Origin of the sequence: Pseudomonas farris (genome assembly GCF_019145235.1) — a bacterium.
In the GTDB taxonomy this organism is placed as follows: Bacteria; Pseudomonadota; Gammaproteobacteria; order Pseudomonadales; family Pseudomonadaceae; genus Aquipseudomonas; species Aquipseudomonas farris.
Window position 1 is genome coordinate 57,672 of the sequence record NZ_JAHSTV010000001.1, and the last position, 230,686, is coordinate 288,357.

The window sequence follows — 230,686 nt, forward strand, 5'->3', positions numbered from 1 at the left end:
GCAATCCGGTGATCGCCGTGACCGTGCACTTCGCCGCCGCCGATCTGGCCGCCGTCGATGATGATGCCGTCCGGGGTTGGCTCGCACTTGACGCCCAACGCCAGCAGACCATCCGCCATCACCTGGATCCGGTCCGACTCCTTCACGCGCAGCTCTTCGGCGCCACGCAGCACAGTGCGCCCTTCGGCACATGCAGCGGCCACGAACAGCACCGGGAACTCGTCGATAGCCAGTGGAACCAGCGCCTCGGGGATCTCGATACCTTTGAGTTTAGCTGCCCGTACGCGCAGATCCGCTACCGGTTCGCCGCCAACTTCACGCTGGTTTTCCAGGGTGATGTCAGCGCCCATCAGGCGCAGGATGTCGATCACGCCGGTACGGGTCGGGTTGATGCCGACGTGCTCAAGCACCAGCTCCGAACCTTCGGCAATCGACGCCGCCACCAGGAAGAACGCCGACGACGAGATATCGCCCGGCACTTCAATGTGGGTCGCGGTCAACTTGTGGCCGGACTCGACCGAGGCAGTCGCGCCGTTGACGGTCACCGGGTAGCCGAAGCCGCGCAGCATGCGCTCGGTGTGGTCGCGAGTCGGTGCCGGCTCGGTGACGGTGGTCTTGCCTTCGGCATACAGACCAGCCAGCAACAGGCAGGATTTAACCTGGGCGCTGGCCATCGGCATGGTGTAAGTCAGGCCCTTGAGCTTGTTGCCGCCACGAATGGTCATCGGTGGACGACCTTCAGCAGCGGTCTCGATCACGGCGCCCATTTCACGCAGCGGATTGGCCACGCGATTCATCGGACGCTTGGACAGCGAGGCGTCGCCGGTCAGCGTGCTGTCGAAGTTCTGCGCAGCCAACAGGCCAGACAGCAGACGCATCGAAGTGCCGGAGTTGCCCAGATAGATCGGGCCCGGCGCAGGCTTCAGGCCATGCAGGCCGACGCCGTGAATGGTCACACGACCGTGGTGCGGACCTTCGATGACGACACCCATGTCGCGGAAAGCTTGCAAGGTCGCCAGAGCGTCTTCGCCCTCGAGGAAACCTTCCACTTCGGTGACGCCTTCAGCCAGGGAACCGAGCATGATCGAACGGTGGGAAATCGATTTGTCGCCCGGTACACGAATCCGCCCAGTCAGGCGGCCACCAGGTTGTGCCAGGAAAATCAGATCGTTGGAATTCATAGCGTCCACATAGGCCCGGCGGGCCAGGATTTTACTGAAATGCTCGCGGGCAACCCGGGCGCGAGTGAACACGCCCAATAATTGGTGCCCATCCCCTGCATCGACCGCGTCGCGCAAGGCGTCGAGGTCGCTGCGAAATGTATCGAGTGTGCGCAGGACAGCTTCGCGGTTGGCGAGGAAGATGTCGTGCCACATGACCGGGTCGCTACCGGCGATTCTTGTGAAATCGCGGAAACCGCCCGCAGCGTAACGGAAGATCTCAAGATTTTCATTGCGTTTGGCCAACGAATCGACCAAACCGAACGCCAGCAAGTGCGGCAAATGGCTGGTCGCCGCCAACACTTCGTCGTGACGCTCGACCTGCATGTGCTCGACGTCTGCGCCCAGTTCGCGCCACAACCGGTCAACCACTGCCAGCGCGGCCGGGTCGGTCTGATCCAGCGGCGTCAGAATGACTTTATGGCGACGGAACAGTTCGGCATTGGAGGCTTCCACCCCGCTCTGCTCGGAACCGGCAATCGGATGCCCCGGCACGAAACGCGTTGGCATACCGCCAAACGCTTCGGTCGCCGCGCGCACCACATTACCCTTGGCGCTACCGACGTCGGTCAGAATCGCTTGCCCCAGATTCATGCCCGCCAACAGCGCGAGCAATTTCTCCATGGCCAGGATCGGCACCGCCAGCTGAATCACGTCAGCGCCCTGGCAAGCCTTAGCCAGGTCTTCTTCGCAGCGATCCACCACGCCCAACTCGACCGCCAGCTTGCGCGACTGCGGGTCGAGATCGACCCCGACCACTTCGCGGCACAGACCGCTTTCACGCAAACCCTTGGCAAACGAACCGCCGATCAACCCCAGGCCGACCACCACCAGGCGACCGATCATAGGTTGAGCAGATTGCAGTGCAGTGACATCAACCACGAGCCATAACCTTGGTCAGCGCCTCGAGGAAGCGGCTGTTTTCAGCCGGCAAACCAATGGTGATACGCAGGTGGTTCGGCATGCCGTAGTTGGCCACCGGACGCACGATCACACCTTCACGCAGCAACCCCTCGAACACAGGAGCGGCAACGCGACCCAGATCGACACAGATGAAGTTGCCTTTGGATGGAATCCAGCTCAGACCCAGCTCGCGGAAACCCGCTTGCAGCTGCTGCATGCCGGACTCGTTCAGGCGACGGCTTTCGGCCAGGTACTCGACGTCTTGCAACGCGGCACAAGCGGCAGCCAGCGCGAGACTGTTGACGTTGAATGGCTGACGCACGCGATTCAGCACATCGGCGACGATGGCCGAGGACAAGCCGTAACCGACCCGCAGCGACGCCAGACCATAGGCCTTGGAGAAGGTGCGCGAGACCAGCAGATTCGGATAGGCCGCCAGATAGTCCAGGCCATCGGGCAAGTCGCTGCCTTCGGCGTATTCGATGTAGGCCTCGTCCAGCACCACCAGCACATGAGCCGGTACGTCCTGCAGGAAATCATCCAGCGCTTGGGCGTCGAACCAGGTCCCGGTCGGGTTGTTCGGGTTGGCAATGAACACCACGCGAGTATCGGCATCGATCGCGGCCAGCATGGCCGACAGATCATGACCCCAGTCTTTGGCCGGGATCACTTTTGCCTGGGCACCGACGGCCTGGGTCACGATCGGATAGACCGCAAACGCATGCGCGCTGAACACCGCGTTCAGGCCCGGCGCCAGATAGGCGCGCGCCACCAGCTCCAGAATGTCGTTGGAGCCGTTGCCCAGCGTCACTTGGTTCAGCTCGACGCGACACTGATCGGCCAGCAGGGTCTTGAGCGCAAAACCGTTGCCGTCCGGATAGCGGGTCAGCTCGGTCAGCGCTTCGCGAATCGCTGCCAGCGCCTTGGGACTGGCGCCCAACGGGTTTTCGTTGCTCGCCAGTTTGACGATATTGGCCGGATCGAGGTTCAGCTCACGAGCCAGTTCGTCCACGGGTTTGCCCGGAACGTAAGGCGAAAGTTGTTGCACGCCCGGCTGTGCCAGAGCGAGGAAGTTGCCACTCATTTGCTACCGCCCTTAGAGAACTGCTTTCGGGTAGGAACCCAGCACTTTGAGTGCTACTGCTTCCTGACTGATCTTTTCCAGCACACCTTTGACCAGCGGGTCGCGGTGGTGGCCGACGAAGTCGATGAAGAACACGTAGGTCCATTTACCGCTGCGCGACGGACGGGTCTCGATGCGTGTCAGGTCGATGCCGTTGTCATGGAACGGCACCAGCAGCTCGTGGAGCGCGCCGGGTTTGTTGCTCATGGAGACGATGATCGAGGTCTTGTCGTCGCCGGTCGGCGGTACTTCCTGGCTGCCGATCATCAGGAATCGTGTGGAGTTGTCCGGACGATCCTCGATTTTTTCGGCCAGACGAGTCAACCCATACAGACCAGCGGCCATGTCGCCGGCGATCGCCGCCGAGTTCCACTCACCCTTGACCCGCTTGGCCGCTTCGGCGTTGCTCGAAACCGCCACGCGCTCGACATTCGGGTAATGGGCGTCCAGCCACTTGCGGCACTGGGCCAGGGACTGGGCGTGGGAATAGATACGGCTGATGCTGTCGGTCTTGGTGTTTTCACCGACCAACAGGTGATGGTGAATACGCAGCTCGACTTCGCCACAGATCACCATGTCGTGCTCGAGGAAGCTGTCGAGGGTGTGGTTGACCGCGCCCTCGGTGGAGTTTTCCACCGGGACCACGCCAAAGTTCACCGCACCGGCCGCGACTTCACGGAACACTTCGTCGATCGCTGCCATCGGCTTGCTGATCACTGCATGGCCGAAGTGCTTCATGGCTGCAGCCTGAGTGAAGGTCCCTTCAGGGCCGAGGTAAGCCACCTTCAGCGGCTGCTCGAGGGCCAGGCACGAGGACATGATTTCGCGGAACAGCCGCGCCATCTCTTCGTTGCCCAGCGGCCCCTGGTTACGCTCCATCACACGCTTGAGCACCTGAGCTTCACGCTCAGGACGATAGAACACCGGCACTTCGCCTTCGGCCAGCGAGGCCATCTTTACTCGCGCAACTTCCTGGGCGCAACGTGCGCGCTCACTAATCAGCTCCAGGACTTTTTCGTCCAGAGCATCAATGCGCAGGCGCAGTGCCTTGAGTTCTTGCTCAGACATTAACCGTGTTCCTTCTCGAACTCTGCCATGTACGAAACCAGCGCGTTGACCGCAACAATATCGACGGCGTTATAGATGGAGGCACGCATGCCGCCCACGGAACGGTGGCCCTTGAGGTTCAGCAGGCCGCGTTCGTCGGCGCCAGCCAGGAACGGCTTATCGAGACGATCGTCGGCCAGACGGAACGGCACGTTCATCCACGAGCGGTCCGACTTGTTGATCGGGTTGCTGTACAAGCCGCTGGCGTCGATGAAGTCATACAGTGTGCGCTGTTTCACTTCATTGAGCTTGCCGATGGCTTCGATACCACCCTGCTCTTTCAGCCACTCAAACACCAGACCGGACAAGTACCAAGCCAGGGTTGGCGGGGTGTTGTACATCGAGCCGTTATCGGCCGCGACCTTGTAGTTGAGCATGGTCGGGCAAATGGAACGGGCGCGACCCAGCAGGTCTTCGCGAACGATGTTCACGACCAGGCCGCTCGGGCCGATGTTTTTCTGGGCGCCAGCGTAGATCATGCCGAAGCGCGAAACATCCACCGGACGCGAGAGAATGTCCGAGGACATGTCGGCAACCAGCGGTACATCACCGGTTTCCGGGATCCATTGGAATTCCAGGCCACCAATGGTTTCGTTCGGTGCGTAGTGAACGTAGGCCGCATCGGCAGACAGGCTCCATTCGTTCTGACCGGGGATAGCGAAATAGTCGTAAGGCTTGGCGGTGGCGGCAACGTTGACGTGGCCGTAGCGCGAGGCTTCTTCGATAGCTTTCTGCGACCAGATACCGGTGTCGATATAGTCGGCGGTGCCGCTTTCCGGCAACAGGTTCAGAGGAATCTGAGCAAATTGCTGGCTCGCGCCACCTTGCAAAAACAGCACTTTATAGTTCGAGGGGATATTCAGCAGATCACGCAGATCCTGCTCGGCCTTGGTGGCAATGGACACGAACTCATCGCTGCGATGGCTCATTTCCATGACCGACAAGCCCTTGCCGTGCCAATCAAGGAGTTCACCCTGGGCGCGCTTCAGGACAGCTTCGGGAAGCGCCGCAGGACCGGCACAGAAGTTATAGGCTCTCTTGCTCACATCCAATCTCGCTCTGATTTGGTGGTATCACGCAATAAATCACAACATCAATCGCCACGAAACTCATGTGGGAGCGGGCTTGCTCGCGAAAGCGGTGTATCAGGCGACATCAGTACCGAATGTCAGTCCGTCTTCGCGAGCAAGCCCGCTCCCACATTTGATCTTCGTGGGTGTCGAAATATTCTCAAGGGACAAACAACAAGGGGGCGAATCTTCATCCGCCCCCTGCTTGCCCGCTTACTCTTGCGGCTCTTCGTCAGCGGCGGCGTCGAGTTGCTGGTCTTCGGCAACATCGTCGATCACGACCTCACCGTCGAACACTGCACCCTCTTCACCTTCGAGCCCTTCGCCTTCCAGCTCTTCGCCTTCGACTTCCGACGGCTCTTGAACCCGTTCCAGGCCCACCAGCGTTTCATCGCTGGCCAGCTTGATCAGGGTCACGCCCTGGGTGTTACGACCCAGGCTGGAGACTTCGTCGACACGGGTACGAACCAAAGTACCCTGGTCGGAAATCAGCATGATTTCCTCGCCGTCGAGCACCTGGACTGCGCCGACCAGACGGCCGTTACGCTCGTTGCTGACCATGGCGATAACGCCCTGACCGCCACGCTTGTATTCAGGGAACTCGGTGATCGCGGTGCGCTTGCCGAAACCACGCGCCGAAGCGGTGAGGATCTGGCTGCCTTCTTCCGGGATCAGCATGGAGATCAGCTTCTGGCCTTCCGGCAGACGCATACCGCGGACACCGCGAGCGGTACGGCCCATGGCGCGGACGTCGGTTTCCTTGAAACGAGTGACCTTGCCGCCGTCGGAGAACAGCATGACTTCGCGTTCGCCATCGGTAATGGCGGCAGAGATCAGTACGTCACCTTCGTCCAGCTCCAGCGCGATCAGACCGACGCTGCGTTGACGGCTGAAGGATTCCAGCGGGGTCTTCTTCACGGTGCCTTTAGCAGTGGCCATGAAGATGAAGTGACCTTCGGTGTATTCCTCGACCGGCAGCATGGTGGTGATGTATTCATCACTGTCCAGCGGCAGCAGGTTGACCAGCGGACGACCACGGGCAGCGCGGGACGCTTCCGGAATTTCGTAGGTTTTCAGCCAGTACACTTTGCCTTTGCTGGAGAACAGCAGCAGCGTGGTATGGCTGTTGGCGACCAGCAGGTGAGCGATGTAGTCCTCATCCTTGACGCCGGTAGCCGATTTGCCTTTACCGCCACGACGCTGAGCCTGGTACGCAGCCAATGGCTGGGTCTTGGCGTAGCCACCGTGGGAAATGGTCACGACGCGCTCTTCTTCCGGGATCATGTCACCCAGGGTCAGGTCGAGACGGGCATCGAGAATCTCGGTGCGACGCACGTCGCCGTATTCGGCGCGGATCACTTCCAGCTCTTCGCGGATCACTTCCATCAGGCGCGTGGCACTGCTGAGGATGCGGATCAGCTCGCCGATCTGGTTGAGGATCTCTTGATACTCGGCCAGCAGCTTTTCGTGTTCCAGACCAGTCAGACGGTGCAGACGCAGTTCCAGAATGGCTTGCGCCTGCTCTGGCGACAGGAAGTACTTGCCCTCGCGTAGACCGTATTGCGGGTCCAGGGTCTCTGGACGGCACGAATCGGCACCGGCACGCTCAACCATCGCAACTACAGCGGAAGATTCCCACGCAGTCTTGATCAGTGCTTCCTTGGCTTCCGATGGCGTTGGCGAGGCCTTGATCAGGGCGATGACCGGGTCGATGTTCGACAGGGCAACCGCTTGACCTTCCAGAATGTGGCCACGCTCGCGCGCTTTGCGCAGCTCGAACACGGTACGACGGGTCACCACTTCGCGACGGTGACGAACGAACGCTTCCAGCAGGTCCTTGAGGTTCAGGATCCGCGGACGGCCGTCGATCAGCGCGACGATGTTGATACCGAACACCGCTTGCAGCTGGGTCTGGGCGTAGAGGTTGTTGAGAATCACCTCAGGCACTTCACCGCGACGCAGCTCGATCACGACGCGCATACCGTCCTTGTCGGACTCGTCGCGCAGCTCGGTGATGCCTTCGAGCTTCTTCTCTTTTACCAGCTCGGCGATCTTCTCGATCAGACGCGCCTTGTTCAGCTGGTAAGGGAGTTCGGTGATAACGATCTGCTGACGACCACCGACCTTGTCGATGTCTTCAATGATCGAGCGAGCACGCATGTAAATGCGTCCGCGACCGGTGCGGTAGGCTTCGATGATGCCGGCGCGACCGTTGATGATCGCGGCGGTCGGGAAGTCCGGACCGGGGATGTATTGCATCAGCTCATCGACGGTCAGTTCCGGGTTGTCGATGAGTGCCAGGCAACCGTCGATGACTTCACCGAGGTTGTGCGGCGGGATGTTGGTCGCCATACCCACGGCGATACCGCTGGAGCCGTTGACCAGCAGGTTGGGAATACGGGTCGGCATGACCGCCGGGATCATTTCGGTGCCGTCGTAGTTCGGCACCCAGTCCACGGTTTCTTTGTGCAGGTCAGCCAGCAGCTCGTGCGCCAGCTTGGTCATGCGCACTTCGGTGTATCGCATGGCCGCGGCGTTGTCGCCGTCCACCGAACCGAAGTTGCCCTGACCGTCTACCAACAGGTAACGCAGCGAGAATGGCTGCGCCATCCGAACGATGGTGTCGTACACCGCGGTATCACCGTGAGGGTGATACTTACCGATCACGTCACCGACAACACGGGCAGATTTCTTGTACGGCTTGTTGAAGTCGTTACCCAGCTCGCTCATCGCGAACAGCACACGCCGGTGCACGGGCTTCAAGCCATCGCGCGCATCCGGCAGTGCCCGCCCGACAATTACGCTCATCGCGTAGTCGAGGTAGGACTGCTTCAGCTCGTCTTCGATATTGACCGGGAGGATTTCTTTGGCCAGTTCGCCCATGAGAAGCCTGATTCCTTTTTCTGGTGAAACTTCGTCACATCCATATGGGACGAACGAAGCTCGCCGATGCAGACTGAGTGCCGTGCACCGACTTACGACAAATCAACGAGTTATGCCATGGATCTGCGCAGTAAAGGCAGCCACATCAGGCTACCCTGGAAACCGCCGGATGTTATCACAAGAGCCGCCACGCACCTATCCCCCAGATGCGCATGGAGCATAGTTAGTTGACCGGTGACAGGCTTGAAAGGGACGAGAGGGGCTTAGAGCCGTGTTGAATGGAGAATCAGGGGCTTGATCAGCGATATTTGTTGACTGTCAGGGCCTCTTCGCGAGCAAGCCCGCTCTCACATTGGATCGGTGTCGCATACAAATTCTGCGACCGACTCGGCCCAATGTGGGAGCGGGCTTGCTCGCGAAGGCAATTTATCAGACGCCAAAGAGCCTTAATGCAACCGCTTGCGGCACATCAACTGCGCCATTTTCGCCGTATCAGGCCGCTCGACGATGCCTTTCTCGGTGACAATCGCGTCGATCAAATCCGCAGGCGTCACGTCGAACACCGGGTTGAACGCATCGACATCCGCCCCCACCCGCTTGCCGCCAACTTCCAGTAGCTCGCGGCCATCGCGCTCTTCGATGGGGATTTCGTCGCCGCTGGCCAGGTTCATATCGATGGTCGAACTCGGCGCCACCACCATGAAGCGCACGCCGTGGTGCATGGCGTTGACCGCCAGTTGGTAGGTACCGATCTTGTTCGCCACATCGCCATTGGCGGTGATTCGGTCAGCGCCGACGATAACCCAGGTCACACCCTTGGTTTTCATGATGTGCGCGGCGGCGGAATCGGCATTGAGCGTCACCGGAATGCCTTCATTGGCCAATTCCCATGCGGTTAATCTCGAACCTTGCAGCCATGGCCGGGTTTCGTCGGCGTAAACGCGCTCGACCATGCCCTCGATGAAAGCCCCGCGAATCACCCCCAGCGCCGTGCCGAAGCCGCCGGTGGCCAGTGCGCCGGTGTTGCAGTGCGTGAGGATCGCCTGGGCATTGCCCTGATGTTTGCGGATCAGGTCGACGCCCAGTTGAGCCATGGTCAGGTTGGCTTCGCGATCGCTTTCATGGATGGCGATGGCTTCCGCCTCCAACGCCGCCAGAGGGTCTGCGTCTTCCTTGAGGCGGTCCAGGCGGTCACGCATGCGACTCAAGGCCCAGAACAGATTAACCGCTGTTGGACGGGAATCGGCCAGTAACGCGTAATCCTCTTCCCACGCTGCCTGCCAGTCACCGCCCTCGGCAATTCGGGCGCGGGCTGACAGCACCATGGCATACGCCGCACTGATGCCAATGGCCGGCGCGCCGCGCACCACCATCGAACGAATGGCTTCGGCCACACCCGTGGCGCTGGTGTAGGCGATCCAGGTTTCCTCGAACGGCAAAATACGCTGATCCAGCAGATACAGGGTGCCATCACGCCAATCGATGGCCTTCACCTTCTCCGCAGCCAACAGTCGATCGCGCATCCACTTACCCCGCACTCATGAACAAAAGCCGCCGATTATAGCGATCCCCCCGCGAAGACGCTCGGGTATACTTCGCCATCCTTTACAAAAGCACTGGAACCGACTTTCGATGCCGACCCCCACCGCTGCGCTCGACCTGTTATTGCTGCCGACCTGGCTGGTACCCGTCGAACCGGCTGGCGTGGTCCTTAAAGAGCATGCCCTGGGCATCCGCGACGGTCGTATCGTATTTATCGGCCCGCGTGCAGCAGCCTTGAAGTTTAACGCAACCGAAGTTCGCGAATTGCCGGACATGTTGCTCGCCCCTGGGCTGATCAATGCTCACGGGCATGCGGCAATGACGCTGTTCCGCGGCCTGGCCGACGATCTGCCGCTAATGACCTGGCTGGAAAACCACATCTGGCCGGCCGAAGCCAAGTGGGTCGACGAGGCTTTCGTACATGATGGCACTGACTTGGCCATTGCCGAGCAGATCAAAGGCGGCATCACCTGTTTCTCCGACATGTATTTCTTCCCGAAGGTCGCCAGCGAACGCGTACATAACAGCGGCATTCGCGCCCAGATCGCCATTCCGATCCTCGATTTCCCGATTCCAGGCGCCGCCACGGCGGATGAAGCCATTCGTCAGGGCGTCGAATTATTTGGCGATCTCAAGCATCACGAGCGGATCAAAATCACCTTTGGGCCCCATGCACCCTACACCGTGGGCGATGAAACCCTGGAAAAAATCCGGGTGATCGCCGAAGAGCTGGACGCCTCGATTCACATGCACGTCCATGAAACCGCTTTCGAAGTGCAGCAGTCGGTCGAGCAGTGCAGCGAGCGCCCGTTGGCCCGCCTTGGCCGCCTGGGCCTGCTCGGGCCGCGCCTCCAGGCCGTTCACATGACCCAGATCAGCGATGAAGACCTGGTGCTGCTGGTAGAAAGTAACACCAATGTGATTCATTGCCCGGAGTCGAACCTGAAGCTGGCCAGCGGTTTCTGTCCGATCGAGCGCTTGTGGCAGGCCGGGGTCAATGTGGCGGTCGGCACCGATGGCTCGGCCAGCAATAATGACCTCGACCTGCTCGGTGAAACCCGCACCGCTGCGTTGTTAGCCAAGGCCGTCGCCGGTTCCGCCACGGCGCTGGACGCCCATCGCGCCCTGCGCATGGCCACGCTCAATGGCGCCCGTGCGCTGGGAATCGAAGCCGAGACGGGTTCGCTGGAAGTCGGCAAAGCGGCGGACATCGTTGCGTTCGACCTGTCGGGCCTGGCACAGCAACCGGTCTACGACCCGGTTTCGCAGCTTATCTATGCCACTGGCCGCGATTGCGTTAAACACCTTTGGGTCGCCGGCAAGCAACTGCTCGACGATCGCCGCCTGACCCGCCTGGATGAGGCGCAACTGTGTGCCACTGCCAAGGCCTGGGGCAGGCGCATCAGCGGCCATACCGAATCGTAAGCACCCTGGACCAAAACCGGGGCAACAGGATTTTTCAAGTTTTAGAGGACTGACACCATGAGCAACGTCGACTACGCCGAAATCGCCAAATTCGAAGCCCTGGCCCATCGCTGGTGGGACCGCGAAAGCGAGTTCAAACCGCTGCACGACATCAACCCGCTGCGGGTCAACTGGATCGACGAGCGCGTCCATCTGGCCGGCAAGAAAGTCCTCGACGTCGGTTGCGGCGGCGGCATCCTCAGCGAAGCCATGGCCCAGCGCGGCGCGACCGTCATGGGCATCGACATGGGCGAAGCGCCGCTGGCCGTCGCTCAACTGCATCAGCTGGAATCCGGCGTGAGCGTCGAGTACCGGCAGATCACCGCCGAAGCCCTGGCCGAAGAAATGCCAGAGCAGTTCGACGTGGTGACATGCCTGGAAATGCTTGAACACGTGCCAGATCCGTCATCAGTGATCCGCGCCTGTTTCAAAATGGTCAAACCGGGCGGCCAGGTGTTCTTCTCCACCATCAACCGCAACCCGAAGGCCTATCTGTTCGCCATCGTCGGCGCCGAATACATCATGAAGCTGCTGCCGCGCGGCACCCACGACTTCAAGAAATTCATCCGCCCTTCGGAGCTTGGCGCCTGGAGCCGCATGGCCGGCCTGACCGTCAAGGACATCATCGGCCTGACCTACAATCCGCTGACCAAGCACTACAAACTGGCGGCCGATGTCGACGTCAATTACATGATCCAGACCCTGCGCGAGGAGTAAGCCGATGCGTATCAGAGCAGTCCTTTTCGACATGGACGGCACCCTGCTCGACACCGCGCCGGATTTTATCGCCATCTGCCAGGCGATGCGCGCTGATCGTGGTTTGCCGCCCATCAACACCCAATACATTCGCGATGAAATTTCCGGCGGCGCCAAAGCGATGGTCGCCGCAAACTTTTCCATGGACCCGGAATCGCCGGGGTTCGAGGAACTGCGTCAGGAATTTCTCGACCGCTACCTCAAGGGTTGCGCGGTCCACAGTCATCTGTTCGACGGCATGGCCGAGGTGCTGGAAAAAATCGAAAAGGCCAACCTGATCTGGGGCGTTGTCACCAACAAACCGGTACGTTTCGCCGAGCCGATCATGCAGCAGCTGGGCCTGGCCGAACGTTCGAAGGTGCTGATTTGCCCCGATCATGTGAAGAACAGTAAACCGGATCCGGAGCCGTTGATCCTGGCGTGCAAGATGCTCGACCTGGACCCGGCCAGTGTGCTGTTTGTGGGCGATGACCTGCGAGACATCGAGTCCGGCCGTGATGCTGGCACCAAAACCTGCGCGGTGACCTACGGTTATATTCATCCGGACGATAACCCGAAGCACTGGGGCGCGGACGTGGTGATCGATCATCCCCTGGCGCTGGTCGAGGTGTTGGATAACCCTTTGTGCAGTTGCTGATTCAAATCAAAAAATCGCAGCCTGCGGCAGCTCCTACAGGAGACCGCGATCGGCGTAGGAGCTGCCGAAGGCTGCGATCTTTTTCGGCCCTGTTAACGGATTATGTTGAGGTTTTTTATGTTTGATTATTCCGCCCGCCCTGAATTGCTCAAGGACCGGGTCATCCTGGTCACCGGCGCTGGCCGTGGCATCGGTGCTGCCGCTGCAAAAACCTACGCCGCCCATGGCGCCACCGTGTTGTTGCTGGGCAAGACCGAAGCCAATCTGACTCAGGTCTACGACGAGATCGAAGCGGCCGGGCATCCACAACCGGCCGTGATTCCGTTCAACCTGGAAACCGCACTGCCTCATCAATACGATGAACTGGCAGCCATGATCGAGACCGAGTTCGGCCATCTCGACGGCTTGCTGCACAACGCCTCGATCATCGGGCCGCGCACACCGATCGAGCAGTTGTCCGGCGAGAACTTCATGCGCGTCATGCACGTCAACGTCAACGCCATGTTCATGCTCACCAGCACCCTGTTGCCACTGCTCAAGCTGTCTCAGGACGCCTCGGTGGTGTTCACCTCCAGCAGCGTCGGTCGCAAGGGTCGTGCGTACTGGGGCGCGTACGGCGTTTCCAAATTCGCCACCGAAGGCCTGATGCAAACCCTGGCCGACGAAGTGGATACAGTGGCACCCGTGCGCTCCAACAGCATCAACCCCGGCGCTACCCGCACCAGCATGCGCGCTCAGGCCTACCCCGGTGAAAACCCGCTGAACAACCCGACACCCGAGGAGATCATGCCGGTCTACCTTTACCTGATGGGTCCGGACAGTACCGGCATCAATGGCCAGGCGTTCAACGCTCAGTAACGCCCGTGCGTCGCTTTTCTGCCGCGACGGCTTCCCGCCGCGGCACTCGAACTCGGTGGTAACTACCCCCGCTTCAAGTCAAATAAATGTCATAACCCTCCGCAACTCCTCTCGCATGACCTTCCAGCATTTTGATTTTTAAAGCTTTTTATTCGACTGAACCGAATGGCACGACTTTCGCTCTAATTTTGTTCAGACACGCCGTGTGAAAGCAGACGAGGCGGAGCTTCAGCCGAGAGGTCACCTAATCTTCGGCAAAGCGGACTAAACTCGTGCCAAATGTCCTACGGGACTGATGGACCAGTATGACGCGCAGCCCAAAGCCGCTCTCACCCAGCCTGTAAGACAGCCTTACTGCTTAGGGGCTCACGCCATATGAAATCACCTTCCCAGACCAACGCAATTGACTTCGACAGTGCCAAATTGCAACGCCTGGGCTTTGGTCAGCAGCCTCCCCTCCTGGAGCGGCCCGTCAGTCTTGCGCAGTTGCGCCAAGCGCTGGGCCTGCAACTGCAAACCAGTCTTGAGCCGCAACGCATTCTCGGACTTTTCTTCCGTGAAATTCAGCGCATTGTGCCGCTGGATGCCTTGAATTACGAACATCAGCCCAGCGACTTGCGCCTGCAATTCGGTGCACGGGGTCATCATTCAATCAGCTACAGCCTCAGCCATGAAGGCGAGCAATTGGGTGAGCTGGTATTCCGTCGCAATCAGCGTTTCAGCGAAGAGGAACAGGGCAACCTGGAGTCACTGTTGTCGACCCTGCTCTTCCCCATGCGAAACGCCCTGCTCTACCGAGCGGCCACCCAAAGTGCATTGCGTGATCCGCTGACCGATACCGGCAACCGCATTGCTATGGATCAGACGCTGGAACGGGAAATCGAGATGTCGCGGCGACACTCGCAGCCCCTGTCGCTGTTGATGCTGGACATCGATCACTTCAAACACATCAACGATACCTACGGGCACAGCGCCGGCGACGAAGTGCTGAAGGCCGTCGCAGCCTCAATCAAAAACCAGCTGCGCAACGTCGACATGGTGTTCCGGTTTGGTGGCGAAGAGTTCCTAATCCTGCTTTCCAACACCAGCCGGGAAGCTGCGGCCATGATCGGTGAACGACTGCGGTTTGCGGCGCAGGCTCAAGACTATGAGGCCGAGGGCAAGATGATCGAGCTGACGGTGAGCATCGGTTGCTCGACCCTGCTACCCGGCGAGTCTGCCGAGAGTTTGTTGCGACGGGCCGACAGTGCGTTGTATGTGGCCAAGCGTGAGGGGCGTAACCGCCTTGCGATGGCGGGCTGATATTTCAGCAACGCTGCATAACCCATGTGGGAGCGGGCTTGCTCGCGAAAGCGGTCTGACATTCAGCATCTCTGTTGAATGTTAAGCCGTCTTCGCGAGCAAGCCCGCTCCCACATTTGGTTTGTGTTGCTTTCAGAGGATCAGCTTTCGGCCAGCTCCATCCGCTCACGGGCTACCGGGGTTTTCACTGCCAGTTCCAACTGCATGCAACGTTCCAGGAACAGATACATGTAGTCGTAACTTTTGCAGACAGCCTGGCGCAATTCCACTTGCAGTGCTTTGCTCGGGTTCATACCCGCCAGGGTGCAGATGATTTCCAGCGCTTCCCATGGATGGGCATCGTCATACTGGGCGTGCATCTTCAACCACTTCATGGCCCGCTTGCGATCTTCCTCGGGGAACGCTGCCGCGTAGACACCATTGGAGCAAACCAGGGCCGACCACTCCCCCGTCGCCCCTTCGATGGCGTAGTTGGTGGCGGCGATGGCCACGATCAGCGAATCCGACGAACTGGTGTGCCAGCACCAGTGGCTCAAGGCGTGAAGCTCAGGGGCCACCTGTTGGGCTTGCAGATCTTCCAGGCTGACACCGTGAGCACGGCTCCAATGCACCCAGTAATCGGCATGGTTCAATTCGACGCGAATGTTGCGCATAAGCCAGCGACGCGCCATGTCTTCGCCAGGATGGCGCGCAAAACGGGTCTTGGTCAGGTTCTGTGCCATGTATAAAGCGAACTGTTCGACCACCGGCCAGCCACCAATAAGGTACTGCCGCATGGTTTTTGCGCTGAGTTTGTTATCGCGCATGCGTTGATACAGTTCGTGTCCGACAACCCGGCGCTTGCTCTCGCTGCAATCCTGGATCAGTTGCTGAGCCCAGGCGGGATAACTTGCGGCTTCCATGAGTGGTCCGGTTCTGTTGAATGTGTCGATCACTGTCGCGCTCCTTTTGATTGTGATTTTTTAGATCAGCAAGAGTTTCAACGGAACGTGCCCGGCGCCTTGAACAACAAAGGTCGGGGCCGGGCAGGACGACTTTGCAAACTATCCCAGGTAAACAGATGCGGGCGTTCAATCACATACCCTTGAGCGTAATCCACCCCGATCTCCAGCAATGCCTGCTCGATCTGAGGTGTTTCAACGAACTCGGCAATCGTGCGCTTACCCATGACATGACCGATGTGATTGATCACTTCGACCATGGCGCGGTTAATCGGGTCGTCCAGCATATCCTTTACGAAACTCCCGTCGATCTTCAGGAAGTCTACAGGTAAATGTTTCAAATAAGCGAATGAGGACATACCGGCGCAAAAGTCATCCAGCGAAAAATGACAACCTAAGCCTTTGAGTTCATTGATAAATCTAATTGCACTACCCAGATTTGCAATCGCGCTGGTTTCTGTAATTTCAAAACAAATCATTTCGGGCGGAATTGAATATGCAACAAACTGTTCACGAAGGAAGTCCAGAAACGCCTCATCGCCGATAGTAGTACCTGACAGATTTATCGCACACATGGCCAACGGCCCTTCGCGCTCTTCAGCGATGCACTGGGCAATGACTTTGAAAACGTTCTCCACTACCCAACGGTCAATCGACGTCATCAAACCGTAGCGCTCGGCGGCCGGTATGAAACTATCCGGCAGAATCATGCGCCCCGCTTCGTCATGCAGGCGCAGCAGGATTTCGATATGCCCGCGACCCTGCTCGTCAGCGCCAAGGGGCGCGATTTCCTGGGCGTACAGGCAGAAGCGGTCTTCTTCCAACGCTACATGCAGGCGCTGCACCCAGGCCATCTCGCCAAAGCGCAGGGACAGCTCCGAATCGTCGGCGTGATAGACCTGAACCCGGTTGCGGCCCTTTTCCTTGGCCATATAACAAGCCATGTCAGCGGCACGCAGCGAAGCTTCGAGGGTAGTCGGGCTCTGGGCCACATGCACCAGCCCGATACTCACGGTGGTCACGAACGGCCGGCCTTTCCAGACAAAGTGCAGGTTCTGCACGGTCTGGCGCAGGACTTCGGCGATTTTCTCGGCCGCTTCCGGCGCACAGTTTTCCAACAGAATGCCGAACTCATCGCCACCCAATCGGGCCAGGGTGTCGCCTTCGCGCAAACCTGATTGCAACAACGCACAGATATGCCGCAACAGTTCGTCGCCCGCGGCATGACCGCAGGTGTCGTTGACCAGTTTGAATTGATCCAGATCGAGAAACATCAAGGCATGACGCCCCGTCTGGCGCGTCAGGTTATGCAGGGCCTGTTCGAGGCGATATTCGAATTCGCGGCGATTGGCCAGCCCGGTCAGGGCGTCATGGGTCGCCTGCCAGGACAGATTGGCGATGTATTGCCGCTCCTGAGTCATGTCGTGCAGCACCAGCACGGTGCCACTGACCTTGCCCGTATTGCGAATCGGCGCGCCGACCAGAGTGACCGACACCGTGCTGCCATCCAGACGCTGGATCAGTTTGGAATGCTCGCTGCCACCGCTGAGCTGACCGCTCAAAATGTGCTCGATCAAGGTAAAGCCGTCGGCCTGAGCGTTCTCGTCCAGCAGATTGAACAACGCCGCCAATGGCAACCCCGCCGCCTGTTCGGCCTTCCAGTGAGTCAAGGCTTCGGCGGCCGGATTCATATAGGCAATCGCACCCTCGACATCCGTGGTGATCACTCCATCGCCAATCGATTGCAGAGTGATCTGTGCCCGGTCTTTCTCCAACTGCAAGGCATCGGCGAAGGCATGGCGCTGCTTGAGCAGTTTATGAGTGCGCAGCAGGGCCAACACAATCAAACCCAGCGCAGTGGCGAGGTTCGTCACCAACAGCAGTCGGAGAATCACCCGCGAGCCTTCGCCCAAGGCGTCGCTGAACGCTTTGGCGGCAGGCGTCACGCCTTCGTTGATGGTAAAAATCTGGTCCTTCCAGCGCCTGATGTCGGCATCGGTGACCTGGCTATCGGCAATGCGCTGATGCATCTCCCGCGCGACGTCATCGAGTTGCACCAGGTACGCGTCACCGACCGTCCAGAGGTCGATGGCTTTTTCAAGGTAGCTGAAGTGCCGGAAATTGAGGTACAGCCAAATAACGCTGGAGACGTCGTCCGGGTGGTTGCCACCCTTGAGGATCGCGATCCGCGCCGCCTCGATATTCGGTGGCTGATGATCCAGCGCCAGACGCAATTCATGGCCACCCTGAGGTACCGCAATCGCGTTCTGGTATTTGAGAAAAATCGTTTCGTCGCGACTGTCGGCGTAGAGATTGAGGTAATAGATGGCGTCTTTCTGGCCCTTGGACCACAGGCTCTCACCGCCGACGTAGCCGCGAACCGCCGAAAGAACGTAAAGGCTGACGCCTCCCAACAATGCCTGAAATAACACGACGGCGATAAAAGGCCAGACGATGCCCAACAACCGAGGGGTTCCGAGAGTCCTTTTTTGCTTCATGAGGTCCCTTGTCTTAACACTGCTCTATCATCGTCCGGAGATAGTGCTACAGCTAGACTAGGGTGCGTTCGTGATCCCGGCAAGTAAGAACCGGTTGTCACTGGCAAGGAACAGCATTTCGATCCCTTTGCGATATACATATACCGCACGGTCTCTCTCTCATGTCGTTGTAATTGGCAGCCAGGCACCCGCGAAACTGCGGAAAACCGACCAATACGAGAAAGAGAAACCACACTATGCAAAAACCACCTGTCACTGGCGCAACAAGCAACCCGGTCACGCCCCGTCCTACTGCCGCTCAGGTCGACCAAGGGCAGATTCGGGATTATGAATTGTTGCTGTCTTTTATGCGCCTGAAGTCGACATCGCTGGCTGATTACAAGAACAAGCTTATGCAGCCTTGTTCCTTTTCCCCCCTGGATCAGGAAAACGAAAAGGGTCAAATCGCGTTGCAGCAGTTGCTCGAAGACTCCGACTATCAAGCCTTGTGCAAGACCAATAACGTGTCCCCGCGCAACCTGACTGTCACGTTGAAAGATGGCGCATATGTTTATGAAACATCAAATCTCGACGGTCAACACGAGACGGTACTGAACCTGACAGGGAACGCGAAATGGAAAAATCATCAAACCCGAATCGAAAAGTCGGTCACGTTACTGGGTGGACATATCCGCCATGACCGACTCATTCCCTTCTTCGGCATGGCCACGTTTTACGGAATGACTCCATGGAGTCCGACACACGCCGAGCAGCACCAAGCGGCCATAGATACCCTGGAAGAAAAGATCGCAAGCTTTCAACTGGGGCTTGAAGAAGACTTCAACATCCTGGATTTTCGACCTAGCCCTGTGAAGCACAGCCTCAAGTCATCCCTTGCTGGCCTGTCAGCTGCTGACATCCGTTCCCAAGTCGGATTGAAAAAAACACATTATGGGATCGCTGCCCGCGAACTCAAAACAATAATCCAAACTTATCTGTCCGATAAAACTTCGTCCCTCCTGGCTCTTCTGGCTCAAGACATACTTTCATCGGCCACGGTTGAACAGATTCGTGCTCAGCCAACCGTTTTTCTCAAGAAAATCCTCGAAAGCCCGGAAGCAGAAAAACTGGGGGCGTACCTGCTGTCCGCAATGGATTGGTACGGGGGCAAACCAGAAGAGGACTACTCGCCACGCATACGCACCAAGGTCGTCGCCAACGCACTTGAGATCTGGTTCCAGTCACCTCCCACCGACATTCCCGAACGAATCGCCGGTTACGATTTACAGGCTCGCTCAAACTGGGGGAAGAGCTACCCATCCATTAGGGGCGAGTTCGAAACCCATCTGCTCACATCAATGCAGGCATCGTCGGAAAAAGAGGCCATTGTCATCGCCAGGCTGTTCCTTCGCCAATTTCCAGCCGAGTTCAGTGTCAGCCATATTCCGTCCGATCTGCCCTATAGGAGTTCTTTCGTCTGGGTAAACTTCGTGAATGGCGTGAACCTGATCAACGCAACCGACCCCGGAGCGTTGACCAGATTCAATTTCGAGCAATTGACCAGGCTGCCCCTCGAGCGAACGGAGGGTGCATCGGCAGAACAGACGGAAATGATTGGCCTGGCGAGATTGCTTCCGACTCTGGATTGGGCGGTAACACAGGGATTCATTCCGCAAAAACGACGAGAAGAGTTCACGCAACTTCATATAGAACGGGCGCAATCGGAACTGGATAAACACATCGCAAACCTCAGTGAAGCGATCATTCAGCTCAACAAGGAACCGCCCAAACGATTGTCCATTGCGCAAGCGGCAGTAGAAACGACCTTGACGCCAAAAGTAATACGGTTCGGAGCCAAAGATAAACACTGGTATTGGAAAGAACATCTGTTGGCACGAAAAAGACACGAATATTCACGCGGGAAAGATACTCCGACTCTCCCAGGCAAAGGCTATGACTTCTATTCGGCAGCCGAAGTTGTGGCATCAGATAAGTTTGATGATGGCAAACCTTGGTACATTGCGAGAAACGATCACACCCTCACAAGACTTGAAATATCAATAGATGAGCATCGAAATATACGGAGCGAGGGTTTTTTTGGTTCGAATGGGCCAACCGGCACCTTGCCCGAGGTCAAGAAACAGTTTGACGAGAAATTCCTGAGCCACCTGCAATCACTGACAGCAGCCTACGCAACGCTGATCAACAATCTATTGGCGTCGCTGACATATTCTGATCGACAGACCCTGGAACTGGGCGAACTCAAAATTTATACCCTGAGGAAGCAAACGTTTCGTGTAGAAGCCAAACACGAAACGTCTGACAAGATTTTACCGCTGCGTGCCCGCAATGGCTTGCTGTTAGTAGCAACCTTTAACGGTCTTACCAGCACCATCGAACTGCTACCGAGGGCGGGAATTATACGTCGCATCGACAACCTTGCCCCAACCCTGTTCGGCGGAGTGCTCACCTACGAAAACTGGCCGATAGGCATGTACTCCAACTCCGTCGAGACTTTGAGCAATCAGACATTGCCTTTTGACTGGGACGCCCATGCCAACGGTGTAAAACCGAAAAGTCCAGTCAGGTGCGAGGCTATCATCGAACAACTGGATCATACATTCCTGGCACCATCGCGCGCCATCGATGAACTCCCGATGTCAATCAACTCAAGTCGCTGTAAGGAAATCAGCAACTTCATCGCCACCCAATTACTGTTCCAAGACCCAAAAGTGCTTCGCGCTACCGCCTATGGAGAGACGGAGTTTGAACGTGAGGCTGCCAGCCTGGACAAGACAAGAAAAACCATAAAGGCATTCGTACCTTTCTGGACAAATATTGAAGATCTGGATTCCGGAGAACCGGAACGCATGGTGAATGGCGCATTCGGCATTTCAGTGGATCTGGTTCCGTTTGTCAGTCCCATCGGTAAATTTGCCGCTGGGTCATTGAGACTGATTATAAATCCCGGACGATTGGCTCTAAGGATGAGGCTGCCGATATTTTCATTAACGATCAAAGAGGCAACGATTCTGACTTTGCAAGCTCTGAACCCTGCCGATATGGCGGTCTCACTGGTCCAGATATTGGGATACAAGGGGCTGGGGCTGGTTCGATCTGGAATTTTCCGAATCAAGCAATTGGCGGGCAAAGCGGGTCACTATGATTTCACGCACAGTCTGCCGCAGATCAGCAACCCTGGCCGTTGGAAGCCGTTGGCGAGCGGCGATCAGTTAGCGACTATCAGAGGCATTGACGACGTACCGGTACGAAACCTGGCCTCCTCTGGCGAGGTCAACTATCGCCTGGTTGATCCGTTATCGTCCAAGCCCTACGGCCCTTTACTTCACTCCACATCAGGCGAACTTCTGCCAGGGCGATCCCACTACAGCCCCCTGAAAAGAGAAAACGGCCATGTGATGGTCGAGGTTGCTGAAAACACCCGTGTTCGAGAAATACTTGAAGTCGATGGCCGAACCACGCTGTTTCTCGATGATGTCCCTTACCGGCTGGATGGCAATACCCTACGTCGAGTTGACCTGATTGATGACAGCGAAGCACTGAAACTTATTCCGTGCCGCCCGCGCCGCGCCCCCGGGGAAAATATCTGTATCAACAGTTATGTGACTGCAAATCCCGTTCCGACACCCCAACCTGACTCATTCGACGAAACTAAAGGCTACGCGCTGTGGTTTGGTGACCGGCTCTCCACGCCGACGGGCAGAATCGGGCACGAAGGTCAGTTTCTCACGCTCGATGGCGCGATCTACCGAGTTAGTGACAACGTGGGAAGACGCTTCGATGGCGACCTGAGAAGCCTGGGTTTCGCCCAAAGCCATCTGGTACCGAGCAAGAACATCACCGCCACCATAGAGTTTCGCAAAGGCATTTACGCGCGTATTGAGATCCGTGGAACATATGAGGACACCAATGACCTGCATCGGGTCGGGGCCATTTTGGTGCCAAACATTGATGATACGGCCACCCATGTTTTCACCCGGGTCAACACCAACCAGTACTATCTGGCGACAGTACCCAAAGGAAACAGTCTGAGCGGATCACTGACCTTCAAACGCTTGGCGAAAACAGAGATGGCTGACGGCACGCTCGGGGAGGAGCTGTTACGGGTATACACCGGCTCGCTGAATGCCAACAACATCGCCCGCATCCACGGGATCGAGGCCGTCGAGCGCGCCATGAAAACCATGGAAGATATCGCCATTCCGATCGGTACCACGGCTACGCCGTCCGGCAACATGAAATGGTTGAAGGTGGACACCAGCCCCGGCGAGGCCTTGATGTTCGATCACTCGACCCGAATGATCGTCACTCAGCTACCGGAAGGGGCAACCACCTGGACACGCAGCAAGGAAGCACCGCAAGCCTTCCGGCAAAAAACAGCAGAAATTTTCGATACCCTGTTTCTGTCGCCCACCATCAACCCCAAAGACGCCAATGCCGCATTGCGGATCGACAAAACAATGCAGAAACTGCAAAGCCTGTTGCCCATACACGAGCGTCCGTTCAATGCCAGAAATATTGCCTTCGCCGAAGTGACGCCGGTCTCGGGACATCGAGAAATCTACGTCAGTGTTTCCGGCGCTCAGGGCAGCACCACCCGTTTGCCGCTGTTTCGACATCTGGGTGCCAATCATGTCCGAATCGGCGATACAACGTACATCAACATCGATTTCAATCAGGCTTTCCCGAGAACCGCCCTCAAAGTCACGGCCGAGGGCAAGATATTGGCCGTCCCCCTCACTATCAAGGATATCGGCAACTACAAACCGGCTCAGACGAACAGGCCCACCTTGCTGGACAGTGAAAGCAAACTGATCAGCGTGATTCGGGAGAAATATCCGGACCCGAAGGAAATCCGCTCCGTCGACATGGCGACGACGATGCGTCCCTGCGGGTCGTGCTCGGTGGTGATGAAACAGTTCGGCCATGAGGGTGCCGAAAGCTCGCTTCAGGTGCTCTGGAACTAACTTACATTTTCTGCAAATGCCCATAAAGCTTGGCGTACAACCCACCATCGGCAATCAATTGCTGATGGTCGCCATCCTCGGCAACTTGCCCACCATCGAACACCAGCACCCGGTCGGCCTGCTTCACGGCCGATAACCGGTGCGCAATGATCAGCGTGGTGCGGTTGCTCAAGAACCGCGCCAGTGCCTGGTGCAGGTTGTATTCGGTGGCCGCGTCCAGGGCGGACGTGGCCTCGTCGAGGATGACCACTTTGGGTTCGGCCAACACCATCCGCGCAATCGCCAGTCGTTGACGCTGCCCGCCGGATAAACGCACACCGGAGCGCCCGACAATACTGTCCAGGCCGTTGGGCAATTCACGCACCGTGTTGTGCAGTTGAGCAATTTCCAATGCCTGCCAGCAGGCTTCGTCGCTGCGTTCGCGGCCCATGGTCAGGTTGGCCCGCACGGTATCGTTGAACAGTGCCGGATGCTGCAAGACCACGGCGACATTTTCGCGCACGGTTTCCAGGCCAATCTCTTGCTGAGTCGAACCACCGAAACGGATGGTGCCGGCCAGCGGCGTGTACAAGCCCAGCAGCAACTGCACCAGGGTGCTTTTCCCTCCCCCGCTGGCGCCGACAATCGCAACCTTTTCACCAGGAGCAATCGACAGGTTCATTTGGTTCAACACCAACTCGTCGCCGTAGCCGAAACTCAACCCCTGAACTTCGATGCCCACCGTGTCGCGCCCCTGGAACGGGTCGACACTGCCGGTGTATTGCGGCTCATCAGCACGGGCCAGCAACTCGTTGATCCGCGACAGCGCACCGCCAGCGGCGTAAAAGGCGTACTGCAAGTTGAGCAGTTGTTCTACCGGACCGATCATGAACCACAGGTAGCTGAACACGGCCAGCATCTGGCCGATGGACAGGTCGGAAAACAGCACAGTGAGCATGGCCGCGGCACGGAAAATATCGATGCCGAACTGGAACAGCAAGCCGCTGGCACGGTTCGATGCATCGGTTTTCCATTGCGAGTTCACTGCGTAATCGCGCACTTCACGCGCTCGCTGGCCCAGCCGACCGAGGAAAAAGCCCTGTCGATTACCGGCGCGCACTTCCTGGATGGCATCCAGCGTTTCGGTCAAGGCCTGGGTGAAGCGCGAGGTGCTGTCGTTCTCGAGTTTCTTCAGGTGTTTGACCCGCTTGCCCAACTGCACCGTGGCATAGATCACCAACGGGTTGAACAGCAGGATCAGCAGCGCGAGTTTCCAGTGCATCCACATCAGGATGGAGGCGGTGCCCACCAGCGTCAGCATGGCCACGAGGAAACGACTGAGGGTTTCGCCGACGAATTTGTCCAGCGTGTCCAGGTCGGTCACCAGGTGCGTAGTCACCGTGCCGCTGCCCAGGCTTTCGTATTCCCCCAGCGAAATACGCTTGAGCCGCTCGATCAACCGCACCCGGATCCGATACACGATGTCTTTGGCCAGCGCCGCAAACAATTTCGCCTGCACAACGTTGAACAACAACGCCGCACAGCGCAGTGCCAGAGTCACCAGCAGCATCAGGCCAATGTAACCCGCGGCTTTCTGCCAGACGTCAGGCAGCGCGAGGTTCATGATTTTCAGCGCGGCGTCGCCGTGGCCCAGCAGCACTTCGTCGACCAGCAACGGCAACAGCAAGGGGATCGGCACGCTGCACAGCGTTGCCAATACCGCGACGCCGTTGGCAATCCACAGGGATTTTTTATGGTGAAGGGCCAGGCGACGGATTTCTGCCCAGCTCAGACGGTCGACACGTGCAGGGGCTGGAACGTCGTCGGGCAGGTCATGCACAGGCAGCGCGCTCCAGCCAGCGGCCGAGCAACGGTGACAACACACTCAAAGGTTGATACCCATTGGTCAGCAACGCCAATTGACCATCACGCTCTGCCAGCAAAGTCGGGAAACCGGCAATGCCCAGGTCCTGGACCCAGGTGAAATCGGCAGCGGTGGCTGCGTGCTGATCGGCACGGTCGAAGGCGGCGGCGAACTCGATGCGCGGTAAACCGGCCTGCTCTGCCAGCTCCACCAACACACTGGCGTGGGTAACGTCGCGACCTTCGGCGTAGAACGCATGCTGGATCAACCCGAGCAGTTTCCACGCACAATCCGGTGCCAGGCTGCGCGCCGTCACCAGCGCCCGACACGCAGGCTCGGTGTCGTAGACGAATCCATCGGACAGCGCGCCTTCAAACTTGAACGGTTGGCCGGTGGCCTCGTGGACCGCCTGCCAGTGCTCAAGAATGTAGCGCCGGGTGGTCGGCTCCAGCGCTGAGCCGCTGCCGGTGCGCAAACCGCCGACGACCAGATGCACGTCCACCCCCGCTGCCTGCGCCTGCTCGACCAGCGCATTGGCGACTGGTGCAAAACCCCAGCACCAGGAACACATCGGGTCCATCACATAGAGCAGGCGACGTGCAGACATGGTTCAAGCCTCGGAAGGAGTTTGCTTGTAGTTGTAACCAATCGGGTGCGGCATATTGCGCGCCTTGGCCAGTTCGATCTGCTTCTGCCGGTCGATGGCACTGCGACGGGTTTTCTCGCTCAGCTTATCCCAGCAATGCGGGCAACTGATGCCGGCCACGTAATGCTCGGATGCACGGTCTTCCACACTGACGGGCGTACGGCATGCATGACATTGATCGTAGTCGCCTTCGCTGAGGTCGTGGCGCACGGTTACGCGGTTATCGAACACGAAGCAGTCGCCCTGCCATTTGGTTTCTTCCTGGGGCACCTCTTCGAGGTACTTCAGGATGCCGCCCTTGAGGTGATAAACCTCATCGAAACCCTGGTTGAGCATGTAGCTCGAGGCCTTTTCGCAGCGAATGCCGCCGGTGCAGAACATCGCGACTTTCTTGTGCACGGCCGGGTCGAAATTGGCTTTGATGTAGTCGGGAAATTCGCGAAAACTGGTGGTCTTCGGATCGATGGCGCCTTCGAAGGTGCCGATCGAGACTTCATAGTCGTTACGGGTGTCGATCAACAGCACTTCAGGATCGTTGATCAGCGCGTTCCAGTTCTGCGGGTCCACATAGGTGCCGACCTTTTTGTTCGGGTCTACGCCTTCGACGCCGAGGGTGACGATTTCTTTCTTGAGTTTGACTTTGGTGCGGTAGAACGGCTGTTCGTCGCAGTACGACTCTTTGTGATCGATGTCGTCCATGCGTGGGTCGTTCTTGAGCCACGCCATCAGCCCGTCAATGCCTTCACGGCTGCCGGACACGGTGCCGTTGATGCCTTCTTCGGCGATCAGCAGCGTGCCTTTGATGCCGTTGTCGACCATTGCTTGCAGCAGCGGTTCGCGCAGGGCGACGTAATCTTCCAGGGTGACGAACTTATACAGTGCCGCCACGACAATCTGTTGTGTCATGGGTAATTCTCCAGGTGGCTACCCTCGTAAGGGGTGAACCGGATGCGAAAAAAAACGCGCCGGGTGAGCGGCGCGTTGCGGATTCTAGCAAAAAACAGCGGCGATTGGCTTTAGATGGCCAAGATCGCAGCCTTCGGCAGCTCCTACAAAAGCACGGCCTTGCGCGACCCTGTAGGAGCTGCCGCAGGCTGCGATCTTTTGATCTGCTTAATGCTTGCTGCCGCCAGCACAGGTCGGCGAAGCCGGGGCCGCGTCGATCTGTGCCCATTCTTCCGGCGTGTAGGTATGCAGCGCCAACGCATGGAACTCGCCCATCAGTTCGCCCAAAGTGCCGTACACCTTCTGGTGACGCTTGACGCGATTGAGGCCTTCGAACTGCTGGCTGACCACCACCGCCTTGAAGTGGGTCTGTAACCCACGGCTGTGCATGTGGCTTTCATCCAGCACTTGCAGATGCTCGGGCTGTAGCAGTCCGAGCGTCGATTCAATGCGTTGTTGCATGGTCATCCCGAACTCCGCTTAAGGCTTTTTCTTGGCAGGAGCGGCGGCGCCTTTAGGCTCCAGCTCGGCCGTCATGTCAGCCAGCAGTTTGTTGACCACCGGCACCGCGCTTTCCAGCTTGGCTTGAGTCATCTGGGCCGATTGCTGAGTCAGCTGCGGCATTTTTTCCAGGACTTTCTTGCCCAGTGGCGACTGGTAGAACGCAACCAGATCCTTGAGCTCGGATTCGCTGAAATTGGTGGTGTAAAGCTTGACCATGTCTGGCTTCAGCTTGTTCCAGCCAATGGCTGCGTCCAGAGCGGCGTTGGCCTTGGCTTGATAGGTTTCCAGCAGGGCTTTTTTCGATTCAGGGGCTTTGGTCTGTTCAAAGCGCTGAGCGAACATTTGCTGCACTTGCATGTACACCGGAGTGCCCAATTTGTCAGCGTGCGCCAGGGTCAGGAAAGCTTCGGCACTGGCGTTGTGGCTGGCGGTATCGGCAAAAACCTGGCCGCTGGCGCAAACCAGTGCAACCGCGGTACAGATGGCACGAAGACGAGTCATCGAGTTTCCTTTTCTAGCAGGCGAGGCAAAACCTCAAGGGCGTCCATTCTGCACCTAAAAAAGTGTGTCACTCAACCCCAAGCCTTGTAGCGCCTGATTTAGAAGGGTTGAACGGTCAAATTCCAGACTGATGGAACCACGGCCGACGATCACGGCCTAAACTGCGCTATCAGACCGACAGGAGTGTGCATGATGAGCCGTATTGAAACCGACAGCCTGGGCCAGGTGGAAGTCCCGGATGACGCTTACTGGGGCGCTCAGACGCAACGCTCGCTGATCAACTTCGCCATTGGCAACGAGCGCATGCCGCTGGCAGTGCTGCACGCCCTGGCCCTGATCAAGAAAGCCGCGGCGCGGGTCAATGATCGCAATGGCGACCTGCCCGCCGACATCGCCCGGCTGATCGAACAGGCCGCCGACGAAGTGCTCGACGGCGACCACGACGAGCAGTTCCCGTTGGTGGTCTGGCAGACCGGCAGCGGCACCCAGAGCAACATGAACGTCAACGAAGTGATCGCCGGTCGCGCCAACGAACTGGCCGGCAACCCGCGCGGTGGCAAGAGTCCGGTGCACCCCAACGATCACGTCAACCGTTCCCAGAGTTCCAACGATTGCTTCCCCACGGCCATGCACATCGCGACGGCTAAGGCGGTGCAGCAGCATTTGCTGCCGGCGATCAGCGAGTTGTCTGGCGGGTTGGCTGAGTTGTCCGCACGGCACATGAAACTGGTCAAGACCGGTCGTACCCATATGATGGACGCCACGCCGATTACCTTCGGCCAGGAACTCTCGGCGTTCATCGCACAACTGGATTACGCCGAGCGGGCGATCCGCAGCGCGTTGCCGGCCGTCTGTGAGCTGGCTCAGGGCGGCACTGCGGTCGGCACCGGATTGAACTCGCCCCACGGTTTTGGCGAAGCGATCGCTGCTGAACTGGCCGCCCTTTCAGGCCTGCCGTTCGTCACCGCCCACAACAAATTCGCCGCCCTGGCCGGTCACGAACCGTTGGTCACTCTCTCCGGCGCCCTGAAAACCCTTGCCGTGACCCTGATGAAAATCGCCAACGACCTGCGCCTGCTGGGCTCCGGCCCGCGAGCAGGGTTTGCCGAAGTGAAACTGCCGGCCAATGAGCCCGGCAGCTCGATCATGCCCGGCAAGGTCAACCCGACTCAGTGCGAAGCGCTGTCGATGCTGGCCTGTCAGGTATTGGGCAATGACGTTGCCATCGGTTTTGCGGCGAGTCAGGGCCACCTGCAATTGAACGTGTTCAAACCGGTGATCATCCACAACCTGCTGCAGTCGATCCGCTTGCTGGGCGATGGCTGCAGCAACTTCCAGCAGCATTGCATCGCCGGGCTGGAGCCGGATGCCGAGAAGATGGCTGAGCATCTGGAACGAGGTTTGATGCTGGTGACGGCGCTGAATCCGCATATTGGCTACGACAAATCGGCCGAGATTGCCAAGAAGGCTTACAGCGAGGGGCTGACCTTGCGAGAGGCGGCGTTGCAGCTGGGGTATCTGACGGATGAAGAGTTTGACACGTGGGTGAGGCCGGAGGACATGTTGGAGGCTGGCAAGCAGGGGTGAATCTGAAAGTAATTTAGCACCTGACCGTCAGTCTTCGCGAGCAAGCCCGCTCCCACATTCGACCGCATTCCTCTGATAGAACTCGGTCACCTGTGGGAGCGGGCTTGCTCGCGAAAAACGATGACGCGGTCTATCGACCCAATGCCATCCGCACCCGCCGGGCCTTGAGCCCCGCCATCAACGATGGCCCCAACGCCACCAACGCCGACCCGAGCACCACCAACACCGCCCCGCCATAACCCAAGCCATTGATCTGTTCGGCATGCACATACTCCGGCCATAACCACGCGGCAACGGCCACGGCGGCAAAGGTCACCAGCGGTGTGATCGCCAGCGTCGCGCTGACCCGCGAAGCCTCCCAATGGGCCAGGGCTTCAGCGAAGGCGCCATAAGCGATCAGCGTGTTCAAACAGCACGCCAACAACAGCCAGCCTTGCAGCGGGCTCAATTGCAGCGCCTCCAGCGGATGCACCCACGGCGTCAGCAACAGCGCACAGAACAGGTAAATCACCATCATCACCTGCAACGAATTCCACACCGTGAGCAACTGCTTCTGGCCCAAGGCATAGAAGGTCCAGACCGTGGACGCCAACAGCACCATCAGCACACCGGCGGTGTAATCGGTCAGGGAGGTGAGCAACTCGCTCAAACGCTGATTGAAGAACAGCGCAAAGCCGATCAGCAGCACCAACAGGCCAATCCCCTGCCCCACGCTGAAACGCTCCTTGAACACGAACAGACTGGCGATCAGCAACATGATCGGGCCCATTTGCACCACCAGCTGCGCGGTTCCGGGGCTGAGCAGGTTCAGGCCCATCAGGTACAGCACGTAGTTGCCGACCAGTCCGAGTACCGCCATCAACACCAGCCAGCCACCGCGCGGGCCGAGAACTTTGCGACTCGGCAGGCGTTTGGTCGCCGCCAGATAAATGAACAGGCAACCGCCGGACACCAGCAGGCGAAACCAGGTTACCGTCACCGGGTCCATCACCAGCAGCACTTGCTTGAGCTTGATCGGCAGGATTCCCCACAGCAACGCAGTCAGCAAGGCCAGGCACAGACCATAAACCCAGCGACCCGATGAAATATGCATGCTGACCCCGAAGCCGATTGGCGAAAACGGTCATTCTAGGCTCAGACCGGGGCGCGACACAGGGACAGTTGCCAACGGGCCGCGAATGAAACTGTGCAGGTCGCAGCATAAAGTTGACGATATGCCGTCGATCAGGTGGCCAGGCGGGGTAAGTGGTTCATGCATAAGCTCATTGAAACCGTCACCCGCAGGAGATCGCCCATGTACGGCATGCGCGCCCAAGACAACGCCCCCGCCACCCACTTTCGCTGTGACCGCTTGTGTCGTGTGAATGGAGAGCTGTATTTCACCACGCGAGAACACACGCTGGAGGGGCCGTTTGAAAACCGAGAGGCAGCGGTGCGTGAGATTCAGGCATATATCGAGCGGATGCAGTTCTTGTGCATGAGCCGATAGACCGCAGTGTCTGCATTCGCGAGCAAGCCCGCTCCCACATTTAACCGTGTCCAACGTTGGAACTCGGTCAAATGTGGGAGCGGGCTTGCTCGCGAATGCGGTTGATCAGGCAACAAAACACTTAAGGTCTAACGCACCGCCTCAAACAACCCCGTAGCCCCCATCCCGCCCCCCACGCACATGGTGACGATGCCGTAGCGCAGGTTACGCCGCTGCAACTCTCGCACGATGTGCCCGACCTGACGCGAACCGGTCATGCCGAACGGGTGGCCGATGGCAATCGAACCGCCATTGACGTTGTATTTGTCGTTGTCGATTTCCAGCCGATTGCGGCTGTACAGGCATTGCGAGGCAAATGCTTCGTTGAGCTCCCACAGATCAATGTCGGCAACCTGCAACCCCTTGGCCTTGAGCAACTTTGGCACCGAGAACACCGGGCCGATGCCCATCTCGTCCGGCTGACACCCGGCCACGGCAAAACCGCGGAAAAAGGCTTTGGGCTTGAGCCCCAGCGCCAGGGCTTTTTCCAGACTCATCACCAGGGTCATCGAAGCGCCATCGGACAGCTGCGACGAGTTGCCGGCGGTCACCGAGCCGTCTTCGGCAAACACCGGTTTCAACCCGGCCAGGCTTTGCAGCGTAGTGTCCGGGCGGTTGCAGTCGTCGTGATCGACGATGCCGTCGAGGATCTGCACCTGGCCGGTGACCTTGTCTTCGACGCGATACTTCACCGCCATCGGTACGATTTCATCGTTGAACAATCCGGCGGCCTGCGCCAGGGCGGTACGCTGCTGACTTTGCAGGGCGTACACATCCTGCTCTTGGCGACTGACATCGTAACGACGCGCGACGATCTCGGCGGTCTGGCCCATGGGAAAATAGATGCCCGGCACCTGCTCTTTCAGCAATGGGTTGATCAGGTTGTCGGTGTTGACGCTTTTCATGGTCAGGCTGATCGACTCGACGCCGCCAGCGACAATGATGTCGCTGCAGCCCGAAGCGATCTGATTGGCGGCAATGGCGATGGCCTGCAAGCCTGACGAACAGAAGCGGTTAAGGGTCATGCCACCCGTGCCAATACCCAAGTGCGACAGCACCGCGACGTTGCGGCCGATGTTGAAGCCCTGGGCGCCTTCGTTGGAGCCGGCGCCGACGATGCAATCCTCGACGCTGGCCGGGTCGACGTCATTGCGCGTGAGCAGCGCGTTGACACAGTGGGCCGCCATGTCGTCCGGACGGGTCATGTTGAACTTGCCGCGAAAGGACTTGGCCAGGCCGGTCCGTACGCTGTCGACGATCACCACTTCACGCATGGCATACACCTCATTGTTGTTGTCAGTCAGGAGTTGGACCGAGCATAAGTCCACCCTATGACTGACCGCGACAATCATTCACCCCGCGTATGCGTAGCCATCGGTTCAGCGCTTGCGCTTTTGCAGTTTCTTCTCGCGTTTGTCGGACTTTTCGAAGGCCTCTTCCAGCGCCTGGTTAATGGTGCGCAGGACCTTGACCCGCGCCCAGCGCTTGTCGTTGGCTTCCACCAGAGTCCACGGCGAGATCTCGGTGCTGGTGCGATCGACCATATCGCCGACGGCGGCACGGTAATCGTCCCACTTGTCGCGATTACGCCAGTCGTCTTCAGTGATCTTGAAGCGCTTGAAGGGGATCTCTTTGCGCTCCTGGAAACGCTCCATCTGAGTCTGTTTGTCGATGGCCAGCCAGAACTTGACCACGATCACTCCGGCATCGGCGATCTGCTCTTCAAAGTCGTTGATCTCGCCATAGGCGCGCATCCAGTCCGCCTTGCTGCAAAAGCCTTCAATGCGTTCCACCAGCACCCGACCATACCAGGAACGATCGAACACAGTGAATTTCCCCCGCGCCGGAATATGCCGCCAGAACCGCCAGAGATACGGCTGCGCCCGTTCATCCTCGGTGGGCGCGGCGATCGGAATGATGTCGTACTGGCGTGGGTCGAGCGCTGCGGCCACCCGACGGATTGCCCCGCCCTTGCCTGCCGCGTCGTTGCCTTCAAACACCGCGATCAACGCGTGCCGACGCATGCGCTTGTCGCGCATCAGCCCGGAAAACCGAGCCTGCTCGGTAATCAGTTGCTCTTCGTAATCGTCCTTGTCCAGCTGCAGGGTCAAGTCCAGGCTGTCGAGCAGATTCACTTGATCGACGCTGGGGAACAAGGGCGCTGCGCTGACTTTGTGCGGGTGAATCCTCGGTCTCTTCAGCGCGCTCTGCAGGCCCTCGAGCAAGATCTTGCCGACCGTCAGGCTCCGATAGCGCGCGTCCACGCCGGCGATCACATGCCACGGCGCATAGTCGCGACTGGTGCGACGCAGCACCCGTTCGCCGTACTTCACGAACTTGTCGTAGGTCGCGGATTGTTGCCAGTCCAGCGGGCTGATGCGCCAGCTGTGCAGCGGGTCGTCGGCCAGCGCCTTGAGCCGTGCTTTCATTTGTTTTTTGGAGAGGTGAAACCAGAACTTGAAGATCAACGCGCCTTCGTCGCACAGCATTTTCTCCAACCGCTCGGCCCCGTTGATGCTTTGATCGAGTCGCGGATCCTTGAACAAACCATGAACCCGTCCCTGCAGCATCTGGCTGTACCAGTTGCCGAAGAAAATCCCCATGCGGCCCTTGGCCGGGAGCATCCGCCAATAGCGCCAGGCCGGTGGTCGCGCCAGTTCTTCGTCAGTCTGCTGGTCGAACGTACGCACCTCAATCAGGCGCGGGTCCATCCATTCATTGAGCAACTTGACCGTCTCGCCCTTGCCGGCCCCTTCAATGCCGTTGATCAAAATGATGACCGGAAAGCGGTGTTGCTGACGAAGTTCGAACTGCGCTTCGAGCAAGGCCCCACGCAAGGCCGGCACTTCGGCGTCATAGGTTTCTTTGTCGATGGCATGACCGATTTCGGCGGATTCGAACATAGAGCAGCTCCTTCCAGGATTGAGCAAGACTAGCGGATTGGGCAGGTAGTCATCAGAGAAATTCCCTGAGGAGCTTTTGTGGCGAGGGGGCGTTCCGACAAGCCCCCTCGCCACAAAAGTCTGATGGCAAATTTTCGTTGCCCCATCGTCCTTGCGTCTTGCCATGGATCAAGCGCCGTTGCGGCGATCGGCTAGAATGGCCACCTTGCCGTTGCCGAGCCTGCCATGAAACCTGTATTGCCCCACGCCCAGCTCGACTGGGACGACCAAGGTCGCCCGCGTTCGCGGGTGTTCGATGATGTGTATTTTTCCGACCTGTCGGGCCTTGAAGAAACTCGTTACGTGTTTCTGCAGCAAAACGATTTGCGTGACCGTTTCGCCGCCTTGCCTGTGGAGGGTCGACTGGTGATTGGCGAGACTGGTTTCGGTACCGGGCTGAATTTTCTCTGCGCCTGGCAGTTGTTCGAACAGCACGCGGTGGCCGGTGCGCGGTTGCATTTTGTCAGCGTCGAAAAATACCCGCTGAGCGCGCCCGACCTGCAACGGGCCTTGGCGTTATGGCCGGAGCTCAAGCCGTTTGCCGATCAATTGCTGGCGCAATACGTAGCGATCCATCAAGGCTTTCAGCGTCTGGTGCTGGACAACGGCCGTGTCACCCTGACCTTGCTGATCGGCGATGCACTTGAGCAGTTGCCGCAACTGGATGCGCAGATCGACGCGTGGTTTCTCGACGGTTTCGCCCCGGCGAAAAACCCCGACATGTGGACCGCCGAATTGTTTGCCGAACTGGCACGCCTGGCAGCACCCGGCTCGACCATCAGCACCTTCACCAGCACCGGCTGGGTGCGCCGCCTGCTGAACGCGGCGGGTTTCAAGATGAAACGCACGCCAGGCATCGGCCATAAATGGGAAATTCTGCGGGGCACGTTCCTCGGTTGGCCTGAAGACGTGGCACTGCCTGCCGCGACAAAACCATGGTTCGCTCGCCCACAACCGCTGACCGGCGAACGTCGCGCCCTGGTGATCGGTGCCGGGCTGGCCGGTTGCGCCAGTGCCGCCAGCCTGGCCGCGCGGGGTTGGCAAGTGAGCCTGCTGGATCGCCACCAAGCACTGGCGCAGGAAGCCTCGGGTAATCCTCAGGGTGTGCTGTACCTAAAGCTTTCGGCCCATGGCACGGCGTTGTCGCAATTGATCGTCAGCGGTTTTGGCTACACCCGACGTCTGCTGGAACAGCTGCAGCGTGGCGTCGACTGGGACGATTGCGGAGTCTTGCAACTGGCCTTCAATGCCAAGGAAGCCGAGCGTCAGGCGCAATTGGTCGCGGCCTTTTCACCGAGCCTGGTGCACCTGCTCGATCAACCCCAGGCCCAGGCCCGAGCCGGCATCGAATTGGCGCACGGCGGCTTGTTCTACCCTGAAGGCGGCTGGGTTCATCCGCCCGCGTTGTGCCAGTGGCAGGCGTCCTCAACGAACATCCAGTGGCTGCCCCATCGCGAGGTGCTGGAACTGCGCAAGGTCGATGATCAATGGCAGGCCTGGGACGGCGATGCACTGTTGGCCAGTGCGCCCGTGGTGATTCTGGCCGGCGCCGCCGAGATCAAGCGCTTTCCACACAGCGCCGACCTACCCCTCAAACGCATTCGCGGCCAGATCACCCGACTGGCGCAAACTCCTGAAAGCCAGAGCCTGGCGACCGTCGTCTGCGCCGAAGGCTATGTGGCGCCGGCACGCCTGGGCGAACACACACTCGGCGCCAGCTTCGATTTCAAGAGCGATGAACTGACCCCGACCGTCGCCGAGCACCTCGGCAATCTGGCGTTGCTCGAGGAAATCTCCACTGACTTGGTCGCCCGTCTACATGTTTCGGACCTGGACCCGCAGCAGCTTGAAGGTCGTGCGGCATTTCGCTGTACCAGCCCGGATTACCTGCCGATCGTCGGACCGTTGGCCGAACAGGCCGCCTTCGCCGAGGCCTATGCCACGCTAAGCAAAGATGCCCGGCAAGTGCCCGATGTTCCCTGCCCATGGCTCGAGGGGTTTTATGTCAATAGCGGTCACGGTTCTCGCGGTTTGATCACCGCGCCGTTGTCTGGCGAGCTGTTGGCGGCATGGCTTGAAAACGAGCCGTTGCCGCTGCCAAAAACAGTGGCCGAGGCCTGCCATCCCAACCGTTTTGCCTTGCGCCAATTGATCCGCGGAAAAGCCTGACCCACAGCCTTATAACTTATCGGTCTAAAACTCCAGGGATTCACGTGGGTCAGTTTCTGAGTACCCGCCGTTTTTGGCGGGTATCGATTGACCCTCCCCAACGGAAAAACCGGTAAGGACTTATGTGCGGATTAGCTGGAGAATTACGTTTCGACCATCAACCTGCGGACCTCGCAGCCATAGAACGAATCACCCATCACCTGGCCCCTCGCGGCCCTGATGCGTGGGGCTTCCACAGCCAAGGGCCGATTGCCCTGGGCCATCGGCGCCTGAAAATCATGGACCTGTCGGACGGCTCGGCGCAGCCGATGATCGACAACCAACTGGGCCTGTCCCTGGCCTTCAACGGCGCGATCTACAACTTCCCGGAACTGCGCACCGAGCTGGAAAGCCTCGGTTACGCCTTCTATTCCGGCGGCGACACCGAAGTGCTGCTCAAGGGCTATCACGCCTGGGGCGAAGCCCTGTTGCCCAAACTCAACGGCATGTTCGCCTTCGCCATTTGGGAGCGCGACGCCAAGCGTCTGTTCATCGCCCGCGACCGTCTCGGCGTAAAACCCTTGTACCTGTCGCGCACCGGTCAACGCCTGCGCTTTGCCTCGGCTCTGCCGGCATTGCTCAAGGGCGGCGACATCAACCCGATCCTCGACCCGGTGGCGCTCAATCACTACCTGAATTTCCACGCCGTGGTTCCGGCCCCGCGTACCTTGCTGACGGGCATCGAAAAGCTGCCCCCGGCGAGCTGGATGCGCATCGACGCGGATGGCACCACCGAGCAGAAAACCTGGTGGACCCTGCCCTACGGCCCACACGCCGACGAGCTGAATCTGACCCTCGAAGACTGGCGCGATCGCGTGCTCGACAGCACCCGTGATGCAGTGGCGATCCGTCAACGGGCGGCGGTGGATGTTGGCGTGCTGCTTTCCGGCGGCGTCGATTCAAGCATGCTGGTCGGCCTGTTGCGCGAAGTCGGCGTTGAAAACCTGTCGACCTTCTCCATCGGTTTCCAGGATGCCGGCGGCGAGCGCGGTGACGAGTTCCAGTATTCGGACCTGATCGCCAAGCACTACGGCACCCAACATCACCAACTGCGCATCGACGAAAAAGAGATCATCGAGCAACTGCCCGCGGCGTTCCGCGCCATGAGCGAGCCGATGGTCAGTCATGACTGCATCGCGTTCTATCTGCTGTCTCGCGAAGTGGCCAAGCACTGCAAGGTGGTGCAAAGCGGCCAAGGCGCGGACGAGTTGTTCGCCGGTTATCACTGGTATCCGCAGGTTGACGGTGCGAGCGATCCGTATGCCGCGTATCGCGATGCGTTTTTCGACCGCAGCTACGCCGACTACGCGGCCACGGTGCAGCCGAAATGGCTGACGGCCAACGACGCGGCCGGCGACTTCGTGAAGGAACATTTCGCTCAGCCCGGTGCCGACGCAGCCGTGGACAAAGCCCTGCGTCTGGACAGCACCGTGATGCTGGTGGATGACCCGGTCAAACGGGTCGACAACATGACCATGGCTTGGGGGCTAGAAGCGCGTACGCCGTTTCTCGACTATCGCCTGGTGGAATTGTCGGCGCGGGTGCCGGGCAAATTCAAACTGCCGGATGGCGGCAAGCAAGTCTTGAAAGAAGCGGCGCGGCTGGTTATTCCGAGTGAAGTGATCGACCGCAAAAAGGGTTACTTCCCGGTCCCCGGCCTCAAGCATTTGCAGGGCGATACGCTGAACTGGGTGCGTGAACTGTTGCTCGATCCGAGTCAGGATCGTGGCCTGTTCAACCCCGCCATGCTCGACCGCCTGCTGACCGATCCGCAAGGTCAACTGACCCCGTTGCGCGGCTCCAAGCTGTGGCAATTGGCAGCCCTGAACCTGTGGCTCAGTGAACAAGGAATCTGATCGATGAAACCTCACGCCACGGCTTATAGCCAACGCCTGTTGCGCGGTCAGGCGCCCTCTTATGAACGCTTGCAGGCGCGTCTGGCCGAAGACGGCAGTGAATTGGGCGCCGCGCCCATCGCGGTGCATTGCGGCTGGGGCCGGTTGCTGATCGGGCATACCTTTCCCGATGCCGCGAGCCTTGCCCTAGAGCTGCTCAATGAGCAGCCCGGTGAGCGGGACATCGCCTTGTACGTTGCCGCGCCTCAGCAAGTGCTGGGGCTGGAGCCGGCGCAGCTGTTTCTCGACCCGTCCGACACCTTGCGCCTGTGGTTCAGCGATTACCGCCAAGCCACTCGGGTTTTTCGCGGCTTCCGCATCCGTCGGGCGCAAAGCGAAGCGGATTGGCAGGCGGTCAATCAGCTGTATCAGGCGCGCGGCATGCTGCCGATTGATGCGAGTTTGCTGACGCCCCATCACCAGGGCGGCCCGGTTTACTGGCTGGCCGAAGATGAGGACAGCGGCACAATCATCGGCAGCGTCATGGGCCTGAATCATCACAAGGCCTTCAACGACCCGGAGAACGGCAGCAGCCTTTGGTGCCTGGCGGTCGATCCACAATGTTCCCGCCCAGGCGTCGGTGAAGTGCTGGTGCGGCACTTGATCGAACACTTCATGAGCCGTGGCCTGAGCTACCTGGACCTGTCTGTGCTGCACAACAACCGTCAGGCGAAAAGCCTTTACGCCAAGCTCGGTTTTCGCAACTTGTCGACCTTCGCCATCAAGCGCAAAAACGGCATAAACCAACCATTGTTTCTCGGCCCTGGCCCGGAAGCCGAGTTCAATCCGTATGCGCGAATCATCGTCGAGGAGGCTCATCGGCGCGGCATTGATGTGCAAGTGGACGACGCCCAGGCCGGCCTGTTTACCTTGATTCACGGCAGTCGCCGGGTGCGTTGCCGCGAATCCTTGAGCGATCTGACCAGCGCCATCAGCATGACGTTGTGCCAGGACAAAAGCCTGACCCACAAGGTGCTGAAAAACGCTGGCCTTAAACTGCCCGCCCAACAACTGGCGGGGAGCGCGGATGACAACCTGGCGTTTCTCGACGAGCACGAACGGGTGGTGGTCAAACCGCTGGACGGTGAACAGGGCCAAGGGGTGGCGGTGGATTTACGCACCATCGAAGAGGTCCAGCAAGCCATCGAAAACGCCCGCACATTCGACAATCGAGTGCTGCTGGAAAGTTTTCACGAAGGCCTCGACTTGCGAGTTCTGGTGATCGGCTTCGAAGTGGTCGCGGCCGCCATTCGCCGGCCGGCGGAAGTGGTGGGCGATGGTCAGCATTCCATTGGTGCGCTGATCGAAGCCCAGAGCCGTCGCCGTCAGGCGGCGACCAGCGGTGAAAGCAAAATCCCGCAGGACCATGAGACCCAGCGCACGTTGCAGGCTGCGGGTTATGACTACAGCAGCATTCTGCCGGCCGGTGAGCATCTGTTCGTACGGCGCACGGCGAATCTTCATACCGGCGGCATTCTTGAAGACGTCACGGCAATTCTGCATCCGACCTTGGTGGATGCGGCGGTGCGCGCGGCGCGGGCGCTGGATATTCCGATGGTCGGGCTCGACCTGATGGTGCCAGCCGCTGATCAGTCGGAGTATGTATTTATCGAAGCCAATGAGCGCGCCGGGCTGGCCAACCATGAACCGCAACCGACGGCCGAGCGGTTTGTGGATTTGTTGTTTCCGCATAGTCAGCCGGCGGCCTCTTAGTGATGTGGTGCCCGGACTGACACCTTCGCGAGCAAGCCCGCTCCCACATTTGACCGCGTTCCCCTGTGGGAGCGGGCTTGCTCGCGAAGGCGGCCTCACAGGCGCTGAACATCTCCAGACCTCCCCTCATCGAAACCATCGATGCTCTCAACCCATCAGGAGTTTCCATGACCAGCAAAATTCCCGAACCGGACCTCAATTACCTGCAAAAAGTCCTGCTGGAAATGCTCGCCATTCCCAGCCCCACCGGGTTCACCGATACCATCGTGCGTTACGTCGCCGAGCGTCTCGAAGAGTTGGGCATTCCCTTTGAGATGACTCGTCGCGGCACCATCCGCGCCACCCTCAAGGGCAAGAAAAACAGCCCGGACCGCGCGGTCTCCGCTCACCTGGACACCATTGGCGCAGCGGTTCGCGCAATCAAGGACAACGGTCGCCTGACCCTGGCGCCGGTCGGTTGCTGGTCCAGCCGCTTTGCCGAAGGCAGCCGCGTCAGTCTGTTCACCGACAACGGCGTGATTCGCGGCAGCGTGTTGCCGCTGATGGCTTCCGGGCACGCGTTCAATACTGCCGTGGATGAAATGCCGATCAGCTGGGATCACATCGAGTTGCGCCTGGACGCCTACTGCGCCACCCGCGCCGATTGCGATTCGCTGGGGATCAGTGTCGGCGATTTCGTCGCCTTCGACCCGTTGCCAGAGTTCACCGAAAGCGGCCACATCAGCGCCCGCCACCTCGATGACAAGGCCGGCGTTGCCGCACTGCTGGCGGCGCTGAAAGCGATTGTCGACAGCGGCGAAGAGTTGATGATCGACTGCCATCCGCTGTTCACCATCACCGAAGAAACCGGCAGCGGTGCGGCGGCAGCCTTGCCTTGGGATGTCAGCGAATTCGTCGGTATCGACATCGCGCCGGTCGCGCCCGGCCAGCATTCCAGCGAACACGCGGTGAGTGTGGCAATGCAGGATTCCGGCGGGCCTTATGACTATCACCTGTCGCGCCACCTGCTGCGCCTGGCCAGCGACAACGAACTGCCGGCGCGCCGTGACCTGTTCCGCTATTACTTCAGCGATGCTCACTCAGCCGTCACTGCTGGCCACGACATCCGCACCGCCCTGCTGGCCTTCGGTTGCGATGCCACCCACGGCTATGAACGCACCCACATCGACAGCCTCGCCGCCCTCAGCCGCCTGCTCGGCGCCTACATCCTCAGCCCGCCGGTGTTCGCCAGCGATGCACAACCGGCCAAGGGATCGCTGGACCGGTTCAGTCACCAGATCGAACACGAGACGCAGATGGAAAGCGATACGCGGGTGCCGTCGGTCGATAGTTTGATTGGGCAGCGTTCGGAGGGCTGATTTTTTTCCTTGAGGTATTGGGTGTCTGGTCTATCGTCTTCGCGAGCAAGCCCGCTCCCACAGGTGACCGAGTTCTTTCATAGGAATGTGGTCGAATGTGGGAGCGGGCTTGCTCGCGAAGGCGGCCTGGCAGACAACTGTTCAGACCGGGCTAGCCGCCCCCCTTCATTCGCCGTAGCATCGCGCCATTGTTTAGCCGAGGTGCCTTATGCTGATCCCCCACGACCAACTTGAAGTCGATACGCTGACCCGCCTGATCGAGGATTTCGTGACCCGCGACGGCACGGACAACGGCGATGACACACCGCTGGAAACCCGCGTCTTGCGTGTTCGTCAGGCATTGACCAAGGGCCAGGCGCTGATTGTCTTCGATCCGGAAAGCGAGCAATGCCAGTTGATGCTCAAGCACGACGTGCCCAAGCATCTGTTCGACTGAGGTTCTTAACGAGCTTTCGCTTTGGCCTGTTTGATCTGGATGCGCTCATAGACTTCGGCGCGATGGACGTTGACCTGCTGCGGCGCTTCAACACCGAAGCGCACGCTGCTTCCGTTAACGGCGAGAACCCGCACGGTGATGTCGTCACCAATGGAAATCAACTCGCCCACAACGCGACTAAGTACAAGCATGGCATTCATCCTTCAGGGTTACCGGCCCTTGAAGATGCCCGGCGCGTAGCGGGTCTTCAATGCAACAGCAGCAAAACAGTCTCGCCCTACGGCGCAGGATGCTTCGCCCTGAAGGACGTATCCGACAAACCGGTTTGAATGAAGGACCGATCCTTCAGGAAACGGAAAAGCGCGGGCCAAACAGGATGACACTCGCCCCGATCACACACAGCGCCACACCAATCCAGTCCGAGCCCAATGGACGAATCCGCTCGACCACCGCCAGCCAGCCGATCGACGCAATGATGTAGATGCCACCGTAGGCGGCATAGGCGCGGCCGGCGTAGCTCGCTTCGACTCGGGTCAGCAACACCGCGAACAACATCAGGCTGAGCAACGCCGGGATGATCCACCAAGCGCTTTTACCCTGGCGCAACCACATCCAGAAGGCGAAGCAGCCAGCGATTTCGAACAGCGCGGCGAGGAAAAACCACAGGTAATTGATCATGCAGATGTCTCGTGAGGATGGCCGGTTGCGGCCACCCTAACGACGGTATTGCGCACGGGCAAGTTCAGCCTGCGGATTGTTTGGCCTTGGCGCGCATTTTGTCGGCCATTACGGTCATTTCGTTGTAGAGCACTTGCGGGTCTTTTTGCTTGATCGCCCAGGCCATGCGGCCCTGTTCGTGAGGCAGAATCAAGAATTCGCCGGCAGCGACCTGCTGATAGATGTAATCGGCAATGTCGGCAGCGCTGATCGGCGAACTTTCCAGCAATTTGCCGACCTGGGCTTTCATGGCCGGGGTCGGGCCGCGGAAGGAGTCCAGCAAGTTGGTCTGGAAGAACGACGGGCAGACTACATGCACGCTGACTTCCTCGTGGGCCAGTTCGATCAACAGACTCTCGGACAAAGCCACCACACCCGCCTTGGCCACGTTGTAGTTGCTCATGGCCGGACCTTGCATCAGTGCCGCCATCGAGGCGATGTTGATGATCTTGCCTTTGCTTTTCTCCAGCAGCGGCAGGAAGGCCTTGCAGCCCTTGACCACGCCCATCAGGTTGATCGCGATCTGCCAGTCCCAGTCTTCCAGCGACAATTCACTGAAGAACCCGCCCGAGGCCACGCCCGCGTTGTTGACGATGACGTCGATGCCGCCAAACTTCTCTTCACAGGCTTGGGCGAAAGCCGTCAGCTGGCTGTAGTCGCGCACATCGCAACGCTGGATGAAACCGTCGCCGCCGGCTTCGCGAACCAGTTTCAGGGTTTCTTGCAGGCCGGGTTCACTGACGTCCGACAAGGCCAGCTGCCAGCCTTCACGCGCCCAGCGCAGCGCGATTTCGCGACCCAGGCCTGAGCCCGCGCCAGTGATCATCATGCGATTTTGCATAGCAAACAGCCTTGTTGTTCCGGGGAAGATGCACCGAGTGTAGCGAAGGATAATGCGCGACCCACGCTCCATCAGATTGCTGAATGGCCAGCAATGAACCACGGCGCGGTCCGGTTGTTTCAACTTTGAGACGCAGTAAAAGAAATAAACGTGCTTTCCAAATACATTAAAAAAACCTGGAATTTTTCTTCATATCCATGAGTCGGATTTTGTAAGCAGCTAGGATTAATACAAGTCCAGCTGATGGCTAAAAGCTAAAACGCTAGGTCAACCACAACGCTTCCAACAAGGAAACAGACATGGGCACAATTCTTATCGTTATTCTTATCCTGTTGTTGATAGGTGGCTTGCCGGTCTTCCCGCACTCCAGAAGTTGGGGTTACGGCCCGTCCGGTATCATCGGCGTGGTGTTGGTGGTGCTATTGATCCTGCTGCTACTTGGCAAGATATAAAGTTTTTGCCGGCAAAAAAAAGAGGCCCTGCGAAGGGCCTCTTTTCTATTGCGCCAAAACTTAGTCCGGCTTGCCGTCAACCACACCGGCGGTGTTATCGATCAGGCTTTTGGTGGCCGTCTGCAGGAACGCTTCGAGCTTGAGCTTCAGCTCAGCGGTACGCGGTGCATCCGGTACGACCTCGGCGTGAGGCGTCGCGCCCAGTTCGTACTGGTACATCTTCGGCGCCATTTCCTTTTCCTTTGGCAGAACCAGAATCTGGTCAACCGTGATGATGGCGGTGGTTTGCTCGCTACCCGACGGCTTGATCACACCAAAACCGGTGTCGCCTTCAGGCAGGTTGAGCAGGTCGCGTCCCCAGCACTGATGACGCACTTCGCCACCAATACGGCCCATGATGGTCGGCACGAGGTCGATCTGAGTGCCCACGGTATGGTCACGCTGGCCGAACTTCTCCTGGATGCCCGGTGCGATCATCAACATCGGCACGTTGAAGCGGCCCAGGTCCATTTCGGTGATCTGACGCTCGTTGCCAAAACCGTGGTCACCGACGATGACAAACAGGGTTTCCTTGAAGTACGGCTCCTTGCGGGCCTTTTCAAAGAATTGGCCCAGTGCCCAGTCCGCATAACGCATAGCGGTCAAATGCTCGTTCAGGTTGCCGCGATCGGTTACAGGCTCAACCGGCAATGGCGTCGGCAAGGCATATGGCGTGTGGTTGGACAGGGTTTGCAGCAACGCATAGAACGGCTTGCCGTTTTCCCGCGCCTTGAGCTCTGTCAGACCACGGTCGAACATGTCCTGGTCGGACACGCCCCAAGTCGGATCGGAGAACACCGGGTTCACGAAGTCGTTACGACCGATGAAGTTGGTCATGCCCTGGTTGCTGAAGAAACCCGACTGGTTGTCCCAGGCAAAGTCGCCGTTGTAGACGTACACATCGTCGTAGTCACGGGTGCTGAGCAACTGCGGCAGGCCGGACAGTTTGTGGCTGCCTTCCGGGGTCTGCATCAGGTATTCAAAACCCGGCAGGTTCGGGAAGCAGGCCATGGTGGCGAACATACCCTGATGAGTATGCGTCCCGTTGGAGAAGAAGCGATCGAACAGCAGCCCTTCTTTCGACAGTTTGTCGAGGTACGGCGTGATGTTGCCCGGTGCGCCCAAGGCACCCACCGAGTGACCGGCCATGCTTTCCATCAGGATCACGACGACGTTCTTGATCGGCAGGGTCTTGTCGGCCGGCGGCATGTAATCGCGACGCACGGCGGCAGTCTCGCCATCCACCAATTTGTCGTCCGGCATTACCAGCATGTCACGCACGATCTGCTGGGCTTGCGGTTGCGGCAACGAGGCTTTCCAGATGTTGTCGCGATCTTCGGACAACCGGCTCTTGGCCGCCGCGACCAGCGACAGCGTGCCATTGAGGCCCAACTGGTTGGCGAAGTTGGAGTCGGTGGTGTAAACGTCACCCCAACGCATTGGCGGACCCTGACGCAGAGTGCCACGAGCGGCGACCACGCAGACCAGCAGGCAAACTACGAACACCATGCCACGCGCATACAACGGAGCGACCTGCCGCGTACCAATGCTGCCACCGCTGAACGGCCCGCGAGGACGTGTGGCGCGGTCGGCGCCCTTGAACGCGAGGGTCAGAATCAACGTGCCCACGGCCCAGGCCAACAGGTAGCGAACCACCGGAAAACCGTACCAGAGCATGCTCATCACGGTTTTCGGGTCTTCTTTCACGTACTGGAAGACCAGGCCGTTGAGGCGCTGGTGGAACTCGCGGTAAAAGTCCATCTCCATCAGGCCGAGGAACAGCGCGATACTCGAGACAACGGTCAGCCACAACCGAAAGAACCCGCGGGCGGCCATGGCCCGGGCGCTGAACAATGCCAGCAGCAGCGGAATGCTGAGGTAAACCACCAGACGCAAGTCGAAACGCAGGCCATTGGCGAACGCTTCCAGAAAGGTCGAAGCCGGTGTGTCGAGGATCATCGAGCTGTTGTAGGCCAGCAGCGCTACGCGCAGCAGGCTGAACATGACCATCATGACCAAGGCACACAACAGTGTGTAGGCCAGATGCGATTTGACGGTCGGTTGCAGCAGGCGACTAGAAGCTCGCTGCTGACTCAGGGCGTCCGGGTTTGCCATGTCGTTTTAGGACCCATTGGAAGTTGAAGTTTCAAAATACAGCGGCGCCTTGCCCTCTGTTGGCCATCCCGGCCCCGGGGCTTGCGCGGTGCGCAAATGTTGCACGATCAACCGCGGCATTACCATTGATTACTGACCCGCAGGCCGACTGTCGCTTGTAGCGCTCTGGGACAAGAGACGTGACGCAAAGTTGCGCAGGGGCGCGAGTGAATTGTCTTGGAGGCTTTGTGAAAATTTCGTTCAACGCATATCCAGAAACAAAATAAAGCCCCGCCCTTGGTAAAAACGCAAACGCCCCGATCAAATCGGGGCGTTGTCCAACAGGCCATATCAAAAGAATACGCGGTTACTTCTCGGCGCGTTCTTTCAGGGCTTTGAGGGTATTGAACGGCGCATCGACCACAAACTTGTTGGCCAGCCACGACGGCACGCTGCCGCCAGGTTCGGTATGGGCCTGATAAGTCACTTCGACTTGATCGCCCTTTGGCACGAGCTTCCAGAAACCTTTGACCTGGGCGACCCGTACAAAACCTTTTTCTTCCGCAAGGTACTTGGGCTGCCCTTCCAACTCGCGGGTCAGGCTGCCATCGGCGCCTTCAGCGGTGGTGACATGCAACACGGAGTCGCGAGGAGTGACCGGCCAAGGGGTATTGAACTGGGTGTAGGTCCAGCTCTGGTTACCTTCGTGTTTGAGCAGCTTCTGAGTCTTGCACTCGTGAATCCATGCACAGGCACCCGGCACGTCTTCCTGCAATGCACGCAGTTTGGCCATGGTGGTCTTCATGACGGTCACGCCACGGTAAGCCTTGTATTGGGAACCGGCCACTTCACTCAAGGACACCTTGATGCCCTCTTCTTCCTTGGCGGTTTTCCATTCTTCGGCCTGGGCCGTGGAGACCAGCAAAACCGTCAAACCACACAGCACAGCGATACGATGCAGCGAACCCATAGTCTTATTCCTTATTGTTGAAGTTCCGTTCGTTGAACACATCACGCGGCCGTCATTTGCTCCCACCAGCCCAGCAACTTGATCGCTTCGTCGCTGCTGCTTCCGCAGACCTCGACATCGGCTTCAAACGCCGAACACACCGCAGGACGTTCCGGCTTGCCGAAAATGCTGCACAGGTTATAGGCAGACAGCTGTACGCAACGTTCTCCGGCGGCTTTGCCATTGGGCATTCCGGGAATCGGCGAACTGATGGAAGGGGCAATGCAACAGGCGCCACAGCCTTCACGGCATCTCATGACGACAAGCTCCTCGCGACAGGTAAAGGGACGTGGCACAGAGTAACGGCTAAAACGACTGTTTTAAATTACCTGAGCCCGGGTTTTTCCGCTCAAACGAACGTGACTGACCAGTCTCCGACAAAGCGTCTGGTCCGCGGGTCACGAATGGGAGGGATTTACTGCTTGAACTCGAATTCCAGCGCCGCGCCTTCAACTTCCCGACGCTCTTCATTGCGCAGTTGCAGCTGCATTTCGTTGCTGAGCAAACGACCGTTGAGCTGGAACGGGCTGCTCTTGTCACCGAACATTTGCGGCAACAGCGCATCGTGTCGGGGCAACTGTACCGTGCCGACCGGCTTCAGTTCTTCGACCATGTCCTTGGGCAAGCTCAAGTCGAGATTTGCCGAAGGGAGTTTGGTTTTCACGACTTCACTGGCCGGTTTCGACTTGGAAGCAATGGGGGAACGTTTTTTGACCGCTGTAGCTTTCTTTTTGACCGGTGTGGCCTTTTTGACCGGTGCTGCTTTTTTCGCGGTTGTGCTGGCTGACGGTTTTTCCTGAACGGAAGCCGCCATGACGCCTTCCGGGTGACAGGTCATTAACAGGCAGATCAACAACCAGGCGGCAGAAAAAATCGGCTTCATGGACCCAACGGCGTGAAAGGCAGAAGGCTATATGCTCGCCTGTTGAAGACGACAAGACAAGCGGCCAGTTCAGAACTGCCCAGCCGCTCAAAAACCGCTCGCCGTCTCCTGACAAAGTTGCGTCGCCAGCAACCCCAACGTCATCAATGCACGCTCAGCCTCACGGTTCCAGGGGATGCCACAGTTCAGGCGAATGCAGTGATTGAACTGCTCGGTATTACTGAAAATCAGCCCCGGCGCAATGCTGATGCCCTGCTGCAACGCACGCACATGCAGTTCTTGCGTGTTGACCCGCCCCGGCAAGCTGACCCACAGAATGAAGCCGCCGGTGGGCCGGGTCATCTGCGTGCCTTCCGGGAAGTACTGCTGCACCGCCAGCTGGAAAGCGCTGAGGTTCTTGCGGTACTCCTGACGGATGTAGCGCAAATGCCGGTCGTAACCGCCGTTCTCCAGATAGGCGGCGATGCCCATTTGCGTGACGCTGCAGGCTGAATGGGTACTGAAGGTCTGCAAGCGCTGGATTTCCTGCTGGTACTTGCCGGCTATCATCCAGCCGATGCGCACACCGGGCGACAGGGTCTTGGAGAAGCTGGAGCAATAGATCACCCGATCCAGCCGGTCATAGGCCTTGAGCGATTTGGTGCGGCCCTGCTCGAACATCAGCTCGCCGTAAATATCGTCTTCGACGACCTGGATATCGAAATCCGAGGCCAGGCGCAGCAATTGTTTCTGCCGCTCTTCGGGCATGGTGCCGCCCAGAGGATTGCTCAGGCGCGTGGTCAGCACCAGCGCCTTGATCGACCACTGGTTGGCCGCCAGTTGCAGGGCTTCGAGGCTCATGCCGGTGGCTGGATCGCTAGGGATCTCGATGACTTTCAGCCCCAGCAAGTCGGCCAGTTGCAGCAAACCGTAATAGGTCGGCGACTCGGCCGCGATCAGATCACCCGGCCGGGTCAACACGCGCAGAGACATCTGCAACGCATCGACGCAGCCGTGGGTGATCACCACTTCCGATGGATCGACTACCACGCCGGCATCGCGCATGCGGATCGCCACTTGCCGACGCAACGGCTCGAAACCGGGGCTGAACATGTAGCTGAACGCCCGGGGGCTATGGAAACGGGTGACTTTGGCCAGTTGCTGATGCAGCGCCCGCACCGGTAAGTAGTCGACGCTTGGTACGGCGGCGCCCAACGGGAAGACGCCTTCGCGGCGGGATTCAACCAGAACTTGCTGAATGATGCTGCTGCGGGTGACCAGGCCAGGTCGCTCGACCCGGGCAATGTCCGGGGTTGGCGCCGTGAGCGCCGGCGTCTGGTGCACGTAGTAACCGGACTGCGGCCGGGCACGAATCAGCCCCTGATCTTCAAGGTTGGCGTAGGCCTGCAACACCGTTGCATGGCTGACGTTGAGCTGCGAGCTCATCTTGCGCACCGAAGGCACGCGCTCCCCGGGTTGATAAACACCACGGCGGATGTCTTCGGCCAGTTGCTGAGCAATACGTTGGTAGAGCAAGAGATTGGTCATGACGCAGCACTCGATTTCACGGGCATTTTATTCTTGTGTGAAACACTACCGGAACAGTTTGGAAGTGTACTGGGACAGTTGCCACAATAGTCGACCGTACAGTGCATTGTCAGCAAAAACTGTACTGTTTTTATGGAGAGTATTGCGCTGATTGGCAGGCACAAAAAAACCCGGCACTGCTGACAGGCCGGGTTTTCCAGTAACGCAGCCCTTAGCGGGCGGCGCCGAGCTGGCCTTTTTCGTCGGAGAACACAATTTCCACCCGACGGTTCTGCGCACGCCCGCGCTCGGAAGCGTTCACGTCCACCGGGTATTCATCGCCATAGCCTTCGACTTTGATGCGTTTGTCGTCGATGCCCAGGTCCATCAGCACATCCGCCACCGATTGCGCACGGTCGCGGGACAGCTTGAGATTTTCTTGTTTACCGCCAGTGCTGTCGGTATAGCCCTCGATCCGGACCACGCGCTTGGGATTGAGCTGCAAGAACTGGACGATCTTCAGCACCACGCGGTTTGCCGAGCTTTTCAATTCTGCTTCACCGGTATCGAACAGCACATCGCCCAGCGTCATCACCAGACCACGGTCGGTCTGGGTGGTCGCCAGCGCGAGGATCTGCTCTTCGAGCCACTTGCCCTGTTGCTGCACGCTGAGCAGCTTGGACTCACGCAGGGCCAATTGCAGGCGCTGACGCTCGAGTTCGAGCTTCGCCGCGCGTTCCTCGTTGAGCACTTGATTGGTGTGTTCCCGGGCGATTTCGCTGTAGCGCTGGCTCAGGTAAGCGTAATGCACAACGTCCGAACCGCTGCCCCAGTAGCTGGACAGACGATCGGCGCGGGCCAGGGACTCGCCGGCACGGATCACGTCTTTGGGCGCAATGCGCAGCACGTTGGAGTCTTCCTTGACCTTCTGGAAGTCGGTGCCGGCCTGCTGCAATACAGCTTCGCTGTGTTGACCGGCGCAGCCATAAAGGCTTGCACAGCCGGCCAGGATCAAGCCGCCGATTGCTTTGGTCTTCAGGCTCATTGGGCATCTCCCAGTTGCTTGCGCAGGCGAGTGATGCGGGTATTGAGCACGTTCAACTGCTCCTCGCTCTTGAGGGTCAGAACCCGGGCTTCGGCCAGGCGCGCGTCCAGCTCGGCCTGCTCGGCCCGCATGCGCGCATTTTTGAAGGACTGGTCGGCCATGTTGCCCTGGGCACGCTTGAACTTGTCTTCAGCCAGTTTCAGCTCCGGCACTTCGTCGGCGGTAGCACCCACGGCCTTGGCTTGTTCTAGGGCCTGTTCGGTCAGGCGTATTTGTTCATTCGGCGCCGGATCGGCTGCACAACCCGCCAGAGCCAGAACGGCCAGGGCAGCGAAAAGAGGTCGAATACTCACTAAAAATCCCTACTGTTTTGGGGTACTGACAGGTTGTGGCTGCGGTTGTGAGCGTTGCGCTTTCCAACGCTCGATATTGCGCAGGAGCGCAGCTTCTGTCAGTCCGGACGCGGGCAATTCTGTCATCTTTTTGGCCAGCTGTCCGCGCAACCAAGGATCGTTGCAGGCAGAGTTATGGGAAACCGCGAGATACAGGCCAGGTTTGTCGATGGGTTGTGGGTGAGCCATCAAGTCATCGGCCATCCCCAGCGTTTGCACCATGGCCATGCCCGAGTAGCGTCCGGCGAGGACAAACTCCACCTCGTTCAGCAGCAATTTCTGAAAGGCCTGGGTCAGATTTGGCGTACGTACCAGGGTCAATTGCTGTTCGGCAAAAGTGCCAAATGACGGGGTCACTCGAGCCTTTTCCGACAACGCACCGGGATGGCCGCGAAGATCCTGCGCTTCGTTGTAGACCAGTAACGAGTCGTTGCGGGTCCAGACCAGGTAATCGTTTTCCAGCAGCGGTGGGTGGATATAATCCAGATTTTCCAGCTCACTGACCGTCAACGGCGCATCGGCCAGCATGTCCATGCGCCCGCTGCGCACTTCGTCCAGGGCCTGGGAGCGTTTGCCGGCGTAAAGCAGTTCGACCTTGATGCCCAACTCTCCCGCCACTTGCTGCAACAGATCAGCGCTGGCGCCAATCAGATGCTTGGGGTTTTGCGGGTCTTGCCACAGGTACGGCGGCGCGTCCGGGCTGCCGGTCACCACCAGGCGCTCGCATTTGCCCGCGGCTATGGACAGCCCCGGCAACAGCGTCAGGCTTAACCACAAAGCCGACAAAAAAGAGCAGCCAAACCAGCGGCGCAGACTCATGGCAACACTCTCCCCACCCAAATCCGGAACAAAAAAAAGCCCGACCAAAAGGTCGGGCTCTTTATAAGTCAAGCCGCCGGATTAGACCAGCTTCTCGAACTCGGGGATAGCTTCGAACAGGTCTGCCACCAGGCCATAATCGGCCACCTGGAAGATCGGCGCTTCTTCGTCCTTGTTGATCGCAACGATCACTTTGGAGTCTTTCATGCCGGCCAGGTGCTGGATCGCGCCGGAAATACCGACGGCGATGTACAGCTGTGGAGCAACGATCTTGCCGGTCTGACCGACCTGCATGTCGTTGGGTACAAAACCTGCATCGACCGCGGCACGGGAAGCACCGACGGCAGCGCCCAGCTTGTCGGCCAGGGCGTACAGGTGTTTGAAGTTGTCGCCGTTCTGCATGCCGCGACCGCCGGAAACGACGATTTTGGCAGCGGTCAGTTCCGGACGATCGGACTTGGCCAGTTCTTCACCGACGAAGCTCGAAGTGCCAGCATCGTGAGCAGCCGCAACTGCTTCAACGGCAGCCGAACCACCTTCAGCAGCAACCGGGTCGAAACCGGTGGCACGCACGGTGATCACTTTGACCGCAGCGTTGGACTGTACGGTAGCAATGGCGTTACCGGCGTAGATCGGGCGCTTGAAGGTGTCAGCGCTTTCGACCGAGATAATCTCGGAGATCTGGTCAACGTCCAGGGTCGCAGCAACGCGCGGCAGGATGTTCTTGCCGTTCGAAGTCGCGGCAGCCAGGATGTGGCTGTAAGCCTTGCCCAGTTCTGCAACCAGCGGAGCAACGTTCTCCGGCAGTTGATGAGCGTAAGCAGCGTTGTCGGCCAGCAGCACTTTGGCCACGCCAGCGATTTTCGCAGCGGCTTCAGCCACGGCGCCAGCGCCCAGACCTGCAACCAGAACGTGGATATCACCACCAATCTTGGCAGCAGCAGCCACAGTGTTCAGCGTGGCCGGGGCCAGTACTTTGTTGTCGTGTTCAGCAATAACCAAGATAGTCATTTAGATTACCTTCGCTTCGTTTTTCAGTTTCTCGACCAGTTCAGCCACCGACTTGACCTTGATACCCGCGCTGCGTGCAGCCGGCGCTTCGACTTTCAGGGTCTTGTTGGTGGAGGCGGTGGAAACGCCCAAAGCGTCCGGAGTCAGCACTTCGAGAGGCTTCTTCTTGGCTTTCATGATGTTTGGCAGAGACGCGTAGCGCGGCTCGTTCAAACGCAGATCGGTGGTGACGATGGCCGGCAGTTTCAGGGAAACTGTCTGCGCGCCGCCGTCGATTTCACGGGTCACGGCAACGCTGTCGCCGGACACTTCGACTTTCGAAGCGAAGGTGCCCTGACCGTAGCCGCTCAATGCAGCGAGCATCTGGCCAGTCTGGTTGTTGTCGCTGTCGATGGCTTGTTTGCCGAGGATCACCAGCTGAGGCTGTTCCTTGTCGACAACAGCTTTCAACAACTTGGCAACCGCCAGGGAAGTCAGATCTTCAGCGGATTCGACGAGGATGGCGCGGTCGGCACCCAGAGCCAGCGCGGTGCGCAGTTGCTCTTGAGCGGTGGACGGGCCGATGGAGACGACGACGATTTCAGTCGCAACGCCTTTCTCTTTCAGACGTACGGCTTCTTCCACTGCGATTTCGCAGAACGGGTTCATCGACATCTTGACGTTAGCGAGGTCGACGCCGGAATTGTCCGCCTTGACACGAACCTTGACGTTGTAATCCACAACGCGTTTGACAGCTACAAGAACCTTCATGGATTCCTCGTTACTCTCCGGTGAAAAGAAAGTCGCCTAGGCGAACCTGGCGGTTGATGCTCATCGGCGCAAGGGCACCTCTAAAAACGCTGGCAGGTGTATCGAGTGAACGTTGCTCACGAGGCTGATAACCGTTCGTCAGTGGTGACCAACGAGTCATTCATTATCGCGGCGTGTAAACTGCGCGCCAAACCTGCGCTGCGCATCACCTTATACTGCCATCGCCCTGTCTTTAGAGGTGCTCTTGAAACCACCAGTCAGCCTACGGCGAGCGCAAAACCGCCCGTATCTTGACCGGAACACCTATTCCGGTCAATACGGCAAAATGGCCAGTCATAAGCCGCGTGACTTTGATTTCTCTGGCTTTGAGCCAATTCAAACAAACGTTTGTATTGGACGCTAGGAGTGGTGTAGATATAATGCGCCACCTAGAGAGAAAGGTGGGTCATCCATTGTCCCTTCCGGCAGTTGCCGGAGAAAATAATGGATGCAACGCCAAACCTCCAATTAGAAAAAAACTGTTGAGCCTTGAGTAGGAGATAGCCTGTGGAACGCGAATACATGGAATTCGACGTGGTCATCGTCGGTGCCGGCCCCGCTGGCCTGTCCGCCGCCTGCCGTTTGAAGCAGAAGGCCGCCGAAGCCGGTAAGGAAATCAGCGTCTGCGTGGTCGAAAAAGGCTCCGAGGTCGGCGCTCATATCCTGTCCGGTGCCGTGTTCGAACCACGCGCCCTGAACGAATTGTTCCCGGACTGGAAAGAACTCGGCGCGCCGCTGAATACGCCAGTCACACGCGATGACATCTTCGTGCTCAAGAACGCCGACAGCGCGCAGAAGATTCCTGACCTCTTTGTGCCCAAGACCATGCACAACGAAGGCAACTACATCATCTCCCTGGGCAACCTGTGCCGCTGGCTGGCCCAGCAGGCCGAGAACCTGGGCGTGGAAGTCTACCCGGGCTTCGCCGCCCAGGAAGCACTGTTCGATGAGAACGGCGTGGTTCGCGGGATCATCACCGGCGATCTGGGCGTTGACCGCGAAGGCAATCCCAAAGAAGGCCTGTACACCCCCGGCATGGAACTGCGTGCCAAGTACACGCTGTTCGCCGAAGGTTGCCGCGGCCATATCGGTAAGCAGCTGATCAAGCGTTTCAACCTCGATAGCGAAGCCGACGCCCAGCATTACGGCATCGGCCTGAAAGAAATCTGGGAAATCGACCCAGCCAAGCACCAGCCAGGCCTGGTGGTCCACACCGCCGGTTGGCCGCTGGATATCATGGGCACCGAGAACACCGGTGGCTCGTTCCTCTATCACCTGGAAAACAACCAGGTGGTGGTCGGCCTGATCGTCGATCTTTCCTATAGCAACACCTTCCTGTCGCCGTTCGACGAGTTCCAGCGCCTCAAGCATCACCCGGTGCTCAAGCAATACCTGGAAGGCGGCAAGCGCATCAGCTACGGCGCACGTGCTATCTCCAAAGGCGGCCTGAACTCGCTGCCGAAAATGGTCTTCAAGGGCGGCGCGCTGATCGGTTGCGACCTCGGCACGCTGAACTTCGCCAAGATCAAAGGCAGCCACACCGCGATGAAATCCGGCATGCTCGCCGCCGACGCCGTGGCCGATGCGCTGTTCGCCGATCTGGACGGCACGCAAGAGCTGACCACTTACGTCGACGCCTTCAAGAAGAGCTGGCTCTATGACGAACTGTTCGCCAGCCGCAACTTCGGCCCGGCGATGCACAAATTCGGCCCGATTCTCGGCGCGGCGTTCAACTACATCGATCAGAACTGGTTCGGCGGCAAACTGCCGTTCACCCTGCACGACACCAAGCCGGATTACGCTTGCCTGAAACTGGCGGCCGACTGCAAGAAGATCGACTACCCGAAACCGGATGGCAAGATCAGCTTCGACAAACTCAGCTCGGTGTTCATCTCGGGTACCAACCACGAAGAAGAGCAGCCTTGCCACCTGAAACTGGCCGACGCGAGCATTCCGATCGCCAAGAACCTGCCGATGTACGATGAACCTGCTCAGCGTTACTGCCCAGCCGGCGTGTACGAAGTGGTGACCCAGGAAGACGGCGAGAAGCGCTTCCAGATCAACGCCCAGAACTGCGTTCACTGCAAGACCTGCGACATCAAGGACCCTGCACAGAACATCACCTGGGTGGCGCCGGAAGGCTCTGGCGGCCCGACTTACCCGAATATGTAAGTCGAACGCCTGAACATCAAGGCTCCCAAAATGGGGGCCTTTTTGTTGCCCGAGATCCAGGCATCAACACCAAACCAATGTGGGAGCGGGCTTGCTCGCGAAGGCGGTTTATCATCCAACATTGATGTCGACTGATAGACCGCTTTCGCGAGCAAGCCCGCTCCCACAAGGGGATTCGTGGTGTATCAAGCAGCCCGCTCATCCCCAGGATTGCGCTCAAAGTAACGCTTGTACTCGCGACTGAACTGCGACGTGCTCTGATACCCCACCCGATGCGCCACCTGGGCCACGCCCAAGCCTTCGCCCAGCAACAACTGCTGGGCCCTGAGCAAGCGCAAACGCTTCAAATATTGCACCGGCGACAATAAGGTGCAGCGTTTGAAATGCTCATGAAACGTCGACGCGCTCATGTTCGCGCAACTGGCCAGGGTCTCGACATTCAACGGCTCGGTGTAATGCGCATGCAGATGACTCAGCGACGCCGCGATCCGCGCGAACTGCCCCTGTTGCTCCACCAACGCTCGCAACACATCGGCTTGTGGCCCCCGCAACGCCACGAACAACAATTCACGCAAGCGTGCCGGGCCCATGATCTGGCATTCCAGCGGATCGTGCAGGCAGCGCAACAACCGCTCCACACAACCGCGCATGGCATCGTCGAGCACCGCCGAGGTCATGGACTCGGGCGTCTGTGCGGGAACCGTGCGCCCCGGTGACAGCCCCATGGCCAATACCAACTCACCGAGCATTACCCGGTCGATGGCGATGGAAACGCCCAGCATCGGGCCATCCGGAGCCGAAAACGTCTCGCACTCGAAAGGTACCGGCAACGCCTGAATCAGGTAATGCCCGGCTCCATATTCAAGCGTACGCGGGCCCAGATACGCCAACTTGCTGCCTTGGGCGATGATGACCAGGCTTGGCTCGTAGATTTGTGGGCCACGGGCCACATCACAACTGGCCCGCAAAACCTGCACACCCGGCAATGCGGTAGGCGCGAAACCGTCGCGGGTAGTCAGCGGCTGGATCAGCGAAACCAGGGTGGCATTGGCATCGAGATGACGGGTCAACAACATGGGGGAGCTCTTCATAAAAGAAGTCACAAAAGAAGTCACAAAAAAAGTCGCGAAAAAAGGGATGAAAGCATCTTCGCAGGTCTGAACGCCAATGCGACCAATCAACGGTGTAAGCCGGAGGATTAGGCATGACACCCGGAGGAATCGCCATGGCCGGTAACCCGTGCGGCGCCCAGAATTGCTCGCCTCACCTGTCACCGCTTTTGCGAGGTTCACCATGTACACCGCCATCGGATACGCCGCTCAGTCAGCCACCACTCCCCTCGCCCCGATGAAATTCGAACGCCGCAGTCCACGGGCCGACGACGTTGCGATCGACATTCTCTACTGCGGCGTCTGCCATTCCGACATCCATCAGGCACGCAACGAGTGGGGCATTGCTGTTTACCCGCTGATGCCCGGCCATGAGATCGTCGGAAAAGTCACCGCGGTCGGTGCGAATGTTACCCAACACAAAGTCGGCGATCTGGTCGGCGTCGGCTGCATGGTCGACTCGTGCCGCCACTGCGAAGCCTGCAAGGCGGATCTGGAGCAATACTGCCTCGAAGGTCCGACCATGACGTACGCCACCCCGGACCGGGTCGATGGCAGTAACACCATGGGCGGTTACTCCGACAGCATCGTGGTCAGCGAGCACTTTGTCGTGCGTATCCCGGAGAAACTCGACCCGGCCAGCGCCGCGCCGATTCTGTGTGCAGGCATCACCACCTACTCGCCACTCAAGCACTACGGCGTCAAGGCCGGTGACAAGGTCGGGATTCTCGGCATGGGTGGCCTCGGCCACATGGGCATCAAGTTCGCCAAAGCGATGGGCGCTGAAGTGACGTTGTTCACTCGCTCGGCGAGCAAGGCTGAAGAAGGTCGTCGTCAAGGCGCGGACCACGTGATCGTGTCCACCGATGCTGAACAGATGAAAGCCGCCGCAGGACATTTCGACTTCCTGCTGGACACCATTCCGGTGCAGCACGACCTCAATCCCTACCTCGAGACGCTGCGTTTCGACGGCGTACACATTCTGGTGGGCTTGATCGAACCGATCGATCCACCGGTTCACGCTGCCAAACTGGTATTGGGTCGTCGCGTGCTGGCCGGCTCGCTGATCGGCGGCATCGCAGAAACCCAGGAAGTGCTGGATTTCTGCGCCGAACACGGCATCACCTGCGACATCGAAATGCTCGACATCCGCCAGATCAACGAGGCTTACACCCGCATGATTGCCGGTGACGTGAAGTACCGCTTCGTCATCGACATGGCGACGCTGAAAGTCTGATCAGACTCGCTCGACTTATACCTTCAAGCCGAGCTCCGCCGACAGCCGGGCTGTGACCCCTTTGATCAGGGGAATCAGCTCGGCCATTTTTTCCAATGGCATGTACGGCACGGTGCTGGCGATGCTGATACCGGCGACAATGCGCTTGCTGGCATCGCGGATCGGCGCCGCCACGCAGCGGATCGACGGTTCGTTGTCCTCCAGGTCGAAGGCGTACCCGCCGGCCACGTACTCAATCATGCGCTGCTGGAACTGCTCCCAGGATTGCTCCGGGTGCTGCGGCCAGAACTGATTTTTCCCACCCACCGGCAAGCTGATTTCGTACAGCCGTTGCCATTCTTCCTGCGTGTCATCGAGCATCAGCGCCTTACCGATCCCGGTACGCGCCAATGGCATGCGATGACCGACCCGCGAACGCATTTCCGGACCGTTGCGCCCCGGATTCTTGTGCAGGTACAGCACCTCGTCGCCCTCACGAATCGCCAGGTGAATGGTGTCACCGGTCAACGCCGACAACTCATCCAGATACGGCCCGGCCAGCGTCACCAGTGGCAGCTCTTCACGTGCCTGGAAACCCAGTTCGATTAGCTTCGGCCCCAGCAGATACCCGACTTGCGGCACCACCCGCAGATAACGCTCGTCCACCAGGCAACTGGCCAGACGATGAGTGGTGCTGCGCGTCGTGCCGATCAGCCGGGCGATTTCCTTGAGATCGCGGGCGCCACTGGCCACGGCCTGAACCACACCCAGGCCACGAAGCAATGTCTGGGTGCCAGTCGGCGCGGCGTCCTTGGCGATTTTTGGGGCGTCTTCCTGCATATCCAGCCTTTACCGTTGAGCGAGTGAACGGGCGGCATTATGGTCGCCCGATGGCCGCGACTACAACTTGATACGCTCGACCTTGCCCACCAGCAACACGTAGGAAAGCGCACCCAACAACGCCAGAACCGAGATATAGGTAATCGCCGGGGCAAACGAATCACCGGAAGCGAGAAAACCGATGACGATGGGCGTGGTAATCGCCGCCAGGTTACCGATGAAATTGAACACCCCACCGGTCAATCCAAGCAAGCGCGCCGGGGCCAGGGTCGACACCAGCGACCAGGTAATCGAAGCCAGACCATTGCCGAAGAAGGCCAGCGCGAGGAAGGCAATCACCAGCGGTGTCGACTCGACGAAGTTGGCGCCGATGATCGAGGTGGAAATCAGCAGGCCGCCAATGATCGGCAACTTGCGGGCGAAACCCACCGTGTAGCCGCGACGAATCAAAAAGTCCGAAAAGAACCCCGAACACAGCACACCGACGAAGGCTGCCAGAAACGGTAGCGACGCCAGCAAGCCAGACTTGATGAAGTCCATGCCGCGATATTTCACCAGGTAGGTCGGGAACCACGTCAGAAAAAACCACAGGGTCGAGTTGAGGCAGAACTGGCCGAGGTAGATACCCCAGAGTTTGCGTTTGGTCAGAACGATACCGAGATCGGTCCAGCTGAATTTCGCCTTGGCCTTCGCGGTTTCTGCCTGGATATCCACCAGCCCGCCGCCTTCGCGGATCAGCTCGATTTCAGCATCATTGGCGCCCTTGAAATCACGCGGTTCGCGATACACCGCGTACCAGATCACCGCCCAGATAATGCCCACCACGCCAGTGCTGACAAACACCATGTGCCAGCCATATTGGTGCTGCAGCCAGGCCAATACAGGCGTCAGGAACGCCAGACCAACGAATTGCCCGGACGTGTAGAAACCAATAGCCGTGGCGCGTTCGCGCTCGGGGAACCATGTCGTCACCACGCGGCTGTTGATCGGATACGCCGGCGCTTCCAGGGCACCGACGGCCATGCGCAGTACGAACAGCGCGATGAAACTGGCAGCGAAGCCGAGCATCACCGTGGCGACCGACCACAGCAGCAATGCGACGCTATACAGGATGCGCGGCGGCACCCGGTCCACCAGCCAGCCGCCGGGGATCTGCATGGCAGCGTAGGTCCAGCCGAAGGCTGAGAAAATCAGCCCGACATGGATCGGATCGATGCCCAGATCGCTGGTCAGCGCCGGGGCGGCAATGGACAGGTTACTGCGGTCCAGGTAGTTGATCACTACGGTGATGAACAGCAGGACCATGATGAAAAACCGCTTGCGGCTCGGCGTCACCAACGACGCCTGCCCGGTGAGGGTTTGCGGTTGCATGAGAGGTGCCTCTTCTTATGTTTATTGAGGTCGTGAAAAAACGGGCGCCTGAGCGCAAATCATCCGGTCCATGGAGATCAATTGTGGGAGCAGGCTTGCTCGCGAAAGCGGTGCGTCAGTCGACATCACTGTTGAATGTGATGCCGCCTTCGCGAGCAAGCCCGCTCCCACAGGGATTTGTGTTGAGTCAGGAGGAACTCACCACTCGGCAAAGCTGCCATCGGCATGGCGCCAGATCGGGTTGCGCCAGCGGTGGCCGACGGCGGCGCGTTCGATCACGTACTCCTCGTTGATCTCGATGCCCAGGCCCGGGCCGTTGGGGATCTTCACGAAGCCCTTGTCGTAGTCGAACACCCGCGGATCTTTCACATAATCGAGCAGGTCATTGCTCTCGTTGTAATGGATGCCCAGGCTCTGTTCCTGGATGAACGCGTTGTAGCAAACCGCGTCCAGTTGCAGGCACGCGGCCAGGGCAATCGGGCCCAACGGGCAATGCAGCGCCAGTGCCACGTCGTAGGCTTCGGCCATGTTGGCGATCTTGCGGGTTTCGGTGATGCCGCCTGCGTGGGAGGCATCGGGCTGGATGATGTCGACGTAGCCTTCGCTGAGCACTCGCTTGAAGTCCCAACGCGAGAACAACCGTTCGCCGAGGGCAATCGGCGTGCTGGTCAGCGGCGCCAGTTCTTTCAGCGCTTCGTAGTTTTCGCTGAGCACCGGCTCTTCGATGAACATCAGTTTGTACGGGTCGAGTTCCTTCATCAGCACCTTGGCCATGGGCTTGTGCACCCGACCATGGAAGTCCACGCCGATGCCGACATTCGGGCCGACCGCATCGCGCACGGCGGCGACGTTGGCCAAGGCCAGGTCGACCTTCTCGAAGGAATCGAGGAATTGCAGTTCTTCGGTGCCGTTCATTTTCACCGCGGTAAAACCACGGCTGACCGCTTCTTTCGCAGCGCGAGCAGTGTCCGCCGGGCGATCACCACCGATCCATGAATAAACGCGAATCTTGTCCCGCACCTGACCACCCAACAGATCACTGACCGACACACCCAGAGCTTTGCCCTTGATGTCCCACAACGCCTGGTCGATGCCGGCCAGGGCGCTCATGTGGATCGCGCCGCCACGGTAGAAGCCGCCACGGTAGAGCACGGTCCAGATGTCTTCGATGTTGCGTGGGTCTTTGCCGATCAGGTAGTCGGACAATTCCTCAACCGCAGCAGCGACGGTGTGCGCGCGGCCTTCGACCACGGGCTCACCCCAACCGGTCACGCCCTCGTCGGTTTCGACCTTGAGGAAGCACCAGCGCGGCGGAACGATGAAGGTGGTGAGTTTGGTGATTTTCATCTCTATTGTCTCTCTTGTAGATGTAGCGCTCACAGCGCCAAAAAGTCTTAACGCAAAGCATTCCAGGCAGCGACATACGCCTTGGCGCGCACCGCAACTTCGTCAGCCGTCATGCCCGGTTTGAACAACCCGGACCCGAGACCGAAACCTTTGACGCCGGCCTCGACAAACACCTGCATGTTGTCCGGCGTAATCCCGCCCACCGGCACCAGCACCGTCCCTGCCGGCAACACCGCCAGCCAGGCTTTCACAACGGCGGGGCCCATTTGTTCGGCCGGGAACATCTTCAGCACATCCGCCCCTTCGGCCAATGCAGCAAAGGCTTCGGTCGGCGTCGCCACGCCCGGCGACAGGAACAGCCCCGCTGCCTTCGCCGCACGCAACACCTTGGCATCGCTATGAGGCATGACGATCACTTGGCCGCCCGCCGCTTTCACTTGCTCGACCTGTTCCGGCGTCAACACCGTGCCCGCACCGATCAGGCAATCGGCGGGTAAGGTACTGCGCAGGATGCGGATACTTTCGTACGGTTCGGGGGAATTAAGCGGCACTTCAATGACGCGAAATCCGGCCGAGTACAGGACTTCACCGACGGCTGCCGCTTCTTGCGGACGCAGGCCACGCAGGATCGCGATCAGACCGTTTTGTGCCAGTGCTTGCTTGAGCATGTCAGACCTCCAGTCAGGTTTAACGGGATGGGGGTGTCGTGATCAGTCCGGCGGCAACCGCCAACTGCCACAACCCGCGTTCGGTGGCCTGCTCGGCCAGGGTCACCCGGGCAAAACCGCAGGCGTCGAGCGCCCGGCTGTAGCGGGCGCAGAGTTGCGCATTGCCGATGAGGATGATCGAAGGCAGGTGCACGCTGTTGCGCCGATGCCGCTGAACATTGGCCAGGGCCGACAGTTCATGGCCGATCAACAGACCGGACAGATAGTCCGGTTGCGCGACGGCGCTGAGTTCACCGGTCAGCCCCAGACTGCGGGTACTGAACAATGTCGACAGCGGCCCGATCTCGCCGTCCGCCGACAAGGCCACCCGCACGCCACGATCAAACGCTTCGCCATCGAAAGACGCGCCGCGCTGCTGAGTGCGCCCCAGAATGCTGTGTTCACTGAGGACGGCGAAGACTTCGCCAGTCATGAAAGTATCGAAATGCACGATGCAGCCGTCGTCCACTTCCACCCATTTCGAATGGCTGCCCGGCAAGCCGATCAACAGATCGTTGCCCGCCCCGCTCGGCAGATTCTGCAACACGCCGAGGACTTGGGTTTCCTCGCCGCGCATCACGTTCGGCAAGCGCGAACGCTGAATCACCCCTGGCACGATGTGCACATCGACACCGCGAAGACTGCGAACGGTTTGTAGGGAAGTTCCGAGATTGGCAACGTTCGCCGGCGTGTCGCAGTAGGCCGCTTCGCGCCAGCCCTGAGCACTGCCGACCATGCCGCAAGCAATCACTGGCAAACCGGGCTGTGCGTCGAGCCAGTCACCGCACGCCTCATCGAAGGCCAATTCAAAACCGTCGGCACATTCCTGGCCGACGATGATTCGCGGCGTCTTGGGCAGCTGCATGATCCCGGACGACAGCGAGCGCTGTTCCAGCACCTGGGCACCGAAGCCGAGTTTGTAAGCACGTAATGAGGTTGTCCCCCAATCGAGCGCGATCAATTGCGCCAGCATCGCTTCACCTGTTTTGTTTTTTGGCAGTGAGTGAGCTGGACTATAAACCTGAACGAAGGAAAATCTCAATATATAAATATCAATCCCATATATTGGGAGAAGAACAAAAAAAGATCGCAGCCTTCAGCAGTTCCTACAGATTCGATGTACGACGCAATAGCTCGGTCGAACACAATCCCGCGTGGAGCTGCCGAAGGCTGCGATCTTTTAGGGGATCAATTGCCCTCGGCAAAATCCCTTAACACCGCCCCATCCATCCGATACCGCACCCACTCCTCCTGCGGCTGTGCACCGAGGGATTTGTAGAATTCGATCGCCGGTTTGTTCCAGTCCAGCACGCTCCATTCGAAACGGCCGCAATCATTGGCGCAGGCGATTTTCGCCAGGTGGCGCAACAAGGTTTTACCGGCGCCGCCGCCCCGTTGTTCGGGAGTGATGTAGAGGTCTTCGAGGTACAGGCAGTTGCTGCCCAGCCAGGTGGAATAGCTGAAAAAGAACACCGCAAAGCCGATCGGCGAGCCATCGCGCAGGCAGATCAGGCCATGAGCGGTGGCGCCCTCGCTGAACAGGCTACGCTCGATGTCGGCGACGCTGGCGATGACTTCGTGGCGGGCACGTTCGAAGTCCGCCAGTTCAGTGATGAACGCGAGGATTTGCGGAGCATCGCTGGGGGTTGCCGGGCGGATTTCGATCGTCATGAACGTGCCTTGTCAAAAATTGAAAACGCCATACTAAGTCCGCGCGCGGCGCTCGTCACATTTGAAAGCAAAACGTCATGTAGCATTAATGTTTTGTGGCGCTTTGTATGAATGGGCCAGCCTGCGAAATCAGCGTGACTGTACTGACGTCTTCGCGGGCAAGCCCGCTCCCACAGGGTGCTCATTGATCACAAAAACCGAGTCGAATCCAAGGACTTTTATGACCACTGCCGCTTTCGCGCCGCTGCACACTCTGGCTTCTGAACTGCTGCCCCACGCGCTGGAACCTGGCGAGGACGGCGCCCATGATCTGTCGCACTTACAGCGGGTGTGGCACAACGTGCGCACGCTTCATGCCGAAGAAGGCGGTGATCTTGAGGTGCTGCTGGCAGCCGTGCTGTTGCACGATTGCGTGGCGGTAGAGAAGAACTCGCCGCAGCGCTCACAGGCATCACGGCTGGCGGCGCAGAAAGCTTCGACAGTACTGGTAGTCATGGATTGGCCTGACGCAAAAATCACAGCAGTCTCCCACGCCATCGAAGCCCACAGCTTCAGCGCCAACATCACGCCCATCACCCTCGAAGCGAAAATCATCCAGGACGCCGACCGCCTCGATTCCCTTGGCATGCTCGGCGTGGCGCGTACCTTCTATATCGCCGGGCGCATGGGCAGTGCGCTGTACGACCCTTTGGACCCAGAGGCAAAAGAACGGGACTACGACGACAAACGCTTTTGCCTCGATCATTTCCAGGCCAAGCTGCTGCACCTGGCGGACGGTTTCCAAACGACCACCGGTCAACGTCTGGCACAGATTCGCCACGAACGCCTGAAGGGTTTCATGGAGCTGTTCAAGGAAGAAATCGGCGTCGACCATTAAGCATGAGCGACACCGCTCGTCGTTCATCAGGCACCAATCCAGGTCAGGGAGGACCAATATCGGGTAAGGACTCTAATCAACGGAGACGACACCATGATCACGTCCCGACTGACCGCCCTCGCTCTCACCACGCTGCTCTCCTCCGTCGCGTTCGCCGCGACCAGCTCTTCCGGGACCGACCCGACCGATCCACTCGAAAGGCCCGAATCTTCGGCCACCCAAGGCATCGACAGCGGCCGGTCTCCTTCTCCGACGGCCACAGACCCACGGGTTTATCACGATGACGCGGGCGCTCAGGGCGGGATGAATACACCCGGCACCCAGACTCCCGACAACGCGGGAACTGGCGTCGGCTCGAAAACCACCACCGGTGGCTCGGGCTCCGAAGGCCGCAGCACCAGTCCATAAGTTCGCCGATGCGAGCGACATGCAATACCTATCGATCCTAACGAAGAGGTAACCATGAACGTCGATAAAAACCTGGAAAAAGAAGTCCTGACCCGTCTGCTGCACGCCCACCCAAATGGCTTGGGCAAGGAGGTTCTGGACAATTACCGGGGGGAGAGAGTCGTGGCCAGCACGCTCGCGACTCTGCAGGAACGCGGATTGATCCAGCACGGTCATGTGACCTGCAACGAAGCCGGCGAGCACTCGCTGAACCTGCCGATCAAACTCAGCGCCGCAGGGGTTGAAGCGGCGCGCAAGCTGGATATTTAACCGCGTAGGAGCTGCCGCAGGCTGCGATCTTTGCCTGTGAATGCTTGAAGAGTTCCTACGGATATACATCCTGAAACCAGGAGAAATCCCATGCCTCGTGGAAGCAAAGACAAATACACCGCCGAGCAAAAACGCAAGGCCGAACACATCGAAGAAAGCTACGAGCACAAAGGCGTGTCGAAAGATGAAGCCGAAGCTCGTGCCTGGGCCACGGTAAACAAACAGTCAGGTGGAGGTGAACGCGCCGGCGGCTCCGGGCGCAAGAAGCCGGCCAGCGCCAAGTCTGCAGACCGCAAGGAATCATCCCGACGTGCGGTGGCCACCCGTGAAGGCAAGCCGCGCAACAGCAAGGCTTCGCGCGATACGCAAACGGTGGACAGCCTGATGAAAGAAGCCCGGGCGAAGAAGATTCCGGGGCGTTCGAGCATGCGCAAGCAAGAGTTGATCGAGGCGTTGCGCAAAGCCGGCTAAGGGTCCGGATTTGAGGTGAGTTTGAGGGCCTCTTCGCGAGCAAGCCCGCTCCCACATTGGATCTGTGTCGTTCACACATTCAACGATCAACACAGATCCAATGTGGGAGCGGGCTTGCTCGCGAAAGCGGTGGATCAAGCGCCGAAAGTCTTCCAGATCAACGCATCCACCTCAGCCGCCCCCGGCGAAGTCGCCGGCCCCCAGCGAGTGACCGCCAATGCCGCAGCCGCATTCGCCCGCCGCGCCGCTTCGACTGCCGATATTCCGTGCGCCAACCCGGCGACAAAAACGCCCGCGTGAGCATCCCCCGCGCCATTGCTGTCCACCGCCACGACCTTGAATCCCGGCACATGCTGGTGATCACCACGCTGGCTGATCCAGCACCCTTGCGGCCCATCGCGTACTACCATCAACACCTCGGTCGGCAGATGATCAACCAACCGCTTCAATGCCGCGCCGATATCCGTCGCCCCGGTAAACCGCTGCGCCTCGACACGGTTGCTGGTCCACAGATCGATGCGCGGCAACAGGGCCTTCATCAGCGGTGCGTCCGGCGAATCCGCCAATGGCCCCGGATCGAACACCACCTTGATCCCGTCCGGCAAATCCAGCACCCAATTCACCAGCGCCTGAGCCTTGCCGCCATGCAGCAGGCTATAGCCGCTGACATAGACAAAGTCCCCCGCCTCGGCTGGCACACTCGCCAGGTCTTCGGCGGTCAATTCGCCTTCGGCACCGATGCAGGAAATGAACGTGCGCTCGGCCGAGGCTTCGGTCAGCGCGACGCACAGCCCGGTGTCGCGCTCAGTGCTCTGACCGAGGCCGATCCGAATGCCTTCAGCCGTCATCGCCTCTCGGGCCATGTCGCCGAAACGGCCCTTGCCATGGCCACCGAGGTAGACCACCGGCAAGCCGTTTCGCCGGGCCGCAGCCATCACATTGAAGCCACCGCCAGCCTCGAAACGGGCGGATTGCGCCAGCACGTCACCGCCCGATTGAGGCAGTTTATCCACGGCCATGACCAGATCGATCATGACCTGGCCGGTGTGTAGCATTTTAGGCATGAGCCGGCTCGATCAACGCGGCGCGGCGGTCTTTGGCACCGCCGAGTACCCAGTAACTGCCACCGGCCACCAGGAACGTCACGATCCAGCCCAGGCCGTTGTGGCCCAGCCAGGAGTCGGACAAAAAGCCCCGGAACCAGACATCTTGTTCAGTGGTGCCAATGGTGGTGAAACTGAAACCCAGCACAATCGCCAGCGCCCATGCACCGAAGGCGCGCCACTCGACGCCGCCGCGATACCAGTAGGCGCTGCTCGGGCTGACGTCCAGCAGGTCTTTGGGGCTGTAGTAATGCCGGTGAATCAGGTCGACCACAAAAATCCCGACCCACGCCGTGATCGGCACGGCCAGCAAGGAAATGAAAGTGATGAACGGGCCGTAGAAGCTCTCGGCGATCAGCATGAAGTAGATCGAACCGGCGAAGATCGCAATGATATCGAGCACCACCGCATACACGCGTTTGACCTTCAGGCCGAGGGTCAAAGTGGTCAAACCGGCGGAGTACACCGACAGGTTGTTCGACAGCAGCAGCCCGCCGAATGCGGTGATCAGGTACGGCACGGCCATCCAGGTCGGCAGCATGTCGCGGATCGCGACGATCGGGTCAGTGGCCGAGGCCAGATCATTGTTGCCCACCGACAGCAGGCCGCCGAGGGTGATCAGCAGCACCAGCGGAATCCCCGCACCGAACGCCGCCGACGCCACCAGACGCACGGCTTTGACGCTGCGGTGCTGGTAGCGCGACATGTCGGCGCCAGCGTTGGCCCAACCGATCCCGGTGCCGGCGGCCATGGTGCCGATGCCGATGATCATCGCGCTCAGGGGTGCTGGCGTGGCGTTGAATACGGCACTCCAGTCGATGGTCGCGCAGAGGAAACCGCCGACCAGGATGTTCAACGCACCGAACACGTAGGTCGCCCATCTCTGGATTACCAGCAACGTGGCGTGACCGAGGCCGGACACCGACAACGTCAGCAGTACAAAAATCGCGATAAAAACCAGGGTCAGCAGCGGCGCGCTTTTGGCTTCCACCGGCGAGCCGAACAGAATCGAGCACAACGACAGCAAGACGAATGCAGCGGTGGTGGTGTTGACGGTTTCCCAACCCAGTCGCGACATCAGCGAGACCAGCGTCGGGCCGATATTGCCGCGCACACCGAAGATAGCTCGCGACAACGTCAGGCTCGGTGCGCGACCACGGCGACCGGCAATGGAGATGATCCCGACCACCGCGAAAGAGCCGGCGGCACCGAGGATGGCGACGATGATCGCCTGCCAGATCGCCAGGCCGCGGAAGGCCACCAGCGTGGCGCCCAACGGCAAACCAAGAATGGAAATGTTCGCTGCGAACCAGACCCAGAACAGTTGCAGTGGATGACCATTGCACTCCCCTTCCGGCACCGGCTCGATACCACGGGTTTCCAATTGTCCGGCACTTTGTCCGGTGTTCGATGAACTCATGAAAACTGCTCCTGTTGCCATTGTTGTGATTGTGGGCAATTCGGAAGTTGACATAACTTTCCGGCGGTCCTGGCCATATCAGTGCGCTCCATTGCGGGTGAAAAATCTCAAATGTGCGTTGCGCCCTTCGCGAGCAAGCCCGCTCCCACAGGTTCGATGTGAACCATGAGAATTGCGCCATCCTTGTGGGAGCGGGCTTGCTCGCGAAGACGTCAGTACAGTCAACGCAAAGACAACAGCCCCTGCACCAACGGTTCCAGCTGCAAATCATTTACCGCTTTAACCTGCTCGATCATCGCCACCGGCCAACTCTCAAGCCCCAGACAAGCCCCAAGCATGGCGCCGAGAATCGCCGCGATGGTGTCGGTATCTCCGCCCAGACTGGCAGCCATGCACAACGCTTCGAAGGCCGTCATCTCCCCGATAGCCACTTGCTGAGCCAGCGCAAACGACACCACTACCGATTCCTGCGAGGCCACCGACGTGCCGATCACGTCGTACAACAAATCCGCCAGCAACGCCTTGTCGCTGTCGACGCTGATGCTCCGCGCCCAACTGATGCGCGAGGCGATACGTCCGCCAGCGACCCAGTGCCCATGACCTTCGGCTTGCTGAGCGATCTGCTGGCCGAGGTTCAATGCCTCGCCCAGCTCCATGCCGTTGATCCCGGCAGAAACCACCGCCGCCACCGCCGCCGCACTGGCAATTCCCAGCGTGGTGTTGTGGGTCACCTGACAGGCTTGCACCACGGCGCGGATGAAACGCTCAGGATCGGCAACATCGGCCGCAATCCCCACCGGCGTGATGCGCATCGCCGCGCCATTGGTGGTGCCGTGGCGACCCGCCTCTTCCAGCGAGTGGCCGGCGAGGATCATCTCGATCGCGCGTTTGGTCGAGGGGCCGAGCAAATCCTGCGAGCCCTTGGCTTGCATCCCGGCTTCCCATTCGATCAAGCGCAGGGCCAGCACCTCTGGTTCAATCCAGCCCTCGCCTTCAATCAACAACTGACCGACCAGGATCGCCTGCTCCGTATCGTCAGTGATCGAGCCTCTGGGCATGTTTGCGGCGATTGGTTGATCCGGGCCAGCGTCTTGCAGATCGGTGATTTCGCCGAAGCGCGCCTTGATCTCGGCGCGGCTCAGGGATTGTGTCGGCATGCCCAACGCATCGCCCAAGGCCAGCCCATAGAAGGCGCCCAGCGCACGGTCGAGCGCGGTCATTTTGAAGTTCCAATTTGCAGGTGCAGACGAAAATGCACCGGATCGAGCAGGCTCTCGACCTGTTCCATGAAGCGGTTCTGACGGTCGTAAGTGGTGCGCAGGGCCTTGAGGAACACTGTGCCCTCCGGGCGCCCGAGCAATTCAGCGTCTTCGGCATTCAAGGGTTCGGCGCCGATCCACTGATCGCCGTGGTCGCCGATGTAGCCGTAGGCGGCCAACGTGATGGTCAGGGAGTCATCGATCAGACCGACTCGCGGCAGGCCTTCCAGGCCTCCGGTGGCGGGCATCAATGAACGTTCAAGGGACACCAGCGTGCCATCGGTGCCGCGACGGCGACGGTCGAGGGTGATGAACTGATCGATGCCGAAACGTGGTAGCAGGTCAGGACGGCTGACCGCCTCCAGCCGCAGCACTTCGGTATTGATCAGTGCCCCATTGTCGGCCAGCGCCTGGGCCCAGCCGCTGCGCTGATCGAGCACCACACCGTCGAACGTGACGATGGACCCCACCCCGCTTTGCGTAGCGATGTAGTGGCGCCGTTTCAGTTCGGCCAGGGCTTCACGCAGCGTGCCTCGGCTGACCTTGAATTCTTGAGCCAACTGATGTTCGCCCGGCAATAGAACGCCGTCCTCCATGAGGCCGTTTTCGATGCGCCGGACGAGCTCGTCGAGCACCTGTTGTTTCTTGTCAATTCGTAGCGGTCTAATCATGTACACCTCGGGTGTACCCTCATAGCTGAAACGGGTTGGGGCGAGCAAGGGATATTTTGTGAAAGTGGGTGAAGAATCCAGGTTCAAATCGACCGCTACGCGGTCAATCGTCGGCTCGCCACATCGTATTTGCTGTGTAAACACAACTTGAGGACGACAGAGATCTACTGTGGGAGCGGGCTTGCTCGCGAAGGCGTCGGCACATCCAGCATCGATGTGACAGACAAACCGCTTTCGCGAGCAAGCCCGCTCCCACAAAGGGAAATCAGCGTTGTTTCAGTCGGTCGATTACGACGGCCAGCAGCAAGATCGAACCACGAATCACATACTGATAAAACGTATCGATATTCTTCAGGTTCATCGCATTCTCGATGATCGCCAGAATCAGCACCCCGGCAATCACATGCCGAATCATCCCGATCCCGCCACTCAGCGACACCCCGCCGAGCACGCAAGCCGAGATCACCGTCAGCTCGAAACCCTGGCCAATCATCGGCTGACCGGACGTCATGCGCGACGCCAGAATCACCCCGGCCAACGCACCGATCACACCGTGTACGGCGAAGATGATGATCTTGGTCCGATCAACGTTTACCCCGGCCAGCAACGCTGCTTCCTGGTTGCCGCCGATGGCCATGGTGTTGCGTCCGTAGGTGGTGTAATTCAGCAACCAGCCGAAAAACAGGAAGCAGACGATGGTGATCAGAATCGGCACCGGCACACCGAACAACTGACCGTTACCGAAGACGAAGAACTGTTCCTGCGAAACGCCCACCGCTTTGCCGTTGGCAAAAATGTAAGCCAGGCCACGAACGATCTGCATCGTCGCCAGCGTGGTGATCAACGCATTGACCCGCAGCTTGGCGATCACGATCCCATTGATCAGCCCGACGATCAGCCCCATCACCAGCGCCGCACTGACACCGAGGAACACGCTGTCGGTGTCGCGCATTACCACTGCCGCAACCACGCCGGCGCAGGCAATCACCGAGCCCACCGACAAGTCGAAATGCCCGGACGCCAAGCAATACAACATGGTGCACGCGGCAATCCCGGTAGTGGAAATCGCCAGGCCCAGGCCACGCATGTTCAGTGGCGACAGGAAGTTGTCGATCAGCAAGGTGCAAAGCACAAAGATCCCCACGGCCGCCAGCAGCATCACCCAGTCATCGAGAAAGCGCCGCAGGTCCAGAGGTTTTCGCGGGGTTGGCAGAGCGTTGTTTTGGACGGTCATAGTCACCTCTCAGTTCGCCACGTCGGCAGCGCGTTGGCGTGGCAACGCCAGTTGCAGCAGGTTGGATTCATTGGCTTGTTCGCGGGTCAGTTCGCCGCGCATCGCGCCTTCGCAGAGCACCAGGATGCGGTCGGAAATGCCCATGACTTCCATCAGGTCGCTGGACACCACAATCACCGCGATGCCGCTGGCCGCCAGGTTATGGATGATCTGGTAGATCTCGGCTTTGGCACCGATGTCGATGCCACGAGTGGGCTCGTCGAGCAGCAGGACTTTCATCGGCATCGACAGCCAGCGACCGAGAATCGCCTTCTGCTGATTGCCGCCAGACAGGTACATGATTTTCTGCGCCGCGTTGGGCGTCTTCACCTTCAGCGCCTTGATCTGCTTGTCGGCATTGTCCTTTTCCCACAGGCCGCGCAACAGGCAGCCGAAGGTGGAATGGGCGCCGCGAGCGCTGATGTTGATGTTCTCGGCGACGCTGGCGAGCGGCAGGATGCCTTCCTTCTTGCGGTCCTCGGGACACAGCAGAATCCCCGCCGCGATGGCATCGCGCGGCGAACGCAGTTTCAGTTCACGACCGCGCAATTCCAGGCGCCCGGCGGTGTTGCGCGTGAGCCCGCTGAGCATCCGGAACAGCTCGGTGCGCCCGGCGCCGACCAGGCCGAACAGCCCGAGGACTTCACCCTTGTGCGCCTCGAAACTCACCGGCTCACGCAAGCCCGGCCCCAGTAACCCGTCGACCTTGAGCGCCACTGCGCCGCGCGGACGGCTGCGGTAATCGTAGATGTCCTGAATGTCGCGACCGACCATACACGTCACTAACTGATCATGGGTCAGCGCGCTCATGTCCTCGAAGGTGCGCACGAAGCGACCGTCCTTGAACACCGTCACCGCGTTGCAGATACGGAAGACTTCTTCCATGCGATGGGAGACATAAAGCACCACTTTGCCTTCGTCGCGCAGGCGCCCGATGATCGCCATCAAGCGATCGATTTCCCGTGCCGACAGGCTGCTGGTGGGTTCGTCGAACGCAATCACATGCGCGCCACGGGACAACGCCTTGGCGATTTCCACCAGTTGTCGCTGGCCAAGGGACAAGCGCCCGACTTTCTCTTGCGGGTCGATTTCATCGGCCAGGCCTTTAAGGCAAGCCAATGCCTGTTGCCGCAAAACGCTGCGATTGATCAGGCCGAAACTCGCCGGCAGATGCCCGAGAAACAGGTTCTCGGCGACGGTCATTTCCGGCACCAGGTGCAACTCCTGATGGATCACCGCGACCCCGCTGCCAATGCTGTCGGCAGTGGACTTGAAGATCCTCCTCTGCTCGCCGATCTGCAGATCGCCGCTGCTCGGCGTGTAAGCACCACCAAGGATTTTCAGCAGCGTGGATTTACCGGCGCCGTTCTCGCCCATCAAGGCGTGAACCTGCCCGGGATGGGCGACGAAGCTGATGCCGTCCAGCGCCTTCACCCCGGGAAAGGTTTTGCCGATCCCATTGAAGCGCAGGCTGCCGCCAATGCTCTGTTGATCTGTCTGTACTTGTGCGTGCATAAACCCACCTCATCACACCGGTCAGGCAGCCCCGTCGCCAGGGCTGCCGATGAAATCAACCGCGCCTCAGTTCCACAGGCCGATCTTTTCCAGTTCCTGCTTGAAGTTGTCGCGCGTGATCAGCGTAACGTCGTCCATCGCGGTGTATTTCGGCGGTTCTTTGCCGGTGGTGACCCACTCGTACATCATGCTCGCGGTGTTGTAGCCCTCGATGTGCGGGCTCGGCAGCATCGAGCCGAAGAAGCCGCTGTTGGGCTTCTTCAGTTCGCCAATGGCATCGGTGCCGTTGATGCCGATGCCGATCACGTTGGCCGCGGCAAAACCGGCGCTTTCGGTGGCGCGCACGCCGCCCAGCACGGTGTTGTCGTTCATGCCGCCGATGATCAGGTTTTTCGCCGCCCCCGGAAGCTTCACCAAGGCCGAGTTGGTGGCGTCCATGCTGCCCGGTACGTCGAGGGTTTTCAGCGCCGAGAAGAGGATGTGGTCTTTCGGCATACCGGCGTCTTCCAGCGCTTTGACGGAACCGTCAGTACGTTTCTTGCCGGTGTCGAGTTCGTTGTAGGTGTTGATCACCGCGTAGGTGTCTTTCCATTCCCAACCGCGTTTTTTCGCTTCGGCGGCCATGGCGGCGCCCTGCTTCTGGCCGACTTCGAAGGCTGCCATGCCGAGGTAAGGCACGTCCTCCATGAACTTGCCGCCGGCATCGACGAAGCGGTCATCGACAGCGATCACTTTCAAACCGTTGAGCTTGGCCTTGGCCATGATTGCCGGGCCGAGGGAGACGTCCGGCGGGCAGATCACGAAGCCCTTGGCGCCGTTGGCCGCCAGGCTGTCGATGGCCGAGAGGGTTTTCTCGCCATCAGGCACGGCGATTTTGATGACGGTGAAGCCCTTGTCCTTGCCGGCCTTTTCGGCGAAGGCCCATTCGGTCTGGAACCAGGGCTCTTCCGCTTGCTTGACCAGAAAACCGATCTTCACTTCTTCGGCCGCCAACAACGTACTGCTCAGGCTGACCGCGGTGACCGCCAAAGCGGCACAGCACAGGGAACGGATCCCACGACGACGTTTCATAAGCTGACTCCTTGTTATTTTTTTTGAGCGTTATTTGAAAGCCAATACAGCGGTCGAAGCATGCAGCCAATAGTCATATCGTATGATGATTGTATTTCAGGCGTAGTTTCGCGCTTGAAACCCGGGTTATTCAGTCGTGGTACATGACCGAGCGCCCACCATCGATGGTGATGCATGAAGCGTTAATGAACGGCGCTTCATCGCTGGCCAGGAACACAGCGGTCATCGCCACTTCAATCGGCTGGCCGATGCGCCGCGGTGGATGCAGGTCGAAGGCCCGCTGACGTTCGGCATGAGGGTTGGCAAAACCGTTCCAGTAATCAACGTTCAGTTGGGTTTCGATGTAGCCCGGCGCGATGGCGTTGACGCGAATGCCTTTGGGCGCATATTCGATACCCAAGGCGCGGGTCAGTCCGAGCAAGCCATGTTTGGCCACCGGGTACGGGAAACAGCCGGGAATGATGTGAGTGGAATGGGTCGAGGCGATATTGATGATGCTGCCGATGCCCTGCTCGATCATTTGCGGCAACACCGCTTTGCAGCCGTACCAGGCACCGTCCAGGTCGATGGCGAAGCAACGACGCCAGTCTTCCTCGGTCATTTCCAGCGGATCGCGGAACACGTTGACCCCGGCGCAGTTGACCAGCACGTCGATCCGGCCGTGAAGTTCGATGGCCAATTTGGCCATGGCGTGCAGGTCCTGTTGGCGCGACACGTCGGCCTTGATCGCCACGACATCCGCGCCTTGTTCACGCCAGTGCGCCGCGACTTTTTCAACTTTCTCAGACTGGATATCACTGATGATCAGCTTGGCCTGCTGAGAGGCGAAGGTTGCGACAATCGCTTCGCCGATACCCTGAGCGGCGCCAGTCAGCAGCACAACCTTGTTTTTCAGGCGCTCACCCTTGGGCGGTTCGGGCACCGGTGGCAAGGAAAGAGGTTCAGCCATGGATCAACACTCCTGTTCGAAGGCACGACGAAAACCGGACATCTGTCGATGTCCGGTCAAAAGGCTTTTGGGAATAGGCAGGCAGGCGCGAAAACGCCCGAGCGCCGAGGCGGCCTGAAGCACTGACTCCGTAAGGGAGTGCGGTGGAATATCGCTGCATCACTTCACCTGTTTTGTTTTTTTAAGTGTGAGTGCGTGTAACTGATGGAGCCGACTATAAACCCGGCCGCCAAATAATCTCAATATATAATTTAACATCCCATATTCTGGGATCTATCCCGCGAATCGCTGACAAGGTTTTCCGGGCACATCCACTCGTATCGATAACAGCGCGCCGTCCAGCGGGTGATTGAGCGGGCTTGCGGCGCTGGTGATGTACAGGGTTTTGAAGTCTTCGCCACCGAATACACAACTGGTGGGACGGCTGACCGGCAGTTCGATCACCCGATCCACATGACCTTCGGGGTTCAATCTGAGCAGACAATTGCCGTCCCAACGGGCATTCCATATATAGCCCTCGGCATCCATCGCCGAGCCATCGGGGCCGCCGCGTTCGTGGGGGCCAAGCCAGACATAGGCGGTGTCCAGGTTGCCGTCGGTATGGATGAAATGCCGGTAAAGCGTACTGTCGAGGCTGTCGGCGAAATACAGGATTACGCCGTCGTCGCTCCACAACAACGTGTTGGGGATGCCTAATCCTCGAAGCAGCGGCGTGACCCGAGCATCGCGGTCGATGCGAAACAGGCCACCGGAGCGACGCACGACGGGCAAATCTTCGCCCTGCTCACCGATGTTGTTTTGCATGGTGCCCAGCCAGAGCCGGCCCTGGGCATCGCAGCGGGCTTCATTGGGGCGATTGCCGGGTTGCGGATCGGCGACGCAGAACAAGGTCAGCCGAGGTTCCAGGCCTGGAGAATCCAGATCCAGCCGATAAATTCCACTGCTCAATGTCACCAGGGCATCGCCGCTTTCGCAGGGGATGAACGCGGACACGTGCTCCGGCATCTGCCAGATTTGCACATTGGCGCCGATCAGCCTGAGCGCTTGTTTACCGGCGATATCTACCCAATACAACGCCTGGGTCGGTGCATCCCAGAACGGGCCTTCGCCGAGTTGCGCACGGTGTCCGGTAACCGCAGTCCACGTCATGAAACCTCCTGCATTGTTCTTGTTTTTATGTGGGAGCGGGCTTGCTCGCGAAGAGGCCGTGACATTCACCATCTCTGTCGCCTGACACATCGCCTTCGCGAGCAAGCCCGCTCCCACAAGGGTTCGTCTGGTTAGCTGGCCTTTTTGTCGGCCATGACCTGGGGGTAGAAGCGCTTGATCGCCAGGTCCGCGTTATCGATCAGGGTCATGCAGGCCCATACACCCCGCGCGGAATCCCGGGCCGCGATGGCGTCGGCCATGTCTTTGTGGATTGGCAAGGTTCGGCGCAGTTCGTCCGGGTCGGCGGCAGACACTTCGAAAGACACTGCCAGTAACGCGCCGAGGGCCGGGACCATTTGTTCGATGAATTGATTGTGGCTGGCGGCGAGAATGCACTCGTGAAAGAACTGGTCGGCGCGGTTGTAATCAATGCCGCTGTCCACTGCCCGTTCCAGCGCGTTATAGGCCTGGAGTATGGCTTGCACTTGTTCCACCGTCGCCCGCTCGCAGGCCCAGCGCACCGCCATGGGTTCGATGGTGCGGCGCAGATCGAGCAAGTCGTCGACGAAGTTTTCCGGTAAGCCACTGCGCGACAGCCAGCCGACAACTTGCGGATCAAAGAGATTCCAGCGCCGCACCGGCAATACGCGTGTGCCGACCTTCGGCCCGACTTCAAGCATGCCTTTGGCCACCAGGGTTTTGATGGCTTCGCGGATGACCGTACGACTGACACCGAGCTGCTCGCCCAAATCGGCTTCGACCTTGATGGTTTCGCCGGGTTTTACCTGGCCGGCAGCAATCCAGCAACCTAGCCAGTCGACCGTCGACGCATGAAAACTGCTGGACATGGGCACCTCATCGAGCGGTGATAAAAAACAAACGATGCAAAGCCGTTCGCGATGGGTGTCCACGCTAATCATCATATGATTGGGTGTCAATTGGATTTTCAGCTGCCCCGCCCATACAGACATGGCTGTTCGTCCGAATCCTGCTCGAAGCGCTTTGATCCCATCCACTTTGTAAACTACGGTTAGCCGCAACAGATCAGGCAGTCAGCGATCTGCTCCCCTTCAAATCCGCTATTGATAGGTATGAACATGGACATGGATGCGTCTACGAAATACCCCATTGTGTTGGTTCACGGTCTTTTCGGCTTCGATAAAATCGCCGGTTATCCCTACTTCTTCGAAATCGAGGAAGCCCTGGAACGCGCCGGCGCCCAGGTGTTTGCCGTCAATATTCCAACCGTCAACGGTAATGAGGAACGCGGTGAAAAACTGCTCGAACACGTCAACCGCATTTTGCTGGAAACCGGAGCTGCCAAGGTCAATCTGATCGGCCATAGCCAAGGCCCCCTGGCCGCACGCTACGTAGCAGCCCTGCACCCGGAAAAAGTCGCGTCGGTCACCTCGGTCAGTTGCCCCAATCATGGCTCGGAGATTGCCGACCAATTGCACAAGGCGCTGACGCCCGGAGAGTTGCCCAAAGCCTTCGTACTGGCCCTGCTGGGCGCCGTCGGCACCTTCATTTCGCTGATCAGCGGCCATCCGGAAAACCCGATTGACGCTGAGGCGGCATTCCAATCGCTGACCAGCGCAGGGTTGGCGGCCTTCAATCGCAAGTACCCACAAGGGGTGCCAAAGGTTTGGGGCGGCGAAGGCAACGAAGTTGAAAACGGCGTGTATTACTATTCCTGGAGCGGGATCGTGCAGAACTTCCAAAGTCTGCAACCACTCGACCCGAGTCATTTGAATTGTATCGTGCTATCGAAGCTGTTTTATAAAGAGGAAAACGCCAACGATGGGCTGGTCGGCCGCTACAGCTCGCACTTGGGCAAAGTGATTCGCTCGGATTACCCGATGGACCACTTTGATGCAGTCAATCAGATAGCCGGAGTCGACAGCTGGAACGTGAGCCCGGTCAGGCTCTACCTGGAACATGCAGAGCGACTCAAGAGCAAAGGTTTGTAAGCAAAAAAAACGGCCCGTTGAAATAACGGGCCGTTTTTTTTACAGCACAGAAGCACAGCGCGTTACGGCTCAAGTCCGATAGGGAAGAACTCGCCACCGCTCCACACGCCCAACCAACGCTGCCCGTCGATTTCACGACTCACCGCCAGCTCCACCAGTTGGTAGAACACGTTGCGATGGATCAGCGCTTCAAGGTTGGTACGTACATGCACGTACGGCGCGGGCTCCTGAGTGACCGGATCGATCACCACACGCATAGGGTGCTCGGCGCCGGCATCGGCCGTTTCATCGACGTTGGTGGTAAAGCGCAAGACCTGAGCTTCACCCTCGCCTTCGACCTCCACAGCAATCGCCACGAACGGCGCATCGTCAACCTTGATGCCAACCTTTTCGACCGGGGTAATCAGAAAGTAATCATCGCCATCGCGGCGAATAATGGTGGAGAACAGCTTGACCATCGGCTTGCGCCCGATCGGCGTGCCCAGGTAATACCAGGTGCCATCGCGGGCGATGCGCATGTCGATATCGCCGCAGAAGTCGGGGTTCCACAAGTGGACGGGCGGCAAGCCTTTGGTTTTGGGGATTTGCCCCAACAGGTCGTTGGCTTTTTGCGGGCCACTCATGGCGTTCTCCTATGAATTACTGGTCGCTGAGCCCCAGCAGGCTACGAGCGTATTGCTCCAGCGGCGGGCCCAGCAAGTCTTCTGGCTTGTTGTCGTGGAACGTCAGTAAACCGCCACGACTTTTGATACGTGCAGTATCAATCAAATACTGGGTGCTGGTCTCGATCAACATGATTTGAATCACGCCGTTGTCGATGCCGAGGCGATCCACGTGCTCCTGGTCGAGCCATTCGTCCGAGTTGCCGATGCGGTCGTCGGCCTTGGCGAAACGCGTGTAAAGCAGGTAATGGGCGCCAGCGGCACGGGCTTCGCCCATGGCAGCGTCGAGGCCTTCCGGCGCACGGGCGCGGCGGACCATCGGGAAATATTCGATAAAGCCGTTGAAGGCTTCCTCGGCCACCACGTTAGGACGCGGGTAGGCATTGCCCGGTGGGACGAAAGCACCCTGGGCGATGTAGATGAACGAGTCCGGCTGAATGCGAAAGTTATTCACACGACGGCTGTCGCTGTGGTCCAGCAGGCCCGCGTCGCTCATGTGGTAGCGAGTCCCTTCGGCCATATCGCTGACATTCATGCAGCCACCAAGCGCCAAAACGGCCAGCAGCAAAACCAGGCTACGCATCCTACCCTCCAGAGGCCGGTGACGGAAAACCGGCGAATGGCCATGGGATGCAGCTTCCGCGCCAGCTCAAGATAGCGTCGCCTGATAGATTGCAATCGCGGGCAAGCCACGCTCCCACAGGTTTTCACAGTACCTGTGGGAGCGTGGCTTGCCCGCGATAACTTTGGATCAGCCGCCGATGATTTTCATGATGGTCGCGCCACCAGAGAACGCCACTTCCTGTTTGTCCCCCAACGCCTTGACCAGCAGTCGCTGCAACGCCGGTAGCGCCTGGTGACGAGGCTTGTCCAGCAGGTCGCCGACATAGTGGCGATTGCTTGACGACAGGCAGCCATGCAGCCAGCCAGTGGACGACAAGCGTAGACGCGAACAGGTGCGGCAGAACGGAACGCTTTCGTTGGCGATCACGCCGAAGTGTCCCAGCCCCGGAATCTGGTAACGCACCGCCGTAGCATCGACCGGCGCATCGGCCTGAAGGTACTCGTAGCGCTCACCGATCAGGCTCAGTAATTGCTGAAGGCTGACGAATTGCTGCAGAAAAGCGTTGGAGTCGGTGGCCAGGTGGCCCATGCGCATCAACTCGATGAAGCGCAACTCGTAGCCACGCTCCAGGCAGTAGTCGAGCAATGGCATTACCTGATCGAGGTTCTGCCCACGCAACGGCACCATATTGACCTTGATTTTCATGCCGGCCGCGGCGGCTTGGCCCATGCCGTCGAGAACGGTCGCCAGATCACCGCCGCGCGCAATACTGCGAAAAGCGCTGGCATCCAGGGTATCGAGGGAAACGTTGATGCGCCGAATGCCGGCATCCACCAGCAATGGCAACTTCTTCGCCAGCAACTGACCATTGGTGGTCAAGCTGATGTCCGCCAGCCCCATCTGCCCGACGGCGGTCATGAAGGATTCGAGTTTGGGACTGACCAGCGGCTCGCCACCGGTAATGCGCAAACGCTCAATGCCCGCGGCCTCGATCAGATAGGCCACGCCGCGTGCCATGGCCTCCGCCGACAATTCATCCTGCGCAGCCACCAGCCGCTTGCCATTGGGCACGCAGTAGGTACAAGCGTAATTACAGGCGGAGGTCAGACTAATCCGCAAATTGCGAAAACGCCTGCCTTGACGGTCAACGATCATGGATCACTCCGGCGAAAGAAGATTCGAACGCGCAAAACTTGACTCACAAATCAAGTTTTAGCAAGCCCTATGCCTGAGTATATTCCTGCGGTACTGCGCCATGTACTAAATCATGGCGCAATAAGGCAACTGAATGGTTCAGCTGCTCGGCGTGTCGGTATCGCGCTTGCGCTTGTTGCCCATGCGCACGCCGATGTCCATCAGGAACTGGAAGAAACCTTCCTGATCTTCCAGCACATTGCTCCAGAACGGCGAGTGATACAGCGCCACGGCGCCGTGCACCAGCGCCCAGGCCGCGCAGTAATGGAAGTAAGGCGGCACGTCTTCGAGCTTGCCTTCGCTGATCCGGCCCTTGATCAGCAGGGTCAGGCGTTCGAAGTTCGAGGCGCGGATCTTGTGCAGTTCCTCGACCATCTCCGGCACCTGGTTGCCCTTGACCACCTTTTCTTCCAGGCGATCGAACAATCGATAGCGTTGCGGATCGCGCATACGGAATTCGAAATAGGCCCGGGACAGGGCTTCCTTGTCCTTATCGACATCGGCCGAATGCAACAGCTCGTTCAAATCGCGCTCGTAATCGAGCATCAGGCGCAGATAGATTTCCGCCTTGGATTTGAAGTGCTTGTAGATCGTGCCTTTGCCGATACCGACGGCATCAGCAATCATCTCGACGGTGACACTGTCTTCACCTTGTTCGAGGAACAGCTTGAGCGCGGTATCGAGAATTTCTTGCTCGCGGCGACGAAACTCACGGACCTTACGAGGTTCTTTATGCATAAGAAAAGGTCTGTAGGGGTCAAAATTCGAAGCCGCGTATTATGCCTAACTTACGCCAAAATGCACGGATCATCCGACCATATATGTGTTTCTTGATGAATTCGCGCAACCTCGCCGGTTGATGAGAACTCAACCGAAGCGCGCGTATTCCAAATTTGTTTAAAAACCCGACCAGCTAAACTGGACTCGGCGCAATACTGATCAATACTTCAACTGTCGGCGAGGCATCTCCCCCAAGTGTCGCGCCGATGAAGGTACCAAAGGATTGCGTGCCTTTGTTTTACTCCTAATGGTCTTAACCCGGATTCACCCCCCAGAACCCGGGTTTTTTTTGCCTGCGATTCAGCGGCCAAAATCCCATAGGCTGCGATCTTTTCTAACGTTACACCGATGCCCCGACGTGCGCCAACGGGAACAAACGCTTGAAATTCTCGGTGGTCTGCTCGGCAAATCGCTCGTAGGTCTCACCTCGCAACATTGCCAGAAATTCTGCTACCTCACGCACGTACTGCGGCAGATTCGGTTTGCCGCGATAAGGGATTGGCGCCAGGTACGGCGAGTCGGTTTCCACCAACAACCGGTCAGCCGGCACCTTGCTGGCCACATCCCGCAGGGCATCGGCATTGCGAAAAGTGACAATACCGGACAAGGAAATGTAATACCCCATGTCCAGCGCAGCCTTGGCCATCTCCCAGTCTTCGGTGAAGCAATGCAGCACACCCGCCTGAGGCAGCGCCGCTTCGCGTAGCAGCTCAAGGGTATCGGCCCGCGCGCCACGGGTATGGATGATCACCGGTTTGCCGGTCTGCCCCGCCGCTTGCAGGTGCAGACGGAACGATTCCTGTTGCAACGTTGCTGCTTCCGGCTCGTAGTGATAATCCAGACCGGTTTCACCGATCGCCACCACCCGCGGATGATTGAGTTCGTGCAACAGCCAATCCAGCGCCGGCGCGGCACCCGGCTGCACATCGAGTGGATGCACACCGACCGAACAGTCGACATCGTCGTAACGTTCGGCCAGGGCTTTGACGTCGGCGGCGTTATCGGCGCTGACGCCAATACACAGGAAGTGCCCCACCCCGCGCGCACGGGCCGCATCGAGCGCGGCGTCGAGGGAGCCGTCGTGGGCGGTGAGGTCGAGGCGATCAAGGTGACAATGGGAATCTACGAGCATAAAAGGGCTGCAACTTACATCGTATGAGTGGGACGGTCGGACTTCAGGGCTCCGGCCAGATGGGTTTCGATTCGACTGCGCGCGGTGTTGTCGCCTTCGTTGAATTGCACGCCAACCCCGGCGGCACGGTTGCCCTGGGCACCTTTGGGGGTGATCCAGGTGACCTTGCCGGCGACCGGAATCTTTTCCGGTTCGTCCATCAGGTGCAGCAACATGAAGACCTCATCGCCCAACTTGTAGCTTTTGTTGGTCGGGATAAACAGGCCACCGTTCTTGATGAATGGCATGTAGGCCGCGTAGAGCACGGCCCTGTCCTTGATGGTCAAGGACAAAATGCCATTTCGCGGCCCCGGACTGATGGGTTCATTCATGCTGACCTCCACTGTCTGATGATCAGAGTCTAGGCTCAGACAGTCACTTCTGGGTAGGCAAAGATACCCATTGCACCAACAGCGCCTCCAGCAACAACGCAGGATTGAGGTTGGCTTTGCTCATCACTTTCTGCCGCTGGGCGAGAATCCAGTCCTGGATATTCAGGACTTTGTCCTGTGCGGATTTCTGCGCCAGGTATTGAATCACCTTGCGCATGTCTGCCAGCCCCAGCCCTGCTTCATCCTGAGTCAATTGATAACGCAGGATCAGGCTCGACCAGTCGCAGAACCAATCGAACAGCAGCAACATGGGAATGGTTTTCCACTCCTCGGCCAGTTGCGTCGGCGATTGCTGCTGCTTGAGCAGTTTCTTTACGCCTTCAACCACCAGAGCCCGCTGCTCGCGCACGCCTTGCGCCTGCAATTTGACCGCGGCCAATGGCGAACCGGCGGCGAGGGTCAGCAGTTCAATGCGCTCTTCTTCCGAACAGTCCGGCAAAGCGCTGGCCAGCCAAGCCAGACTCATCGCTTCACTCGGCAACGGACAGGCTTGCTGCACGCAACGGCTCTTGATGGTCGGCAGCAGACGGCTGGTCTGATGGCTGACCAACAGCAAAACGGTATTGCCAGACGGCTCTTCAAGGCTTTTCAGCAAGGCGTTGGCGGCGTTGATGTTCATCGATTCGACTGGCTCGATCAGCACCACTTTGCGACCGCCCATTTGCGCGGTCTGAACCACGAAGCTGACCAGATCACGCACCTGATCGACCTTGATCGCCTTGTCTGCTTCTTCCGGCTCCAGGATGTAGTTATCGGGGTGACTGCCGGCCTTCAGCAACAAGCAGGATTTGCACTCACCGCAGGCGTCTTGGGCGGTCGGGCGCTGACACAACAAATGAGCCATCAGACGCTCGGCCAGCGCACGCTTGCCGATCCCGGCCGGGCCATGCAGCAAATAGGCGTGAGCGTGCTGGGCACGGCCGGCCAATTGCTGCCAGAGACTGTCCTGCCATGGATAGGCTTCAGCCACGGGTCAGCTCCAGCAGACGTGGCAACAAGGCGTCCAGAGACTGCTGAACCTGTGCCAGCGGCTGAGCGGCATCCACCAGGACATAACGCGCAGGATCCGCTTTGGCACGCTCAAGGAAGGCTGTGCGCACCGCATCGAAAAACGCTCGGCCTTCGAGCTCGAAGCGATCCAGGCGACCCCGGGCGCTGGCGCGGGCCAGGCCCACTTCTACCGGCAGATCGAAGATCAGCGTCAAGTCCGGGCGCAGATCGCCCTGAACAAATGTTTCGAGGGTCGCGATGCGCTCCAGTGACAAACTACGACCACCGCCTTGGTAGGCATAGGTCGAATCGGTGAAGCGATCGCACAGGATTACCGCGCCACGGGCCAGCGCCGGACGGATCACCTCGGCCAGATGCTGGGCTCGCGCGGCGAACACCAACAGCAGCTCGGTGTCGGGATTCATGACCTCATCGACCGGCGCCAACAGCACGTCACGGATCCGTTCGGCCAAGGGCGTGCCGCCGGGCTCCCGGGTCAACACCACCTCGATCCCGGCAGCACGCAGACGTTCGGCCAGGTATTCGCGATTGGTGCTCTTGCCGGCGCCTTCCGGGCCTTCCAGGGTAATAAACAAGCCAGTCACAGGCAGTCCTTAGTCAGAGTCATTGCGGGCTTTGCGGCGCGGGCGCATCCGCTTCGGGTGCTGGCGCAGGTTCTTGTGCAGGCTCTTGTTCAGAGCCTTGCACGGAGTCTTGCGGCGCTACTGGCGGCATTTCTTCGGGCGCCGTATTGGGCGAAGCCGCCGGGATTGGCGCCTGGCTATCCTCCGTCGACGGCGTAACAGTCGGCTCAGGGCTGGACCGGTAATCGGCACGTCGATTGATCTGGAACTCGCGCACCGCATTGTTGTGGGCGTCCAGATCATCGGAGAACACGTGGCTGCCATCACCGCGCGCGACAAAATACAGGCTGTTGCCGTCCGCCGGATTCAACGCCGCATGGATCGCTTCGCGGCCCACCATCGCAATCGGCGTCGGCGGCAGACCAGCAATCATGTAAGTGTTATACGGCGTCGGCTCCTTGAGATGAGCGCGGGTCAACTTGCCGTTGTAACGATCACCCAAACCGTAAATCACGGTCGGATCAGTCTGCAGCAGCATGCCCATCTCCATGCGCCGCACGAACACGCCGGCGATCTGCCGACGCTCCTGCGGCACACCGGTTTCCTTTTCCACCAGCGAGGCCATGATTAGCGCCTGATAGGGCTCGGTGTAAGGGACGTCAGCAGCGCGCTGGTTCCATTCCTTGGCGAGAACCTCGTCGAGGCGGTCGTAAGCTTTCTTGAGCAGATCGGCGTCGGTCATGCCCCGCACGAAACGATACGTATCGGGGAAGAATCGTCCTTCCGGAAAAATCCCGCTGTGCCCGAGTTTGTCCATCACTTGGCTGTCGCTCAGACCGTTGAGGGTCTGCTCGAGTTTTTCATCCTTGGCCAGGGCCGCGCGAACCTGATGGAAATTCCAGCCTTCGACCAGCGTCAGGCTGTACTGCACCATTTCTCCGCGCTTCCACAGGTCGATCAGCCCGTTGACTGTCATACCGGGCACCATGCGGTATTCGCCGCTGTGCAGCGGTTGTCCTGCCAGGTTGAAGCGCCAATACACACGCAGCCAGAAAGCGTCTTTGATGACGCCATCGGCTTCAAGTCGAAGGAAGGTGCGGTTTGGCGTAGTGCCTTTGGGCACTTCCAGCAGCTCTTCCTGGGCGATGTTCAGCGGCTGTTCCAGCGCCGAATCGATTTTCCAGGCGCAAGCGCCCGCCAACAGCCCCGCCAGAACCAATCCGGTTTCCAGCAGCAGCAAGAATTTACGTCTCACGAATCAAGCATCCAGTAGCGCACGAGCAATGGTTTGGAGTTTACGGGTGAGCGGCCCAACCGGCCAGCTCAGTGCGGCATAGGCGCGCACCGGCCAAACGCCATACACGCTGTTGCAGACAAAGACCTCGTCAGCCCATTGCAGCTGCTCGAGGGTGATATCGGTGATTTGCGTGGCAATCCCCAATGACTTGGCTTGAAACAATAATTCGGCACGCATCACACCCGCCACGCCACAGCGTTTGAGATTGGCGGTTACCAGCACGCCATCGCGCACCAGGAACAGATTGCTGAACACGCCTTCGATCACCCGCCCGACCTGATCCAGCATCAAGCCTTCGGCATGCTCGGTGTCCTGCCATTCGGAACGGGCGATGACCTGCTCCAGACGATTCAAATGCTTGAGACCGGCGAGCAATGGCTGTTTGGAAAGCCGTGTCGCACAAGGAAACAGACGAACACCCTGCTCCGCATGAACAGCCGGATAAGCTGCAGGAGGATTGCCTTGCAGAATGCGTCGAGCCTGAGCCGAGGGATCGGCGGCGTAACCGCGCAGGCTGTCACCGCGGGTGAGGATGAGTTTGAGCACGCCCTCGCCCAGCGCGGTGGCATAGGCCAGCAGCTCCTCGCGAATCAATTCATGATCGGCGGCAATCGCCAAGCGCGAACAACCCTCCGCCAGACGCGACAAATGTCGATCCAGCAGCAGCGGCTGCCCGCTCTTGACCGTGATGGTCTCGAACAGACCATCACCGTAAGCCAGGCCGCGATCCTTCAGCGACAAAGCGTCAGCCGGTTGACCGTCGACCCAGCTGTCCATCAGTCAGCGAACCGGCGGAACACCAGCGAGCCATTGGTACCGCCAAATCCGAAGGAGTTGGACAGCACCACGTCGATATCCATGCCACGCGCGGTGTGGGGTACGAAGTCGAGGTCGCAACCTTCGTCCGGCTCATCGAGGTTGATGGTCGGCGGTGCTACCTGGCTGTTGATTGCCAGTACACTGAAAATCGCCTCGACCGCGCCCGCCGCACCCAACAGGTGACCGGTCATGGACTTGGTCGAACTGACCGCCAGCCTATAGGCGTGATCGCCGAACACGGACTTGATCGCACAGGCTTCGGCGAGGTCGCCCGCCGAGGTCGAAGTGCCGTGGGCGTTGATGTATTGAACCTGATCGCCATTGATCTTCGCATCGCGCAAGGCATTGGTGATGCAACGTGCAGCACCCGCGCCATCAGCCGGTGGCGAGGTCATGTGGTAAGCATCGCCACTGGTGCCGAAACCGATCAACTCGGCGTAGATGGTCGCGCCACGGGCCTTGGCGTGCTCCAGTTCTTCGAGCACCAGTGCGCCGGCACCGTCGGACAGCACGAAGCCATCACGGCCCTTGTCCCATGGACGGCTGGCACGGGTCGGCTCGTCGTTGCGGGTCGACAGTGCGCGGGAGGCACCGAAGCCGCCCATGCCCAGACCACACGCGGCCATCTCGGCACCACCGGCGATCATGACGTCGGCTTCGTCGTACATGATGTTGCGTGCAGCCATGCCGATGCAGTGCGTACCGGTGGTACACGCCGTGGCGATGGCGTAGTTAGGTCCCTGTGCGCCCAAGTGGATGGACAGGAAACCGGAAATCATATTGATGATCGAGCCAGGCACGAAAAACGGAGAGATCCGTCGTGGGCCGGAATCATGCAGCGTACGGCTGGTTTCTTCGATATTGGTCAGACCGCCAATACCCGAGCCCATGGCCACGCCAATCCGCTCGCGGTTAGCGTCGGTGACCTCAAGACCTGCATTACGCACGGCTTGAAAACCTGCAGCCAGACCGTATTGAATGAACAGGTCGAGTTTGCGAGCTTCCTTGACCGACAGGTATTCCTCGACATTGAAGCCCTTTACCGAGCCGCCAAAACGGGTGGAATAGGCAGAAAGGTCGGTGTGTTCGATCAGACCAATGCCACTGCGGCCAGCCAGAATGCCCTGCCAGCTGCTCGGCACATCCGTGCCCAGTGGCGACAACATACCCATACCGGTGACTACGACGCGTCTACGCGACACAGCACTCTCCTTTTTCAAATGACGACTTTGCATCAGGCCTAAAGAAAAAACCGCACGCCATGATGGCAGTGCGGTTTTTCCATGACAGCGAGCGACGACTAAAAACTATTACGCCTGGTGGCTGGTAACGTAGTCGATTGCTGCTTGTACAGTAGTGATCTTCTCAGCTTCTTCGTCAGGGATTTCGGTCTCGAATTCCTCTTCCAGAGCCATCACCAGCTCAACGGTGTCAAGGGAGTCGGCACCCAGGTCTTCAACGAAGGAAGCAGTGTTGACCACTTCTTCTTCTTTAACGCCCAGTTGCTCAGCAACGATTTTCTTGACGCGCTCTTCGATGGTGCTCATACCTTGTTTTCACTCCTAATGGACAAATTCAGGCAGCTGGCCGGTGGGTAAGTGTATAGAAAGACTTTTCAGTTTTTCAACTGAAAGCTTCACTCCTCAAACCCGGCGACCCTCTGTCTATAAATAGATTGCAGCTTTATAACGGATTTTAGACAGCTCGTATGACATTTTTTTGAAGCAATCCGTCACATTTAACTCATGTACATCCCGCCGTTCACCGGGATTGTAGCCCCAGTAACGTAAGCCGCACCGTCGGATGCAAGAAAAGCGACCACAGACGCGATCTCTTGAGCTTGCCCCAGACGACCCAGCGGAATCTGCGTCTGCAAGGCTTCACGCTGCGCCTCGGGCAGTTCACGGGTCATATCGGTGTCGATGAACCCAGGGGCCACCGAGTTTACCGTAATCGAACGCGAACCGACTTCACGCGCCAGTGCACGGCTGAAACCTTCCAGACCGGCCTTGGCGGCAGCGTAGTTTACTTGGCCTGCGTTGCCCATGGCACCCACAACCGAACCAATACTGATAATTCGTCCCCAACGGGCTTTTGTCATGCCGCGCAAAACACCCTTGGACAGGCGGAACAGACTGTTCAGATTGGTATCTACGACGTCATGCCATTCGTCATCTTTCATGCGCATCATCAGGTTATCGCGGGTGATACCGGCATTATTGACCAGGATCGCCGGCGCACCGAATTGCTCCTGAATGCTCGCCAGCACGGCCGCTACGGACTCGTCGCTGGTGACATTGAGTTCCAGGCCAGTGCCCTGAATACCATTTTCTTTCAGGGTAGCAGCGATACGCTCAGCCCCCGAAGCGGAAGTCGCGGTGCCGATAACAATGGCACCCTGACGACCCAATTCCAGAGCGATAGCCTGGCCGATACCACGGCTGGCACCGGTGACCAATGCAACTTTACCTTGCAGACTCATGCAAGCTTCTCCTTGTTCAGGCCAGCGCTGCACGGGCGGCAGCGAAAGCGTCTGGGGTATTGAGGTTAGAGGTCGACACGCCTTCGGCGCAACGTTTGTTCAAACCGGCAAGTACTTTGCCAGGGCCGCATTCGACCAGTTCGGTCGCGCCCTTGGCAGCCAGCGCCTGGACCGACTCGACCCAGCGTACAGGCTTGTAGAGCTGTTCAAGCAGATCGCGCTTGAGGGTTTCCAGATCGGCCGGCACGTTGGCGCTGACGTTCTGTACTACAGGAATCTGCGGTGCCTGCCAGTCGATCGCGGCGATCGATTCGGCGAACCGCTCAGCGGCTGGGCGCATCAATTCGCAATGAGACGGCACGCTGACCGGCAATGGCATGGCGCGCTTGGCGCCACGTGCCTTGCAGCCTTCGATGGCGCGCTCGACCGCAGCCTTCGCACCGGCGATCACTACCTGGCCCGGGGAGTTGAAGTTGACCGCGCTAACCACTTCGCCCTGCGCCGCTTCGGCACAGGCTGCCAGCACGTCGGCATCTTCCAGACCCAGGATTGCAGCCATGCCGCCCTGTCCGGCCGGAACGGCCTCTTGCATCAACTGACCGCGACGCTCTACCAGCTTCACTGCGTCGCCCAGGCTCAGGCTGCCCGCAGCCACCAGGGCGCTGTATTCGCCCAGGCTGTGACCGGCAACGTAAGCCGGACGCGCGCCGCCTTCAGCCAGCCACAGGCGCCACAAGGCGATCGAGGCGGTCAGAATGGCCGGCTGGGTTTTATCGGTTTGATTGAGTTGTTCTTCCGGCCCTTGCTGGGTCAGTGCCCACAGGTCGTAACCCAGAGCATCGGAAGCTTCTTTGAATGTTTCGAGGACCACCGGATGTTGCGCGCCCAACTCGGCCAACATGCCGAGGGACTGCGAACCCTGTCCTGGAAAGACGAATGCGAGGGAAGCAGACATGTAACAAGCCCCTAATGATCTTGTCGTCGGAGAATTGACGTCCCGCTTGTGGAACGCAAGAAACTCACAGTTGGATGGCCCATTGAACTGAGCGGTCACATTTAAGCATTGTCCGACGAAAACACCTAAGGCAACAAATCTTCCAGGCGCCCATGAAGCCGCTCCGGCAAGTTTTCCTGGATCTCGATCAACGCGCGTTGAATCGCACTCTGAAAACCCTGCACCCCCGCCGAACCGTGGCTTTTCACGACAATTCCCTGCAAACCGAGGAAACTTGCGCCGTTATGGCGTGCCGGCGCCAGCTCGGCCTGCAAACGTTTCATCAGCGGCAGCGCCAATGCGCCCACCACTTTCGACGCGAAATTTTTCTTGAATAACGCCTCAATGCGCCCGGCAATCATGGTCGCCAAGCCTTCGCTGGACTTGAGCAGGATATTGCCGACAAAGCCGTCACACACCACCACATCCGCCTCGCCACGGTACAAACCGTCACCTTCGACAAACCCGATGTAGTTGATGCCCCGAGCACTCTGCAACAAGGTGGCCGCCAGCTTGACCTGCTGATTGCCCTTGATGTCTTCGGTGCCGATGTTTAGCAATGCGACCCTTGGGCGAACGATGCCCAGGGTTTCTGCCGCGACCGAGCCCATCACGGCAAACTGCAATAAGTGCTCGGCACTGCAATCGACGTTGGCACCCAGATCGAGCAACTGGCAGTAGCCCTTCTGCGTCGGAATGGCCGCGATCATTGCCGGCCGATCGATGCCAGGCAACGTCTTGAGCACAAACCGTGACAACGCCATCAGCGCACCGGTGTTACCCGCACTGACGCAGGCCTGGGCCTTGCCGTCTCGCACCAATTCCAACGCCACGCGCATCGACGAATCGGGCTTGCCGCGCAAGGCCTGGGCAGGTTTTTCGTCCATGGTGATGATTTCGGACGCCGGCGCAATCGACAGGCGCGCGCGATCCACAGCCGATTGGCTGGCGAGCAATTCTTCAAGAAGGGAGGGTTGACCGACGAGGGTCAGGTGCAGCGAGGGTGTAGCAGACAGGCAAGCAAGGCTGGCCTGAACAATGCTGCGGGGACCGAAGTCCCCGCCCATTGCGTCAATCGCGATGACTTGAGCGGACAAGGATTACTCGTCAGCGCCCTTGTCGATCACTTTACGACCACGGTATACGCCTTCTGGCGATACGTGGTGACGCAGGTGAACTTCACCGGTGGTTTTTTCTACAGACAGGGTGCTAGCCTCGAGAGCGTCGTGCGAACGACGCATGTCACGGGCAGAGCGGGATTTTTTGTTCTGCTGAACAGCCATAATTGATTAACTCCTAAACGTTTGGGTCACGCTTTAACTGCGCCAATACACTGAACGGGTTGGACCGCGTTACCTCGTCCTCGCTCGGTTCGGGCTCATCGAGACCCGCCGGCTGCTGGCATTCTTCCGGATGATGAGCAGGCACAATGGGCAAGGCGAGCAGAAGCTCCTCCTCGATCAGTGACTGCAGATCCAAAGGATCTTCGCCCAGTTCCAGCACGTCATAACCTTTCGGCAACGACTGGGTATTCGCACCCTCCTTCACCACAGCATAACTGCATTCGCTATGGATCGGCAGGGTGACCAGCTCAAGACAACGCTGGCAAACCATTTTGACTTCGGTGTCGATAAAGCTGTGAATTACCACAGATTTACGTTCATCTCGTTCAAAAACGAATTTAGCCTGCACCGTACCGACAGTATCGGAAAGCGGGTCGCAGAGTCTCTCCAAATCGGCCAGCAGCAGTTCACCTTGAAGGGTGGTGCCACGGTCAGCCAATTTGCGCGGGTCAACGTGAGGTGGAATCGGGTCATTCAACATAGGCGCAGCATTATAGGGATGCCCCCAGCCATGTCAAAGGAAATTCAGCCCTGTCCGTCACTTGAGCCTGCGCTAGAATTCGCCCCTGCCCTTTGGAGATGCGCATGCTGCCTTTATTACTCGCTTCAAGCTCGGCGTATCGCCGGGAATTATTGGCCCGCTTGCAGCTGCCGTTCACCTGCAGCTCGCCGGATATCGACGAAAGCCACCGTCCGGACGAGTCAGCCGTCGAACTGGTAAAGCGTCTCGCCAAAGAAAAAGCCCGCGCACTTGCAGGCAGTCATCCAGCCCATCTGATCATCGGCTCGGATCAGGTCGCCGTACTCGGCGAGCGGATTATCGGCAAACCTCACACCTTCGAAAAGGCCCGCGAACAACTGCTGGCATCCAGCGGTGCGAGCGTGACTTTCCTGACCGGCCTGGCACTGCTCAACAGCCAAACTGGCCACTGCCAGGTCGATTGCGTGCCCTTCACCGTACACATGCGCACACTCGACGCAGCGCGCATCGAACGCTACCTGCGCGCCGAACAGCCCTACGACTGCGCTGGCAGCTTCAAGGCCGAAGGTTTGGGGGTGAGCCTGTTTCAAAGCACCGAAGGCCCTGACGCCACCAGCCTGATCGGCCTGCCGCTGATTCGCTTGATCGATATGCTGTTGGCTGAAGGTGTGCAGATACCCTAAAGATCTTTTGATCTGAAAAAAAACCGGCCACGCAGGCCGGTTTCTTTATGCAGCCAGAAGATCAGCGCAGCGAAGGCCCTTGAAAGCCCATCCACATCGCCAAATGCTCAGCCACGCTGGAGCCGAGCTTTTTCGAGAAGCGATCGAACGGCGATTCCTCAACAGTGAAATCCACCAACTCTTTCTCGCCGATCACATCACGGGCAACCGAACTGGCATTGCCCAGACCATCGATCAAGCCCAGCGACAGCGCTTGCTCGCCGGACCAGACCAGCCCGGAGAACAGCTCCGGATGATCTTTATCCTTCAGGCGATCACCACGACCCTTCTTGACGCTGCTGATGAACTGCTGATGAGTGGTATCGAGCACGCTCTGCCAGAATTGGGTTTCCGCAGGCTTCTGCGGCTGGAACGGATCGAGGAACGATTTGTGCTCACCGGAGGTGTAGGTACGACGCTCTACGCCCAACTTCTCCATGGTCCCGACAAAACCGTAACCGGCCGCTGTCACACCGATGGAACCTACCAGGCTCGCCTTGTCGGCGTAGATCTGATCCGCGGCGCTAGCGATGTAGTAGGCACCGGAAGCGCCCAGATCCGAGATCACCGCATAAACCTTGGTATCTGGATTCAGGCCGCGCAAACGACGGATCTCGTCGTAGACATAACCCGACTGCACCGGACTGCCGCCAGGGCTGTTGATCCGCAGAATCACACCCTTGACCTTCTTGTCCTCGAAGGCTGCACGCAGACTGCCGACGATATTGTCGGCACTGGCCGGCTCTTTGTCGGCAATCATGCCTGTTATATCGATCAGCGCCGTGTAGCCAGAGCCGAGGCTCGCGCCCTTCTCCATGCCTATCAACGGCGATAACAGAATCAACGCGCCGAGCAGGTACAAAAAAGTCAGCGACTTGAAGAATATCCCCCAGCGACGGGACCGGCGCTGTTCCTGCACACCAGCCAGCAGGGTTTTTTCCAGCAGCTTCCAGCTTTTCTCGTCACCGCTTTCCGCACTCGCCTTGGCGGGCGCTTTCCATTCGTCGGTCATGCCATGTACCCCAGCAAAAAAACCAATTAAACCCGCTGATTCAGCCAGGCGTGCAACTCTGAAAAACGATCAATGGCCAGTCTCGGCTCAAATAGCTTCAAGGCGTCGATCGATTGAGCGCCATAGCTAACTGCCACTGAATCCATGCCCGCATTGCGCGCCATCTGCAGATCGAACGACGAATCGCCGACCATCAGCGCTTGCTCCGGACGAACCTCGCAATGGGCGAGAATCTGCTCAAGCATCAACGGATGCGGTTTACTGGCGGTTTCGTCAGCAGCACGGGTGATATCGAAATAATCTTCCCAACCGTGAGACTTCAGCACCCGATCCAGCCCACGACGAGCCTTGCCGGTCGCTACTGCCAGATGATACCCCTCGACACGAAACGCTTCGAGAGACTCGATAACGCCCTCAAACAGTGGCGAAGGCACGGCCTCCGCCGCAATGTAGTGATCCGCATAGTGTTGACGGAATGCTATCAGCTCGGTGTCGCCAATCTCGGGATACAGCGTGCGAATCGCTTCCGGCAAACCCAGACCGATAATGCCTTTGACGGCAAAATCATCACGCAACTGAAAACCGGACCGCTCGGACGCGACATGCATCGCCTCGACAATCCGACCAATGGAGTCAGCCAGCGTGCCGTCCCAATCGAAAATCAGCAGCTTGTAATCAGTAGGGTGCACTCAAGCGCTCCACGGTTTTGGCCCACATCTCGTCGACGGGCGCCTGCAACTTGAGCTCACCACCATCAGGCAGCGGCACAGTCAGCATGTAGGCGTGCAGGAACAGGCGCTTGCCGCCCAGATCACGAATCTCTTTGCTGAAACCCTCATCGCCGTACTTGGTATCACCAGCGATGCAATGCCCGGCATGCAGAGTATGGACGCGAATCTGGTGAGTGCGACCCGTGATCGGCTTGGCCTCGACCATAGTGGCGAAGTCACCGAAGCGACGCAGCACCTTGAACACGGTCACAGACTCCTTGCCCTCCTCCTCGTCCACCTCGACCATGCGCTCGCCGGAGCGCAGATTGCTCTTGCCCAGCGACGCACGGACTTGCTTGATCGAGGCCGCCCAGTTGCCGCGCACAAGCGCCATATAGCGCTTGTCGACGCCATCGCCGCGCAATGCCGTGTGCAAGTGGCGCAACATGCTGCGCTTTTTGGCAATCATCAGCAGGCCGGAGGTATCACGATCGAGACGATGAACCAGCTCGAGCTCCTTGCAATCCGGACGCAACTGACGAAAGGCTTCAATCACGCCGTAGGTCAAGCCACTGCCACCATGAACCGCAATGCCGCAAGGCTTGTTGACCACGATCAGCGCCTTGTCTTCGTAGACAATCGAGGCCTCGAGCCGCTGCAGCAGACCCTGGGCCAATGGCACGGGCTCGTCGCGCTCAGGCACGCGAACCGGTGGCACGCGCACGATATCGCCCGCCTGCAGCTTGTATTCGGGCTTGATCCGACCTTTGTTCACCCGCACTTCGCCCTTGCGCAAAATGCGATAAATCAAGGTCTTGGGCACGCCTTTGAGCCGAGCGAGAAGGAAGTTATCAATACGTTGGCCGGCATATTCCGGCGAGACCTCCAGCAGTTGTACGGCTGGGGTCGAAGGGGCAGTAGTCGTCATGGTGTGGATGATAACAATTTTTTATGGAATTGAAGCACTTAATCATTGCTGCTATAGTCGCGAACGCCGCCAAAAGTGGCCTGGACAGCGGACTAACGGTCAAAAACCGGCCCTGACCAACGCAATTCACGAGGACGAGAGGCCGTCCTACGGGGCTTTCGCTACGTAACGGCAGAGTTTTCAGTTGTAACGAGCGCAGGTGACATAAGGCCTGAATCATGCCGCAAAGCAGAGTTTTCACTCGCCTTCCGAGCAAATATTCACGGCCAGTTCACAAAGTGCAGTCAGCTGCGAACGACCCCGAGCGAACGCTTCGGAAACAACGCCTAAATTAGCCATGATGCGTGACCTCCCCTTTCGGAGCTCACGGTAAATGCCAACCCGCTGCGGATTCTGCGCGCGGCAGCACCCGAATTATCAGGGATACGTGTAGGGTGGAGATGCACAACCGCTGGACTGTGTAGCAATAGGCTTTCTCAAGACGCTTCATCTCGTCCACAGCCGCCGGTTGATTCCTCCTCCTGACTGAGTGCTTAAGTAGCCACAGCAAGCAGGACGCGTACGTCGCGATGAAGGCCCACATTGGCCGGACTTCGCTGGACACGGGAATGGCCAACCACTCCCGACGCACCTGACACCGACCATGAGAAGTCGTGTGTGCCGAACGCCGTTTCCGGCAGCCCGGAAACCGACGGTACTACATGAAAAGAATGCTGATTAACGCAACTCAACCCGAAGAGTTGCGTGTTGCACTGGTAGATGGCCAACGCCTCTACGACCTGGACATCGAATCCGGTGCACGCGAGCAGAAGAAGGCCAACATCTATAAAGGCCGGATTACTCGCATCGAACCAAGCCTGGAGGCTGCCTTTGTCGATTTCGGCTCTGAGCGCCACGGCTTCCTGCCCCTCAAAGAAATCTCCCGCGAATACTTCAAGAAAGCCCCCGAAGGCCGCGTCAACATCAAGGACGTCCTGAGCGAAGGCCAGGAAGTCATCGTTCAGGTCGAAAAAGAAGAACGTGGCAACAAGGGAGCCGCCCTGACCACCTTCATCAGCCTGGCCGGTCGTTACCTGGTGCTGATGCCGAACAACCCGCGTGCCGGCGGTATCTCCCGTCGCATCGAAGGTGAAGAGCGCAACGAACTGCGTGAAGCCCTGAACGGTCTGGTTGCCCCGGCCGACATGGGTCTGATCGTTCGCACTGCCGGCCTTGGTCGCAGCAGCGAAGAAATGCAGTGGGACCTCGATTACCTGCTGCAACTTTGGACCGCCATCAAAGAAGCTTCGCTGGATCGTTCCGCGCCGTTCCTGATCTACCAGGAAAGCAACGTGATCATCCGCGCCATCCGCGATTACCTGCGCCAGGACATCGGCGAAGTGCTGATCGACAGCGTTGAAGCCCAGGACGAAGCCCTGACCTTCATTCGCCAGGTGATGCCGCAGTACGCCAGCAAAATCAAGCTGTACGAAGACAGCGTTCCGCTGTTCAACCGTTTCCAGATCGAAAGCCAGATCGAAACCGCCTTCCAGCGCGTCGTCGAACTGCCTTCCGGCGGCTCCATCGTTATCGATCCGACCGAAGCCCTGGTGTCCATCGACATCAACTCGGCGCGCGCCACCAAAGGCAGCGACATCGAAGAAACCGCACTGCAGACCAACCTTGAAGCTGCCGAAGAAATCGCCCGTCAGTTGCGCTTGCGCGACATCGGCGGCCTGATCGTCATCGACTTCATCGACATGACCCCTGCCAAGAACCAGCGCGCCGTGGAAGAAAAAGTCCGCGAATGCCTGGAAGCCGACCGCGCTCGCGTGCAAGTCGGTCGCATCTCGCGCTTCGGCCTGCTGGAAATGTCCCGTCAGCGCCTGCGCCCATCGCTGGGCGAAAGCAGTGGCATCGTCTGCCCGCGTTGCAACGGCACCGGCATCATCCGTGACGTTGAATCGCTGTCGCTGGCGATCCTGCGCCTGATCGAAGAAGAAGCCCTGAAAGACCGCACCGCCGAAGTTCGCGCACAAGTGCCGATTCCGGTTGCAGCTTTCCTGCTCAACGAAAAACGCAACTCGATCACCAAGATCGAACTGCGCACCCGTGCCCGCATCGTCATCCTGCCGAACGATCACCTCGAAACGCCGCACTTCGAAGTTCAGCGTCTGCGCGATGACAGCCCGGAAGCCAGCATCAATCAGTCCAGCTACGAAATCGCTGCCGCCGCTGCCGAAGTCGAAGAAGTCCAGCCAGCCGCTGCGACCCGTACCCTGGTTCGCCAGGAAGCCGCGGTCAAGACCGCTCCGGCTCGTGCCAACGCTCCGGTTCCGACCGAAGTCGTCGCCGCTCCGGTGGCTGCACCGGCCGTCGCTCCAGAGCCAAGCCTGTTCAAAGGCCTGGTGAAGTCGCTGGTCAGCCTGTTCGCCACCAAGGAAGAGCCTGCTGCGCCGGTTGTGGTTGAAAAGCCAGCTACCGAACGCCCTGCCCGCAACGAAGAGCGCCGTAACGGCCGTCAGCAGAGCCGCAACCGTAACGGTCGCCGCGATGAAGAGCGCAAGCCTCGTGAGGAACGTGCACCGCGTGAAGAACGCGCACCACGTGAGCCACGCGAAGCCCGCGAAGCCCGCGAAGAAGCTCCAGCGGTCGCCCAGGAACGCGCTCCGCGTGAAGAGCGCGCACCACGCGCCCCTCGTGAAGAACGTGCACCGCGCGCCCCGCGTGAAGATCGCAAGCCACGTGGCGAGCGTGAAGAACGTCCGGTTCGTGAACTGCGCGAGCCTCTGGATGCCGCTCCGGCCGCCGCTGCCAACGCTGAAGAACGTCCAGCCCGTCAGCCACGTGAAGAACGCGCTCCACGGCCACCGCGTGAAGAACGTCAGCCACGTACCGAGCCAGCCGCTGCCGCCGTTGCTGAAGAAGAGTTGACCACCAACGAAGAGCAACTGCAGGAAGACGGTCAGGAAGGCGCCGAAGGCGATCGTCCACGCCGCCGTTCCCGTGGCCAGCGTCGTCGCAGCAACCGTCGTGAGCGTCAACGCGATGCCAACGGCAACGTGATCGAAGGTTCGGAAGAGTCCGAATCGGCTGAAAACGCCGAAGCGCCAAGCGCTGCCGATCTGGCCGCCGGCCTGGCTGTTACCGCAGCCGTTGCCAGCTCTGTGATCAGCGCACCTGCTGAAGCACAAGCCAACGAGCAAGCCGAACGCGCCACTGCCGCCACACAGGAAACCGCTCCGGTCGAAGCGCCAGTCGTTGAAGCGACCACGCCGGTAGAAGTCACTGCTTCTCCGGAAATCGAAGTGGCACCGGTTCGTGAAGCCCAGCCTGAAGTTGAAGCTGCTGCTGAACCGGCAGTTGCTGCCGAGCCTGCTGCATCCGCTGAGCCTGTAGTTGAAGCGCCAACGGCTGAACCGGCCCGTGAAATTCGCGAAGAACAAACCGCGTTCAACTGGGTTGCCGAGCCACCCGTAGCGACCGAAGCTCCAGCGCCAGTCGCTGAAGCCCCGGTTGCTGATGCCATGGTCTCCGAGCCAGTGGTTGCTGCTGCCGAGCCTGCTCCAGCGGTTGTTGAAGCGCCAGTTGTTGCCGAAGAGGCTGCTCCGGTGGCTGAAGCCGCCCCTGTCAGCGCTCTGACCCCAAGTGGCCGTGCGCCGAACGACCCGCGTGAAGTACGTCGTCGCAAGCGTGAAGCCGAGCGTCTGCAGAAGGAAGCCGAACTGGCTGCCACTGCTGCTCCGGCCACTGCCGAGTCAGCACCGGTTGTTGCTGAAGTCGTCGAGGCAGCCCCTGCCCCGGCCGCTGAAGTCCCTGCCGAGCCGGTTGAATCCGCAATCGACGAAGCACCGCGCTCCGTTCAGGAAGCGGTAGAGCAACACGAGCAAGCCCAGGAAAAAGAGCACGAGCCTAAACCCCTCGTCTGATTCCATCGGCCACTAAAAAGCCCCGCCTGGTGATCCAGGCGGGGCTTTTTTTTTGCTAATAGAAACTGAAGCCTGTCGCTACCTGGCAACGGTTTATTGTCGAGGCGATTGCGTTCCTCGCTAAACACCCGCTTAAATATTTGTAAGCAAGTATTACGAAAGAGCTGTGCAACGTGCAGAATAGAGCGGTGCAGGGTTCCAAGTAGGTCCTGCCACGGCCCGAAAGCCTTCGGCCCGTTATGGAGCAAAGAGTGCGTGACTATGGAAATTGCTGAACTGGACGCTTTCAAAGCGATTGTTGACTACGGCAGCGTCACACAAGCAGCGATCAGGTTAAACCGCGCTCAATCCAGTATTTCCTTCCGCATCAAGACGCTCGAATCACGGCTCGATACCAAGCTGTTCGAACGCTCCGGTCGCGGTATCACGATGACGGCGCCAGGCAAGGAGCTCTATGCCTACGCCTCACAAATCCTCGAACTGGTTGCTCGCGCTCAAGCCAGCCTGAGCCAGACAAAAACCGAAACACGGGTGCGTTTGGGTGTCATAGAAAACCTCACTATTACTCGCCAGAACCTGTTGCAAAGCATCGTTGCCAATCCCGACGGGCTGGCAGTGGATGTCAGCATTGGTAATACACAGTCGCTGCTCAAGGATCTTGAGGCCGGCAAGCTCGACGCAGTGATTGTCGGCGCAGGCTTTGCGCCTTCGCATTATCGCCGGGTAACGTTGTTCAACGATCCGCTGGCCTTGATCTACAGCGCAGCACACCCCGCCATCCAGGACCTGAAAGCGTTCAGTGGCCAAGTGTTCCTGGTCAACAGCCGGCGCAGCGCTTCACAACGTAATCTCGACGAACTGTTCATGATGGGCAATATCACCCCGGAAAAAATCATCGAGTGTGGCTCTTATCCGCTGTTGTTTTCTAATGTGATCAACGGCGTGGGCGTTGCCCTGGTGCCGTTGTCACTGGTCGATTCGTGCTGCCGCAGTGAACAAGTGCAAACGTATTTCCTGAGTGGTTCATATGCCTCGCTGACCACCGAATTCGTGTTTTTCGATCACCCTGGCAAACCAGCCCCCAGAGCGCTGGCGCAATGGGTGCTGGACTTCGAAAAACCAGCCCGCTTACCGCTGACGGAAGGGTAACGGGCCGGGCACCCGTCAGCAGTTACACGATTGCCGCACCACCTCGTCCTCGAAGAGGTTGGACAGTTGCAGTCCATCCTCCTGGCTGCTCGCCCGAATGACGTCACCGTGCTGCAACTCGAAGGCATCCTTGTCGGTGCTTAACGAGGCACCGAGCAAAACATAGTGAACCGTACCGGGCTCGCAAAGCTCTTCATGCTGGAACAACAGGGCTTCGAGTTCACGTTTGGCAAACATCAACTGATCCAGCCCTAATAGCGACTGTTTGTCCCACACGGTTTCACCACGCCGGACAATCGAACTCCTCACCACTGAGTAGCGCGGTGGTTCTGCGATCACCAGCTCGTGGCACAACGCGGTATTGCGCAACTTGGAGAGACCAGCCAGCCCGGGTTGAGTGTGACGCAGCACCGGGTCAGAAAAATCCACCGCCAAGGTGTAACCGATATAGCGGGGGTTTCGGCAGTCGTCGATGAGGTACACACAGGCATACTCGATCTCGATTCCCGCGCCACTGGCATGACACGGTGATTTGATCGCCCGGGAAGCGGCCACCAACCCTTTGCCGTTACCTTTGTAGTACCAGTCCGGCGAGGACCTCTGAGGCATGGGCAGACCATTGACCGAGCGATGCGTGTAACCAAAACCGCTCACCATGCACACGGCATCCCGTACGGGCCGCAGCGGCACGTTAAAGGTCATCAATGAAAGCGCTTCAAGCGGCACCGCTACCAAGGACAAGTTGCTTTTGAAGTGCTCCCAGGATTGCTTGCTACGCATGAATCGCACAGCCAACGCCTGAGAATTTTCGGCATCTTCGACCTGCCAGACCGTAGCCGATGCCCCCTTGCCCTGCACAATCCCCACCCACCGCACACCGTGACGGTCGACCGAGTCGATGATTCTGTCCATCAAACCGCCTCCGTGCGCAGTACCACCGGTGCCCGCTTTTTAATGGAACAGAGGATCACCCCAAATACGATCAGCACCAGACTGACCAGGTGATAGGCGTGCAATTGCACGTCGAGGAACACGATACTGAACAGCCCACCGGACAGTGGCACCAAGTGAGTGAAGATCTCACCACGGGTGGCACCGATTTCACCGATACCTTTGCTCCAGAACAAGTACGACAGCCAGGACGGGAAGATCACCAGATACGCCAGGCCCAGCCACGGTGCAGCGCCCTGCCCCAGGTTGAACGTCAGATCAGGGTGCAATGCCCAAATACCCAGGCTGAACGGAATCAGGCACAGCGCCCCCACCACCGCGCAATACGTCACGAACGCATTGCCGGCGATGGTTTTTGGCTTTGTCCGCAAAAAGGAGCAATAGACAGCCCAACTGGCAGCCGAGGCCATGGTCCAGAAATCGCCTTTGTTGAAGCCTTCCAGGAAGCTCAAATCGGACAGATGCCCCATCGTCACCAGCCAAAACACACCCACCGTACTGATGACCACCCCAAGCATGTTCGACCTGGAGATGAAATCACCGAAAACGAAACGGTTGAGGGCCAGTACCAGACACGGCGTGGCCGACAGGTAAATCGCCGCATTCAACGAACTGGTGTATTGCAAACCGATATATAAGGTCAGCGGAAATATAACTTGGCCACAGACCGCCAACATAACCAGGGTCAACCATGACTTACGTGCAGCCGGCAAACTGGTGATCACGGCTTTATAGTTAATCAGCAGTAGCAAAGCGCTGGTAATAAGCCATCGAAGTTGCGACAGCAGCACCGGATCGACATCCACCACCATCAACTTTCCGACGACATAGTTACCGCCCCAGAACACGGCAGCGAGTGAAAGTAATAAGTACGGCATTGACGCCTCCGTTAGATCTTCTTCATTAACATGAAAGAGGCACCGTCGAACTCGACTTCCCCTTGCAGATGGAACAAGTCTTGATACACAGACAGTTGCGCCTGCAACACATCCGTAATGGGCACCAACAACAGTGCCTGCGTCGCTAGCACCCGGGCCAGTTCATTGACATAGACTCGGCAAGGCTCGGCCTCGACAGGCGAACTGTTGGCGACAATCAATGAGTAACCCAATCGACGGCGATAGTGAAAGTCGCCGGCCGAGGCGAATGGCAATCTCGAAAAATCCAGATCGGCGCGCAACCTGAGCTGCTTATGGCCGTAGTCCTGAGCCCACTGCAAGTGGTGGGCAAACGGCTGCCGGGAACTGGAAATGACATCCAGGCTGTGCTGGCCGAACGCTTGAAGCTGAGCGTTATCGGATGGGGCAATCAGCAATACGGACTTTTTGCCCGGCGTGTCGAGATACTCCGCCAGTGGCGCCGGCAATGTCGGCGTCTCGCGCTTCGGGCTGTCACGGTAGATCATCAACCAGTCCGAATTGATCGCGGCCCAATTGCTGACTTGCAGCGTCTGCTCGATCGACGGCTGGTAGGTTTCCATGAGGTGAGCCTTGAACGGCAGGTATTGCAGGACCTTTCCCTGATCGCCAACGATGGAATAATCGCCGACCCATGTATTAAGGAAGGAACGGATTCCGACGATGCTCGCCTTACCCAGGTAATCCGCGTTCCAGCCCACAATCGCTTCACGCCCGACCCACGCGTAATCGCACAATCGCACCGGTGGCAGGCGCGTCATCGCGACAGTCCGCGAGCCGATGGAGAGCCGGCCATACGGGTCATGGTCCTGACGCAGTAACTGACTTCCCGGCGATAGCCAGACACCATCGCCTATATCCACATCGCCGCCGGCATTGACCGCAGCGTTACGACCAAAACGCACATACTGTCCAATCTTGATCGAAGGCAAATCCTGCGCCGAGTGATCGAGTTGATGATCGGCATGGGGGTGGCTGAAATACGCACCGTTTTCAAAATGAGTGGGCGAAATCAGGTGTTCTCCGACCTGTTCCTTGACGAGCAGCGGTGAGCCACTGGTATTGACCGAAAAGTGTTCCGGGGACAAACCGAAGTCGTCACCCAGTTCTTTCAAACGTTCTCCAAAAGTGACCCCGAACTTGATCTCGTCGCGATGACAACTAATTGTTTGCGACGCTTTTCTAAGTTGCCGAAGTGTTTTGACATAACGCGGAACAGGTTGAGAAACATCTGCAGAACTTAATGCCCGCTCCAATGCTCCCAACTCCTGAATATCACTGTCCAGCTCCAAAGGACTGACACTGACCGACGCATCCATATAGTGCTTTATCATGTAGGCTCTTTTTTTCTAATGAGTACTGACCGGATGTTCACCCCAACTGTGAACACCACACGCCACATGATCGTATGTCGGATAGAACCCGCTGAATAACGAGTTTTATATCTGGCACCCATCGATAAATACGAATGGGCGAAAGGAAGAGCCGATTATTCCGAGGAAAGTGCGAATGCAATCCCGCTGACAACCGTTATTGAAAAACCAGCGCCTCAGGCACATCCACATCCCACAACACCCCGGGATCCTCCACCGCCACTTCGACCACCCTCGCCTGTGCGAATAGAGACTTAGCGCCGTGATCACCGGTCAATGCCATCAATCCCGGACCGAAGCTTCGCCCGAACCCCACCGGGTGCCCATATTGCCCCTCATGCACCGGCACGCTGATCGCATCCTCCGCAATATTCGCAACAACCTGTTCAATGCTGGACTGCAGGATAAACGGCATATCCCCCAGCACGATCAGCCAGCCACCGAGTTCCGAGCACGTCGCCACACCCGCCGCAATACTGTCGCCCAGGCCGGTCGACTCGATCCGCACAATCTCGCAACCATAGGCCTGAGCCATGCGAATCACTTGCGGGCGATCCGCCGTGGTCACCAGCACGCGCTTCTCAAGCGTGGCCGGCAGATTCACCAGCACCTGCTCGATCATCGAATGCACGGAGACGCCATCACGACCGGTGCAGTCCACCAGCAGCTTGTCCTTATCGTCACCCGCTACCTGTCGAAACCGACTGCCCTGCCCCGCGGCCACTACGATAACGCCGATGGGGTCGCTCATATGCCCTCCTGCAACGGCTTCTTCTGTTTCAGCTCGACGCCGTTCTTGATCGCCACAATTTCGGCCAGCAGCGACAAGGCGATTTCCGCCGGTGTATGGCTGCCGATGTGCAAACCGATCGGCCCGTGCAAACGCTCGATGGCCTGTTGTGACAAGCCTAGCTGAGCCAGGTTGTCCCGGCGCTTCTGGCTGTTGACCCGCGAACCCAGCGCACCGACATAAAACGCCTTGGAGTCCAGGGCCGTGAGCAGCGCCATGTCATCCAGGCGTGGATCGTGGGTCAGCGCGACAATGGCCGTGCGCTCGTCGGTCTGGATGGTCAGCACCGCTTCATCGGGCATGCCCGGGACGAAGCGACCGTGTTGCTCTTCCCAGCCATAGACGAACTCGGTGCGCGGATCGCAGATCAGCACTTCGAAATCCAGCAGCCGCGCCATCTCGGCAACATAGCGCGACAGTTGGCCGGCGCCGATCAGCAACAGCCGCCAGCGCGGACCATAAATGGCGCGCAAGGTCTGCCTGTCAAACACCAGCGCATCGGTCTTGCTCGCTGGTTGCAGGATCACTTCACCGGTCGCCAGATTCAGCTCACGCGCAACGATTTCATGGGCCTCGCAGCGCGTCAGCAATTCGGCGACCCACGCCGGATCGCCGACGCACTCCTCGGTCAGGCGCAACGTGCCGCCGCATGGCAAACCAAACCGCGCGGCCTCCTCACGGGTGACGCCATAGGTAATCAACTGCACCGGCGGCCCGTCGGCCGGGATACGGCCATCGTGTAGCCGGGCAATCAGATCATCCTCGACACAGCCACCGGACACCGAGCCAATCACCACGCCATCTTCACGCAAGGCGAGCATGGCGCCAGGTGCCCGGGGCGCGGTGCCCCAGGTCTGGACCACGCTGTACAACATCACCCGCTGACCGCCGCGGCGCCACTCCAGCACGCTGCGCAGGACGTTCAGGTCGACGCTGTCCATCAGGCTTGCGCCTTCTGCCAGCCTTGCAGCTGATAACGTACTGGCAGGTCACGAATACGCTTGCCGGTGGCAGCAAAGATCGCGTTGCACAACGCTGGCGCGATCGGCGGTACGCCCGGCTCACCGACTCCGCCCAACGGAACATTGCCCGGTGGCGTAACCAGGTGCACGGCGACTTCTTTCGGTGCCAGAGACATGCGCGCCACCTCGTACATGTGGAAATTGTCCTGCTGAACCTTGCCGTCCTTGAAGCTGATTTCCCCCAGCACCGCGTTGCCCAGGCCCATGACGCAGGCACCTTCGAACTGCGAGCGAATCCGCTCAGGGTTGATCTGCGGGCCGCAATCCACGGCGATGTCGGCCTTGTGCACGATCAACGTGCCATCGTCTTTGACTTCCACCTCGATCACCGCCGCCACATAAGTGACAAAACTATAGTGCACTGCCAAGCCCAAGCCTCGACCCTTGGGCAACTCACGCCCCCAACCGGCCGCTTTGGCGGCGGTTTCCAGCACGGTGCGCATCCGTGCGGTATCGATTGGATAACGCTCGGGGGATTCACCGTAGTTCCACTCTTCACTCAAGGTCCGCGGATCGATCTGACGGTCCGGGCCGAGCAGTTTGATCTGGTACTTGAGCGGATCCTGGCCAGCCTTGTGGGCCAGTTCATCGACAAAGCTCTGGATCGCAAAGCCGTGTGGAATGTTCGATACCGAGCGATACCAGCCGACCCGGGTATGGACCGCCGCTTCGGGGTTTTCCAGGCGCACGTTGGGGATCGCGTAAGCCATGTTGGTAAAGCCCATGCCCAGCTCGAAAGCCGCCTCATGGTTCATTCCCGGGGCGAACAGCGCGGTGATGCTCGGTGCCACCGTGCGGTGCAGCCAGCCGGACGGCAGGCCGTCCTTGTTCAGGCTGGCCTTCAGGTATTCGGCAGAAACAGTGTGGAAATAGGAGTTGTGGATGTCGTCTTCACGGGTCCATTGCACCCGCACCGCCTTGCCCGGAAACTCTTTGGCCAGGATCGCCGCTTCAACGACGAAGTCCGGCTTGGATTTGCGACCGAAACCGCCGCCGAGCAAGGTGACGTTGAAGGTGACGTTATCGAATGGGATGCCGAGGCGCTCGCCGATCCGTTCGCGCGTGACTTGCGGTGCCTGGCTTGGGGCCCAGGCTTCGCACACGCCGTCCTTGAAACGGGCGATGGCGACCATCGGTTCCATTGGCGATTGCGCCAGGTGCGGCAGGTAGTAAGAGGCTTCGAGGGTGCTGTCGGCACTGCTCATGGCCTGGTCGATGCTGCCTGTATTGCGCACCACTTTGCCGGGCTTGAGGGAGGCGGCTTCGAGCTCCTTGCGGTAGGCGATCGAGTCATAACTGGCGTTGGGGCCGTCATCCCACTCGATTTTCAGCGCTTCGCGGCCCTTGATCGCCGCCCAGGTATTGCTGGCCACCACAGCCACACCGCCCAGAGGCTGAAACTCGGACGGCAATGGACGGCTTTCGATTTGCAGAACCTTGATTACGCCCGGGACTTTCATCGCGGCGCTGGCATCGAAGGATTTGACCTTGCCACCGTAGACCGCTGGACGCGCGATGGTGGCGAAGAGCATGCCGTCGAAATGCACATCGGCGCCGTACACCGCGCGACCATTGACGATGTCCGCACCGTCGATAGCCTTGGTGCCTTCCTTGCCTATATAACGAAACTCCGATGGCTGCTTGAGCCGCAGGCTCTCGCGGGCCGGCACCGCCAGTGCACCGGCAGCAGCGGCCAACGCGCCGTAGCCCAGTTCACGACCGGTCGGTTGGTGAATGACTTTATGCAATTGCGCATGGCACTCGCTGACCGGCACTTTCCACTGCGCGGCGGCGGCTTGCTCAAGCATGGTCCGCGCGGCAGCCCCGCAACGGCGCATCGGCTCGTACCAGTGACGCATGCTGCGCGAACCGTCGGTGTCCTGGTTACCGAAACGCACTTCGTCGCCCGGCGCCTGTTGCACTTTGACCAGCGCCCAGTCGGCGTCCAGTTCATCGGCTACTACCATGGTCAGGCTGGTGCGCACGCCCTGGCCCATTTCCGAGCGGTTGCAGACCACGGTCACGCTGCCATCGGCGGCGATGCTGACGTAAACCTTTGGATCATCGATCCAGCCATTGGGCATGCCGTCAGCGCCGAACTTCTTGTCTTTTTCGGCCGCGAGGGCGTCCTGCCAGCCCCAGCTTGCCGCCAGCACCAGCGCACTGGTGGCGCCCACGCCTTTGAGGAAACCCCGGCGGCTGAGGTTGCTCAGCGCAAAATCGTTCGGTAACTGGCTCATGCCTTGGCCTCCTTCAGGTGAGTGGATGCCTGGCGGATGGCGGTCTTGATCCGGTTGTAGGTGCCGCAACGGCAAATGTTGCCGACCATCGCCTCTTCAATCTGCTCGTCGCTGGGGTTCGGGTTGGTTTTCAGCAAGGCGGTGGCCGACATGATCTGCCCGCCCTGGCAGTAACCGCACTGAGCCACGGCGCTGTCGAGCCAGGCTTGCTGGACGACTTTGCCAACCGGGTCAGCGTGCAGGTTATCGATAGTGGTGACGTTCTGGCCGACTACCGAGCCGATCGGCGTGATGCAACTGCGCGCAGGCGCGCCATCGATATGAATGGTGCAGGCGCCACACAGGCCCATGCCGCAGCCAAATTTGGTACCGTTGTAACCGGCCACGTCACGGATCGCCCAGAGCAGCGGCATGTCCTCGGTGACATCGAGTTGATGATCTTGTCCATTGAGTTTCAGGGTAATCATGGGCACGCCCGCATAGTTATAGAGGTTATGGGGTCGAGCAATCTGCCGCGTGGGTTCCTTCACGCAGATCGACTCAGGCTAATAGGCTCTCTTATGCGGACAGCAACGTCTGCACCGGGCCTTTGGTGGAGCAAATGCTTGCATCGTTAGGTAGCTAAGTTAACCCAGCATTAACAAAAAAGCCCTGCACATCTGAAGATGTGCAGGGCTTTGGAATCAGCTTGAAGCGTAGCCTCAATACCGATTGGGTTCCATTTCCAGGTCGACCTTGAAACGCTCTGCAATGTCTTTCTGAATACGCTGCGCCAGGTTCAGCAATTGCAGGCCCGTTGCGGTGCCGTAGTTGACCAGCACCAGCGCCTGTAATTTATGCACACCGGCATCACCGTCGCGAAAGCCTTTCCAGCCGGCCCGTTCGATCAGCCAGCCCGCCGCCAGTTTCATTTGCCCGTCAGGTTGCGCGTAGGCCACCAGCTCCGGGTACTGCTCCTTGAGTTGCGCCACCAATGTCGCCGACACCAAGGGATTCTTGAAGAAGCTGCCGGCATTGCCGAGCACCGCCGGGTCCGGGAGCTTTTCGTTGCGAATGCTGCAAATGGCCTGACTGACATCGGTAGGCGTCGGGTGATCGATGCCTAGCGACGTCAGGCGCTGGCGAACCGGACCGTATTCCAGGTGCAGGTGAGCGGTGCGATTGAGGGTGAAACGCACCCGCAAGATCAACCAACGCCCCGGCTCCTGTTTGAACAGGCTGTCACGGTAGGCAAAGTTGCACTCGGCCAGCGTGAAGTCCCGCAACTCGCCGGTTTGGCGATCAAGGGCCGTCAGGCCGGCAAAAACGTCTTTGATCTCGACGCCGTAAGCGCCGATGTTCTGCATCGGTGCCGCGCCTACGGTGCCGGGAATCAGGCTGAGGTTCTCCAGCCCCGACAACCCTTGCACCAGCGTGTGCTGCACAAACGGATGCCACGGCTCGCCCGCCTCGGCTTCGATCACCACCTGGTTGCCGTCATCGCTCAGCAGGCGAATCCCCCGTGTGGCCATGCGCAGCACCAGTGCCTGCACATCAGCGGTCAGCAGCAAATTGCTGCCGCCACCAATCACCAGCACGGGCACATCATGTTCCAACCCATAGGCCAGGGCTTCGCGCACGTCAGCATCGCTATGGGCCTCGGCAAACAGCCGGGCCTGAACATCCACGCCAAAGCTGTTGAACGGCTTGAGCGAAACCTGAGATTGCACCCGAAAACTCATAACCGGCCCTTCAATTCGATCACCAGCAAATCGCTGGCGCGCTCGATCAGGTCCAGTACCGTTTCGAACCCCTGGTCGCTGTCGTGATAAGGGTCCGGTACTTCATCGATTTCCGACTGGAAGCGACGCAGGAACAGATCCAGCTCGGCCTTGCACTTGGCCGGTTGCAGGGCCTTGAGATGGCGCAGGTTGCTGTTGTCCATCGCCAGAATCAGGTCGTAGGCGGCGAAATCGGCACGGCTGACTTGCTGCGCACGCTGGGCCGACAAGTCATAACCGCGCAACTTGGCCGCGGCCTGGCTGCGCTTGTCCGGGGCCTTGCCGACGTGCCAGTCACCAGTGCCGGCGGAAGCCACTTCGACTTGATCGGCCAGCCCCGCCTCACGCAGCTTGTGCCGAAGCACGCCTTCGGCCGTCGGGGATCGGCAGATATTGCCCAGGCAGACGAACAGAACCCGCATCAGGCCTCCAGCAAGCGACGAACGCGCTCGAGGTCTTCAATGGTATCGACGCCGGTAGGCGGGGCGATCAGCGCATCGGCAACGTGAATCCGTACGCCGTGCCAGAGCGCCCGCAGTTGCTCCAGAGCTTCGGTGTTTTCCAGCCAGCACGGGCCCCAGGTGACGAAGTCCTGCAGGAAACCGGCGCGATAGGCATAAATGCCGATGTGGCGGCGATATGGCACACCTTCCGGCAATTGCTCGCGGCTCTTGGCGAACGCGTCGCGAGCCCACGGCAAGGTGGCACGGCTGAACGTCAGCGCCAGACCATTGAGGTCACTGACCACCTTGACCACGTTGGGATTGAACAGGGTTTCCACGTCTTCGATCGGCTCGGCCAGGGTGGCCATGCGCGCTTCGGTGTGGGCAGCCAGGTTGGCGGCGACCTGATCGATCACGCTCGGCGGAATCAACGGCTCGTCGCCCTGAACGTTGACCACGATGGCGTCCGGAGCCAGGCCCAGTTTTGCCGCGACTTCAGCCAGACGATCGGTGCCGGAATTGTGGTCTTCGCGCGTCAGCACCACTTCTGCACCAAAGCCTTTGCAGGCTTCGACAATGCGCGCATCGTCAGTGGCAACGACCACTCGCTGGGCACTGCTTTTGCTCGCCTGTTCCCAAACGTGCTGGATCATCGGCTTGCCGGCGATCAGCAGCAGGGGTTTGCCCGGCAGACGGGTGGAGGCATAGCGCGATGGAATGACAACGGTAAAGGCTGTGGTCATTTATCCAGACGCTCGTCGGTGGTCAGGGTGCGCGCTTCACTTTCGAGCATCACCGGGATGCCGTCGCGAATCGGGTATGCGAGGCCAGCGCCCTTGCTGATCAGCTCGGTTTTGTCGGCGCTGAGCTTGAGCGGACCTTTGCAGATCGGGCAAGCGAGGATATCGAGCAATTTGGTGTCCATGAACATTCCCTGGATAGAAACGGAGTTAAGGCAAAAGACGAGCCGGCAACAGGCGCATCAGCTGCGTATCGAACCAGGCCACGAAGGCCGGCGATGGCACAGCATCGACCGCCAGGTACCACCAATCGGCGGCGGCGAAGGCACGGCACTTCACCGCGTCTTTTTCCGTCATCACCACGGGCAATGACGGGGTGAAATTCAAGGCCTGCACGCTGTACTCGGCGTGGTCGGTAAATGCATGCGGCACTGGCCGCCAGTGTAGCGTTTCGAGGGTCGTGAAGAAACGCTGGGGATTGCCGATCCCGGCCACGGCGTGAATGGCCTGGCCTGCGGGGAAGTGGTCGAGAGGCCGGCGTTCGCCGCTTTGCAGATTGACCAGCGCGGTGGGTTGCAGCTGGAAGGCAAAACCGTCGATGCGGTCGGCCGTGGCACCGTTGTAAAGCACTGCATCGACACTTTGCAGGCGCTCGATCGGTTCGCGCAACGGCCCGGCCGGCAGGCAACGCTGGTTGCCCAGACCCCGGGCGGCATCGATCAGCACCAGTTCCAGGTGCCGGGCCAGCCGGTAATGCTGCATGCCGTCGTCGGAGAGGATCAGGTCCAGCGGCTCGCTCGCCAGCAAGGCTTTGACTGCGCGACTGCGGTCCGGGTCAATCATCAGCGGCACGCCGGTGCGCTGGACGATCAACAGCGGTTCATCACCCGCCACGTCCGCGCTTTGATCCGCCTTGACCCGCCACGGCAATTGCGCAGGTTTGGCGCCGTAACCACGGCTGACCACGCCGACCCGCAGCCCGCTGCGCTGGCAATGCTCGATCATCCACAGAATCAGCGGTGTCTTGCCGGTGCCGCCCACGGTGATGTTGCCGACCACGATCAGCGGCACCGGCGGCTGATAAATCTCGCCTTCGCCGGCCAAAAAGCGCTTGCGCTTGCCGGTAACCACGCGTCGATACAGCCATTCCAGAGGCTGCAACAGCTTCAGCGCCGGATGGCCTTCGTACCACGCAGCGAGCAATCGATCGGACATGGCCATCAGGACGCCGGCGCCGCCTCGACAGTGGTCATGCGCAAGTGACTGAAACCGAGCTTGCCGGCAGCATCCATCGCGGTGATGACGGACTGATGGGGGGTCTTGCCATCGGCGCTGATGGACAATGGCAGGTTGGTGTCGCCATTGGATTCTTTCTGTAGCGCTTCCATCAGGCTGGTCAGGTCATTCTTGGGCAACAAGTGGTTGTTGACCGAAAACACCCCCTCGGCGCTGATGGCGATGTCCAGTTGTTTGGCCTGCTGGTCTTCGGCCGGGGAACCGCTGACCGCTTCCGGCAAGTCGACGCGCAACTGGGTTTCACGGGTGAAAGTGGTGGTCACGACGAAAAACAGCAGCAGGATAAACACCACGTCGATCAACGACGCGAGGTTGATGTCTATCGTTTCCCGTGGTTTACGACGGAATTTCACGCTTTGCCCTCAGCCAGGTCCACGTCGCGGTCACCCTGCACTACCTCGACCAGCTTGATCGCTTCCTGCTCCATGCCCACCACCAGCTCATCTATGCGGCGTTGCAGGAAACGGTGGAAGAACACGGCCGGGATGCCGACCATCAGGCCAGCGGCGGTGGTGATCAACGCTTTGGAAATACCACCGGCCAGCACTGAGGCGTTGGTGCCCATGCCCGTGCCCATGAACGCACTGAAAATATCGATCATGCCCAGCACCGTACCCAGCAACCCCAATAACGGGGCCATGGCGGCGATGGTGCCCAGGGCATTGATATAGCGTTCGAGCTCGTGAATCACCCGCGCAGCGGCCTCTTCGATGCACTCTTTCATGATCTCGCGACCATGCCTGGAGTTTGCCAGACCGGCAGCCAGAATCTCGCCCAACGGAGAGTTGGCGCGCAGTTCCTTGAGTTTTTCTTTATTGAGTTGTTTGTCCTTGATCCAGACCCAGACCTGCCCGAGCAAGTGCTCCGGGGTCACGCGGCTGGCACGCAGGGTCCATAGACGCTCGGCAACGATCGCCATGGCGGCGATGGAACTCAGAATGATCGGCAGCATCATCCAGCCGCCGGATTTGACCAATTCCCACACAGTGACAGTCCCCTCGAAAAGTGCGCCACTCTAACATAGGGGGTGGACGCACCGAAGACCGCGATGTCGCATCCGGTCGGGCTTCGATAGTTCGGGTTACTGGCTGGATGGTGGCGGACCGCGCCAGAAGCGCCGTTCTTGAAGCATCGTCCACGGCGGCTTGAAACGTCCCAGTTGCAGACGAATGGCACCTTGCTCGGCGCTGTCGTAGATCGCCACACCACGTTTTTGATACCGCGCCACGACCGTGGGATGGGGATGACCGAAAGAATTGCCGTTACCACGGGAGATCAATACCGCTTTGGGTTGCAAGGCGCTGAGCAATGCCACCGAAGACGAACTGCGACTGCCATGGTGCGGGGCCTGCAACCAATCTGTCGGCACCGCCAATGGACCGTCGAGCAGCGCCCGCTCGGCTGCGGCATCGATGTCACCGGTCAGCAGCAACCGCTCGCCGTTGGCCTCGATCTGCAACACGCAGGATTTCTGATTGCTGTCGCTGGCAGACGGCCACTGCCAGAGCTGAAACTTCACGCCGTCCCAGGCCCATTGCTGACCGCTCTCGCAGCCCTCGGCGTGCAGTTCGTCTGGCAGGGCCAGATGATCGCCACTCAGTATTTGCTTCACCGGTATTCCATTGGCAATTGCTCGCGCACCGCCGGCGTGATCGGCATCGGCATGGCTGATCAGCATCAGATCGATGCCGTTCACACCCAGTTTGCGCAATGATGGCAGCACCACCCGCTCACCCAGATCGATATCGCCGAACCGTGGCCCCGCGTCATACAGCAAGGTGTGATGGCGGGTACGCACCAGGATTGCCAAACCCTGACCGACATCCAGCTGCCAGACCTCGGCCATGCCTTCAGGCAATGTGTGCCGGGGCGCAAAAACCAGTAACAGCAAAATCGGCCAGCCCAACGGGCGCAACGGCACGCCTCGCGGCAGTAACAGTAGAAAGGCCCCCAGCGTGCCGAGCGCCCATACCCACAACGGGACCGCCACCGGCACCCACGCGGGCAATTGCCCGGCGATCAGCGCCAATCCCTTGAACAAAAGATCGATCAGACCGCCAGCCAACCACAGCAATCCTTCGCCCACATAAGGAACGGGCAACAACATCGTCCCAAGCAAAGCCGGCGGCAGGACCACCAGGCTGACCCAGGGCACCGCCAGCAAATTGGCCAGCGGCCCGCTGAGACTGATCGGCAACCCCAGCACCAACAGCAGCGGGCACAGACCGATTGCGATCAGCCATTGGGCACGGGTCCAGGTTTGCCACCAGCGCCACGCACCCAATCGCCCGCCAAAGGTAAAAATCAGCACCGCCACCGCCGCAAAGGACAACCAGAAACCCGGTTGCAGGCTCGCCAGCGGGTCCAGCAGCAAAACACCGTCAAGGGCCAGCAACAGCGGCCACCATGCGCCGAGGTGACGAAACCGTAGTCGCCATAACAGCACCAGACCGATCATCAGGCAGGCCCGCCGCACCGGCACTTCGAAGCCGGCCAGCAGCCCATAACCGAGGGCCGCCGCGAACGCCAATCCGCATGCCCATGGCAACCACGGCAAGCGCTTGGGCCATAAGCCATAACGCGCCAACCCGACAATCAGCAGATACATCACGCCCGCCAGCAAACCAATGTGCTGCCCGGAAATCACCAACAAATGCACGGTGCCGGTGTCTTGCAGCACCTGCCAGTCCTCACGACTCAGCCCGGCGCCATCCCCCAGCACCAACGCCGTCAGCGCCCCCGTTCGCCCCTGGGCATCCACGGCCTGCAAACGCTGACGGATGCCGTCACGCCAGGCCCACTGTGCTTCCTTTAGTCGCTGGCCATCTTTGACGGTCCCGGTGGCGCCGATGTGCCGGGCCAGTAACCAGGCGTCGTAATCGAACGCATGCGGGTTGAGCAACCCGACAGGACGCTTCAATTTGACCGCCAGCCGCCAATGCTCACCGCTGTTGACGGGCGGCCCGCCATACCAGGCCAGGCGCAGGTGCCGAGGCAGTCTGGTGCGACGCGACTGACTGTCCGTCAGTTCGAAACGCACTACGCCCTCGGCCTGCTGCGGCAACCCGGTCACACGACCTTCGACCCAGCGAGTCTCGCCATCGAGATTCAGCGCCAGGCGATCATTCAGCGCCCACTGTGCATTCGCGCCCGCCCAACTGAGACCGAACAGAAAAAATGCCAGGGGAAAGGTGCGAAACGGCAGCAACATCAAACCCACTACCGACAACAACAGCCACAATCCCGCCGGCGGTAATACCGGTAAAAAACGCAGGGCCAGCAGACCCAACGCCAGCGCCATCATCCCTGTGCGCATAAGCCCGTCCTTGAGAGTCCCCGCCCTAGGCTTAGCCGGTCCGTCGCACGTCTGTCGTTATCAATTGTCACAAAGTCTGAATGGGCGGTTCGTAGAATCCAGACATACTTGCCGCCTGAACCGACCGAGAAGCCTTATGCCCCGGCGCTTATTCAAACGTTACATGCCAGACCCGACCAGCATCAGGGAACACAAATCCTTACGCTTTCTCGGCACCCTGCTGCATGACCCGAACCTCTGGCACCTCAATCGCCACTCCGTCGCGCGGGCCATGGCGGTCGGTCTGTTCGCGGCGTTCCTGCCCATCCCGTTGCAGATGCTGTTGGCGGCCATCCTTGCGATTGTGGTGCGCGGCAACATGCCGATTGCCGTCAGCCTGGTCTGGCTGACCAACCCGATCACCATGCCGGCGGTGTTCTTCTGCACTTACCAGACCGGTGCCTGGCTGATGGACGTCCCCGCCCGCAGCCTGCCGGATGAGTTGACCTGGGAATGGATCAGCGGCGAACTCTCGAGCCTGTGGCAACCGTTCTTGCTCGGTTCGGTGGTCACGGGGCTGGTGCTGGGTGCCCTCGCCTATTGCCTGGTGATGATGTATTGGCGCTGGTGGGTGAGTCGGCAGTGGAAGCGGCGTAAGAAAAGTCGAATGTGAGAATGAAAAACGGCCTCCGCTTGGGAGGCCGTTTTTTTTGCGGTGTTTGTGTTCACGCCATCGCGAGCAGGCGACGCGGTTTTCTTTAGGTACGCATCCCGCGCCCACTCACCAGCAACCGCGCACAACCGATATACAGCACAACGGTCGCAATGAGCATGAAGGTGATCGCCACGCTGATCTTGATATCCGACACACCGAGGATGCCGTAACGGAAGGCGTTGACCATGTGCAGCACCGGGTTGGCCAGTGACACTGTCTGCCAGAACGGTGGCAGCAAGCTGATCGAGTAGAACACTCCGCCCAGGTAGGTCAACGGCGTCAGCACGAATGTCGGGATGATCGAAATATCATCGAAGTTGCGCGCAAATACCGCGTTGATGAAACCCAGCAGCGAGAAGATCGTCGCCGTCAGCACCACCACCAGAACGGTCACGCCCAAGTGATGCACCTGTAAATGAGTGAAAAACAGCGACAGCAGGGTCACGATGATCCCGACCATCAACCCGCGCAGCACGCCGCCCAGGGTGTAGCCGATCAGAATCGTATGCGGTGACACCGGCGACACCATCAATTCTTCGATGGAACGCTGGAACTTGCTGCCAAAGAAACTCGACACCACGTTGCCGTAGGAGTTGGTGATCACCGACATCATGATCAGCCCCGGCACGATGTACTCCATGTAAGTGAAGCCACCCATGTCGCCGATCTGCCGACCGATCAGGTTGCCGAAGATAACGAAGTACAGAACCATGGTGATGGCCGGCGGCAGCAAGGTCTGCGGCCAGATCCGGGTGAAGCGCTTGACCTCACGGTAGACGATGGTATTGAGGGCAACGAGGTTGGGTTGCAGCTCGGAACTCATACCGCCACCTTCGACAGATTCTTCTCCACCAGGGACACGAACAACTCCTCGAGGCGATTGGTTTTGTTACGCAGGCTCAACACTTCGATGTTCTGCTGCGCCAATTGGGTAAACAGCGCGGTAATGCCCATGGCCTTGTCGACCTGGACTTCCAGGGTATGACTGTCGATCAGTTTGGTTGGGTAACCGAGCAACTGCGGGGCCACTTGCAAGGTGTTCTTCAAATCCAGCAGGAAGGTTTCGACATGCAGTTGGCTGAGCAACTGCTTCATGCTGGTGTTCTCGACAATGGTGCCGTGGTCGATGATGCCGATGTTGCGGCACAACTGCTCAGCCTCTTCCAGGTAGTGAGTGGTGAGGATGATAGTGATGCCTTTCTTGTTCAGTTCGGTGAGGAAGGTCCACATCGAGCGACGCAATTCGATGTCTACTCCCGCCGTCGGTTCGTCGAGGATCAGCAGGCGCGGTTCGTGAACCAGCGCACGGGCGATCATCAGTCGGCGCTTCATGCCGCCGGACAGGGAGCGCGACGGCACATCGCGCTTGTCCCACAGGCCCAGTTGGGTCAGGTACTGCTCGGCGCGTTCCTTGGCGATTTTCGGCGGAATGCCGTAGTAACCGGCCTGGGTCACGACAATGTCGAAGGTTTTTTCGAACTGGTTGAAGTTGAATTCCTGAGGCACCACGCCGATGGAGCGCTTGAGCTGCGCAGGATTCTTGTCCAGGTCGTGACCGAAGATGTTCACCGTTCCGCTGGTCTTGTTCACCAGGGTCGAGAGAATGCCGATGGTCGTGGATTTGCCGGCGCCGTTGGGGCCGAGCAAGGCGAAAAAGTCACCTTCGGCGACGTCCAGATCGATACCACTCAAGGCCTGGAAACCGTTGCCGTAGGTTTTGGTTAGCTGCCGGATGGACAGAGCGGAACTCATATCGGATTTACGCACCAAGAAGGGAAGAAAGGAATAAATAAGGGCGGGCGGCGAGCAATGCAACCGCGGCGCATGAGCGCAATGGTGCTTGTCGCTGCCGCACAAGTACAGTCAAGCGTGTCGATAGTGAGTATTAAGTCAACGCGGTCATGACGGCTTTGCGATACGCCGGACGTTGTTTCAGGCGCTCGTACCAGGCCTGCAAATGAGGCTGCGGCGCACGCTCGATCGGCATCTCGAACCAGGCATAAATGAAGCAGCCCAATGGGATGTCGCCCATGCCGATCTCATCGCCGGACAGGTACGGTTTGGCCGCCAGCGCTTGATCGGCCATCGACAGCAGACCGTCGCACTCTTTGATCGCGGCCTTGATGGCCGGCCAGTCCTGCTGGTCTTCCGGAGTGCGCAACACGCCCCAGAACACCGTGCGAAACGGGGCGGCAAAACTTGAGGTGGTCCAGTCCATCCACTTTTCCGCCGAAGCACGGGCCTGCAGATCTGTCGGATACCAGGCCGTATCACTGGCATGACGGGCCATCAGATAACGGACGATGGTGTTGGATTCCCACAGCACAAAACCGTCGTCTTCGATCACCGGCACACGGCCGTTGGGATTCATCGCGCGGTACTCAGGCGTGTCGACCACGCCAAAGGCGCCTCCGGCATCGATGGCTTCATAGGCCAGGTCCAGTTCTTCGGCCGCCCACAACGGCTTCCTGACATTCGACGAATTTTTCCGACCCCAGATCTTCAGCATGACCGCCCCTTTTTGGATGAATGCGCAGGCAGCATACGCCGGATCAGGCGCGACTCAAATCGCTCTGCATGTCACCCAGCAGCACCGGCAGTTGCTCGTCGAACAGATGCGGATAGCACTTTTCCAGGTGTTCGAAAAAGAATGCTTCCGGCACATCGGTGAACTGGCCGTGATCGATCAGGTACTCCATCAGTTGCTCGCCGTCACGGTTGAAGGGGTGGAACACGCTGTCGTTGATCCCGTCGAACTCCAGCGGCGCGACATTGAACAGTTTGCAGAGTTGTTGATTAAAAGCCGGCGTGGCTTTGACCCAACGATCGTTCAGATATAACTCGGTGTAGCCATGCATGGCGAACACATCGCTCTTGAGCAATTCGAGCAGACGCGGCGTCGACAAATGATTACGCACATCCGCCAGACCGATACGCGCCGGGATCCCGCAATGCCGGGCTGCACCGGCCAGCAACGTGGCTTTGGGCACGCAATAACTCTCCCCTGCCGCCAGCGCATAGCTGCCGCGCAAGGTCTCTGGATCGCGGCTGAAGGTGTACGGGTTGTAGCGCACGGCCTCGCGCACTGCGTAATAGAGATTGATCGCCTGTTCAAGCGGATCGCGCCCGGCGCCACGATGTTTTTCGGCGAACTCCACCACCGAGGGGTGGTCACTATCGATGAAGCGGCCGGGGCTCAGACATGCGTGCATAGGAACAATCTCCTGGGGGAAGCCACGAGTCTAGCGACACCTTCAGCACAGAGATAACGACGTTTCGGCCAAATATCAGCGTTTGCTGCCCTGTCGATAACAGCGCTCAACCGTCTGCCCTCGAAATAACTGACAAGTTTCAGCCGTTGATTCCTACAAACTCAGACCTATCGCTCTGACCTCCACTTTTATGGATGCCGTCTAAGCTCTGAAAGTGGTTTTGCCCTTGGCTTCATGGAGAATTGAATATGCTGCTGTTGTGGATACTGGTTCTGGTGGTCGGGATTGCCTATCTGGCCCATCGCCGCACTGCGCCACTGCCCGCCTTGGGCATCATCGCTGTCTATTTGCTGGCGATGGGCATCTTCAGCCATGCCCCCGTCTGGCTGATGCTGATTTTCTGGGTGATGCTCGCAGCCGTGGGCGCTTTCCTGTTGCTGCCGGATCTGCGCCGAAAACTCTTCACGGCGCCGATGTTCAGCTGGTTTCAAAAAAACCTGCCGCCGATGTCGCAAACCGAACGTGAAGCCATTGAAGCTGGCACGGTCTGGTGGGACGGCGAGCTGTTCAACGGCCGCCCGGACTGGAACAAGCTGCTGGCCTATCCAAAAGCACAACTGAGCGAAGAGGAACAAGCCTTCATCGATGGCCCGACCGAAGAGCTCTGCGCGATGGTCAGCGATTGGCAGATCGGCCAGTTGCTGGATCTGCCGCCCAAGGCTTGGGATCACATCAAACAACATGGCTTTTTTGCCCTGATCATTCCCAAAGAGTACGGAGGCAAAGGCTTCTCGGCCTATGCCCACTCTCAAGTGGCGATGAAACTGGCCACCCGCAGCGGCGACCTGGCGTCGACCGTCATGGTGCCCAATTCCCTCGGCCCGGCGGAACTGCTGCTGCATTACGGCACTGACGAACAGCGCAATCATTACCTGCCACGGCTGGCCCGTGGCGACGATATCCCCTGCTTTGCCCTGACAGGCCCGATGGCGGGCTCCAACGTCGGCGGGATGACCGATACCGGGGTGATCTGCAAAGGTGAATGGGAAGGCAAAGAAACCCTCGGCTTGCGTCTGAACTGGGAAAAGCGCTACATCACCCTCGGCCCGGTGGCGACCTTGATCGGCCTGGCCTTCAAGGCCTATGACCCGGATCATCTACTGGGCGACAAAGTCGACCTGGGCATCAGCCTCGCCTTGATTCCGAGCCAGACCCCCGGTGTAGAAATCGGTCGCCGTCACCTGCCGCTGGGCGCCTCGTTCATGAACGGCCCGAATTCCGGCAAGGATGTGTTCGTACCGCTGGAATTCATCATCGGCGGTCAGGAGATGCTCGGTGAAGGCTGGATGATGCTGATGAACTGCCTGTCAGTCGGGCGTTCCATTTCGCTGCCTGCCATCGGTACCGCTGCGGGTAAGTTCACCAGTCTGGTGACAGGCCAATACGCGCAGGTTCGCGAACAATTCAACGCACCGCTGTCAGCCTTCGAAGGGATTCAGGAAGCACTGGCGCGGATCGCCGGCAGCACCTGGCTGATGGACAGCGCACGGATGCTCACCGCCAACGCGGTCGACCTCGGCGAAAAGCCGTCGGTACCCTCGGCCATTATCAAATACCACCTCTCCGAACGCGGCCGCGAATGCATCAGCCACGCCATGGATGTTCACGGCGGCAGGGCCATCATCATGGGTCCGAACAACTACCTGGGGCGTAACTGGCAAGGTGCACCTATTGCCGTCACGGTCGAAGGTGCGAACATCCTGACACGCAGTTTGATGATCTTCGGCCAGGGTGCTATTCGCTGCCATCCGTTCGTACTCAAGGAGATGGCCCTCGCCCATCGCGAAGACAAACAACAGGCACTGGTCGAATTCGATGCACTGCTGCTCGACCACATTGGTTTTGCCGTGTGCAACGCCGCCAGCACCCTGGTGCTGAACCTCGGCCTCGGGCATTTCGAACACATGCCCGGGGACAGGCTCAGCCAAGGCTATTTCCGCGCCCTCAACCGTCAGGCCGCGGCCTTTGCCCTGGTGGCAGACCTGAGCATGATGCTGCTGGGCGGTGAACTCAAACGCCGCGAACGGCTGTCCGCACGTCTGGGTGATGTACTCAGCCATCTGTATCTGGCCTCCGGCGCACTCAAGCGTTATCACGATCTCGATTCGCCCGAGCATATGCACCCGCTGTTCGCCTGGGCCATGGAAGAGAGCCTCGGCCAGTCCGAACGTGCGCTGGACGAACTGCTGACCAACTTCCCGAACAAGGTGCTTGGATGCCTGCTGCGGGTGATGGTGTTTCCGTTCGGTCGTCACCACAGAGGCCCGTCGGACAGACTGGCGGCCAACGTCGCAGCCGTCATCGGCCGTCCCAAGGGCGATCCAACGCTTGAGGAGTTACTGGGGGGCTGCTATCGCCCGCAATCACCAGAAGACTCGGTCGGCGCTCTGCAGCACGCCTGCGATTTGCTGAACGCCGCCAAACCGCTACAGAAAAAACTCAATACGGCGCTGAAAAGTCGCCAGGTCAAACCCACTCTCGGAGAATCTGTCATCGATACCGCCCTGGAGGCCGGCGTCTTGCAACCGGTTGAAGCCCAGACTTTGCGCGAGGCAGAAGTGGCGCGACGCAAGGTGATCGATGTCGATGATTTCGACCCCAAGGAGCTGGTATTGGCCAAAGGCAAGGTTCGCTGATCCAGCAGACCGTGTGTCTTCTCGCTATCATGGGGGCTCTTTACCATGTGAAAAAGGGGCGCAGGAGCTTTATACTCTCGCGCCCGTTTTGCTCTTGAGGACTTATCTCGTGTCCAACGTCGTTGCCGATCATCTCGTCTTGCTCGACCACCTGCGCAGCATCCTGGTCGCCGTAGGTGAGGCCGAACAGGTTCCCGAAGAAAGCCATGCCTTGTTCCTGGAACGCTTCGACGAACTGCTGGCGTCATTGCCGATCGAACCGATCGAAAGCCAGTACCTGGGCCAGGACATCCTGACGCAGGTCATTTCCCGTTATCCGCAAATCGCCCACCTGATTCCACGGGACCTGCTGTGGTACTTCGCCGGCGACTGCCTGCACTACCTGTCCGACGAAGAAATCGACCTGTACCAGGCCCTTGAAGAGCGTCGCTTCGAAGCCGAACAGAACGACGAACCGTTCGACTGGAACCAGGAAAAACAGCTGCTGGCGATGTCGAACCAGGACAGCAAGCACTGATCCCACAGTCAGTAATGCAAAAGGCCCGCATGGTTGAATATGCGGGCCTTTTTTGTGGCATTTGCCGAGTGATGTGGTGTTTGGGCTGCCGTCTTCGCGAGCAAGCCCGCTCCCACATTGGATTTCTGTCGTACACAGAATCTGTGTCCACTGAAGATCCAATGTGGGAGCGGGCTTGCTCGCGAAAGGGCCCGTCAAAGCAACCCATCACTCTCCGGCAACTCATACGCCACCGCAACCGTGCCCAATGCACTTGGCTTGCCCGGCCTGCTCAAGGTTGGCTCCTTCTCCAGGCATTCCACCAGATAGTCGATCAACACCCGTAACTTGGGCGGTAGATAGCGGGTTGGCGAATGCAGCAGCCAGGCGCCTCCGTGGTAGGACGCCAGAAAAGTCCAGTCCGGCAGTACCTGCACGATCAGCCCTTGTTCCAGCGCATAACGGGCGGTGAAGTACGGCAGGCTGCCGATTCCGATGTGTTGCAATACCGCGCCCAGTCGCACGCCCGTGTGATTGGCGGCATAACGTCCGCGCACGCCGACGGTCACGGCTTTGCTGCCTTTCTTGAATTTCCAGCGCGCATCGCTCGGGGTTTCGCCCAGATAGATGCAGCTGTGGTTGAGTAAGTCGTGGGGATGAGTTGGCGTGCCGTGTTCGGCCAGGTATTGCGGGGTTGCGCAGAGCAAATGATCGATGGTCAGCAACTGCCGTCCCACCAGCCCCGCTGGCGGGCGGTCGGTAATTCGGATCGCCAGATCGACGTTGTCGTCGATCAAATCCACCTGACGGTCCTCGAGCAATAACTCCACATTCACTTTGGGATAGCGCCGCAGAAATTCCGGCATGTGTGGATGAATCACGAATCGCCCGACGGCCTTGGGCACGCTGACGCGCACCAGCCCTTCCGCTTCATGGGTGAACTGACCGCTGATTTCCATCACCGACTTCGCCGCGCTGACCATCTCCTGGCAACGCTTGAACACCTCTTCGCCACCGTCACTCAGGCGCAGCTTGCGCGTGGTTCGTTGCAGCAGCCGCGTGGCGAGTGCCTTCTCCAGCCGCGAAATGCTGCGACTCACCGCCGAGGGTGAAGAACCTAATTGACGCGCCGCTTCGGAGAAACTGCCGGTCTCGACAACCTTGACGAAAATCGCCATTTCACCAAGCAGCGGCAGGGGAAGATTTATGCTCACAGCGCAATAGTCCTTTGATGATTGAACGGATTATCACGCAATTCCACGGTTCATATAATAAAAATAGAAACTTTAATAAGGGCATGGAATATGACGCTTCGCCTCTTTTTCCATAGTGATGACCTCAAGGCCAATGTGGAAGTCCTGGATTGCACGCCCTACGAGAACGAATTCGCAGTAGTGCTGCGCGCCACACTGTTTCATCCCCAAGGCGGCGGGCAACCCTGGGATACCGGCTGGATCGGCGAAAGCCAGGTGCTGCGCGTGGTTCAGGATCCGGACCGGATCATCCACTTCGTCGACCACCCGGTAAAACTCGGCATGATCCAGATTCGGGTCGACGAGCAACGACGCCGGTTCAACACGCGCATGCATTCGGCGGGTCACCTGATTGGTCACTTCGTCCAGGCGATGGGCTGGATGCCGATCAAGGCTCATCACTGGCCGGATGAAGGACGTGTCCAGTTCAAGCCGGCTGATAGCGCGCAGGAGGTCGATGCCCAGACGATTCAACACGGCATCAAGCAATGGATCACCCATGACCTGCCGCGCCTGACGTCGTTGCGCGAAGGCGCCCGGGAAATCGGTTTCGGTGAACTGCCCGCCTACGGTTGCGGCGGCACCCATGTACGGAGCCTGAAGGATTTGGGCACGGTCACGATCGCTTCCCTTTCACAGAAAAAGGGAACGCTGTCAGTCCACTACAGCGTGGATTGAGCATTTGGGCGATGTCGGCCCCGTCATCGCCTGACGCCGGGGGAACCTGCGTTCGCGGGTTCTGTTGACTATCTGATAGATGGACCTAAAGACATGATGCTTGACGTCGAGCGTCTCGATGAGACGTGCATACAAAAACTGGCCAACGAAGAAGTCCTCGCCATCCGCGTCAAAGGCTTGTTGCCTCGGCCGCTGGCGATCCAGATCGGCGACAAGATTCTTGCCCCCGGCTTCGAAGGCTACATCAACGCGCCGAGCATCGGTCGCATTGGCATGGCGTTTTATGAAGCGGAAAACCAGCCGCTGCTGATCGAGGATTACTTCGAGCGCGCCACCAGCAATATCGCCGAATTGCGCAGCCGTTGCGCGCCCTACTCCTCTCCTGTCGATACGTTGCGCTGCATGCTCGACGAGTCTTGGCCGGCGGGGGCGCATCTGGAAAATCTCTACGGCCGAAAGATGTATGTAGGGCTATCCCGGGTCGTGAAACCCGGGGTGTGCTTCCTCGCCCATCACGACATCTTCGCCAAGGATGCCCCGGACAGCTTCCAGGCCAAAAGCCTGGAAGCGCAGTTCGCCTGCAACGTTTATCTGAACATGCCGACCGAGGGCGGCGCGTTGCAGATGTGGGACCACGACATTTCCCCGGACCAGTTCGACGAAATGCGTGGCGACAGTTACGGCATCGACCCGGCCTTGCTCGGCCCTCCAACCCTGGAGATTCGCCCTGAGTCGGGTGATTTCATCATGTTCAATTCGCGCTGCATGCATTCGGTCACCCCGGGTGTGGACGATCCGCGATTGAGCCTTTCCTTCTTTGTCGGCTATCGCGGCAATGCTTCACCCCTGACTTTCTGGAGCTGAGATGTTTTCGAATTACCTGGGCGAGTTTCTGGCGCTGGCAACGATCCACTTTCTGGCCGTGGTCGCTCCCGGACCGGACTTCGCCGTAACCATCCGCCAAAGCGTGCGTTTCGGCCGCTTAGTGGGGATTTGCACGGCGCTGGGCATCGGCGCGGGCATTTCCGTGCATGTGCTTTACACCTTGCTCGGCGTCGGTGCGCTGATGCACACCACACCCTGGTTGTTGACGGTGGCCAAGGTTGTGGGGGGCGCCTACATTTTGTACCTCGGCGTGAGCCTGATACGCAGCAAACCCAAATCGGCAATTGAAGGCGACAAGGGTGCAGAAGCGTCAGCTGAACGGCAGACCTTGTTCAAGGCCTTCAGCACGGGGTTTCTGACCAATGCCACCAACCCCAAGGCCACCCTGTTCTTTCTGGCAATCTTCACGACCATCATCAGCGCCACTACACCGTTGCAGATTCAGGCGCTGTACGGGTTGTGGATGTGTTTCGTGAATGCTTTGTGGTTCGTGATCGTGGCGCTGTTTTTTTCCAGCGCCCGGGTGCGATTGCTGTTCATGCGCATGGGGCACTGGTTCGAACGAACCATGGGGGTGATCCTGATTCTGTTCGCTGGCCGGTTGATTCTGTCGATGTAAAACAAACGGCCCGCCAGTCTGACTGGCGGGCCGTCGATTCATTGCTTGCTTGATAGCCCAGACATTTACCAAAGCGCCAGGGTATAGCTGACGATCAAGCGATTCTCATCCAGATCATTGCCAAAGTTCGAACGCACCGACGCGTTTCGCCATTTCAAGCCCAGGCCTTTCAACGTACCGTCCTGCACCACGTAAGCGATATCGGTGTCGCGCTCCCACTCCTTGCCTTCACCCGCAGCACTGCGCTGCACGTTATCCCCCGAGATGTAGCGGGTCATAAAGCTCAACCCCGGTACACCCAATGCGGCGAAGTTATAGTCATAGCGCGTTTGCCAGGAGTGTTCGTCAACGTTGGCAAAGTCATTGATCTGCACGAAGTTGACCAGGTACGGGTCGCTGCGTCCAATGTACGGAAACGGATCATCGCCGCTCATGCGCTGGTAGCCGAAGCCCAGCGCGTGACCGCCGAGACTGTAGGTAAACATCGCACCGAGAGCCTGGTTGTCGAGGTCAGGAAAGTTGCCATCTTCAATGCTGCGCGCATAGCGCACGTCGCTCTTGAGCGACTGGCCGGACCCCAGATCCAACAGGTGGACCAATCCGAGGTAGTTCTGCTGATAGATATTTTCCAGCTTGCCGTAGCGGTACTGCGCTGTCAGGTTCGGCAGGAATTGATAGTCAGCCCCGGCGAACTGGAACTTGTCGCTTTGCCCGCCGATGCGATTGGCAGTCATGTCCTGGTAGTCAGTGGAATCAACAAAGTTGATCTGCGTGAGTTGACCGGCGGTGAGCTTCAAACGGTCGATTTCCTGCACGTTGACCAGGCCGCCCTTGAAAGTTGACGGCAACAGGCGAGTGTCGTTGGAGTTCACCACCGGATCCTTGATCTGCAACGTCCCCAGCTTCAGGGTGCTCTTGGACCAGCGTGCTTTAGCTGTCAGGCCCAACTCGCCATAGCGATCTTGTGAGCCGCCCGACAGATCCGGCGGCAACAGATTAGTGCCCGCTGTGCCACCCCCGGAGTCCAGTTTAAAACCGGCCATGCCCAGCGCATCCAGACCAAAACCCAGCGTGCCGGCGGTATACCCGGACTCCATCCGCAACAGAAAACCCTGTGCCCATTCCTCGGCTTTGTCTCGCGAGCCGTCCTGACGGAAATCGCGATTGAAGTAAAAGTTGCGTGCTTCCAGGCTGCCTTTACTGTCGGCAATGAAATCCGCCTGAGCGGCCGCTGCGCCAAACACGCTCAAACCGAGCAATGTGCCGACCGGGAGGTACAACCGTTGGGTGGAAAGCGAATGGTGCATGCCGTGCTCCTGTTTCGGACGCGAGCGAGCCCTCTCGGGGGCGTTGCGATCGCGACCGATGTTTGTCGATTAGCAATGGATCAGCGACGTCTGGGCACAATTGCCCAGACGTGTCGGGGTTCAGGATTCGAGTTGGCGACCGCGGGTTTCCGGCAGGCTTAACGCGGCCAGAATCACCACGCCATAGGCACCGGCAGCGAAGATTCCGATCCCCGTACCAATCGGCAACGTTTCGCTCAGCGCACCGATGAACAACGGAAACAGCGCGGCGATGGAGCGCCCGGCGTTATAGCAAAAGCCCTGGCCCGAACCGCGCATGCGGGTCGGAAACAACTCGGTCAGAAAAGCGCCCATGCCGGCAAAAATGCCCGAAGCGAAGAAACCCAACGGAAAGCCCAGCCAGAGCATCCAGGTGTTGTCGATGGGCAGTTGGGTGTAAGCCAGGACGATCGCCATGGAGCCGACGGCAAACAGGATGAAGTTCTTCTTTCGGCCGATGGCATCGGTCAGCAACGCGCTGGTCACATAGCCGATGTAAGAGCCGACGATCACCATCGCCAGATAGCCGCCAGTCCCGAGCACGCTCAGGCCGCGCTCGGTTTTCAGGTAGGTCGGCAACCACGTGGTGATCGCGTAATAACCGCCCAGCGCGCCAGTGGTCAGCAACGAAGCGCGCAAGGTGGTACTGAGCATCCGAGGTGCGAAGATTTCAAAGAAGGCCCAACGCGAATCCTTTTCAGGCTTGGCCTTGCGCTCAATGCAGGCCTGTTCGAAGGTGTCCGACTCCTTGACCAGTCGGCGGATCACCAATACGAATAGCGCTGGCACCAACCCGATCATGAATAGCGCCCGCCAGGCCTCTTCCGGCGGCAGAAAGCTGAATAATCCGGCATAGAGCAATGCCGTAAGCCCCCACCCTAGCGCCCATCCGGCCTGCACCATGCCCACTGCCTTGCCGCGATCCTGAGAGCGAATCACCTCGCCAATCAGCACCGCACCCGCAGTCCATTCACCGCCGAAACCAAAGCCCATCAAAGTCCGGGCCACCAGCAATTGCTCGTAGTTCTGTGCCAGTCCGCAGAGGAAGGTGAAGAAGGCGAACCACAGCACCGTCAGTTGCAGGGTGAGCACCCGGCCGATGCGGTCGGACAGTATTCCGGCGATCCAGCCGCCCGCCGCCGAGGCCAGCAGCGTACAAGTGCCAATCATCCCGGCATCGCCCTTGGAGATACCCCAGGTTGCGATCAGGGTCGGAATGACGAAACTCAGCATCTGTGTGTCCATGCCATCCAGGGCATAGCCGATCTTGCAACTCCAGAAGGTACGCTTTTCATTTTTCGACAGGGGGCCGTACCAACTGAACGGGCCGGTGCGGCCCGAACCTGAAAGCACGTGGTCAGTCATGGTCTTTTCCATGGGAGTTCCTGCGGCAGCAAGCGAAGATGACGGACACGCCTCATTATTTTTTTGTGAAGGCGTTGTCGTGGGGGGCAGACGCAGTGGCTGCGTCGTGGAGCGGATTCTTCGCGCCAAGGCCAAACGGCGTCAAACGGGAAAAAAACGAGGTTATGCATAAGAAAATTTGATACCCCCGGCGACGAACTCTGGAGTAACAATTACTGCACCCCCACCACGGTTCTCTGTGGAAAAACAGTGAACGCCCCACCACGAGAACCGCCATGAACCTCAAATTTCTCGAAACCTTCGTCTGGGTCGCACGCCTGCAAAGCTTCAGCCTTACCGCCGAGAAAATGTTCAGCACTCAGGCGGCTATCTCCAGCCGGATTGCCTCGCTGGAAGAAGAGTTGGGCCTGCGTTTGTTCGTGCGCGATTCGCGCGGTGTGTCGCTAACGCTGGAAGGTCTCAAGGTGCTCGACTACGCCGAGCAGATGCTCGAGGTTCAGCGAGCGTTGAAACACTCGCTGGATAACACCAACCCGCAACAGGGCCTGGTGCGCATCGGTGTGATGGATACGGTGATCCATACCTGGCTCAGCCCGTTGATGTCGACCTTGATGCAGACCTTCCCCGCCGTGGAAATCGAGATCACGGCCGACGCCGCACGTAATCTGTGCGATCAGTTGCAAAAGGGCTATCTGGACATCGTGTTCCAGACGGACCTGATCCGCCACGAAAGTGTGCGCAACCTCGAACTGGCGCACTACCCCATGCACTGGATCGCCGCCAGTAACTCAATCTATGCCCGCCCCTATGCCTCACTGGCCGAAATGGCCAGTGAGCGCATCATCACCTTCGTCAAAAACTCCCGGCCGCATCAGGATGTACTCAACCTGCTACACGCCCACGGCATCAGCACGCCACGCGTCAGTTGCGTCAACTCGGTGTCGGCCATGACCCGGCTGATCCGTGACGGCTTCGGTATTGGTGCCTTGCCGGCCGCGCTGGTGGCCAAGCCCTTGGCCAGCGGCGAGCTGATTCAGCTGGAACCGGGCACCCGCTTGCCGCAACTGGATGTCGTGGCTTCATGGCGCGCCGGCGTCGGCCTGGAGTTGATCGAAAGCATCGTCGACATGAGCCGCCAGGTGGTCTCCCAATACGCTGCGGATGTCGGCCCGCTTCGAATGGTTCCGGCACCCGGTCTCAACAGCCGACGGACTCTTGAATAACTTTTTGTTGTCCCGGGGTAACAACATTCCTGGTTGGACGTCATCGTCATGGTTTTCTAAAAAGGGTCATCGAACCTGAAGAGATGCCGTGATGAGCCAACCCACCCTGTCTTTCGAACAACTAAGGCACAGCGTTCCACTGGCCCTGCGCCAATGCATCGCTGCCGGACAATATCAGGGCCACACCAGCGGCTTGGCCCAAGGTCGGGTGCAAGCCAATATCGTGATTCTGCCCACTGATTGGGCTAACGAGTTTCTCCGCTATTGCACGCTCAATCGGCAGGCTTGCCCGGTGCTCGACGTTACCGAACCGGGTGATCCGTATTTTCGCAATCTCGGCACAGCCATCGATATCCGCCACGAGGTGTCCCGATACAGGGTCTATCGCCATGGCGAACTGAGAGAAGAGCCGTCGGATATCGAGCATTTGTGGCAGGACGATCTGGTGGCCTTCGCCATCGGTTGCTCGTTCTCCTTCGAACAACCGCTGCTGGATGCCGGCATCGCCCTCAGACACATCGATCTGGGGCGCAATGTCGCCATGTACCGAACGAACATAGACACCCGCCCTACCGCGCGCCTGAGCGGCAAGCTGGTGGTGAGCATGCGCCCGATGAAGGCCGCCGCGGCGATCCAGGCGATCCAGATCACCGCACGCATGCCCAACGTCCACGGCGCACCTGTGCACATCGGTGATCCGGCGCTGATCGGCATCGATTCACTCAGCAGCCCGGACTACGGCGATGCCGTGCCAGTCGAAGCCGATGAAATCCCGGTATTTTGGGCCTGCGGTGTGACCCCGCAATCGGTGGTGCAAACTTCGCGTCCGCCACTGTGCATCACCCACGCCCCCGGCTGCATGCTGGTAACGGATGTTTTGAATAGTGCTTTGTAAATGAGTGCGGGCTCGCGTGAAATAGTAACGTGAGCCTTGGATTGGACTGTTTTCAACCTGATATGGATGCCACGGACAAACAATGAACACTGCTCAACAATCGATTCGACAGTACATAAACGCCAAGGACGGTAACCGCCCACATTTGTTACCCCAGGCCTTTGCGCCAGACGCGATCCTGGACATGGTTGTGCACACCGGGTCTATCTCGTTTCCACCCCACGTTGAAGGCATTGGACCTATTGGCGATGTGCTGGTCAGGCGATTCGGCCAGACCTTCGAAAACGTCTATACCTTTTGCCTGGGACTCCCACCTGAACCGCAGGCCAAAACATTCCAGTGCAAATGGCTGGTCGGCATGTCCGACAAGAGCTCCGGTGAAGCCCGAGTCGGTTGCGGTCTGTATGAGTGGCAGTTCAGCCCCGAGTCGAGACTTGTCGAGAGGCTCACTATCACCATTGAACACATGAAAACCCTGCCGGCGACTGATCTGCACTGCATCATGGAGTGGGTATCGCAACTGGACTACCCATGGTGCAGTTCGCAAGCGTTAGTGAACAATGTTCCTGACATCGACACGCTTGAAGAGGTGATCCAGTACCTTGCGGCCAATACTCCAACCTGCACTTCGCAGGTGTAGAGCTACACAATCAGTCGTATTCAGCTTCCTTGTCATATCCCGCCAGATGCCGTTGTTACTATTGGTCTGCATTCGAGAATGTACAAACCGGCACGCCTGAGAACGCCACTCAATGAGTGGCGTTTTTGTGAAATATGCAGCGCAAACCCCAAAGAAAAACTCGCGGGACCGTAAAGCACCCCTTATTCCATCAGCATCCGGCGCAATACCAATGATTGCGTGGCCTGACCGTGGCTGTCAGAAAAAAACCGGCATATGTATCGAAAGTTTTCGTTCAAAGCATGGCGCTTTGCCTTGGTTGAACTACCTTTCAAACAAGAAGAAGACATAACGGTTCGAAATGCCACGTTAGGTTCAGCGATCAGATAGCGGAATGGCAAAAGGAGTTACCTCACTATGATCCTGGCAAGCATTTTCCGGCTCTTTGCTTTGATTGCCGGTTGCTTTTTAGGGGAGTCAGGTCGGCGCAAAGTGCCGTCTTTAGCTGCAGTTGCTTTCGAGTCTGAGCCTATCGCTCGGCTCGACAGCTCAGGTATCTGGATCACTAAAAACCGTTATAGCGAAGGTCGCTCGTTGTTCCGTCAGAACAGCGTATTGCAGTTGCTTGCATGTAGCACCACGGAATATTGCCGGGGCCATTAGTCAGGGGTCTGGCGGGGTAGAGGGCCGACCAAGGCCCCTTGTAGTGATCCGAGGCAACCTAGTTAGCCTCAAAGATGGCCTATTCAGCGAGGATGCACTTAATGAGCTATCGTACCGTGCCCGCTTTCAAGCGAATTATCCATGGCCTGTTCTGGACGGGCCTCAGCGTGAATGCGGCTCAGGCCGCGCCGGCCAATTGTTCACAACTGGATAATATGCCGACAACGTTTGAGGTCGGTCAGGGGCTCCAGAATGAACTGCGCGTCCCCGTCCCGGTGACACAGCTGGCAGTCGGCGATCCGAAAATCGCCGACGTGCAACCCAGCGGCAACAACCCCAACGCCTTCTTGCTCACCGGTATGGCGCCGGGGACCACCAGCCTGATGGTCTGGACCGCCTGTTCGACAACGCCGCGCCAAAGCATGGTATTCGTCAAGGGCAAGGCCACCGCGGCGCTCACCAGTGTCTCGACAGTGCCTTCCGAAGACCCGCTGTTGCCGATCCAGGTGCAAACCGACATCCGCTTCGTTGAAGTAAGCCGGACCAAACTCAAGGAAGCCAATGCCTCGATTTTTGGCCGCCAAGGCAACTTCCTGTTCGGCTCACCGAGAACCTTGCCCACCGTCGGCGGCATTGTCACTCCGTCGGTGCCGGTGAACAACGGCATGTTCAACTTCGCTTTTGCGTCCAGCGATACTCTAGTGTCGATCAACGCGCTGGAAGGCAGCGGTTTCGCCTACACCCTGGCACGACCAAGCCTGGTCGCGCTCAGCGGGCAGAGTGCGAGCTTCCTGGCCGGTGGTGAAGTACCGATTCCAGTGCCCAGTTCCGGCAGCGATAACGTGTCCATCGAGTACAAGGAATTCGGTATTCGCCTGACCCTGACGCCGACCATCATCGGGAAAAACCGTATCGCGCTGAAGGTGGCGCCGGAAGTCAGTGAACTGGACTTCACCAACGCCGTAAGCATCGCCGGCACCATCGTTCCGGCGCTGACCATTCGACGTACCGACACCAGCATCTCCCTGGCCGACGGCGAAAGCTTCGTCATCAGCGGCCTGATCAGCACCCGCAACAGTTCCCAGGTGAACAAGTTTCCGGGGCTGGGCGATATCCCGATTCTGGGCGCGTTCTTCCGCGACAACAGCGTCAACCGTGAAGAGCGTGAACTGCTGATGATCGTTACCCCGCATCTGGTCCAGCCACTGGCTGCCAATGCACAACTACCGTCATTGCCTGGCGAGCAGCTGCGCAATTACGACCCGAACTTCTACCGTATGTTCTTCCTCGAAAATGGCGATTTCGACAGTCGCTCCGGGCTCTCGCAATGAGCCTGAATCAGACTTGCCTCGACCTCACTCGTAACGGTGATCTTGAACGCTTGCCAAGCCAGCTTTATTGCCATTGGCCAGGCGTTCAACGTGTTGTAGCCAGAGGACACTCGATGAAAGCAGTCATTGCAATAGCGGCGACAATCATGCTCACAGGTTGTGCCAGCAATGGCTTGTCGTCGCGACCGGCTGAGTGTGCCAAGCCCGCTTCGGATCAAGAGCTGGCCCTGAGCTTGGCCGATAACATGGTCAATGAGGGCCGTTTGTATGCCAGCCTGGCGAATCTTGAAGGTTTGCCCGACAACCTGGTTCAGGTTCGCCTGCGCAAGGCTCGGGTGCTGCGCTTGATGGGGCGTAACGAGGCGGGGCCGTTGTATCAAAGCTTGCTCGGCACCTGTATGGCCGCTGACGGGGAACATGGCTTGGGCCAGTTGGCCGCGGCCAAAAATGATTACGCCAACGCTACCACTCACCTTGAGCGCGCGGTGAAGATGGCCCCCACCGACGACAGGATGCGCAATGACCTGGGGGTGGTCTACCTCAATCAACGACGGATCCCTGAAGCACGCTTTGAGTTCATGACTGCCATGGAGCTCAAACAGTCCAATTCACTGGCGGCACTGAATATGGTGACGCTGCTGATCTATCAGGATAACTGGAAGGCAGCTTCCGAACTCGTGACCCGCGCCAGCTTGAGTCCTCAGCAAGTCGCAGAGGCTCAGAGCCGCGCGGAAAAACTCAAGGCTTCTGCTAAAAAAGCAGTGGCATCCGAGGGGAATCGCAGAACTGAGGTAGCCGCTGCCTCATCCAGTGCGACCAAGTAAAACGTACGAGGAGTCGAGATGAATACCAAGAGGCTGTTGATTGTGTGCATGGCTTGCCTGTCCACCAGTGCCTGGGCTATTGAACCGGGTCCCTCTTCGAAGGAGCAAAAAGGCACCGAGCAGTGGATGCAGCTACAGATTCGCGGCATCGTTGCTTCGCCAAAACTGCAAACCGCTTCGGCCACCGAACGTGACCTGGCCATGCAGCGTTGGCTGAACAGCTTCAACTACCCGATTCCGGAGTTTTTTGACCAGGATGCAGCGGGAAAAATGACCATCAGCAACTGAAATACGTCAATGGGTGATCAGCCTCTGGCTTAGTCCAGAGTGGCCTGGCTGCAAAGCCGGGCTAGATGTCGTGTGCAGGAAAGCATGGCATCTACAAATTATCCAAGCCAGGCCGAATTACCCTGTAAGAGCTGCCGCGAGCTGCGATCTTTTGCTCTTCCGCGATCACTCGGCCATCAAAATCAAAAGATCACAGGCTTCGCCAGCTCCTACGCTTGACCGCGTCGGTGTTCCTGAAAGGGGTGTCTGGTACCTATCGCTTGCGCCTTGACCAGCCTGTCACCGAGCGTATCGCGGCAATCAGCGCCAGGTCGTGATTAACAGATAAACGCAGGCTGCGATCTTTTGATTCAGAGGCCTGGGCAACGAATTGCCTGCCAGAAAAATCAAAAGATCGCAGCCTGCGTCAGCTCCTGCAGGGGATGTGTAAAAGCTCGGTTGGCAAGGCCATCCTATTCGACAGCAAGGACCTCATTACTTCCCGAATGCCTTGAACACCCCGATCATGGCGGGGCCAATGGCTACCAGAAAGAAGCTCGGCCACAAACAGAAAATCAGAGGGAATATCATCTTGGTGCCGATTTTCGCCCCCATCTCTTCGGCGGCCTGCGTACGCCGGTCACGGAACTCATCGGCATAGATGCGCAAGGTATCGGCCACGCTGGTACCAAAGCGAATACTCTGCGCCAACAGGCTGACCAACCCTTGTACGTCCTCCAGACCAGTACGCACGGCCAGTTGCTTGAGCGCCTCGGTACTGGAAATGCCCGCGCGGATTTGCGCATTGACCAGGGCCAGTTCTTCAGCCAGTTCAACCTGACTGACCGACATCTCTTCAGCCACCCGTTCGATCGTCAGGGGCAAGGCCAGGCCCGATTCCACGCAAACCACCATCAGGTCCAGAGCATCCGGAAAGGCGGCACGCAGTCTGCCCTGCCTCGCCTGCTTGCGTTTTCCGATATACAACGCGGGTAGCAACCAACCGACAGCAGCAGCCGCTAACACCAGCGACAACCCCGTAATCAGAGAAAGCCTGGGAATCAGCGGCAACGCCAACAGCGCAAGGCCAACCAATATCAGTGGCAACAACAAGCGCACCGCCCAATACATCTGGGTTGCCGACGATGAGCGGTAACCGGCGTGCATCAACAGGGTTTGTGTAGCGGACGTCTGACCCGCCTCAGTCGATGCAAAGCGTTGACCGACCCGCTCCAGCAATAACTGCAGATTTCCCGGTGCATCCTGCCCGACTGAACTCCCCGAATGACCGCGCTTGATCAACGCCAGGCGACGCCGCACAGGATCCTGCAGCCCCAACAGCAGCAGCATCACGGTGATGATGGCGAGCACTGCACTCAGACTCATCGCACCGATAAACAACAGGCGTGCCATCTCCTCATTGCCTGTTACTCGACTGAACAACCCGAGTAAAAAATCCATGACCGGTACCTCCACATGGCGAATAACGCTTAAACCTGAATCCGGATGATTTTGCGAATCCAGAAAATCCCGATCAACATGCCACCAAAAGCGGCGAAGATCAGCTTATGACCGACCGGATCATTGAGCAGCACCGGCAAGTAGGTAGGACTGGTGAACACGATCACTGCCGCCAGCACGAAGGGAATGGCCACCAGTATCCAGGCCGACATCCGCCCTTCGGCCGACAGGGTCTTGACCTTGCGCTGGAAGCGAAAGCGTCCGCGGATCAGACGGCTCAGACGCTCCAGCACCTCAGTCAGATTGCCGCCGGTCTCGCGATGGATGAGGATCGAGGTCACCAGCATCATCACCGTCATGCTCGGCATACGCTCGAGCAGGCCGAGCATGGCCCGGCGCACATCGTTGCCATAGTTGATATCGGCGAAGGTCAGGCCGAACTCATGAGCAACCGCTCCCTTATGCTCTTCGGCAACCAGGCGCAAGGTTTCGTTGAAAGGGTGCCCGGCGCGTAGGGCACGGCACATGGCATCCAGCGCATCCGGCAGACCTTCCTCAAACTCAGCGAAACGTTTGCCACGGTCACGAAAAACTTTCAGCAGGGGTAACCAGAACACCCCGAAACCCGCCAGCAGCGCCATCCACCAGATTGACGAGATCATCCAGATCGAGACGCCCGCGCAGGCGCCCAGGAACAACCCAAGCAATAACACCCGATAGGCCCGATATTCGTGTCCGGCCTGCTCGATCACCTGTGTCAGGTTCGCCATGAAGGGCAATTGCTCGAGCATGGCCTCCAGTGGCGACAAGCGCGTCAGGTATTTCTGCCGCAACACCGTCTGCATGTTGGGCAAATTGTTGGCTTTCTCAAGCACATGCAGACGACCGCGGATGCGCTTGCGCATCTTGCCGGCCTCGCCGAACACCGGCACCACCACGCCTTGGGACAGGAGGAACACGGCGATAAACACCATGCCGAGGAACATCAGAATGAATTCGCCAGGAATATTGTTCATGACTACCGTGCCTCCATCCACTCAGGCCTGAACATCGTAAGCGGCAATTCGATACCGCGTTTGGCCAGCACATCGCGGAAGGCCGGGATCATGCCGCTGGGGCGATAATCACCTAGCACCTCGCCGTTTTCGCCCATGCCTTGACGCGCAAAGGAGAATATTTCGGTCATGGTGATGATCTCGCCTTCCATGCCGTTGATCTCTTGCACACTGACCAGGCGGCGCTTGCCATCCTCCTGACGTTCCAGCTGGATCACCACATCAATGGCCGAAGCGATCTGCTGACGCATGGCTTTGATCGGGAAGGTCGCCCCGGTCATCGACACCATGTTCTCGATTCGCCCCAACGCATCACGTGCAGTGTTGGCGTGGATGGTGGTCAGCGAGCCGTCGTGGCCGGTGTTCATCGCCGTCAGCATGTCCAACGCCTCGGCCCCGCGCACTTCGCCGATCACAATGCGATCCGGGCGCATCCGCAGGCTGTTGCGCACCAATTCCCGCTGGCTCACCTCGCCACGCCCTTCAATGTTGGAAGGTCGGGTTTCCAGGCGCACCACATGGGGCTGCTGCAGTTGCAGTTCGGCCGAGTCTTCGATGGTGACGATCCGCTCGTTTTGCGGAATGAAACTGGACAGCACATTGAGCATGGTGGTCTTGCCGCTGCCGGTACCGCCGGAAATCAGCACGTTCAAGCGTCCACGGACAATCGCCTTGAGCAGCAGGGCAATGGCCGGGGTTAACGTCCCCACCGAGATCAGGCTGTCGGTGTTGAGCAGGTCCACCGCAAAGCGGCGAATCGACATGCTCGGGCCGTCGATTGCCAGCGGCGGGATGATCGCGTTAACCCGCGAACCGTCCTTGAGTCGGGCGTCCACCAACGGTGAGGACTCGTCGATACGCCGGCCGAGGCTGGACACAATGCGGTCGATGATGTTCAGCAAATGCTGATCATCGCGAAAGCGCACATCGGTCCGTTGCAGTTTGCCAAAACGTTCGACATAGACCGAGGCAAAGCCGTTGACCAGAATGTCGGACACGCTGTGATCGGCCAGCAACGGCTCCAATGGACCCAGGCCCAGCACCTCGTCGGTGATCTGCTTGATAATCAACTGGCGGCTGACGGAACTCACCGGCGCCGAATGTTCATCGAGCAAGCGCTGGCAAATATCACGAATCTGCCGCGTAGCCTCGGCCTGCTCAAGGGAGTCCAGCAAGGACAGGTCCATGACCTTGAGCAACTGCTGGTAGATCTTTTCCCGCCACTCGGCTTCCACTGGGGTGACCTGGCTTCTGGTTTCGTAAAGAACGTCCGGCGCCGCACGTTCCCACGCCATTATTTCCTCTGCCGGGTCCAGCAGGTCGTCGCCCAGCTGAGTCGCCGACGAAGAGGCGGGTTTACCGGACTGTTTGCGCAAGCGGTTACGAAAGTCGCTGATCATGGGTCATCCCCCGAAAAAACGGTTGAAGGCGCGTTTGAGTAAGCCTTTGTTCCCGGCTACCTGTTGACCGACCAGGTCCTCGGTCATGTCGCGCAGTGCGGCAGTGATCGCTGCCCTCGGCGCATGCAGCCCCAACGGCACGCCAGTGTTCTGACTCTGGCTGACCAGGTTGAAGTCGTTGGGTAATTTCGACAGATTGGTGCAGCGCAGCGCCTCGCCGATATCTTTGAGGCTGATCGCTCCCGCCTTGTCAAAGCGGTTGACCACTATTTGCAATTGATCCCCGCGCACGCCCAGGTCATCGCGAAGAATCCGCACCAGGGAGCTGGCATCGCGCAGATGGCTGACGCTCTGTTGCACCACCACGTACACCCGATCTACCTGTTCCAGCACGGAGCCGGTGAGGTGGTCGATTTGCCGCGGCAGGTCAATCACCACCCAGTCATAGCTGGCGCGAGCCAACTTCAACAGGGTGTCAAGTTGCTCGGGTTGGGCATCTTGCGGCAGACACAGCTCACCGGCCCGACCACCCAGCACATGCAAAGTGGGGCTGAAGTGACTGCAAAAACCGCGTAGCGCGACGCTGTCCATGCCGTCGATCTGATGCAACACCTCCAGATGGCTGTGCGTCTGCGCCACATCCAGATAATGCGTGACGCTGCCAAATTGCAGGTCCATGTCCAGCAACAGGGTGCTGCCACCCCTGGCGCTGAGCTGCTGAGCCAGGTTGCAGGCCACCAGGGTTCCGCCGGAGCCGCCCTTGGCGCTCATCACGGCAATCAATTTCCCTTCTGCCCCACTGCCGGTCCGAACCTCCATGACCAGCCGATTCAAGGCGGCAACCAATTCCGTCTCGGCGATGGGCTCGGGCAGCACGTCACGGGCACCGGCCTGCATCGCCATACGCATGCCTTCCTGTTCGCTCAGCAGACCGCAGACCAACATCGGTGGACGCTCATGGGCCGGGTGCAGCAACAGCGCTGCCAGCTCCTCGCGCCACAGGTGGCTGACGCGCAACAGCAACAGATCGGGCATCCGGTCCAGACCGTAGAGCGGGTCGACATGCCCGTTGCTCACCAGGCGAGTGCTCACCTCAAGGCCGGGCATGCGCTGGCAGACACTCTGCAGATCGCGCAAAGAGGTGGCATCACGGCTGCTGATCAGCAACCGGAGCCCGGCTTTGCCAGTCGAGCTGGAGACTGGCGTTTCCTTGGTATTCAGCATGGTGTGATCTCCCCGGAATCGGAATGACGCCCGAGGCTTTCGCGTGGCAAGGTTGCCCTGAATGTAGGCAGGGTAATGGGCACGCCGAACCCGGGAATAAACAGGTTGAAAACGAAGTTTTGCAGGCTCAACTGGACGTAGCGGATGGCACGGAATCCAGTGACCCCACTCGTGTCACCAGGGTTGGCCACCAGAGCGCCGTTTGCATCCAGATAAGTCAGTACCAGGTTGCTGGTGGTCAGATCAGTGATCAGCTGGCTCGTACCGGCATCCCCCGCGGCATTGAAAATCGCCCGCCGCAGGATCACCGGATCGCTGATATTGCACACTGCCGCCAGGCGTGCACCGCGACGGGCTGCTTCATCCAATGCATTGATCGTGAAATACAGGCGGCCCATTTCCAACACAGCGAACAACAGCGTGAATACCAGCATGCCAATGATGGCGAACTCCACGACATAGGTGCCGCGCATGCGTTTACGATTCATCACAGTGCCCTCATGACAGTGGTGGCGACCAGCGGAATGCTCAGCGCAATCGGATTACCGAAGAAACCCGGAATCGCTCCGGTGCAATTACCACTGCCAATCACCGGGCAGAACGTGTAGGTGATGGTGACCCGCACATGGTCGAAGCCCACGGCGGCGACCTCCACCATACCGGTCGTCAACCCTGACACCACAGGGCTGCCGGTATTACTGGGCACACCATAGACCGCGACATTTTTCGTCTGGTCCTGCAGGGCATTACTCAGAGAGACCTCACCGAGCGTCGAATTCCAGGCCTGGCTGGCAACAAAACGGTCCGCATCACGACTGGCCTGCAGCAGGACGTTGTACTGATAGAGCATGCGGCCGAATTCGCCGAAAGCCAGCAACAGCAGGAGCAACAATGGCAGCACGAGGGTGAATTCCACCAGGGCCAGGCCTTGCTGGCGCTGCAGCTGTTTAAACGTGTTAAGTCTCATGACGTTCCCTCCTACGAGTCGGTGCTCGGAGTGCCGCTGCCGTTGAGATAGGTTTTGTAGAGCTGAATGATATTCGGGCCGGAATCGTTCACCGGTGTAGGACTGGGCACGTTGTCGCCTTCGCACTCCTTCACAAACTGTCCGAAGATCTGCGCCTCCGTGCCGCCGTTACTCATAGGCTGGACCACGTAATAGCAGCCGAACCCCAGGACCGGGACCGTGGTTGAACCGCCCTGTTTACCGGTGCAGTCACCCACAACGATTTTCATCATCCGGCGCTCGAACACCCCGTTGCTTTCACAGCCACTGCCAGAACCTGCCACACAGGCAGCAACGCTCGCCCGCCAGTCGTTGTAGTCAAATATCGCGTTGCCGCCCGCGGTAAGATCGCCACCACTCGATGTGACGGGTTGCCCTTGGTACTTCGATTGTGGCGGGGTGACTGAGTCGTCATAAGTGATCGCGGGGTTGCTGGATGTCGTCACCAGGTCCGGCGGATAGGCCGAGGAATTGACCTGCCCCTGATAGATGCCGAAGCGCGTATTCAAGCCTTGAGACGCAGGGCCCACCGTGTTGCCGGGTTTGGTCTGGACATTTTCCCCCACGTTGCGGCAGACCGAGCCGCCTCCGGCCATATCATTCCTGACCGAACTGCCGCCCGAACCAAAATCGAGCAACTGAAAGTTGCCTGGCCCAATGGCGGACGAATTGCCGGCAGCCGACTTCAATACTTGCAAATCACCAAATTGGAAGCCCCAGAACATGCCAGCGTCCGGGTCGTATTGGGTCGCGTCGCCACAGACCATCAACGGGGCAAGATCACACGGGCTGGTAGGGCTGGGTCCAGCGGTGGCGATCGCCGCCACTCTTTTGTTCCCCAAGCCGCCGGTGCCAAATGTCTGGACGAAGCTCCAGAAAAACCCCGTAAGACTATAGTTCGGTACCGATACCCGAACGTATTTGGCCTCCGCCGGCCCGGGAAAGGAGAACGGGCCATAGACCCTGTCGGACAGTTCCACTACCGCAAATGCACCTGGGTTACCGGCGACAGCCGTGGACAATTCGTTGTTGCCGGTGGCATTGGCATTTTGCAGCAGCGTATTGAGCGCGGCAGATCGCGTCGTGCTCGCAAAGTTGGCAGCGCCTGCTACCTGACTCAGGGTTTTGGCACCACTCAAGGCGGCGGCGTCCACCGCATTCTGCAGGCGCGTCTTGTTCAGCAACATGTGTCCGCCGTCCAGAGCCAACGCCGCCATCATCGCCATCACCGCCAACGCGATCACCATCAATACGCTCACCGAACCTTCCTGGCGCCTTGGCGTCGCAGTGAACGGCTGCTGAATTCGAAGATTCATCATCAAGCCCTCATTTACCGATACTGATCCGGATCGGCTCCGCCAAACCTGGGTGTCCAGGCGCCTGTTGGGTTCTGTCAGCGAATGTTGACTACTTTGGTTTCGATCCCGCGGATAATGGTGATAGCTCCGCCATTGCTGCGCTGCACCACGCGTTTTGGCGCCGGGGCAGCGGCCATCGCCATGACCGGTGCCGCAGGCGCAGGCGCAGGCGCAGGCGCAACGGTCGCGATTTTCTTCTGATCGTTCAGCGGATTGCGTAGGGTCAGTTGCAATTTTCCTTCCGTTTGTGCGGTAACCAGGGTTTCAGCCTCTGCAGTCGTCATTTCCAGCGTCACTGCACGTACCACTACCGGCTGGGTCTTGTCGGTACCTGCGGTCTGGTCCACTGCCAACACCCGCAAGTTCTCGAGGATGGTCTTGGACACGGCGTTGTTGCCGGTGCCATCAGTGCGTTTGGTTGCCAGTACATCGACCCGGTTACCTGGTAACAGGAACCCACCCACGCCGACCACATCGTCTACGCGTACCGATATGGCACGTTTGTCTGTCGCAATCAGCGAGGCCAGGGTACTGCCGCCCAAATGCTCACTCAGACGCGCGCCACGCATGATGTCGCCCTTCAGGATGTCGAACGTTGCGATCTTGCCCACTGCTTTGTCGGTGGAGTCGAAGGCATCGTCCGGGATCGTGTCCATGGGCATGCGCAGGGTCGTGACCTGTTGGGCCTCGACCATCTGCCCGAATGGAATCTCGACCGTGGCGACTACCACGCTTCGAAGGTGGTCATCCGGGCTGGCATTGAGCCGGGCGCTCAGCCAGGAGTCGGCCATCCATGCAGCACCAAGGCCCATGACCAGAGAAATGCCTATCAGGGTAAGAGTACGAGAGCTCATGTCAGTATCTCCGTATCAAAGAAAGTCGAGCTGGACGAAATAGTTGTGCCAGGCCCATTCCAACTCTTGCGGTGACAATGGTCCGGAACCACCCATATAGCGCTGGCGATCGAGCGCCATGTTCAGGAGATCGCGGGGATGGCACGGCACCAGGGGCATGCCTTCACTTGCATAAAGCCTTTGCAGGACATAACGCAGCAGCAGCGGGTCAAAAGGAATGCCCAAGCGCTCGCATTCCTGACGCCAGATCTTTTCGTACTCCTCAGGCTTCAGGTAACCGAATTGCAGCTTGTAGCCAATCCGGCGAAGGAAGGCCTCATCGGCCAGCTCCAGGGGATTGAGGTTGGTGGAAAACACCAGAATCAGATCGAACGGCAGCTCGCAATGCCGACCACCGCCCAGGTTGATGAAGTCGCGCTTCTCTTCCATGGGGACGATCCAGCGGTTAAACAGTTCGGCGGGGGCCATGCGCTGGCGTCCCATGTCGTCGATGATGAACAGGCCATTGCTGGCCTTGAGCTGCAAGGCGGCCTGGTACTGACGGGTGGAGGGGTCAAAGCGAACGTCCAACTGCTCCATGCTCAACTCACCACCCGTAATAACGATCGGGCGTTTGCAGCACAGCAGTCGACGGTCGATCCCTTCGTTGAGCATCAGATTGTTCTGTTGACTGTTTTCATCGAGCCGCTGATGTACCTGCGGATCGTAGATCTCGATCACCGACTCGTTGATGACGATGGCGTGAGGCACCCAGATGGCCTCGGCGAACAGACGAATCAGCCGGCTGCTGACATAAGTCTTGCCGGTACCCGCAGGGCCATAAATCATGATTGCGCGCCCGGAGTTCAGCGCCACGCCCAACTGATCGAGCATCCCCTCGGTAAGCACTACACCAGCAAGGGCGTTGTGCATATCGTTGGAGTTGATGCGGCCATGGTGAATGGTCTGGATTTTGATCAGGGAGCGGTAGGAACTCACCGGGAAAGGTGCCGCGCCGATGTAGCCACTGCGCAACAGGGCGTCGCGGGCGGCACTGCGACCACGTTCGGTCAGGCCATAACGCAGCATCTGCCCGCCCGTCGTTTGCTGCCCCGTCTGGCCAAGCACTTCGACACGACCATCCTTGCGCAGAAACGCCAGGACTTCTTCAAGTACAGCGCCGGTCAGCGCCAGGCGATCCACCAGCCGCGACATGTCGAGCACGCCGGCGTCATACAAATGCTTGCACACCAACTCACCCAGAAAACTGTCAGTCAGACCAGTTTCGCGAATACTGCACGGCTGAGGAGCCAGTCGTTGCACCGCGCCCCGATCGCTGGGGTAGGCATCACTATCGACGATGACGTGCATGACTAACCTCCGAATCCGAATCCGAATCCACCGACAACGAGTTGCCAGTAGACGCTGTTCAACGTCCCGAGCAGGATCGCAACCGTATAAGGAAAGGGCTTACCGGCCACATCCTCCGAACTCGGGGCCATATAGGCCCGCGCCCGAAGCATCAACCGATAACGTCCCAGGGTTTGCAATAATTGACCGCGCACCAGCACGATCAGGAAACCGCACAGGCCTCCCCATAGCAGGCTGAAGAACACAGCCCACAAGGCGAAATGGGGGGGGAGAAAACTGCCAACCATGGCCATCAGCTTGACGTCGCCGGCAGCCATGCCCCCCAGGGCATACATGGGTAGAAACAGCGCAAAACCGATCAGGAGGCCCTGCAGGCCGTCCCCCAGCCCGCTGAGTCCGCCTGAGTAAGTCTGGCCGGCCAATCCCAAGGCCAGACCCACCAGGATCAGCAGGTTGGGAATGCGGTGGCGACGCAAGTCGCTCACCACCGCCACGCCCAGCAGTCCTATCAGCACAACGGTAGCAACCAGCTGTTCCATGGACATGGTGTATCTCCCTACCAGGTTTTTTATTAGCAAGAACCAGCGATAATGGCATTGCAAAGTTGCCGGATTCTGGTATCCACTACCCCGCCAAGAAGGGTGAACGCTACGACAACAGCTGCCGTAATTAACCCGCCGGCCACCGCGTATTCCACAATGGTCAGGCCGTCTTCGTCTTTGGCGAACTTCACTACTGAAGCCTTGATTGTTTGCATGATCATTTTGCCCACCTCACTCGAATGTTGTTTTTTCGGAGGCAGTGCGTTCTGCTCTGCCTGGATGCAACACTAGTCAGGGGCAAGGCATGTGCGTTAGGAGGATTTTGCACATCACTAGGACTTTTTTGCGGGTGGGCCAAATACGGGCCATTGGCCTTTGAAGAGGTATTAAGAGGGGGCAAAACGAGGGGTGGCAGGCAAAGGTGGTTGCCATTGATTCACAAGCGACGAGCGGTTGACGCCGTGTGTACCAAACCACGTCAACAAACAGTTGCCCTAGACCGACTTCGGACAACACATAGAGCAAATAGAACTAACTTTCGCCTTTCTTATCAGCATTTAGTCTGCAAAGTGATAGCACGTTAGCAATACTACTCACCGAGAACGGCACGAAGAACCGCAGAGTAGAGACATGACGTCCAATTTGACCAAAAGGCCATCGCTACTGTGGTTCGATCAGACCCACGATCATTCCACAAAGGAACTCATCGCGCAGTTCGAGGGTACCTGCGACTGCAAATTGGCGAAAAACTCCATGCTGCCCCACGGGGAACAGGCAGACATGATCTGCATCCATTTTGATCGCCCCGACACACCAGGCTTGAGGCTGTTGCTGGAGATCAAACGCACCACCCCCACCATCCCGATCACCATGTTCACCGTGCAGCACTCGGAAGAACTGGCCGTCTGGGCCATGCGTTCCAGCGTCTGGGAATACATGGTGCTCCCGCTCTCAGGCACTGAGAGAAAGCGCTATCTGACAGCAGTGGTGCAGCTGTACGAGTTGCGCCGAAATGCCAACGGCCAGGGCCAGACATCGCTGATCGATCACTCCCCGACCCTGCCGGACAGCATCCGGCTGACCTCGGGGCACCAAAAACACCAGGCACTGAGCAGCGTTATGCTGTACATCGATCAGCACTTTCGGGACAGCATCGATCAGAGGGATTTGGCGAAGCGCTGCGGCATGACGACCTTTCGCTTCAGCCGCCTGTTCAAGGAAGCCAATGGCGTTGGCTTCACCGATTACATCCTGGACAAACGCATGAACTTCGCCAAGCAACTGCTCGACAATAGCCAGATGCCTATTACCAGCATCGGCTATGAGGCTGGCTTTAAGGACCCGTCCTACTTCGCTCGCGCCTTCAAGCAGTTCGTCAACTGCACGCCCAGCGAATACCGTTTGACATGCCAACTCAGAGCGGTAGCCGCACAACCGGCGCTGGAGGATACAACCGCTGAAGTGCTCGAAAGCCTGGTACAGAGCCTTGGAAGTTGAGGCAGCTTTTTTCACGCGCATAAAAAAACGCCGCTCAATGAGCGGCGTTTTTTTGAATTTGGAGCGGGAAACGAGACTCGAACTCGCGACCCCGACCTTGGCAAGGTCGTGCTCTACCAACTGAGCTATTCCCGCAAATGGCGTCCCCTAGGGGACTCGAACCCCTGTTACCGCCGTGAAAGGGCGGTGTCCTAGGCCACTAGACGAAGGGGACACGCTGCCCGGAACACATGGTGTGTGTTTCGGTGCCCAGATCCGCATCCGAAGATTTGGTTCTGGTTTCACTCAGCCCTGCCCGAAAGCAAAGCCGTTTAAAACTGGAGCGGGAAACGAGACTCGAACTCGCGACCCCGACCTTGGCAAGGTCGTGCTCTACCAACTGAGCTATTCCCGCATTGGCGTCCCCTAGGGGACTCGAACCCCTGTTACCGCCGTGAAAGGGCGGTGTCCTAGGCCACTAGACGAAGGGGACACACGTACAACATTCACTCCCTACCGCGTTTCGCTGTGTGCTTTACGCTGTAAGTGGCGCGCATTCTATGGATGGATTGAGGGGTCGTCAACCCCCAGATATAAATTTATTTAAATCAATGACTTCGCCCTGCTTTCAGCAGCGATTCAGGCTTTTCCGTCGACTGACCTTTGGCGCCTATATTCTGGCATCCACCAAGGCGCTATAGTCCACGCCGAGATGATGGCAATGTGCACCTCGCACGCTATTTACTTATATCTGCAGCGTTACGGCCGATATAAGCAGAGCCACAGCCGATTCAACTCGTCGAGCGGCCCTAGGCGCCCAAATGCCAAGCTACTACACTCGACTCGCACGCGAACCCTATAAGAGGTCTTACCGGTGACACCACTCATGATCACCCTGCTAGTCGTAGCCGGGATCGCACTATTGATCGCCATTGGCTACATGAACCATGTGGTGGAAAACAACAAGCTGGAAAAGGCCCGCACCAAGGTTGAACTCAACGACCGTCTGCGTCGTTGCGGTGAAATCACCGAGACCTTCCCCGGTCAGTTGATGACACCGACGCTCAAGTTGCTGTTGACCCGTCTGGAGCTGAACGTCTGCCAGCGCCTGCTGAACCTGGAAAAAACCAACGCCACGTTGAAGGCACGGATTACCGAGCTGAGTGCCTTGGTCGCGCAAGGCGAATCGATCCCGGTCAACAACCCACCGGCACCGATCCAGACCGAAGCCAAAGCCAAAGACGTGCGTTTCCTGCTCGAAGCCCTGCATGGCCAGATCACCCGGGCCGCACAGGACGGTTTCCTGCCAACCAACGAAGCCAAGCGCTGGATCCGCGAGGTCCGTCACATCCTGGTGCTGCTGCACATCGAATTCTTCAACAACCTGGGCCAGCATTCCCTGCAACAGAACCAGCCCGGCCAGGCTCGCCTGGCCTTTGAACGCGGCGTGCAATACCTGCGCAAACAACAGGAACCGCAGGTTTACGCTGAACAGCTGGAATACCTGGAGAAACTCCTGGCCCGCGCCAACGCCCAAGTCATGGACACCATCGCCCCGGTTGAAGGCGAGGTGAACCAATTGACCGAAGGCCTCAAAGACGTCGAGGCTGATGCCGACTGGAAGAAAAAAGCGCTCTACGACTGATCATGTAAATGCTGAAAAGCCACCGGGTCAGGTGGCTTTTTTTTGCGTTGGGATTGATGGAAGGGCAGCGCTTACAGCCTGAAGTGCCCCACCATCCCCTTCAGCTCAACTCCCAGCTGCGCCAACTCAATACTCGACGCCGCATTGCCCCGCATCGCCAACGACGACTGATCCGCACTGGCGCGGATACTGGTGACGCTGCGATTGATCTCCTCGGCCACTGAACTCTGCTCCTCCGCAGCCGCCGCAATCTGCTGGTTCATCTGCTGAATCAACGACACCGCTGCCGCAATGCTCCCCAAGGCGCTCTCGGTCTGCAACGCATCGCTCACCGCCAGCTTCACCAACTCGCCACTGTTCTGAATCTGCTGTACCGACGAATGCGCCGCCGAGCGCAAGGCACTGACCAGCCGTTCGATTTCTTCAGTCGATTGCTGGGTTCGCTTGGCCAGCGCCCGAACTTCATCGGCCACCACCGCAAAGCCCCTGCCCTGCTCGCCGGCCCGCGCCGCCTCGATGGCCGCATTGAGCGCCAACAGGTTAGTCTGCTCGGCAACGCTTTTGATCACACTGAGCACCGTGCCAATGTTCTGGATTTCCGCACTGAGGCTTTCGATACTGGAGCTGGCCGAGGTGGCTGAGTCCGCCAATTGTTCGATCCGCGCCATGCTCTGACGCACCACCTGCTGACCGCTTTCGACCTTGCCATCCGCAGTCTGCGCCGCCTGGGCAGCCTCCTCCGCGTTACGTGCCACGTCGTGCACTGTGGCGGTCATCTGATTCATTGCGGTGGCGACCTGCTCGGTTTCTTCCTTCTGGCTGCTGACTTCAAGATTGGTCTGCTCGGTCACCGCCGACAGCGATTGAGCAGAGCTTGCCAGCTGTTCGATACCGGCCTGCAAACCACTGACGATATTGCTGAGCCCTGCGCCCATTTGCTGCATGGCTTGCATCAACTGGCCGATCTCGTCACGACGGGTCACTTCAATCGTTGCACTCAAATCGCCCGCGGCGATCTGCTGAGCCACACGAATCACACTGCGCAGCGGCGCGACGATCAACCGAGTGATCACCCAAGCAGCAATCAGCCCCACCAGCAAGGCCAGTGCCGAGGAGCCGATGATCAACAGCGAGTTCTTTTTCAGCTCTGCCTGCATCGACTGATCTTCGGCAACATAGGCCTGATCCACCCGCTCCACCACTTGAGCGGCGCGCTGGTGGAGTTGCTCATAGACGGTTTTTTCCTGTGCCAATAACCCGGTGTACTCGGCGAGTTTTTCACTGAAACCGGCAATATGACCGGCCACTTCATTGAGGACAGTCTGGTAACCCTCATCCTTGATCGTGGTTTTCAGTTGCTCGGCCTGGGTCAGTGCCTGATCGGCTTGCTCAATCTTGCCCTGCCCGCCGCTGTCGTCGCCCTTGCGGCTCTGGTCCAGGCGTACGCGCGCTTCGTTCATGGCCTGCAACATCAGCCGCGAAACCTGGCTGACCTGATTGGCCTGCTCGATGAATTGCGCGCCGTCCTTGCCCTCGGATTCCTTCAAGGTATAGGCACCATCATCGGTGAGCCCGGCCTGCAGCACATCGAGGTTATTGGCCACGCTGGACACCGACCAACTGGCCATTTCCAGCGCCAGGTCCTTGGCCTGACTCAGCGAGACGAACTCGTCGAACGCCTTGCGATAGGCTCCCAGCGACTGCTCGACGTCGTTCATGACTGGCACGTTGGCCGTTGACTGGGCCTTGAGCTGGGTCGCCAGAGCGATCAGCGCATCCACCCCGGCGCGCAAGGCGTCCGCGGTTTTCGGATTACCGTGCAAGGCGTATTCCTGCTCAAGCAAACGCACCTTGAGCAAACCGCTGTTGAGCGACGACATCTGCTTGAGCCCGTCGAAGCGCTGACTAATGGTTTGCAAGGACCATACGCCGATGGCCGCCACCAAGGCTGTCAACAGCAGTACCAGTACAAACCCGACACCCAGTTTTTTCGCCATACCGAGGTTGGCAAAACGTCCTTGCACGGCCGAAATCATTGCGCTTAGTCCCCTGCCATTGTCTGTTGATGCAGATTCGCAACGGGCTTGTGCCAACACAAGTCTCGGGCGTCGGAATAATGGCAAAAAGCTACGCCCGCATCGCTTTCAGAACGTTTGAGGTCGATCCCGAGCGGTAGCCTGAAAAAATGCCCGGGCGCGAGGATCACAGGCATAAGCAACGTTGATCCGCTGCCAGTCATAAGCTTGTCCGGTCGGACTGAACGCCGTCGGGCAAGACAGCAGAACACCGAAGCGCCGCGCCTGAGTTCGCACCTGGACGTAGTCAGACTTGCGCGATCGCGCCCAGATGAACAGGCCACCCGCCGGTTTGCCGAAAACCTCCCACTCCGCGTCTTCGAGCACCTGCAAGGCCGCTTCCCTGCCAGTGCTTAAACGCTGGCGCTGACGCTGCACCAATTTGCGATAGGCACCACCGGCCAACAGGCAAGCCAGCACCGACTCGCTAAACCGAGAAGCCCCCATGCTGCTGATCATTTTGACCTGCGCCAGTCGCGAAATTACATCGGCACTGCCCACTACAAAGCCAATCCGCAACGAACTGCTGAGGGTTTTGGAGTAGCTGCCGACGTAGATCACGTTGTCATCGATGCCCAGTGCCGCGAGGCGCGTGCCGGGACCGCTGTGAAGATCCGCATAGACGTCATCTTCGATCACCAGCACGCCATGGTTTTTGGCCAGTTGCAGGACCTGCTGAGCCACCCCCGGGGTCAAACTGCTGCCGGTAGGGTTGTGATAAAAGCTGTTGATGAACAAGCCACGGGGTTTGTACTTCAACAACAATGCCTCGAGTGCTTCGGTATCGGGCCCGCGAGGGGTTCGTGGTACCTCGATCATGCAAACCCCGTGCAGCCTGAGCAGATCGAACAGCATCGAATAGCCGGGACTCTCTACCACCACGCAATCGCCCGGTTTGAATAGAGTACGCACAATCAGATCGAGCCCATGACTGGCCCCCGCCGTGGTCAGTATTCTACTTTCATCCACCTCGATACTCAGCTGCTTCAACCGTTTGAGGATCTGCTGGCGTAAAGCAGGCAGGCCCAGTGGCGTGCTGTAGTTGAACAACCCGGCCATGTCGGTGCGGCTGACCTGGCGTATGGCGTAGCTCAGGTCGTCAGTCTCGCGCCAGCTTTCGGGTAATCCGCCGCAACCCAGGTTCAGTTCACCGACGAGGCCGCTCTGCTGCTCAACCCCTTCGGACCAGGGAAGATCCCGTTGCCCCTGAGCGGCCAGCGCCGTGGCCGCGACAAAGAAACCCGCCCCGTTGCGCGTCGTCAGTACACCTTGAGCCACGAGCCGTTCACAGGCCTCGACGACACTGGACTGACTGAGCAGATTGATTCGCGCGATTTGCCGCACAGAAGGCAAACGCGTCCCCGGCGACACCTCGCCGCGACGGAGCCAGTCGGCCAATGCGTCGACGATTTGCTGCACGACAGGCACCAATGCCTGTCGATCGATTCTCAACTCCATGAGCAAGCAAACTCCTGTCCGTTTTGCGGGAAGCAGTTAATCACAGGAGCGCTCCGGGGGATGTGCGACAACGCCGCCAAAACCCTCGGTTCTAACCATTTGAAACACATTGATCGGCGTCTTCACGGAATCAACGCCGAACAATAAAAAATGTGGGAGCGGGCTTGTGTGGCGAGGGGGCTTGCCCCCGTTCGGCTGCGAAGCAGTCGTAAATCCAGACAACTCGGTCTGTCTGGACGGGCGCCGGGGGCCGCTTCGCGACCCAACGGGGGCAAGCTCCCTCGCCACACAAGCCCGCTCTCACACGCTCCGCACCATCGCAGCCTAAAACTTTAAAACGCCGTAACCCCACCATCCACCGCCAGCGAATGACCGGTGGTGAATGCCGCGCCATCGCTGCACAGGTAGAGCACCGCGCTGGCAATTTCTTCGACTTTGCCAATACGCCCGACCGGGTGCATGGCGTTGGCGAACTCGCCCTTTTTCGGGTCCGCTTCATAGGCTCGACGGAACATATCGGTGTCGATCACCGCAGGACACACGGCATTCACGCGAATCTTTTTCTTGGCGTATTCGATGGCCGCCGATTTGGTCAGGCCGATCACCGCGTGTTTCGAGGCAGCGTAGATGCTCATCTTCGGCGCAGCGCCCAGGCCGGCGACCGAAGCGGTGTTGACGATCGCGCCGCCGCCCTGGGCCAGCAGCAACGGCAACTGATACTTCATGCACAACCAGACGCCTTTGACGTTGACGCCCATGATCGCGTCGAACTCATCGATCGTGCCGTCGGCCAGTTTGCCCTTCTCGATTTCGATACCAGCGTTGTTGAAGGCATAGTCGAGACGCCCGTAGGTATTCACGACCTCGTCCATCAGATTTTTTACATCGCCTTCCAGAGTGACGTTGCAGCGCACGAAGGTCGCTTCACCGCCCGCGGTGCGAATCAGCGCCACAGTGCCTTCACCACCGGCCGCGTCCAGATCGGCCACCACCACTTTCAAACCTTCAGCGGCAAACGCCAAAGCGGTCGCGCGGCCAATACCATTGGCCGCGCCTGTCACAACGGCGACCTGGCCGGAAAACGTCATGCTCATTGTTATGTCCTCGGAGGGAAGAATGCGGGGGATCGCGTGTGCCCAGTCTAGTCACAGGGGCGTATGGCACGGCAGCACTATCAGAAGGCCGGTTGGGCACCCATGAGTTGCAGTGATAGAACGGGCGCCCTGACTATCACTGCACTGGATCGATGTGCATTCGCAGTGTCAGCCAACCTTGCAGCATCGCCAATGAAGGTCTATCAACAAGACTTCATTCATCTTGAGTGCCTGTCATGACTACCCAGACCAATCGCCAGTTCCTGCTTGCCAAACGCCCCGTGGGGGCAGCCACCCGTGAGACGTTCACGTATCAAGAAGTTCCGGTCGGCGAGCCGGCGGCGGGTCAGATCCTGGTCAAGAATGAATACCTGTCCCTGGACCCGGCCATGCGTGGCTGGATGAACGAGGGCAAGTCCTACATCCCTCCGGTCGGCATTGGCGAAGTCATGCGTGCATTGGGTGTAGGCAAAGTCATCGCCTCGAACAATCCGGGTTTCGCCGTGGGGGACTACGTCAACGGCGCCCTCGGTGTGCAGGATTACTTCCTCGGCGAGCCGCGAGGTTTCTATAAAGTCGATCCGACACTGGCACCGCTGCCGCGCTATTTATCCGCGCTGGGCATGACCGGGATGACCGCCTACTTCGCCCTGCTCGATGTCGGCGCGCCGAAAGCCGGCGACACCGTAGTGTTGTCGGGCGCGGCCGGTGCGGTGGGCAGCATTGCCGGGCAGATTGCCAAGATCAAAGGTTGCCGGGTAATCGGCATCGCCGGCGGCGCGGATAAGTGCAAGTTCCTGATCGACGAGCTGGGTTTTGACGGTGCCATCGACTACAAAAACGAAGACGTGCAGGCCGGCCTGAAGCGCGAATGCCCGAAAGGCGTCGACGTGTATTTCGATAACGTCGGCGGCGATATTCTCGATGCCGTGCTGAGCCGCCTGAACATGAAGGCGCGGGTGGTGATTTGCGGCGCCATCAGCCAGTACAACAACAAGGAAGCGGTCAAAGGCCCGGCCAACTACCTGTCGTTGCTGGTCAACCGCGCGCGGATGGAAGGCTTTGTGGTGATGGATTACGCCGCACAGTTCGCCGCTGCCGGGCAGGAAATGGCCGGCTGGATGGCCAAGGGGCAGCTCAAGAGCAAGGAAGATATTGTCGAAGGACTGGAAACATTCCCGGAGACGCTGATGAAATTGTTCAGCGGCGAGAATTTCGGGAAGTTGGTGTTGAAGGTTTAACCCGATATCTGAAACGACCACAAACAAATGTGGGAGCGGGCTTGCTCGCGAAAGCGGTGTGTCAGTCAACGATGATGTCGACTGATATGCCGCCTTCGCGAGCAAGCCCGCTCCCACATTTGGATCTGTGGCGATTGTTTAAGCGAGTTCGGCCACTACCGCCGCCAACGCCTTCGCCGGATCCGCCGCCTGGCTGATCGGACGGCCGATCACCAGGTAATCGGAACCAGCCTCTAGCGCCTGACGCGGGGTCAGGATGCGGCGTTGATCGTCCTGGGCGCTGCCCGCCGGACGAATCCCCGGGGTCACCAGTTGCAACGACGGGTGAGCGGTTTTCAGGGCCCGGGCTTCCAGGGCCGAGCAGACCAGACCGTCCAGCCCGGCTTTTTCCGCCAGCGCGGCCAGGCGCAGCACCTGCTCCTGTGGCTCGATGTCCAGACCGATACCCGCCAGGTCCTCACGTTCCATGCTGGTCAGCACGGTCACGCCGATCAGCAGCGGTTTCGGGCCGCTGCGCTGATCGAGCACTTCACGGCAGGCAGCCATCATGCGCAGACCACCGGAGCAGTGCACGTTGACCATCCACACGCCCATTTCCGCGGCGGCCTTGACGGCCATGGCGGTGGTGTTCGGAATGTCGTGGAATTTGAGGTCCAGGAACACTTCAAAACCCTTGTCGCGCAGGGTGCCGACGATTTCCGAGGCGCAACTGGTGAACAGTTCTTTACCGACTTTGACCCGGCACAGCTTCGGGTCCAATTGATCGGCCAGCTTCAGTGCGGCGTCACGGGTAGGGAAATCCAGGGCGACGATAATAGGCGTCTGGCAGGCGGACATGAGTGGGCTCTCAGGCAAGTCGAAATCGGCGCGCATTGTAGCGGAACCAGCGCCGCTGCGGGACCCGATGATCGGTAATTCGTCGTCGCGGTTAATACAAGACTAGCTACTGCAGCAATTGTGTCGAGTTCGGTACACACACGACACGCCCACAACACCCTTCAACGCTACCCTCGGCAGCCGCAACAGGTCCTACAGCACTTCCCGCCTCACGGCCGGACGCCTATGCTGAAGCCACAACCTCGCAGCCTATCTTTGTGGTTGGCAGCCTATCTGGCAGATGAACGCACGCATGCACAACTCCCCAGCACCCCAGAACGACGATCAAAAAGCGCCGGCCGACGATAAACGCTGGAGCATTCGCGCCCTGATCGTAGACGATGACGTCCCGATCCGTGAATTAATGATCGACTACCTGGCCCGGTTCAGTATCCACGCCAGCGGCGTCACCGATGGCGCCGCCATGCGTCAGGCCCTGCAAGCCGAGCATTTCGACGTGGTGGTGCTCGACCTGATGCTGCCGGGCGAAGACGGTTTGTCGCTGTGCCGCTGGTTGCGCGCCGAATCGGACATCCCGATCCTGATGCTCACCGCCCGTTGCGAACCCACCGACCGGATCATCGGCCTGGAACTGGGCGCCGACGACTACATGGCCAAGCCATTCGAGCCGCGGGAGCTGGTCGCACGGATTCAGACCATTCTGCGTCGGGTGCGCGACGACCGCACCGAACAGCGTGCGAATATTCGCTTCGACACCTGGCGCCTCAACAGTGTGCTGCGCCAGTTGATCGCCGCCGATGGCCTGGTGGTGCCGTTGTCCAACGCCGAATTCCGTTTGCTCTGGGTGTTCATCGAACGTCCGCGCCGGGTACTCAGCCGCGAACAACTGCTGGACGCCGCCCGTGGTCGCTCGATCGAAGCCTTTGATCGCAGCATCGACTTGCTGGTGTCGCGCCTGCGCCAGAAACTCGGTGATGACCCGAAAGCACCACAGTTGATCAAGACTGTTCGCGGCGAGGGTTATCTGTTCGACGCACGAGACATCGGCTGATGCGTGCGCGCTTCGATACGCTGTTCGGCCGCCTGTTTGGCGTGCTGCTGCTGGCGATCGTACTGGCGCATTTGTTGGCGTTCTTCTGGTTCAAGCATTACGGTCCACCGCCTCCCCCTCCGCCGCCGTCGGAATTTTCCGAGCGCTTCGACGGACAACGCCCACCACCGGACCCGCGCTTCGGCAACCGGCCACCACGGCCGTGGTTCGGCGGGCCGCTGGTGCCGCTGACCTTTCAGTTTGTCTCGCTGATCATCGCCGCCTGGTACGGCGCCAAGCTGCTGACCCGTCCGATTCAACGCCTGAGCGACGCCGCCGAGCGCCTGAGTGAAAATCTCGACAGTCCACCGCTGGATGAGTCCGGCCCACGGGAAGCGCGGCAAGCGGCCCACACCTTCAATTTGATGCAGCAACGCATTCTGCAGCAAGTGCAGCAACGCTCACGGATGCTTGGCGCGGTGTCCCATGACCTGCGCACGCCGCTGTCGCGACTCAAGCTACGGCTGGAGCAGATCGATGACGACAAGCTGCAAGGCCAGATGCGTCAGGACCTGGACGACATGATCAGCATGCTCGATTCCACCCTCACCTACCTGCACGAACAACGCACCAGCGAGGCGCCACAGTGGATGGACGTGCAGGCGCTGGTGGAATCCCTGAGCGAAAACGCCCAGGACCAGGGCTCCAATGTCCAGGCCTGCGGCCATTGCGCCCCGTTGCAGGTTCAGCCGATGGCCTTGCGCTCGTGCATCAATAACCTGCTGGACAACGCCCTGCGTTATGCCGGGGACGCGCTGATCACGCTTGAGGACAGCCGCGAGGAGCTGGTGATCCGGGTCATCGATCATGGCCCGGGTATCGCAGCGGATAAACGTGAAGCGGTGTTCGAACCGTTCTTTCGCCTGGAAGGTTCACGTAATCGCAACTCCGGCGGCGTCGGCCTGGGCATGACCATCGCCCGGGAAGCAGCGGAGCGTTTGGGTGGGCAGTTGAGCCTGGAAGAAACTTCCGGTGGTGGTTTAACCGCAGTCATCCGCCTGCCCCGCCTCTAAGCCACACCCCCATCCAATGTGGGAGCGGGCTTGCTCGCGAAGACGGCAGTCCAGTCAACATTGATGTCGCCTGACACACCGCTTTCGTGAGCAAGCCCGCTCCCACAGGATCGTAGGCTGGCCTGATATTTGTGTTTGTGTACCGGACGGTACAAACCCCACATACCCACGACAACTCACCCCTTGAGGCTGCATAAGCCGGTGCACTCACCGGTTTCCCATTCCAAGGAGTGAGCACAATGATCGGTAGCGTCAGTAACTACACGAGCTATACCAGCACCAGCAGCACCTCCACCAACAGTGCCCGCAGCCAGCAATTCCAGAAAGAACTGCTCGCCAAACTCGACAGCAACAGCGACGGTGCGGTGGATCAGGACGAGCTCACGAGCGCCCTGTCGCAGAAAACCGATGACGGTCTGCTGGTCAGCCTGAGCAAGACCTTCAGCGATCTGGACAGCGACGAAAGCGGCAGCCTGAGCAGCGAGGAAATGGCCGCGATGGCCCCTCCGCCGCCACCGCGCGATCAGGCGCCGAGCACCGAACTGGCCGATGCGCTGATCAGCGCTCTGGACACTGACGGTGACGGCGCCATCAGCAGCGATGAACTGAGCAACGGCCTGACCAGCGCCGGCAGCACGGCCGACAGCGCTGCATTGCCCAAGATCCTGGATAGCGACAGCAGCGGTGGCGTCAGCAGCGATGAACTGAAAGCCGCCCTGCAAGCCGGTCGCGAGCAGAACACTGACAGCTCCACCAATCAGTTCAACGTGACCGAAGCCCTGAACAAAATGATCGCCAACCTGAGCAAACAGTACTCGCTCGACAATGTGGCGACCGTGGGCAAATACCTGAACGAGGCGACCTGAGTCAAAAGCTTCGCGGGCAAGACGGATCGCCGCACCGCTCGCTCCTACGGCTGTACGTGACAAACCCGCCATCCCCTTTCACCGGGATGGCGGGTTTTGTACTTTCAGATCACACGGTATCCACCTTCAACGAATGATCATTGAGCATGCCGCTGATGATCGTCGCGGTATCGTGACCGCCGGCAATCACCCCATCCGCCCCCGGCGTGACGCCGTAGTGGCTGGCCAGGTTTACGCCCGCCAAGTCGATGGTCTGGTTCGGCGTGGCGCCGGCCATGGCGCTGACGTCGATGCTGGTAATCACCGATGCACCACTGCCGCTGACAGTGAAGTGCAGGTAGTCATCCAGCGAAGCCGCGGTGCCGTTTTCGCCTTGCAGCAGTTGCGACAGGTCGAGTTTGTCGGTGCCTGGGGTGAAGTCGGTGATGACGTCGTGGCCGCTGTTGCCTTTGAGCCACTGGAAGGTGTCGGCGCCGCTGCCGCCGGTGAGGGTGTTGTTACCGAGGCCGCCGATGAGGAAGTCGTCACCGCCCCCGCCGTTGAGCACATCGTTGCCCAAACCGCCGTTGATGATGTTGCTGTTGTTGTCGCCCATGAGGCTGTCGTTAAAGTTTGAGCCGGTGAGGTTTTCGATGCCGGTCAGGGTGTCGGTGCCCGCGCCAAGGGTGTTTTGCGCGGTAGGCAGGCTCAGGTTGGCGGTGACGCCGGCGGTGGCGTGCGCATAGCTCGCGGTGTCATTGCCGGTGCCGCCGTCGAGCAGGTCGTTGCCCGCGCCGCTGAACAGCAAGTCGTTGCCGGCGCCGCCATGCATCTCGTTGTTGCCGGAACCGGCGGTGAGCACATCATTGCCGTCGCCGGCATTGATGAGGTTGTTGCCAGCGCCCGCCACCAGTACGTCGTCCCCAGAAGTGCCGGTCAGCGTATGGCCATCCTGATAGCTGATGGTCACATTGGCCGAGTCGCTGCCGCCGTGGTTGTCGTTGGCGGTGTAGGTGCCGTGAAAGTCCGGCGTGGCATCGTGGGCTCCAGCGTAGTTGACGGTCATGGTCAGCTGGTAGTTTTCCGCCCCCTTCCCGCTGTTGCCCGGGCCACCGTCGTCGATGTTGGTGATGTGGATCTGGTACGTGCCGTCCGCTGTGGCGGTGATGGTCTGGCCGTCGGCGATGGCAGTGAAAGCACCGCCGTTGACCGAGTACTCCATCGTGACGTGGCCGGCCGCCAGGTTGTGGTCCAGGTTGAGGGTTTCACCTTGTTTGAGGGTGACGGTGATCCGGTCTTCATCATTGGTATTGTTGGCGCTGACCGCCCCGAGCGCCCCGCTGACCACCAACATCGCCGTCATGGCGGCTGTGTTGGCGACGAATGCGCTGCGGGCGATGGTCACTGCCTGGGTGTTATTGGCGGTGAAACTGAAGTTCGGATTGGTGCCGGTAAAGTCCCCGCCCCTGGCCGTCCAGCCAGTGTTGAAGGTGGTCGGCGATGCCGTGAGCGTGTCGCCATTGACGTCGCTGTCGTTGGCCAGCAGCAGTTCGCCCGGCAGCACAATGCTGCCCGACAGAATGTTGGTGATGACATGGTCATCGACCGCCACCGGTGGCGTGTTCGGAATCACGTTGATCACCAGCGTGGAGCTGGCCAGGTCGCCGTCGTTGTCGCTGACGGTGAAGCCGATGTTTTCGGTGATCACCGCGGCCGTGGTTTTCTGCGAGAGGTAGGTGTACTCGCCGGTATCGAGGTTCACCACCAGGGTGCCGCTGTCATTGGTGGCGATGCTCAGGGTGTTGTTGGCGGTGTTGAAGGTGCCGTGGTTGGCGCCGCCGCTGAAGCTCAGCGAACCCTGATTGCTGTTGGCTTTCGGATCATAGGTATAAGTGGTGCCGTCGATCGTGATGGATTTGATGAAGCCACCATCGGCGCCAAATGTACCGCCCTCGCCCAGCAGCGAACCGGTGACCGGCGCGCCTTGCACGGTGCCCGAGAGTACCGAGTTGAGCTGATTGAGGTCGGTCACTATCACGGCGTCGGTGTCGGTGTGCGTGCTGCCGTCATAGGCCACTGGATCGAGGCTGGCGTTACTGACGCCACTGCCCAGGCCGATGGCGTAGTTCTTGATGTCATTGGCGTCGAGGAAGGCTTTGAGCGCGGCCTCGTCCGCGGGGCCGATGTCGCCTTCGTTGGGTTTGCCATCGGAGAAGAAGTAGCCGACGTTCTGCGCCCCGGTGAGTTTGCCCGAAGTGTTGAACGCGGTTTGCATGGTCGCCACGGCCGCGTCGTAGTTGGTCCCGCCGCCCGCCGTCAGCGTAGCGATGATCAACTTGGCGGTCGCCACATCGACCCACACCGAAGTCTCGTCCGTGGCGCTGCTGCTGAAGGTGACGATCTGCACTTTCACATCGCCGAGGTCGTCATACTTGTCGAGCAATGCGCTGATCGCCTGCTTGGCCAGGTCCAGCCGCGACAGACCCGACACACCGGAAGGGTCGACCATGCTCCCGGACACATCGATCACCAGCAGTAGGTTGGAGTCGATCTGCACCGCGGGCACCGAGCGGTCCGAGGCAACGGCTTTGGGTACGTCATCGACGATGCTGACCACAAGGGTGCCGGTGGTGCTGTTACCCACCGAATCGGTGGCGGTGTAGGTGAAGCTTTCGTTCAGGGTGTTTGCGCCGTCGTTGGCGTTGGGCGAAGTTTTCGGCGCCGAGGTCAGGGTGTAGGTGTAGCTGCCGTCGGGGTTGAGCAGGATCTGCCCGTAGGTTCCGGTGGCACTGCCGACCAGGGTGTAAGTGATCGCACCGCTGGCGCCGGTGACCGCACCGACCAGCGTACCGGAGCCGGTTTCACCGGTGTTGCCCGGCTCGCTGCCAGTGACTGTGCCCGCTGCCAGATCCTGGCCGTCCCGGGTCAAATCCAGGGCTTTTTCGTAGACCGTCACGTCGGTATCGGTGACCGTTACGAGGCAGTTGTTGGACACGTCGATGGTTAGGGTCGTGGTGCTTTCATCGCCGTCGGCATCACGCACGGTATAGGTGAACACGTCCGTGGCGCCCGGCTCGCCAACCGAGTTGGGGTTGCTGTGGTACACGGCATTACCGTTGGCATCCAGAGTCAGGTAGCCGTAGGTGCCGTTGATTTGGCTGTTCAAGCCGCCGATGGCCGAAGTCGAGGTGTCGCTGCCGGCGCGCACACCGACCACTGCACCTCCCAATGCCGGGCCGTCAGCACCGAGCACATCGTTGTCCAGCACATTACCGCTGACAGTCCCGCCCTCTACCACCGCGACTGAATCGCAGTAAGCAGTCGGCACGTCATCGACGATGTTGATCACGATGGTGCTGGTGACGCTGTTGCCTAAAGAATCGGTAGCCTGATAGGTGAAACTTTCGCTCAGGGTGTTCGGTCCGTCGTTGGCGTTAGGCGTGGTCGCTGGTGCGGACGTCAAGGTGTAGGTGTAGCTGCCATCCGGGTTGAGCAGGATTTGCCCATAAGTCCCAGTGGTGCTACCGACCAACGTATAAGTGATTGCGCCAATAGCGCCAGTGATGGAGCCGACCAGCGTGCCGGAGGCGGTTTCGCCGGTGTTGCCAGGCTCGCTGCCGGTGACGGTGCCTGCTGCCAGGTCTTGGCCATCCTTGGTCAAATCCAGCGCTTTTTCGTGAACCGTCACGTCGTTATCAGGGACCACTACGAGGGAGCAGTCGGCCACGTTGATGGTAATGGTCGTGGTGCTTTCATCGCCGTCGGCATCGCGCACGGTGTAGGTAAACACATCCGTGGCGCCCGGCGCGCTGACCGAATTCGGATTGCTGTGGTACACGGTGTTGCCATTGGCATCCAGGGTCAGATAGCCGTAGGTGCCGTTGATTTGCGTATTCAGACCGCCAATGGCAGACGTCGAAGTGTCGTTGCCGGCGCGCACGCCAACCACTGCACCACCCGATGCAGGGCCGTCAGCGCCGAGCACATCATTGCCCAACACATTACCGCTGACCGTTCCACCCTCCGCCACCGCGACCGCATCGGCATGAGCGGTGGGTACGTCATCGACGATGTTGATCACGATGGTACTGGTGACGCTGTTACCCAAGGGATCGGTGGCTTGATAGGTGAAACTTTCGCTCAGGGTATTCGGCCCGTCGTTGGCGTGGGGGGTGGTCGTTGGTGCAGAGGTCAGGGTGTAGGTGTAGCTGCCGTCGGGGTTGAGCACGATTTGCCCATAAGTCCCGGTGGCGCTGCCGACCAAGGTGTAAGTGATCGTGCCAGTGGTGCCAGTGACCGAACCGACCAGCGTACCGGAGCCGGTTTCACCGGTGTTGCCCGGCTCGCTGCCGGTGACCGTGCCTGCCGCCAGATCCTGGCCATCTTGGGTCAAATCCAGGGCTTTTTCGTTAACCGTCACGTCGCTATCGCTGGCCGCTACGAGGGTGCAGTCCGCCACGTTAATGGTGATGGTCGTGGTGCTTTCATCGCCGTCGGCATCACGCACGGTGTAGGTAAACACATCCGTGGCCCCCGGCGCGCTGACCGAGTTCGGGTTGCTGTGGTACACGGCGTTGCCGTTGGCATCCAGGGTCAGGTAGCCATAGGCGCCGTTGATTTGCGTATTCAGGCCACCGATGGCCGAAGTCGACGTGTCGCTGCCGGCGCGCACGCCAACCACCGCACCACTAAGTGCCGGGCCGTCGGCACCTCCGACGTCATTGTTCAGCACGTTGCCCGAGGCCGTTGCGCCTTCGGCTATCGTCGCTTGATCAGGGTTGGCGGTGGGCAAGTCATCGACGATGTTGACGTTGATCTGACCCAATGCCGTGCTGCCATCGACGTCGGTGGCGACGACGTTGAGGTTCTCGGTGATGCTATTGGTGCCGTCGGCGTTCGGGTGGGTTTCGTTATCCGTCAGGGTGTAGCTGTAGCTGACCACGCCGGTCGTGCTGTTGAAACCAGTGATGGTCAACGTATTGCCGAGCGCAGTGACGATCGACTGTGGAAAGCCTGCGGCCACGCCACCGGTGACTACCGCGATGCCGCCCACGGTCAGGGTTTGCAAACCGTCGAGGGCGGTAACGGTGAAGGTGCCGCTTTGAGTCAAGGCTGGCGTGTTGGGGCTGGTGCCGTCGCTGAGGTTTTTCTCATAAACGTTGAGTTCACCGCCGTTGACGTTCAGGCCATCGAGGGTCACTGGGTCATCGTTGTTCTGGATGTTCAGCACCAGCGTGGCGGTGCTGGTATCGCCATCGGAATCGGTGAGGGTGTAGACGAAATTCTCGGTAGCGTTGCCACCGCCGTTCAAGGCTTTGAAGTCGGCGTCGCTGGTGTTCAGGGTGTAGGTGTACGTGCCGTTGGGGTTGAGCACCAGCGTGCCGTACGTCCCGTTGAACGTGCCGCCGATGACCGGCCCGCTGTCGGAGCCGGTGGCAATGCGGTCAGCGCCCTGGATGTCGTTGGGCAGTACGCTGCCGGTCAGGGTCAGCAGGGTTTCCGAGGCGGTATTGGCGTTGCTGTCGTTCACGGCCTGGGGCAGGTCATCGACGATGTTCACATCGAGATTGCCGTTGGCGGTGGTGCCGTTGTCGTCCACCACGGTTACCGCGAACTGCTCGGAGATACTGTTGGCGCCGTTGGCATTCGGATGGGTTTCGTTATCGGTGAGGGTGTAGCTGTAACTGACCACGCCGGTCGTGCTGTCGAACCCGGTGATGGTCAGCGTGCTGCCGAGCGGGGTGACAATCGATTGCGGGAAACCTGCGGCCACACCACCAGTGACCACGGCGATGCCGCCGATGGTCAGGGTCTGCACGCCGTCCAGCGCAGTGAGGGTGAAGGTGCCGCTTTGGGTCAGCGCCGGTGCATCGGGGTTGCTGCCGTCCGAAAGGTTTTTCTCGTGGACAGTCAGCTCGCCGCCTTCGGCATTCAGCCCATCGATGATCACCGGATCATCGTTGTTGTGTATCTCCAACACCAGGTTCGCGGTGCTGGTATCGCCGTCGGCATCCGTCAGGGTGTAGGTGAAGGTTTCCGTGGCATTGCCACCACCGTTCAGGGCTTTGAAGTCGGCATCGCTGGTGTTCAGGGTGTAGGTGTATGTGCCGTTGGCGTTGAGTACCAGCGTGCCGTAAGTCCCGTTGAACGTGCCGCCGATGATCGGCCCGCTGTCGGGGCCGGTAGCTATGCGATCGGCGCCCTGGAGGTCGTTGGGCAGCACGCTGCCAGTCAGGGTTAGCAGGGTTTCCGAGGCGCTATTGGCATTGGTGTCGTCGATGGCTTTGGGCACATCGTCAGTGATGTTGACGTCCAGCGAACCGGTGGCGGTATCGCCGTTGCTGTCACTCGCGACGACGGTGAACTGTTCGCTGAGGTTGTTGGTGCCGTCGCCAGCCGAGTGGGTTTCGTTGCCGACCAGGGTGTAGCTGTAACTCACCACGCCGGTGGCCGGGTTGTAGCCGGTGATCGTCAGGGTGTTGCCCAGTTGAGTGGTGATCGATTGCGGAAAACCGGCGGGCACACCGCCGCTAATCACGTTGATTCCGCCGATGTTCAGGCTGGTCAGCCCGTCAGCCGCAATGATTGTGAAGGTGCCGTTTTGAATCAGCGCTCCGGGGTTGCTGGCCGAACCGTCCGCCAGGTGGGCTTCATTGAGGGTCAGTTCGCCTCCCGCCCCCGACAAGCCAATGAGGATGACCGGGTTGTTCAGCGCGCCGGTCCCACCTGCACCGCCTGCGCCGTTGTCGCCGTTGTCCGGGTCCCGGCGCTCCAGGGGGAATTCGGGAATGCCGTTGAAGCCCGCAGTAGGGAAACCAATGATGGGATCGACCCGACCCGCCACTTCCTCCAGCAACACAAAACTGTGACCGCCGCCCAATCCACCCGGCGCGCCCGAGGCGCCCGGCCCGGCGGCGGTGGCTTCACCGGTCTGAGTCGGGTCTGCACCGGCGGCAATAGCTTTTTGCAGTTGCTCGACATCGGTCAGTTGCGCCTGACTCGGCGTCACCGCCTCGGCGGTCTCCACGTGCGGGGCCTGATGCGCCAGTAACTGGGCTGTCATCTGCAGGCTGCTGTCACGCCCCAGAGTCAGCTCCTGGCCATTTTTCAATTGCACCGCCACCGCGCCTTCGGCCCCGGTGACCAGTTGCTCGCCGGCAAACAGCCGATCGCCCTCGACCAGGGTGCGTCGGGTGCCATCACCCGCCACTGCGTACACCTGACCGATGACCTTACTGACGATACCGATGAGCGTTGCCATGTGCATTTCCTCCGCTGCCAACAGCTGTCGGCATCCTGTTTGCGCGAAGAAGTTGCTCATGGTTCAAGCAGGTTGGCCTGGCGGATCGTTTGCCGAGAAAGCGTTTACCTGACGTAAACCACTGCCTCCCGACACTCTCGCCAGGCGTGTCGCTCGCAAGGGGAATTTCTGGATCGGGATAAAACCCTGTGCAATCAACGGCATCGGGGTCCACTTCCAAAATAACCGCCCTGCTAACGATGCGTAACGGTTTTGAATCACTCGAGTGACAAAAAATTGTCGCCTCTAAACCGTCTCGCTTCCCTCCCCTCCAGCACTTCTTCGCTCTGTGTCGAAAAGTGAATTGAACTTTCCTCAAGCCCTTCGATGCTCCTCAGAGCTCATAAACAAAGGCTTTCGCATTGAACAATGTGCTGGATTTTTCAGAGCGCATAAGTTTTTTTCGGCATAAGTCTTATGAGAAATCCTTCTTAGCTTCGCGTCAGGATGTTCTTAGCTCTGATGTAACAAGCGTGAGACGGTTTCACTTAAAAATAACGTCAAATATTTGGCGACTCACTAAGTACCATCAGGAATCAGGGAGAGGCATCCATGCGCGTTTTAACCCCCCTCTGCAGCGCGATTTTGCTGGCCATGGCCTGCACTTCTCAGGCTCAGGCGATGTCATTGACCGAGGCGATCCAGAGCACCATTGCGACCCACCCGGAACTGTCGTCGCGGGTCGATGCCCGGCTCTCGGCCGACGAGCAGATTAAAGTCGCCAAAGGGGGCTTCTATCCATCGGTGGATTTGAACGCCGGCTACGGGCGCGGGTACAGCGATAACACCACCACTCGGGCGCAGGGCAATCACCACACCGAAATCCTCACCTACACCCAGTCGGAACTGCGCCTGCGGCAGATGCTGTTCGACGGCTTCAACACCTCCAACGAGGTCGCGCGCACCAAAGGCGTGTCCAACTCGCGAGCCTATTACGCACAGGGCACCGCCCAGGATCTGGCCCTGCGCACCATCGAGGTGTACCTCGAAGTGCTCAAGCGCCGCGAACTGGTGACCCTGGCCAAGAACAACCTGCAAGCACACATGCGGGTCAACGATCAGATCGGCCTGCGCACCGAACGCGGAGTCGGCAGTAACGCCGACTCCGACCAATCCACCGCTCGCCGGGCGCTGGCGCAAAACAACCTCGACACCGCCGAAGTCGATCTGGCCGATGCCGAGACGAACTTCTACAGCGTCGTGGGGCGCATGCCCGATGAACTCGAAGCGCCGCCATCGACCCGCGGCGAATTGCCCGCCACCCTGCCGGAAGCCCAGCAGAGCATGGTGGAAAACAACCCGTACCTGAAATCCGCCCAGGCCGATGTGCAATCGGCCGAAAGCCAGTACGAAGTCTCCAAGTCGCCGTTTTACCCGCGTTTTGACGCTGAAGCGGCGGTGGGCGCGAATAACAATATTCAGGGCGACGAAGGCCACGACAACGAATGGCGAGTGGGTGTGGTGATGAACTACAACCTGTTCCGCGGTGGCAGCGACAAGGCCCGGCTGGCCTCCAATGCGCACCAGATCAACCAGGCGCTGGACATCCGCAACAACGCCCTGCGCCAACTCAACGAGAACATCCACCTGGCCTGGAACGCCATGCTCAACGCCAAGAAACAAACCCCGACTGCCCGTGAATACGCCGAAACCACCACCCGTGTGCGGGCCGCGTATCAGGATCAGTTCGGCCTTGGTCAACGGACCTTGCTCGACTTGCTCGACAGTGAAAACGAACTCTACAACGCCAACCGCCGCTACACCGAAGTGCGCTACACCGAGGAGTTTTCGATGTACCGCGTGCTGGCGAACATGGGTCAGTTGCTGAGCAAACAACGGGTGGTGCTGCCCGCCGATGCGATCGCCTCCACCGAAGTGAAAAACGAAGCTCGCTTGCCTGAACTGAAATGAAATAACCCCTGTAGGAGCAGCCTTCGGCAGCTCCTACAGGGAGATATGTAGATATTTATGCCAATTGCCGCAGCGCAACGGGAGCGATCAAGTGACCAGCATGGAACCCGGCAACATTGGCGTCGATCCGCGTCTGAGCTTCGATGACCCGCTTCTGGACGGTCTGTTGATCCTCTGCAAACTTCATGGCGCGACGGTCAGTCGCGCCAGCCTGAGTGCCGGGCTGCCAATGGCACACCAACGTTTGAGCCTGGACCTGCTGCCGCGCGCAGCGGCCCGGGCCAGTTTGCAGGCGCGTGTGTTGCGCCGTGAACTGGGGGAGATTTCCGCGCTCAACCTGCCTGTGATGCTGCTCCTCAACCATGGCCGCTGCGCGGTCTTGCGTCGCTTCGGCGATGACGGTCAGGCGCTGATTCTGCCGAGCGAAGCCGACGGCGGAGAACAATGGGTCAGCACGGACGAGCTGGCCGCCAACTACAGCGGTCAGGCGTTGTTCGCCCGGCCGCGGCATGAACTCGAAGACCTGCGCGCACCGCTGGTGCCACGAGTGGAAGCGTGGTTTCGCGACACGTTGAAGTTGTCGAAGTGGCTGTACAGCGATGCGATTCTGGCGAGTTTTCTGATCAACCTGCTGGGGCTGATGGTGCCGCTGTTCGTGATGCAGACCTACGACCGGGTGGTGCCGAACCAGGCCACTTCAACGTTGTGGGTGTTGTCGATCGGCTTGCTGATCGGCACCGGCTTCGAACTGGTGCTGCGGGTGGTTCGCGCGCACCTGCTGGACACCGCCGGGAAGAAAACCGACGTGATTCTTTCGGCGACCTTGTTTGAACGCATCACCGGCATGGCAATGAAAGCGCGACCAGCGACCATCGGTGGTTTCGCCCAGAGCATTCATGATTTTCAGGGCCTGCGGGAGTTTCTCACCGCCGTCACGCTGACCAGCCTGATCGACCTGCCCTTCGCAGTATTGATGCTGGTGGTGATCGGCTTGCTCGGTGGCTGGTTGGTGGTAATTCCGCTGTTGGCCTTCCCCATCACGATCATCTTTGCCATGGTGATTCAGGCACGTCTGCGCGACACCGTGCAGAAGAGTCTGAGCCTCGGCGCCGAACGCCAGGCCCTGCTGATCGAAACCCTCGGCGGTCTGGAAACCCTCAAGGCGTGCAGCGCCGAAAGCGAACGCCAACACAAATGGGAAAGCACCCACGGCGCCCTCACCCGCCTCGACAGCCATGCACGCAACCTCTCGGCGCTGGCCACCAACGGCACGCTGTTCATTCAGCAATTCTCCGGCATGGCGACCATCGTCGCCGGGGTCTACAGCATCATCGCCGGCAACCTCAGCGTTGGTGCGCTGGTGGCGACCTACATGCTCGGCAGCCGCGTGCTCGCGCCGCTGGGGCAAATCGCCGGACTGATCACCCGTTATCAACAAGCGCAACTGACCATGAAAAGCACCGATGCGCTGATGTCGTTGCCGCAAGAACGTGACGCCAAACAGCGGCCACTGGAGCGTACGCAACTGCAAGGCGCGCTCGACGTCAGCGGCGTGACGTTTCACTACAACGGCCAGAATGCTCCGGCCCTGGCCAACGTCAGCTTCAGCATGAAACCCGGCGAACGGATCGGCATCATCGGCCGCAGCGGTTCGGGCAAAAGCACATTGGCGCGGCTGGTGATGGGGTTCTATGCACCGGAGGAAGGCCAGTTGCTGCTCGATGGCCTGGACCTGCGGCAACTGGACGTCGCCGACCTGCGTCAACAGATCGGCTACGTCGCCCACGACCTGCCGCTGCTGGCCGGCAGCCTGCGCGACAACCTGACCCTCGGCGCGCGCTACATCAGCGATGCCCGGATGCTTGAAGTCGCCGAACTGACTGGCGTCACCGAACTGGCTCGCCAACATCCCCAGGGCTTCGACCGCCCGGTGGGCGAGCGTGGTCAGTTGTTGTCGGGCGGTCAACGCCAAGCGGTGTTGCTGGCGCGCGCCTTGTTGCTCGACCCGCCGATCATGCTGCTCGACGAACCCACCAGCGCAATGGACAACAGCAGCGAAGACGTCCTGCGGCAAAAACTCCACGGCTGGATTCAGGGCAAAACCCTGCTGCTGGTCACTCACCGCACGTCGATGCTCAGCCTGGTGGACCGGTTGGTGGTGCTGGACAACGGACGGATCGTCGCCGACGGCCCGAAAGAAGCGGTCATCGATGCGTTGCGCAAGGGCCGTGTCGGCTCTGCGACGGCTTAGGGGCACCCACTCGATGCCCTCGCCACAGGTTTGTATTCGGCTTTATTTCTCTAACTGACGGGTATTGCCCATGTCTGCTCAACCCCCGGATTCTGCGGCCCGAAGCTACCTCGGCAGTTTCAGCAAAAGTGCCGAAAGCGAATTCATGCCGGAAACCGCCGGCGCCTCGTTGCAGGATTCGCCGCGTTGGTCGCGGATCACCGTGTGGCTGGCGACAGCGCTGCTGATCACCGCGCTGGTCTGGGCCAAGTTCGCCGTGTTGCAGGAAGTCACCACGGGCGAAGGCAAGGCGATTCCGTCGAGCAAGATTCAAGTAATCCAGAATCTGGAGGGCGGCATCGTCACGGAAATCTTCGTGCGTGAAGGGCAAATGGTGAACAAGGGCGACACTTTGCTGCGCCTGGATGACACGCGTTTTCTGTCGAACAAAGGTGAAAGCGAAGCGGACCGTTATGCACTGACCGCGCAGGTCGAACGGCTGTCGGCCGAAGCGGAAGGCCGGCCGTTCAAGCTGTCCGCGGAAGTCATCGCCAAGGCGCCGCAAGTGGCCGAGGACGAACGCTCGCTGTACGAACAACGTCAGCGCCGACTGGCCAGCGAACAGCGCACGCTGACCGAACAACTTCGACAGAAAACCCAGGAGCTGGCGGAATTCCGCTCCAAACAGGGGCAGTTCAGTTCCAGCCTGGCCCTGCTGCAACAAGAGATGAACATGTCTGCGCCGCTGGTGGGCACCGGGGCGGTTTCGCCGGTGGAGATCCTGCGGCTCAAACGCAGCGCGGTGGAAATCCGCGGTTCGCTGAACGCCACGACCCTGGCGATTCCCCGGGCGGAATCGGCAATCAATGAGATCAAAAGCAAGATCGACGAATCCGAACAATCCTTCCGTTCAGACGCGGCAAAAGAGCTGAATGAGAAACGCACTGACCTGTCGAAAATCACTGCCTCGAGCATCGCTATCGACGACCGGGTGACGCGCACCACCGTGGTGTCGCCGGTTCACGGCATTATCAAAATGCTGAAGGTCAATACCATTGGCGGCGTGGTCCAGCCGGGCAACGACATGGTGGAAATCGTGCCGCTGGAAGACAACCTGCTGATCGAAGCCAAGGTCCGTCCTCAAGACGTGGCGTTCCTGCACCCGGGCCAGAAAGCCATGGTCAAGTTCAGCGCTTACGACTACACGATTTACGGCGGGTTGAGTGCGAAGCTGGAGTTGATTGGCGCGGACACCATCACCGATGACAAGGGCAACAGCTTTTATCTGATTCAGGTGCGCACCGACAAGAATCACTTGGGCGGGGATGCGAAACCGCTGCTGATCATTCCGGGGATGGTGGCGACGGTGGACATTATTACCGGGGAGAAAAGCGTGCTGGATTATTTGCTTAAACCGGTGTTGAAAGCGCGGACTGAGGCGATGCGGGAAAGGTAGTCTTTGTTGGGATTATCTGTGATTGATCTACCGCTTTCGCGAGCAAGCCCGCTCCCACATTTGATCGCTTTTCTCCTGAAGAAACCCGGTCCAATGTGGGAGCGGGCTTGCTCGCGAAGAGGCCGGCATAAACAACAACTATTTCGGCCCATGATTACGCTGAAAAACCTCCTCCCCCATCGCCGCAATCTGCCCCTCGATCAACGCCTCGAATGGCTTCAACAACAGCTCAAAACTGACCGATGACTCAAGCGTCTGCAACGCCTGCACAATCGCCTCCACCGTCGACAACGCCCCCGGCCCCGGAGCCTTGCGCAGGCGATAACGCGACACCCCGCCCTCGGCCAATGTCACTCTGGGCAACGCCGCCAACAACGGATTGAGGTGCAGCATTTTACGCGCCTTGCGCCAGGTGCCGTCCGGAACCACCAGCAGCAGCGGCTCATCATTAGCGGTGTAGGCCTGCATTGGCTGCGCCTCCTCACCGGGAAACAGTAGCCGCGCCTGATAGCCCGGCTGATTCAACAGCGTCGGCAAATCCTCGAACACCTCACCCACAATCAACTCGGCATTCTTCAACCCCAGCGCAGCCAATCGCGCTGTGTTCAGCGCGTGGTTCACTTCGCTTGGATGCTGAAGCAGCAACACCCGAGTGCGACTGTCGAGGCTCGGGATCAGCGGGCACAGACAATGGGTTTGCGGGCGTAGACAGCGTGGGCATTGGATTCTGGACATTTTCTTAAGCCTGATTGAGCTGCGCTTTGAGCAGGTCGCGAAAGGTCTGGATCAGCGGTTCGCGGCTGCGGCCACGGCGCACGATCATCGAGAACGGTGCCTGATAACCGAATGTCGCTGGCAGTAGCACGCGTAAATCACCTTTGTCGGCCCAAGCCTGGGCGTAGTGTTCCGGCAGGTAACCGATGTAGGCGCCGGACAGCACCAGAATCAGCTGGGCCTCCATACTTTCCACCGTCGCCGCGCTGTGTTTGAAACCATGGCGCGCCAGTTCGGCCTGGCTCCAATAGCCGCGACCGACCATGCGCTGTTGGGTGATGACTTGCTCGGGGATGCGCCGCTCGGTGAACAGCGGGTGGCGACTGCTGCAATACAGCCAGTGTTGCTCACGGTACAGCGGCATGTAGACCAGACCGCTCATGCGCGTGGAAAAGGCACCGATGGCCAGGTCGAGGCGGTTGTCCTGCACGCCGAGTTGCAGTTCGTAGGGGCTCATGACCGACAGATGCAAGTGCACCGCCGGGTGTTCCTGAGTGTAGGCACCGATGGCTTCGGCGAACGGCAAGGCCTTGTCGCTGACGGTGGAGTCGATCACGCCGAGGTTCAAGGTTCCGCGCAGCTCGCCCTTGAGGGCGGCGGCGTATTGTTCAAAACCTTCGAGTTCCGCCAACAGGCGCAGGGTTTCCTGATGGAACAGCTCGCCTTTGCTGGTCAGGCTGAACCCACCGCGACCGCGATGGCAAAGCACCAGGCCCAGGGTCGCTTCGAGCTGGCTCATGTAAGTGCTGATGGCCGAGGTCGAGAGGTTGAGCTCTTGTTGGGCGTTGGCGAACCCCTGATGGCGGACCACGCTGACGAAGATGCGCAATAGTTTCAGGTCGGGTAAAGCGTTGGCCATTGGATGCTCCGAAGTGCCAGGGAACGCGGTTTTTTGGTGACTATGGGAGATCACTGTGGCGAGGGGGCTTGCCCCCGTTGAGTTGCGCAGCAGCCCCAAAACCATTCACCCCCGGTGTATCAGACAGAACGCAGCGCGCCGGTTTACGACTGCTGCGCAGCCGAACGGGGCGGTGCGGCGGTCCGACAAGCCCCCTCACCACAAAAGCTCCCTCACCACAGGGGTTCTGTATTACGGCAAGTCTATCTCCGCCCTCGTCATTAGTTTAGAAAAATCTGAACTAAGTATTTGCCCGTAGCGATTCTTCCCGGTCACTACATTTCGCAGAATCGGCCCACAGCGGTGCCCGTCTCTCCCCGAGCGTGCAGCCGACATAAATAAAACAACGACGATGAGGCCTTACCCGTGGACAAGATTCTTCACCAACCACTGGGCGGCAACGAAATGCCGCGCTTCGGCGGCATCGCCACCATGCTGCGACTCCCCCATTTGCCATCTGCTGCTGGCCTGGACGCTGCCTTTATCGGCATCCCGCTGGACATCGGCACTTCCCTGCGCCCCGGCACCCGTTTTGGGCCGCGTGAAATCCGCGCTGAATCGGTGATGATCCGCCCGTACAACATGGCCACCGGCGCCGCACCGTTCGATTCGCTGTCGGTTGCCGACATCGGTGACGTGGCGATCAACACGTTCAACCTGCTGGACGCCGTGCGGATCATCGAAGAGGCCTACGACAATATCCTCGAACACGACGTGATCCCCCTGACCCTCGGCGGCGATCACACCATCACCCTGCCGATTCTGCGTGCCATCCATAAAAAGCACGGCAAGGTCGGCCTGGTGCACATCGACGCCCACGCCGATGTGAACGATCACATGTTCGGCGAGAAAATCGCCCATGGCACCACCTTCCGTCGCGCCGTAGAAGAAGGCCTTCTGGATTGCGACCGTGTGGTGCAAATTGGCCTGCGCGCTCAGGGTTACACCGCTGATGACTTCAACTGGAGCCGCAATCAAGGCTTCCGTGTGGTTCAGGCGGAAGAATGCTGGCACAAATCCCTGGCACCGCTGATGGCCGAAGTGCGCGAGAAAGTCGGCGGCGGTCCGGTGTATTTGAGTTTCGATATCGACGGAATCGACCCGGCCTGGGCACCAGGCACTGGCACCCCGGAAATTGGCGGTCTGACGACCATTCAGGCGATCGAAATCGTGCGCGGCTGCCAAGGCCTCGATCTGGTCGGTTGCGATCTGGTAGAAGTCTCGCCAGCGTACGACACCACCGGTAATACCTCGCTGTTGGGCGCCAACCTGCTGTACGAAATGCTCTGCGTACTGCCGGGCGTGGTCCATCGCTGAGGATCGGTCATGAACGAACGTGATCAGGTACTCAACGCCGCCGCCGTTCTGGTATCGGCCTTTGCCCGTAACGATCGCGAAGCCTACTTCGGCGCGTTCAGCGTTGATGCCAGCTTCGTGTTCTACACCCTCGAGCAGCCCCTGCTGTCGCGCGATGCCTATCAGGCGTTGTGGGACACCTGGCGCGCCGAGGACGGCTTCGAGGTGCTGTCATGCACCTCGAGCAACGCCTTCGTCAGCCTGCAGGGTGACGTGGCGTTTTTCATCCATGACGTGGCCACCGAGCTGCGCATGCAAGGGGAGCAACACTTCAGCCAGGAGCGCGAGACGATTGTTTTCAAAAAACAGACGTCTGGCCAAGAACAACAAGGCCTATGGCTGGCCTGCCACGAACATTTGTCCGCAATGCCGGAAGGGCTGCCACCCCCTTAGCCAAACAGGTGACGCTCACGCACGATGAGCGCGCCTTTATGATCGGAGCAGATCATGAATAACAACAACAAAGAAAAAAGCCTTAGCAGCATCGAAACAAACGGGGTCGAACAGATCCCGGATCATGAGCGCGACGCCAGACCCAGCGACCTGTTTCGCCTGATCTTCGGCGGCGCCAATACCTTTGCCACAGCGGTGCTCGGCAGTTTTCCCGTGCTGTTCGGCCTGTCCTTCCAGGCGGGCGTGTGGGCGATTGTGCTGGGCGTGGTAATCGGGGCGCTGATCCTAGCGCCGATGGGCCTGTTCGGGCCGATCAATGGCACCAATAACGCTGTGTCCTCCGGCGCCCACTTCGGCGTGCACGGACGGATCGTCGGTTCGTTTCTGTCGCTGCTGACCGCCATTGCCTTCTTCTCGCTCTCGGTATGGAGTTCGGGCGATGCGTTGATCGGTGGCGCGAAACGCCTGATCGGCATCCCGGAAACCGACCTGACACTGGGCCTGGCTTACGGTCTGTTCGCGATCCTGGTACTGACCGTGTGCATCTACGGCTTCCGCTTCATGCTGTGGGTCAATCGCATCGCTGTGTGGGCCGCCAGCCTGCTGTTCCTGCTCGGCATCTTCGCGTTCGCCCCGACCTTCGACAGCCAGTTCGCCGGTACCGTCGCCATAGGGCAGGCCGGTTTCTGGGCCGCCTTCATCGGTGCCGCGCTGGTCGCCATGAGCAACCCGATTTCCTTCGGTGCGTTCCTTGGCGACTGGTCGCGGTACATCCCGCGTGAAACCCCGAAGGGTCGCATCATGCTGGCGGTGATTGCTGCGCAACTTGCCACGTTGATCCCGTTCCTGTTCGGCCTCGCCACGGCCACCATCGTGGCGATCAAGGCACCGGACTACATCGCGGCCAACAACTACGTCGGCGGTCTGCTGGCAGTGTCGCCGAGCTGGTTCTTCCTGCCGGTGTGCCTGATTGCGGTGATCGGCGGCATGTCCACCGGCACCACCTCGCTGTATGGCACCGGGCTGGACATGTCCAGCGTGTTTCCGCGGGTGCTGTCGCGGGTCAAGGCAACACTGCTGATCGGCGTGATGTCGATTGCCTTCATCTTCATCGGGCGCTTTGCGGCGAATCTGGTGCAGAGCGTGTCGACCTTCGCCGTGCTGATCATCACCTGCACCACCCCGTGGATGGTGATCATGATCATCGGCCTGCTGGTACGTCGCGGTTTCTACTGCCCGGATGACCTGCAAGTGTTCACCCGTGGCGAGAAAGGTGGCCGTTACTGGTTCACTCACGGCTGGAACTGGCGTGGCCTGGGTGCCTGGATCCCGAGCGCGCTGGTGGGTTTGTGCTTTGTGAACCTGCCGGGGCAGTTTGTCGGGCCACTCGGGAATCTGGCGGGCGGGATCGACATCAGCCTGCCGGTGACCCTCGGCCTGGCCTCGCTGGTGTACCTGACGCTGCTGAACCTGTTCCCGGAACCGCGGGAAGTGTTTGGCCTGGAGGATGTTCGTAGCCACGGCGCCAGCACCACGGCGAAGCCTGAGCTACGTCAGCCCGCCTGACACTGATCCACCTGTGGGAGCGGGCTTGCTCGCGAAGACTGCGGTACATCCAACAATGATGTGACTGACAGACCGCTTTCGCGAGCAAGCCCGCTCCCACAGAGAGTTTGCCCCACAGAATCGACTTTGTTTCACAATAAAAAGACAATCGGAGACACGCCATCATGGCTTTGGATTTATTCGTCGTTCTCATTTACGCCGCCGCAATGCTGGTGCTCGGCTACTACGGCATGCGCAAGGCCAAGACCCACGAAGACTATTTGGTCGCCGGTCGTAACCTCGGCCCTGGTCTCTACATGGGCACCATGGCCGCTACCGTTCTGGGTGGCGCATCCACCGTCGGCACCGTGCGCCTGGGCTATGTTCATGGCATCTCCGGTTTCTGGCTGTGTGCTGCACTGGGCTGCGGCATCGTGGCGCTGAACCTGTTCCTCGCCAAACCGCTGCTGAAGCTGAAGGTATTCACCGTTACCCAGGTGCTGGAAAAGCGCTACAACCCAATGGCGCGTACCGCGAGCGCAACCATCATGCTGGCTTATGCATTGATGATCGGTGTGACCTCGATCCTGGCGATCGGCACCGTGCTGCAAGTGCTTTTCGGTCTGCCGTTCTGGCTCTCGGTGCTGCTGGGTGGCGGTGTGGTGGTGATTTACTCGACCATCGGTGGCATGTGGTCCCTGACCCTGACCGACATCGTCCAGTTCGGTATCCAGACCGTGGGTCTGATGTTCCTGTTGCTGCCGATCTGCCTGTACCGGGTCGGTGGCTGGGATCAACTGGTTGCGCAATTGCCGGCCGCCAGCTTCAACTTCACCAGCATCGGCTGGGACACCATCATCACCTACTTCCTGATCTACTTCTTTGGCATCCTGATCGGTCAAGACATCTGGCAACGAGTGTTCACCGCACGAAGCGAGAAAGTCGCCAAGTACGCCGGTACGTCTGCCGGGATCTACTGCATTGTCTATGGCCTGGTGTGCGCGCTGATCGGCATGGCTGCTCATGTGCTGATTCCGGATCTGGACAACGTCAACAATGCCTTTGCCGCCATCGTCAAAGTGTCCCTGCCGGACGGTATCCGCGGCCTGGTGATCGCTGCTGCACTGGCGGCCATGATGTCCACCGCCAGCGCCGGCCTGCTCGCCGCATCCACCACCCTGACCGAAGACCTGCTGCCGAAACTGCGTGGCGGCAAACAATCGAACGTGAGCGTCAATCGCCTGTTTACCCTGCTGACTGGCATCGCGGTACTGGGCATCGCGCTGGTGGTCAATGATGTGATCAGCGCACTGACCCTGGCCTACAACCTGTTGGTGGGCGGCATGCTGATCCCGCTGATGGGGGCGATCTACTGGAAACGCGCCACGACCGCTGGTGCGATCACCAGTATGGCGCTGGGCTTCATCACCGCGCTGGTGTTCATGTTCAAGGATGGAATGGACGCCAACACCCCGATCTACTACAGCCTCGGCGTGGGCCTGGTGAGTTTCGTGGCGGTCAGCTTGCTGTCCCGTCGCCCGGCTGCGGTGGCGCGCGCGATCTAAGCTTTCTATAACGACTTGATGCTTTCTTCGACGGGTGCGGCGTCGGTTGCCACACCCGTTTTTTTTCGCCTGAAGGAATCTATCCGCGAAGATCGTCAGCCGCGATCGGTGGTTGGAGGTGAGGCGACGGGTTCGATCGTTTGCACGCTGGCTACGATGAGACGAGTGGCAGCGCTGACACGCCTGAAGCCTGCTGTACTCAGCGCCAGGGACAACAACAATAACGCCCTCGAAGAACAACCATGACCAAAGACGCCGTTCGTACAGCCGTGCATCGCTTTATCAGCCGCCTGCTGGAAAATCAGGATGATTTCGACGACAACTCCAACCTGGTGCAGTTGGGGCTGGATAAAGAGGATATCCAAGAGCTGGTCTTCCATCTGGAAGATCAGCTGGGATTGACAGCGTTTACCGCCGAAGAAGACCGGATGCTCAAGACTGCGACAACCGTCGACGACTTGAGCCGGTTTTTGATTGAGATTGGGCGGTATTGAGATGGGTTGCCACATGCATCTTTTGCGGCAGATGCAGTTACCTGTGGCGAGGGGGCTTGTCCCCGTTGGGCCGCGGAGCGACCCCAAAACCATTCAGCCTGGTTGAATCAGATAGACCTCGTCAGCAGATTCTACGACTGCTTCGCAGCCGAACGGGGGCAAGCCCCCTCGCCACGGCAAGCCCGTTTGCCAAATAGATCCAGGCTTACCGGCGGCGTTGCTGCTGGCGGCGACGTTGTTCGTCGTCAGTGCGAATAGGCACGGGTTGCAGAGGCGGTTCGATCAAACCGAGTGCGACGCCCAGGTCATGCAGCCAGTTTTGGATTTTCTCTTTCATGGTGCCCCCTTCAGGGTAGTGCCGAGCGGCCGAAGTTCTGTAGCCCCTTCGCACTGATAATAGTCCGAAGTCCTACGCAATGCTCGTCCAACATCGCAATGATCTGTTACTGAATTGATCCAAATCCTTGCACGCCCGTTCAAGCAAATGCCTGGGCCTGAATCGCTGCCGACGGATACACCGCCTGCTGCTGCTCGATCCACGCATTCAGGTTGGCGCCGACCATGCCCTTGCGCCACATCAACCAAGTGGTCGCGCTGGCGAACGGCTCGGCCAACGGGTGCACTGCCACGCTTTCGCGCCCCGGCAGGCTGGCAAGCATCGACTCCGACATCAGCGCCACGCCGGAGCCGGCGATCACGCAGGCGAGCATTCCCGGATAAGACTCGATCTCCATGGCCCGGCCCATGGCCGCGTGATCATGGGCGAACCAGGCTTCCAGACGCATCCGGTAGGAACAGCCCTGCCGAAACGTAAACACCGAACGCCCTTCGACATCCAGCGCGCTGCGTACTGGCGGATGATCGGCCTCGCTGATCAACACCAGCCGTTCGTCGCACAACGGCACGCCGTCGAGCCCGGCCAGTTCCAGCGGGCCGTCCACCAGCGCCGCATCGAGGCGTCCGGTGAGCAGACCTTCGAGCAATTCGCCGCTGGGCCCCGACTGCACTTGCAGGTTTACCGCCGGATAGCTGCGGTGATAGCGCGCCAACAGCTCTGGCAAGTGAATGGCAGCGGTGCTGTACATGGTGCCAAGCACGAAATCCCCGGCCGGTTGCCCGCCCTGCACCGCCGCGTGGGCTTCGTCGTGCAAGGCGAACAGTTTGGCGGTGTAGTCCAAGAGGACTTTTCCCGCAGGTGACAACTGCAAACGCTGACGCTCGCGTACGAACAATTCGACACCGAGTTGCTCTTCGAGCTGCTTGAGCCGGGTCGACAGGTTGGACGGCACACGATGCAGGCGTTCAGCAGCGCGGGTAATGGAGCCCTCCTCCGCCACCGCCTGGAAAATCCGCAATTGGCTGAATTCCACTCCATTCTCCAAATCAGAACAAGTTGCTCACTATTATTCATTTTTAAAGAAAGTCAATCAGTCCTAGCCTGACGGTCATTGATCCTCGAAACGGAACTCAGACTATGTCCCCTCTGATTCGCTTAACCGCCAGTTTCATCGCGCTGATGATGGCCATGGGCATCGGGCGTTTCGCCCTGACCCCGCAACTGCCGCACTTGCTCAGCGAAGGCCAGATCGACCTGACCGCCGCCGGTCTGATTGCCGCCGCCAACTACCTCGGCTACTTCGTCGGCGCGGTGGACGCGATGTTCGCCCGTCGCCCCGACCAGGTTCGCCGGCGCCTGCTCGGCGGTTTGTGGCTCTGTGTTTTGCTGACCCTTGCCTCGTTCTGGGCCGACGGGTTCTGGGCGCATCTGGTGCTGCGCTTCGGCACGGGCGTGGCCAGCGCCTGGGTGTTGGTGATGATTACCGCATTGAGCCAACCGCTGGCAGCGGCGGCCGGTCGTCCGCGGCTCGGCGCCCTGGTCTTTGCCGGGCCGGGCCTGGGGATTTTTCTGACAGGATTATTGGCCTTGGGCTCGAACCTGCTGGGTCAGACGTCCGCGACCTTGTGGCTGGTGTATGCCGGTGTCGGACTGGTGATGCTGCTGGGGATTCTGCCGTTCCTGCCGCAACCGGCCAGCCCTTCCACTGCGACACCGCCTGCCGTTACATCGGGCCCCCAAGATGTCGGACGTTTACCGGTGATCTATGGGTTGTACGGTTTGGGCTACATCATCCCGGCCACTTTCCTCTCACAGATGGCCAGCGCGCAGTTCCATGGCCAATGGCAAGCCGATCTGTTCTGGCCATGCTTCGGCCTGGCGGCAGCAATCGGGGTGGTCTTGGTGAGCCTGCGTAGGCACAACCCGAACGCCACCCGCCATTGGCTGATGGCAACGTTGTGGTTGCAGGCGGCCGGGGTCTTCGCCTGCCTGTTGGGCAGCGGTGCCGGCCTGGCGTTGGGGGTGATCCTGTGTGGCGGGCCGTTCCTGGCCTGCATGCAACTGGTGATGCAGCGCTCCCGGGAACTGGCGCCCCATGCCACCCAGCGCAACGCCGGGCTGCTGACCGCGTGCTTCGCCGTGGGCCAGCTCAGCGGGCCGTTGCTGGCAGCGCTGAGCAGCCATTTCAGCGGTGGATTGCAACCGGCGCTGGTAATCGCCGGTAGCGGTTTGCTCATCGCAGGAGGCCTGTTGCTGAGCCCGGTCAGGGTTGCCCAAGTGCTTTGCGCAAACGACGGCGGACCCACTGTTCTGCGCTCACAAAAGTGATCCCGAGCAGAACCAGCACCGCGCCGATCACAAAGTTGAGGCTCAGTTCTTCGCCCAGCAGCACCACGCCGAACGTGACGCCGAACAATGGCGTCATGAACGAAAACACCGCCAGGTTCGCTGCCAGATAACGACGCAGCAACCAGAACCAGGTCAGGTAACTGAAAAACGACACCACCAATCCCTGGAACAACACGCTGGCCACGGCAACGGTGGTCAAGCTGACATGGGCGACCTGCCCGCTGAGGATCGCGATCAACAGCAGGCCAACAAAGCCGACGATCAGTTGATAAAACAGCGTCAGGGTCACCGGTGCTTCCGACAGACGCGAGGCGCGCACCACCACAGTGGTCGCGCCCCACGACGCGCCGGCCAGCACGCCCAACGCATCACCCATCAGCATGCGGTGATCGAGGTTGTCCCACGACACGCCACCGGCAAACGCAATGGCAATGCCGACGAAGGCAAGAAAAATCCCCAGCCACTGCACCGGTCTTAAACGCTCACTCGGCAGCAGCCAATGCACGCCCAACGCGGTGAAGATCGGCGCGGTGTAGAGGAACACCGACATGTGCGCCGCCGTGGTCAGTTGCAAGCCTTCGGAAATGAAGAAGAACTCCAGGCCAAACAACGCACCCGCCAGCAAGCCGCCGCGCCAGGTATTACCGACCTGATCCCAACCGCCCTTCCAGCAGATCAACAATCCTACGAGCAACGCGGAAATACCCGACCGCCCCGCCGCCTGCATGACCGGCGCAATGTCGGGCGCGGCCCACTTGATCATCACCTGTTGCACACCCCAGATCAGGCACAACCCGACCATTACTTGCAGGGCAAACCCATCGGCGCTACGCCGGGTGGCGCTCACCGGAACACCTCGACAACACAATCCATGGCAGTGACTCGACAGTAAAAGCAAAGCCCCGGACTTCTGGCTGAACAGAGGTGCCGAGGCGAAAAATTATGCTGCCGATTATTAACCAGATGGACAGAAAAAGGTGTCTGCAAAAGACCTTTAAATCGCCGCTTGCGTCATATGGCGGTCGCGTCCTCTCTGTAGGCGCTGCCGCAGGCTGCGATCTTTTGCCTGTAAAAGATCAAGATCAAAAGATCGCAGCCTGCGGCAGCTCCCACAGGGGCCGGCGTAAGGTCAGCTGAGTTCGATACGATCAGCGTGAATGACGATCTGGCCGTTCTTGTACAACGCACCGATGGCCTTTTTGAAGTTGCCCTTGCTGACGCCGAACATGCTGCTGATCAGCGTCGGGTCGCTCTTGTCGCTGACTGGCAGGGTGCCGTTGTTGTCGCGCAACTTGGCAAGAATCTTCGAGTTCAGACTGGTGGCAGCTTCTTCGCCCACCGGTTGCAGGCTCAGGCTGATCTTGCCGTCGGCGCGGACTTCTTTGATAAAGCCCTTCTCTTCTTTACCGGCACGCATGAACTTGAAGATTTCGTTCTTGTGGATCAGGCCCCAGTGCTTGTTGTTGATGATTGCCTTGAAGCCCATATCGGTCGCTTCGGCCACCAGCAAATCAACTTCCTGACCCGGGGTGTAATTGGCCGGAGTCTTGTCCAGGTAGCGATCCAGACGCGCCGTCGCGGTGATGCGTCGCGTGTGTTTGTCGAGGTAGACGTGCACCACGACATACTCGCCGGCCGTCATCTGGCGCTTTTCTTCGGAATACGGCAGCAGCAGATCCTTCGGCAAACCCCAATCCAGGAACACGCCGATGCTGTTGACTTCAACGACTTTCAAACTGGCGAATTCACCGACCTGAACTTTAGGCTTTTCGGTCGTAGCGATAAGTTTGTCATCGCTGTCCAGATAAATAAAAACATTGAGCCAATCTTCATCTTCGCTGGGAATATCTTTGGGGATATAACGATTAGGCAGGAGGATTTCACCATCCGCGCCACCGTCCAGATATAAACCGAAGTTAGTGTGTTTAACCACTTGCAAACTGTTGTAGCGCCCGACTAAAGCCATGTCCAATACCCTCATTGCGTGGGCGGCATTCTACCCGGTTTTGCGGGCCGCGTTCGGCGGCCGGCCCGGTGGCGCAAGAAAATCCATCGAAGGCCTTAATTTTCCTGGGTTTTGCCGTGCGCGTTTGGCCGCTCGTCAGGCCGTTCGGCTGTTCTTCCCCCTCGCCAGCCCATCCGAAAAACGCTTTTTCTTCACTTGGGTTCTTAGTTAAAACAGCAGCTTAGGGGAACATTGCGAATAATAACTTGCGATAAATCGTGCTGCTCCAATGTGTATTTCGGGAGGATATTTACCAAGCAATTGTCAAGTATTTCCTGTACGATGCCTGGCCAAGTTAATTTCTACAGGTTAATGGCCGCCATGCGTGTAAAAGCATCCAACAGCAAAGCAAAGCCAGCTCCAGCCGTTGAAACCAGCGAATCGATCAACAACCAGATCGCTGCATTCCTCAAGTCCGGCGGCGAGATCCAGCAAATTGCCAAAGGCGTCAGCGGCCAGACGTTCGGCCCGTCCAAGCAGATCACGCTGGGCAAAAAGTAATTCCCCCCGCGTTAACTGGTCCGTAAGCGCTTTGAGCTTCGAAGCGCTTGGACTGGAACCCTCCCGCAATACCCAATCAAACAAATCAATATTTCAAAAATCGACGAACGGCCCTCGATGCCGAACATTCGCCGGTATGCTTGCACGTGTCTGGATCAAGCGTTTCAGCAGGTTTTCCGTACCTGCTCCTCGCTGTTCATGGAGTGACGCATGTTCAAGCCCTCTTATTTCCTGCTCGGCAGCCTGCTGTGGTGTTCGGTCGCCCCTGCACAAGTCTTCCAGCGCGAACTGGGCGACTTCGATCTCAAGCTCGCCACCACCCCCAGCCGCAGCATGGCCCAAGGTCTGGTCAAGCCCTCGACGACCGGCTCGTTCCATGGTGGCCTCGACCTGAGTCACGACAGCGGCTTCTACGTGGGTCAATGGTCCCCCAGCATGGGACTGAGCCCGTCGAGCAACCTTGAAGTCGATTCCTACATGGGCTTTAAACAGCCTTTCGATCAATCCCTCGGTTACGAAGTGGGCATGATCCAATACAGCTACCCGAAAGTGGACACCCTCGACAGCCAGGAGTTGTTCGGCGGCCTGACCCTGCTGGGCAGTCGCTTCGGCGCGGCTTTCAGCAACGACCCGGACAAACAGAACAGCACCCTTTTCGCCGACCTCAGTGGCAATCAGCCGTTCGGCATCGGGATCAGCCTGAAATACACCACCCACCAACTCAATACACCGGTATCCGTCGACGATGGGTATGTAGGCAGTTTTACCGACTGGTCAGTGAAATTGTCTCGGCCGTTCATGGGCATCGATCTGGACTTGATCTACAGTGATTCAAGCCTGAGCGGCAGCGATTGCTCCGCTTATTCCGGCCACAATACCGAGTGCGACGGCCTGGTCACGCTCAAGGCTGCACACAGTTTCTATTAATCGGCTGAACCGCCGGGCTCATCCCGCGATCACACAAGAGAACCCTTAAAGAAACCAGGTCTTCGCAAGGACTCGCCATGTCGCACTGGTTGAAACAGATCGGCGTCATCATCACCCTCAGTCTCACCGTCGCCGCGTGCAGCCGCGTGGGCCTGGCTTACCGCAATCTCGACGTGATCATTCCCTGGACGCTCAGCGACTATCTGGAAATGAACCACGAGCAAAAAGACTGGTTCAACGAGCGCCTCAAAGAACACCTAAGCTGGCACTGCACCACGCAATTGCCCGGTTACCTCGACTGGCTGGATCGTTTACAGGCTATGGTCGAAGCCAACCAGATCACCGACGCCGCGCTGCAAACCCGCACCCAGGAAGCCAAACAGGCCATCGCCGAAACCGCCCGGCAAATCACCCCGTCGGCCATCGAGTTGTTGCAGGGCCTTGATGACAAGCAAGTCGCGGAAATGAACGATGCCTTCGCCAAGGACCAGCGCAAACGTCAGGAGGCCTACCTCAAACCGTCTCTGGAGCAACAGATCAGAGAGCGGAGCAAGCGCATGGAGAAACGCCTGAATGTCTGGCTCGGACCGCTAAGCCCGAGCCAACAGCAACGGGTAGTGGCCTGGTCGAATGCCTTGGGTGATCAGAACAAACAATGGATTGCCAACCGTGCCCATTGGCAGCAGCAATTCAGCGCAGCAGTTGCGCAACGGCAGAGCCCAGAATTCCCACAACAAATCGAGACACTTCTGGTGAATCGCGAGAGTTTGTGGACGCCCGCTTACCGCGAGGCCTTCGCCAACACCGAAGCCCAGGCTCGGGCGTTGCTGGTGGACGTGATGGCCGAGAGCACGCCGGTTCAGCGTGAACGGTTGCTGCAGAAGATTGAAGGCGTACGCAAGGATTTCACTGATTTGCAATGCCTGAAAGCGGCGCGGCAGGATTAAGCGGACCACCACAATCCAATGTGGGAGCGGGCTTGCTCGCGAATGGATTTAACATTCAAAATCCATGTCGACTGTCACACCGCATTCGCGAGCAAGCCCGCTCCCACAGGGGGTAAACGCGATCTTCAGGCAATCTGCGCCTTCGACGCCACCTCATCAAACGTCAACTCTTCCAGCGCATCCTCCTGTTCATCCAGCACCTGCCGCGGATGTTCATTCCCCGGAATGCTGCTGTCGATCAGGCTCAATAAACTCGAGCCCCTAGGCGTCAAAATGTAGTTCTCGCCATTGCCACCCTGATCTTCTGGGCGAGGCTCGATATAGCCCCGTAGCAACAGTAACTTTTCGTACTCGCCAGCCACCGTTTTCAGGTGATCCAGATTCTCAAACGGCTCACCTTTCGACGCTTGCTCTACCGCATACTGCTCGGCATAGGGTCGTGGGGTGAAACTGTGGCCAGCGCCGTTCTGCACTTCATGCAGCAAGCGTTCAAGCAAATCCCAGTTATAAGTCGCCATCCTGATCAACCTCCAGAGCCCGTGAGTGAAATGGCCTTCATAGGTTGTGACCGACAGGGAGGGCGGCCGTTCAGCCTGGTTATTTCGCCCTACCGACCGGCGGTATGTCGAATAGGGCACAGGCCAAACGACTAGGCTATGTAAGACGGTTTACCCCTCTGCACGGATCGACTTTCGCCAAAGCATGCAGGAGAAATCACCATGAACATTCAGAATCATCCGGTCGTATCCCGGGAAGAATGGCTCGCCGCCCGCAAACAACACCTGACCCACGAAAAAGCCTTCACCAAGGAACGAGACAAACTCAGCGCCGAACGCCGCGCCCTGCCCTGGGTGAAAATCGACAAACCCTACCGCTTCCAGGGCCCCAACGGCGAACTGAGCCTGGCCGACCTGTTCGACGGTCGCAGCCAATTGATCATCTATCACTTCATGTTCGCCGCTGGCTGGGACGAAGGCTGCCCGGGTTGCTCGTTCCTGTCCGACCACATCGACGGCGCCAACCAACACCTGGCCCACCACGACGTGGCCGTGGTCGCGGTTTCCCACGCACCGTTTGCCGAGTTTCAATCCTTCAAACAGCGCATGGGCTGGAAATTCGACTGGGTGTCGTCCGAAGGCTGCGACTTCAACTACGACTTTGGCGTCTCGGCCAGAGCCGAAGACGTCGCCGCGGGAAAAGCTACCTACAACTACGAAAAAACTGACGGCGCCGAGGAAGAACTCCCAGGGCTCAGCGTGTTTTATCGCAATGAAGCGGGGGAGATTTTCCATACCTATTCAACTTATGCCCGAGGTTTGGACCTGCTGGTCGGCGCCTATAACTACCTCGACCTCACGCCTAAGGGCCGTAATGAAGAGGAGATCATGGATTGGGTGAGGCATCACGATCGGTATGAGGACAAGGCCTCAGCGGGCTGCTGCCATGGGGGATAGCGCTCAGAGCCCGGGTCGCGGCTTACGCGAGCAAGCCCGCTTGCATGTTTAGACTTGAAGGGAGGACTCATCCGTTCAATCCAGCACCTTCACCCCGACCGTCCTCCTGAACAGCGGCAGCGCAAACAACACAAACAGCGCAGCCGCAGCAGACAGCGCCAACGGCAGGCCGTGGGCGCTGGTTGTCATCGCCGCGCCGCTGACCAGCGGCCCGAGCAAACTGCCTACCCCCCATAAGAACCCGGCGCTGGCATTCGCCGTGACCAGGTCCGGGCCCTTGAACCCTTCGCCGATCAGAATGATCGCCAGGGTGTAGACCCCACCGGCGACGGCCCCGAGCAACACCAGGCTTGGCCAGAGCAAGAAGGGATAGTTCATCAGCCACGGCAGGCACACACCGATTGCCAGAGAAAGCACACCGCACCCCAGGTAGATTGTCGGCCTGGCGACTTTGTCCGAGAGCCAGCCCAACGGAAACTGGAAGGCCGCGTCACCGAGCAGGATCACCGTCACCATGAGCGCAGCGAATTTGATGGCATAGCCGTGATCGGCGGCGAAAACCGGAAACATCGACAGAATCACACTATCAAAGAACGAGAAGAAGATGATGCCCATGCACAGCGCCGGAGCCACTTGAATGAAGCCCAGCACCGAGAACGTCTTGCTTTCAGAGTGTCCGTGATAGCTCATCTGTTTGGGCAAGGTGAACCAGATCATCCCTAGCGCCAAAAGATGCCCGGCAATCACCACACCGATCACCTGTGGCCCAGCGGTGCCGAACAGGGCCACCATCCCCGGCCCGAGCAGCTGGAAAATCGTAAAGCAGGTGGTGTAGATCGCAACAACCCGCCCCCTGTGGGAGTCCTCGGCGATTTCATTCACCCAGGACTCCCCCAGAATAATGATGATTCCCGCGGCCAGCCCCATCACCAACCTGGCCAAGGCGAGGCTGTACAACGTCGAGGCAAAGACCTCGACGGCGGCAATACTCAGGGCCGACAGCGTGAAACACCCCAAATAAATATGTCGGCGGCTCAATCGCTGGCAGATCCAGTCCACCACAAAGGCCGACAGCATCATGCCGGCCGCCGGCAGTGCAGACATCACGCCGATGTGCACATTCGAAGCGCCCGCCTCGTACAAGCGCAGCGCGACCACTGGCACGGTCGAACCGATACTCAACCCGACAATGGAAACCCCGAGTATCAGCGCCGCCAACAATAATTTATTCATTAATCACACCTCAGGCTTACTGCCCGTCGATAGCCGCCCCACTCACGTTCAAACCGCAACGAGATGCTCGTGGATGTCCCGTTGAGGCAACGTCGGTTTGGCAATCCGCACACCGTTCACGTACAGGCAGGACGCCGCGACCCCATGCCCGCCGTAAGGGTTGTAACCCTTCTCCACGACATGCAGATCGGTGTTATTCAGCACCGTGTCCACGTCATGTTTGCCGGACGCCACCAGGCCGTCGATGTAGCCACTGCTGCCAAACAACGACACGTACATGGAGTTGGGTGCATAGAGCGGATGTTCGAAATAGCCCGCCAACTCCGTGTCTTCGGCATAGGGTTGAACAAAGAACACCGGAGCAAAGAACTCTTTGTAGTTGCCGCCCAGCGACAATGGCCGCTCGAACACGGTCGGACGGATCAATCCGCTGATCGGATTGATCTCGCCCCCATAAGTGCAGTGTTCGCGATACTCCTTGAACATCTTCACCACTTTCAACGTGTGGTCAGGGTCGCTGTTAGGCCCGACGATGTTCTCTTTGCACGCGTAATCGCCCACATAGCCCTCGCACTTGACCAGCTCCTCGCGCAACCGACGGATGAACTCACCGTAGACCTGTCGATGCACCAGGATGCTATTGGGACCGGCACAATCCTGCCCCTGGTTGTACAACACCACCCGCAGGGCACTTTCGATAGCGGTGTCGATCGATGCATCAGCGGACACCACCAATGGGTTATGACCTGCCCCGTTGAGAATGAACAAGGTGCGCTTGAGGTAGGACTTTCTGACCTTGGTCGCGTTTTCCGGTGTACCGGTAAAAATCACCACATCGGACATCGCCGCGGTCTGGCTGACGAACGTCTCTTTATCGGCAAAAGAGATATTCAGGTTCGGAAAGAAACGCTCCAGCTGCAACGACTCCAGCAACTTTTTATAGTGCGAGTGCATCGCCGTCGGAGGCCGAAGCCAGGCTGAGTCGGCCAGCAATGAAGGAATAATGCCAAAGCAAGTCGTGGCGTAGATCGGCTGATTGAGCGGCAGGTAACTGGTGACGCAATGCACCCTGCGTTCAAAGAACGGACTGTTGAGCTCCAGGCACTTCAGAAACTCGACACACCGCTCGATCTCATCCACCGCGACGTTGTAGCACTCGAACCCCGAAAGGCTCTCGGCGATCGTCTCACTGTTGCTTCGAAGATGCTGTGCAAACGCCGCGGCACGGGCTTTTACCTCCTCGAAATCGATGGCCTCCAGCACTCGCCCGGCCTCCCGAGGCGGTTCGATCATAGCTATCGGGCGCGGAGCCTCGGAAGACTCGGTAGTGACTTGATTGACCTGCGCAACGCTCATGGTTTCACTTTCCCTGTAATGAACAGCCTGTTTGATTCGTGATTCGAGTTCCATACAAAAAGCCTGCACTCCCAGACGATTGATGTACCCGTCCAGTCGCGGCCCGCTCTCGTCGCCGAACAGGCAGGCATAAAGCATCCGATAAGCAGCGCTGTGACTGGAAACACCAACCTGATCGAAGACTTGCGTGATCTGTTCGCGAGCAACCGGTCTGCGGTGAACCGACAGTTGTTTGAACTGCTCTGAAATCCGATACAGTACCGACTCCGCACGCTCGTTGAGCAACCGCGGCTGGAAACGCGGGGCAACCCGTTCCTGGAAATAGGTAAAGGCTTTCTGTACCACGTCGGTAAAGGCGTCATCCGCAAGGATGTCCTGCCGGGTTTTGTCGTGTTTGAGCAGGTAGTGGTAAGCCGCATCAATGTCACCTGGATGGCAGGCAGTGAAGATGTTCAGCATCCGCTGGTAGCTGGAGCAACGCTTGCCATGGGTCGGTGGGCGATGGAAATAACCGACGGGGTTGTCAGCGTCTCCCTCGACCATGCGCGCATGGTCGGCCCGATAATCGTCATAAGCCTTGATTGACACTTGAGGGTGGAAACGAGTGGTGCGATAAGGGTTGTTGAACATGAAATGCTGCAACGCCCCTTCGGGCATGTACTTGCTGACTTGTTCCAGAGAAAAACCGTTGCCTTTGCTTTTGGATATTTTCTTGCCGGCGATGTCGGTAAACAGCCCGTACTTCATCAGGATCGGTGCCCGCACATCCAGTACCTGGCAGATATCGCGTACCGTATTCGCCGAGTCAGTCAGGTCTTCGCCATGCATTTCAAAAGCAATATTGCGGTGAATCAGGCGCATTGCCCAATCGGCCTTCCATTGCAACTTGCAGTGACCGTCCAACACCGACGTGGTGATATCTTCGCCAATCGGCTCATCGGCGTAGTACTCCTGGGAGGTGATGCTGTACTCCTCGCCCGGTCGATTGATCAGTAGGTCTGGCGGAATCTGATAGACAATCTCCCCACGCTGCAGATCAACGTGCCGGACCACCAGATGCTCGATGACCCGCCCGGAAAAACGCGAAACAGGCATGAACATGCTGTAGCTCTTTCTGCGGGTAATTCCCAGGCGTGAGGCTACAACCTGATTGATCGCCTCCATTCGAGAGAGAAACTGCTTGATGGTCGAGTTGTAGTAACCGGATCGATAGAGCGCACTGTTTTCAATCAACTGATAGTCCAGCGCATAGGGCATCAGCGCCTGATCAAGTCGAGCGTTAATGCCTGCCGACAGACTTCCCGCCTGTTCGAAAGGGTCGGGGATATCGCACAACGGCAGCCCCAGACAATCTTGCAGGCGCTGCGGCTGAGGGAATGTTCCAGGTACTTTTCTCAGCGCGTCCAGATCGTCGGAAACAATAAACAGCCGGGTTTCTTTGCTGGATATTTTTTCAAATGCTGTTTTGACGATGCTGACGCGCAACACCTCACACAACGTTCCGATATGGGGAAGCCCAGAGGGTCCGAAACCCGCGCCAAACGCGACGACCCCATTGTTATCGGCAGTTCTTTCCTGAATTTGCCGAGCAAGACTCTTCCACCACATGCAGTGAACTCCCTGTTTGATGCATCAATAGACCCGCCCCACCCAAGAGGACGTCCCCGTTAAAAAAGGCTCAGGCAATCGCTGACTGACAGGGCAAAACGCCCGGCCCAATATCAGGAAGGCAATGGGTTCAATAACGACTTAGCGTTTTTGGAGGGGAGGAGAGAAAGTAAAAGCAAACAAAATGCTGCGACGACGGCTGTTCGCAACATGGCTATCGAAAAGGGCGACGTCCGGGCGGACACGCACAATGAATCGATGTGAACTCAATACGGAAGGAAACATGGAAGTATCAATAACCAGATATTCGCAAACGCTTTTACCAACGCACTTGCAGTGTTCGATTACAGGCAGGCAACAAAACGGTCCGAACAACCTGTCGCCCACCAACCCTTGTAAAAATGAAGCGTCCTGATCTGGTACTGATCCGTGTCGTTATTGACTCAACCTTGAGAAACAACTGACACGACAAACGGAAATAGCCTACGTCAGCCGCTTATCGGAAATCAATCCCCAGGAGCGATCAAGCTCGTTCCCACAAGGTTCCGTCGTCCTCTGTAGATTGCATCCGCTGTAGATTGCATCCGCGCGCCTGACCGCCACCAGGAAAACGGCTACAACAACCTTGGAATCAGGCGCCTTACACCGTTGGAACGAGGCTTATGGTCCGCACCCAAGCCCCACTCGACTTCCTGCAAGCCATGGCCGACTACCGAATCCGCACCGTCACCCAGGTGCTGGAAAACATAGCCTTTCGTGCCTAGATCGGTTGCGACACGGCGGTGCTGTCCGACTTTTCCAAACTGCTGGCCATACCGTTGCGGGATGGTTGTAATTTGATGGATGTGATTGGCAGGCGGTTGCGGGCGCAGGTTGTGGAGTGAAATGAAAACGGGCGACCTGTAGGTCGCCCAATTTAAATAGTGAGTCCAACTAAACGAATGACGTTTACGCTCCTGGTAAGCTACTCACAGGAATGCGCTGCTGAGGCTGAGTAATGTCGTAAACATGCTGCTCGCAGCGATCACCAATAAACTGGAACTCCACCAGATAGACTCTACTTTTTTCCGGAGTAAAGGTGCTCTTGAGCGGACCGCAGCTATAAATATTCCCGGCTCTCCCATCCGTTGAATAACCCGATACCTGGAAGGGCTGATCGACATCAGCCTGTGCTTCCAACTGCGGGAATCGTTTCACCGTCGCACTATTGGCCACTTCGTTGAGTTTAGCGATCCAGCCGAACACCTTCTCACGACCCGAGTCCACCACCGTTCCAAGCACCTCCATGCGCTGGTCGGGATCTGCTGCGCGCCTGATCGAAAACTCTACCGGGTGCGTATAACCGGAGGCTCTCATGATGACCTTGGCGTGCTGCGCATCCACCGTCACCGTGTTCTGACGAAGCTGGACGCCGTCTTTTAGAAAACTGGGTGAGGAGTCTCTGGTGTTGGAGTGACAGCCTGGTAATGCCAGAATCAGAGGCAGTAATAGTAGTGCGTATTGCTTCATGTATAAATATCCTTAGAGTCGTATATTTTAGCTGACGGGGAACGGAGTTAGTGTTTGGCACGACACTATTTCGCGTTGATCACTACTGTTGAAGCGAGCATATCGCCCAATCTTTTCCGAGCCCCAAAAAAAACAAACTCCCAATCTAAAAAAAGCAGGAAAAACTTCAAAAAATTACGAACAAATGATTGAAGATAGCTGCACCCCAAAAGGCTCGACGCCGCCCCGACACGGCAAACGCTGAGGGCGTTTGCAGAGCGAATACGTCATAAGGGGGTAAGTGCGCGCTTGGGTCAGAAGGTCCAAAGCGTGGCGTAAACGACCATTGCATCGGCGTGCGAATGGTCTGTTCGGTCCCTCGAAACGGCGAAGTGATATCGATGTGATGGCACGATATTTAAGTTGCCTTCACTCTGGCGTCAATAAGCCGTTCAGGATGTTTTTGGTTGGACGCTCTAGCGCGCGGGTTTTGGTTCATGGCCTGAACTTTCCGAGTGGAAAAACCCTCCACTCAATAACGCCGTGACATTGATAAGTGAGGCTCACTGATGAAAACCACCCTGCTGAAACTGACCTTCGCCGCCACTCTCGCCTGTGCCCTCCCCGTTTGGGCCTGCCCGCCCGACGAAGCCACCGCCAAGCGCGAACTACTGGCCAAGGAAGTCGCCAAGATCACTGAGCAGAACCCGGCCAAGGCCAAGGAGATCAATGACGAGTTGCAGAAGATGGACCTGGAAACGGCCAGCGCGGATTTGCCGGACAAGTGCCAGTTGATTGATCAGCGTCTCAAGGAGTTGCAGTCGGCAGAGAAGAAAGCCGAGAGCTGAAACGGCGAGATCAAAAGATCGCAGCCTTCGGCAGCTCCTACACGGGTTTCTGCGATTTTTTGACGTAAAAAAACCCGGACACTGTCCGGGTTTTTTATTGGATTGCTACCGCGCTTTATTCAGCAGCCGGCGCTTCCGGTTTGCGGCGCTTGAGCGGGGCCATGCCGTCCTTGCTGACCAGCGACAGGGCGTCGGTCTTCGGGCGGTTGGCGATCTTGCGTTTGGTCGGAGCCTTGGCGCCGGTTTTCTTCTTGTCGCCTTTGGCGTCGACCTTTTTCTTCTTCACGCCAACGGCTTTGCCCGAGGCCTTGACCTTTTTCGGTCCGCCGTAGGTGCCTTTGACTTCCTTGATGGTGCGGCGCTCGAAGCTCTGCTTGAGGTAGCGCTCGACGCTCGACATCAGGTTCCAGTCGCCATGGCAGATCAGCGAGATGGCCAAGCCATCGTTGCCGGCGCGGCCGGTGCGACCGATGCGGTGAACGTATTCGTCGCCGCTGCGCGGCATGTCGAAGTTGATCACCAGGTCCAGGCCTTCCACGTCCAGGCCACGGGCCGCGACGTCGGTGGCCACAAGGATCTTCACGCCGCCCTGCTTCAGACGGTCGATGGCCAGTTTGCGGTCTTTCTGGTCTTTGTCACCGTGCAGCACGAACGCTTTGTATTCCTGCGCCACCAGACGGCCGTAAATACGGTCGGCCATGGCCCGGGTATTGGTGAACACGATGGCCTTCTGATAGGTCTCGTTGGCCAGCAGCCAGTTCACGATCTGTTCTTTGTGCTGATTGTGGTCGGCGGTGATGATCTGTTGACGAGTGGTGGCGTTCAGATCGCTGACGTTGTTCAACTGCAAGTGTTCAGGGTTGTTCAGAACCTTGGCGACCATCTCGCGCAGGCCCGAACCGCCGGTGGTGGCGGAGAACAGCATGGTCTGCTGACGGTTGGTGCACTCTTCCACCAGACGCTGCACGTCTTCGGCAAAGCCCATGTCGAGCATGCGGTCGGCTTCGTCGAGCACCAGCACTTCGACTTCTTTGAGGTCGAGGTTACCGGCGTTCAGTTGCTCGATCATCCGGCCCGGCGTACCGATCAGGATGTCCGGCACCTTGCGCAGCATGGCGGCCTGGACCTTGAAGTCTTCACCACCGGTGATCAGGCCGGACTTGATGAAGGTGAACTGAGCAAAGCGCTCGACTTCCTTGATGGTCTGCTGGGCCAGCTCGCGGGTCGGCAGCAGGATCAGGGTCTTGATGCTGACGCGGACTTTAGCCGGGCCGATCAAGCGGTTGAGGATCGGCAAAACGAATGCAGCGGTTTTGCCGCTACCGGTTTGCGCTGTCACCCGCAGGTCACGCCCCTGGAGCGCGAGCGGGATAGCCGCTGCTTGCACAGGCGTTGGCTCGACAAATTTAAGCTCGGCCACGGCTTTGAGCAGGCGTTCGTGCAGGGCGAATTGGGAAAACACGGGTGCTACCTCGAAGAAATACAAAAAAACAGCTGCATAGGGTAACGGTTTCGAGCGCGAAGGCCGAGTTTCTTTATACAAACGGCTGCAAACAGTGGTTTTTTTGTTGCCTGATTTGTCCCTAAACGTCATCCGGAACGTCTTAAATGCTCTAATCGCCCCGTCGCGTCCTACAGAAGAACCGTTTTCGCCCATGGATATCAAACAGCTCTGGCTCAACACCCAAGACCTCTGGGGTGCTCTCGATCAGCACCCGCTCCTGCATTCCACGCTCGCGCTGATGTTGCTGCTGGTGGTGGCGCTGATGCTCGGACGAGTGGCGCGTTACCTCATTCTTCACGCGACCAAAATCCTCGGTCGCCAGCCGTCGTTGCACTGGATCACCGATTTTCGCCACAACAAAGTGTTTCATCGCCTGGCACAGATGACGCCCTCGCTGGTGATACAGTTCGGCCTGCACCTGGTACCGGAGTTGGGCAAGACCAGCCTGAACTTCCTCGGCAACGTGGCGCTGGCGTTCACCATTCTGTTCCTGGTGCTGGCCGTCAGCGCATTGCTCAATGCCCTGCTGGACATCTACGCCCGCACCGAACATGCCCGCACCCGCTCGATCAAAGGCTACGTGCAACTGGCGAAAATGGTGCTGTTCGTGTTTGGCGCGATCATCATCGTCGCCACGTTGATCGACCGTTCGCCGCTGTTGCTGCTGTCGGGTCTGGGCGCCATGTCGGCGGTGATTCTGTTGGTCTACAAAGACACCCTGCTGTCGTTCGTTGCCAGTGTGCAACTGACCAGCAACGACATGCTGCGGGTCGGCGACTGGATCGAGATGCCGCAAGTCGGTGCCGACGGTGACGTGGTGGACATCACCTTGCACACGGTCAAGGTGCAGAATTTCGACAAGACCATTGTGTCGATCCCGACCTGGCGCCTGATGTCCGAGTCGTTCAAGAACTGGCGCGGCATGCAGCAGTCCGGTGGGCGCCGAATCAAGCGCAGCCTGTTCATCGACGCCAGCGGCGTGCGGTTTATTCGCGATGACGAAGAGCTGAAACTGGCTCAGGTGCATCTGCTGACCGACTACATGAGCCGCAAGAAAGCCGAGCTCAAGGCCTGGAACGAAGCTCAGGGCAACGTCGCGGCGATGTCGGCCAACCGTCGACGGATGACCAACATCGGCACCTTTCGCGCCTATGCGTTGGCGTATCTGAAGAGTCACCCGGAGATTCAGCCGAACATGACCTGCATGGTTCGGCAAATGCAAACCACGGCCCAGGGCATTCCGCTGGAAATCTACTGCTTCACCCGCACTACCGTGTGGGCCGATTACGAGCGGATTCAGGGGGATATTTTCGATTACCTGCTGGCGGTGCTGCCGGAGTTTGGCTTGAGCCTTTATCAGCAGCCGAGCGGTGGTGATTTGCGGTCGGGGTTGCTCCCGGCGGTGTTGGGCGCGAGCCACATTCCCGAGTCTGAAAAACACGTCATGTAGCACCACATATCCCTTTGTGGGAGCGGGCTTGCTCGCGAAGGCGGAGTGTCAGCCGACATCTATGTTGAATGTCATACCGCATTCGCGAGCAAGCCCGCTCCCACAAGGGATTAGTGTGCAACCGCCGGCTGGCGTACACCCAACCGACTAATCCACACCGCCATCAGAATCACCGACCCACCAAACAACAACCGTCCCAGCTCTTCATGCTGATTCCAGATCAGCAAGTTGATCAGCAACCCCACCGGCACATGCAGATTGTTCATCACCGCCAGCGTCCCGCCGTTCACCAGGCACGCGCCCTTGTTCCACCAGTACAAACCCAGCGCGGTCGAGACCAGGCCGAGGAACAGCAGCACGCCCCATTGCAGCGGCGCTTCGGGCAGGAAGTTCTGTTTGCCGAACAGCAGAAACGCCGGCAATGCCACCGCTAACGCGCCCAGGTAGAAGTAGCCGAAGCGTCGGTAATGCGGCAGATCGCTCGGATGTCGGGCTACCAGATGTTTGTAGAGCACCTGCCCGGCGGCGTAGGTGAAGTTGGCCAGTTGCAGCAACAAAAAGCCCATGAAGAAATCCGGGTTGATCCGGTCATAACGAATCACTGCCGCACCCGCGACCGCCACCAGTGCCGCGATCAATGCCCACGGGTTGAAGCGCCGGTTCAGCGCGTCTTCGATCAGGGTCACGTGCAGCGGCGTGAGGATGGTGAACAGCAATACTTCCGGCACCGTCAGCACCCGGAAGCTCAGGTACAGGCAGACGTAAGTCACACCGAACTGCAACGCGCCGATCAGCAACATGCCACGCATGAACGCCGGCTCAACCTGACGCCAGCGTGTCAGCGGAATGAACACCAGCCCCGCCAGCAGCACCCGCACCAGCACCGCGAAGTAACTGTCGACATGCCCGGCCAGGTATTCGCCGATCAAACTGAAGGAAAACGCCTGGATCAGCGTGACAAAAAGTAGATAGCCCATGGTCGCCTCATTTCGAATGGCGGCGACGATAGCGGGTTTTGCCCTTGATCGCGAACAGTCAGGCAATACACAAATCTACTGTGGGAGCGGGCTTGCTCGCGAATGCGGTGGGTCAGTCAACATTAATATCCACTGACACGCCCTCTTCGCGAGCAAGCCCGCTCCCACAGGGGTTGTGTGTCCGCTCACTAAATCGCGGGCAAAAAAAAGCCCGATCTCGCTAATGCGTTCAATCGGGCTAGAGCACTCAGGAGCAACAAGTGCAAAGGGAGGTTCGATGCGCGTACAGGCTTGAAGGGTTGCGCCAGGTCACTAGACCATCCAGCGATTATCTGGCGATTAACGGATCAGGCGACCTGGGAAAGCTTGGCGTTGGCCTGGTTCAAGCCTTTCTCCTGGAAGTCGCCGCCCAGGTTCATGCCTTCGGCGTGAATGAACGTTACGTCGTGGATGCCGATGAAGCCCATGACCTGGCGCAGGTACGGTTCCTGATGATCCGCGGTGCTGCCGGCGTAGATCCCGCCCCGCGCGGTCAGCACATAAGCACGCTTGCCGCTGAGCAAACCTTGAGGGCCGGTTTCGGTGTACTTGAAGGTCACACCGGCACGCAGCACGTGGTCAAGCCAGGCTTTAAGGGTGCTCGGAATGGCGAAGTTGTACATCGGCGCGGCCATCACCAGTACGTCGGCGGCCAGCAGTTCATCGGTCAGCAGGTTGGAGCGTTCCAGCGAGGCTTGTTCGATGTCGTTGCGTTGTTCGGCAGGTTTCATCCAGCCGCCCAGCAAGTTGATGTCCAGGTGCGGCACCGGGGTGCTGGCCAAGTCACGGACGGTGATCTGGTCGGCCGGGTGGGCGGCTTTCCATTGGCTGATGAAGGTCTGGGTCAGCTGGCGGGAAACCGAGTCTTGCTGACGGGCGCTGCTTTCGATGATCAGAACGCGGGACATGGGATGTAGCCTCCATCTGAGAATGCTGTAGGTCGATGGAGTGAAGGTTAAACAGAGTCATATCGATGAAAAAGCGCAAATAACTGCTATAAAGCATCGATAAATTCGTTTATAAGCGGAGCGTGCCCTGTGGGAGCGGGCTTGCTCGCGAAGGCGGTGTGTCAGGCAACATTGATGTCGACTGATACTCCCTCTTCGCGAGCAAGCCCGCTCCCACAGGGTTGTAAAGTCATTTCGGGGTGCAGGTCAGGTTGATACGCATCTTGATGATGGTCCGGGTGAACTTGGCGGTGGCGTTTTTGTGTTTACCGGCGGGCACTTCGATGGTGCGGGTACGCGGCGACTCCGGGCCATTGTTGAAAACCACCCTGCAGATCGCATCAGTACTGCCGTAGTTGTTCACTTGAATGGAGGCGATGTCGTTATCCGTGTCGTACGAGTTGTAGTCGATGCTCAAGCCGTTCAATTGCTTTTGAACGTCGATCGGATAAGCAAACGCAGTCAGCGGCAGCATTGCCAACACCGCACAACCCGCCATCACACTACAAAGTTTTTTCATTCAGCAGCCTCCAATAAGGACTGCCAGCTTAGGACAAGAGGAGCTCAACATGAAAGCGCCCCGCGTGACCCTTGATCAATGGCGAACATTGCAGGCCGTGGTCGATCACGGCGGTTTCGCCCAGGCCGCCGAAGCGCTGCACCGCTCGCAATCGTCGGTCAGCTACACCGTAGCGCGCATGCAGGACCAACTCGGTGTGCCATTGCTGCGCATCGACGGCCGCAAAGCGGTGCTCACCGAAGCCGGCGGCGTGCTGCTGCGCCGCTCCCGGCAACTGGTGAAACAGGCCAGCCAACTGGAAGACCTGGCCCATCACATGGAACAAGGCTGGGAAGCGGAAGTGCGGCTGGTGGTCGACGCCGCCTACCCCAGCGCCCGCCTCGTCCGCGCACTGACCGCGTTCATGCCGCAAAGCCGTGGCTGCCGGGTGCGTCTGCGCGAAGAAGTGCTGTCGGGTGTCGAGGAAGTGCTGCTCGAAGGCGTGGCCGATCTGGCCATCACCGGTTTCAGCATTCCCGGTTATCTGGGCGCAGAATTGAGCGACGTCGAATTTATCGCGGTCGCCCACCCCGAGCATTCCTTGCATCGCTTGAACCGCGAACTGAACTTCCAGGACCTGGAAAGCCAGATGCAAGTGGTGATCCGCGACTCCGGCCGTCAGCAACCGCGAGATGTCGGCTGGCTCGGCGCCGAACAGCGCTGGACCGTTGGCAGCCTGGCCACCGCCGCGACCTTCGTCAGCAGCGGCCTGGGCTTCGCGTGGTTGCCTCGGCACATGATCGAGCGCGAACTCAAGGAAGGGACGCTCAAAGTGCTACCGTTGGACCAGGGTGGCAGCCGCAACCCGAGCTTCTATCTGTATTCAAACAAGGACAAACCCTTGGGCCCGGCCACGCAGATTCTCATCGAATTGCTGCGCACCTTCGATACCGCGCCGCTGGATGCGCCCTTCGCCGCCCCTGAACAAGCCTGACACGGAGTGTACCCATGGCCTATTTCGAACATGAAGGTTGCAACCTGCACTATGAGGAATATGGCCACGGCACGCCGTTGCTGCTGGTTCACGGGCTGGGTTCCAGCACCCTGGACTGGGAAATGCAGATCCCGGCGCTCTCAGCCCATCATCGGGTGATTGTCCCGGATGTGCGCGGCCACGGGCGCTCCGACAAACCCCGCGAGCGCTACAGCATCGCCGGGTTCAGCGCCGACCTGATTGCGTTGATGGAACACTTGAATCTTGGCCCTGCGCATCTTGTCGGGCTTTCGATGGGTGGCATGATCGCTTTTCAACTGGCGGTGGACCAGCCGCAACTGCTCAAGAGCCTGTGCATCGTCAACAGCGCGCCCGAAGTCAAACGGCGCAGCCGCAACGATTACTGGCAGTGGTTCAAGCGCTGGAGTCTGATGCGCGCGCTGAGCATGGGCACCATCGGCAAGGCCCTGGGTGCCAAGCTGTTTCCCAAGCCCGAACAAGCTTCGTTACGACAAAAAATAGCGGCGCGCTGGGCAAAAAACGACAAACGTGCTTATCTCGCCAGCTTCGATGCCATCGTCGGCTGGGGGGTTCAGGAACGACTTTCCAAGGTCTCCTGTCCAACCCTCATCGTCAGCGCCGACCGTGACTACACCCCGGTCGCACTGAAAGAAACCTATGTAAAACTGCTGCCCGATGCGCGGCTGGTGGTGATCGCCGACTCGCGCCACGCCACCCCGCTGGATCAACCCGAACGTTTCAACCAAACGCTGCTCGAGTTTCTCACCGCAGTCGACACCACCACTCAGGATCACTGACTTATGCTGAAAAAAATCGCCCTCGTCGCCGGCTCTGTTCTGTTTGCCGCCAACCTGATGGCCGCCACGCCCGCCAAGGCGCCGCACGTGCTGCTGGAAACCACCAACGGCCAGATCGAAATCGAACTGGACCCGGTCAAGGCGCCGATCAGTACCAAGAACTTCCTTGAGTACGTCGACAGCGGCTTCTACAACAACACGATTTTTCACCGTGTGATTCCTGGGTTCATGGTCCAGGGCGGTGGTTTCACTCAACAGATGCAGCAAAAAGAAACCAAGGCGCCAATCAAGAACGAATCCAAAAACGGCCTGCATAACGTGCGTGGCACGCTGTCCATGGCCCGTACTTCCGTCCCGGATTCGGCCACCAGCCAGTTCTTCATCAACGTCAAAGACAACGATTTCCTGGACCAGGGCGACGGTTATGCCGTGTTCGGTAAAGTCGTTAAAGGCATGGATGTCGTCGATGTCATCGTCAACTCCCAGACCACCACCAAAAGCGGCATGAAAGACGTGCCAGCCGATCCCGTGTTCATCAAGTCGGCCAAGCGCATCGACTGAGACTAAGCTGAACAGGGAGTTTTGAGCGGCCGCCGGTGCTTCCGGCGCCGCTCATATCGTTTAAAGGAGAGCCCGTGCGCGGGCGAAGAACTGATGCTTTATCGCCGTTTTGAAAAACTGATCGACATTTTCCGCGATGCACCGACGGCGGCTCCGCCGGATCGGGTTCTCCCCTTCTATACCTATTACCTGAAACAGGTCTGGCCGAGTTTCGCCGTCCTGCTGATCGTCGGCCTGTTCGGCGCACTGATCGAAGTGGCGCTGTTCAGCTACCTGAGCCGCATCATCGACCTCGCCCAAGGCACGCCCAACGTCAATTTTTTCAAGGAACACGGCATCGAACTGGCCTGGATGGCGGTGGTTGCGCTGGTCCTGCGCCCGATATTCGTCGGCTTGCATGACTTGCTGGTGCACCAGACCTTGAGCCCCAGCCTGACCAGCCTGATCCGCTGGCAAAACCACAGTTACGTGCTCAAACAGAGCCTCAATTTCTTCCAGAACGACTTCGCCGGGCGCATCGCCCAACGCATCATGCAGACCGGCAACTCGTTGCGCGATTCGGCTGTGCAAGCGGTGGACGCGCTATGGCATGTGCTGATCTACGCGATCAGTTCGCTGGTGCTGTTCGCCGAAGCCGACTGGCGCCTGATGATCCCGCTGCTGACCTGGATCGCCGCCTTCATCGGCGCCCTCTACTACTTCGTGCCACGGGTCAAGGAACGCTCGGTGGTGTCGTCCGATGCGCGCTCCAAACTCATGGGGCGGATCGTCGATGGCTACACCAACATCACCACCCTGAAGCTGTTCGCCCACACCAACTTCGAGCAGCAATACGCCCGCGAAGCGATCAAGGAACAAACCGAAAAAGCCCAACTGGCCGGCCGAGTGGTGACCAGCATGGACGTGGCCATCACCAGCCTGAACGGCCTGCTGATCGTCAGCACCACCGGCCTCGCGCTGTGGCTGTGGACGCAATCGCTGATCACGGTGGGCGCCATCGCCCTCGCCACAGGCCTGGTGATACGCATCGTCAACATGTCTGGCTGGATCATGTGGGTGGTCACTGGCATCTTCGAAAACATCGGCATGGTTCAGGACGGTTTGCAGACCATTTCCCAGCCAGTCAGCATCACCGACCGTGAGCAGGCCAAGCCTTTGAATGTGGCGCGTGGCGAGGTGCGTTTCGATCACGTCGATTTTCACTACGGTAAGAAAAGCGGGATCATCGGCGACCTCAATCTGACCATCAAACCTGGCGAGAAAATCGGCCTGATCGGCCCGTCCGGTGCCGGCAAATCGACGCTGGTCAATCTGCTGCTGCGCCTCTATGACGTGCAGGGCGGGCGGATTCTCATCGACGGCCAGAACATCGCCGAAGTCGGCCAGGAAAGCCTGCGTGAACGCATCGGCATGATCACCCAGGACACCTCGCTGCTGCACCGTTCGATTCGCGACAATTTGCTGTATGGCAAACCCGATGCCACCGACGCCGAACTCTGGGAAGCAGTGCACAAGGCCCGCGCCGACGAATTCATCCCGTTGCTATCGGACTCCGAAGGCCGCACCGGTTTCGATGCTCACGTCGGTGAACGCGGAGTGAAGCTCTCCGGTGGTCAGCGTCAGCGGATTGCCATCGCCCGGGTGCTGCTCAAGGATGCGCCGATTCTGATCATGGACGAAGCCACCTCAGCACTGGACTCGGAAGTCGAAGCGGCGATTCAGGAGAGCCTCGAAACCCTGATGCAGGGCAAGACCGTGATTGCCATTGCCCACCGCCTCTCGACCATCGCCCGGATGGACCGCTTGGTGGTGCTGGAAAAGGGCAAGATCGCCGAAACCGGCAGCCACGCCGAACTGCTGGCCCATGGTGGCTTGTATGCGCGGTTGTGGCAGCACCAGACCGGGGGGTTTGTCGGCATCGATTGAGGCTTGTGATCAACACCGGCCCTGTGGGAGCGGGCTTGCTCGCGAATGCGGTGTGTCAGGCAACATCGATATTGACTGACACTCCCTCTTCGCGAGCAAGCCCGCTCCCACACTGGATCTCCAGTACCCGCGGGTTACAGCGTCAACACCATCTCATGCCACGCCATCCCGCCATGGTCCGACGCCGAAGGCTTGATGTAGGCAAAACCAAACCCGGCATACAGCGCAATGTGCCGCTCTTTGCACATCAGATGGATGCTGGCCTTGTTCAGTGTACGCATGCGCTGGATGAACTCATCCAGCAAGCGTTTCGCCAGACCCTGCCCTTGGTAGTCCGGATGCACCACCACTGACATGATCACCACGTGCGGGCCGGCCGGGTCGTGGCCGATCAGTTCCTTGAACGCCTCGTCCGACATTTCCACCTCAAACGCCGCACCGGAATTGATGAAACCGGCGACAACACCATCCACTTCAGCAACGATGAAGCCGTCGGGCCAAGTGGCGATGCGGGTGGCGATTTTCTCTCGGGTGGCGGCTTCGTCGCCTTCATAGGCAACGGTTTCGATGGCGTAGCAACGGTCCAGGTCAGCGGGGCTGACGTGGCGGATGACGGTGTTCATGGCAGCTCGGAATCGGCGTGGGAAAGGTTGGGGATCATAAATCAGCATCAACACGACATCGAGAGGCGAATCACCGATCCGCCGCTCGACCCGCTCATTACGCTTTGAGCGGCAGCCAGATTTCCAGCACGCCGGTATTGAGCTTCGGGTTGAAATCGTCGCTATAACGTTCGAACTCCGGAGCGTCCGCCGCTTCATGGCCGGACTTCGGCAACCAGGTTTTCCAGATGTATTGAAAGGTCTGGGGCAAGGTATCCAGAGAGCCCTTGTGTTCGAAGATTGCATACTTCTGAGGCTGAACTTCGATCCAGCGGTACTTTTCGGGCAGGTCGTCGAGCTTGCTGATTTCGACACCGGCTATGTATTCGAAACCACCCTTGCCATCCGGATTGCAGCAGATGCCGTAGGTTACTTCGCTTTTCTGACCGGGAATTTTGCCAATCTCGGGAATGAATTTCTCCCATAGGTCGGGGATCGCTTTGGTCGTATCCGCCGTAAATCGTCCACCAAGCCCCGCTATGAGCATGAAGTGCCCGTTTTCGAAGCGTGGCTCGGCCGTTTCGACGCCTGTTTGCTCATCCATGACTCAACTCCTGGTACAAAAGGTGGGTTCGGCAGGGAGTATAGAAGCCAAACCCGATTCGCCCAATTACAGTGCGTGCAACTGTTCGATGGCGCCTGGACCGATGAACTCGTTATAACCCGATAGAATCACGTAGACCGCGAAATAGCAGAAGATCGCTGCCGATGCCATATAGGAATAACGCAGTAATTTGTCACCGAGCAATTTGCCGCCGTGGCTCGCAGCGAAGCACAGACCGACACACCAGAGCACTCCGGCGCACAAGAAGCCGCCGAGAAACAGTGCCGAGCTGAGCGTGCCACCGCCGCCGGAACGGGCGATCAGCGTGCCGCCTACCGCGGCAAACCAGAGAATGGCACTGGGCGATGACATGGCGAGAAAAATCCCGCGGAAAAACTCGCGCCGGTGCGAGTTGTGCCCCACCTCAGGGGTTTGCGCCAACAGCGCTTCATGGTGGATCGCCGAATAAATCATCTTCGCCGCGAAATACACCAGCAACGCCGACCCGCCAATCCACAACACCCAACGCACGGTCTCGTACTGCAGCAATACGGTCATGCCGGCCAATGCCAGCACGGCGTATATCAGGTCGCCGACACACGTCCCCAACCCCAGCGCAAAGCCTTGAAAATAGCCGCGCTGCATCGCCAGCGTGATCATCGCGATATTGGCCACGCCGATGTCCAGGCACAGCGAAAGGCTCAACAAGAAGCCACTGGTAAATTCCATCGACCATATCCTTGGGGAAAATTTATTGATGCGCAGGCTAGACAGTTTGCCATGACTGCCCTTACATTCCGCCACAGGCCACCGCAGTGGCCAGCGTCGCTCGGACGGTTCCGGGCGCTTACGTTATCCGAGGCAACAATGGCCGAACAAGGTTCGCCGCGCCGCTTTGCGCGCATAGATCGACTCCCTCCTTACGTTTTCAACATCACTGCCGAGCTGAAGATGGCCGCCCGTCGTCGTGGCGAAGACATCATCGACTTGAGCATGGGCAACCCCGATGGCGCCACGCCGCCGCACATTGTCGAAAAACTCGTCACCGTCGCCCAACGTGAAGACACCCACGGCTACTCCACGTCCAAAGGGATTCCGCGCCTGCGCCGGGCGATCTCCAATTGGTACAAGGATCGCTACGAAGTCGACATCGACCCGGAAACCGAAGCCATCGTCACCATCGGTTCCAAGGAAGGCCTGGCGCATTTGATGCTGGCCACCCTCGACCAGGGCGACACCGTGCTGGTACCGAACCCGAGCTACCCGATTCACATCTACGGTGCCGTGATTGCTGGTGCCCAGGTGCGCTCGGTGCCGTTGATCCCTGGCGTGGACTTCTTCGCCGAGCTGGAACGGGCGATTCGTGGCTCGATCCCTAAACCGAAAATGATGATCCTCGGCTTCCCGTCCAACCCCACCGCCCAGTGCGTGGAGCTGGATTTCTTCGAGCGGGTGATCGCCCTCGCCAAACAGTACGACGTTTTGGTGGTGCACGACCTGGCCTACGCCGACATCGTCTACGACGGCTGGAAAGCCCCGTCGATCATGCAAGTGCCCGGCGCCAAGGACATCGCGGTGGAGTTTTTCACCCTGTCCAAGAGCTACAACATGGCGGGCTGGCGCATCGGTTTCATGGTCGGCAACCCGGAGCTGGTTAACGCCTTGGCGCGGATCAAGAGCTATCACGACTACGGCACGTTCACTCCGCTGCAAGTCGCGGCCATCGCGGCGCTGGAAGGCGATCAGCAATGCGTCAAAGACATTGCCGATCAGTATCGGCAGCGTCGCAACGTACTGGTCAAAGGCCTGCATGAACTGGGCTGGATGGTCGAAAACCCGAAAGCCTCGATGTATGTCTGGGCCAAGATTCCCGAGGCTTATGCGCACATGGGCTCGCTGGAATTCGCCAAGAAACTGCTGGCCGAGGCCAAGGTCTGTGTCTCGCCGGGTGTGGGATTTGGCGAGTATGGGGATGATCATGTGCGCTTCGCGCTGATCGAAAACCAGGACCGGATTCGTCAGGCCGTGCGCGGGATCCGCGGGATGTTCCGGGCGGATGGGCTGGTTACCAAAACCAACGCCTGACACAAATAACTGTGGGAGCGGGCTTGCTCGCGAAAGCGGACTTACATTCAACATCTACTTTGAATGTTATGTCCCCTTCGCGAGCAAGCCCGCTCCCACATTTGTTTTGCGGTGTGCTTAAACGAACAACGACAACAGCAAGATGAACCCCAGGCCCACCACGGACAGGATGGTTTCCATCGCGGTCCAGGTCTTGAAGGTTTCCGCCACGGTCATGTTGAAGTACTGCTTCACCAGCCAGAAACCGGCGTCGTTGACGTGAGACAGGATCAACGAACCGGCACCGGTGGCTAACACCAGCAACTCACGGTTCACACCCGGAATCATCCCCACCACCGGCACCACGATGCCCGCGCCAGTAATAGTTGCCACGGTTGCCGAACCGGTCGCGATGCGAATCACCGCCGCCACCAGCCAGGCCAGAAGGATTGGCGAGATCTGCGCTTCCACCGCCATGTTGCCGATGACATTACCCACACCGCTGGTCACCAGCATCTGTTTGAAGCCGCCACCGGCACCGATGATCAGGATGATCGCGGCGGTTGGTGCAAGGCTCGCGTCCAGCCATTTGAGCATCTGTTGCGAACCGATGCCCTGCTTGTAGCCGAAGGTGTACAGCGACAGCAGCAACGCCAGCAGCAGCGCCGAGATCGGGTGACCGATCAGGTCCATGAAGGTGCGGAAGAAGTTGCCGTCCGGCAGCGCCACATCGGCAAAGGTCTTGAGCAGCATCAGGAACACGGGCGACAGCACGGTGACCAAGGTAATGCCGAAGCTAGGCAGATCGCCTGCATCCTCATCGCGCACCAGTTGATCCACCAGCTCCTGATTCGGATGACCGGGAATGTGCTTGGCAATGAACGTGCCGTAGATCGGACCGGCGATAATAGCGGTCGGCAACGCAACGATCAGACCGTACAGAATGGTTTTACCGATGTCGGCACCAAACACACCGATGGCCAGCAGCGGACCCGGGTGCGGCGGCACCAGGCCGTGTACCGCGGACAGACCAGCCAACAGCGGGATCCCGATCTTGATGATCGACACGCCAGTGCGACGGGCCACGATGAACACCAGCGGAATCAGCAGCACGAAGCCGATTTCGAAGAACAGGGGAATACCGACCAGGAACGCGGCGAACATCATCGCCCACTGCACCTTGTCCTTGCCGAAGGCGCGGATCAACGTCTGCGCAATCTGATCCGCACCGCCTGATTCGGCCATCATTTTGCCGAGCATGGTGCCCAGCGCCAGGATGATGCCGACGAAACCAAGCACGCCACCGAAGCCGTCCTGGAACGCCTTGATGATGGTGCCGATCGGCATGCCGGACGTCAGCCCGAGGAAGGCGGCGGCGATAATCAGTGCGAGGAATGGGTGCAACTTGAACTTGGTGATCAGGACGATAAGCCCGATTACCGTGACCACTGCATCTAGCAGCAGAAACGTCTCGTGGGACATGCCAAACATTAGGGGTGTCTCCTGTTTGTTGTTGTTATTAAAGCGGTTAATCAGAAGTCGTCAGGACAGCGCTATCTTTTGGAGTAAAACTCAACTGGCGAGTTTCAAGCCATGATCGAGCCACCAGGCATGAGCCTGCTTCGCCAATTCATCGACGCTATGGCTGGACGCATCCAGAGCCAGGGTCAGGGGCTCACCAACGGGCGATTCAAGTGTGGCGAACTGGCTGTCGATCAGGGTCGACGGCATGAAGTGGCCCGGCCGATGAGACACACGATCGGCGGCGACTTCGGGGGTTAGCTCAAGGAAAACGAAGCCCAGGCCCGGCAAGGCACTGCGCAAGCGTTCGCGGTAACTGTGTTTGAGGGCCGAGCAGGTCAGCACCGGGCGTTCGCCCTTGGCATCGATGCGGCGCAGTTCATCGCACAGGCTGTCGAGCCAGCCGGCACGGTCTTCGTCATTCAGGGGGATACCCGCGCTCATCTTTTCGATATTGGCGGCAGGGTGAAAAGTGTCGCCTTCAATGGCGGTCGCGCCGCTAAGATGGCACAGGGACTGGCTGACGCAGGTCTTGCCGCAACCGGCAACGCCCATGATGACCAGGGCGGTGATGGGATGATTCATGTAACACCTCAGCGCGCAGACAGCGCTACCTTTGCTACGTAAGACTCAAGTGCAAAAGCAGAAGTTGCCGACGCCTTCTTGTCATTTTTGTGGGTTGCAGCATGTTCGTTCTCAAGGCCAAAAAACGAGGATCAGGCAAACCTCGTTCACGCGTTTGCAGCTGCATCGAGACAGCGCTACCTTAGTGCCTTGAATTTTGTTTGGCAAGCCGTCCGATGAATACCCCTAAAAACGATAAAAATACTCGCACCACTGGCCGCCCTACCCTGAATGAAGTCGCGCGCCTGGCCGGTGTTAGCCCGATTACCGCGTCCCGCGCCCTGCGCGGCGTCAGCACGGTGGCCACCGAACTGGTGGAAAAAGTCCAGAAGGCCGCCCTCGACCTGAACTACGTGGTCAACCCCGCCGCCCGCGCATTAGCCTCGGCCCAGAGCCATTCCGTGGTGGTTTTGGTGCCCTCGCTGTCCAACCTGCTGTTCATCGACACACTGGAAGCCATTCATCAGGTTTTGCGACCAAAGGGCTTCGAAGTGCTGATCGGCAACTTCCATTATTCGCGTGATGAAGAAGAAAACCTGCTGCGCAATTACATGGCTTATCAGCCTCGCGGCTTGCTGCTGACCGGTTTCGACCGCACCGAAAGTTCGCGGCGAATGATCGAGGCCAGCAACATTCCCTGCGTCTACATGATGGAACTGGACAGCGCGGCCGGGCTCAATTGTGTCGGCTTTTCGCAAGTCGCTGCCGGCGAAACCGCGGCCGAGCATTTGCTGTCACGCGGTCGCAAACGCCTGGCCTACATCGGCGCGCAACTCGATCAACGCACGCTGCTGCGCGGCGAAGGTTTCCGTCGCGCGCTGCAAAAGGCCGGTTTGTATGATCCGGCCCTGGAAGTGCTGACCCCGCGAGCCTCGTCGGTGGGTCTGGGCGGCGAATTGTTCCTGCATCTGCTCGCGGCCCATCCGGATGTCGATGCAATCTTCTTCGGCAACGACGACCTGGCCCAGGGTGCGTTGCTTGAAGCGTTGCGCAATGGCATCAAAATCCCCGAGCGCGTGGCGATCCTCGGCTTCAACGACTTACCGGCGTCTGAGCACATGGTGCCGCGCCTGAGCAGCATTAGTACTCCGAGAGAAGCCATTGGCCGTCGCTCCGCAGAGCTGATGCTGACCTTGCTGGCCGGCAATTCAGTGACCAAACCGGTGCAGGATATGGGCTTTGAATTGAAGGTGCGCGAGAGCACCTGACGCACGACCATTCCCACGCTCCGCGTGCTAGATTCCGATACCTGGAACAGCAAACGGAGAAGCTCAATGGGACATACGCTGAAGATTTTGGGTCGGGCCTCGTCAATCAACGTCAGAAAAGTCCTGTGGACTTGCGACGAACTGGGCGTTTCATACGAACGCGAAGACTGGGGCAGCGGCTTCGCATCGACCCAGAGCCCGGAATTTCTCCAGCTCAACCCCAACGCACAAGTGCCGGTGCTCATCGATGAGGCCGGCGTGCTGTGGGAGTCCAATACCATTTGCCGGTACCTGGCCGGTAAACACCAAAACACTGACCTGCTGCCCCTCGAACCGGCGGCCCGCGCTCGCGTGGAGCAGTGGATGGATTGGCAAGCCACCGAACTCAACCCGTCGTGGGGCTACGCATTTTTTGCGCTGGTCAGGCAATCGCCGGACTTCCAGGACTCACAGCGGATTGCTGATGGCGTTCGCGGCTGGAACGCGAAAATGGGCATCCTCGAACAGCAACTCGCGACAACCGATGCGTATGTTGCCGGACCACACTTCACACTGGCCGATATCCTCATCGGGCTGTCGGTCAACCGCTGGCGGATGACACCGATGGAGCGCCCGGACTACCCCGCCGTCGACGCCTATTGCCAACGACTGGCGTTGCGGCCGGGGTTCATGGCGCATGCTTGCAATGGCGTGCCTTGAATTTTACGTGCACGCTTATCTGACTCGCCGGACGGCCGACCTCTGCCGTCCGGCGGCGATAGCAATAACGGTAGCAATCAGATTGCTGACAAGTTTCTTGCTTCATTTTGACTTCGTTGCAACAACTAAAAGGCTTAATTTACGGAGCTTTTTTATTTATGACCACCCGTCGGAATCCCTTTCATTGGAACGATAACCTGTAAATTCTGATAGTAGACAGAATAGCTGTCCTGCCGAATCATGAAGTGACTCGCGCCAAGATTGTCGCGAGACACTTTCAAGAGAATGGAGGCTAACATGTCAACAAATACAGTACCGACAAAAAACGAGCCATCTGCACCTGCCAATGGAACCGGTACGTTTACCGCAAAGTTCGAACGACCACCTGGTGCGCCGACCTTACCCGACTTCACAGGCAAAGATTTGCGCGCATCCCCTAATGCACCACCCCTCGCGACTACACAAATACAAGCGTACTCCGCCGATGTTGCCAGTTATATAATTTTTAACTTTCCAACTGCACTTGACAACGGCTCGCATTCCATAACACCAACTAATAGCGATTCCTTTATCATCCACCAAAACTATCGCTACCTTATCAATAGCGAAAAACCTAATACTCTCAATATTACTGTCGATAATGGCGCATTTAAGGAACATGGAGAATATAAAGGTAACTTCGAGTTCACTTCATCGGACCAACAGGGAAGAGAAGTGACGATCACTGGTAATTTCCACTTCACGACCACTCCTACCAAACAGTTACTTTAAGCTCCCGCTTAAGAAAATTAACGATAACGTCTCACCTGTCATTTTTTAAAAGGAGAATTGCGCAAATAAAAACATGAATATCGTCCAATGCCAATCGCCCCCCTCAAACAAGGAAACTTGCCCGAGGGGGATTAACCTGCTGATTTCTGAAACATCTAATTGTATTACTCGATGACTGGCGGGTTCGGATCGCTGATGCGTATCTGTTTACGGTGTTGCGCTGGACGCAGGTGTTTGGCATCGATTTGAATCGGTGGCCGGCGTTGGTGCGGTTTCAGGTACGGATTGATCAGCGGCCAAGCGTGAAGGCGGCGTTGGCTGCGGAATGGGTGTAAGGCTTGAGATCATTCGCGAGCAAGCCCACTCCCACAGGAGAACTCATTCGCAAACAGTGAAACGGATGCCGTGGACTGTCAATCGCCCTCACCCCATGCTGTCGGATCAACTGAGCATAACCCTGCACCAAAAACCCGACACTGCGCGCCAGCCATTGCTCGCGGCGCGTGCGATAGACCCGTGGCAGGTCGTACCAGGGCAGGCCTGGCAAGTCGTGGTGCACCAGGTGAAAATTGAGGTTCAGGAACAGCCAGCGCCACGGCCATGCCGCTTCATTGATGACGGTGCGTTGCTCGGGTGCGGCGTGGGGACGGTGTTCATAGTAGGAGCGGATCATCGCAATCGACAGCGCCGGCACGCTGATCAGCAACAGGTAATGCCAGACCGGCAACACGCTGTAGCGCGCGATGAACGTCAGCATCAGCAGCGTCAGCGCGCCGTGGGTCAACCACATCAACCAGGCCTGGCGCTCACCCGCTTTTAGCCGTTTCAGCTCTTCCCGGGCCAGCGCCAGCAAGGCCAGTGGCGCACCGAGAACGAAGCGACCGAGCACGGTTTTGTTCAACCAGTGCAGGCCCTGTTCGAACGGCGAACTGCGCTGCCACTGTTCAGCGCTCAGGTAACGGCTTTCCGGATCGCGACCGGGGACGGTCAGGTCCTCGTCGCGGTGATGCAGCAAATGACTGTCGCGGTACAGGGTGTAGGGATACCAGACCGCGAACGGCGCATAACCGAGGACTTTGTTCAGCGTTTGCCAACGGGTGGGATGGCTGTGCAGCAATTCGTGCTGCACCGACAACCACAACACCAGCAGTGGAATCAGCAACAGCGTGCTCCACCAAAACCCCAATCGGTCGCTGCCCAGGACAATGCTGAACCAGCCGACGTACACGCCGACCAACAGTAGCCAGGTCGGCCACTCGGTGCGAGCGGTGAAGCGTTGGCGCAGGGTTTCGATTTCTTCACGGTGGGCAGCATCAAAATAATGGGGCATGGCTTTGCTCAGAACGGGAACCAGTCCCCCTCTGTGCAATGGCGCAGGGATTTCTTGCAGATTATCTGGTTATTTCGATAGGCCTGAAAAACAAGGAGCCCGAGAACTCGGGCTCCGTTGACGCGGGATCAGTGGCCGAACACGCCCACCTTCTTGGCCTTCTTGTCCGCACGTTTTTCATCGGCGGTTTTAGCCGGTTTCTTCTTTGCCGCTTTCTTTGAATCCATGCCTTTGGCCATGATACATACTCCACTCATACGGGACGTGAGATCAGGTATACACCTATCGCGGCGCCCGCGTTCTTTTATAATCACCCGCTTTGCGCACCGACAGTCCAGGCCCATGCCCAACACCCAGTACACCTTGCTCGACGAGCCGTTATGGCCGTTGATGAACAAGTTTTACCGCGCCCACCAATCGTCGATGAAAGCAGTCCGCGACGCACAGCTGTGGGTCGCAAAACGCGATGAGATCATTGCGGCGTTATGTTTGCGGCCAGTGGCCGGCGGGTATTGGCTGACCGGGTTGTTCGTCGACCCGCGCTGTCGCGAACAAGGGATCGCCGCGGCGTTGATTGCCCACGCTATCAAACACCTTGAAGAGCCGGTCTGGTTGTTCTGCCATCCGGATTTGCGTGGCTTTTATGAGCGCCGCGGCTTTACGTTCGACCCGCCCCTGCCCTACGCCATGGCTGAACGGTTGAGCCGCTATGCGCGCAGCAAACCGATGATTGCGATGGGTTTGGAACCGAAGCACTAGAGACTTGTGAAGATCAAATGTGGGAGCGGGCTTGCTCGCGAAGAGGGCGTCACATCCGACATTTCTGTCGACTGACACTCCGCTTTCGCGAGCAAGCCCGCTCCCACATTGGTTTTGTGTTGGATTGGAAGGGCGGTATCAGTCGTCTGCCGCTGGATCCAGATCCGGGAACATCACCTCGGTAAACCCGAACTTGCTGAAATCAATGATGCGCGACGGGTATAGCCGGCCGATCAGGTGATCGCATTCATGCTGCACCACCCGCGCATGAAATCCCGAGGCAACGCGCACGATCGGCTCGCCCTTGGGATCGAAGCCTTCATAACGAATCTGCTGATAACGATCCACCGCCCCGCGCAGGCCCGGCACGGACAGGCAGCCTTCGAAACCCTCTTCAAGGACTGGGCTCAATGGCGTGATCAGCGGATTGATCAGAATCGTCTGCGGCACCGCTTCGGCGTCCGGGTAGCGTTCGCTGTGTTCAAAACCAAAGATCACCAGTTGCAGGTCGACACCGATCTGCGGCGCGGCCAGGCCGACTCCGCCGACGCTTTCCATGGTCTGGAACATGTCGTCGACCAATTGCCACAACTCGGGGCTGTCGAACATTTCTGCCGGTACCGGTGGGGCGATACGCAGCAGGCGCTCATCGCCCATTTTCAGAATTTCACGGATCATTTTATGACTTCGTCAGTGGTCGGCTTTGAGTGGTCACGCCCCAGTCCCGAAACGTGGTGTTTTTCTTCATGGCCGGGACCATGCTCGCCAGGGACCTTCTCGCCTGGGTCTTTGCCTTCGCGCGACATGTGCTCGATCACCGCATTCATTTCCGCGCCGAGCAACAGCACCGCGGCGGAAATATAGAAGTACAGCAGCAACACGATGATCGCGCCGATACTGCCATACATGGCGTTGTAGTTGGCGAAGGTTTTGACGTAGAGACCGAAGCCCAGCGAGGCGATGATCCAGACCACCACGGACAACACCGCACCCGGAGTGATAAAGCGAAACTCTTGTCTGACGTCTGGCATGACGTAGTAAATCAGCGCCACCGCCATCATTAGCAAAATCACGATCACCGGCCAGCGGACGATGGTCCAGACGGTCACGATAAAATCTTCAAGGCCCACTTGCGCGGCAATCCAGCCCATCACCTGCGGCCCGAGCACCATCAGCGCGGCAGCGATCAGCAACATGCCGGCGATGCCGATGGTGTAGAAAATCGACAGCGGAAAACGTTTCCAGACAGGACGGCCTTCGACCACGTCATACGCGGCATTCATCGCGCTCATCATCAGCCGCACACCGGCGGACGCGGTCCACAGGGCGATCACGATACCTACCGACAATAACCCCCCCTTGGATTGCTGGAGCTGGTCAATCACCGGGTTCACCTGTTCCAGCGCCTGGGGTGGCAGAACCAGTTCCGATTGCAGGCGCAGCCAGGAGAAAAAATCGGGCAAATGCAGGAAACCGATCAGGGCGATCAGGAACAGAATGAAAGGGAACAGCGAGAACAGCATTTGATAGGCCAGCGCCGAGGCATAGGTCGACATCTCGTCGTCAACGAACTCGGTGACCGTACGCATCATCACCCGATGCAGGGGCAAACCTTTCATGGTCGGAAAAAACATTAGCGTCTCCTTTCGCCGCAAACAAGGTTGAAGTCATGGCGACTCAGGGGCCGTTTTCTACAACAAAGTAGCCTACTTGGCGACTTTGAAACAATTTCCTTCCTCAAGTTCAAGCTGACACAGAAACGGCCATCCGCGGATGGCCGTTTCTATTACTCGTCAAAGCCCGGATTACGCCTTGTCGATGCCTTTCTTAAGAGCATCCTTGGCTTTGCCGACCGCTTGCTGGGTTTCGCCTTTCCTCTCCTGCGCTACGCCTTCGGAGCGCAGTTTTTCGTTGCCGGTGGCCTTGCCGACGCCTTGCTTGACGTTGCCGGCCGCTTCATTTGCCATGCCTTTAACTTTATCGCCAGTGCTGCCCATGGTATTTCTCCTGTGAACATTCAACGGGGAAAGTGGTTACACAAGGATTGACCGGGGGCCTTTGCGCGGAGTTTCATTTATTTATTAACCGGACATTTCGCAGGTTAGGCTTTATGTTTGCAGGCTTTGCCCCGAGAATGCGCAACGTATTCAGGCCATGGCACTGAAGATCCAATCCCGTAGGAACGTTATGAAACTCGATAAAAAGCAGGCCATTGCCCGCAGAAACCAGGAACTCGGCGGTGCTGTGCTTGGCGTCAACAACTGCCATTTCACCGAACTGAACCGCAACCGCAACATTTTCTGGTTCGATATTCCGGTCGCGCGTCTGGCCGTTGGTCAGTACGAATGGATTCACTTGCTGATGCACACCCCGGAAACCGACGAACTGCTGCACTTGAAAGTGCCGACGGTGTTCCTGCGCGAGAAACTCGAAGGCCTGGTGGTGCGCAACCAGGGCAAGCGCAAAGCTGCCTTGAGCCTGGAACTGAGCGCCGACAAGGACTCCTACCTGCAGGACATGCGCCCGGCCGGTACCAACGTCAATTTCGCGCAGTTCCGTCAGTAACAGCAAAAGCTAAAAGCTTCGCGAGCAAGCCCGCTCCCACATTTAACCGAGTTCATTCAGAAAGAATGCGATCTCATGTGGGAGCGGGCTTGCTCGAAGGCGGTCTGACAGGCGCCTAAAATAACCTGACCAGAAACAAAAGCCCCGCATCTGCGGGGCTTTTGTTTGGCTAGGCGCTGACTTTCTTCACGCCCAGTTTCTTCAGCTCTTCGTCGCGCAGTTCGCGGCGCAGGATCTTGCCGACGTTGGTGGTCGGCAGCGCGTCGCGGAACTCCACGGCTTTCGGTACTTTGTAGCCGGTGACGTTGGCGCGCATGTGCTCCATCACCTGTTCCTTGGTCAGGGTCACGCCCGGTTTGACGACGATGAAAATCTTGATCGCCTCCCCCGACTTCTCGTCCGGCACGCCGATGGCCGCGCATTGCAGCACGCCCGGCAGGGTCGCCAGCACGTCTTCAAGCTCATTGGGGTACACGTTGAAACCGGAGACCAGGATCATGTCTTTCTTGCGATCGACAATACGCATGTAGCCGTCTGGCTGGATCAGCGCAATGTCACCGGTCTTCAGCCAGCCTTCGCTGTCGAGTATTTCATCGGTGGCGTCCTGGCGCTGCCAGTAGCCCTTCATGACTTGCGGACCTTTCACACACAGCTCACCGATGGCGCCCAACGGCTGTTCAACGCCGGCATCGTCGATGATTTTGCACAGGGTCGAGGGCACCGGAATACCGATGGTGCCGATCTGGATGTTCTGGCTCGGGTTCACCGTGGCCACCGGGCTGGTTTCGGTCATGCCGTAACCTTCGCAGATCGGGCAACCGGTGACCGCTTTCCAGCGCTCGGCTGCGGCCAGTTGCAAGGCCATGCCGCCGGACAGGGTGATTTTCAGGCTGGAGAAATCCAGCTTGCGGAACGCTTCGTTGTTGCACAACGCGACGAACAGCGTGTTCAGGCCGACGAAACCGCTGAACTTCCACTTCGACAGTTCCTTGACCATCGCCGTCAGGTCGCGCGGGTTGCTGATCAGGATGTTGTGGTTGCCGATCAACATCATCGCCATGCAATGAAAGGTGAAGGCATAGATGTGGTACAGCGGCAGCGGCGTGATCAGAATCTCGCAACCTTCGTTAAGGTTGGAGCCCATCAGCGCCTTGCACTGCAGCATGTTCGCCACCAGGTTGCGGTGGGTCAGCATCGCGCCCTTGGCCACGCCGGTGGTGCCGCCAGTGTATTGCAGCACGGCAACGTCGCTGCTGGCCGGGTTGGCTTCAGCCACTGGCTGGCCATGGCCCTTGCTCAGCACGTCATTGAATTTGATGGCCTTGGGCAAGTGATACGCCGGGACCATCTTCTTCACGTACTTGATGACGCTGTTGATCAGCAGACGCTTGAGCGGCGGCAGCAGGTCGGCCACTTCAGTGACGATCACGTGCTTGACGCCGGTTTTCGGCACGACGAGCTCGGCCAGATGCGCCATGTTGGCCAGGCAAACCAGGGCTTTGGCACCGGAATCGTTGAATTGGTGTTCCATTTCCCGCGCGGTGTACAACGGGTTGGTGTTGACCACGATCAGCCCGGCGCGGATGGCACCGAAAACGGCGACCGGGTACTGCAACACGTTGGGCAGTTGCACGGCGATTCGATCGCCTGGCTGCAAATCGGTATGCTGTTGCAGGTAAGCGGCAAAGGCACCGGACAATTCATACAGCTCACCGTAGGTGATTGTCTTGCCCAGGTTGCTGAATGCCGGTTTGTCAGCGAAGCGTTGGCAGGATTGCTTCAACACTGCCTGAATATTCGGATACTCGTCTGGATTGATCTCGGCAGCAATTCCAGCTGGGTACTTATCCTTCCAAAAGTCTTCGATCATGGAAGCCCACTCCTCAGCAACGCGAATTCAAATACCGCATTTGATGCGATTATTATTGGTGTTTAATTATTGGTGAGTCTGGCTTTTAACAAGGCCGAGAAGTCACAAAGCGCGCCGAGAGTAGCAGCTTTGCCAAGGGCCGACTAGAGCCAAAATCGGGCTCTACAGTCACTTTAATGACTCAAGATTAACAAGCAGTCATTTTAGAGCAAAAATTCTATAAAGCCTTAAAAGCCCCGTATTTTGGGCCTCTTCCCTCAAAAGCATCGCGGGCAAGCCCGCTCCCATAAGGTCCGCGTCGTACACATTCTTTGTGCACAACACCAAACCCGTGAGAGCGAGGCTTGCCCGCGAATCGCGCGAAGCGCGGCCATTCAACGATCAGGCGATCTCTCGCAACTCCCGCCGCAGAATCTTGCCCACCGGCGTCATCGGCAACGACTCACGCAATACGATGTGCTTGGGCACTTTGTACGCCGTGAAGTTTTCCTTGCAGTACGCCTTCAGCTCTTCAAGGCTGACTCCCGATTCACGAGCTACTACAAACAACTTTACCGCCTCCCCCGAACGCTCGTCCGGCACGCCGATCACCGCGCAGTTGGCTACTTTCGGATGGGCCATCACCACGTCTTCGATCTCGTTCGGGTACACGTTGAAGCCCGAGACGATGATCATGTCTTTTTTACGATCGACGATACGCACGAAACCGTCCGGGTCGATCACCGCAATGTCGCCCGACTTGAACCAGCCGTCGTCGTCCAGCACTTCGGCGGTGGCTTCGGGTTTCTGCCAGTAGCCCTTCATGATCTGTGGGCCCTTGATGCACAGTTCACCACGCTCGCCCAGCGGCTGCTCGACGCCTTCATCGTCGATTATTTTCAGGGTCGTGCCCGGCACCGGCAGGCCGACCGTGCCGATGCGCGACTGGTCGCCGTAGGGATTGGTGCAGGCCACCGGCGAGGTTTCGGTCAGGCCGTAACCCTCGGTGATCCGGCAACCGGTGAGCTGTTCCCAGCGCTCGGCCGTGGCCTTGACCAGCGCGGTACCGCCAGAGTTGGTTAGTTTGAGGCTGGAGAAATCCAGGGTCTTGAAGTCGGGATGGTCCATCAGTGCGACGAACAGCGTGTTGAGCCCCAGCAGCGCCGAAAACCGCCAGTTTTTCAGTTCCTTGATGAAGTTACCAATATCCCGTGGATTGGTGATCAGCACGTTGTGGTTGCCGGTCACCATCATGCACATGCAGTTCGCCGTGAACGCATAGATATGGTACAGCGGCAGCGGCGCGATCATCACTTCCTGACCTTCGCGCAGCAGTGGTTGACCGTCTGTACCGAATTGCCCCAAAACCGCGCGCGCCTGCTGCATGTTCGCCACCAGATTGCCGTGGGTCAGCATGGCGCCCTTGGCCAGCCCGGTGGTGCCACCGGTGTATTGCAGCACGGCGATATCGTCGAGGCCGACGTTCAGCGGTTTGATGCCCAAGCCCCGACCCAGACGCAGCGCGCTCTTGAAGGCAATGGCCTGCGGCAAGGAATAGTCCGGGACCATCTTCTTGACTTTGCTCACCAGGGTATTGACCAGCCAGCCCTTGGCGGTGGGCATCAAGTCGCCCATCTTCGCTTCGATCAGGTACTGGATATCGGTGTCGGGCAGCACCTCCTGGACCTTCTGCCCGAACACGTTAAGGTAAACCAGCGCCCGGGCACCGGAGTCCTTGAACTGATGACGCATTTCCCGCGCGGTGTACAACGGGTTGGTATTGACCACGATCAGCCCGGCGCGCAAGGCACCGAACACGGCAATCGGATAATGCAGGACATTGGGCATCTGCACCGCAATGCGATCCCCCGGCACCAGGTCGGTGTGGGCTTGCAGGTAACCGGCGAACGCGGCGCTGTAGCGTTCCAGTTCGGCGTAGGTCAGGGTCACGCCCATGTTGCTGAATGCCGGGCGGTCAGCAAATTTCTTGCAGGAACGCTCGAACACCTCGATCACCGACTTATAGGCTCCAAGATCAATATCCAGGGGCACGCCGGCCGGGCGTTTGTCATTCCAGAAATCAGGTTGCATTATTTTTGTCCTCTTTACCTGAGCCTATCCGGGGGCCGCTTTCTGTCACTTCTGAAAAAGCGGTGCTTCCCGGACACTAGCAGCTATGGTGAATCAGGCAAATATGCGCACGGGCGTCATAGATCGCGTGAATCTTGCTGCCCCGCCGTGGCCTGATCAGACGGTAGACGACGGATGCGCTATACAATGCAGCGGGGCTGTTTTCCCATCATGCAGCCCAATGCAAAGGAATCGCCATGATCCACGACACTTTCTGGCTGACCGCGAGTGACCGCAGCCGCCTCTTCGTCAACCAGTGGCTGCCGGCCGCGCCGCTCAAGGCGGTGATCCTCCTGGCCCACGGCATGGCGGAACACAGCGGTCGCTACGCCCGTCTGGCGCAAGCCTGCTGTGATCAGGATTACGGCGTTTATGCGCCGGACCTGCGTGGACATGGCAAATCTGCCGAAAACGGTACGCTGGGCCATTTCGCCGACGATGATGGCTGGTGCAAAGTGGTCGGCGACCTCGCGAGCCTTAACCAACATATCGGCCAACAGCATCCCGGCGTGCCGATCGTATTGCTGGGCCACAGCATGGGCAGCTACATCGCCCAGGCTTACTTGCTGCACCACAGCGCCAGCCTGCATGGGGCGATTCTCAGTGGCTCGAACTTCCAGCCCGTGGCGCTCTATCGCGCAGCGCGACAGATTGCTCGTCTGGAACGCCTGCGCCAAGGGCCCAAGGGGTGCAGTGCGCTGATCGAATGGCTGTCATTCGGCTCGTTCAACAAAAAATTCAAACCGGCGCGCACGCCGTTCGACTGGCTGAGCCGCGACCCGGCCGAAGTCGACAAATACGCCAATGACCCGCTCTGCGGCTTTCGTTGCACCAATCAACTGTGGGTCGATTTGCTCGGCGGCTTGCAGCAAATCAGCAAAGCGTCCAATCTCGCCCAGATCGATCCGGGCCTGCCGCTGCTGGTGATTGGCGGCGAATGTGATCCGGTGAGCGAAGGTAAACGTCTGAAAGATCTGGCCCATGCGCTACGCGACGCTGGCTGCCAGAGCCTGCAGCTGACTATTTACCCGCAGGCCCGGCATGAACTGTTCAACGAGAGCAACCGCGACGAAGTGACGGCCGACGTGCTGAACTGGATCGCCCAGGCCTTGAGCACTCGCCGGCCACCCAGAACCGAATAGTTTTTTTGTGGATTTTTTTAATTCGTCACAGGAATCGAGACAGATGACCCAGGTTACCAACACCCCTTACGAAGCCCTCGAAGTCGGCCAGACGGCCAGCTACAGCAAAACCGTCGAAGAGCGTGACATTCAGTTGTTCGCCGCCATGTCCGGCGATCACAACCCAGTGCACCTGGACGCCGAATTCGCCGCCGCCAGCATGTTCAAGGAGCGTATCGCCCACGGCATGTTCAGCGGCGCGTTGATCAGCGCGGCGGTCGCTTGCGAGTTGCCTGGGCCGGGGACTATCTATATCGGTCAGACGATGAGCTTTCAGAAGCCAGTGAAAATTGGCGACACGCTGACGGTGCGCCTGGAGATTCTCGAGAAACTACCGAAGTTTCGTGTACGCATCGCCACGCGAGTGTTCAACCAGCGCGATGAGTTGGTGGTGGATGGCGAGGCGGAGATTCTGGCGCCACGCAAGCAACAGACTGTGACATTGCCTACCCTGCCGGCGATCAGCATCGGCTGATTTGCAAGTCCGCTGATCGCTCCCACACGTCACTGGTGTCCGGGAAAACTGAAGGGGGAGCGTGCTCCCCCTTGCTGTGCCTGCCTCTGAGACAAATCAGAGATTGCGCGATAACGCCCTGCGCACGCTCTCACTGTTCAGCGCAGGGCTTTCAGTCTCGGCAGGGGGGTGTGCCGGTGCAGGACTTTCGGCCTGGAAAGAGATTTCAGCCTGGACCGGGCTTTCAACTTGAACAGGGCTTGGCGCCTGACCGCGACTGGCGACCTGATTGCCCAGCTTCTCAATGTAGGCGTTCAAATCGCTAATCAGCAGTTTCTTGCGCAGGGAGCCCTGATACCACGCGTAGCAAAAATAGCCCGTCGCCGCCAGGAAGCCTAGCCCGGCTGTAGCAAGACCGGCGACGCACAATCCAAGCACGATCAGCACTGTCTTCCAGTTAAAGGGCGACAGCTCCAGCTCGGTATTCAGCACATTCGCGTCACGCAGCACCCAGCGCTTGGACGCCGTGTGGTTCTGCAAAATGGTGTGCAGCGGCGAACCATCCTTGTTCAAGGCACTGATCAAAGAGATTTCCTGACCTGTGCGCAAAGGAATGTCCACGCCGCGCAGCTTTACATCATGCTCGACGCCGTCCGGGGTTTTGACCCAGAACTCATGATTGATGATCGAAACAGAACTGATGCGCACAGGCGTCACATCACCGTCGTTACCGTTCACATGAACGCCGCCCGTGGATGTCACACGGGTCTCGCTGACTTTTTCGCTACCCACCACTTCACCGCTCAAGACAGTGAAAGAAACGGTTTTATCGCCATGGGTGAAGTTGTGCATTTCGATTCCTTGATGACCCACGTCGATCGGACGTGCAGGAGAAAGATCCGTATGCGGCAGATGCCACTAATTAGCCACTAGGCTGTCCAGAATTCACCACCACTAATGACACTTCGCAGCGCCAGGTCGCCGCCGATCAAAGTCTTGATCGCGAAATCCAAGGCGTGGCGGTCAGGCGCGAACAAGGCCTGCAAAGTGATGGACACGTAAGACAGGCGAGATCACTTGAAAAGCAAATTACTAGCTAGCTATATCCCGTCCAGCGTTAAATCCCGAACATAAAAAAACGCCAGACTGGCTGGCGTTTTGACAGATAACGAACGCTTATGAGCGTGCGCGAGCCTGGTTACGTAGAGCTTTCACCTGATCGTGATTGCGTTGCACGCCGTGATACTGGCGTTCAACGATGTCACGAATGCTCACCAGGTTGTCCTTGTTGATTTTTTCCAGGGCTTCCTTGTAAGCCTTCAGCGCATGGTCTTCACCGCGTTCGGCCTCGTTCAGCACGGCCTCTTCGTCCTTGCCGGTGAACATCGCCTTCACGTCGACCCAGCGACGGTGCAAATCGCCGCTGACGCTGGTGGAGGTTTCCGGATCACCGCCCAGGGAACGCACGGCAGCCTGCAGCTCGGCAGCGGCAGCAGCGCAGTCGGCGGAGCGCTGAATGAACAGGTTTTTAAGTTCTGGATGCTTGATGTCTTCAGCGCAAGTCTTGAACCCTTCCTGACCGTCTTTACTGGTTTCAATCAGGTCGTTGAGTACAGAGATCGCGTCTTTATTAATGTCGGTCATTTTTCAATTCCTTGCGGTTGATGAAAGATGCAATAAGTAGTTGCACCCTGCATGCCAGCTTTGAATTGATTACTTTTTACTTATATTTCAATCGGTTGGCTTTTAACGAGAGATCTGTATCCGCTTTTTTTGCATGAACTGTCATTTGGCCTGCATGCAGAATGCCTGTATTTTCCAGACTGTTTCGAATCAAGACGACTGATGATGAATCCCGAAAAGCTCGAACTGCTGATTACCCGCGAAATGCCCCTCGGCAAATACAAGGGTCGCATCATCGCTGACCTGCCCGGCCAGTACCTGAACTGGTTCGCTCGCGAAGGTTTCCCCCACGGTGAACTGGGCGGTTTGCTGGCTTTAATGCAGGAAATCGACCACAACGGCTTGTCGGAGCTGCTTGAACCGCTACGCGCCAAACACGGCAAACCCGCCCCTCGCCACTGACCCGCCCTACCTCACCGAGTTGCTCATGCCCGATAACACCCGCCGTTCCCGCGATGAAGCCTTTTGGCAGACCTTTGCCGACCGTTATGCTGTTGAACCCGGCCCCCTGAACCTGGAGAACGGTTACTTCGGGCGCATGTCGCGCACCGTGGTCGAGGAGTATCAGCGCAACATCGAGCTGATCAACCGCGGCAACTCGGTGCATGTGCGCCAGCGCTTCGAACAGGGCGAAAGCGTCAAGATTCGTGCGCAATTGGCCGAGCTGATCGGAGCCCCCGCCGAAGCCGTCGCCCTCACCCGCAACGCCTCGGACGGCCTGCAATCGCTGATCCGAAACTACAACCGCCTGGAGCCAGGCGATCAGGTGCTGATAGGCGATCTGGAGTACGACACGGTCAAGGGCGCGATGCGTTGGCTCGCGCGCTATCGAGGCGTGGAAGTGATCGAGATCGAACACCGCCACCCCGCCAGTTTCGACAGTTTACTGGCCACTTACCGCGAAGCTTTCATGCGTTATCCGCGACTGAAGCTGATGGCCCTGACCCACGTCACCCATCGCACCGGACTGGTGATGCCGGTGCAGGCGATTGCTGCCGCCGCCAGGGAACACGGCATCGATGTGATTCTCGACGGCGCCCATGCCCTCGGTCAGATCGAATTCAATCTCGCTGAGCTGGGCATTGCCTTTGCCGGCTACAACCTGCACAAATGGATCGGTGCGCCACTGACTCTGGGCTTCATTTACATCGCCCCCGAGCGCTTGGCCGACATCGACCCGGACATGGGCGAGATGCATTTCCCGGTCACCGACATTCGCGCCCGCACGCCGTACAGCACCCCGAATATCCCGGCCCTGCTGACCCTGCCGCTGGTGTTCGAAGAACATCACGCGATGGGCGGTTCCGTCGCCAAGGGCACGCGACTCAATTACCTGCGCAACCGATGGGTCGATGCCGTTCGGGGGTTACCGGGAATCGAAGTCATGACCCCGAATGACCCGCGCCTGTATTGCGGCATCACCGCGATGCGCTTTACCCGGCATGCCGATCAGCAGGTGATGGTCGAGCGACTGCTCAACGACTACAACCTGTTTACCGTGGCGCGCAGCGGTGCGGCGTGTGGCCCGTGCATCCGCATTACGCCGGGGCTCACCACCACCGCAGCCGACATGGATCTGCTGGCCCGGGCGCTGACCGAATTGCGCTGACGTCACACGGTGTACTTGTCGAAGTCCTCGGGCTTGATTTGCGATGACACCGCAAACGTGTCGACACCGATGGTTATGTGGCCGAAAAAGCCGTCGTCGTTCGAGTCTCGACCGATGGCATGGACATTCAAGGTCGAGGCTTCACCGCCCATGCCCTGATAGAACTCATCCTGCTCGTTGTTCAGCGCGCAGATGCCACGCCCACGGTACTCGCGGGCCTTGAGTACCGACCGCGAAACCACCTCGGGAAAGTACAGCTGCCCAACCCAGGCGACATGCCGCTCTTCCAGGTAGTTGTTGCCGGCCGTGATTCGTACCGCCACATGAATATGCAGGGCGCGACCGGCATAAAAACCCGGGTAAATGGTGGTAAATCGCACCACGCCCTGGTGATCGGTAAATTGCCCGCCGCGCAGGTAGGTATCGTCATCGGTGCGCGGGATTGAACCGATGGCATCGACGTCGACTTCCTTGTCCGGGTCGATCTTGCTCCAGCCCGAATACGCCCCGCGCGCATTGCAATGCCAGATATCAACCACCGCCCCCGTGACCGGTTGACCGGTCATCGCATCGACGATCGTCAGTCGCAGCACCAAGGGGATGCCATCCATGCCTTCGCTGATGTTTCGTCTGATCAGTTTCGGGTTTCGAAAATACGGGCCGACGATCTGTTCGGGTGACAGTTGGCAAGCCGGTGGCGGGGATGTAATTGCAGTGTTGTCTTCCATGACGTTCTCTCTTCCATAAGATGAACGCAGGTTAACGCTGGACGAGCGACGAGATGCGGTAACTATGTATCGCATGATGTCCTGTGGGAGCGGCGGTGCGGCGATCCGACTTGCCCGCGAAAGCGGTCTGACAGCTCCCACAGGGGGGGTTATTTCAGGCAAAAAAAAACGGTGCACTGACCAAGCGCACCGTAAAGCCGTAGAACACACAACGAAGTGTTTGGTAAAAATTCGGTAAATCAGTCCAGCAGGGCCAACGCCTCGGCGGTGCACTCCTGGATGCGGGCCCAGTCACCGTTCTTGATCCACTCGGGGTCAAGCATCCAGCTACCGCCCACGCACATCACGTTTTTCAACGCCATGTAGCTTTTGATATTGGCCGGGCTGACGCCACCGGTCGGGCAGAATTTTACTTCGCCGAACGGGCCGCCCAAGGCCTTGATGGCCGCGACGCCGCCGCTGACTTCCGCCGGGAACAGCTTGAAGCGACGATAACCCAGGCTATAGCCTTCCATGATGCCGGAAGCGTTGCTGATGCCCGGCAACAGCGGGATCGGGCTACCGACACTGGCTTCAAGCAGGTCACGGGTGATACCCGGCGTGACGATGAATTGCGAACCGGCCGCTTCGGCAGCGACCAGCATGCTGCGATCAAGCACGGTGCCGGCACCGGTCACCAGTTCCGGACGCTGCTCGCGCAGGATCTGGATCGCCTTGAGACCGAACTGCGAACGCAGGGTCACTTCCAGCGCCGTCAGGCCACCGGCCGCCAGGGCGTCGGCCAACGGCAGTACGTCCTGTTCACGAGCGATGGTGATCACCGGCAGGATCCGCGCCTTGGCGCAGAGGCTGTCGATCAGGGCAACTTTGTCCGCCATGGAAACGGTCGGGGATGTGTTTGTCATAGCGGCTGATCCTTGGTTCATGGGCACCAGTAAATCTCTAACGTAGGTTGCAGAAACGCCCGAATCGGCATGGCGGCGACATCGTCACCGGCCAGTGCGGCATTCAGGGTGGTCAGCTTGGACTGACCGGAAATCGATAGAACGGTGTGCTTCGCCGAAGCCAGCAGCGCGCGACTCATGGTCAGGCGTTGATGGGGCACGGTCGGCGCCAGCATCGGCCAGCAACGACGGGTGCCGTCGACTTTCAAGGCGTCGGCCAGGTTCGGGCTGTTGGGGAACAGCGACGCGGTATGACCGTCGTCACCCATGCCCAGCACCAGCACGTCGATCGACGGTAATTCGGCGAGCAAGCGATCAGCCTGCTCGGCGGCCTGTTCCAGGTTGGCGGTGGCACTGTAGAGGCTCAGGAACTGGGCCTTGGCCGCCGGGCCTTGCAACAGATAACGCTTGAGCAGACCGGCATTGCTGTCGGCATGTTCTACCGGCACCCAGCGCTCGTCAGCCAGGCTGACCACCACTTTCGACCAGTCCAGTGCCTGCTTGGCCAGGTGCTGGAAAAACGCCACCGGACTACGTCCTCCAGACACCACCAGCGTCGCGGCGCCTTGTGCGGCAATCGCGTCGCTCAGTTGCTTGGCCACTGTCAATGCCAGGCCTTCGGCCAGCAGCACCGGGCTTTTGAACTCATGAGCGCTAACGCCCTGAGGCAGTTTCAATTCAGATATCGCCATACCACGACCTCCCGTCCCGCGTAATCAGTGCAATGGAGCTCATCGGCCCCCACGACCCGGCCGCGTACGGCTTGGGCGCATCACCGGATTTTTTCCACCCGGCGATCAACTGGTCACACCACTTCCACGCGGCTTCGATTTCATCTTTACGGACAAACAAGTTCTGATTGCCGCGCATCACTTCCAGCAACAACCGCTCGTAGGCGTCGGGAATCCGCGCGCTGCGATAGGTGTCGGAAAAATTCAGCTGCAACGGACCGCTGCGCAGCTGCATGCCCTTGTCCAGGCCTTGTTCTTTAGTCATCACGCGCAAGGAAATACCTTCGTCCGGTTGCAGGCGGATGATCAGTTTGTTGCTGATCTGCAAGCGCTGCTCGGGGGCGAAGATGTAGTGCGACGGTTCCTTGAAGTGGATGACAATCTGCGACAGTTTTTGCGGCATGCGCTTGCCGGTCCGCAGGTAAAACGGCACGCCGGCCCAGCGCCAGTTACGAATATCGGCGCGCAGGGCGACGAAGGTTTCGGTGTCGCTCTGGGTGTTGGAGTTAGGCTCCTCCAGATACCCGGGTACCGATTTGCCTTCGCTGTGACCGGCGATGTACTGGCCGCGCACCACTTGAGTGGTCAGGCCTTCCGGGCTGATCGGCGCCAGGGCCTTGAGGACTTTGACTTTCTCGTCGCGAATGCTGTCGGCAGACAGGTCTGCCGGCGGGTCCATGGCGATCAGGCAGAGCAGTTGCAGCAGGTGATTCTGGATCATGTCCCGCAGCTGCCCGGCCTTGTCGAAATAGCCCCAACGGCCTTCGATCCCGACCTTCTCGGCCACGGTGATTTCCACGTGGGAGATGTAATTCTGGTTCCACTGGGTTTCGAACAGGCTGTTGGCGAAACGCAGGGCGATCAGGTTTTGTACGGTCTCTTTGCCCAGATAGTGGTCGATGCGGTAAGTGCGGTTCTCCGGGAAGAACTGCGCCACGGCGTCGTTGACCTTGCGCGAGGATTCCAGGTCCGAACCGATGGGTTTTTCCAGCACTACACGGGTGTTTTCGGTCAGGCCGACCTTCGACAGGTTCTCGCAAATAGCGCCATAAACCGCTGCCGGAGTGGCGAAGTAGGCAATCACTCGCTGGGCGCTGCCAGCCTGCTCGGCCAGGGCGACGTAATCGTCAGCCTTGAGGAAGTCGACGTGCAGGTAGCTCAAACGGGCCAGGAAGCGCTCGACCACCGCTTCATCCAGCTCTTTGGCGCCCACGTAACGGCGCAGCTCAGTGGCGATGAATGCCAGATGCTGTTGCTCGCTGCCGGGTTCACGGGCCAGCGCGATAATACGCGTATCCTCATGAAGCAGGCCGGCACCATCGAGTTGATAGAGGGCAGGAAACAGCTTGCGCAGGGCTAGATCGCCGAGAGCGCCGAACAAGGCAAAGGTGCACGGTTCAACCGTAATCGAAGGCATGATGTTTGTTCTTTTATCAAGTTAAGCTACAAATACCTTTTTTCAAGGCATCACTCAAGGGAAAATGTAGTAATAACCACAACATTTTCGCAAAATACAGATTCCGAGTGGTGGTCGATCGGAGCCATCAGTAGGATAGGCCACCGTTATGGGTCGTATCAAAGGCCCAATTTGCATTAGCCGAACGCTTATTTGCGCTGCTGACCTAAGGAACATGTAATGGACCGCGTGCGAAATTTACTGGAACAGATCCAGAATCGCCTTGAAGACCTGAACAAGGCAGAACGCAAAGTCGCCGAAGTGATCCTGCTCAACCCAGAGCAGGCCACCCGGTTCAGCATCGCCGCCCTCGCCCAAGCCTCTAAGGTCAGCGAGCCGACGGTCAACCGTTTCTGCCGTTCGTTCGGTGTCAGCGGCTACCCGGAACTGAAACTGCAGCTGGCCCAGAGCCTGGCCAGTGGCGCGGCGTATGTCAGCCGGGCGGTTGAAGCCGATGACAATCCGGAAGCGTATACGAAAAAGATTTTCGGCAGCGCCATCGCCTCTTTGGACAGTGCGTTGCAGGCGCTTGACCCGAACCTGATCAGTCGCGCCGTCGACCTGTTGATCCAGGCCCGGCAGATCCACTTCTTCGGCCTCGGCGCCTCGGCCCCGGTGGCGCTGGATGCGCAGCACAAGTTCTTCCGCTTCAACCTGGCGGTGACTGCCCATGCCGACGTGCTGATGCAACGCATGATTGCTTCGGTGGCCCATACCGGTGAGTTGTTCGTGATCATTTCCTACACCGGCCGCACCCGCGAACTGGTGGAAGTGGCGCGCATCGCCCGGGAAAACGGCGCTTCAGTGCTGGGTTTGACGGCCGAGGGGTCGCCACTGGCCAAGGCCAGTACCTTGAGCCTGAACATTCCGCTGCCGGAAGACACCGACATCTACATGCCGATGACGTCGCGGATCATTCAGTTGACCGTGCTCGATGTGCTCGCCACCGGCATGACCCTGCGCCGGGGCGTGGATTTCCAGCCGCATTTGCGCAAGATCAAGGAAAGCCTGAATGCCAGTCGGTATCCGATTGGGGATGAGTTTAATTAACCCAATCTGAGTTTTATATCGCCTGACAAGCCGCCTTCGCGAGCAAGCCCGCTCCCACATTAGATCTTCAGTGGACACAGTATTTGTGTTCAAAGCAGATCCACTGTGGGAGCGGGCTTGCTCGCAAAGGCGATACCCGCAACACCCTGGATCTTGAGCTAAGCCCCAACCCGCGCCTGCAAACTCAAATGCGCCCTTTCTCCCGGTGCCAGGCACAGGCTGTCGGTCCCGCCGCTGGCTGCCTCCACACAGACGAACTCTAAAACCTCATTCCAGCTCACCCCCAGCAACGGCCGCGAGCCGGGATGCCAGACCACCGTGTCCGCATGGTCACCGGTATCGATGCACAGCTGCCGCTGCCAGGCGTGGTCCATGAGCTGCAATTCGCCGTCATGCTGGAACACTCGCTGACAACCGCCGTCGACCCTCAACTCGCCTTCCTGCTGGCAAACCTGGCGGCTCAACTGGTCGTAACCTTGCGCGCCGTCGAGCCCAGACAGCGCTACCTCACCCACGTCACCAATACGCCAATAGGCGTGCAACGCCTGGCTCAACTGGCACGGCATGTCGTCCTGATGCTCGGTGCTCAGGTGCAAATCCATGCGTTCGCCCAGGTGCGCATGCAAGTCCACTTGCCAGTCGCACAGCTGTAACTGCCAGTGCAGGCGCACGCCATCGTCATCACTGCTGCTGTCGAGCAGTTTCCAGTCGAGCAAACGCGCCCAACCATGGGACGGCCAGGCGTTTTCGCTCGGATGACGGCCGTACCACGGCCAGCACACCGGCACACCGCCGCGAATCGCACCGACATGTGGCCACTTCGCCGCGCACCACAGCCAGGGCTTCTGACCCTTTGGCTGGAAGTGCAGCAACTGCGCGCCCTGCCGACTGAACACCGCCTGACACAGCGGATGGTCGATCACCAGCACGTCGCGCATCTGGTAGCGCTCCCACGCGAACACCGGACGTTCGCGCAAGGATTTGAAGAAGCGTTGTAGCGGATGCTCAAGCATGTGCCACGGTCCTGAAAATCATTTTTCTACCTGATCGTTCCCACGCTTTGCGTGGGAATGCATCCCGTGACGCTCTGCGTCACATACGATGGACGCAGAGCGTCCAGAGCGGCGTTACCACGCAGAGCGTGGGAACGATCTGTCCAAGGGGTGTGCTGCCCCCAAAAAAAAGCGGACAGCCATGGCCGTCCGCAAAAATGCGCACATAGAGAGGAGCTTATCGCAACAGCGTTAGAACACCGACTGAATTTTCAGACCGGCCACCAGAGCATTGTCGACTTCATCCACACCGCCCGGGTGAGTGATGTATTGCAGGTTAGGACGGACGGTCAGCCAGTTGGTAACGTGGAAGCCGTAGTTGATTTCGTAGTTGTACTCGGTGGAACGCAACGGCGCGAACAGCGGATCGTTGTAGTCGCTGACACCATTGGCGGCGTTGACCAGTTCGGCGTTTTTCTTCACGTCATCGTTGACATGGATACGGGCAAAACCGATCCCGACGTCATCTTTTGGACGTGCGTCGAATGGGCCCTTGTACACAAACATCAGCGACTGGTAGTTATCGACGATGTTGGTGTCCTTGTCGTGGAAGGTGGCGTTGGCCGCGATGTTCAGACCGCGTGAAGCATCACCGTTGTGGGTGGTGAGTTGTTGCTGCGCCACAAACCAGTAGCCATGCTTGCTGTCGTGGCTGCGATAGGAGTTACCTGTGGTCGCTGCGTCATTGTCGTTGTCGTCTTTACGGACGTCATCGGCATCGGCCGTGCTCTTGTAGTAACCCACACGGTATTCGCCCGGCAGGTTGTTGACCTTCGGTGACCAGACCAGTTCGACCGGCAAGACGGTGCCCTTGGTACCACTGCCGCTGAGCTTGAAGCCGTTACCGTGCTCCAGTTGCGACGGGTTCTGATTGTACGCGCCGATCTGCGCATAGAACTCAGGCGTGATGTTGTACTTCACGCGAACCGCCGCCTGCATGACCGGCCAGTTGTACCAGATGTTGGTAGCCCAGTTACCCGCTTGGGAACCGCAGAACGCCAGGTTCTGGAACTCGCAAGGGAAGGTGTTGAAATCTTCGCCTTCGCCGAAGTAACCGGCCTTGACGTCCAGTTTACCGTCGAGGAACTGGTGCTTGATCCACAACTGGGTCAGACGGACCATGTGGCCACGGCCGTAGACTTCCTGGGAAGAACTCAAGGTGCCGGCACGCGGGTCGCCGACACGGTCATTGGAGATGTTCTCACCGTTACGGTTGGTGAGCTGGATCTTGGCTTGTGTGTTATCCCAGCCCCACAGCTTTTCCAGGTCCAGTGCCACGCCCAGGCCAAACTGGTCGGCGTAACGCGCCGTCTTGTCGTCGTTGTAGCCGCCATGCAGGTTGGCGCCCACTTCACCGACGTAGTCGGCCTTGATGTCGATACCTTGTTCGATCAGCTTGGTCCGCTCGC

The 230,686-nt window shown here is 58.9% G+C and carries 210 protein-coding genes, 4 tRNA genes and 4 pseudogenes (2 of these 218 only partly in view); 76 read left to right on the forward strand and 142 right to left on the reverse strand.

Translation table 11 applies throughout. The features are described 5' to 3' along the window. From KVG95_RS00250 to mtnA, 6 genes are all read right to left on the reverse strand, one after another. A protein-coding gene (locus tag KVG95_RS00250; RefSeq protein WP_264082242.1) for a bifunctional prephenate dehydrogenase/3-phosphoshikimate 1-carboxyvinyltransferase crosses the window boundary here: on the reverse strand, positions 1–2,066 show its 5' portion. Its footprint begins 142 nt before the window's first position; only the first 2,066 of its 2,208 coding nucleotides appear in the window; the start codon lies at positions 2,064–2,066; the stop codon falls past the left edge of the window. A gap of 28 nt (positions 2,067–2,094) precedes the next feature. After that, on the reverse strand, positions 2,095–3,207 hold the full coding sequence (gene hisC / locus KVG95_RS00255) for a histidinol-phosphate transaminase (RefSeq protein WP_063341135.1): 1,113 nt from the start codon (positions 3,205–3,207) through the stop codon (positions 2,095–2,097). A 12-nt stretch (positions 3,208–3,219) separates the two neighbouring features. Further along, positions 3,220–4,314 (reverse strand): prephenate dehydratase, encoded by a 1,095-nt coding sequence (gene pheA / locus KVG95_RS00260; RefSeq protein ID WP_007899727.1) that lies wholly within the window; start codon positions 4,312–4,314, stop codon positions 3,220–3,222. Beyond that, a complete protein-coding gene (gene serC / locus KVG95_RS00265) occupies positions 4,314–5,399 on the reverse strand; it encodes a 3-phosphoserine/phosphohydroxythreonine transaminase (protein ID WP_052964120.1) in 1,086 nt (361 codons plus the stop codon). The genes pheA and serC overlap by 1 nt, the downstream gene beginning before the upstream one ends. Positions 5,400–5,636: 237 nt before the next feature. Further along, positions 5,637–8,306 (reverse strand): DNA gyrase subunit A, encoded by a 2,670-nt coding sequence (gene gyrA, locus KVG95_RS00270; protein ID WP_052964122.1) that lies wholly within the window; start codon positions 8,304–8,306, stop codon positions 5,637–5,639. A gap of 446 nt (positions 8,307–8,752) precedes the next feature. Beyond that, positions 8,753–9,829 carry an S-methyl-5-thioribose-1-phosphate isomerase gene (mtnA, locus tag KVG95_RS00275; RefSeq protein WP_217854124.1) on the reverse strand — a complete coding sequence of 359 codons (1,077 nt, stop codon included), beginning with the start codon at positions 9,827–9,829 and terminating at the stop codon, positions 8,753–8,755. Between the two features lie 109 nt (positions 9,830–9,938). Here mtnA and KVG95_RS00280 point away from each other — a divergent pair, with 109 nt between their 5' ends. The 5 genes from KVG95_RS00280 to KVG95_RS00300 all read left to right on the forward strand — a co-directional run bounded on the left by KVG95_RS00280 (position 9,939) and on the right by KVG95_RS00300 (position 14,865). Beyond that, a complete protein-coding gene (locus tag KVG95_RS00280) occupies positions 9,939–11,273 on the forward strand; it encodes a TRZ/ATZ family hydrolase (RefSeq protein ID WP_217854125.1) in 1,335 nt (444 codons plus the stop codon). 57 nt (positions 11,274–11,330) lie between these two features. Then, the gene (gene ubiG, locus KVG95_RS00285; RefSeq protein WP_007899720.1) at positions 11,331–12,029 is read left to right on the forward strand and encodes a bifunctional 2-polyprenyl-6-hydroxyphenol methylase/3-demethylubiquinol 3-O-methyltransferase UbiG; all 699 of its coding nucleotides are present in this window, start codon (positions 11,331–11,333) and stop codon (positions 12,027–12,029) included. A gap of 4 nt (positions 12,030–12,033) precedes the next feature. Further along, positions 12,034–12,705 carry an N-acetylmuramic acid 6-phosphate phosphatase MupP gene (gene mupP, locus KVG95_RS00290; RefSeq protein ID WP_217854126.1) on the forward strand — a complete coding sequence of 224 codons (672 nt, stop codon included), beginning with the start codon at positions 12,034–12,036 and terminating at the stop codon, positions 12,703–12,705. 117 nt (positions 12,706–12,822) lie between these two features. Beyond that, on the forward strand, positions 12,823–13,563 hold the full coding sequence (locus tag KVG95_RS00295) for a YciK family oxidoreductase (protein WP_007899713.1): 741 nt from the start codon (positions 12,823–12,825) through the stop codon (positions 13,561–13,563). 375 nt (positions 13,564–13,938) lie between these two features. Next, on the forward strand, positions 13,939–14,865 hold the full coding sequence (locus tag KVG95_RS00300) for a GGDEF domain-containing protein (RefSeq protein ID WP_052964127.1): 927 nt from the start codon (positions 13,939–13,941) through the stop codon (positions 14,863–14,865). A gap of 140 nt (positions 14,866–15,005) precedes the next feature. Here KVG95_RS00300 and KVG95_RS00305 read toward each other — a convergent pair whose 3' ends face one another. Together KVG95_RS00305 and KVG95_RS00310 are read right to left on the reverse strand one after the other, a co-directional pair. After that, the gene (locus KVG95_RS00305) at positions 15,006–15,767 is read right to left on the reverse strand and encodes an iron-containing redox enzyme family protein (RefSeq protein ID WP_225922857.1); all 762 of its coding nucleotides are present in this window, start codon (positions 15,765–15,767) and stop codon (positions 15,006–15,008) included. Positions 15,768–15,844: 77 nt separating this feature from the next. Continuing rightward, on the reverse strand, positions 15,845–18,304 hold the full coding sequence (locus KVG95_RS00310) for an EAL domain-containing protein (RefSeq protein WP_217854128.1): 2,460 nt from the start codon (positions 18,302–18,304) through the stop codon (positions 15,845–15,847). Between the two features lie 236 nt (positions 18,305–18,540). On the opposite strand from KVG95_RS00310, the gene KVG95_RS00315 reads away from it, so the two are divergent. Continuing rightward, the gene (locus tag KVG95_RS00315) at positions 18,541–23,271 is read left to right on the forward strand and encodes a hypothetical protein (RefSeq protein WP_217854129.1); all 4,731 of its coding nucleotides are present in this window, start codon (positions 18,541–18,543) and stop codon (positions 23,269–23,271) included. A gap of 1 nt (position 23,272) precedes the next feature. Here KVG95_RS00315 and KVG95_RS00320 read toward each other — a convergent pair whose 3' ends face one another. The 5 genes from KVG95_RS00320 to KVG95_RS00340 all read right to left on the reverse strand — a co-directional run bounded on the left by KVG95_RS00320 (position 23,273) and on the right by KVG95_RS00340 (position 27,710). Then, positions 23,273–25,090 (reverse strand): ABC transporter ATP-binding protein, encoded by a 1,818-nt coding sequence (locus KVG95_RS00320; RefSeq protein WP_217854130.1) that lies wholly within the window; start codon positions 25,088–25,090, stop codon positions 23,273–23,275. After that, positions 25,083–25,685 carry a DsbA family protein gene (locus KVG95_RS00325; protein WP_217854466.1) on the reverse strand — a complete coding sequence of 201 codons (603 nt, stop codon included), beginning with the start codon at positions 25,683–25,685 and terminating at the stop codon, positions 25,083–25,085. Before KVG95_RS00325 ends, KVG95_RS00320 begins: the two co-directional genes overlap by 8 nt. A 39-nt stretch (positions 25,686–25,724) precedes the next feature. Then, a complete protein-coding gene (gene trhO, locus KVG95_RS00330; protein ID WP_217854131.1) occupies positions 25,725–26,666 on the reverse strand; it encodes an oxygen-dependent tRNA uridine(34) hydroxylase TrhO in 942 nt (313 codons plus the stop codon). Positions 26,667–26,873: 207 nt separating this feature from the next. Then, the gene (locus KVG95_RS00335; protein WP_052964137.1) at positions 26,874–27,173 is read right to left on the reverse strand and encodes a BolA family protein; all 300 of its coding nucleotides are present in this window, start codon (positions 27,171–27,173) and stop codon (positions 26,874–26,876) included. 12 nt (positions 27,174–27,185) lie between these two features. Next, a complete protein-coding gene (locus tag KVG95_RS00340; RefSeq protein ID WP_008005911.1) occupies positions 27,186–27,710 on the reverse strand; it encodes a DUF2059 domain-containing protein in 525 nt (174 codons plus the stop codon). Between the two features lie 192 nt (positions 27,711–27,902). On the opposite strand from KVG95_RS00340, the gene KVG95_RS00345 reads away from it, so the two are divergent. Next, the gene (locus tag KVG95_RS00345) at positions 27,903–29,297 is read left to right on the forward strand and encodes a class II fumarate hydratase (RefSeq protein ID WP_123723130.1); all 1,395 of its coding nucleotides are present in this window, start codon (positions 27,903–27,905) and stop codon (positions 29,295–29,297) included. 130 nt (positions 29,298–29,427) lie between these two features. Here the strand turns inward: KVG95_RS00345 and KVG95_RS00350 are convergent, their stop codons facing one another. After that, positions 29,428–30,390: a DMT family transporter gene (locus tag KVG95_RS00350; protein WP_217854132.1), complete on the reverse strand. Its 963-nt coding sequence runs from the start codon at positions 30,388–30,390 to the stop codon at positions 29,428–29,430. A 201-nt stretch (positions 30,391–30,591) separates the two neighbouring features. Between KVG95_RS00350 and KVG95_RS29625 the strand changes: the two genes are divergently transcribed. Then, positions 30,592–30,786, forward strand: coding sequence for a DUF6316 family protein (locus KVG95_RS29625; RefSeq protein ID WP_123494538.1), 195 nt, complete (start codon positions 30,592–30,594; stop codon positions 30,784–30,786). A gap of 128 nt (positions 30,787–30,914) precedes the next feature. On the opposite strand, the gene KVG95_RS00355 is transcribed toward KVG95_RS29625, so the two are convergent. Further along, entirely contained in the window at positions 30,915–32,099 is a 1,185-nt protein-coding gene (locus tag KVG95_RS00355) for a thiolase family protein (RefSeq protein WP_052964147.1), read from the reverse strand. Between the two features lie 105 nt (positions 32,100–32,204). After that, a complete protein-coding gene (gene pap / locus KVG95_RS00360; RefSeq protein WP_217854133.1) occupies positions 32,205–33,728 on the reverse strand; it encodes a polyphosphate:AMP phosphotransferase in 1,524 nt (507 codons plus the stop codon). 225 nt (positions 33,729–33,953) lie between these two features. Between pap and mnmC the strand changes: the two genes are divergently transcribed. From mnmC to KVG95_RS00385, 5 genes are all read left to right on the forward strand, one after another. Continuing rightward, positions 33,954–35,936: a bifunctional tRNA (5-methylaminomethyl-2-thiouridine)(34)-methyltransferase MnmC2/FAD-dependent 5-carboxymethylaminomethyl-2-thiouridine(34) oxidoreductase MnmC1 gene (gene mnmC, locus KVG95_RS00365; protein WP_217854134.1), complete on the forward strand. Its 1,983-nt coding sequence runs from the start codon at positions 33,954–33,956 to the stop codon at positions 35,934–35,936. A 122-nt stretch (positions 35,937–36,058) separates the two neighbouring features. Further along, entirely contained in the window at positions 36,059–37,831 is a 1,773-nt protein-coding gene (locus tag KVG95_RS00370; protein WP_217854135.1) for an N-acetylglutaminylglutamine amidotransferase, read from the forward strand. A gap of 3 nt (positions 37,832–37,834) precedes the next feature. Next, on the forward strand, positions 37,835–39,583 hold the full coding sequence (ngg, locus tag KVG95_RS00375) for an N-acetylglutaminylglutamine synthetase (RefSeq protein ID WP_217854136.1): 1,749 nt from the start codon (positions 37,835–37,837) through the stop codon (positions 39,581–39,583). 167 nt (positions 39,584–39,750) lie between these two features. After that, complete coding sequence (locus KVG95_RS00380) at positions 39,751–40,941, forward strand: osmoprotectant NAGGN system M42 family peptidase (protein ID WP_008013602.1); 1,191 nt, start codon at positions 39,751–39,753, stop codon at positions 40,939–40,941. Between the two features lie 208 nt (positions 40,942–41,149). Next, complete coding sequence (locus KVG95_RS00385; RefSeq protein ID WP_003199186.1) at positions 41,150–41,377, forward strand: YheU family protein; 228 nt, start codon at positions 41,150–41,152, stop codon at positions 41,375–41,377. Positions 41,378–41,382: 5 nt separating this feature from the next. Here the strand turns inward: KVG95_RS00385 and csrA are convergent, their stop codons facing one another. From csrA to KVG95_RS00400, 3 genes are all read right to left on the reverse strand, one after another. Continuing rightward, positions 41,383–41,568: a carbon storage regulator CsrA gene (csrA, locus tag KVG95_RS00390; protein WP_052964815.1), complete on the reverse strand. Its 186-nt coding sequence runs from the start codon at positions 41,566–41,568 to the stop codon at positions 41,383–41,385. Positions 41,569–41,722: 154 nt separating this feature from the next. Continuing rightward, on the reverse strand, positions 41,723–42,055 hold the full coding sequence (locus KVG95_RS00395) for a YnfA family protein (RefSeq protein WP_217854137.1): 333 nt from the start codon (positions 42,053–42,055) through the stop codon (positions 41,723–41,725). 64 nt (positions 42,056–42,119) lie between these two features. Beyond that, entirely contained in the window at positions 42,120–42,935 is an 816-nt protein-coding gene (locus KVG95_RS00400; RefSeq protein ID WP_007899657.1) for an SDR family oxidoreductase, read from the reverse strand. Positions 42,936–43,234: 299 nt separating this feature from the next. On the opposite strand from KVG95_RS00400, the gene KVG95_RS00405 reads away from it, so the two are divergent. Continuing rightward, positions 43,235–43,387, forward strand: a complete 153-nt coding sequence (locus KVG95_RS00405) for a DUF3309 family protein (protein WP_008012020.1) — start codon at positions 43,235–43,237, stop codon at positions 43,385–43,387. A 60-nt stretch (positions 43,388–43,447) separates the two neighbouring features. On the opposite strand, the gene KVG95_RS00410 is transcribed toward KVG95_RS00405, so the two are convergent. The 10 genes from KVG95_RS00410 to KVG95_RS00455 all read right to left on the reverse strand — a co-directional run bounded on the left by KVG95_RS00410 (position 43,448) and on the right by KVG95_RS00455 (position 52,935). After that, positions 43,448–45,541 (reverse strand): LTA synthase family protein, encoded by a 2,094-nt coding sequence (locus KVG95_RS00410; RefSeq protein ID WP_217854138.1) that lies wholly within the window; start codon positions 45,539–45,541, stop codon positions 43,448–43,450. Positions 45,542–45,887: 346 nt separating this feature from the next. After that, on the reverse strand, positions 45,888–46,490 hold the full coding sequence (locus KVG95_RS00415; RefSeq protein WP_217854139.1) for an START domain-containing protein: 603 nt from the start codon (positions 46,488–46,490) through the stop codon (positions 45,888–45,890). 41 nt (positions 46,491–46,531) lie between these two features. After that, a complete protein-coding gene (locus KVG95_RS00420) occupies positions 46,532–46,786 on the reverse strand; it encodes a YkgJ family cysteine cluster protein (protein ID WP_217854140.1) in 255 nt (84 codons plus the stop codon). 158 nt (positions 46,787–46,944) lie between these two features. Then, positions 46,945–47,412 carry a translation initiation factor 2 gene (locus KVG95_RS00425; RefSeq protein WP_217854141.1) on the reverse strand — a complete coding sequence of 156 codons (468 nt, stop codon included), beginning with the start codon at positions 47,410–47,412 and terminating at the stop codon, positions 46,945–46,947. Positions 47,413–47,499: 87 nt separating this feature from the next. Next, positions 47,500–48,939, reverse strand: coding sequence for an aminotransferase-like domain-containing protein (locus tag KVG95_RS00430; protein WP_007903895.1), 1,440 nt, complete (start codon positions 48,937–48,939; stop codon positions 47,500–47,502). Positions 48,940–49,150: 211 nt separating this feature from the next. After that, the gene (locus KVG95_RS00435) at positions 49,151–49,963 is read right to left on the reverse strand and encodes an OmpA family protein (protein WP_217854142.1); all 813 of its coding nucleotides are present in this window, start codon (positions 49,961–49,963) and stop codon (positions 49,151–49,153) included. Then, positions 49,960–50,316 carry a DUF4398 domain-containing protein gene (locus KVG95_RS00440; RefSeq protein ID WP_052964824.1) on the reverse strand — a complete coding sequence of 119 codons (357 nt, stop codon included), beginning with the start codon at positions 50,314–50,316 and terminating at the stop codon, positions 49,960–49,962. Before KVG95_RS00440 ends, KVG95_RS00435 begins: the two co-directional genes overlap by 4 nt. A 9-nt stretch (positions 50,317–50,325) precedes the next feature. Beyond that, a complete protein-coding gene (locus tag KVG95_RS00445; protein WP_217854143.1) occupies positions 50,326–51,174 on the reverse strand; it encodes a substrate-binding periplasmic protein in 849 nt (282 codons plus the stop codon). 81 nt (positions 51,175–51,255) lie between these two features. Further along, positions 51,256–52,185: an electron transfer flavoprotein subunit alpha/FixB family protein gene (locus tag KVG95_RS00450; protein ID WP_217854144.1), complete on the reverse strand. Its 930-nt coding sequence runs from the start codon at positions 52,183–52,185 to the stop codon at positions 51,256–51,258. After that, entirely contained in the window at positions 52,186–52,935 is a 750-nt protein-coding gene (locus tag KVG95_RS00455; RefSeq protein WP_003226982.1) for an electron transfer flavoprotein subunit beta/FixA family protein, read from the reverse strand. Between the two features lie 546 nt (positions 52,936–53,481). On the opposite strand from KVG95_RS00455, the gene KVG95_RS00460 reads away from it, so the two are divergent. Continuing rightward, positions 53,482–55,146 carry an electron transfer flavoprotein-ubiquinone oxidoreductase gene (locus KVG95_RS00460; protein ID WP_217854145.1) on the forward strand — a complete coding sequence of 555 codons (1,665 nt, stop codon included), beginning with the start codon at positions 53,482–53,484 and terminating at the stop codon, positions 55,144–55,146. 185 nt (positions 55,147–55,331) lie between these two features. Here the strand turns inward: KVG95_RS00460 and KVG95_RS00465 are convergent, their stop codons facing one another. Beyond that, positions 55,332–56,222, reverse strand: a complete 891-nt coding sequence (locus KVG95_RS00465; protein WP_052964828.1) for an AraC family transcriptional regulator — start codon at positions 56,220–56,222, stop codon at positions 55,332–55,334. Positions 56,223–56,439: 217 nt separating this feature from the next. Between KVG95_RS00465 and KVG95_RS00470 the strand changes: the two genes are divergently transcribed. Next, positions 56,440–57,492 carry an NAD(P)-dependent alcohol dehydrogenase gene (locus KVG95_RS00470; RefSeq protein ID WP_217854146.1) on the forward strand — a complete coding sequence of 351 codons (1,053 nt, stop codon included), beginning with the start codon at positions 56,440–56,442 and terminating at the stop codon, positions 57,490–57,492. A gap of 15 nt (positions 57,493–57,507) precedes the next feature. Here the strand turns inward: KVG95_RS00470 and KVG95_RS00475 are convergent, their stop codons facing one another. The 6 genes from KVG95_RS00475 to KVG95_RS00500 all read right to left on the reverse strand — a co-directional run bounded on the left by KVG95_RS00475 (position 57,508) and on the right by KVG95_RS00500 (position 63,407). Continuing rightward, the gene (locus KVG95_RS00475) at positions 57,508–58,311 is read right to left on the reverse strand and encodes an IclR family transcriptional regulator (RefSeq protein WP_008012044.1); all 804 of its coding nucleotides are present in this window, start codon (positions 58,309–58,311) and stop codon (positions 57,508–57,510) included. Between the two features lie 60 nt (positions 58,312–58,371). Beyond that, complete coding sequence (locus tag KVG95_RS00480) at positions 58,372–59,682, reverse strand: MFS transporter (RefSeq protein WP_217854147.1); 1,311 nt, start codon at positions 59,680–59,682, stop codon at positions 58,372–58,374. Positions 59,683–59,880: 198 nt separating this feature from the next. Beyond that, the gene (dgoD, locus tag KVG95_RS00485) at positions 59,881–61,029 is read right to left on the reverse strand and encodes a galactonate dehydratase (RefSeq protein ID WP_007903915.1); all 1,149 of its coding nucleotides are present in this window, start codon (positions 61,027–61,029) and stop codon (positions 59,881–59,883) included. Positions 61,030–61,076: 47 nt separating this feature from the next. Next, positions 61,077–61,697, reverse strand: a complete 621-nt coding sequence (locus KVG95_RS00490; protein WP_018926189.1) for a 2-dehydro-3-deoxy-6-phosphogalactonate aldolase — start codon at positions 61,695–61,697, stop codon at positions 61,077–61,079. A gap of 19 nt (positions 61,698–61,716) precedes the next feature. Beyond that, positions 61,717–62,709, reverse strand: coding sequence for a 2-dehydro-3-deoxygalactonokinase (locus tag KVG95_RS00495; RefSeq protein ID WP_217854148.1), 993 nt, complete (start codon positions 62,707–62,709; stop codon positions 61,717–61,719). A 215-nt stretch (positions 62,710–62,924) separates the two neighbouring features. Beyond that, positions 62,925–63,407: a GNAT family N-acetyltransferase gene (locus tag KVG95_RS00500; protein ID WP_217854149.1), complete on the reverse strand. Its 483-nt coding sequence runs from the start codon at positions 63,405–63,407 to the stop codon at positions 62,925–62,927. A 220-nt stretch (positions 63,408–63,627) separates the two neighbouring features. Between KVG95_RS00500 and KVG95_RS00505 the strand changes: the two genes are divergently transcribed. The 4 genes from KVG95_RS00505 (at position 63,628) to KVG95_RS00520 (ending at position 65,472) form a co-directional block, all read left to right on the forward strand. Then, the gene (locus tag KVG95_RS00505; RefSeq protein ID WP_217854150.1) at positions 63,628–64,284 is read left to right on the forward strand and encodes an HD domain-containing protein; all 657 of its coding nucleotides are present in this window, start codon (positions 63,628–63,630) and stop codon (positions 64,282–64,284) included. Between the two features lie 93 nt (positions 64,285–64,377). After that, the gene (locus tag KVG95_RS00510; RefSeq protein WP_217854151.1) at positions 64,378–64,692 is read left to right on the forward strand and encodes a hypothetical protein; all 315 of its coding nucleotides are present in this window, start codon (positions 64,378–64,380) and stop codon (positions 64,690–64,692) included. A 54-nt stretch (positions 64,693–64,746) separates the two neighbouring features. Continuing rightward, positions 64,747–65,001, forward strand: coding sequence for a hypothetical protein (locus KVG95_RS00515; RefSeq protein ID WP_217854152.1), 255 nt, complete (start codon positions 64,747–64,749; stop codon positions 64,999–65,001). A gap of 90 nt (positions 65,002–65,091) precedes the next feature. Further along, entirely contained in the window at positions 65,092–65,472 is a 381-nt protein-coding gene (locus tag KVG95_RS00520; RefSeq protein ID WP_038982111.1) for a Rho termination factor N-terminal domain-containing protein, read from the forward strand. A 134-nt stretch (positions 65,473–65,606) separates the two neighbouring features. Here KVG95_RS00520 and KVG95_RS00525 read toward each other — a convergent pair whose 3' ends face one another. From KVG95_RS00525 to KVG95_RS00570, 10 genes are all read right to left on the reverse strand, one after another. Continuing rightward, positions 65,607–66,536: a PfkB family carbohydrate kinase gene (locus KVG95_RS00525; protein WP_217854153.1), complete on the reverse strand. Its 930-nt coding sequence runs from the start codon at positions 66,534–66,536 to the stop codon at positions 65,607–65,609. Continuing rightward, on the reverse strand, positions 66,529–67,995 hold the full coding sequence (locus tag KVG95_RS00530) for a purine-cytosine permease family protein (protein WP_217854154.1): 1,467 nt from the start codon (positions 67,993–67,995) through the stop codon (positions 66,529–66,531). Before KVG95_RS00530 ends, KVG95_RS00525 begins: the two co-directional genes overlap by 8 nt. A gap of 221 nt (positions 67,996–68,216) precedes the next feature. Next, positions 68,217–69,215, reverse strand: a complete 999-nt coding sequence (locus KVG95_RS00535; RefSeq protein WP_217854155.1) for an ADP-ribosylglycohydrolase family protein — start codon at positions 69,213–69,215, stop codon at positions 68,217–68,219. Further along, complete coding sequence (locus KVG95_RS00540) at positions 69,212–69,925, reverse strand: GntR family transcriptional regulator (protein ID WP_123723093.1); 714 nt, start codon at positions 69,923–69,925, stop codon at positions 69,212–69,214. The genes KVG95_RS00535 and KVG95_RS00540 overlap by 4 nt, the downstream gene beginning before the upstream one ends. Positions 69,926–70,190: 265 nt before the next feature. Continuing rightward, positions 70,191–71,159, reverse strand: a complete 969-nt coding sequence (araH, locus tag KVG95_RS00545) for an L-arabinose ABC transporter permease AraH (protein ID WP_095055320.1) — start codon at positions 71,157–71,159, stop codon at positions 70,191–70,193. A gap of 9 nt (positions 71,160–71,168) precedes the next feature. Next, complete coding sequence (gene araG / locus KVG95_RS00550) at positions 71,169–72,713, reverse strand: L-arabinose ABC transporter ATP-binding protein AraG (RefSeq protein WP_217854156.1); 1,545 nt, start codon at positions 72,711–72,713, stop codon at positions 71,169–71,171. 66 nt (positions 72,714–72,779) lie between these two features. Then, a complete protein-coding gene (locus KVG95_RS00555; RefSeq protein ID WP_038982104.1) occupies positions 72,780–73,784 on the reverse strand; it encodes a substrate-binding domain-containing protein in 1,005 nt (334 codons plus the stop codon). 130 nt (positions 73,785–73,914) lie between these two features. Further along, entirely contained in the window at positions 73,915–74,733 is an 819-nt protein-coding gene (locus KVG95_RS00560) for an SDR family oxidoreductase (protein WP_217854157.1), read from the reverse strand. Positions 74,734–75,006: 273 nt separating this feature from the next. Further along, the gene (locus tag KVG95_RS00565; RefSeq protein WP_217854158.1) at positions 75,007–75,882 is read right to left on the reverse strand and encodes an SMP-30/gluconolactonase/LRE family protein; all 876 of its coding nucleotides are present in this window, start codon (positions 75,880–75,882) and stop codon (positions 75,007–75,009) included. 131 nt (positions 75,883–76,013) lie between these two features. Beyond that, entirely contained in the window at positions 76,014–76,730 is a 717-nt protein-coding gene (locus tag KVG95_RS00570) for a FadR/GntR family transcriptional regulator (RefSeq protein WP_052964845.1), read from the reverse strand. Between the two features lie 249 nt (positions 76,731–76,979). On the opposite strand from KVG95_RS00570, the gene KVG95_RS00575 reads away from it, so the two are divergent. Beyond that, complete coding sequence (locus KVG95_RS00575) at positions 76,980–77,852, forward strand: esterase/lipase family protein (protein WP_217854467.1); 873 nt, start codon at positions 76,980–76,982, stop codon at positions 77,850–77,852. A gap of 62 nt (positions 77,853–77,914) precedes the next feature. On the opposite strand, the gene KVG95_RS00580 is transcribed toward KVG95_RS00575, so the two are convergent. The 17 genes from KVG95_RS00580 to KVG95_RS00660 all read right to left on the reverse strand — a co-directional run bounded on the left by KVG95_RS00580 (position 77,915) and on the right by KVG95_RS00660 (position 91,606). Beyond that, the gene (locus tag KVG95_RS00580) at positions 77,915–78,475 is read right to left on the reverse strand and encodes a DUF1285 domain-containing protein (protein ID WP_008067797.1); all 561 of its coding nucleotides are present in this window, start codon (positions 78,473–78,475) and stop codon (positions 77,915–77,917) included. Positions 78,476–78,491: 16 nt separating this feature from the next. Further along, positions 78,492–79,097, reverse strand: a complete 606-nt coding sequence (locus KVG95_RS00585) for a DUF4823 domain-containing protein (RefSeq protein WP_007903975.1) — start codon at positions 79,095–79,097, stop codon at positions 78,492–78,494. A 168-nt stretch (positions 79,098–79,265) separates the two neighbouring features. Then, a complete protein-coding gene (locus KVG95_RS00590; RefSeq protein ID WP_052964846.1) occupies positions 79,266–80,234 on the reverse strand; it encodes a GTP 3',8-cyclase MoaA in 969 nt (322 codons plus the stop codon). 138 nt (positions 80,235–80,372) lie between these two features. Then, positions 80,373–81,011 carry a TetR/AcrR family transcriptional regulator gene (locus tag KVG95_RS00595; protein WP_007942012.1) on the reverse strand — a complete coding sequence of 213 codons (639 nt, stop codon included), beginning with the start codon at positions 81,009–81,011 and terminating at the stop codon, positions 80,373–80,375. Positions 81,012–81,393: 382 nt separating this feature from the next. Then, positions 81,394–82,185 carry a TatD family hydrolase gene (locus KVG95_RS00600; RefSeq protein ID WP_217854159.1) on the reverse strand — a complete coding sequence of 264 codons (792 nt, stop codon included), beginning with the start codon at positions 82,183–82,185 and terminating at the stop codon, positions 81,394–81,396. A 14-nt stretch (positions 82,186–82,199) separates the two neighbouring features. Beyond that, the gene (locus KVG95_RS00605; RefSeq protein ID WP_008014345.1) at positions 82,200–82,556 is read right to left on the reverse strand and encodes a PilZ domain-containing protein; all 357 of its coding nucleotides are present in this window, start codon (positions 82,554–82,556) and stop codon (positions 82,200–82,202) included. 43 nt (positions 82,557–82,599) lie between these two features. Continuing rightward, positions 82,600–83,586 (reverse strand): DNA polymerase III subunit delta', encoded by a 987-nt coding sequence (locus KVG95_RS00610; protein ID WP_217854160.1) that lies wholly within the window; start codon positions 83,584–83,586, stop codon positions 82,600–82,602. Beyond that, positions 83,579–84,211, reverse strand: a complete 633-nt coding sequence (tmk, locus tag KVG95_RS00615; protein ID WP_217854161.1) for a dTMP kinase — start codon at positions 84,209–84,211, stop codon at positions 83,579–83,581. The genes KVG95_RS00610 and tmk overlap by 8 nt, the downstream gene beginning before the upstream one ends. Before the next feature lie 19 nt (positions 84,212–84,230). Continuing rightward, complete coding sequence (gene mltG / locus KVG95_RS00620) at positions 84,231–85,445, reverse strand: endolytic transglycosylase MltG (protein ID WP_217854162.1); 1,215 nt, start codon at positions 85,443–85,445, stop codon at positions 84,231–84,233. 3 nt (positions 85,446–85,448) lie between these two features. Then, on the reverse strand, positions 85,449–86,264 hold the full coding sequence (gene pabC / locus KVG95_RS00625) for an aminodeoxychorismate lyase (protein ID WP_217854163.1): 816 nt from the start codon (positions 86,262–86,264) through the stop codon (positions 85,449–85,451). Next, positions 86,264–87,508 (reverse strand): beta-ketoacyl-ACP synthase II, encoded by a 1,245-nt coding sequence (gene fabF / locus KVG95_RS00630; protein ID WP_217854164.1) that lies wholly within the window; start codon positions 87,506–87,508, stop codon positions 86,264–86,266. Before fabF ends, pabC begins: the two co-directional genes overlap by 1 nt. Positions 87,509–87,616: 108 nt before the next feature. After that, positions 87,617–87,853 carry an acyl carrier protein gene (gene acpP / locus KVG95_RS00635; RefSeq protein ID WP_003175607.1) on the reverse strand — a complete coding sequence of 79 codons (237 nt, stop codon included), beginning with the start codon at positions 87,851–87,853 and terminating at the stop codon, positions 87,617–87,619. A 191-nt stretch (positions 87,854–88,044) separates the two neighbouring features. Next, the gene (fabG, locus tag KVG95_RS00640; protein WP_008014356.1) at positions 88,045–88,788 is read right to left on the reverse strand and encodes a 3-oxoacyl-ACP reductase FabG; all 744 of its coding nucleotides are present in this window, start codon (positions 88,786–88,788) and stop codon (positions 88,045–88,047) included. Between the two features lie 16 nt (positions 88,789–88,804). Then, positions 88,805–89,743: an ACP S-malonyltransferase gene (fabD, locus tag KVG95_RS00645; protein ID WP_052964852.1), complete on the reverse strand. Its 939-nt coding sequence runs from the start codon at positions 89,741–89,743 to the stop codon at positions 88,805–88,807. A 125-nt stretch (positions 89,744–89,868) separates the two neighbouring features. Further along, positions 89,869–90,879, reverse strand: coding sequence for a phosphate acyltransferase PlsX (plsX, locus tag KVG95_RS00650; protein WP_264082241.1), 1,011 nt, complete (start codon positions 90,877–90,879; stop codon positions 89,869–89,871). 3 nt (positions 90,880–90,882) lie between these two features. After that, positions 90,883–91,065 (reverse strand): 50S ribosomal protein L32, encoded by a 183-nt coding sequence (gene rpmF, locus KVG95_RS00655; protein WP_003179396.1) that lies wholly within the window; start codon positions 91,063–91,065, stop codon positions 90,883–90,885. 13 nt (positions 91,066–91,078) lie between these two features. Then, on the reverse strand, positions 91,079–91,606 hold the full coding sequence (locus KVG95_RS00660; protein WP_004371317.1) for a YceD family protein: 528 nt from the start codon (positions 91,604–91,606) through the stop codon (positions 91,079–91,081). Between the two features lie 104 nt (positions 91,607–91,710). Between KVG95_RS00660 and KVG95_RS00665 the strand changes: the two genes are divergently transcribed. Beyond that, a complete protein-coding gene (locus KVG95_RS00665) occupies positions 91,711–92,289 on the forward strand; it encodes a Maf family protein (protein WP_217854165.1) in 579 nt (192 codons plus the stop codon). Between the two features lie 61 nt (positions 92,290–92,350). Here KVG95_RS00665 and sppA read toward each other — a convergent pair whose 3' ends face one another. From sppA to rluC, 3 genes are read right to left on the reverse strand one after another with little or no spacing between them, the layout of a single operon-like run. Beyond that, entirely contained in the window at positions 92,351–93,340 is a 990-nt protein-coding gene (gene sppA, locus KVG95_RS00670; RefSeq protein ID WP_201060641.1) for a signal peptide peptidase SppA, read from the reverse strand. A gap of 26 nt (positions 93,341–93,366) precedes the next feature. Continuing rightward, the gene (locus tag KVG95_RS00675) at positions 93,367–94,029 is read right to left on the reverse strand and encodes an HAD-IA family hydrolase (RefSeq protein ID WP_217854166.1); all 663 of its coding nucleotides are present in this window, start codon (positions 94,027–94,029) and stop codon (positions 93,367–93,369) included. After that, on the reverse strand, positions 94,016–94,978 hold the full coding sequence (gene rluC / locus KVG95_RS00680) for a 23S rRNA pseudouridine(955/2504/2580) synthase RluC (protein WP_038982087.1): 963 nt from the start codon (positions 94,976–94,978) through the stop codon (positions 94,016–94,018). The genes KVG95_RS00675 and rluC overlap by 14 nt, the downstream gene beginning before the upstream one ends. 701 nt (positions 94,979–95,679) lie before the next feature. Here rluC and rne point away from each other — a divergent pair. After that, positions 95,680–98,886 (forward strand): ribonuclease E, encoded by a 3,207-nt coding sequence (gene rne / locus KVG95_RS00685; protein ID WP_217854167.1) that lies wholly within the window; start codon positions 95,680–95,682, stop codon positions 98,884–98,886. A gap of 261 nt (positions 98,887–99,147) precedes the next feature. Next, complete coding sequence (locus KVG95_RS00690; protein ID WP_217854168.1) at positions 99,148–100,035, forward strand: LysR family transcriptional regulator; 888 nt, start codon at positions 99,148–99,150, stop codon at positions 100,033–100,035. Positions 100,036–100,050: 15 nt separating this feature from the next. Here the strand turns inward: KVG95_RS00690 and KVG95_RS00695 are convergent, their stop codons facing one another. From KVG95_RS00695 to KVG95_RS00765, 15 genes are all read right to left on the reverse strand, one after another. Then, a complete protein-coding gene (locus KVG95_RS00695) occupies positions 100,051–100,947 on the reverse strand; it encodes a hypothetical protein (RefSeq protein WP_217854169.1) in 897 nt (298 codons plus the stop codon). Then, positions 100,947–101,864, reverse strand: coding sequence for a DMT family transporter (locus KVG95_RS00700; RefSeq protein WP_217854170.1), 918 nt, complete (start codon positions 101,862–101,864; stop codon positions 100,947–100,949). Before KVG95_RS00700 ends, KVG95_RS00695 begins: the two co-directional genes overlap by 1 nt. An 11-nt stretch (positions 101,865–101,875) precedes the next feature. Next, on the reverse strand, positions 101,876–103,018 hold the full coding sequence (locus KVG95_RS00705) for an acyltransferase (RefSeq protein WP_225922858.1): 1,143 nt from the start codon (positions 103,016–103,018) through the stop codon (positions 101,876–101,878). 415 nt (positions 103,019–103,433) lie between these two features. Then, positions 103,434–104,027, reverse strand: a complete 594-nt coding sequence (locus tag KVG95_RS00710; RefSeq protein ID WP_217854172.1) for a nucleotidyltransferase family protein — start codon at positions 104,025–104,027, stop codon at positions 103,434–103,436. Then, a complete protein-coding gene (locus tag KVG95_RS00715; protein WP_217854173.1) occupies positions 104,024–105,007 on the reverse strand; it encodes an XdhC family protein in 984 nt (327 codons plus the stop codon). The genes KVG95_RS00710 and KVG95_RS00715 overlap by 4 nt, the downstream gene beginning before the upstream one ends. Continuing rightward, complete coding sequence (locus KVG95_RS00720) at positions 105,007–107,328, reverse strand: xanthine dehydrogenase family protein molybdopterin-binding subunit (RefSeq protein WP_217854174.1); 2,322 nt, start codon at positions 107,326–107,328, stop codon at positions 105,007–105,009. Before KVG95_RS00720 ends, KVG95_RS00715 begins: the two co-directional genes overlap by 1 nt. Next, the gene (locus KVG95_RS00725; protein WP_038982082.1) at positions 107,325–107,795 is read right to left on the reverse strand and encodes a (2Fe-2S)-binding protein; all 471 of its coding nucleotides are present in this window, start codon (positions 107,793–107,795) and stop codon (positions 107,325–107,327) included. Before KVG95_RS00725 ends, KVG95_RS00720 begins: the two co-directional genes overlap by 4 nt. Before the next feature lie 234 nt (positions 107,796–108,029). Further along, a complete protein-coding gene (gene murB / locus KVG95_RS00730) occupies positions 108,030–109,049 on the reverse strand; it encodes a UDP-N-acetylmuramate dehydrogenase (protein WP_038982081.1) in 1,020 nt (339 codons plus the stop codon). After that, a complete protein-coding gene (locus KVG95_RS00735) occupies positions 109,046–109,510 on the reverse strand; it encodes a low molecular weight protein-tyrosine-phosphatase (protein ID WP_038982080.1) in 465 nt (154 codons plus the stop codon). Before KVG95_RS00735 ends, murB begins: the two co-directional genes overlap by 4 nt. Next, entirely contained in the window at positions 109,510–110,274 is a 765-nt protein-coding gene (gene kdsB / locus KVG95_RS00740) for a 3-deoxy-manno-octulosonate cytidylyltransferase (RefSeq protein ID WP_217854175.1), read from the reverse strand. Before kdsB ends, KVG95_RS00735 begins: the two co-directional genes overlap by 1 nt. Next, positions 110,271–110,456, reverse strand: a complete 186-nt coding sequence (locus KVG95_RS00745) for a Trm112 family protein (protein ID WP_003174668.1) — start codon at positions 110,454–110,456, stop codon at positions 110,271–110,273. Before KVG95_RS00745 ends, kdsB begins: the two co-directional genes overlap by 4 nt. A 25-nt stretch (positions 110,457–110,481) precedes the next feature. Further along, positions 110,482–111,492 carry a tetraacyldisaccharide 4'-kinase gene (gene lpxK, locus KVG95_RS00750; protein ID WP_217854176.1) on the reverse strand — a complete coding sequence of 337 codons (1,011 nt, stop codon included), beginning with the start codon at positions 111,490–111,492 and terminating at the stop codon, positions 110,482–110,484. Continuing rightward, entirely contained in the window at positions 111,492–111,920 is a 429-nt protein-coding gene (locus KVG95_RS00755; RefSeq protein WP_052964865.1) for an ExbD/TolR family protein, read from the reverse strand. The genes lpxK and KVG95_RS00755 overlap by 1 nt, the downstream gene beginning before the upstream one ends. Then, positions 111,917–112,552 (reverse strand): MotA/TolQ/ExbB proton channel family protein, encoded by a 636-nt coding sequence (locus KVG95_RS00760; protein WP_008067747.1) that lies wholly within the window; start codon positions 112,550–112,552, stop codon positions 111,917–111,919. Before KVG95_RS00760 ends, KVG95_RS00755 begins: the two co-directional genes overlap by 4 nt. 96 nt (positions 112,553–112,648) lie before the next feature. Then, complete coding sequence (locus tag KVG95_RS00765) at positions 112,649–114,883, reverse strand: DNA internalization-related competence protein ComEC/Rec2 (protein WP_217854177.1); 2,235 nt, start codon at positions 114,881–114,883, stop codon at positions 112,649–112,651. A 136-nt stretch (positions 114,884–115,019) separates the two neighbouring features. Between KVG95_RS00765 and KVG95_RS00770 the strand changes: the two genes are divergently transcribed. Beyond that, the gene (locus KVG95_RS00770) at positions 115,020–115,535 is read left to right on the forward strand and encodes a DUF2062 domain-containing protein (RefSeq protein ID WP_123723069.1); all 516 of its coding nucleotides are present in this window, start codon (positions 115,020–115,022) and stop codon (positions 115,533–115,535) included. Positions 115,536–115,620: 85 nt separating this feature from the next. Here the strand turns inward: KVG95_RS00770 and KVG95_RS00775 are convergent, their stop codons facing one another. From KVG95_RS00775 to KVG95_RS00790, 4 genes are all read right to left on the reverse strand, one after another. Then, positions 115,621–116,400: an ABC transporter permease gene (locus tag KVG95_RS00775; protein ID WP_052964869.1), complete on the reverse strand. Its 780-nt coding sequence runs from the start codon at positions 116,398–116,400 to the stop codon at positions 115,621–115,623. Then, positions 116,397–117,329, reverse strand: coding sequence for an ABC transporter ATP-binding protein (locus tag KVG95_RS00780; RefSeq protein ID WP_217854178.1), 933 nt, complete (start codon positions 117,327–117,329; stop codon positions 116,397–116,399). Before KVG95_RS00780 ends, KVG95_RS00775 begins: the two co-directional genes overlap by 4 nt. A gap of 133 nt (positions 117,330–117,462) precedes the next feature. After that, a complete protein-coding gene (locus tag KVG95_RS00785) occupies positions 117,463–118,086 on the reverse strand; it encodes a glutathione S-transferase family protein (protein WP_217854179.1) in 624 nt (207 codons plus the stop codon). Positions 118,087–118,129: 43 nt separating this feature from the next. Next, the gene (locus tag KVG95_RS00790; protein ID WP_217854180.1) at positions 118,130–118,789 is read right to left on the reverse strand and encodes a transglutaminase-like domain-containing protein; all 660 of its coding nucleotides are present in this window, start codon (positions 118,787–118,789) and stop codon (positions 118,130–118,132) included. A 248-nt stretch (positions 118,790–119,037) separates the two neighbouring features. Between KVG95_RS00790 and KVG95_RS00795 the strand changes: the two genes are divergently transcribed. Together KVG95_RS00795 and KVG95_RS00800 are read left to right on the forward strand one after the other, a co-directional pair. Further along, on the forward strand, positions 119,038–121,485 hold the full coding sequence (locus tag KVG95_RS00795; RefSeq protein WP_217854181.1) for an acyl-CoA dehydrogenase: 2,448 nt from the start codon (positions 119,038–119,040) through the stop codon (positions 121,483–121,485). Positions 121,486–121,594: 109 nt separating this feature from the next. Further along, positions 121,595–122,002 carry a PA2817 family protein gene (locus KVG95_RS00800; protein ID WP_008012462.1) on the forward strand — a complete coding sequence of 136 codons (408 nt, stop codon included), beginning with the start codon at positions 121,595–121,597 and terminating at the stop codon, positions 122,000–122,002. A gap of 194 nt (positions 122,003–122,196) precedes the next feature. On the opposite strand, the gene KVG95_RS00805 is transcribed toward KVG95_RS00800, so the two are convergent. After that, the gene (locus KVG95_RS00805; protein ID WP_201060630.1) at positions 122,197–123,195 is read right to left on the reverse strand and encodes a LysR substrate-binding domain-containing protein; all 999 of its coding nucleotides are present in this window, start codon (positions 123,193–123,195) and stop codon (positions 122,197–122,199) included. Positions 123,196–123,285: 90 nt separating this feature from the next. Here KVG95_RS00805 and KVG95_RS00810 point away from each other — a divergent pair, with 90 nt between their 5' ends. The 3 genes from KVG95_RS00810 (at position 123,286) to KVG95_RS00820 (ending at position 125,416) form a co-directional block, all read left to right on the forward strand. Beyond that, positions 123,286–123,912, forward strand: a complete 627-nt coding sequence (locus tag KVG95_RS00810) for an alanyl-tRNA editing protein (protein ID WP_217854182.1) — start codon at positions 123,286–123,288, stop codon at positions 123,910–123,912. A gap of 93 nt (positions 123,913–124,005) precedes the next feature. Then, the gene (locus KVG95_RS00815; RefSeq protein WP_052964876.1) at positions 124,006–124,776 is read left to right on the forward strand and encodes a 2OG-Fe(II) oxygenase; all 771 of its coding nucleotides are present in this window, start codon (positions 124,006–124,008) and stop codon (positions 124,774–124,776) included. Position 124,777: 1 nt separating this feature from the next. Beyond that, positions 124,778–125,416: a LysE family translocator gene (locus tag KVG95_RS00820; RefSeq protein WP_052964877.1), complete on the forward strand. Its 639-nt coding sequence runs from the start codon at positions 124,778–124,780 to the stop codon at positions 125,414–125,416. Between the two features lie 65 nt (positions 125,417–125,481). Here the strand turns inward: KVG95_RS00820 and KVG95_RS00825 are convergent, their stop codons facing one another. Continuing rightward, a complete protein-coding gene (locus tag KVG95_RS00825; protein WP_217854183.1) occupies positions 125,482–126,723 on the reverse strand; it encodes an OprD family porin in 1,242 nt (413 codons plus the stop codon). A 120-nt stretch (positions 126,724–126,843) separates the two neighbouring features. Continuing rightward, positions 126,844–128,127, reverse strand: coding sequence for an MFS transporter (locus KVG95_RS00830; RefSeq protein ID WP_038983634.1), 1,284 nt, complete (start codon positions 128,125–128,127; stop codon positions 126,844–126,846). 275 nt (positions 128,128–128,402) lie between these two features. Here KVG95_RS00830 and KVG95_RS00835 point away from each other — a divergent pair, with 275 nt between their 5' ends. The 7 genes from KVG95_RS00835 (at position 128,403) to KVG95_RS00865 (ending at position 133,970) form a co-directional block, all read left to right on the forward strand. Continuing rightward, positions 128,403–129,350, forward strand: a complete 948-nt coding sequence (locus KVG95_RS00835) for a LysR family transcriptional regulator (protein ID WP_192343974.1) — start codon at positions 128,403–128,405, stop codon at positions 129,348–129,350. Positions 129,351–129,441: 91 nt separating this feature from the next. Then, entirely contained in the window at positions 129,442–130,245 is an 804-nt protein-coding gene (locus KVG95_RS00840) for a putative hydro-lyase (protein ID WP_217854184.1), read from the forward strand. Between the two features lie 82 nt (positions 130,246–130,327). Further along, complete coding sequence (locus KVG95_RS00845) at positions 130,328–130,885, forward strand: hypothetical protein (RefSeq protein ID WP_217854185.1); 558 nt, start codon at positions 130,328–130,330, stop codon at positions 130,883–130,885. Between the two features lie 396 nt (positions 130,886–131,281). Beyond that, positions 131,282–131,527, forward strand: a complete 246-nt coding sequence (locus tag KVG95_RS00850) for a hypothetical protein (RefSeq protein ID WP_217854186.1) — start codon at positions 131,282–131,284, stop codon at positions 131,525–131,527. A 101-nt stretch (positions 131,528–131,628) separates the two neighbouring features. Further along, entirely contained in the window at positions 131,629–132,858 is a 1,230-nt protein-coding gene (locus tag KVG95_RS00855) for a type II and III secretion system protein family protein (RefSeq protein WP_038982062.1), read from the forward strand. A 113-nt stretch (positions 132,859–132,971) separates the two neighbouring features. Further along, positions 132,972–133,682 carry a tetratricopeptide repeat protein gene (locus KVG95_RS00860; protein WP_052964879.1) on the forward strand — a complete coding sequence of 237 codons (711 nt, stop codon included), beginning with the start codon at positions 132,972–132,974 and terminating at the stop codon, positions 133,680–133,682. 18 nt (positions 133,683–133,700) lie between these two features. Then, positions 133,701–133,970, forward strand: a complete 270-nt coding sequence (locus tag KVG95_RS00865) for a DUF3613 domain-containing protein (RefSeq protein ID WP_123494614.1) — start codon at positions 133,701–133,703, stop codon at positions 133,968–133,970. A 474-nt stretch (positions 133,971–134,444) separates the two neighbouring features. Here KVG95_RS00865 and KVG95_RS00870 read toward each other — a convergent pair whose 3' ends face one another. The 11 genes from KVG95_RS00870 to KVG95_RS00920 form a co-directional block, all read right to left on the reverse strand. Continuing rightward, positions 134,445–135,410 carry a type II secretion system F family protein gene (locus tag KVG95_RS00870; protein WP_217854187.1) on the reverse strand — a complete coding sequence of 322 codons (966 nt, stop codon included), beginning with the start codon at positions 135,408–135,410 and terminating at the stop codon, positions 134,445–134,447. Between the two features lie 29 nt (positions 135,411–135,439). Beyond that, positions 135,440–136,426 (reverse strand): type II secretion system F family protein, encoded by a 987-nt coding sequence (locus KVG95_RS00875; RefSeq protein WP_217854188.1) that lies wholly within the window; start codon positions 136,424–136,426, stop codon positions 135,440–135,442. A gap of 2 nt (positions 136,427–136,428) precedes the next feature. Further along, the gene (locus tag KVG95_RS00880) at positions 136,429–137,865 is read right to left on the reverse strand and encodes a TadA family conjugal transfer-associated ATPase (protein WP_217854189.1); all 1,437 of its coding nucleotides are present in this window, start codon (positions 137,863–137,865) and stop codon (positions 136,429–136,431) included. A gap of 3 nt (positions 137,866–137,868) precedes the next feature. Then, the gene (locus KVG95_RS00885) at positions 137,869–139,089 is read right to left on the reverse strand and encodes an AAA family ATPase (RefSeq protein ID WP_217854190.1); all 1,221 of its coding nucleotides are present in this window, start codon (positions 139,087–139,089) and stop codon (positions 137,869–137,871) included. Next, on the reverse strand, positions 139,083–139,577 hold the full coding sequence (locus KVG95_RS00890) for a TadE/TadG family type IV pilus assembly protein (RefSeq protein WP_217854191.1): 495 nt from the start codon (positions 139,575–139,577) through the stop codon (positions 139,083–139,085). Before KVG95_RS00890 ends, KVG95_RS00885 begins: the two co-directional genes overlap by 7 nt. Then, positions 139,577–140,056, reverse strand: a complete 480-nt coding sequence (locus tag KVG95_RS00895; RefSeq protein WP_217854192.1) for a TadE/TadG family type IV pilus assembly protein — start codon at positions 140,054–140,056, stop codon at positions 139,577–139,579. Before KVG95_RS00895 ends, KVG95_RS00890 begins: the two co-directional genes overlap by 1 nt. A gap of 11 nt (positions 140,057–140,067) precedes the next feature. Beyond that, positions 140,068–141,414 (reverse strand): Tad domain-containing protein, encoded by a 1,347-nt coding sequence (locus KVG95_RS00900; RefSeq protein ID WP_217854193.1) that lies wholly within the window; start codon positions 141,412–141,414, stop codon positions 140,068–140,070. Positions 141,415–141,488: 74 nt separating this feature from the next. Beyond that, a complete protein-coding gene (gene cpaB, locus KVG95_RS00905; protein ID WP_217854194.1) occupies positions 141,489–142,307 on the reverse strand; it encodes a Flp pilus assembly protein CpaB in 819 nt (272 codons plus the stop codon). 15 nt (positions 142,308–142,322) lie between these two features. Then, complete coding sequence (locus KVG95_RS00910; protein WP_217854195.1) at positions 142,323–143,657, reverse strand: DUF8689 domain-containing protein; 1,335 nt, start codon at positions 143,655–143,657, stop codon at positions 142,323–142,325. A gap of 2 nt (positions 143,658–143,659) precedes the next feature. Beyond that, positions 143,660–144,202, reverse strand: a complete 543-nt coding sequence (locus KVG95_RS00915) for an A24 family peptidase (RefSeq protein WP_052964890.1) — start codon at positions 144,200–144,202, stop codon at positions 143,660–143,662. A gap of 26 nt (positions 144,203–144,228) precedes the next feature. Then, the gene (locus KVG95_RS00920) at positions 144,229–144,420 is read right to left on the reverse strand and encodes a Flp family type IVb pilin (RefSeq protein WP_052964891.1); all 192 of its coding nucleotides are present in this window, start codon (positions 144,418–144,420) and stop codon (positions 144,229–144,231) included. Positions 144,421–144,829: 409 nt separating this feature from the next. On the opposite strand from KVG95_RS00920, the gene KVG95_RS00925 reads away from it, so the two are divergent. Next, positions 144,830–145,696 carry a helix-turn-helix transcriptional regulator gene (locus tag KVG95_RS00925; protein WP_217854196.1) on the forward strand — a complete coding sequence of 289 codons (867 nt, stop codon included), beginning with the start codon at positions 144,830–144,832 and terminating at the stop codon, positions 145,694–145,696. Between the two features lie 59 nt (positions 145,697–145,755). Here KVG95_RS00925 and KVG95_RS00930 read toward each other — a convergent pair. The 4 genes from KVG95_RS00930 to KVG95_RS00945 all read right to left on the reverse strand — a co-directional run bounded on the left by KVG95_RS00930 (position 145,756) and on the right by KVG95_RS00945 (position 146,168). Further along, positions 145,756–145,831 (reverse strand) — tRNA-Gly (locus tag KVG95_RS00930). 3 nt (positions 145,832–145,834) lie between these two features. Further along, positions 145,835–145,910: transfer RNA gene (locus tag KVG95_RS00935), tRNA-Glu, on the reverse strand. A gap of 104 nt (positions 145,911–146,014) precedes the next feature. After that, a tRNA-Gly gene (locus KVG95_RS00940) sits at positions 146,015–146,090 on the reverse strand. 2 nt (positions 146,091–146,092) lie between these two features. Next, positions 146,093–146,168 (reverse strand) — tRNA-Glu (locus KVG95_RS00945). A gap of 393 nt (positions 146,169–146,561) precedes the next feature. Between KVG95_RS00945 and KVG95_RS00950 the strand changes: the two genes are divergently transcribed. Further along, on the forward strand, positions 146,562–147,320 hold the full coding sequence (locus KVG95_RS00950; RefSeq protein WP_195840112.1) for a hypothetical protein: 759 nt from the start codon (positions 146,562–146,564) through the stop codon (positions 147,318–147,320). A 71-nt stretch (positions 147,321–147,391) separates the two neighbouring features. Here KVG95_RS00950 and KVG95_RS30280 read toward each other — a convergent pair whose 3' ends face one another. The 4 genes and pseudogenes from KVG95_RS30280 to KVG95_RS00965 all read right to left on the reverse strand — a co-directional run bounded on the left by KVG95_RS30280 (position 147,392) and on the right by KVG95_RS00965 (position 151,947). Next, on the reverse strand, positions 147,392–148,273 hold the full coding sequence (locus KVG95_RS30280; protein WP_437180777.1) for a methyl-accepting chemotaxis protein: 882 nt from the start codon (positions 148,271–148,273) through the stop codon (positions 147,392–147,394). Next, positions 148,253–149,356 (reverse strand): annotated as a pseudogene (locus KVG95_RS30285) (HAMP domain-containing protein); the annotation flags it as partial. The gene KVG95_RS30280 and the pseudogene KVG95_RS30285, both read right to left, overlap by 21 nt. 108 nt (positions 149,357–149,464) lie before the next feature. Next, entirely contained in the window at positions 149,465–150,853 is a 1,389-nt protein-coding gene (locus KVG95_RS00960; RefSeq protein WP_217854198.1) for an aminotransferase-like domain-containing protein, read from the reverse strand. 332 nt (positions 150,854–151,185) lie between these two features. Beyond that, the gene (locus KVG95_RS00965; protein WP_217854199.1) at positions 151,186–151,947 is read right to left on the reverse strand and encodes an SDR family oxidoreductase; all 762 of its coding nucleotides are present in this window, start codon (positions 151,945–151,947) and stop codon (positions 151,186–151,188) included. A 236-nt stretch (positions 151,948–152,183) separates the two neighbouring features. Here KVG95_RS00965 and KVG95_RS00970 point away from each other — a divergent pair, with 236 nt between their 5' ends. Then, a complete protein-coding gene (locus KVG95_RS00970) occupies positions 152,184–153,188 on the forward strand; it encodes an NADP-dependent oxidoreductase (RefSeq protein ID WP_052964897.1) in 1,005 nt (334 codons plus the stop codon). Positions 153,189–153,326: 138 nt separating this feature from the next. Here KVG95_RS00970 and pyrF read toward each other — a convergent pair whose 3' ends face one another. After that, complete coding sequence (gene pyrF, locus KVG95_RS00975) at positions 153,327–154,025, reverse strand: orotidine-5'-phosphate decarboxylase (RefSeq protein WP_195840113.1); 699 nt, start codon at positions 154,023–154,025, stop codon at positions 153,327–153,329. Positions 154,026–154,317: 292 nt separating this feature from the next. Between pyrF and KVG95_RS00980 the strand changes: the two genes are divergently transcribed. The 3 genes from KVG95_RS00980 to xopAW all read left to right on the forward strand — a co-directional run bounded on the left by KVG95_RS00980 (position 154,318) and on the right by xopAW (position 156,994). Continuing rightward, positions 154,318–155,076, forward strand: coding sequence for a response regulator (locus KVG95_RS00980; protein WP_052964899.1), 759 nt, complete (start codon positions 154,318–154,320; stop codon positions 155,074–155,076). Then, positions 155,076–156,128 (forward strand): sensor histidine kinase, encoded by a 1,053-nt coding sequence (locus KVG95_RS00985; RefSeq protein ID WP_217854200.1) that lies wholly within the window; start codon positions 155,076–155,078, stop codon positions 156,126–156,128. Before KVG95_RS00980 ends, KVG95_RS00985 begins: the two co-directional genes overlap by 1 nt. Positions 156,129–156,367: 239 nt before the next feature. Continuing rightward, positions 156,368–156,994 carry a XopAW family type III secretion system calcium-binding effector gene (gene xopAW, locus KVG95_RS00990; RefSeq protein ID WP_217854201.1) on the forward strand — a complete coding sequence of 209 codons (627 nt, stop codon included), beginning with the start codon at positions 156,368–156,370 and terminating at the stop codon, positions 156,992–156,994. A 109-nt stretch (positions 156,995–157,103) separates the two neighbouring features. On the opposite strand, the gene KVG95_RS00995 is transcribed toward xopAW, so the two are convergent. Then, complete coding sequence (locus KVG95_RS00995; protein ID WP_217854202.1) at positions 157,104–164,234, reverse strand: retention module-containing protein; 7,131 nt, start codon at positions 164,232–164,234, stop codon at positions 157,104–157,106. 591 nt (positions 164,235–164,825) lie between these two features. Between KVG95_RS00995 and KVG95_RS01000 the strand changes: the two genes are divergently transcribed. The 3 genes from KVG95_RS01000 to KVG95_RS01010 all read left to right on the forward strand — a co-directional run bounded on the left by KVG95_RS01000 (position 164,826) and on the right by KVG95_RS01010 (position 169,870). Then, positions 164,826–166,184 carry a TolC family outer membrane protein gene (locus KVG95_RS01000; RefSeq protein WP_123723029.1) on the forward strand — a complete coding sequence of 453 codons (1,359 nt, stop codon included), beginning with the start codon at positions 164,826–164,828 and terminating at the stop codon, positions 166,182–166,184. Between the two features lie 91 nt (positions 166,185–166,275). After that, on the forward strand, positions 166,276–168,435 hold the full coding sequence (locus KVG95_RS01005; protein ID WP_217854203.1) for a type I secretion system permease/ATPase: 2,160 nt from the start codon (positions 166,276–166,278) through the stop codon (positions 168,433–168,435). Between the two features lie 70 nt (positions 168,436–168,505). Next, positions 168,506–169,870, forward strand: coding sequence for an HlyD family type I secretion periplasmic adaptor subunit (locus KVG95_RS01010; RefSeq protein ID WP_217854204.1), 1,365 nt, complete (start codon positions 168,506–168,508; stop codon positions 169,868–169,870). A 138-nt stretch (positions 169,871–170,008) separates the two neighbouring features. Here KVG95_RS01010 and KVG95_RS01015 read toward each other — a convergent pair whose 3' ends face one another. Continuing rightward, positions 170,009–170,605 carry a tRNA-uridine aminocarboxypropyltransferase gene (locus KVG95_RS01015; protein WP_217854205.1) on the reverse strand — a complete coding sequence of 199 codons (597 nt, stop codon included), beginning with the start codon at positions 170,603–170,605 and terminating at the stop codon, positions 170,009–170,011. Positions 170,606–170,609: 4 nt separating this feature from the next. Then, the gene (locus KVG95_RS01020; protein ID WP_217854206.1) at positions 170,610–171,503 is read right to left on the reverse strand and encodes a LysR family transcriptional regulator; all 894 of its coding nucleotides are present in this window, start codon (positions 171,501–171,503) and stop codon (positions 170,610–170,612) included. 405 nt (positions 171,504–171,908) lie between these two features. Between KVG95_RS01020 and speB the strand changes: the two genes are divergently transcribed. The 5 genes from speB (at position 171,909) to KVG95_RS01045 (ending at position 176,895) form a co-directional block, all read left to right on the forward strand. Continuing rightward, entirely contained in the window at positions 171,909–172,859 is a 951-nt protein-coding gene (gene speB / locus KVG95_RS01025) for an agmatinase (protein ID WP_030131905.1), read from the forward strand. A gap of 9 nt (positions 172,860–172,868) precedes the next feature. Further along, a complete protein-coding gene (locus KVG95_RS01030; RefSeq protein WP_217854207.1) occupies positions 172,869–173,291 on the forward strand; it encodes a YybH family protein in 423 nt (140 codons plus the stop codon). Positions 173,292–173,345: 54 nt separating this feature from the next. Next, positions 173,346–174,857 carry a purine-cytosine permease family protein gene (locus KVG95_RS01035; RefSeq protein ID WP_217854208.1) on the forward strand — a complete coding sequence of 504 codons (1,512 nt, stop codon included), beginning with the start codon at positions 173,346–173,348 and terminating at the stop codon, positions 174,855–174,857. Positions 174,858–175,021: 164 nt separating this feature from the next. Further along, positions 175,022–176,401 (forward strand): sodium:solute symporter family protein, encoded by a 1,380-nt coding sequence (locus tag KVG95_RS01040; protein WP_217854209.1) that lies wholly within the window; start codon positions 175,022–175,024, stop codon positions 176,399–176,401. Positions 176,402–176,643: 242 nt separating this feature from the next. Continuing rightward, entirely contained in the window at positions 176,644–176,895 is a 252-nt protein-coding gene (locus tag KVG95_RS01045) for a phosphopantetheine-containing protein (RefSeq protein WP_052964910.1), read from the forward strand. A 205-nt stretch (positions 176,896–177,100) separates the two neighbouring features. Here the strand turns inward: KVG95_RS01045 and KVG95_RS29990 are convergent, their stop codons facing one another. Further along, positions 177,101–177,232 (reverse strand): PA1414 family protein, encoded by a 132-nt coding sequence (locus tag KVG95_RS29990; RefSeq protein WP_256580670.1) that lies wholly within the window; start codon positions 177,230–177,232, stop codon positions 177,101–177,103. A 139-nt stretch (positions 177,233–177,371) separates the two neighbouring features. Beyond that, on the reverse strand, positions 177,372–178,265 hold the full coding sequence (gene ptrR / locus KVG95_RS01050) for a putrescine utilization regulator PtrR (RefSeq protein ID WP_048395732.1): 894 nt from the start codon (positions 178,263–178,265) through the stop codon (positions 177,372–177,374). A gap of 104 nt (positions 178,266–178,369) precedes the next feature. Here ptrR and KVG95_RS01055 point away from each other — a divergent pair, with 104 nt between their 5' ends. Further along, positions 178,370–179,560, forward strand: coding sequence for an MFS transporter (locus tag KVG95_RS01055; protein WP_217854210.1), 1,191 nt, complete (start codon positions 178,370–178,372; stop codon positions 179,558–179,560). On the opposite strand, the gene KVG95_RS01060 is transcribed toward KVG95_RS01055, so the two are convergent. Next, positions 179,496–180,428 carry a DMT family transporter gene (locus KVG95_RS01060; RefSeq protein WP_217854211.1) on the reverse strand — a complete coding sequence of 311 codons (933 nt, stop codon included), beginning with the start codon at positions 180,426–180,428 and terminating at the stop codon, positions 179,496–179,498. The genes KVG95_RS01055 and KVG95_RS01060 overlap by 65 nt on opposite strands. Positions 180,429–180,710: 282 nt before the next feature. Next, positions 180,711–181,547, reverse strand: coding sequence for a CvfB family protein (locus KVG95_RS01065; RefSeq protein WP_030131899.1), 837 nt, complete (start codon positions 181,545–181,547; stop codon positions 180,711–180,713). On the opposite strand from KVG95_RS01065, the gene KVG95_RS01070 reads away from it, so the two are divergent. The 4 genes from KVG95_RS01070 to KVG95_RS01085 all read left to right on the forward strand — a co-directional run bounded on the left by KVG95_RS01070 (position 181,546) and on the right by KVG95_RS01085 (position 183,961). Next, complete coding sequence (locus KVG95_RS01070; protein WP_217854212.1) at positions 181,546–181,758, forward strand: hypothetical protein; 213 nt, start codon at positions 181,546–181,548, stop codon at positions 181,756–181,758. The two genes, KVG95_RS01065 and KVG95_RS01070, sit on opposite strands and share 2 nt — an antisense overlap. Before the next feature lie 140 nt (positions 181,759–181,898). Beyond that, on the forward strand, positions 181,899–182,087 hold the full coding sequence (locus tag KVG95_RS01075) for a PFL_1563 family small protein (RefSeq protein ID WP_017337097.1): 189 nt from the start codon (positions 181,899–181,901) through the stop codon (positions 182,085–182,087). Between the two features lie 210 nt (positions 182,088–182,297). Beyond that, entirely contained in the window at positions 182,298–183,014 is a 717-nt protein-coding gene (locus KVG95_RS01080; RefSeq protein ID WP_217854213.1) for a TorF family putative porin, read from the forward strand. Between the two features lie 77 nt (positions 183,015–183,091). Further along, a complete protein-coding gene (locus KVG95_RS01085) occupies positions 183,092–183,961 on the forward strand; it encodes a DUF6279 family lipoprotein (protein ID WP_217854214.1) in 870 nt (289 codons plus the stop codon). A 125-nt stretch (positions 183,962–184,086) separates the two neighbouring features. On the opposite strand, the gene KVG95_RS01090 is transcribed toward KVG95_RS01085, so the two are convergent. Next, positions 184,087–184,479, reverse strand: coding sequence for a transcriptional regulator (locus KVG95_RS01090; RefSeq protein WP_217854215.1), 393 nt, complete (start codon positions 184,477–184,479; stop codon positions 184,087–184,089). A gap of 201 nt (positions 184,480–184,680) precedes the next feature. Here KVG95_RS01090 and KVG95_RS01095 point away from each other — a divergent pair, with 201 nt between their 5' ends. After that, positions 184,681–185,415 carry a DUF899 domain-containing protein gene (locus tag KVG95_RS01095; protein ID WP_217854216.1) on the forward strand — a complete coding sequence of 245 codons (735 nt, stop codon included), beginning with the start codon at positions 184,681–184,683 and terminating at the stop codon, positions 185,413–185,415. 75 nt (positions 185,416–185,490) lie between these two features. Here the strand turns inward: KVG95_RS01095 and KVG95_RS01100 are convergent, their stop codons facing one another. Then, entirely contained in the window at positions 185,491–186,648 is a 1,158-nt protein-coding gene (locus KVG95_RS01100) for an MFS transporter (protein WP_217854217.1), read from the reverse strand. A 48-nt stretch (positions 186,649–186,696) separates the two neighbouring features. Further along, the gene (locus KVG95_RS01105) at positions 186,697–189,612 is read right to left on the reverse strand and encodes an aldehyde dehydrogenase family protein (RefSeq protein WP_217854218.1); all 2,916 of its coding nucleotides are present in this window, start codon (positions 189,610–189,612) and stop codon (positions 186,697–186,699) included. Positions 189,613–190,274: 662 nt separating this feature from the next. On the opposite strand from KVG95_RS01105, the pseudogene KVG95_RS01110 reads away from it, so the two are divergent. Continuing rightward, positions 190,275–190,496: pseudogene (locus KVG95_RS01110) on the forward strand (hypothetical protein). Positions 190,497–190,560: 64 nt separating this feature from the next. Here KVG95_RS01110 and KVG95_RS01115 read toward each other — a convergent pair. Next, positions 190,561–191,121, reverse strand: a complete 561-nt coding sequence (locus tag KVG95_RS01115; protein ID WP_217854219.1) for a hypothetical protein — start codon at positions 191,119–191,121, stop codon at positions 190,561–190,563. 548 nt (positions 191,122–191,669) lie between these two features. Between KVG95_RS01115 and KVG95_RS01120 the strand changes: the two genes are divergently transcribed. Beyond that, positions 191,670–191,948 carry a hypothetical protein gene (locus KVG95_RS01120; RefSeq protein WP_217854220.1) on the forward strand — a complete coding sequence of 93 codons (279 nt, stop codon included), beginning with the start codon at positions 191,670–191,672 and terminating at the stop codon, positions 191,946–191,948. A 115-nt stretch (positions 191,949–192,063) separates the two neighbouring features. On the opposite strand, the gene KVG95_RS01125 is transcribed toward KVG95_RS01120, so the two are convergent. Then, entirely contained in the window at positions 192,064–193,410 is a 1,347-nt protein-coding gene (locus tag KVG95_RS01125; RefSeq protein WP_008153197.1) for a DEAD/DEAH box helicase, read from the reverse strand. A gap of 193 nt (positions 193,411–193,603) precedes the next feature. On the opposite strand from KVG95_RS01125, the gene KVG95_RS01130 reads away from it, so the two are divergent. Beyond that, positions 193,604–194,902, forward strand: coding sequence for a mechanosensitive ion channel family protein (locus KVG95_RS01130; RefSeq protein WP_217854221.1), 1,299 nt, complete (start codon positions 193,604–193,606; stop codon positions 194,900–194,902). A gap of 110 nt (positions 194,903–195,012) precedes the next feature. On the opposite strand, the gene KVG95_RS01135 is transcribed toward KVG95_RS01130, so the two are convergent. The 3 genes from KVG95_RS01135 to KVG95_RS01145 form a co-directional block, all read right to left on the reverse strand. Next, entirely contained in the window at positions 195,013–195,879 is an 867-nt protein-coding gene (locus KVG95_RS01135; RefSeq protein WP_217854222.1) for a carboxylate/amino acid/amine transporter, read from the reverse strand. Positions 195,880–196,226: 347 nt separating this feature from the next. Next, on the reverse strand, positions 196,227–196,826 hold the full coding sequence (locus KVG95_RS01140; protein ID WP_052964935.1) for an FMN-dependent NADH-azoreductase: 600 nt from the start codon (positions 196,824–196,826) through the stop codon (positions 196,227–196,229). 229 nt (positions 196,827–197,055) lie between these two features. Further along, on the reverse strand, positions 197,056–197,385 hold the full coding sequence (locus tag KVG95_RS01145; protein WP_048395716.1) for a hypothetical protein: 330 nt from the start codon (positions 197,383–197,385) through the stop codon (positions 197,056–197,058). A 49-nt stretch (positions 197,386–197,434) separates the two neighbouring features. Here KVG95_RS01145 and KVG95_RS01150 point away from each other — a divergent pair, with 49 nt between their 5' ends. The 4 genes from KVG95_RS01150 to KVG95_RS01165 all read left to right on the forward strand — a co-directional run bounded on the left by KVG95_RS01150 (position 197,435) and on the right by KVG95_RS01165 (position 201,663). Continuing rightward, positions 197,435–198,358 (forward strand): PA3225 family LysR-type transcriptional regulator, encoded by a 924-nt coding sequence (locus KVG95_RS01150; RefSeq protein WP_008069097.1) that lies wholly within the window; start codon positions 197,435–197,437, stop codon positions 198,356–198,358. A gap of 14 nt (positions 198,359–198,372) precedes the next feature. Continuing rightward, the gene (locus KVG95_RS01155) at positions 198,373–199,176 is read left to right on the forward strand and encodes an alpha/beta fold hydrolase (protein WP_123501439.1); all 804 of its coding nucleotides are present in this window, start codon (positions 198,373–198,375) and stop codon (positions 199,174–199,176) included. Between the two features lie 3 nt (positions 199,177–199,179). Next, the gene (locus KVG95_RS01160; RefSeq protein WP_007902463.1) at positions 199,180–199,737 is read left to right on the forward strand and encodes a peptidylprolyl isomerase A; all 558 of its coding nucleotides are present in this window, start codon (positions 199,180–199,182) and stop codon (positions 199,735–199,737) included. Between the two features lie 93 nt (positions 199,738–199,830). Next, positions 199,831–201,663: an ABC transporter ATP-binding protein gene (locus KVG95_RS01165; RefSeq protein ID WP_217854223.1), complete on the forward strand. Its 1,833-nt coding sequence runs from the start codon at positions 199,831–199,833 to the stop codon at positions 201,661–201,663. A 134-nt stretch (positions 201,664–201,797) separates the two neighbouring features. Here the strand turns inward: KVG95_RS01165 and KVG95_RS01170 are convergent, their stop codons facing one another. The 3 genes from KVG95_RS01170 to KVG95_RS01180 form a co-directional block, all read right to left on the reverse strand. Next, positions 201,798–202,286: a GNAT family N-acetyltransferase gene (locus KVG95_RS01170; RefSeq protein WP_217854224.1), complete on the reverse strand. Its 489-nt coding sequence runs from the start codon at positions 202,284–202,286 to the stop codon at positions 201,798–201,800. 97 nt (positions 202,287–202,383) lie between these two features. Next, the gene (locus KVG95_RS01175; protein ID WP_217854225.1) at positions 202,384–202,869 is read right to left on the reverse strand and encodes a GyrI-like domain-containing protein; all 486 of its coding nucleotides are present in this window, start codon (positions 202,867–202,869) and stop codon (positions 202,384–202,386) included. Between the two features lie 66 nt (positions 202,870–202,935). Continuing rightward, the gene (locus tag KVG95_RS01180; RefSeq protein ID WP_217854226.1) at positions 202,936–203,598 is read right to left on the reverse strand and encodes a LysE family translocator; all 663 of its coding nucleotides are present in this window, start codon (positions 203,596–203,598) and stop codon (positions 202,936–202,938) included. A 138-nt stretch (positions 203,599–203,736) separates the two neighbouring features. On the opposite strand from KVG95_RS01180, the gene alaC reads away from it, so the two are divergent. After that, a complete protein-coding gene (gene alaC / locus KVG95_RS01185) occupies positions 203,737–204,954 on the forward strand; it encodes an alanine transaminase (RefSeq protein ID WP_123357886.1) in 1,218 nt (405 codons plus the stop codon). 117 nt (positions 204,955–205,071) lie between these two features. On the opposite strand, the gene KVG95_RS01190 is transcribed toward alaC, so the two are convergent. Both KVG95_RS01190 and KVG95_RS01195 read right to left on the reverse strand, forming a co-directional pair. Beyond that, entirely contained in the window at positions 205,072–206,424 is a 1,353-nt protein-coding gene (locus KVG95_RS01190; protein WP_217854227.1) for a GntP family permease, read from the reverse strand. An 81-nt stretch (positions 206,425–206,505) separates the two neighbouring features. Next, a complete protein-coding gene (locus tag KVG95_RS01195; protein ID WP_217854228.1) occupies positions 206,506–207,039 on the reverse strand; it encodes a gluconokinase in 534 nt (177 codons plus the stop codon). Positions 207,040–207,254: 215 nt separating this feature from the next. Between KVG95_RS01195 and gntR the strand changes: the two genes are divergently transcribed. The 4 genes and pseudogenes from gntR to KVG95_RS29635 all read left to right on the forward strand — a co-directional run. Then, a complete protein-coding gene (gene gntR, locus KVG95_RS01200; protein ID WP_052964944.1) occupies positions 207,255–208,286 on the forward strand; it encodes an HTH-type transcriptional regulator GntR in 1,032 nt (343 codons plus the stop codon). A 66-nt stretch (positions 208,287–208,352) separates the two neighbouring features. Beyond that, a complete protein-coding gene (locus KVG95_RS01205) occupies positions 208,353–208,985 on the forward strand; it encodes a glutathione S-transferase family protein (protein WP_217854229.1) in 633 nt (210 codons plus the stop codon). A 297-nt stretch (positions 208,986–209,282) separates the two neighbouring features. After that, on the forward strand, positions 209,283–209,756 hold the full coding sequence (locus tag KVG95_RS01210) for a hypothetical protein (RefSeq protein ID WP_217854230.1): 474 nt from the start codon (positions 209,283–209,285) through the stop codon (positions 209,754–209,756). A 188-nt stretch (positions 209,757–209,944) separates the two neighbouring features. Then, positions 209,945–210,091, forward strand: a pseudogene (locus KVG95_RS29635) (glutathione transferase GstA); the annotation flags it as partial. Between the two features lie 56 nt (positions 210,092–210,147). Here the strand turns inward: KVG95_RS29635 and KVG95_RS01215 are convergent. Beyond that, a pseudogene (locus tag KVG95_RS01215) lies at positions 210,148–211,086 on the reverse strand (fatty acid desaturase); the annotation flags it as partial. Positions 211,087–211,428: 342 nt separating this feature from the next. Between KVG95_RS01215 and KVG95_RS01220 the strand changes: the two are divergent. Further along, positions 211,429–211,845, forward strand: a complete 417-nt coding sequence (locus KVG95_RS01220; RefSeq protein ID WP_217854231.1) for a GNAT family N-acetyltransferase — start codon at positions 211,429–211,431, stop codon at positions 211,843–211,845. Positions 211,846–211,983: 138 nt separating this feature from the next. Here KVG95_RS01220 and def read toward each other — a convergent pair whose 3' ends face one another. The 3 genes from def to KVG95_RS01235 form a co-directional block, all read right to left on the reverse strand. Then, on the reverse strand, positions 211,984–212,523 hold the full coding sequence (def, locus tag KVG95_RS01225) for a peptide deformylase (RefSeq protein WP_217854232.1): 540 nt from the start codon (positions 212,521–212,523) through the stop codon (positions 211,984–211,986). Beyond that, positions 212,520–213,479, reverse strand: coding sequence for a YihY/virulence factor BrkB family protein (locus KVG95_RS01230; RefSeq protein WP_217854233.1), 960 nt, complete (start codon positions 213,477–213,479; stop codon positions 212,520–212,522). The genes def and KVG95_RS01230 overlap by 4 nt, the downstream gene beginning before the upstream one ends. 171 nt (positions 213,480–213,650) lie before the next feature. Beyond that, complete coding sequence (locus KVG95_RS01235; protein ID WP_052964952.1) at positions 213,651–213,842, reverse strand: CsbD family protein; 192 nt, start codon at positions 213,840–213,842, stop codon at positions 213,651–213,653. 190 nt (positions 213,843–214,032) lie between these two features. On the opposite strand from KVG95_RS01235, the gene KVG95_RS01240 reads away from it, so the two are divergent. Next, positions 214,033–214,410: a hypothetical protein gene (locus KVG95_RS01240; protein ID WP_217854234.1), complete on the forward strand. Its 378-nt coding sequence runs from the start codon at positions 214,033–214,035 to the stop codon at positions 214,408–214,410. 169 nt (positions 214,411–214,579) lie between these two features. Here the strand turns inward: KVG95_RS01240 and fadD1 are convergent, their stop codons facing one another. Then, complete coding sequence (gene fadD1, locus KVG95_RS01245) at positions 214,580–216,280, reverse strand: long-chain-fatty-acid--CoA ligase FadD1 (protein WP_217854235.1); 1,701 nt, start codon at positions 216,278–216,280, stop codon at positions 214,580–214,582. 381 nt (positions 216,281–216,661) lie between these two features. Next, positions 216,662–218,350, reverse strand: a complete 1,689-nt coding sequence (gene fadD2, locus KVG95_RS01250) for a long-chain-fatty-acid--CoA ligase FadD2 (protein ID WP_217854236.1) — start codon at positions 218,348–218,350, stop codon at positions 216,662–216,664. A gap of 236 nt (positions 218,351–218,586) precedes the next feature. Between fadD2 and KVG95_RS01255 the strand changes: the two genes are divergently transcribed. Further along, the gene (locus tag KVG95_RS01255; RefSeq protein ID WP_217854237.1) at positions 218,587–219,531 is read left to right on the forward strand and encodes an alpha/beta hydrolase; all 945 of its coding nucleotides are present in this window, start codon (positions 218,587–218,589) and stop codon (positions 219,529–219,531) included. A gap of 43 nt (positions 219,532–219,574) precedes the next feature. Continuing rightward, positions 219,575–220,045: a MaoC family dehydratase gene (locus KVG95_RS01260; RefSeq protein ID WP_007902410.1), complete on the forward strand. Its 471-nt coding sequence runs from the start codon at positions 219,575–219,577 to the stop codon at positions 220,043–220,045. Positions 220,046–220,141: 96 nt separating this feature from the next. Here KVG95_RS01260 and KVG95_RS01265 read toward each other — a convergent pair whose 3' ends face one another. Continuing rightward, a complete protein-coding gene (locus tag KVG95_RS01265; RefSeq protein ID WP_217854238.1) occupies positions 220,142–220,876 on the reverse strand; it encodes a hypothetical protein in 735 nt (244 codons plus the stop codon). A 324-nt stretch (positions 220,877–221,200) separates the two neighbouring features. Next, positions 221,201–221,668 (reverse strand): PA2169 family four-helix-bundle protein, encoded by a 468-nt coding sequence (locus KVG95_RS01270; protein WP_217854239.1) that lies wholly within the window; start codon positions 221,666–221,668, stop codon positions 221,201–221,203. Positions 221,669–221,872: 204 nt separating this feature from the next. On the opposite strand from KVG95_RS01270, the gene KVG95_RS01275 reads away from it, so the two are divergent. Both KVG95_RS01275 and KVG95_RS01280 read left to right on the forward strand, forming a co-directional pair. After that, a complete protein-coding gene (locus KVG95_RS01275; RefSeq protein ID WP_217854469.1) occupies positions 221,873–222,109 on the forward strand; it encodes a DUF3820 family protein in 237 nt (78 codons plus the stop codon). Positions 222,110–222,134: 25 nt separating this feature from the next. Further along, positions 222,135–223,316, forward strand: a complete 1,182-nt coding sequence (locus tag KVG95_RS01280) for an aminotransferase class V-fold PLP-dependent enzyme (RefSeq protein WP_217854240.1) — start codon at positions 222,135–222,137, stop codon at positions 223,314–223,316. A gap of 2 nt (positions 223,317–223,318) precedes the next feature. Here the strand turns inward: KVG95_RS01280 and KVG95_RS01285 are convergent, their stop codons facing one another. From KVG95_RS01285 to zwf, 4 genes are all read right to left on the reverse strand, one after another. Continuing rightward, complete coding sequence (locus KVG95_RS01285) at positions 223,319–224,044, reverse strand: intradiol ring-cleavage dioxygenase (protein ID WP_217854241.1); 726 nt, start codon at positions 224,042–224,044, stop codon at positions 223,319–223,321. Between the two features lie 239 nt (positions 224,045–224,283). Next, positions 224,284–224,949: a bifunctional 4-hydroxy-2-oxoglutarate aldolase/2-dehydro-3-deoxy-phosphogluconate aldolase gene (locus KVG95_RS01290; protein ID WP_217854242.1), complete on the reverse strand. Its 666-nt coding sequence runs from the start codon at positions 224,947–224,949 to the stop codon at positions 224,284–224,286. Positions 224,950–224,966: 17 nt separating this feature from the next. Further along, a complete protein-coding gene (gene pgl / locus KVG95_RS01295; protein ID WP_217854243.1) occupies positions 224,967–225,680 on the reverse strand; it encodes a 6-phosphogluconolactonase in 714 nt (237 codons plus the stop codon). Further along, positions 225,667–227,136 (reverse strand): glucose-6-phosphate dehydrogenase, encoded by a 1,470-nt coding sequence (gene zwf, locus KVG95_RS01300; protein ID WP_008072962.1) that lies wholly within the window; start codon positions 227,134–227,136, stop codon positions 225,667–225,669. The genes pgl and zwf overlap by 14 nt, the downstream gene beginning before the upstream one ends. 228 nt (positions 227,137–227,364) lie before the next feature. Here zwf and KVG95_RS01305 point away from each other — a divergent pair, with 228 nt between their 5' ends. Beyond that, entirely contained in the window at positions 227,365–228,225 is an 861-nt protein-coding gene (locus tag KVG95_RS01305; protein WP_173667542.1) for a MurR/RpiR family transcriptional regulator, read from the forward strand. Positions 228,226–228,383: 158 nt separating this feature from the next. Here the strand turns inward: KVG95_RS01305 and KVG95_RS01310 are convergent, their stop codons facing one another. Then, positions 228,384–229,238, reverse strand: a complete 855-nt coding sequence (locus KVG95_RS01310) for a D-hexose-6-phosphate mutarotase (protein ID WP_217854244.1) — start codon at positions 229,236–229,238, stop codon at positions 228,384–228,386. Positions 229,239–229,469: 231 nt separating this feature from the next. Next, positions 229,470–230,686, reverse strand: partial view of a carbohydrate porin gene (locus KVG95_RS01315; protein WP_217854245.1) — the 3' portion only. The gene runs 130 nt beyond the window's last position; only the last 1,217 of its 1,347 coding nucleotides appear in the window; its start codon lies off the right edge, out of view; the stop codon is at positions 229,470–229,472.

Bases quoted from the DNA above. Each gene is read 5' to 3' on its own strand.
- pabC (WP_217854163.1), bottom strand. From the start codon at position 86,264: ATGGACAGCTGGGTCGACGGTCAACCGGCTGACGCTTTGTCGCTGAAG.
- KVG95_RS00405 (WP_008012020.1), top strand. From the start codon at position 43,235: ATGGGCACAATTCTTATCGTTATTCTTATCCTGTTGTTGATAGGTGGC.
- KVG95_RS00840 (WP_217854184.1), top strand. From the start codon at position 129,442: ATGAGCCAACCCACCCTGTCTTTCGAACAACTAAGGCACAGCGTTCCA.
- cpaB (WP_217854194.1), bottom strand. From the start codon at position 142,307: ATGAGCTCTCGTACTCTTACCCTGATAGGCATTTCTCTGGTCATGGGC.
- fadD1 (WP_217854235.1), bottom strand. From the start codon at position 216,280: ATGATCGAAGACTTTTGGAAGGATAAGTACCCAGCTGGAATTGCTGCC.
- KVG95_RS00815 (WP_052964876.1), top strand. From the start codon at position 124,006: ATGATGCTTGACGTCGAGCGTCTCGATGAGACGTGCATACAAAAACTG.
- KVG95_RS00305 (WP_225922857.1), bottom strand. From the start codon at position 15,767: ATGGAAGCCGCAAGTTATCCCGCCTGGGCTCAGCAACTGATCCAGGAT.
- rne (WP_217854167.1), top strand. From the start codon at position 95,680: ATGAAAAGAATGCTGATTAACGCAACTCAACCCGAAGAGTTGCGTGTT.
- KVG95_RS00465 (WP_052964828.1), bottom strand. From the start codon at position 56,222: ATGTTGTTGACCCGTCATCTCGATGCCAATGCCACCCTGGTTTCGCTG.
- KVG95_RS00495 (WP_217854148.1), bottom strand. From the start codon at position 62,709: ATGCTGGCGCAATTGATCGCGCTCGATTGGGGGACAACCTCATTACGT.
- KVG95_RS00885 (WP_217854190.1), bottom strand. From the start codon at position 139,089: ATGCTGAATACCAAGGAAACGCCAGTCTCCAGCTCGACTGGCAAAGCC.
- KVG95_RS01310 (WP_217854244.1), bottom strand. From the start codon at position 229,238: ATGCTTGAGCATCCGCTACAACGCTTCTTCAAATCCTTGCGCGAACGT.
- pyrF (WP_195840113.1), bottom strand. From the start codon at position 154,025: ATGTCCGCCTGCCAGACGCCTATTATCGTCGCCCTGGATTTCCCTACC.
- KVG95_RS01175 (WP_217854225.1), bottom strand. From the start codon at position 202,869: ATGGATGAGCAAACAGGCGTCGAAACGGCCGAGCCACGCTTCGAAAAC.
- KVG95_RS01160 (WP_007902463.1), top strand. From the start codon at position 199,180: ATGCTGAAAAAAATCGCCCTCGTCGCCGGCTCTGTTCTGTTTGCCGCC.
- ubiG (WP_007899720.1), top strand. From the start codon at position 11,331: ATGAGCAACGTCGACTACGCCGAAATCGCCAAATTCGAAGCCCTGGCC.
- rpmF (WP_003179396.1), bottom strand. From the start codon at position 91,065: ATGGCTGTTCAGCAGAACAAAAAATCCCGCTCTGCCCGTGACATGCGT.
- KVG95_RS00560 (WP_217854157.1), bottom strand. From the start codon at position 74,733: ATGGCTGAACCTCTTTCCTTGCCACCGGTGCCCGAACCGCCCAAGGGT.
- KVG95_RS00510 (WP_217854151.1), top strand. From the start codon at position 64,378: ATGATCACGTCCCGACTGACCGCCCTCGCTCTCACCACGCTGCTCTCC.
- KVG95_RS00775 (WP_052964869.1), bottom strand. From the start codon at position 116,400: ATGAGTTCCGAGCTGCAACCCAACCTCGTTGCCCTCAATACCATCGTC.
- KVG95_RS00575 (WP_217854467.1), top strand. From the start codon at position 76,980: ATGGACATGGATGCGTCTACGAAATACCCCATTGTGTTGGTTCACGGT.
- KVG95_RS01010 (WP_217854204.1), top strand. From the start codon at position 168,506: ATGTCTGCTCAACCCCCGGATTCTGCGGCCCGAAGCTACCTCGGCAGT.
- hisC (WP_063341135.1), bottom strand. From the start codon at position 3,207: ATGAGTGGCAACTTCCTCGCTCTGGCACAGCCGGGCGTGCAACAACTT.
- KVG95_RS00915 (WP_052964890.1), bottom strand. From the start codon at position 144,202: ATGTCCATGGAACAGCTGGTTGCTACCGTTGTGCTGATAGGACTGCTG.
- KVG95_RS29625 (WP_123494538.1), top strand. From the start codon at position 30,592: ATGTACGGCATGCGCGCCCAAGACAACGCCCCCGCCACCCACTTTCGC.
- KVG95_RS00540 (WP_123723093.1), bottom strand. From the start codon at position 69,925: ATGATTAGACCGCTACGAATTGACAAGAAACAACAGGTGCTCGACGAG.
- KVG95_RS00340 (WP_008005911.1), bottom strand. From the start codon at position 27,710: ATGACTCGTCTTCGTGCCATCTGTACCGCGGTTGCACTGGTTTGCGCC.
- KVG95_RS00500 (WP_217854149.1), bottom strand. From the start codon at position 63,407: ATGACGATCGAAATCCGCCCGGCAACCCCCAGCGATGCTCCGCAAATC.
- KVG95_RS00520 (WP_038982111.1), top strand. From the start codon at position 65,092: ATGCCTCGTGGAAGCAAAGACAAATACACCGCCGAGCAAAAACGCAAG.
- KVG95_RS00700 (WP_217854170.1), bottom strand. From the start codon at position 101,864: ATGCCGTACTTATTACTTTCACTCGCTGCCGTGTTCTGGGGCGGTAAC.
- KVG95_RS01015 (WP_217854205.1), bottom strand. From the start codon at position 170,605: ATGTCCAGAATCCAATGCCCACGCTGTCTACGCCCGCAAACCCATTGT.
- mnmC (WP_217854134.1), top strand. From the start codon at position 33,954: ATGAAACCTGTATTGCCCCACGCCCAGCTCGACTGGGACGACCAAGGT.
- KVG95_RS00350 (WP_217854132.1), bottom strand. From the start codon at position 30,390: ATGCATATTTCATCGGGTCGCTGGGTTTATGGTCTGTGCCTGGCCTTG.
- KVG95_RS00865 (WP_123494614.1), top strand. From the start codon at position 133,701: ATGAATACCAAGAGGCTGTTGATTGTGTGCATGGCTTGCCTGTCCACC.
- KVG95_RS01000 (WP_123723029.1), top strand. From the start codon at position 164,826: ATGCGCGTTTTAACCCCCCTCTGCAGCGCGATTTTGCTGGCCATGGCC.
- KVG95_RS00765 (WP_217854177.1), bottom strand. From the start codon at position 114,883: ATGCGCACAGGGATGATGGCGCTGGCGTTGGGTCTGCTGGCCCTGCGT.
- KVG95_RS01220 (WP_217854231.1), top strand. From the start codon at position 211,429: ATGCCCAACACCCAGTACACCTTGCTCGACGAGCCGTTATGGCCGTTG.
- KVG95_RS00435 (WP_217854142.1), bottom strand. From the start codon at position 49,963: ATGAGCCTGAAGACCAAAGCAATCGGCGGCTTGATCCTGGCCGGCTGT.
- KVG95_RS00690 (WP_217854168.1), top strand. From the start codon at position 99,148: ATGGAAATTGCTGAACTGGACGCTTTCAAAGCGATTGTTGACTACGGC.
- KVG95_RS01195 (WP_217854228.1), bottom strand. From the start codon at position 207,039: ATGAATCATCCCATCACCGCCCTGGTCATCATGGGCGTTGCCGGTTGC.
- KVG95_RS00965 (WP_217854199.1), bottom strand. From the start codon at position 151,947: ATGAGCATGACGTTTTCCGGCCAGGTCGCCGTTGTGACAGGCGCGGCC.
- KVG95_RS00490 (WP_018926189.1), bottom strand. From the start codon at position 61,697: ATGCTCAAGCAAGCACTGGCACAAAACGGTCTGATCGCGATCCTGCGT.
- KVG95_RS00430 (WP_007903895.1), bottom strand. From the start codon at position 48,939: ATGACCAATCTCTTGCTCTACCAACGTATTGCTCAGCAACTGGCCGAA.
- KVG95_RS01040 (WP_217854209.1), top strand. From the start codon at position 175,022: ATGGCTTTGGATTTATTCGTCGTTCTCATTTACGCCGCCGCAATGCTG.
- KVG95_RS00300 (WP_052964127.1), top strand. From the start codon at position 13,939: ATGAAATCACCTTCCCAGACCAACGCAATTGACTTCGACAGTGCCAAA.
- KVG95_RS00280 (WP_217854125.1), top strand. From the start codon at position 9,939: ATGCCGACCCCCACCGCTGCGCTCGACCTGTTATTGCTGCCGACCTGG.
- murB (WP_038982081.1), bottom strand. From the start codon at position 109,049: ATGAGTTTTCGGGTGCAATCTCAGGTTTCGCTCAAGCCGTTCAACAGC.
- KVG95_RS01095 (WP_217854216.1), top strand. From the start codon at position 184,681: ATGAACATTCAGAATCATCCGGTCGTATCCCGGGAAGAATGGCTCGCC.
- pgl (WP_217854243.1), bottom strand. From the start codon at position 225,680: ATGGCGATATCTGAATTGAAACTGCCTCAGGGCGTTAGCGCTCATGAG.
- KVG95_RS00600 (WP_217854159.1), bottom strand. From the start codon at position 82,185: ATGCTCGTAGATTCCCATTGTCACCTTGATCGCCTCGACCTCACCGCC.
- KVG95_RS30280 (WP_437180777.1), bottom strand. From the start codon at position 148,273: ATGCAAGCCATGCAGCAAATGGGCGCAGGGCTCAGCAATATCGTCAGT.
- KVG95_RS00470 (WP_217854146.1), top strand. From the start codon at position 56,440: ATGTACACCGCCATCGGATACGCCGCTCAGTCAGCCACCACTCCCCTC.
- KVG95_RS00665 (WP_217854165.1), top strand. From the start codon at position 91,711: ATGCTGCCTTTATTACTCGCTTCAAGCTCGGCGTATCGCCGGGAATTA.
- KVG95_RS01100 (WP_217854217.1), bottom strand. From the start codon at position 186,648: ATGAATAAATTATTGTTGGCGGCGCTGATACTCGGGGTTTCCATTGTC.
- kdsB (WP_217854175.1), bottom strand. From the start codon at position 110,274: ATGACCACAGCCTTTACCGTTGTCATTCCATCGCGCTATGCCTCCACC.
- KVG95_RS01035 (WP_217854208.1), top strand. From the start codon at position 173,346: ATGAATAACAACAACAAAGAAAAAAGCCTTAGCAGCATCGAAACAAAC.
- KVG95_RS00925 (WP_217854196.1), top strand. From the start codon at position 144,830: ATGACGTCCAATTTGACCAAAAGGCCATCGCTACTGTGGTTCGATCAG.
- alaC (WP_123357886.1), top strand. From the start codon at position 203,737: ATGGCCGAACAAGGTTCGCCGCGCCGCTTTGCGCGCATAGATCGACTC.
- KVG95_RS00455 (WP_003226982.1), bottom strand. From the start codon at position 52,935: ATGAAGGTTCTTGTAGCTGTCAAACGCGTTGTGGATTACAACGTCAAG.
- KVG95_RS00900 (WP_217854193.1), bottom strand. From the start codon at position 141,414: ATGATGAATCTTCGAATTCAGCAGCCGTTCACTGCGACGCCAAGGCGC.
- fabD (WP_052964852.1), bottom strand. From the start codon at position 89,743: ATGTCTGCTTCCCTCGCATTCGTCTTTCCAGGACAGGGTTCGCAGTCC.
- KVG95_RS00880 (WP_217854189.1), bottom strand. From the start codon at position 137,865: ATGATCAGCGACTTTCGTAACCGCTTGCGCAAACAGTCCGGTAAACCC.
- KVG95_RS00400 (WP_007899657.1), bottom strand. From the start codon at position 42,935: ATGCAAAATCGCATGATGATCACTGGCGCGGGCTCAGGCCTGGGTCGC.
- KVG95_RS00325 (WP_217854466.1), bottom strand. From the start codon at position 25,685: ATGTGTTCCTGGTGCTGGGGTTTTGCACCAGTCGCCAATGCGCTGGTC.
- KVG95_RS00425 (WP_217854141.1), bottom strand. From the start codon at position 47,412: ATGAAGCCGATTTTTTCTGCCGCCTGGTTGTTGATCTGCCTGTTAATG.
- pap (WP_217854133.1), bottom strand. From the start codon at position 33,728: ATGTTCGAATCCGCCGAAATCGGTCATGCCATCGACAAAGAAACCTAT.
- KVG95_RS00910 (WP_217854195.1), bottom strand. From the start codon at position 143,657: ATGCACGTCATCGTCGATAGTGATGCCTACCCCAGCGATCGGGGCGCG.
- KVG95_RS00585 (WP_007903975.1), bottom strand. From the start codon at position 79,097: ATGCGTAGCCTGGTTTTGCTGCTGGCCGTTTTGGCGCTTGGTGGCTGC.
- KVG95_RS01180 (WP_217854226.1), bottom strand. From the start codon at position 203,598: ATGGAATTTACCAGTGGCTTCTTGTTGAGCCTTTCGCTGTGCCTGGAC.
- KVG95_RS00785 (WP_217854179.1), bottom strand. From the start codon at position 118,086: ATGCTGAAGATCTGGGGTCGGAAAAATTCGTCGAATGTCAGGAAGCCG.
- KVG95_RS00720 (WP_217854174.1), bottom strand. From the start codon at position 107,328: ATGAGCCAGTTACCGAACGATTTTGCGCTGAGCAACCTCAGCCGCCGG.
- KVG95_RS00475 (WP_008012044.1), bottom strand. From the start codon at position 58,311: ATGCAGGAAGACGCCCCAAAAATCGCCAAGGACGCCGCGCCGACTGGC.
- dgoD (WP_007903915.1), bottom strand. From the start codon at position 61,029: ATGAAAATCACCAAACTCACCACCTTCATCGTTCCGCCGCGCTGGTGC.
- lpxK (WP_217854176.1), bottom strand. From the start codon at position 111,492: ATGGCCATGTCCGATCGATTGCTCGCTGCGTGGTACGAAGGCCATCCG.
- fabG (WP_008014356.1), bottom strand. From the start codon at position 88,788: ATGAGTCTGCAAGGTAAAGTTGCATTGGTCACCGGTGCCAGCCGTGGT.
- KVG95_RS01115 (WP_217854219.1), bottom strand. From the start codon at position 191,121: ATGAAGCAATACGCACTACTATTACTGCCTCTGATTCTGGCATTACCA.
- KVG95_RS01260 (WP_007902410.1), top strand. From the start codon at position 219,575: ATGACCCAGGTTACCAACACCCCTTACGAAGCCCTCGAAGTCGGCCAG.
- KVG95_RS01120 (WP_217854220.1), top strand. From the start codon at position 191,670: ATGAAAACCACCCTGCTGAAACTGACCTTCGCCGCCACTCTCGCCTGT.
- KVG95_RS01130 (WP_217854221.1), top strand. From the start codon at position 193,604: ATGGATATCAAACAGCTCTGGCTCAACACCCAAGACCTCTGGGGTGCT.
- KVG95_RS01265 (WP_217854238.1), bottom strand. From the start codon at position 220,876: ATGCACAACTTCACCCATGGCGATAAAACCGTTTCTTTCACTGTCTTG.
- def (WP_217854232.1), bottom strand. From the start codon at position 212,523: ATGATCCGTGAAATTCTGAAAATGGGCGATGAGCGCCTGCTGCGTATC.
- KVG95_RS00820 (WP_052964877.1), top strand. From the start codon at position 124,778: ATGTTTTCGAATTACCTGGGCGAGTTTCTGGCGCTGGCAACGATCCAC.
- rluC (WP_038982087.1), bottom strand. From the start codon at position 94,978: ATGACGACTACTGCCCCTTCGACCCCAGCCGTACAACTGCTGGAGGTC.
- xopAW (WP_217854201.1), top strand. From the start codon at position 156,368: ATGATCGGTAGCGTCAGTAACTACACGAGCTATACCAGCACCAGCAGC.
- KVG95_RS00725 (WP_038982082.1), bottom strand. From the start codon at position 107,795: ATGATTACCCTGAAACTCAATGGACAAGATCATCAACTCGATGTCACC.
- KVG95_RS01210 (WP_217854230.1), top strand. From the start codon at position 209,283: ATGTCAACAAATACAGTACCGACAAAAAACGAGCCATCTGCACCTGCC.
- KVG95_RS00555 (WP_038982104.1), bottom strand. From the start codon at position 73,784: ATGAAACGTCGTCGTGGGATCCGTTCCCTGTGCTGTGCCGCTTTGGCG.
- KVG95_RS00590 (WP_052964846.1), bottom strand. From the start codon at position 80,234: ATGATCGTTGACCGTCAAGGCAGGCGTTTTCGCAATTTGCGGATTAGT.
- KVG95_RS00830 (WP_038983634.1), bottom strand. From the start codon at position 128,127: ATGACTGACCACGTGCTTTCAGGTTCGGGCCGCACCGGCCCGTTCAGT.
- KVG95_RS01105 (WP_217854218.1), bottom strand. From the start codon at position 189,612: ATGTGGTGGAAGAGTCTTGCTCGGCAAATTCAGGAAAGAACTGCCGAT.
- KVG95_RS00875 (WP_217854188.1), bottom strand. From the start codon at position 136,426: ATGAACAATATTCCTGGCGAATTCATTCTGATGTTCCTCGGCATGGTG.
- KVG95_RS01280 (WP_217854240.1), top strand. From the start codon at position 222,135: ATGCCCGATAACACCCGCCGTTCCCGCGATGAAGCCTTTTGGCAGACC.
- KVG95_RS01140 (WP_052964935.1), bottom strand. From the start codon at position 196,826: ATGTCCCGCGTTCTGATCATCGAAAGCAGCGCCCGTCAGCAAGACTCG.
- KVG95_RS00895 (WP_217854192.1), bottom strand. From the start codon at position 140,056: ATGAGACTTAACACGTTTAAACAGCTGCAGCGCCAGCAAGGCCTGGCC.
- pheA (WP_007899727.1), bottom strand. From the start codon at position 4,314: ATGTCTGAGCAAGAACTCAAGGCACTGCGCCTGCGCATTGATGCTCTG.
- KVG95_RS01070 (WP_217854212.1), top strand. From the start codon at position 181,546: ATGTCCAATACCCTCATTGCGTGGGCGGCATTCTACCCGGTTTTGCGG.
- araH (WP_095055320.1), bottom strand. From the start codon at position 71,159: ATGACCGTCCAAAACAACGCTCTGCCAACCCCGCGAAAACCTCTGGAC.
- KVG95_RS00450 (WP_217854144.1), bottom strand. From the start codon at position 52,185: ATGACTATCTTGGTTATTGCTGAACACGACAACAAAGTACTGGCCCCG.
- mupP (WP_217854126.1), top strand. From the start codon at position 12,034: ATGCGTATCAGAGCAGTCCTTTTCGACATGGACGGCACCCTGCTCGAC.
- KVG95_RS00515 (WP_217854152.1), top strand. From the start codon at position 64,747: ATGAACGTCGATAAAAACCTGGAAAAAGAAGTCCTGACCCGTCTGCTG.
- KVG95_RS00370 (WP_217854135.1), top strand. From the start codon at position 36,059: ATGTGCGGATTAGCTGGAGAATTACGTTTCGACCATCAACCTGCGGAC.
- KVG95_RS01085 (WP_217854214.1), top strand. From the start codon at position 183,092: ATGTCGCACTGGTTGAAACAGATCGGCGTCATCATCACCCTCAGTCTC.
- KVG95_RS00395 (WP_217854137.1), bottom strand. From the start codon at position 42,055: ATGATCAATTACCTGTGGTTTTTCCTCGCCGCGCTGTTCGAAATCGCT.
- KVG95_RS00310 (WP_217854128.1), bottom strand. From the start codon at position 18,304: ATGAAGCAAAAAAGGACTCTCGGAACCCCTCGGTTGTTGGGCATCGTC.
- KVG95_RS00695 (WP_217854169.1), bottom strand. From the start codon at position 100,947: ATGGACAGAATCATCGACTCGGTCGACCGTCACGGTGTGCGGTGGGTG.
- KVG95_RS00660 (WP_004371317.1), bottom strand. From the start codon at position 91,606: ATGTTGAATGACCCGATTCCACCTCACGTTGACCCGCGCAAATTGGCT.
- KVG95_RS01075 (WP_017337097.1), top strand. From the start codon at position 181,899: ATGGCCGCCATGCGTGTAAAAGCATCCAACAGCAAAGCAAAGCCAGCT.
- KVG95_RS01275 (WP_217854469.1), top strand. From the start codon at position 221,873: ATGAATCCCGAAAAGCTCGAACTGCTGATTACCCGCGAAATGCCCCTC.
- gyrA (WP_052964122.1), bottom strand. From the start codon at position 8,306: ATGGGCGAACTGGCCAAAGAAATCCTCCCGGTCAATATCGAAGACGAG.
- KVG95_RS00595 (WP_007942012.1), bottom strand. From the start codon at position 81,011: ATGCATAAAGAACCTCGTAAGGTCCGTGAGTTTCGTCGCCGCGAGCAA.
- KVG95_RS00770 (WP_123723069.1), top strand. From the start codon at position 115,020: ATGCCCCGGCGCTTATTCAAACGTTACATGCCAGACCCGACCAGCATC.
- KVG95_RS00535 (WP_217854155.1), bottom strand. From the start codon at position 69,215: ATGACCGCGCTCGACCGTGCGCTGGGCGCCTTCTATGGGCTGGCCTTG.
- KVG95_RS01170 (WP_217854224.1), bottom strand. From the start codon at position 202,286: ATGAACACCGTCATCCGCCACGTCAGCCCCGCTGACCTGGACCGTTGC.
- KVG95_RS00420 (WP_217854140.1), bottom strand. From the start codon at position 46,786: ATGAGATGCCGTGAAGGCTGTGGCGCCTGTTGCATTGCCCCTTCCATC.
- KVG95_RS00570 (WP_052964845.1), bottom strand. From the start codon at position 76,730: ATGTCCAGCAGTTTTCATGCGTCGACGGTCGACTGGCTAGGTTGCTGG.
- KVG95_RS01150 (WP_008069097.1), top strand. From the start codon at position 197,435: ATGAAAGCGCCCCGCGTGACCCTTGATCAATGGCGAACATTGCAGGCC.
- KVG95_RS00870 (WP_217854187.1), bottom strand. From the start codon at position 135,410: ATGGATTTTTTACTCGGGTTGTTCAGTCGAGTAACAGGCAATGAGGAG.
- KVG95_RS00780 (WP_217854178.1), bottom strand. From the start codon at position 117,329: ATGAGTTCCGCTCTGTCCATCCGGCAGCTAACCAAAACCTACGGCAAC.
- KVG95_RS00810 (WP_217854182.1), top strand. From the start codon at position 123,286: ATGACGCTTCGCCTCTTTTTCCATAGTGATGACCTCAAGGCCAATGTG.
- KVG95_RS00790 (WP_217854180.1), bottom strand. From the start codon at position 118,789: ATGCACGCATGTCTGAGCCCCGGCCGCTTCATCGATAGTGACCACCCC.
- KVG95_RS00565 (WP_217854158.1), bottom strand. From the start codon at position 75,882: ATGACGTGGACTGCGGTTACCGGACACCGTGCGCAACTCGGCGAAGGC.
- KVG95_RS00855 (WP_038982062.1), top strand. From the start codon at position 131,629: ATGAGCTATCGTACCGTGCCCGCTTTCAAGCGAATTATCCATGGCCTG.
- KVG95_RS00825 (WP_217854183.1), bottom strand. From the start codon at position 126,723: ATGCACCATTCGCTTTCCACCCAACGGTTGTACCTCCCGGTCGGCACA.
- KVG95_RS01055 (WP_217854210.1), top strand. From the start codon at position 178,370: ATGTCCCCTCTGATTCGCTTAACCGCCAGTTTCATCGCGCTGATGATG.
- KVG95_RS00715 (WP_217854173.1), bottom strand. From the start codon at position 105,007: ATGGACAGCGTCGACCTGAACGTCCTGCGCAGCGTGCTGGAGTGGCGC.
- KVG95_RS00580 (WP_008067797.1), bottom strand. From the start codon at position 78,475: ATGAGTGGCCCGCAAAAAGCCAACGACCTGTTGGGGCAAATCCCCAAA.
- KVG95_RS01080 (WP_217854213.1), top strand. From the start codon at position 182,298: ATGTTCAAGCCCTCTTATTTCCTGCTCGGCAGCCTGCTGTGGTGTTCG.
- KVG95_RS00710 (WP_217854172.1), bottom strand. From the start codon at position 104,027: ATGAGCGACCCCATCGGCGTTATCGTAGTGGCCGCGGGGCAGGGCAGT.
- KVG95_RS00295 (WP_007899713.1), top strand. From the start codon at position 12,823: ATGTTTGATTATTCCGCCCGCCCTGAATTGCTCAAGGACCGGGTCATC.
- trhO (WP_217854131.1), bottom strand. From the start codon at position 26,666: ATGACACAACAGATTGTCGTGGCGGCACTGTATAAGTTCGTCACCCTG.
- zwf (WP_008072962.1), bottom strand. From the start codon at position 227,136: ATGCCTTCGATTACGGTTGAACCGTGCACCTTTGCCTTGTTCGGCGCT.
- araG (WP_217854156.1), bottom strand. From the start codon at position 72,713: ATGCACGCACAAGTACAGACAGATCAACAGAGCATTGGCGGCAGCCTG.
- KVG95_RS00355 (WP_052964147.1), bottom strand. From the start codon at position 32,099: ATGCGTGAAGTGGTGATCGTCGACAGCGTACGGACCGGCCTGGCCAAG.
- KVG95_RS00530 (WP_217854154.1), bottom strand. From the start codon at position 67,995: ATGAGTTCATCGAACACCGGACAAAGTGCCGGACAATTGGAAACCCGT.
- KVG95_RS00315 (WP_217854129.1), top strand. From the start codon at position 18,541: ATGCAAAAACCACCTGTCACTGGCGCAACAAGCAACCCGGTCACGCCC.
- KVG95_RS01290 (WP_217854242.1), bottom strand. From the start codon at position 224,949: ATGACAAACACATCCCCGACCGTTTCCATGGCGGACAAAGTTGCCCTG.
- KVG95_RS00445 (WP_217854143.1), bottom strand. From the start codon at position 51,174: ATGAGTCTGCGCCGCTGGTTTGGCTGCTCTTTTTTGTCGGCTTTGTGG.
- KVG95_RS01240 (WP_217854234.1), top strand. From the start codon at position 214,033: ATGAAACTCGATAAAAAGCAGGCCATTGCCCGCAGAAACCAGGAACTC.
- KVG95_RS01285 (WP_217854241.1), bottom strand. From the start codon at position 224,044: ATGGAAGACAACACTGCAATTACATCCCCGCCACCGGCTTGCCAACTG.
- KVG95_RS01165 (WP_217854223.1), top strand. From the start codon at position 199,831: ATGCTTTATCGCCGTTTTGAAAAACTGATCGACATTTTCCGCGATGCA.
- KVG95_RS01030 (WP_217854207.1), top strand. From the start codon at position 172,869: ATGAACGAACGTGATCAGGTACTCAACGCCGCCGCCGTTCTGGTATCG.
- KVG95_RS01135 (WP_217854222.1), bottom strand. From the start codon at position 195,879: ATGGGCTATCTACTTTTTGTCACGCTGATCCAGGCGTTTTCCTTCAGT.
- KVG95_RS00980 (WP_052964899.1), top strand. From the start codon at position 154,318: ATGCACAACTCCCCAGCACCCCAGAACGACGATCAAAAAGCGCCGGCC.
- KVG95_RS01190 (WP_217854227.1), bottom strand. From the start codon at position 206,424: ATGTTTGGCATGTCCCACGAGACGTTTCTGCTGCTAGATGCAGTGGTC.
- KVG95_RS00525 (WP_217854153.1), bottom strand. From the start codon at position 66,536: ATGCCTAAAATGCTACACACCGGCCAGGTCATGATCGATCTGGTCATG.
- KVG95_RS01145 (WP_048395716.1), bottom strand. From the start codon at position 197,385: ATGAAAAAACTTTGTAGTGTGATGGCGGGTTGTGCGGTGTTGGCAATG.
- KVG95_RS00415 (WP_217854139.1), bottom strand. From the start codon at position 46,490: ATGGGTTCGCTGCATCGTATCGCTGTGCTGTGTGGTTTGACGGTTTTG.
- KVG95_RS01155 (WP_123501439.1), top strand. From the start codon at position 198,373: ATGGCCTATTTCGAACATGAAGGTTGCAACCTGCACTATGAGGAATAT.
- KVG95_RS00335 (WP_052964137.1), bottom strand. From the start codon at position 27,173: ATGACCATGCAACAACGCATTGAATCGACGCTCGGACTGCTACAGCCC.
- KVG95_RS00960 (WP_217854198.1), bottom strand. From the start codon at position 150,853: ATGGAGTTGAGAATCGATCGACAGGCATTGGTGCCTGTCGTGCAGCAA.
- KVG95_RS00845 (WP_217854185.1), top strand. From the start codon at position 130,328: ATGAACACTGCTCAACAATCGATTCGACAGTACATAAACGCCAAGGAC.
- KVG95_RS01090 (WP_217854215.1), bottom strand. From the start codon at position 184,479: ATGGCGACTTATAACTGGGATTTGCTTGAACGCTTGCTGCATGAAGTG.
- KVG95_RS00605 (WP_008014345.1), bottom strand. From the start codon at position 82,556: ATGAATGAACCCATCAGTCCGGGGCCGCGAAATGGCATTTTGTCCTTG.
- KVG95_RS29990 (WP_256580670.1), bottom strand. From the start codon at position 177,232: ATGAAAGAGAAAATCCAAAACTGGCTGCATGACCTGGGCGTCGCACTC.
- KVG95_RS00970 (WP_052964897.1), top strand. From the start codon at position 152,184: ATGACTACCCAGACCAATCGCCAGTTCCTGCTTGCCAAACGCCCCGTG.
- KVG95_RS00995 (WP_217854202.1), bottom strand. From the start codon at position 164,234: ATGGCAACGCTCATCGGTATCGTCAGTAAGGTCATCGGTCAGGTGTAC.
- ngg (WP_217854136.1), top strand. From the start codon at position 37,835: ATGAAACCTCACGCCACGGCTTATAGCCAACGCCTGTTGCGCGGTCAG.
- KVG95_RS01205 (WP_217854229.1), top strand. From the start codon at position 208,353: ATGGGACATACGCTGAAGATTTTGGGTCGGGCCTCGTCAATCAACGTC.
- KVG95_RS01020 (WP_217854206.1), bottom strand. From the start codon at position 171,503: ATGGCCAACGCTTTACCCGACCTGAAACTATTGCGCATCTTCGTCAGC.
- KVG95_RS00480 (WP_217854147.1), bottom strand. From the start codon at position 59,682: ATGCAACCGCAAACCCTCACCGGGCAGGCGTCGTTGGTGACGCCGAGC.
- KVG95_RS01255 (WP_217854237.1), top strand. From the start codon at position 218,587: ATGATCCACGACACTTTCTGGCTGACCGCGAGTGACCGCAGCCGCCTC.
- sppA (WP_201060641.1), bottom strand. From the start codon at position 93,340: ATGACCGACGAATGGAAAGCGCCCGCCAAGGCGAGTGCGGAAAGCGGT.
- fadD2 (WP_217854236.1), bottom strand. From the start codon at position 218,350: ATGCAACCTGATTTCTGGAATGACAAACGCCCGGCCGGCGTGCCCCTG.
- KVG95_RS00950 (WP_195840112.1), top strand. From the start codon at position 146,562: ATGATCACCCTGCTAGTCGTAGCCGGGATCGCACTATTGATCGCCATT.
- KVG95_RS00920 (WP_052964891.1), bottom strand. From the start codon at position 144,420: ATGATCATGCAAACAATCAAGGCTTCAGTAGTGAAGTTCGCCAAAGAC.
- KVG95_RS00860 (WP_052964879.1), top strand. From the start codon at position 132,972: ATGAAAGCAGTCATTGCAATAGCGGCGACAATCATGCTCACAGGTTGT.
- KVG95_RS01065 (WP_030131899.1), bottom strand. From the start codon at position 181,547: ATGGCTTTAGTCGGGCGCTACAACAGTTTGCAAGTGGTTAAACACACT.
- KVG95_RS00380 (WP_008013602.1), top strand. From the start codon at position 39,751: ATGACCAGCAAAATTCCCGAACCGGACCTCAATTACCTGCAAAAAGTC.
- KVG95_RS00385 (WP_003199186.1), top strand. From the start codon at position 41,150: ATGCTGATCCCCCACGACCAACTTGAAGTCGATACGCTGACCCGCCTG.
- csrA (WP_052964815.1), bottom strand. From the start codon at position 41,568: ATGCTTGTACTTAGTCGCGTTGTGGGCGAGTTGATTTCCATTGGTGAC.
- KVG95_RS00735 (WP_038982080.1), bottom strand. From the start codon at position 109,510: ATGCGGGTTCTGTTCGTCTGCCTGGGCAATATCTGCCGATCCCCGACG.
- KVG95_RS00745 (WP_003174668.1), bottom strand. From the start codon at position 110,456: ATGGACACCAAATTGCTCGATATCCTCGCTTGCCCGATCTGCAAAGGT.
- KVG95_RS00795 (WP_217854181.1), top strand. From the start codon at position 119,038: ATGCTGCTGTTGTGGATACTGGTTCTGGTGGTCGGGATTGCCTATCTG.
- KVG95_RS00890 (WP_217854191.1), bottom strand. From the start codon at position 139,577: ATGAATCGTAAACGCATGCGCGGCACCTATGTCGTGGAGTTCGCCATC.
- KVG95_RS01235 (WP_052964952.1), bottom strand. From the start codon at position 213,842: ATGGGCAGCACTGGCGATAAAGTTAAAGGCATGGCAAATGAAGCGGCC.
- KVG95_RS00985 (WP_217854200.1), top strand. From the start codon at position 155,076: ATGCGTGCGCGCTTCGATACGCTGTTCGGCCGCCTGTTTGGCGTGCTG.
- mtnA (WP_217854124.1), bottom strand. From the start codon at position 9,829: ATGCGCGATCGACTGTTGGCTGCGGAGAAGGTGAAGGCCATCGATTGG.
- KVG95_RS01230 (WP_217854233.1), bottom strand. From the start codon at position 213,479: ATGTTTTTTCCGACCATGAAAGGTTTGCCCCTGCATCGGGTGATGATG.
- KVG95_RS00850 (WP_217854186.1), top strand. From the start codon at position 131,282: ATGATCCTGGCAAGCATTTTCCGGCTCTTTGCTTTGATTGCCGGTTGC.
- KVG95_RS01270 (WP_217854239.1), bottom strand. From the start codon at position 221,668: ATGACCGACATTAATAAAGACGCGATCTCTGTACTCAACGACCTGATT.
- KVG95_RS00505 (WP_217854150.1), top strand. From the start codon at position 63,628: ATGACCACTGCCGCTTTCGCGCCGCTGCACACTCTGGCTTCTGAACTG.
- KVG95_RS00410 (WP_217854138.1), bottom strand. From the start codon at position 45,541: ATGGCAAACCCGGACGCCCTGAGTCAGCAGCGAGCTTCTAGTCGCCTG.
- acpP (WP_003175607.1), bottom strand. From the start codon at position 87,853: ATGAGCACCATCGAAGAGCGCGTCAAGAAAATCGTTGCTGAGCAACTG.
- KVG95_RS01045 (WP_052964910.1), top strand. From the start codon at position 176,644: ATGACCAAAGACGCCGTTCGTACAGCCGTGCATCGCTTTATCAGCCGC.
- KVG95_RS00835 (WP_192343974.1), top strand. From the start codon at position 128,403: ATGAACCTCAAATTTCTCGAAACCTTCGTCTGGGTCGCACGCCTGCAA.
- gntR (WP_052964944.1), top strand. From the start codon at position 207,255: ATGAATACCCCTAAAAACGATAAAAATACTCGCACCACTGGCCGCCCT.
- KVG95_RS00345 (WP_123723130.1), top strand. From the start codon at position 27,903: ATGAGCCGTATTGAAACCGACAGCCTGGGCCAGGTGGAAGTCCCGGAT.